General features: G+C 54.2%; 181 protein-coding genes and 2 riboswitches (1 of these 183 cut by a window edge). Of the genes, 78 read left to right on the top strand and 103 right to left on the bottom strand.

From position 1 onward, the window contains the following. Positions 1-88 precede the first annotated feature (88 nt). Positions 89-2,593, bottom strand: coding sequence for a TonB-dependent receptor (locus PXG97_RS08665; protein ID WP_276497363.1), 2,505 nt, complete (start codon positions 2,591-2,593; stop codon positions 89-91). 544 nt (positions 2,594-3,137) lie between these two features. Further along, positions 3,138-3,240: riboswitch (SAM riboswitch) on the top strand. A gap of 514 nt (positions 3,241-3,754) precedes the next feature. Here PXG97_RS08665 and PXG97_RS08660 point away from each other — a divergent pair. The 5 genes from PXG97_RS08660 (at position 3,755) to PXG97_RS08640 (ending at position 10,194) form a co-directional block, all read left to right on the top strand. Next, on the top strand, positions 3,755-5,848 hold the full coding sequence (locus PXG97_RS08660) for a HEPN domain-containing protein (RefSeq protein ID WP_276497362.1): 2,094 nt from the start codon (positions 3,755-3,757) through the stop codon (positions 5,846-5,848). 89 nt (positions 5,849-5,937) lie between these two features. Continuing rightward, on the top strand, positions 5,938-6,768 hold the full coding sequence (cobA, locus tag PXG97_RS08655; protein WP_276497361.1) for a uroporphyrinogen-III C-methyltransferase: 831 nt from the start codon (positions 5,938-5,940) through the stop codon (positions 6,766-6,768). Between the two features lie 22 nt (positions 6,769-6,790). Continuing rightward, positions 6,791-8,320 carry a TSUP family transporter gene (locus PXG97_RS08650; protein WP_276497360.1) on the top strand — a complete coding sequence of 510 codons (1,530 nt, stop codon included), beginning with the start codon at positions 6,791-6,793 and terminating at the stop codon, positions 8,318-8,320. 142 nt (positions 8,321-8,462) lie between these two features. Then, positions 8,463-9,629, top strand: a complete 1,167-nt coding sequence (locus PXG97_RS08645) for a trans-sulfuration enzyme family protein (protein WP_276497359.1) — start codon at positions 8,463-8,465, stop codon at positions 9,627-9,629. Between the two features lie 148 nt (positions 9,630-9,777). Further along, positions 9,778-10,194 (top strand): OsmC family protein, encoded by a 417-nt coding sequence (locus tag PXG97_RS08640; protein ID WP_276497358.1) that lies wholly within the window; start codon positions 9,778-9,780, stop codon positions 10,192-10,194. A gap of 302 nt (positions 10,195-10,496) precedes the next feature. On the opposite strand, the gene PXG97_RS08635 is transcribed toward PXG97_RS08640, so the two are convergent. The 12 genes from PXG97_RS08635 to PXG97_RS08580 all read right to left on the bottom strand — a co-directional run bounded on the left by PXG97_RS08635 (position 10,497) and on the right by PXG97_RS08580 (position 20,477). Then, a complete protein-coding gene (locus tag PXG97_RS08635; RefSeq protein ID WP_276497357.1) occupies positions 10,497-11,753 on the bottom strand; it encodes a sulfate adenylyltransferase subunit 1 in 1,257 nt (418 codons plus the stop codon). Between the two features lies 1 nt (position 11,754). Next, positions 11,755-12,663 carry a sulfate adenylyltransferase subunit CysD gene (gene cysD / locus PXG97_RS08630; protein WP_276497356.1) on the bottom strand — a complete coding sequence of 303 codons (909 nt, stop codon included), beginning with the start codon at positions 12,661-12,663 and terminating at the stop codon, positions 11,755-11,757. A gap of 122 nt (positions 12,664-12,785) precedes the next feature. Further along, positions 12,786-13,505, bottom strand: a complete 720-nt coding sequence (locus PXG97_RS08625) for a phosphoadenylyl-sulfate reductase (protein ID WP_276497355.1) — start codon at positions 13,503-13,505, stop codon at positions 12,786-12,788. A gap of 306 nt (positions 13,506-13,811) precedes the next feature. After that, positions 13,812-13,917, bottom strand: a riboswitch (SAM riboswitch). 109 nt (positions 13,918-14,026) lie between these two features. Further along, the gene (locus PXG97_RS08620; protein ID WP_276497354.1) at positions 14,027-14,746 is read right to left on the bottom strand and encodes a hypothetical protein; all 720 of its coding nucleotides are present in this window, start codon (positions 14,744-14,746) and stop codon (positions 14,027-14,029) included. A gap of 177 nt (positions 14,747-14,923) precedes the next feature. Next, a complete protein-coding gene (locus PXG97_RS08615) occupies positions 14,924-16,372 on the bottom strand; it encodes a DUF4153 domain-containing protein (RefSeq protein ID WP_276497353.1) in 1,449 nt (482 codons plus the stop codon). Positions 16,373-16,425: 53 nt separating this feature from the next. Next, positions 16,426-17,151, bottom strand: a complete 726-nt coding sequence (locus PXG97_RS08610; RefSeq protein WP_276497352.1) for a DoxX family protein — start codon at positions 17,149-17,151, stop codon at positions 16,426-16,428. Between the two features lie 65 nt (positions 17,152-17,216). After that, positions 17,217-17,483 carry a hypothetical protein gene (locus PXG97_RS08605; protein ID WP_276497351.1) on the bottom strand — a complete coding sequence of 89 codons (267 nt, stop codon included), beginning with the start codon at positions 17,481-17,483 and terminating at the stop codon, positions 17,217-17,219. Positions 17,484-17,494: 11 nt separating this feature from the next. Next, positions 17,495-17,785 (bottom strand): hypothetical protein, encoded by a 291-nt coding sequence (locus PXG97_RS08600; RefSeq protein ID WP_276497350.1) that lies wholly within the window; start codon positions 17,783-17,785, stop codon positions 17,495-17,497. A gap of 33 nt (positions 17,786-17,818) precedes the next feature. Next, entirely contained in the window at positions 17,819-19,063 is a 1,245-nt protein-coding gene (locus tag PXG97_RS08595) for a DUF4153 domain-containing protein (RefSeq protein WP_276497349.1), read from the bottom strand. A gap of 56 nt (positions 19,064-19,119) precedes the next feature. Beyond that, positions 19,120-19,455, bottom strand: a complete 336-nt coding sequence (locus tag PXG97_RS08590; RefSeq protein ID WP_276497348.1) for a potassium transporter KefB — start codon at positions 19,453-19,455, stop codon at positions 19,120-19,122. A gap of 85 nt (positions 19,456-19,540) precedes the next feature. After that, positions 19,541-19,849, bottom strand: a complete 309-nt coding sequence (locus PXG97_RS08585) for a winged helix-turn-helix domain-containing protein (RefSeq protein WP_276497347.1) — start codon at positions 19,847-19,849, stop codon at positions 19,541-19,543. Positions 19,850-19,856: 7 nt separating this feature from the next. Then, on the bottom strand, positions 19,857-20,477 hold the full coding sequence (locus tag PXG97_RS08580) for a hypothetical protein (protein ID WP_276497346.1): 621 nt from the start codon (positions 20,475-20,477) through the stop codon (positions 19,857-19,859). Positions 20,478-20,754: 277 nt separating this feature from the next. On the opposite strand from PXG97_RS08580, the gene hpf reads away from it, so the two are divergent. From hpf to PXG97_RS08560, 4 genes are all read left to right on the top strand, one after another. Further along, positions 20,755-21,060 (top strand): ribosome hibernation-promoting factor, HPF/YfiA family, encoded by a 306-nt coding sequence (gene hpf, locus PXG97_RS08575; RefSeq protein ID WP_276497345.1) that lies wholly within the window; start codon positions 20,755-20,757, stop codon positions 21,058-21,060. Positions 21,061-21,203: 143 nt separating this feature from the next. Next, on the top strand, positions 21,204-21,980 hold the full coding sequence (locus tag PXG97_RS08570) for an SDR family NAD(P)-dependent oxidoreductase (RefSeq protein WP_276497344.1): 777 nt from the start codon (positions 21,204-21,206) through the stop codon (positions 21,978-21,980). A gap of 143 nt (positions 21,981-22,123) precedes the next feature. Beyond that, positions 22,124-22,753: a DsbA family protein gene (locus PXG97_RS08565; RefSeq protein WP_276497343.1), complete on the top strand. Its 630-nt coding sequence runs from the start codon at positions 22,124-22,126 to the stop codon at positions 22,751-22,753. 157 nt (positions 22,754-22,910) lie between these two features. Next, positions 22,911-23,270, top strand: a complete 360-nt coding sequence (locus PXG97_RS08560) for a DUF1801 domain-containing protein (protein WP_276497342.1) — start codon at positions 22,911-22,913, stop codon at positions 23,268-23,270. A gap of 5 nt (positions 23,271-23,275) precedes the next feature. Here the strand turns inward: PXG97_RS08560 and PXG97_RS08555 are convergent, their stop codons facing one another. Further along, positions 23,276-24,184 carry a cation diffusion facilitator family transporter gene (locus PXG97_RS08555; protein WP_276497341.1) on the bottom strand — a complete coding sequence of 303 codons (909 nt, stop codon included), beginning with the start codon at positions 24,182-24,184 and terminating at the stop codon, positions 23,276-23,278. Positions 24,185-24,321: 137 nt separating this feature from the next. Between PXG97_RS08555 and PXG97_RS08550 the strand changes: the two genes are divergently transcribed. From PXG97_RS08550 to PXG97_RS08535, 4 genes are all read left to right on the top strand, one after another. Continuing rightward, positions 24,322-25,005, top strand: coding sequence for a response regulator (locus tag PXG97_RS08550; RefSeq protein WP_276497340.1), 684 nt, complete (start codon positions 24,322-24,324; stop codon positions 25,003-25,005). Then, positions 25,002-26,393 (top strand): HAMP domain-containing sensor histidine kinase, encoded by a 1,392-nt coding sequence (locus PXG97_RS08545; RefSeq protein ID WP_276497339.1) that lies wholly within the window; start codon positions 25,002-25,004, stop codon positions 26,391-26,393. The genes PXG97_RS08550 and PXG97_RS08545 overlap by 4 nt, the downstream gene beginning before the upstream one ends. A 152-nt stretch (positions 26,394-26,545) precedes the next feature. Then, complete coding sequence (locus tag PXG97_RS08540; RefSeq protein ID WP_276497338.1) at positions 26,546-28,117, top strand: SulP family inorganic anion transporter; 1,572 nt, start codon at positions 26,546-26,548, stop codon at positions 28,115-28,117. Positions 28,118-28,178: 61 nt separating this feature from the next. Beyond that, positions 28,179-28,820 (top strand): carbonic anhydrase, encoded by a 642-nt coding sequence (locus PXG97_RS08535; RefSeq protein ID WP_276497337.1) that lies wholly within the window; start codon positions 28,179-28,181, stop codon positions 28,818-28,820. Between the two features lie 74 nt (positions 28,821-28,894). Here PXG97_RS08535 and PXG97_RS08530 read toward each other — a convergent pair whose 3' ends face one another. Then, on the bottom strand, positions 28,895-29,503 hold the full coding sequence (locus PXG97_RS08530) for a porin family protein (RefSeq protein ID WP_276497336.1): 609 nt from the start codon (positions 29,501-29,503) through the stop codon (positions 28,895-28,897). Between the two features lie 216 nt (positions 29,504-29,719). Continuing rightward, entirely contained in the window at positions 29,720-30,715 is a 996-nt protein-coding gene (locus PXG97_RS08525) for an SWFGD domain-containing protein (RefSeq protein WP_276497335.1), read from the bottom strand. 566 nt (positions 30,716-31,281) lie between these two features. On the opposite strand from PXG97_RS08525, the gene PXG97_RS08520 reads away from it, so the two are divergent. Further along, a complete protein-coding gene (locus PXG97_RS08520; RefSeq protein ID WP_276497334.1) occupies positions 31,282-31,683 on the top strand; it encodes a hypothetical protein in 402 nt (133 codons plus the stop codon). A 77-nt stretch (positions 31,684-31,760) separates the two neighbouring features. On the opposite strand, the gene PXG97_RS08515 is transcribed toward PXG97_RS08520, so the two are convergent. Further along, complete coding sequence (locus tag PXG97_RS08515) at positions 31,761-34,205, bottom strand: type IA DNA topoisomerase (protein WP_276497333.1); 2,445 nt, start codon at positions 34,203-34,205, stop codon at positions 31,761-31,763. A 304-nt stretch (positions 34,206-34,509) separates the two neighbouring features. On the opposite strand from PXG97_RS08515, the gene PXG97_RS08510 reads away from it, so the two are divergent. From PXG97_RS08510 to PXG97_RS08495, 4 genes are all read left to right on the top strand, one after another. After that, positions 34,510-35,340, top strand: coding sequence for a metallophosphoesterase family protein (locus PXG97_RS08510; protein ID WP_276497332.1), 831 nt, complete (start codon positions 34,510-34,512; stop codon positions 35,338-35,340). Continuing rightward, positions 35,337-35,939: a hypothetical protein gene (locus PXG97_RS08505; RefSeq protein WP_276497331.1), complete on the top strand. Its 603-nt coding sequence runs from the start codon at positions 35,337-35,339 to the stop codon at positions 35,937-35,939. Before PXG97_RS08510 ends, PXG97_RS08505 begins: the two co-directional genes overlap by 4 nt. A gap of 41 nt (positions 35,940-35,980) precedes the next feature. Beyond that, entirely contained in the window at positions 35,981-36,202 is a 222-nt protein-coding gene (locus PXG97_RS08500; protein ID WP_276497330.1) for a DUF2905 domain-containing protein, read from the top strand. A 149-nt stretch (positions 36,203-36,351) separates the two neighbouring features. Beyond that, positions 36,352-37,116 (top strand): YdcF family protein, encoded by a 765-nt coding sequence (locus tag PXG97_RS08495; protein ID WP_276497329.1) that lies wholly within the window; start codon positions 36,352-36,354, stop codon positions 37,114-37,116. 847 nt (positions 37,117-37,963) lie between these two features. Here PXG97_RS08495 and PXG97_RS08490 read toward each other — a convergent pair. Then, complete coding sequence (locus PXG97_RS08490) at positions 37,964-39,328, bottom strand: NAD-dependent succinate-semialdehyde dehydrogenase (RefSeq protein WP_276497328.1); 1,365 nt, start codon at positions 39,326-39,328, stop codon at positions 37,964-37,966. Between the two features lie 222 nt (positions 39,329-39,550). Between PXG97_RS08490 and PXG97_RS08485 the strand changes: the two genes are divergently transcribed. Then, a complete protein-coding gene (locus PXG97_RS08485) occupies positions 39,551-40,081 on the top strand; it encodes a rhodanese-like domain-containing protein (protein WP_276497327.1) in 531 nt (176 codons plus the stop codon). Then, positions 40,068-40,676 carry a TIGR04282 family arsenosugar biosynthesis glycosyltransferase gene (locus PXG97_RS08480; protein ID WP_276497326.1) on the top strand — a complete coding sequence of 203 codons (609 nt, stop codon included), beginning with the start codon at positions 40,068-40,070 and terminating at the stop codon, positions 40,674-40,676. The genes PXG97_RS08485 and PXG97_RS08480 overlap by 14 nt, the downstream gene beginning before the upstream one ends. 91 nt (positions 40,677-40,767) lie before the next feature. On the opposite strand, the gene PXG97_RS08475 is transcribed toward PXG97_RS08480, so the two are convergent. Then, positions 40,768-41,982 carry a L,D-transpeptidase family protein gene (locus tag PXG97_RS08475; protein WP_276497325.1) on the bottom strand — a complete coding sequence of 405 codons (1,215 nt, stop codon included), beginning with the start codon at positions 41,980-41,982 and terminating at the stop codon, positions 40,768-40,770. A gap of 71 nt (positions 41,983-42,053) precedes the next feature. On the opposite strand from PXG97_RS08475, the gene PXG97_RS08470 reads away from it, so the two are divergent. Next, positions 42,054-42,737 (top strand): DUF2461 domain-containing protein, encoded by a 684-nt coding sequence (locus PXG97_RS08470; protein ID WP_276497324.1) that lies wholly within the window; start codon positions 42,054-42,056, stop codon positions 42,735-42,737. 209 nt (positions 42,738-42,946) lie between these two features. Here PXG97_RS08470 and PXG97_RS08465 read toward each other — a convergent pair whose 3' ends face one another. The 3 genes from PXG97_RS08465 to PXG97_RS08455 form a co-directional block, all read right to left on the bottom strand. Next, positions 42,947-43,447, bottom strand: a complete 501-nt coding sequence (locus PXG97_RS08465) for a VOC family protein (protein ID WP_276497323.1) — start codon at positions 43,445-43,447, stop codon at positions 42,947-42,949. Between the two features lie 157 nt (positions 43,448-43,604). Next, the gene (locus PXG97_RS08460; protein WP_276497322.1) at positions 43,605-44,942 is read right to left on the bottom strand and encodes an MptA/MptB family glycosyltransferase; all 1,338 of its coding nucleotides are present in this window, start codon (positions 44,940-44,942) and stop codon (positions 43,605-43,607) included. Positions 44,943-45,003: 61 nt separating this feature from the next. Beyond that, positions 45,004-45,705, bottom strand: a complete 702-nt coding sequence (locus tag PXG97_RS08455; RefSeq protein WP_276497321.1) for a glycosyltransferase family 2 protein — start codon at positions 45,703-45,705, stop codon at positions 45,004-45,006. A 144-nt stretch (positions 45,706-45,849) separates the two neighbouring features. Between PXG97_RS08455 and PXG97_RS08450 the strand changes: the two genes are divergently transcribed. After that, positions 45,850-46,341, top strand: a complete 492-nt coding sequence (locus tag PXG97_RS08450) for a peroxiredoxin (RefSeq protein WP_276497320.1) — start codon at positions 45,850-45,852, stop codon at positions 46,339-46,341. Between the two features lie 88 nt (positions 46,342-46,429). Here PXG97_RS08450 and PXG97_RS08445 read toward each other — a convergent pair whose 3' ends face one another. The 7 genes from PXG97_RS08445 to PXG97_RS08415 all read right to left on the bottom strand — a co-directional run bounded on the left by PXG97_RS08445 (position 46,430) and on the right by PXG97_RS08415 (position 56,770). Then, positions 46,430-47,017: a hypothetical protein gene (locus PXG97_RS08445; protein WP_276497319.1), complete on the bottom strand. Its 588-nt coding sequence runs from the start codon at positions 47,015-47,017 to the stop codon at positions 46,430-46,432. A gap of 54 nt (positions 47,018-47,071) precedes the next feature. Then, positions 47,072-48,016 (bottom strand): alpha/beta fold hydrolase, encoded by a 945-nt coding sequence (locus PXG97_RS08440; RefSeq protein ID WP_276497317.1) that lies wholly within the window; start codon positions 48,014-48,016, stop codon positions 47,072-47,074. Further along, positions 48,009-49,067: a patatin-like phospholipase family protein gene (locus tag PXG97_RS08435; RefSeq protein WP_276497316.1), complete on the bottom strand. Its 1,059-nt coding sequence runs from the start codon at positions 49,065-49,067 to the stop codon at positions 48,009-48,011. The genes PXG97_RS08440 and PXG97_RS08435 overlap by 8 nt, the downstream gene beginning before the upstream one ends. A 184-nt stretch (positions 49,068-49,251) precedes the next feature. Beyond that, positions 49,252-49,473 (bottom strand): hypothetical protein, encoded by a 222-nt coding sequence (locus tag PXG97_RS08430; protein WP_276497315.1) that lies wholly within the window; start codon positions 49,471-49,473, stop codon positions 49,252-49,254. 323 nt (positions 49,474-49,796) lie between these two features. Beyond that, entirely contained in the window at positions 49,797-53,441 is a 3,645-nt protein-coding gene (locus tag PXG97_RS08425) for a T9SS-dependent M36 family metallopeptidase (RefSeq protein WP_276497314.1), read from the bottom strand. A 578-nt stretch (positions 53,442-54,019) separates the two neighbouring features. Further along, on the bottom strand, positions 54,020-55,408 hold the full coding sequence (locus PXG97_RS08420; RefSeq protein ID WP_276497313.1) for a neutral/alkaline non-lysosomal ceramidase N-terminal domain-containing protein: 1,389 nt from the start codon (positions 55,406-55,408) through the stop codon (positions 54,020-54,022). Between the two features lie 39 nt (positions 55,409-55,447). Next, positions 55,448-56,770, bottom strand: a complete 1,323-nt coding sequence (locus PXG97_RS08415; protein WP_276497312.1) for a mechanosensitive ion channel family protein — start codon at positions 56,768-56,770, stop codon at positions 55,448-55,450. A 308-nt stretch (positions 56,771-57,078) separates the two neighbouring features. Here PXG97_RS08415 and PXG97_RS08410 point away from each other — a divergent pair, with 308 nt between their 5' ends. Next, entirely contained in the window at positions 57,079-59,340 is a 2,262-nt protein-coding gene (locus PXG97_RS08410; protein ID WP_276497311.1) for a Tex family protein, read from the top strand. Positions 59,341-59,548: 208 nt separating this feature from the next. Then, the gene (locus PXG97_RS08405; protein ID WP_276497310.1) at positions 59,549-60,097 is read left to right on the top strand and encodes an outer membrane beta-barrel protein; all 549 of its coding nucleotides are present in this window, start codon (positions 59,549-59,551) and stop codon (positions 60,095-60,097) included. 62 nt (positions 60,098-60,159) lie between these two features. On the opposite strand, the gene PXG97_RS08400 is transcribed toward PXG97_RS08405, so the two are convergent. Beyond that, positions 60,160-60,588 (bottom strand): hypothetical protein, encoded by a 429-nt coding sequence (locus tag PXG97_RS08400; RefSeq protein WP_276497309.1) that lies wholly within the window; start codon positions 60,586-60,588, stop codon positions 60,160-60,162. Positions 60,589-60,660: 72 nt separating this feature from the next. Beyond that, entirely contained in the window at positions 60,661-62,067 is a 1,407-nt protein-coding gene (locus PXG97_RS08395; RefSeq protein WP_276497308.1) for a high affinity choline transporter 1, read from the bottom strand. 191 nt (positions 62,068-62,258) lie between these two features. On the opposite strand from PXG97_RS08395, the gene PXG97_RS08390 reads away from it, so the two are divergent. The 10 genes from PXG97_RS08390 (at position 62,259) to PXG97_RS08345 (ending at position 70,807) form a co-directional block, all read left to right on the top strand. Further along, on the top strand, positions 62,259-63,176 hold the full coding sequence (locus PXG97_RS08390; RefSeq protein WP_276497307.1) for a M48 family metalloprotease: 918 nt from the start codon (positions 62,259-62,261) through the stop codon (positions 63,174-63,176). 111 nt (positions 63,177-63,287) lie between these two features. Further along, on the top strand, positions 63,288-64,001 hold the full coding sequence (locus tag PXG97_RS08385) for a head GIN domain-containing protein (RefSeq protein WP_276497306.1): 714 nt from the start codon (positions 63,288-63,290) through the stop codon (positions 63,999-64,001). 7 nt (positions 64,002-64,008) lie between these two features. After that, positions 64,009-64,599, top strand: coding sequence for a hypothetical protein (locus PXG97_RS08380; RefSeq protein ID WP_276497305.1), 591 nt, complete (start codon positions 64,009-64,011; stop codon positions 64,597-64,599). A gap of 166 nt (positions 64,600-64,765) precedes the next feature. Next, positions 64,766-64,981 (top strand): hypothetical protein, encoded by a 216-nt coding sequence (locus PXG97_RS08375; RefSeq protein WP_276497304.1) that lies wholly within the window; start codon positions 64,766-64,768, stop codon positions 64,979-64,981. A 979-nt stretch (positions 64,982-65,960) separates the two neighbouring features. Next, a complete protein-coding gene (locus PXG97_RS08370; protein ID WP_276497303.1) occupies positions 65,961-66,890 on the top strand; it encodes a M28 family peptidase in 930 nt (309 codons plus the stop codon). Between the two features lie 213 nt (positions 66,891-67,103). After that, positions 67,104-67,874: a porin family protein gene (locus tag PXG97_RS08365; RefSeq protein ID WP_276497302.1), complete on the top strand. Its 771-nt coding sequence runs from the start codon at positions 67,104-67,106 to the stop codon at positions 67,872-67,874. Between the two features lie 92 nt (positions 67,875-67,966). After that, the gene (locus PXG97_RS08360) at positions 67,967-68,989 is read left to right on the top strand and encodes an SDR family NAD(P)-dependent oxidoreductase (protein WP_276497301.1); all 1,023 of its coding nucleotides are present in this window, start codon (positions 67,967-67,969) and stop codon (positions 68,987-68,989) included. Between the two features lie 69 nt (positions 68,990-69,058). Beyond that, positions 69,059-69,577 carry an NUDIX domain-containing protein gene (locus PXG97_RS08355; RefSeq protein WP_276497300.1) on the top strand — a complete coding sequence of 173 codons (519 nt, stop codon included), beginning with the start codon at positions 69,059-69,061 and terminating at the stop codon, positions 69,575-69,577. 129 nt (positions 69,578-69,706) lie between these two features. Further along, the gene (locus PXG97_RS08350) at positions 69,707-70,093 is read left to right on the top strand and encodes a hypothetical protein (RefSeq protein ID WP_276497299.1); all 387 of its coding nucleotides are present in this window, start codon (positions 69,707-69,709) and stop codon (positions 70,091-70,093) included. A 180-nt stretch (positions 70,094-70,273) separates the two neighbouring features. Further along, positions 70,274-70,807: a dihydrofolate reductase family protein gene (locus tag PXG97_RS08345; protein ID WP_276497298.1), complete on the top strand. Its 534-nt coding sequence runs from the start codon at positions 70,274-70,276 to the stop codon at positions 70,805-70,807. Between the two features lie 101 nt (positions 70,808-70,908). On the opposite strand, the gene PXG97_RS08340 is transcribed toward PXG97_RS08345, so the two are convergent. After that, a complete protein-coding gene (locus PXG97_RS08340) occupies positions 70,909-71,619 on the bottom strand; it encodes a hypothetical protein (RefSeq protein WP_276497297.1) in 711 nt (236 codons plus the stop codon). 54 nt (positions 71,620-71,673) lie between these two features. Further along, a complete protein-coding gene (locus PXG97_RS08335) occupies positions 71,674-73,533 on the bottom strand; it encodes a glycoside hydrolase family 3 protein (protein ID WP_276497296.1) in 1,860 nt (619 codons plus the stop codon). Positions 73,534-73,725: 192 nt separating this feature from the next. On the opposite strand from PXG97_RS08335, the gene PXG97_RS08330 reads away from it, so the two are divergent. The 4 genes from PXG97_RS08330 to PXG97_RS08315 all read left to right on the top strand — a co-directional run bounded on the left by PXG97_RS08330 (position 73,726) and on the right by PXG97_RS08315 (position 76,760). Continuing rightward, positions 73,726-74,547: a rhomboid family intramembrane serine protease gene (locus tag PXG97_RS08330; RefSeq protein WP_276497295.1), complete on the top strand. Its 822-nt coding sequence runs from the start codon at positions 73,726-73,728 to the stop codon at positions 74,545-74,547. Next, positions 74,544-75,329, top strand: coding sequence for a TVP38/TMEM64 family protein (locus tag PXG97_RS08325; RefSeq protein ID WP_276497294.1), 786 nt, complete (start codon positions 74,544-74,546; stop codon positions 75,327-75,329). The genes PXG97_RS08330 and PXG97_RS08325 overlap by 4 nt, the downstream gene beginning before the upstream one ends. 405 nt (positions 75,330-75,734) lie before the next feature. Continuing rightward, positions 75,735-76,121: an RlpA-like double-psi beta-barrel domain-containing protein gene (locus tag PXG97_RS08320; protein ID WP_276497293.1), complete on the top strand. Its 387-nt coding sequence runs from the start codon at positions 75,735-75,737 to the stop codon at positions 76,119-76,121. A gap of 75 nt (positions 76,122-76,196) precedes the next feature. Further along, positions 76,197-76,760 carry an HD domain-containing protein gene (locus tag PXG97_RS08315; protein WP_276497292.1) on the top strand — a complete coding sequence of 188 codons (564 nt, stop codon included), beginning with the start codon at positions 76,197-76,199 and terminating at the stop codon, positions 76,758-76,760. A 710-nt stretch (positions 76,761-77,470) separates the two neighbouring features. Here the strand turns inward: PXG97_RS08315 and PXG97_RS08310 are convergent. Continuing rightward, positions 77,471-77,662: a hypothetical protein gene (locus tag PXG97_RS08310; RefSeq protein WP_276497291.1), complete on the bottom strand. Its 192-nt coding sequence runs from the start codon at positions 77,660-77,662 to the stop codon at positions 77,471-77,473. A 170-nt stretch (positions 77,663-77,832) separates the two neighbouring features. On the opposite strand from PXG97_RS08310, the gene PXG97_RS08305 reads away from it, so the two are divergent. Continuing rightward, positions 77,833-78,795, top strand: coding sequence for a sterol desaturase family protein (locus tag PXG97_RS08305; protein ID WP_276497290.1), 963 nt, complete (start codon positions 77,833-77,835; stop codon positions 78,793-78,795). A gap of 106 nt (positions 78,796-78,901) precedes the next feature. Here the strand turns inward: PXG97_RS08305 and PXG97_RS08300 are convergent, their stop codons facing one another. After that, positions 78,902-79,333 (bottom strand): hypothetical protein, encoded by a 432-nt coding sequence (locus tag PXG97_RS08300; protein ID WP_276497289.1) that lies wholly within the window; start codon positions 79,331-79,333, stop codon positions 78,902-78,904. A 96-nt stretch (positions 79,334-79,429) separates the two neighbouring features. Next, entirely contained in the window at positions 79,430-80,479 is a 1,050-nt protein-coding gene (locus PXG97_RS08295; protein ID WP_276497288.1) for a nucleoid-associated protein, read from the bottom strand. 270 nt (positions 80,480-80,749) lie between these two features. On the opposite strand from PXG97_RS08295, the gene PXG97_RS08290 reads away from it, so the two are divergent. After that, a complete protein-coding gene (locus tag PXG97_RS08290) occupies positions 80,750-81,472 on the top strand; it encodes a porin family protein (RefSeq protein WP_276497287.1) in 723 nt (240 codons plus the stop codon). 143 nt (positions 81,473-81,615) lie between these two features. On the opposite strand, the gene PXG97_RS08285 is transcribed toward PXG97_RS08290, so the two are convergent. Then, the gene (locus tag PXG97_RS08285) at positions 81,616-82,257 is read right to left on the bottom strand and encodes a hypothetical protein (protein ID WP_276497286.1); all 642 of its coding nucleotides are present in this window, start codon (positions 82,255-82,257) and stop codon (positions 81,616-81,618) included. Positions 82,258-82,453: 196 nt separating this feature from the next. On the opposite strand from PXG97_RS08285, the gene PXG97_RS08280 reads away from it, so the two are divergent. Then, positions 82,454-83,458 carry an alpha/beta fold hydrolase gene (locus tag PXG97_RS08280; protein WP_276497285.1) on the top strand — a complete coding sequence of 335 codons (1,005 nt, stop codon included), beginning with the start codon at positions 82,454-82,456 and terminating at the stop codon, positions 83,456-83,458. Positions 83,459-83,466: 8 nt separating this feature from the next. Here the strand turns inward: PXG97_RS08280 and PXG97_RS08275 are convergent, their stop codons facing one another. Further along, complete coding sequence (locus tag PXG97_RS08275; protein WP_276497284.1) at positions 83,467-83,694, bottom strand: hypothetical protein; 228 nt, start codon at positions 83,692-83,694, stop codon at positions 83,467-83,469. 262 nt (positions 83,695-83,956) lie between these two features. Here PXG97_RS08275 and PXG97_RS08270 point away from each other — a divergent pair, with 262 nt between their 5' ends. Continuing rightward, on the top strand, positions 83,957-84,328 hold the full coding sequence (locus tag PXG97_RS08270) for a hypothetical protein (protein WP_276497283.1): 372 nt from the start codon (positions 83,957-83,959) through the stop codon (positions 84,326-84,328). 124 nt (positions 84,329-84,452) lie between these two features. Here PXG97_RS08270 and PXG97_RS08265 read toward each other — a convergent pair whose 3' ends face one another. From PXG97_RS08265 to PXG97_RS08255, 3 genes are all read right to left on the bottom strand, one after another. After that, positions 84,453-84,836 (bottom strand): hypothetical protein, encoded by a 384-nt coding sequence (locus PXG97_RS08265; protein ID WP_276497282.1) that lies wholly within the window; start codon positions 84,834-84,836, stop codon positions 84,453-84,455. Positions 84,837-85,137: 301 nt separating this feature from the next. Continuing rightward, a complete protein-coding gene (locus PXG97_RS08260; protein WP_276497281.1) occupies positions 85,138-85,539 on the bottom strand; it encodes a response regulator in 402 nt (133 codons plus the stop codon). 29 nt (positions 85,540-85,568) lie between these two features. Continuing rightward, positions 85,569-88,916, bottom strand: coding sequence for a PAS domain-containing sensor histidine kinase (locus PXG97_RS08255; RefSeq protein WP_276497280.1), 3,348 nt, complete (start codon positions 88,914-88,916; stop codon positions 85,569-85,571). 320 nt (positions 88,917-89,236) lie between these two features. Here PXG97_RS08255 and PXG97_RS08250 point away from each other — a divergent pair, with 320 nt between their 5' ends. After that, positions 89,237-91,471: a heavy metal translocating P-type ATPase gene (locus PXG97_RS08250; RefSeq protein WP_276497279.1), complete on the top strand. Its 2,235-nt coding sequence runs from the start codon at positions 89,237-89,239 to the stop codon at positions 91,469-91,471. A 37-nt stretch (positions 91,472-91,508) separates the two neighbouring features. Further along, positions 91,509-91,718 carry a heavy-metal-associated domain-containing protein gene (locus PXG97_RS08245; RefSeq protein WP_276497278.1) on the top strand — a complete coding sequence of 70 codons (210 nt, stop codon included), beginning with the start codon at positions 91,509-91,511 and terminating at the stop codon, positions 91,716-91,718. A 195-nt stretch (positions 91,719-91,913) separates the two neighbouring features. On the opposite strand, the gene PXG97_RS08240 is transcribed toward PXG97_RS08245, so the two are convergent. Together PXG97_RS08240 and PXG97_RS08235 are read right to left on the bottom strand one after the other, a co-directional pair. Further along, positions 91,914-92,933 carry a PorP/SprF family type IX secretion system membrane protein gene (locus tag PXG97_RS08240; RefSeq protein WP_276497277.1) on the bottom strand — a complete coding sequence of 340 codons (1,020 nt, stop codon included), beginning with the start codon at positions 92,931-92,933 and terminating at the stop codon, positions 91,914-91,916. A 5-nt stretch (positions 92,934-92,938) separates the two neighbouring features. Beyond that, positions 92,939-98,800, bottom strand: a complete 5,862-nt coding sequence (locus PXG97_RS08235; protein ID WP_276497276.1) for an Ig-like domain-containing protein — start codon at positions 98,798-98,800, stop codon at positions 92,939-92,941. A 1,037-nt stretch (positions 98,801-99,837) separates the two neighbouring features. Here PXG97_RS08235 and PXG97_RS08230 point away from each other — a divergent pair. From PXG97_RS08230 to lhgO, 9 genes are all read left to right on the top strand, one after another. Then, on the top strand, positions 99,838-101,232 hold the full coding sequence (locus tag PXG97_RS08230) for an undecaprenyl-phosphate glucose phosphotransferase (protein ID WP_276497275.1): 1,395 nt from the start codon (positions 99,838-99,840) through the stop codon (positions 101,230-101,232). Continuing rightward, positions 101,222-102,043: a WecB/TagA/CpsF family glycosyltransferase gene (locus tag PXG97_RS08225; protein ID WP_276497274.1), complete on the top strand. Its 822-nt coding sequence runs from the start codon at positions 101,222-101,224 to the stop codon at positions 102,041-102,043. Before PXG97_RS08230 ends, PXG97_RS08225 begins: the two co-directional genes overlap by 11 nt. 395 nt (positions 102,044-102,438) lie before the next feature. After that, the gene (gene rfbF, locus PXG97_RS08220; protein WP_276497273.1) at positions 102,439-103,242 is read left to right on the top strand and encodes a glucose-1-phosphate cytidylyltransferase; all 804 of its coding nucleotides are present in this window, start codon (positions 102,439-102,441) and stop codon (positions 103,240-103,242) included. A gap of 57 nt (positions 103,243-103,299) precedes the next feature. After that, the gene (locus PXG97_RS08215) at positions 103,300-104,385 is read left to right on the top strand and encodes an NAD-dependent epimerase/dehydratase family protein (RefSeq protein WP_276497272.1); all 1,086 of its coding nucleotides are present in this window, start codon (positions 103,300-103,302) and stop codon (positions 104,383-104,385) included. A gap of 8 nt (positions 104,386-104,393) precedes the next feature. After that, entirely contained in the window at positions 104,394-104,957 is a 564-nt protein-coding gene (rfbC, locus tag PXG97_RS08210) for a dTDP-4-dehydrorhamnose 3,5-epimerase (protein ID WP_276497271.1), read from the top strand. 45 nt (positions 104,958-105,002) lie between these two features. Then, positions 105,003-106,361 carry an NAD(P)H-dependent oxidoreductase gene (locus PXG97_RS08205; protein ID WP_276497270.1) on the top strand — a complete coding sequence of 453 codons (1,359 nt, stop codon included), beginning with the start codon at positions 105,003-105,005 and terminating at the stop codon, positions 106,359-106,361. Between the two features lie 77 nt (positions 106,362-106,438). Then, positions 106,439-107,215: a nucleotidyltransferase family protein gene (locus tag PXG97_RS08200; protein WP_276497269.1), complete on the top strand. Its 777-nt coding sequence runs from the start codon at positions 106,439-106,441 to the stop codon at positions 107,213-107,215. Between the two features lie 18 nt (positions 107,216-107,233). Beyond that, positions 107,234-108,451, top strand: a complete 1,218-nt coding sequence (locus PXG97_RS08195; RefSeq protein ID WP_276497268.1) for a glycosyltransferase family 4 protein — start codon at positions 107,234-107,236, stop codon at positions 108,449-108,451. A 237-nt stretch (positions 108,452-108,688) separates the two neighbouring features. Then, positions 108,689-109,912, top strand: coding sequence for an L-2-hydroxyglutarate oxidase (gene lhgO / locus PXG97_RS08190; protein WP_276497267.1), 1,224 nt, complete (start codon positions 108,689-108,691; stop codon positions 109,910-109,912). A 95-nt stretch (positions 109,913-110,007) separates the two neighbouring features. On the opposite strand, the gene PXG97_RS08185 is transcribed toward lhgO, so the two are convergent. From PXG97_RS08185 to PXG97_RS08175, 3 genes are read right to left on the bottom strand one after another with little or no spacing between them, the layout of a single operon-like run. Further along, a complete protein-coding gene (locus PXG97_RS08185; protein ID WP_276497266.1) occupies positions 110,008-111,243 on the bottom strand; it encodes a glycosyltransferase family 61 protein in 1,236 nt (411 codons plus the stop codon). Between the two features lie 40 nt (positions 111,244-111,283). Beyond that, complete coding sequence (locus PXG97_RS08180) at positions 111,284-112,420, bottom strand: alginate O-acetyltransferase AlgX-related protein (RefSeq protein ID WP_276497265.1); 1,137 nt, start codon at positions 112,418-112,420, stop codon at positions 111,284-111,286. 5 nt (positions 112,421-112,425) lie between these two features. Next, the gene (locus PXG97_RS08175) at positions 112,426-113,901 is read right to left on the bottom strand and encodes an MBOAT family O-acyltransferase (protein ID WP_276497264.1); all 1,476 of its coding nucleotides are present in this window, start codon (positions 113,899-113,901) and stop codon (positions 112,426-112,428) included. A 413-nt stretch (positions 113,902-114,314) separates the two neighbouring features. On the opposite strand from PXG97_RS08175, the gene PXG97_RS08170 reads away from it, so the two are divergent. From PXG97_RS08170 to PXG97_RS08150, 5 genes are all read left to right on the top strand, one after another. After that, a complete protein-coding gene (locus tag PXG97_RS08170) occupies positions 114,315-117,953 on the top strand; it encodes an Ig-like domain-containing protein (protein WP_276497263.1) in 3,639 nt (1,212 codons plus the stop codon). A 6-nt stretch (positions 117,954-117,959) separates the two neighbouring features. Further along, positions 117,960-118,964 (top strand): PorP/SprF family type IX secretion system membrane protein, encoded by a 1,005-nt coding sequence (locus PXG97_RS08165; RefSeq protein WP_276497262.1) that lies wholly within the window; start codon positions 117,960-117,962, stop codon positions 118,962-118,964. Positions 118,965-119,260: 296 nt separating this feature from the next. Then, complete coding sequence (locus PXG97_RS08160; protein WP_276497261.1) at positions 119,261-120,874, top strand: SGNH/GDSL hydrolase family protein; 1,614 nt, start codon at positions 119,261-119,263, stop codon at positions 120,872-120,874. A 198-nt stretch (positions 120,875-121,072) separates the two neighbouring features. Continuing rightward, complete coding sequence (locus tag PXG97_RS08155) at positions 121,073-123,364, top strand: LamG-like jellyroll fold domain-containing protein (RefSeq protein ID WP_276497260.1); 2,292 nt, start codon at positions 121,073-121,075, stop codon at positions 123,362-123,364. A 367-nt stretch (positions 123,365-123,731) separates the two neighbouring features. Further along, positions 123,732-127,121, top strand: a complete 3,390-nt coding sequence (locus PXG97_RS08150) for a PQQ-dependent sugar dehydrogenase (RefSeq protein ID WP_276497259.1) — start codon at positions 123,732-123,734, stop codon at positions 127,119-127,121. 82 nt (positions 127,122-127,203) lie between these two features. On the opposite strand, the gene PXG97_RS08145 is transcribed toward PXG97_RS08150, so the two are convergent. The 18 genes from PXG97_RS08145 to PXG97_RS08060 all read right to left on the bottom strand — a co-directional run bounded on the left by PXG97_RS08145 (position 127,204) and on the right by PXG97_RS08060 (position 153,464). Continuing rightward, entirely contained in the window at positions 127,204-129,993 is a 2,790-nt protein-coding gene (locus PXG97_RS08145) for a PA14 domain-containing protein (protein ID WP_276497258.1), read from the bottom strand. A 664-nt stretch (positions 129,994-130,657) separates the two neighbouring features. After that, positions 130,658-131,905, bottom strand: a complete 1,248-nt coding sequence (locus PXG97_RS08140; protein WP_276497257.1) for a glycosyl hydrolase — start codon at positions 131,903-131,905, stop codon at positions 130,658-130,660. After that, entirely contained in the window at positions 131,906-132,745 is an 840-nt protein-coding gene (locus PXG97_RS08135; RefSeq protein WP_276497256.1) for a glycosyltransferase family 2 protein, read from the bottom strand. Between the two features lie 18 nt (positions 132,746-132,763). Beyond that, entirely contained in the window at positions 132,764-134,011 is a 1,248-nt protein-coding gene (locus PXG97_RS08130; RefSeq protein WP_276497255.1) for a glycosyltransferase family 4 protein, read from the bottom strand. Between the two features lie 8 nt (positions 134,012-134,019). Next, the gene (locus PXG97_RS08125) at positions 134,020-134,955 is read right to left on the bottom strand and encodes a nucleotide-diphospho-sugar transferase (protein ID WP_276497254.1); all 936 of its coding nucleotides are present in this window, start codon (positions 134,953-134,955) and stop codon (positions 134,020-134,022) included. A gap of 40 nt (positions 134,956-134,995) precedes the next feature. After that, positions 134,996-136,312: an O-antigen ligase family protein gene (locus PXG97_RS08120; protein ID WP_276497253.1), complete on the bottom strand. Its 1,317-nt coding sequence runs from the start codon at positions 136,310-136,312 to the stop codon at positions 134,996-134,998. 19 nt (positions 136,313-136,331) lie between these two features. After that, the gene (locus PXG97_RS08115; protein WP_276497252.1) at positions 136,332-137,537 is read right to left on the bottom strand and encodes a glycosyltransferase family 4 protein; all 1,206 of its coding nucleotides are present in this window, start codon (positions 137,535-137,537) and stop codon (positions 136,332-136,334) included. A gap of 9 nt (positions 137,538-137,546) precedes the next feature. After that, on the bottom strand, positions 137,547-139,100 hold the full coding sequence (locus PXG97_RS08110; protein WP_276497251.1) for a lipopolysaccharide biosynthesis protein: 1,554 nt from the start codon (positions 139,098-139,100) through the stop codon (positions 137,547-137,549). A 77-nt stretch (positions 139,101-139,177) separates the two neighbouring features. Further along, entirely contained in the window at positions 139,178-141,550 is a 2,373-nt protein-coding gene (locus tag PXG97_RS08105; protein ID WP_276497250.1) for a polysaccharide biosynthesis tyrosine autokinase, read from the bottom strand. A 2-nt stretch (positions 141,551-141,552) separates the two neighbouring features. Then, a complete protein-coding gene (locus PXG97_RS08100) occupies positions 141,553-142,320 on the bottom strand; it encodes a polysaccharide biosynthesis/export family protein (protein ID WP_276497249.1) in 768 nt (255 codons plus the stop codon). 330 nt (positions 142,321-142,650) lie between these two features. After that, entirely contained in the window at positions 142,651-142,872 is a 222-nt protein-coding gene (locus tag PXG97_RS08095) for a hypothetical protein (protein WP_276497248.1), read from the bottom strand. Between the two features lie 272 nt (positions 142,873-143,144). Beyond that, positions 143,145-144,443, bottom strand: coding sequence for a sensor histidine kinase (locus PXG97_RS08090; protein ID WP_276497247.1), 1,299 nt, complete (start codon positions 144,441-144,443; stop codon positions 143,145-143,147). Beyond that, entirely contained in the window at positions 144,427-145,806 is a 1,380-nt protein-coding gene (locus PXG97_RS08085) for a sigma-54-dependent transcriptional regulator (protein ID WP_276497246.1), read from the bottom strand. The genes PXG97_RS08090 and PXG97_RS08085 overlap by 17 nt, the downstream gene beginning before the upstream one ends. 1,017 nt (positions 145,807-146,823) lie before the next feature. After that, positions 146,824-148,005 carry an ABC transporter permease gene (locus PXG97_RS08080; RefSeq protein ID WP_276497245.1) on the bottom strand — a complete coding sequence of 394 codons (1,182 nt, stop codon included), beginning with the start codon at positions 148,003-148,005 and terminating at the stop codon, positions 146,824-146,826. Beyond that, a complete protein-coding gene (locus tag PXG97_RS08075; protein ID WP_276497244.1) occupies positions 148,002-149,243 on the bottom strand; it encodes an ABC transporter permease in 1,242 nt (413 codons plus the stop codon). Before PXG97_RS08075 ends, PXG97_RS08080 begins: the two co-directional genes overlap by 4 nt. Positions 149,244-149,245: 2 nt before the next feature. Next, positions 149,246-149,947 carry an ABC transporter ATP-binding protein gene (locus PXG97_RS08070; RefSeq protein WP_276497243.1) on the bottom strand — a complete coding sequence of 234 codons (702 nt, stop codon included), beginning with the start codon at positions 149,945-149,947 and terminating at the stop codon, positions 149,246-149,248. A 650-nt stretch (positions 149,948-150,597) separates the two neighbouring features. After that, complete coding sequence (locus PXG97_RS08065) at positions 150,598-152,079, bottom strand: TolC family protein (RefSeq protein ID WP_276497242.1); 1,482 nt, start codon at positions 152,077-152,079, stop codon at positions 150,598-150,600. A 140-nt stretch (positions 152,080-152,219) separates the two neighbouring features. Continuing rightward, positions 152,220-153,464, bottom strand: a complete 1,245-nt coding sequence (locus PXG97_RS08060) for an efflux RND transporter periplasmic adaptor subunit (RefSeq protein WP_276497241.1) — start codon at positions 153,462-153,464, stop codon at positions 152,220-152,222. Between the two features lie 238 nt (positions 153,465-153,702). Here PXG97_RS08060 and PXG97_RS08055 point away from each other — a divergent pair, with 238 nt between their 5' ends. From PXG97_RS08055 to PXG97_RS08025, 7 genes are all read left to right on the top strand, one after another. Further along, positions 153,703-154,281 (top strand): hypothetical protein, encoded by a 579-nt coding sequence (locus PXG97_RS08055; RefSeq protein WP_276497240.1) that lies wholly within the window; start codon positions 153,703-153,705, stop codon positions 154,279-154,281. A gap of 80 nt (positions 154,282-154,361) precedes the next feature. Further along, entirely contained in the window at positions 154,362-155,045 is a 684-nt protein-coding gene (locus tag PXG97_RS08050; RefSeq protein ID WP_276497239.1) for a 2'-5' RNA ligase family protein, read from the top strand. Between the two features lie 112 nt (positions 155,046-155,157). Continuing rightward, the gene (locus tag PXG97_RS08045; protein ID WP_276497238.1) at positions 155,158-155,760 is read left to right on the top strand and encodes a short chain dehydrogenase; all 603 of its coding nucleotides are present in this window, start codon (positions 155,158-155,160) and stop codon (positions 155,758-155,760) included. A gap of 67 nt (positions 155,761-155,827) precedes the next feature. After that, positions 155,828-157,603, top strand: coding sequence for an aminopeptidase P family protein (locus tag PXG97_RS08040; protein WP_276497237.1), 1,776 nt, complete (start codon positions 155,828-155,830; stop codon positions 157,601-157,603). Between the two features lie 519 nt (positions 157,604-158,122). Further along, the gene (locus tag PXG97_RS08035; protein WP_276497236.1) at positions 158,123-158,563 is read left to right on the top strand and encodes a GNAT family N-acetyltransferase; all 441 of its coding nucleotides are present in this window, start codon (positions 158,123-158,125) and stop codon (positions 158,561-158,563) included. Between the two features lie 3 nt (positions 158,564-158,566). Further along, a complete protein-coding gene (locus PXG97_RS08030; RefSeq protein WP_276497235.1) occupies positions 158,567-159,268 on the top strand; it encodes a 3'-5' exonuclease in 702 nt (233 codons plus the stop codon). Next, positions 159,265-161,172, top strand: coding sequence for a DUF294 nucleotidyltransferase-like domain-containing protein (locus PXG97_RS08025; RefSeq protein WP_276497234.1), 1,908 nt, complete (start codon positions 159,265-159,267; stop codon positions 161,170-161,172). The genes PXG97_RS08030 and PXG97_RS08025 overlap by 4 nt, the downstream gene beginning before the upstream one ends. A 56-nt stretch (positions 161,173-161,228) precedes the next feature. Here the strand turns inward: PXG97_RS08025 and PXG97_RS08020 are convergent, their stop codons facing one another. Then, positions 161,229-163,148, bottom strand: coding sequence for a T9SS type A sorting domain-containing protein (locus tag PXG97_RS08020; protein WP_276497233.1), 1,920 nt, complete (start codon positions 163,146-163,148; stop codon positions 161,229-161,231). A gap of 729 nt (positions 163,149-163,877) precedes the next feature. On the opposite strand from PXG97_RS08020, the gene PXG97_RS08015 reads away from it, so the two are divergent. Together PXG97_RS08015 and PXG97_RS08010 are read left to right on the top strand one after the other, a co-directional pair. After that, on the top strand, positions 163,878-165,359 hold the full coding sequence (locus PXG97_RS08015; protein WP_276497232.1) for a PQQ-dependent sugar dehydrogenase: 1,482 nt from the start codon (positions 163,878-163,880) through the stop codon (positions 165,357-165,359). A gap of 146 nt (positions 165,360-165,505) precedes the next feature. Then, on the top strand, positions 165,506-166,423 hold the full coding sequence (locus PXG97_RS08010; RefSeq protein WP_276497231.1) for an AEC family transporter: 918 nt from the start codon (positions 165,506-165,508) through the stop codon (positions 166,421-166,423). A gap of 63 nt (positions 166,424-166,486) precedes the next feature. Here PXG97_RS08010 and PXG97_RS08005 read toward each other — a convergent pair whose 3' ends face one another. The 3 genes from PXG97_RS08005 to hemN form a co-directional block, all read right to left on the bottom strand. After that, entirely contained in the window at positions 166,487-167,116 is a 630-nt protein-coding gene (locus PXG97_RS08005; RefSeq protein WP_276497230.1) for a hypothetical protein, read from the bottom strand. Between the two features lie 334 nt (positions 167,117-167,450). Further along, positions 167,451-167,981 (bottom strand): CopD family protein, encoded by a 531-nt coding sequence (locus tag PXG97_RS08000; protein ID WP_276497229.1) that lies wholly within the window; start codon positions 167,979-167,981, stop codon positions 167,451-167,453. A 310-nt stretch (positions 167,982-168,291) separates the two neighbouring features. Next, complete coding sequence (hemN, locus tag PXG97_RS07995; RefSeq protein WP_276497228.1) at positions 168,292-169,668, bottom strand: oxygen-independent coproporphyrinogen III oxidase; 1,377 nt, start codon at positions 169,666-169,668, stop codon at positions 168,292-168,294. A gap of 156 nt (positions 169,669-169,824) precedes the next feature. Here hemN and PXG97_RS07990 point away from each other — a divergent pair, with 156 nt between their 5' ends. Both PXG97_RS07990 and PXG97_RS07985 read left to right on the top strand, forming a co-directional pair. Continuing rightward, a complete protein-coding gene (locus PXG97_RS07990; RefSeq protein ID WP_276497227.1) occupies positions 169,825-170,943 on the top strand; it encodes an alanine racemase in 1,119 nt (372 codons plus the stop codon). Positions 170,944-170,997: 54 nt separating this feature from the next. Next, the gene (locus tag PXG97_RS07985; protein ID WP_276497226.1) at positions 170,998-171,819 is read left to right on the top strand and encodes a glycoside hydrolase family 25 protein; all 822 of its coding nucleotides are present in this window, start codon (positions 170,998-171,000) and stop codon (positions 171,817-171,819) included. Between the two features lie 113 nt (positions 171,820-171,932). Here PXG97_RS07985 and PXG97_RS07980 read toward each other — a convergent pair whose 3' ends face one another. Both PXG97_RS07980 and PXG97_RS07975 read right to left on the bottom strand, forming a co-directional pair. Further along, on the bottom strand, positions 171,933-172,964 hold the full coding sequence (locus PXG97_RS07980; RefSeq protein ID WP_276497225.1) for a hypothetical protein: 1,032 nt from the start codon (positions 172,962-172,964) through the stop codon (positions 171,933-171,935). 82 nt (positions 172,965-173,046) lie between these two features. Continuing rightward, entirely contained in the window at positions 173,047-174,846 is a 1,800-nt protein-coding gene (locus tag PXG97_RS07975) for a glycosyltransferase (RefSeq protein WP_276497224.1), read from the bottom strand. Positions 174,847-175,068: 222 nt separating this feature from the next. Between PXG97_RS07975 and PXG97_RS07970 the strand changes: the two genes are divergently transcribed. From PXG97_RS07970 to PXG97_RS07960, 3 genes are all read left to right on the top strand, one after another. After that, on the top strand, positions 175,069-176,388 hold the full coding sequence (locus PXG97_RS07970) for a glycoside hydrolase family 2 TIM barrel-domain containing protein (RefSeq protein WP_276497223.1): 1,320 nt from the start codon (positions 175,069-175,071) through the stop codon (positions 176,386-176,388). 238 nt (positions 176,389-176,626) lie between these two features. Then, entirely contained in the window at positions 176,627-177,382 is a 756-nt protein-coding gene (locus tag PXG97_RS07965; RefSeq protein WP_276497222.1) for a nucleotidyltransferase, read from the top strand. 7 nt (positions 177,383-177,389) lie between these two features. Beyond that, positions 177,390-178,133 (top strand): metallophosphoesterase family protein, encoded by a 744-nt coding sequence (locus tag PXG97_RS07960; protein ID WP_276497221.1) that lies wholly within the window; start codon positions 177,390-177,392, stop codon positions 178,131-178,133. 212 nt (positions 178,134-178,345) lie between these two features. Here PXG97_RS07960 and PXG97_RS07955 read toward each other — a convergent pair whose 3' ends face one another. The 5 genes from PXG97_RS07955 to PXG97_RS07935 form a co-directional block, all read right to left on the bottom strand. Further along, entirely contained in the window at positions 178,346-178,606 is a 261-nt protein-coding gene (locus tag PXG97_RS07955; protein ID WP_276497220.1) for an acyl carrier protein, read from the bottom strand. A gap of 136 nt (positions 178,607-178,742) precedes the next feature. Further along, positions 178,743-181,922 carry an efflux RND transporter permease subunit gene (locus PXG97_RS07950; protein ID WP_276497219.1) on the bottom strand — a complete coding sequence of 1,060 codons (3,180 nt, stop codon included), beginning with the start codon at positions 181,920-181,922 and terminating at the stop codon, positions 178,743-178,745. Positions 181,923-181,950: 28 nt separating this feature from the next. After that, complete coding sequence (locus PXG97_RS07945) at positions 181,951-183,006, bottom strand: efflux RND transporter periplasmic adaptor subunit (RefSeq protein ID WP_276497218.1); 1,056 nt, start codon at positions 183,004-183,006, stop codon at positions 181,951-181,953. A 20-nt stretch (positions 183,007-183,026) separates the two neighbouring features. Continuing rightward, entirely contained in the window at positions 183,027-184,391 is a 1,365-nt protein-coding gene (locus PXG97_RS07940; protein ID WP_276497217.1) for a TolC family protein, read from the bottom strand. 85 nt (positions 184,392-184,476) lie between these two features. Continuing rightward, a complete protein-coding gene (locus tag PXG97_RS07935; RefSeq protein ID WP_276497216.1) occupies positions 184,477-184,938 on the bottom strand; it encodes a GbsR/MarR family transcriptional regulator in 462 nt (153 codons plus the stop codon). Positions 184,939-185,220: 282 nt separating this feature from the next. Between PXG97_RS07935 and glgP the strand changes: the two genes are divergently transcribed. Next, the gene (gene glgP / locus PXG97_RS07930; RefSeq protein ID WP_276497215.1) at positions 185,221-186,876 is read left to right on the top strand and encodes an alpha-glucan family phosphorylase; all 1,656 of its coding nucleotides are present in this window, start codon (positions 185,221-185,223) and stop codon (positions 186,874-186,876) included. Between the two features lie 746 nt (positions 186,877-187,622). On the opposite strand, the gene PXG97_RS07925 is transcribed toward glgP, so the two are convergent. From PXG97_RS07925 to PXG97_RS07790, 28 genes are all read right to left on the bottom strand, one after another. Continuing rightward, on the bottom strand, positions 187,623-189,083 hold the full coding sequence (locus PXG97_RS07925; protein WP_276497214.1) for an aminoacyl-histidine dipeptidase: 1,461 nt from the start codon (positions 189,081-189,083) through the stop codon (positions 187,623-187,625). A gap of 98 nt (positions 189,084-189,181) precedes the next feature. Continuing rightward, positions 189,182-190,240: a ferredoxin--NADP reductase gene (locus tag PXG97_RS07920; RefSeq protein ID WP_276497213.1), complete on the bottom strand. Its 1,059-nt coding sequence runs from the start codon at positions 190,238-190,240 to the stop codon at positions 189,182-189,184. 710 nt (positions 190,241-190,950) lie between these two features. Beyond that, positions 190,951-193,392 (bottom strand): TonB-dependent receptor, encoded by a 2,442-nt coding sequence (locus tag PXG97_RS07915; protein ID WP_276497212.1) that lies wholly within the window; start codon positions 193,390-193,392, stop codon positions 190,951-190,953. Positions 193,393-194,320: 928 nt separating this feature from the next. Beyond that, complete coding sequence (locus PXG97_RS07910) at positions 194,321-194,962, bottom strand: DUF3347 domain-containing protein (RefSeq protein ID WP_276497211.1); 642 nt, start codon at positions 194,960-194,962, stop codon at positions 194,321-194,323. Positions 194,963-195,061: 99 nt separating this feature from the next. Continuing rightward, positions 195,062-195,517, bottom strand: coding sequence for a hypothetical protein (locus tag PXG97_RS07905; protein WP_276497210.1), 456 nt, complete (start codon positions 195,515-195,517; stop codon positions 195,062-195,064). Between the two features lie 154 nt (positions 195,518-195,671). Then, entirely contained in the window at positions 195,672-197,441 is a 1,770-nt protein-coding gene (locus PXG97_RS07900; protein ID WP_276497209.1) for an efflux RND transporter periplasmic adaptor subunit, read from the bottom strand. Between the two features lie 141 nt (positions 197,442-197,582). Next, positions 197,583-199,001, bottom strand: coding sequence for a TolC family protein (locus PXG97_RS07895; protein WP_276497208.1), 1,419 nt, complete (start codon positions 198,999-199,001; stop codon positions 197,583-197,585). Further along, on the bottom strand, positions 198,998-202,759 hold the full coding sequence (locus tag PXG97_RS07890) for an efflux RND transporter permease subunit (RefSeq protein ID WP_276497207.1): 3,762 nt from the start codon (positions 202,757-202,759) through the stop codon (positions 198,998-199,000). The genes PXG97_RS07895 and PXG97_RS07890 overlap by 4 nt, the downstream gene beginning before the upstream one ends. A gap of 97 nt (positions 202,760-202,856) precedes the next feature. After that, a complete protein-coding gene (locus tag PXG97_RS07885) occupies positions 202,857-203,294 on the bottom strand; it encodes an HYC_CC_PP family protein (RefSeq protein WP_276497206.1) in 438 nt (145 codons plus the stop codon). Between the two features lie 128 nt (positions 203,295-203,422). After that, a complete protein-coding gene (locus tag PXG97_RS07880; RefSeq protein ID WP_276497205.1) occupies positions 203,423-203,917 on the bottom strand; it encodes a DUF2231 domain-containing protein in 495 nt (164 codons plus the stop codon). Between the two features lies 1 nt (position 203,918). Next, a complete protein-coding gene (locus tag PXG97_RS07875) occupies positions 203,919-204,236 on the bottom strand; it encodes a hypothetical protein (protein ID WP_276497204.1) in 318 nt (105 codons plus the stop codon). A 187-nt stretch (positions 204,237-204,423) separates the two neighbouring features. Continuing rightward, on the bottom strand, positions 204,424-205,074 hold the full coding sequence (locus tag PXG97_RS07870) for a CatA-like O-acetyltransferase (protein WP_276497203.1): 651 nt from the start codon (positions 205,072-205,074) through the stop codon (positions 204,424-204,426). Between the two features lie 861 nt (positions 205,075-205,935). Then, positions 205,936-206,547: a hypothetical protein gene (locus PXG97_RS07865; RefSeq protein WP_276497202.1), complete on the bottom strand. Its 612-nt coding sequence runs from the start codon at positions 206,545-206,547 to the stop codon at positions 205,936-205,938. A 325-nt stretch (positions 206,548-206,872) separates the two neighbouring features. Further along, positions 206,873-208,336, bottom strand: a complete 1,464-nt coding sequence (locus PXG97_RS07860) for an NADH-quinone oxidoreductase subunit N (protein ID WP_276497201.1) — start codon at positions 208,334-208,336, stop codon at positions 206,873-206,875. A gap of 225 nt (positions 208,337-208,561) precedes the next feature. Then, complete coding sequence (gene nuoM, locus PXG97_RS07855) at positions 208,562-210,133, bottom strand: NADH-quinone oxidoreductase subunit M (protein WP_276497200.1); 1,572 nt, start codon at positions 210,131-210,133, stop codon at positions 208,562-208,564. Further along, on the bottom strand, positions 210,130-212,016 hold the full coding sequence (nuoL, locus tag PXG97_RS07850) for an NADH-quinone oxidoreductase subunit L (RefSeq protein WP_276497199.1): 1,887 nt from the start codon (positions 212,014-212,016) through the stop codon (positions 210,130-210,132). The genes nuoM and nuoL overlap by 4 nt, the downstream gene beginning before the upstream one ends. A gap of 4 nt (positions 212,017-212,020) precedes the next feature. Then, positions 212,021-212,329, bottom strand: a complete 309-nt coding sequence (gene nuoK, locus PXG97_RS07845; RefSeq protein ID WP_266053342.1) for an NADH-quinone oxidoreductase subunit NuoK — start codon at positions 212,327-212,329, stop codon at positions 212,021-212,023. Then, on the bottom strand, positions 212,326-212,862 hold the full coding sequence (gene nuoJ, locus PXG97_RS07840) for an NADH-quinone oxidoreductase subunit J (RefSeq protein WP_276497198.1): 537 nt from the start codon (positions 212,860-212,862) through the stop codon (positions 212,326-212,328). Before nuoJ ends, nuoK begins: the two co-directional genes overlap by 4 nt. 3 nt (positions 212,863-212,865) lie before the next feature. Continuing rightward, the gene (nuoI, locus tag PXG97_RS07835) at positions 212,866-213,381 is read right to left on the bottom strand and encodes an NADH-quinone oxidoreductase subunit NuoI (protein WP_276497197.1); all 516 of its coding nucleotides are present in this window, start codon (positions 213,379-213,381) and stop codon (positions 212,866-212,868) included. Between the two features lie 415 nt (positions 213,382-213,796). Continuing rightward, a complete protein-coding gene (gene nuoH / locus PXG97_RS07830; RefSeq protein WP_276497196.1) occupies positions 213,797-214,762 on the bottom strand; it encodes an NADH-quinone oxidoreductase subunit NuoH in 966 nt (321 codons plus the stop codon). Beyond that, positions 214,732-217,461, bottom strand: coding sequence for an NADH-quinone oxidoreductase subunit NuoG (nuoG, locus tag PXG97_RS07825; RefSeq protein WP_276497195.1), 2,730 nt, complete (start codon positions 217,459-217,461; stop codon positions 214,732-214,734). The genes nuoH and nuoG overlap by 31 nt, the downstream gene beginning before the upstream one ends. Further along, entirely contained in the window at positions 217,443-218,744 is a 1,302-nt protein-coding gene (gene nuoF, locus PXG97_RS07820; protein ID WP_276497194.1) for an NADH-quinone oxidoreductase subunit NuoF, read from the bottom strand. The genes nuoG and nuoF overlap by 19 nt, the downstream gene beginning before the upstream one ends. Positions 218,745-218,761: 17 nt before the next feature. Continuing rightward, positions 218,762-219,226: an NADH-quinone oxidoreductase subunit NuoE gene (nuoE, locus tag PXG97_RS07815; protein WP_276497193.1), complete on the bottom strand. Its 465-nt coding sequence runs from the start codon at positions 219,224-219,226 to the stop codon at positions 218,762-218,764. A gap of 117 nt (positions 219,227-219,343) precedes the next feature. Next, the gene (gene nuoC, locus PXG97_RS07810; RefSeq protein WP_276497192.1) at positions 219,344-221,092 is read right to left on the bottom strand and encodes an NADH-quinone oxidoreductase subunit C/D; all 1,749 of its coding nucleotides are present in this window, start codon (positions 221,090-221,092) and stop codon (positions 219,344-219,346) included. Positions 221,093-221,186: 94 nt separating this feature from the next. Further along, entirely contained in the window at positions 221,187-221,894 is a 708-nt protein-coding gene (locus tag PXG97_RS07805; protein ID WP_276497191.1) for a class I SAM-dependent methyltransferase, read from the bottom strand. A gap of 43 nt (positions 221,895-221,937) precedes the next feature. Continuing rightward, a complete protein-coding gene (locus PXG97_RS07800; protein ID WP_276497190.1) occupies positions 221,938-222,576 on the bottom strand; it encodes an NADH-quinone oxidoreductase subunit B in 639 nt (212 codons plus the stop codon). Positions 222,577-222,719: 143 nt separating this feature from the next. Next, positions 222,720-223,151: an NADH-quinone oxidoreductase subunit A gene (locus tag PXG97_RS07795; protein WP_276497189.1), complete on the bottom strand. Its 432-nt coding sequence runs from the start codon at positions 223,149-223,151 to the stop codon at positions 222,720-222,722. A gap of 65 nt (positions 223,152-223,216) precedes the next feature. Then, a complete protein-coding gene (locus PXG97_RS07790; RefSeq protein WP_276497188.1) occupies positions 223,217-223,648 on the bottom strand; it encodes a CBS domain-containing protein in 432 nt (143 codons plus the stop codon). 680 nt (positions 223,649-224,328) lie between these two features. On the opposite strand from PXG97_RS07790, the gene PXG97_RS07785 reads away from it, so the two are divergent. From PXG97_RS07785 to ilvB, 5 genes are all read left to right on the top strand, one after another. Further along, on the top strand, positions 224,329-225,429 hold the full coding sequence (locus tag PXG97_RS07785) for a DmpA family aminopeptidase (RefSeq protein WP_338088602.1): 1,101 nt from the start codon (positions 224,329-224,331) through the stop codon (positions 225,427-225,429). Then, a complete protein-coding gene (locus PXG97_RS07780) occupies positions 225,413-226,267 on the top strand; it encodes an aminotransferase class IV (protein WP_276497186.1) in 855 nt (284 codons plus the stop codon). The genes PXG97_RS07785 and PXG97_RS07780 overlap by 17 nt, the downstream gene beginning before the upstream one ends. Before the next feature lie 432 nt (positions 226,268-226,699). Beyond that, positions 226,700-227,581 (top strand): branched-chain amino acid transaminase, encoded by an 882-nt coding sequence (locus PXG97_RS07775; RefSeq protein WP_276497185.1) that lies wholly within the window; start codon positions 226,700-226,702, stop codon positions 227,579-227,581. 270 nt (positions 227,582-227,851) lie between these two features. Continuing rightward, entirely contained in the window at positions 227,852-229,570 is a 1,719-nt protein-coding gene (gene ilvD / locus PXG97_RS07770) for a dihydroxy-acid dehydratase (RefSeq protein ID WP_276497184.1), read from the top strand. Continuing rightward, positions 229,533-230,686 carry the 5' portion of a biosynthetic-type acetolactate synthase large subunit gene (gene ilvB, locus PXG97_RS07765; RefSeq protein WP_276497183.1) on the top strand. The gene runs 580 nt beyond the window's last position, so only the first 1,154 of its 1,734 coding nucleotides appear in the window; it begins with the start codon at positions 229,533-229,535; the stop codon falls past the right edge of the window. Before ilvD ends, ilvB begins: the two co-directional genes overlap by 38 nt.

Here is a 230,686-nt window from a genome sequence, read left to right as displayed (position 1 = left end):
GCAACCGCTTAAAAAAGAAATCCCCGCCATGGCAGGCGTGGATTTCCGGAACACTGGGTAGTAAGTAGTAGTCTATGCTTTGTAAGGCTTAGATGCCACCGGCTCCGCCGTTGCCGTCGCCTTGCTTGGTGTCGTCATTGCGGATGCTGCGCTTGCGGCGCGGCATCTTCTGTTTCTCCATCTTACCGAAGCGGTAGTCGAAGGTGAGCCTGAAACCGCGGTTGTAGTTGTTAATGCGCATGCGCTGCGTGAAGTCAAGAGCCTCCACATCGTTGTTCATCTTCATGCTCTTGCGGAAGGGGTTATCCATACCCAAGCTCAGGCCGCCTTTGCCGTCAAACAGTTCTTTCTTAAAGGCCAGGGCATGGTAAGAGAAGGAGGCAAACTTGCCCTGCAGCTGTATCCTGCGTGAGTTGAAGCCCGCGTTGAACTGTGCGCTGAAGCCCTTGCCGAAGTCGTAAGAGGAGTTACCGTTGATGTTGTACATCCAGCCGCTGTTCTCATACAGCGAGCTCTTCAGGTCCACGTAGTAAATGTTGGAGCTACCTCCGATCGACCAGGCTTTAACCGGCTTGACGTTACCGAAAAGGCTCATGCCGTAGGTCTTGTTCTTAGCCACGTTGGCAAAGGTCAGGATCGTGTTATCGCCCTCCAGGTCCGGCACTGTCTCAATGGCGTTGTCTGTCTCGCGCATGTACAGGTTGGCGCTGATAGAGGCCGTCTTAAAGTAAGTGCTGTAGCCAAACTCGTAGAGGTTCGTCAGTTCTGCGTCCAGGTAAGGGTTGCCGCGCACAATGGTACCCGGTGCCTGCTCCTGGTCGAACGGGTTCAGGAAGAACAGCGATGGGCGCTGGATACGCTGCGTGAAGTTAGCCTTCAGCGTATGCTTCTCCTTTAGCGTATAGGACAAAGCGATGCTCGGGATCAGGTTGTTGTAGCTGTCGGAGTAAGTCTCTCTTTCTGTGTTTCCGCTTTCAAGCACCTGAGAATAGTCTCCGTCGATCTCGGTCTGTTCAAAGCGCGCGCCTACCTTAAAGTTGAGCTTCTTTACGGCAAAACCATAGGTAAAGTAGGAAGCGTACACATCCTGAGCGTAGTCAAAGTTAAGGTTGCTCATGGCCATCGCGTTTTCCGCCGTCATGATATCACGATAGAAGCCATCGCTTTTTACATCCCGGAAGATGGTTTTAGCGCCAATCTCCAGCGTGGTCTTGTTCTCGAACGGCTGCACGTAATCGGCCTGGAAGGTAAGCTCGTTGTTGGCCCCGTCGTTGGTGTTGCGCTGCAGGAAGAACGGATCCTCACCCTCCGTATAGCGGTCCTGGTAGTTGCGGGTGTCGGTGTCCGTCATGGTGTACTGCGACAGCAACGCCAACTCATGGCCCGGCTTGCTGAATGTGTGGATGTAATCCAGGTTCAGGTCGGTGCCCAGGCGCTTGTTGCGGTTCTGGATGTCGGTGTTGAACGTATAAGTCGGGTTTTCCACGCCGTTCTCGGTAAAGCGCTGCGTCTGGTCGTTCTGCATCTTAAACTCGCCACCGTTGCGGCGCACGCTGCCTGAAAGGCTGTTCTTGGCGTTGATGTCATAATCAAAGCCAAGCTGAGCATTCATGAACGCACCGCGGATCTTGGTGTCGCCGTACTGCTCGCGCCTGTTCTGCACCTCGCCCTCGCTGTTGAAGGTGGTGATGTTGCTCATGTCGCCGTGGTTGTAGAAGTGCACACCGCTGGCGTTGGCGTTGATGCCCAGTTTACCGCGGCGCACGTTCAGGCTGGCATTGCCATTGCTGGCACGCGTACCTGCGGTGGCCGACACAGAGCCGCTCACACCCTCCAGGCCACTGTCTTTTTTAGTGATGATGTTGATGATACCGGCGGTACCCTCGGCGTCATACTTGGCAGATGGGCTGGTGATCACCTCCACCGACTTGATCATGTCTGCCGGGATTTGCTTTAGCGCATCCGACACACTGCCCGCCATGATAGAGGAAGGCTTGTTGTTGATGAGCACGCGCACATTGCCGCTGCCGCGCAGCTGCACGTTGCCGTCGGTGTCTACGCTCAGCGACGGTACTTTTTGCAGTACGTCAGCGGCGTTGCCGCCCGTGTTGGTAATATCCTTCTCGGCGTTGTACACGGTGCGGTCGATTTTCTCCTCTACCAGCGGCTTCTCCCCGGTAATCACCACCTCGCTCAGTTTCTGGGCATCGGAGGCCAGGGAGATAGTGCCCACGTTTACTTCGGCATTATCGGAGCTGATGCTCACGTTCTCTACCGCCTGCTGCTGGTATCCCAGAAAAGACACATTCAGTTTATACTTGCCGGCCGCTACTTTTTGCAGCGTAAAGCGCCCCTTCTCATCGGCCATGGTGCCATCAATGGCTTTGCCGGTGCTCAGGTTAATCAACGCCACAGTGGCAAACTCAATGGGCTGTTTGGTGGCGGCATCCAGCACCACCCCGCTGATCTTGGCATTGCCCTTTGGGGTAGGCATGGTGGCCTGTTGCTGCTGTGGGCCTGCCTGCTGCGGTGCCTGCGCCCATCCTGCCGTGGTGCTTAAACCCAGCAGGATCAATAGTAAATGCTTCTTCATAGTTTATGCGTTCAGGTGGTACGTTGCTTTAGTCTTGGTAGAGGTCTTCATACTCGCTTTTCTAATACTTCACGCTACAAAGTAAAGCCGCAAATCTATACTGCTAAAACAGAATATACCAATGCACGGCATTTCTATATGAATAGGCCCGGCCGGCCGATAAGCTGTTGGTAGGTAGAAAGCCCGGCTTGGTCGGGAGAAGGCCTCCAGGGCAGGAAACAGTGTGCAATTTAGGGCCGCTAGTTTTGCCACATGGGCTGCCCTGGCAGTCATTTTGGGCTCAGTGCTGGTTCTTCGCTGGGACTGCGGTGGCTAAATTGCATCAGTGCTTTTCTACTTTGTTTCTAGAGTTACAGGTGCTTTGAAAGCTCGCTTTGCTGGCGCTGCCTCGAGCAGAGGCAGGATGTTTTAGCTTCTTAAAATACGCCTGTTGAAAGCCGAAACCGCATAGATCCGGGGGCAAGGATACAAAAAAATGGGGCTGTGTCTGTTTTATTGGGATCTCTTCGTACATTTGTAGCGAATAGTATTGCTACCCGCAAGAAATTTATAGACGAAGAGGCGAGAGAACAGGCTCCGTGACCCTCTGGCAACCATCCGCTTTGGAAAGGTGCCACATCCTGCCCAGCAAAGGGAAAATATAAATTAAGAAACCATGAACGCAACAAAAAACATCCCTGCATTCGGAAGCATCATTTCCCAAAACCGCTTTGCTTCCTTTTCTGCCACCGCTCCTGCCGCGATGTGCTGTTGTTGTTGCTGTTGTTCCTGTTAAGGAAATCCTGCCTTTTTCCTGGCCTATAGTTGATAGCTGCTCCTGACGCAGCTCCTTAGGCTGTTTCTTTTATCCGCGCTCGTAGCCGCAGCAGGTATGCCTGTACTTCTGCCGCTCCTGCAGCGCATAGCAATACCCAAATGCCAACAGCAGCAATTCTTTCCGATTTATACTTAACCACTGCAGCAGCGCTGGCTGTTGCTGAAATGTACACGATGCCTCAGGTTATGTGCTGCTGTTGTCAGCAGTGCCTGGGCATGCGCGCCTGTTAGGTTACCCCTAAGCTTATAGCCTCTTGTGCAGCGCAGCCACTCCTGGCCGCGCCCTGCTTCTTTATATATTTTTTCATCCTGTCGCTCTCGCGGCAACCTATACTTATAATCAGCATGCAAAGCTTCAGAACAGAGATAGAAAATCCATTAGTAGAAAAAGACATTATAGAGCTGGAGAAAAAGATCCGGCTGTACCGCGAAGGCAAACTGCAGGAAGACAAGTTCAAGAGCCTGCGCCTGGCCCGGGGCGTGTATGGCCAGCGACAGCTGGGGGTGCAGATGGTGCGCATCAAGCTGCCTTTCGGGAGACTGACCACGCAGCAGCTCCTACGCATCGCCGATATCTCCGACGAGTACTCTACCGGCAATTTACACCTGACCACACGCCAGGACATCCAGATCCACTTCGTGAGCCTGGATAGAACCCCCGAGCTGTGGGCCAAGCTGGAGCAGGATGACATTACGCTGCGCGAGGCCTGTGGTAACACCGTGCGTAATGTCACGGCCTCGCCGGAGGCGGGCATCGACCCAAACGAGCCTTTTGATGTGTCGCCTTACGCCGATGCCACGTTCCGCTATTTCCTGCGCAACCCGATCTGCCAGGAAATGGGCCGCAAGTTTAAGATGTCCTTCTCCTCCAGCGACTCCGACACCGCCATGTCCTACATGCACGACCTGGGCTTTATCCCGAAAGTGGTGGATGGCGCGCGTGGGTTTAAAGTGCTGATTGGCGGTGGGCTGGGCGCACAACCGGCCCTGGCGCATACGGCCTTTGAGTTCCTGCCGGAGGACAAGGTGATCCCGTTTATTGAGGGCGTGCTGCGCATTTTCGACCGGTACGGGGAGCGCAACAACCGCAACAAGGCCAGGTTTAAGTACCTCATCTCCAAGCTAGGGCTGGAGGAGGTGCTGCGCTTGGTAAACGAGGAGCACAAGGCCCTGAAATCACACAGCTTCGAGATTGATACAAGTATAGATTTCAATGCGGCGCCACCTGTAGCCGGAGAGATACCAGACTACGTGATCGAGGACACGGACAAGTATAACAAGTGGTTAAAGACGAATGTGTTCCAACAGAAACAGGAGGGTTTTTACGGCATCTACATCAAAGTGCAGATTGGTGACATTAGCAGTACCATAGCCCGTAAGCTGGTGCCGCTGGTGCGCGGATTTGCAGCGGATGAATTGCGTGTGACGCAGGGGCAGAACCTGCTGCTCAAGTATGTGCGGCAAGAGGCATTGCCATACGTCTTTGCCCGACTGGATGAATTGGGATTGGCCGAGCCCGGCTTTAACAGTGTGGCTGACATTACCACCTGCCCCGGCACCGACACCTGTAACCTGGGCATCTCCAACAGCACCAACATCACCAAGGTGCTGGAGCAGGTAATTGTGGCGGAGTACCCGGAGATGCTGTTCAACACCGACTTTAAGATTAAGATCAGCGGCTGTATGAACTCCTGCGGCCAGCATGGCATGGCGAACCTGGGCTTTCATGGGGCCTCGCTCAAGAGCGGGAAAAGCGTGCTGCCGGCCCTGCAGGTGTTGCTGGGCGGTGGTACGGTGCAGAACGGCGAAGGCCGCATTGCGCAGAAGCTGCTGAAGGTGCCCAGCAAAAGAGGGCCGGAGGTGCTACGCTTCGTGCTGAACGACTACAAAGCAAACGGGCAGGATGGGGAGAACTTTAACGCCTACTACGACCGCAACGGCAAAGACTACTTTTACCAGTTGCTCAAGCCCCTGACAGACCTGACGACGCTAACACCGGAGGACTTCGTTGACTGGGGGCACCAGGATGGATTTCAGCCTGCGATTGGGGTGGGCGAGTGTGCCGGCGTGATGATCGACCTGGTGGCGACGCTGCTGTATGAGGCGGATGAAAAGTTGGAGTGGGCGGGGGAGGCCCTGGAAGGGCAGCGGTATGCCGATGCGGTCTACTATGGCTACGCCGCCTTCATCAGTACAGCCAAAGCCTTGCTGCTCGACAAAAACGTGAGCACCAACACCCAGCACAGCATCATGGAGGAGTTTGACAAAAACTTCGTTGCGACGGGCATCTTCACCTTCGGGACAGACTTCAAGCGCAAGGTGCTGCAGATCAACCAGAATGAACCGGGCGAGGCCTTTGCCAAAGACTACCTGAACCAGGCCCTGCTGTTTTTGCAGGAGGCAAGCCGCTACAGACAAGAGAAACTCGTGAATGTATGATGACGTGCATTTCCAGGGAAGTATAAAACCTGGTTATCCCATACCCTATTCACACATTCTTGCATTCACACATTCAAAATTCAAAAAAGATGGCATCCAGAAGAAAAGAAATAAGAAATACTGCTCAGCAGGTAGTGGCAAAGTATAAACTGCCCAGACTCACGCTGGTTGGCGCAGGCCCCGGCGACGAGGAACTGATCACCCTCAAAGGCGTGAAGGCGCTGCAACAGGCGGACGTGGTGTTGTATGACGCGCTCGTGAACCCAGGACTGCTGCAGTACGCACCAGCGGATGTGCCTAAAATCTATGTGGGCAAGCGGGCAGGTGCGCACCACCTCAAGCAGGACGAGATCAACAACCTCATCATAGACTCCGCCTATACTTACGGGCATGTGGTGCGCCTGAAAGGCGGCGACTCCTTTGTGTTTGGCCGTGGCTACGAGGAGCTCGCGCACGCGGATAAGTTTAATATCGAGACCGCCGTAGTGCCGGGCATCTCCAGTTCCATTGCCGTGCCGGAGCTGCAGCAGGTTCCGCTCACCATCCGTGGCGTGAACGAGAGCTTTTGGGTGATAACAGGCACGACCAGCTCCGGGGAGATTTCCGCAGACGTAAATTTGGCAGCCCAGTCCAACGCCACCGTGATAATTCTGATGGGAGTGAGTAAATTGCGGCAGATAGCCGAGATATACACTGCCGCCGGTAAAGCTGATACCCCAGTAGCCGTGATTCAGAACGGCTCTCTGCCGGATGAGAAAGTCGCGCTAGGCAACGTGGACAACATTGTGGAGCGGGTGGCCGCGCAGCAAGTGGGCGCACCGGCCATCATTGTCATCGGGGAGGTGGTGAGCTACCATCCCGCCTTGCGCTACACCCTTGCCCTGCAACAGCAACAGGAGTTGGCCGCAGTGGAAGTATAAGTCAATTAGAACTAAAGTATAAATGGATAGTTCTCAAGGAGAAAGTATAAGTATAACCCCTGCAGCAACGGAGGCAACAGCTGCGGCTAACCCGCTGTTCCCGGTTTTTCTGAAGCTGGAGGAGCTGCAAACCTTAGTGGTGGGCGGTGGGGCCGTGGGGCTGGAGAAGCTTACGGCCATACTGGCCAATAGCCCGCAGGCGCCGGTGCGGCTAGTGGCTCCGGAGATCAACGCTGCGATCTGGGCCTTGGCGGCAAAGCATGCGCAGGTGGAGCTGGTGGTGCGGGAGTTTGAGGAGGAGGACCTGGCGGGGAGAGACCTGGTGCTGATCGCTACGGATGACCCTATCCTGAACAAGGCTATCCGCGACCTGGCCAAGTCCCGGAAGATACTGGCGAATGTGGCGGACACGCCGCAGCAGTGCGATTTTTACCTGGGGTCGGTGGTGCAGAAGGGAAGCCTGAAGCTGGGCATCTCCACCAACGGCAAATCGCCTACGGTGGCCAAGCGCGTGAAAGAGGTGCTGAACGAGGCCTTTCCGGAGGAGATTGACCAGGTGCTGGGCAAGATGGGCAAGATACGGGCGCAGCTGAACGGGGATTTTGCGGAGAAGGTAAAGCAGCTGAACGCCCTCACGGAAGGCTTGGTGGCGCCTGTGCCGCCGAAGAAGTCCAGGTATAATCTGACCTCGGTGCTGGTGATGCTGTTCGCAGCCGTTGCCCTGATGGTAACCGGCCACCTGTTGTTCACTTACATCCCGCTGCAAACCATCGGGAATGTGGCGATGGATGTAGCCGCGCAGGTTGACTCTGACATCCTCATCTTTATACTTGCCGGCTTTGTGGCGCAGCTCATAGACGGTGCCCTGGGCATGGCCTACGGCGTGAGTGCCACCACCTTCCTGCTAAGCTTTGGCGTAAGTCCGGTGGCGGCCAGTGCCAGCGTGCACGCTTCGGAGATCTTTACCTCGGGCGTGTCGGGCTGGATGCACCTGAAGTTCAGGAATGTCAACAGCAAGCTGTTTAAGAGCATTGTGCTGCCGGGGGTGCTGGGCGCTATACTTGGCGCCTACCTGCTCTTTACCTTTGAGGAGTACCTGTACATCATCAAGCCTGTAGTAGCTGCCTACACGTTGGTGCTGGGCATCCTGATCCTGCGGAAGGTGCTGCGCAAAAAGGTAAAGAAAAAGCCTGTGAAGAAACTAGGTTTCCTGGCCACGGCCGGAGGCTTTTTGGATGCCATCGGCGGGGGCGGCTGGGGGCCCATCGTGTCTTCCACGCTCATTGCCAAGGGCCGCAACCCCATGTATACCATTGGCTCCGTGAACCTGGCCGAGTTTTTCGTGTCTATCGCCAGCTCGGCCACCTTCGTGGCCTTTGCGGGTATTTCGCATTGGCAGGTGATCCTGGGCCTTATACTTGGTGGTTCCATTTCGGCGCCGATTGGAGCCATGTTGGCCCGCAGGCTGCCTGTCAAAACCATGATGATCATTGTGGGCATCGTGGTGATTATTGTCAGCCTACGGTTGATCGTGATGGCACTGCCTTTTTAAGGGGAGCATTAAAAATGATGTAAGTATGGGGAGGCTAACTGAGCAGGCTCTGACGGGCCGCATCATCTTCTCCGTTCTTACATCCTGTAAATTTGATTCGAACTAACATACAATACCTTATCTAACCAGAAAACTACCGTTCATGAGCGATAATTCTACCGGAGCGATTCGCCTCCAGACGCAGCGGTCTCATTACCGCGAGCACTCGGTGCCGTTATACCTGACCTCCAGTTTTGTGTTTGAGGATGCCGAGCAGGCGCGTGCCGTGTTTGCCGAGGAGGAGCAGGGGCAGGTATACTCCCGCTACGCCAACCCAAACGTAGACGAGCTGCTGGAGAAGATGTGCTACCTGGAGAAAGCGGAGGAAGGCTTTGCCTTTGCCTCGGGCATGGGCGCTATTTTTGGCAGTCTGGGCGCCCTGCTGCAGTCCGGAGACCATGTGCTGGCATGCCGCTCGCTGTTCGGGTCCACGCACCAGCTGCTCACCAACATTTTCCCGAAGTGGGGCATTTCCTATACTTACGCGGATGCCAGTAAGCCGGAAGCGTGGGAGGACCTGATTACGCCGGCCACCAAACTTATCCTGATCGAGACGCCATCCAACCCTGGGCTGGAACTGATAGACCTGGAGTGGCTGGGCGAGCTGAAGCGCAAGCATAACCTGCTGCTGGTGGTGGACAACTGCTTCGCCACGCCTGTGCTGCAGAACCCCACGGACTTTGGCGCCGACCTGGTGTTGCACTCGGCCACCAAGTACATCGACGGGCAGGGCCGCGTGCTGGGGGGCATTGCCGTGGGCCGTAAAGACCTTATCACCCAGATAAGGTATTTTGCCCGCCACACCGGGCCGGCCATGTCGCCGTTCAATGCGTGGGTGTTGTCTAAAAGCCTGGAGACGCTGCAGCTGCGGGTGGAGAAGCACTGCGAGAACGCGCTAAAGCTGGCAGAAGCCCTGGAAGGAAACCCGGCGCTGGAGAAGGTAAACTACCCGTTCCTGCCGTCGTTTCCGCAGTATGAGTTAGCTAAAAAGCAGATGCGCCAGGGCGGGGGCATTGTAACGCTGGAGGTAAAAGGCGGCTATGAGGCGGCGAAGCGCTTTATTGACAACCTGCAGATGGCCAGCATCAGTGCTAATCTTGGCGATACCCGCACCATTGTAACTCATCCTGCCTCAACCACCCACTCCAAACTAAAGGAAGAGGAACGTGCTGCCACCGGTATAACTCCGGGCCTGGTGCGTGTATCGGTAGGCCTGGAGAGTATACACGACATCATTTCGGACGTAAAGCAGGCCCTGGAGCGGGTCTGATAGTTGTCATTTATAGTTGCTCGTTGTTTGAGGGGATATTAGATTGTCTCCGCAACCTTGATTCAGGCAGTGTTTAAACTTGCTAAGGAGTAAAATGTAATCTTACACCACCTGCAGGCATAGCTTGCTGGTACATTAACAAAAACACATGGAAGTAAACCTTACACGCGTAGACGAGGACTTTCACTTTGTGGCCACTGGTGCCTCAGGAGTGGAAATCAATATAGACGGCTCACCGGAAATCGGGGGGCATAACGCCGGCGCCCGCCCCATGGAAATGCTGCTCATGGGCCTTGGCGGCTGCAGCGCCATAGACGTTATCCAGATACTGAAGAAGAAGCGCCAGCAGATCAATTCGTTTAAAATTAACGTGAAAGCGGAGCGCGTGCCGGGAGAGGTGCCTTCGCTATTCAAGCAGATACACGTGCATTTTATACTTGGCGGTGAGTTGGAGGAGCTGAAAGTGCAGCAGGCCATCCAGCTGTCGATGGACAAGTACTGCTCGGTGGCGGCCATACTTTACAAAACCGCTACCATTAGTTATACTTATGAGCTGGTGAAGTAGAAAGTTAGAAGGCTAGCTGAGCAAGCAAAAGCTGTTGCAGGTATAAGCTGCAGCAGCTTATACCTGCAACTGATAACCATGCCCTAAGTTTAGTGGCAACCTAGCCGGGGTAGCTAAATGAAGCCAAGTTGTAACTGGCGCAGTTCAGGTTTATACGTCCGCCTTTACAAACCGGCTGCCCTATTTCACTGCCTAAACAGTAGGTATAGAAATAAATGCAAGAAGCCGCTGCAAGTATAAACTGCAGCGGCTTCTTCTTATAATGACCTCACAGTGTCTTTCAGACCTGTGAGCGTCTCCAGTTAATATTCAATTTCAGCCACCATGCCGGCCCCTACCGTGGCGAAAGAGGTCTCGTCCACAAGTATAAAGCCTCCGTTAGAGCGGTTATTCTCATACTTATCCAGCAGGAGTGGGGCAGCGGTTTTGATCTGCACGCGGCAGATGTCGTTGAGCTGTATCTGGTCCACGTCCTCCAGGTGATCGAGCGTGTTGATGTCGATCTTGTAGTCGATGTGGCGCACCACGCAACGCGTCTCGGTAGAGTTGTGGCGAAGCAGCAGCTTGGCGCCCGGCTTCAGGGCCTTGTTGTGCATCCAGCAAACCTCGGCCTCAAACTCCTGTGCCACCTCAAGGCCATCAGCAGCCTTCACAATCACATCGCCACGGCTGATGTCCACTTCGTCCTGTAATTGCAACACAACAGACATAGGGGCGAAAGCTTCTTCCAGTACTTTGCCGCCAAGTTCCACAGACTTAACTGTGGTGGTTTGGCCCGACGGCTGCACCGTAACCCTGTCGCCGGCTTTGTAGGTGCCGCTGATTACCTTACCGGCATAGCCGCGGTAATCGTGGTGTTCGGCCGTAAGCGGGCGAATCACGTACTGCACCGGGAAGCGCGAGTCCTCCAGGTTAAAGTCCTGCGACACCGGCACCTGCTCCAGGTGCTCCAGCAGGCTTGGGCCCTGGTACCACGGCATGGTCAGCTCAGAGCCTTCCACAATGTTGTCGCCTTTCAGGGCGCTTACCGGTATAAACGTAATGTCCTTAGACTTCAGCTTTTTCGCGAACTGCTTGTAGTCCTCCACAATCTGGTTGTATACCTGCTCATCATACCCTACCAGGTCCATTTTGTTGATACAGATCACCAGGTGCGGGATGCCCAGCAGCGAGGAGATGATGGAGTGACGGCGCGTCTGCTCCTGCACTCCCTTGCGGGCATCCACAAGTATGATGGACAGGTTGGAGTTAGAGGCCCCCGTCACCATGTTGCGGGTATATTGGATGTGCCCCGGGGCATCGGCGATGATGAACTTGCGCTTCTCCGTGGAGAAGTACTTGTAAGCCACATCAATGGTGATGCCCTGCTCGCGCTCCGCCTTCAGGCCGTCCGTCAGCAAGGAAAGGTCTACCTGCCCGTCTTCGTTCAGGCGGCCGGAGCTTTCAATGGCCTCCAGCTGGTCGGCAAAGATCTGCTTGGTGTCGAAGAGCAGGCGTCCGATCAGGGTGCTCTTGCCGTCGTCTACGTTGCCGGCAGTTATAAATCGTAGTATATCCATCTTAAAAGTATCCTCCTTTCTTACGGTCTTCCATGGCCGTCTCCGACAGCTTGTCGTCGATGCGGGTGGCGCCACGCTCACTTATCTTTGATTCCAGAATCTCCGCGATCACGGCGTCAATGTCATAGGCCACAGACTCCACGGCGGCCGTGCAGGTCATATCGCCCACCGTTCGGAAGCGCACCTGCTTTGTCACCACCACATCGTCCGGCTCCTGGTAGATAAAGTCAGACCAGGCCATCAGCTTGCCGTCGCGCACCAGGCATTCGCGCTCGTGGGTGTAGTAGATGTTTGGCAACGCGATGCCTTCGCGCTTGATGTAGTTCCATACGTCCAGCTCCGTCCAGTTGGAGATCGGGAACACACGCACGTTCTCGCCTTTGTGAATGCGGCCGTTGTAGATGTTCCACAGCTCCGGGCGCTGGCGTTTCGGGTCCCACTGGCCAAACTCGTCACGCACCGAGAAGATGCGTTCCTTGGCGCGGGCTTTCTCCTCGTCGCGGCGGGCGCCGCCGATGCAGGCGTCGAAGCCGAACTCCTCAATGGTCTCCAGCAGGGTGTGGGTTTGCAGGGCGTTGCGGCTGGCGTAGCGGCCCGTGGGCTCCGACAGGTTTTTGCGCTTAATGGTGTCCTCCACGTTGCGCACGATCAGTTTCTCGCCCAGGCGCTCGGCCAGCTCATCGCGGTAGCGTATCGCTTCCGGGAAGTTGTGGCCCGTGTCAATGTGCACGAGCGGGAACGGGAACTTGCCCGGCCGAAACGCCTTCTCCGCCAGGCGTACCAGGGTGATAGAGTCTTTGCCTCCTGAGAAAAGAAGCGCCGGCTTTTCAAATTGCCCCGCTACCTCGCGCATGATGTGGATAGCCTCCGCCTCCAGCTGATCGAGGTAATCCAAGTATCTTTTTGTCATATTGTTGTTCGTTATTGGTTGTTAGTTATTAGTTGTTCGGTATCAATAACTCCCGAACTCTCTAACCCCTAAACTCCCCAACTTTCTAACTCTCTAACTCTCTAACTCCTAAACTTTCTAACTTATCTAGCGTGCAGGCCGCACTCCTTTTTGGAGTTGTCTTCCCACCACCAGCGGCCGGCGCGGAAATCCTCGCCCGGCTGAATGGCACGCGTGCAGGGGGCGCAGCCAATGCTAACAAAGCCTTTGTCGTGCAGCGGGTTGTAAGGGATGTGCAGCGCCTTCACCTCGGCTTGCACCTGCTCCAAAGTATAATCCAGCAGTGGGTTATACTTGATGAGCTGATGGGCCTCGTCCCATTCCAGCAGCTGCAGGTCCTGGCGTGCCCCGGACTGGTCGGCACGGATGCCGGTTACCCATACCTGCACCCCTTGCAGGGCGCGGTTCAGGGGCTCTACCTTGCGGATGTAGCAGCACTCCTTACGGTCGTCGATCGAGTTGTAAAAGCTCATCGGCCCTTTCGTGTTCACCAGCTGCTCCACAGCCTCGTGCTTCGGAAAGTATACCTCGATCTTTTTGCCGTAGTGGTTGTTGGTCTTGTGCAGCAGCGTGTAGCTCTCGTTAAAAAGGCGCCCTGTGTCCAGCGTGAACACGCGTATCGGCAGATCCTGCTCAAAGATGTGGTGCGTCACCAACTGGTCCTCTACGCCGAGGCTGGAGGAGAAGGCGATGCTGCCGTCAAACTCCTGCACCAGCCGGCTCAGCCCTTCTGCGGCCGGTAAACCAGCCAGCATTGCGCGCAGCGAATCCAGCCTGGAAAGTAGTTCCTGTGATAGATCCATATTTGTTTTTAGTATAAATTCGGAATGAACCCGGGACCTTTCAAAAATCCCATTAATTATGATCCTGCCTTGCCGGTACCGGCAAAGCAGCAAAAAGAATGCCCTGAAATTGTTGCTTGCAGTGTGGCTGTGGGGGTAACCAGGCCTAAAGCAAAGGGAAAGGTGCTGACCTAGCACATCCAACAGCAACAACAACAGCCCTTTGGGTTGCGGGCAGTGTTGGTAATGGCTACCAGGGCTGTGGCGTTACAGCGGCTGGCGATACATGGTGCTGGTGTGTGTGGGTAGATTTGCATGGCATCGTTGTATTTATATTCCCCAGCCATTGGCCGGGATAGGATTTGGCACCTTACTGTTCAGGAGGTTGCCAGAGGGTCAGGGAGCCTATTCTCTCGCCTCTTCTCTATAAATTTTAAAAATCGAGACGTTTCCGTCTTGTTACTGATACCGCAAAATTAATGCTTTTTCCGGAATGTGTAAATTTTGAGTAAGTTTTCTTCTGAGGAAGCCGCTCCGGAGCCTCAGGCGGCAAGGCGGGTAACGTACTTCACCAGAGAGCGCTTGGCAATGGGCAGCAACGACTGCTCCAGCGGCACCGGAAACCTGGACACGGCGGCGAAGGTGGCAGGGTTGGGCAGCTCCTTTCGCTCCTTGATCAAACGGGCCTTGAGGTGCTCGTGCGTTAGGGTGAGGCCGCGCCGCACGGTTTGCAGGTGCCTGGTGTTAATGCCCCTGTACTTCTCGTAGGTGTTCTCAAACACCGTGATGTTGTATAGGTATACTTGCGTTTCCTTTACGGGGGCGTACTCCAGGAAAAGGTAGCCCTCGTTGTGGTAGATGGGGGTGATGCCTACGGGGCTGATGTCCAGGTGGCGTTCCACAAAATCATACAGCTCCTTTCCTTCCTCCAGGGTTTGGCTAAAGAGCGGGGTGGCGTATTGGATGATCTCCTCTATCTGCTCCATGGTCTCATCGTCCTGCACGATCTTCTCATACACCAGCTCCAGCTTCTCAAAGTCGGCGCGGCTGATGCGCTGCGGAAACTTCTCGTACACCAGTTGCTTGTGCTCCTTCACCTGCAGCAGGTTGCGGTAGTGCATGATCAGGTCTGAGAAGATAGGGTAGAGGCGCTGCTTGGCGAATTCGCCTTTAGCGGCCTGCAGGTAAGCCAGCAGCAGGTACTTCTTATACTCAAAGTCCAGGAGTCCTTCGGTAAGCCAGTTGACAGGTAGGGTGTTCATAAGCCATCAACTTTAGTGGTTTATACTTGTGCTATTAAACGGAAAAGGGGCAGGAGAGGGTTATCCGTGCAGCGGCTAAAGCAGATGATTTTTACTTGTATAACCGATTGGCAGCGCGATCTACCTACTGACAGGACGGGCTGAAGGGCGCCAGCATAGGAGCGCCCTTCAACTCGGCTACTCCAGCTCCTGCAGCTCCTGCCTTACGCGCCAGTCGGTGTAATTCCAGGACTGCCAGTCTCTTGCCGATACCCTTTCCACAAACCGGTTCCGGCGGGCGAGCAGGCTTTCCCTTTGGATTTCGCTGAATGGCGGCGCAGCGGACGTAGAAGCCTGGACCATCTGGGGAAGGTTCACATCCGAGAGGCGGCTGAGGTAGCTATAGTCTGTCTTCTGGGCTACCTGGATGTTAAAGTGCGTAATGGCCTTATCCCAGTTAAACATGCCGAGCAGGAGCAGTACCGTGTAGAGCGCCCAGGCGTTTTTGCGGAAAAGATACCAGTTGTTTTTACGGCTGGCGACTTTAATGAAGCTGAAAGCCAGGCCAATAGCTGTCAGGGAAAGGTATGTGTACACGCCGATGCGCTTGTACGTGAGCCCGTAGCTGAAAACGTAAATACTGTTCTTGGTGAGCGTGAGCAGTACCAGCACGAAGTTCAGTGTGAGCCAGATGTAGGCCAGTTGCTTCAGCCTGTGGTTGTGCCGATAGAAGTTCAGGTTGCCGCGAAACACATACAGCAGCAACGCAATAGCCAGCAGGATCGATAAAATGAGGCCATAAACGCCCTGGTGCAGGTACTCCGCCCAAACAACAGACGGCGGCAGTGTGCCAATCGTCAGGTAATAGGCATCTGAAAGTATAAAGGAGAGGAGCAGCAGGTTTAGCATCACCAGCAGTACGGTGCTGGTGCGGTGCTCATACTTAAGGGCGGGCAACATGAATATCCCCCGGTTATATGCCCTCTCTCTGGTAAGGGTGTTGCCGGTAGCCAGGTCTCTTTCCGTAATAGCTGGGATAGTTATCTGGTGCAGCAGCCCGAATACAAGGAAGAAGCCTGTGAAGGTAAAGCCGATCCAGCCCCACGAGATGGCGCCAAACTGTATCTGGCTGAGCACATAGCTGAAGGCACTGCTGGCACTGGCATAGATTACCAGGAAGACAACCGACACCGCCAAAGGTACAGCGACCATACTGATGTGCTGCCGCTGTACCCCAGCCAAAACAGCGCCGCCCCTTGCCTGCTCTTTGTTGTTGATTGCCCTGATGCAGTTCTCTACCAGAGAATAGGCCAGGGAATAAACAGCGTTTGCAGCCGCAACAAAAAGAGAAGACCTGGGCGAAACACTGAAGCCAGCCAGCAATACCAGCGAGGCAGCATTCATCAGCACCGCCAGCTCAGAGGCATTCACGAGCACACTTAAGGCGGTGAGAAGGCTGGCGCCGGCTGTGGCATACCAGCTGCTTTGCCGGCGGTTTGCCCTAGCTGTCTGCCGGTACAGAAGCCCCACGATGAGTACCGTGAACAGGAAGAAGTTTAGGCCCGGGCTTTGCCGGTAAAACAGGAAGCTGTAAGCTGCCACGGCCGACAGCAGGTACAGGTCACTCTTTTTCAGTTGCAGTTTCATGTGTTGTCTTAAAGTGCTTTGTATTTCAAAGTTGATGTTCAAAAAAATAATGTTTACAGCGCTGTGTCCTCCACAGCTTTGGTATAGGCTTCCAGGCAAGTTTCAAGCGGCAGGCCCTGCTGATGGATGCAGTCACAGAAGGTGTAGCAAGCCTGCGGGTTCTCGCTTTCTTCGCACTGCGTGTTGCACTCGGCAAGGGTGTTGCGTGGCATCATGTCAAACCCGTTGGCCACCACCATAATCACCATAAAGACCGTTACAACAGTGCCGATAAAGAACCTGTCCGGAAATTCACTACTAAGATCCTTCCAGCGGCGCGTTGCCTCGTGCAAAGGCTGGCGGTTAAACGGAAGGATAAATTTCCAGGTGTGGTAATACCAGCAAAGCAGGTACACGTTTGCCAGCACCATCAGCGGGGAAGTAACCAGTGAGCCATCAAAGCGCACCGCCAGGGACAGGATGCAGATGTTGAGTATGATCGGGAAATAGATCACCGCACCCAGCGCGGCCGTGCGGGGGATCAGCAGCAATATGGCTGCCGTTACCTGCAGCACCCCAATAGCCGTGTAATAAAACCCTGTGTGGTAAATGGCTTCTAAATAATGCCCCATGGGATGATTGACGGCCAGCGAGGTGAAACGCTCACCCAGGACCTTAACCATACCCGATGGAATAAAACCGGCAGCCAGCGCCACCCGGCAGAAGATGGCAAAGAGCCAGAGCCACCTGTTGCCTCTTGCCTGCAGATGAAGTTGGTCTAATCTACTAGAAATGCTCATAGGTCTGGGAGGTTTATGCCACGTTGTTGGCTCAGTTTTTTGGTCGTAAGGCAGCAGCCACCGGATCAATCTATCATATCCCCGAGGTCACTCACCCCCAGTGTAAACCAGATAACGGCAATGCCCAGGACGATTTTAACGGCAAGCGGTATCCCGAATCCGAGTCTCCTCTGGAGAAATGTGTCTACCTGAGGCAGGTACAACAGGGAAAGCAGGAGGAAAACCACTCCCGGCACGGGGTGCACAAAAATTAAATTCGACGCACCGATCACAAATACAGCCAAGCCCAGCAACCAGCTGAAGAGCCGCGGCATAAGGTAAGCTTCTTTCATGGCGTAAAGGCTTAGCTACCCGCGAATGGTGTTCCGAAGAGGCCGACGGCAAGCTCTATCCAGATGAGGAGCAGCGCTACCAGAATTGCTGCACAGAGAGCGATTCGGTACTCGGCTTTTCGCACCTTTCGGGCCACAAGTTCCCACAGAAGGCCAGTGCCCAGCAGCAGGACGCCGGCTAAGATAAAGTCGAACAGGCCCCAGTTCACACTGTCTGTGAACAACGTTCCGAGCAATGGCACCGCCAATAGCATGGCTACAGCCAGAAAAATGCGGGTAATTCTTTTGTTTTGCATAGTCATAACAATGTTTCCTTTATTGGTTTGAAGGTAATTTTACTTGAAGCCGAAAAGCAAAGGGAAGAGGAAAACCACTATGGCTGCCCAGGCAAAGTACACCGGAATGTACAGCACAATGGCCCTGCCTACTTCGGCGATGGCGGCCTTTTTAGTGGCTGCCTTAAACAGCATCACCGTTACGATGAGCAGGTGCACCAGCATCAGCACGTTGCCGCCCAGCACGGCCACCCGGTTGGGCGTAATGCCCCACTCCGAGATCCGGAACGAGATAGCTGACAGCGCAATGCCGTTTACCACCACCGTCACGACAGAGAGCAGCAGCAGCACCCATACACCCCCTAGCGAGGTTGACTTGGCAGAACTCTCGGCCACGGAGAAGAAGATCAAGGCCATCACCCCGATCAGGAGCACGTTGAACAGCAGCAGGAACTCCCTGTCGTTGTAGGGGTCTTTGCCGGAGTAGACAATGGCACCCAGGTAGATGAGCAGCATCACCAAAACCAACGGACTGAACAGCTTGGCAATAACCGGCGACACCTTGTTGACCAGCTGCGGGTTGGTCTGGGTAAGGGAAGTAGCCACAATAGGTACTGCTGGCAAGCCAAAAGCCACGATGTACTCAAAGTAAAACTGCTCGATCTGAATGCCGATCAGCGCAAAGAGCCCAACTGTTATTCCCGTCATCAGGATGCCTGCCATTACCAGCAGGGCCGACATAACAGCCAGGTCGCCGTTGAAACGCAGGAAGCTGAGCCTTTTTCTGTAGTCGCGGAGGTCGCTGCCTGTGTAGGTGACGCCCAGTAGAACCCAGAGCAGCAAGGGCAGGTGGATACAGGCCAGCACCAGGGTATCGCTTGTAGGGTTGTTTGGCAGGATGTTGATGTACACCAGGCACACCAACATCACCATGCTGATGAGCGCCGCTGTGTAAGCCGTTAACTTGTTTATCCAGGCGAAGTAGGCCGCCAGGAACGGGAACACGATAAAGCCGATGTTGCGCGGGTAGTAGTACTCTTCGCTGATGGGAAGTATGGCTGGGAGCTTGGCCAGTATGCCCGCCACCAAGGCGGCCAGCACCACGAACAGGAACTCGGCTCTGGAGCCCCAGGAGATCTCCTCGGACTCAAAATTCAGCCTTTCGTGCCAGAAAGCGGCAACCAGGTTGCCGCTCAGCTGCGGGTATAGGGTGCTAAACTCCTGTTTAAAGGTTACTTTGTTGGACCGGTACAGCCTTTCCAGTTGCCTGGGCTCGTCGAGGTAGTTCAGGATCTCGTTTCTCATAACATCATGTTTTAAGCTTTTTCTTCAGGTTCATTGTTGCTGATGCAGGCTGCACCTTAATCCCACATAGTGCCTGCCAGGCCTAACACAATACCCAGCCACAGCCCCACAAAGTACACCACCACGCTCAGGAGAATGGCCAATGTCCTGTTAAAGCCACGGGAGCTCTGATAATCCATGAAAGCGTAGAACGCACCGCCCATGGCACCGGCCAAAGGCGTGATCAGCAGCGGTCTGATCCTCCAGTACTTTCCCCATTCCGGGTGAGGCTGATCCACCCCGAACACAAAAAAGGAGATCACGAAGAAAGCAATGCCTGCGCCCACCAAGATGGGTACCATCGGAGACACCCGGTGCATGGGCTGGTTTTGTGATTGGTTAGGCTGTGTCATGATAATTGAAGTTTAGATTTATGAATAGCTTTTTGTGTTTTTAAGTTAAAGTACTTTGAAGTTCAAAGTGCAGATGCAAAAAAAATTAGTCGCTCTGCCGGTTGTTTAAAATTAGCTGCTCCAGGGCATCCAGGTGGTTTTTGAACGCTTCGCGGCCCGCGTCTGTGGCATGGTAAGTGGTATTAGGCTTTCGGCCTACAAACTGCTTTTCCACGCGCACATACTCGGCCTCCTCCAGCGCCCGCAGGTGGCTGGCCAGGTTGCCGTCCGTCAACTGCAAGGTTTCCTTCAGGGTGTTAAAGTCTACCTTGTCCTCCACCATCAGCACCGACATAATGCCCAGGCGTGCCCTGCTCTCGAAGGCTTTATTTATGTTTTCAAGATACTCTTTCACGTTGCTGCTAGCGTTCGTATTTAAAGTACATCAGGGTACCGTACACTATGTGCAGCATGCCAAACCCAATCGTCCACGATAGTAGACCATAGCCAACAAAGAAGCTCGACACCAGGCCAAGTATGATCTCGCAAATGCCCAGGTAGCGGATATCGCCATACGTATACTTACTGCCATTGATCAGGGCCAGGCCATAAAAGACAAGCATGGCAGGCGCTACCAGGTAGATAATGCCGTGGTATAGTAGAACAGCGCAAAAGGCGCCTCCTGCTGCCAACGGAATAGCCAGGTTCAGGAGCAGGCGCCTGGACTGGCTGTCCCAGATGCGCTGCTTGTTTTGCCGCGCCCTGCGTGCCGTAAAGTACAACGCGGAGCTAAAAGCAAGTATAAGCACGCCCAAGGCCACGGCTGCCATAAACTGGATGGTGGTCCAGGTAAGGGTGCCACTGCTTTGGTAGTAGTTTACGTTGTACTGGCTGAAGTGCCACTTAACTATCGCGGCCCCAGCAAGCGCCGATAAACCTGCTGCAATGCCAGACAACCCGCTAAGCGAGATAAAGCGGGAGGAGCGATCCATGATGCTGCGGATCTCACGCAGGGCTTCTAGTTGGTCTTGCTGCTGGTTCATGCTAAAGTACTTTGAGTTTCAAAGTTAATACTGCTTTACGTAAAAGCAACAAAAGGGGGTAAATATTTTAAAAATATATATAGGCTGCCACACCTTAGTGGTTAAGGAGTTGCTGCAGCTACAGCAGCAGAGGGTTAGTGGCTAAGGCAGCAATCCAGCCCTTTGTGGCAGGAGGTCATCAACCAAAGCCCCTTCCTTACGTTTAAATGGCAAACCCTGGGGCGGGAAGTATGATTTACAATTCCTGCCTCAACTACACTTGAAAACCATATTAGCTATGAATTACACAGAGAATTTTGAAGGTATAAAGTTAGATGTACAGGCTGTGGACATTTCTATTTCGGATGCCATACAGCAAAGTGTTAGAGATAAAATATCGAAGCTGAAGCGCTACGCCAAGAAGATAGACTCGGTGGATGTATACTTTAAGGAGGAGGCCAGCCAGTCAACCAACAGCAAGAGTGTGCGCATGCGGGTAGGTATCCCTGGCAACGACGTGTTTGCGCAGGACGAGGGCGACAACTGGTACCAGCTGCTGGACAACGTAGAGGATAAGCTGAAGCGGCAGTTGGAGAAAAGATAAACCGCCACCGCCACTACAGTATAACCCGCTGCACTCCTGTAGGAAGGCAGCGGGTTTTTCTTTTCAGTTCAGCCATCGTCCTGCTTTAAACCTATCGCAACGGCGCCAGTTATAACTGTCATATCCTAACCACAAAGTATAAAATGAGTGATTCATACTACCAGCAGAAAACAGTACTGATCACGGGCGCGGCGCAAGGCATCGGCCTGGGCATGGCGCAGGCTTTCGCTAAGGCCGGGGCCAGCGTCGTCATCACCGATATTGATGAGGAGGCCGGGAGTCAGGCGTTGCAGCGCCTGGAGGGGCTACCGGTGGAGTTCTTGCGCTGCGACGTTAGCGTGGAGGCCGAAGTGCAGCAGCTGATGCGGCAGGTGGGGGAGAAGTACGCCTGTATCGATGCGCTCATCAACAACGCCGGCATCGCTGATCCGTTTCAGGGGCGGCTGCAGGAGCTGGACATGACTGACTTCGACAGGGTGCTGGCCGTGAACCTGCGTGGCCCGTTGCTGTGTGCCAAGTACGCGCTGCCGCTGCTGCAGCAGGCCACGCATCCGGCCATCCTGAACATCTCCAGCACGCGCGCCTTTATGTCGGAGCCCAACACATTTGCCTACTCAGCCTCCAAAGGGGGAGTGGAAGCGCTTACCCATGCCCTGGCTGTCAGCCTAACGGAGGAGCGGATAAGGGTGAATGCCCTTGCCCCGGGTTGGATAGAGGTGGGCGATTGGAAGAAGGAAAGCGAGAAGTATAGCCCCCACCACAGCAAGCAAGATAAGGAGCAGCACCCTGTCGGGCGGGTGGGAGAGCCGCAGGACATCGCCGAGGCGGCTCTCTTCCTATGCTCCGACAAGGCCGGTTTTATTACAGGCCAGCGCCTGGTTATAGACGGTGGCATGTCCGTGAAAATGATCTATGCCTAGCCTCGTAAGGCCATGATGCCGCTCGCCTACTCAACTAAACTGGTATTTACTCCTTCACAATCAGCGCCTTCGCTCATGCATGGCGTATACACTGAATCCTGTCTGCGCTGATTCGAGTAAAACAAACGTTAAAAAGAGTGCTGATGAGAGACCCGGAAGAAAAACTATCGCTGCTGTACGTCACAAACCCGATGTGTGCCTGGTGCTATGGCTTTACGCCGGTGGTGCGCCGTTTGCGGGCTTTCTGGCAGGGGCGCATGGAGGTGCAGGTGGTCTTCGGGGAGCTCCAGGCACACGAAACACAGCCTTTACAGCACGAGCAGAAAGAGCGCCTGGCCCTGAGCTGGCACCGGGTCCAGGAGCGCACGTACCTGCCTTTCGAGTACCGTTTTTTTATTCAGCGGAGTTTTGTGTTCAACACTGAGCCTGCCTGCCGCGCCATGCTGTGCGTGCGCCTGCTGCGCCCTGTGCTCACCCTGGAAGTGCTACGCGCCATGCACTCCGCTTTTTTCGTGGATAACCTAGATCTGAAGGACACCCGCGAGCTGGTGCGCCTGGTGGGGCTGTTCGGCATCCCAGAGAATCTTTTCCTGACCTTGTTTGAGTCTGAGGAGATTATGCGGCAGATGGAAGATGAGTTCGCCTACGTAGACCGCATAGGCGCGAGCACCTACCCCAGCATCTTCCTGAACACCGAGGATGGGCCGCAGCGCCTCACCGCAGGCTATGTCGGGCTGCACGAGCTCGAGCAGCGCCTTTTCCAGCTGTTATAGGCAAAGCCCAAAGGTTTATACTTTATCAAGATATACGTTTTTATATATAGTGCTTGCTGAGCATCTATAACAACCCCTTTGCTTTCTTTTCCGTATATTAAAAATCTATTATATTTAAGTGTTCTTGAGTTTAAAAAAGAATAGAACCAGACACACTATGAGAAGCAAAACAACAACTAACCAAGTTGACGAGTATGTGGAGAAGCTATCACCGGAGAAGCAGTTGCTGGCCCAGGAGGTGCGGCGCATCATCAACGCCTCGGTAGCCCACCTGGAGGAGTGCGTGCGCTGGGACAGCGCCTGCTATTTCTTCTATGGCCCGGTTTGCTACTTCGCCTCCTCGCGCAGCGGCATACACTTCGGTTTTTTCCGGGGCAAGGAGATAGCCGACCCGCAGCGCCGACTGGTGAGCCGAAACGGCCAGTACCCGCACGTTAAGATTCGCACCATAGCCGATATAGACGAGGCTTACTTCGCCGACCTGGTGCGCGAGGCGGTGCACCTGAACCAGAACTAAGCCGGTTAGAGGCTGCCCTCGTGGCTGCACTCCTCTCCCGGCCTCTCCAGCTCCACGGTTACGTGCTGTATATCCATGTCGGCCAGGGCAGTGCGTACCTTCCTCTTCAACTCCTCCGCCTGCGGCGGCGGCAGCTCAGCGGTGGAAACGGCATGCATCGTCAGTACATTGTAGGTGCCGTCCAGCGTCCAGATGTGCAGGTCGTGCACAGAGGCGATCTCAGGCATTTCCTGCAGCCTTGCCTCTACCTCACCCGGGTTTATGTGGGTAGGGGAGGCCTGTAAGAGGATGTTCATGGTCTCGCGCAGGTTGCGCACCACGTTGTAGAGCACGTACAGCGTAATCACCACCGACAGGAGCGGGTCTATCCAGGGCAGGTCGAAGAAGTACAGGATAATGCCGCCGACCAGAACCGCCAGCCAACCCAGCACATCCTCCATCAGGTGCAGCCTCACCACGCGCTCGTTCAGCGACTGCCCCCCTTTCAGGCGCAGCACGGCAGCCCCATTTACGAGCACCCCCAGAATCGCGAAGCCTATCATGCCCGGCGCGTGCACCTCCTGCGGATCCCAGATACGCGGCACCGCCTCCGAAAGTATGAAGAAGGAGCCAACCAGCAGCACCACAGAGTTGATGACGGCCCCCAGCAGGGAGAAACGCTTGTACCCAAACGTATACTTCTGGTTGCGGCCGCGCTTGGCCACATTCTCGAAGTACCAGGCCAACCCCAGCGAGAGCGAGTCGCCCAGGTCGTGCAGGGCATCCGAGAGGATGGCCACGCTGTTTATCCAGAGGCCGCCCACTATCTCGAGTATAGTAAAACCCAGGTTCAGGAAGAAGGCCACCTTTATGTTGCTGCCACCATGGTGGTGATGGTGCCCGCTGTGGTGGTGATGTTGGTGATCGTGTGCCATAATAATCTAAAACGCAGAAGAGGGATGTAAAGGTACCGGCCCCGGAGAGGCTGTTGTTGTTTGGCTTCTAGGTTGTACTTTTGTACACCATGCTCACGTAAGTCTAGTAAAGGGCATCTACGCAAACCCCACTGCACATGAAGATACTGCTTATTGAGGACGAACCCAAAGTCGCCTCTTTTATTAAAAAAGGGCTGGAGGAGCAGAGCTATGAGGTAGACCAGGCTTATGACGGCAGCCTCGGCATCCGGCTGGCCCTGCAAAAGGAGTACGACATCATCATCCTCGACATCATCCTGCCTAACATGAACGGGCTGGATGTCTGCCGCGAAATACGGCGGCAAAACAGCACGGTGGCCATACTTATGCTCACCGCGCTCGGCACCACCGATGATAAAATCATTGGGCTGGATGCGGGGGCGGACGATTACCTGACCAAGCCTTTCGAGTTTAAGGAGCTGCTGGCCCGCATCCGGGCAATCTCCAGAAGGAACAGCGAGGGCAGCGTGAGCGAGAAGCTAAGTGTAGCCGACCTGGAGATGGACGTGGTGCGGAAGACCGTTACCCGGGCCGGCAAGCCCATCAGCCTGACGGCCCGCGAGTTTGCCCTGTTGCACTACCTGCTGCGCAACAAGGGGCGTGTGGTGTCCAGGGTGGATATTACAGAGCAGGTATGGGAAACCTCCTTCGACACAGGCAGCAATGTGATAGACGTGTACATCAACTTTCTGCGTAAAAAGGTAGACAAAGGCCATGATGCCCGGCTGATACACACGCTGGTAGGGATGGGGTATGTGCTGAAAGAACAGGACGAAGTATGAAGATACGCACTAAACTGACGCTGCAGTTTGCCAGCATCTTTGCCTTGATCATGATCCTGTTCTCGCTGATGGTGTATTACTTCACCTCGCTTTACCGACAGGACGACTTCTATAACCGTATTCTCCGGAGGGCTGAGGTGGCTGCCCGCTATGTGCTGGAGGCCGATGAGGTAGGGGCCGAGCAGCAGCGGCAGAACATGATAGACTTCTACCATGAGCTTCCGCACGAGGCGGTGCGCATCTACAGCAACACCGGTGAGCTCATGTTCTCGCATGGTGAGGGCGACCTGGGGGTGACGCCGGCCATACTGGAGCAGGTTAGGCAGCAGGGTAGTAAGGAGTATGATAACGATGTGCGGCAGGTAGTGGGGATCCGCTACAAAGACAACGATGGAGACTACCTGGTGCTGGCCTCCAGCATCGATGCCTACAGCTTGCGTAAGCTCCAGAACCTGAAGATAATTCTTGTCGTGGGCTTTTTCGGCGCTATGGTCGTGGTAGTGCTGGCCGGGTGGGTGTTCGCCAAGCAGGCCCTGCGGCCTATTACCAAGGTGGTGGGCGAAGTAGAGAAAATAAGCGCCAACGACCTGCACCTGCGCCTGAGCAACGCCGATGGCAAGGACGAGCTGTCGCACCTGGCGCAGACCTTTAACAAAATGCTGGACCGGCTGGAGCTTTCCTTCGAGATGCAGAGCACCTTTGTATCGAATGCCTCGCATGAGCTACGCACCCCGCTCACGGCCATGATCGGGGAGCTGGAGGTGGCCCTGATGAAGCCGCGGGAGCCGCAGGAGTACCAGCGCGTGCTGCAGAGCACCCTGGAGGATGCCCGCCTGCTGACCGAGCTCTCCAACGGGTTGCTGCAGATAGCCCAGGCAAGTATAGACCCGTCTAAAATCAGGCTGTCGATGCTGCGCTTTGATGAGCTGGTGTGGATGGCGCGCGAGCAGGCCCTGAAGCGCCAGCCGCAGGCCCGCATAGAGATTGATTTTGCCAGCTTCCCGGATGATGAGAAACGCCTGATGGTGCAGGGCAACGAGGCCCTGCTGCTGATAGCCGTGGTGAACGTGCTGGAGAACGCCCTTAAGTTCTCGCCGAACGGGCGGTTGGCCCTTGGGCAGATAGAAGTACAGAGCCGTGACGTAGTGCTGCGTGTGCAGGACCATGGCCTGGGCATTGCACCTGAGGACCTGAAGCACGTGTTCGTCCCTTTTTTTCGCGCCGAGAACGTACGCAACATCACCGGGCATGGCATTGGCCTACCCTTAACCGAGCGGATACTCAAGCTGCACAGGGGCAGCATCGAGGTGCGCTCGCAGATAAACCAGGGTACCGAGGTCACCATATCATTGCCGCAGGCTTATGCCACTGTACCGCTCAAATCTTAATTTTAATTTCCTTTTAATGTCGTTTTAATTTCGCGTTAATCTTGCTTCTGTAGGTTTGTGCCAGTTAGGTGAGACAGGTTACGTATGCTTGCACTTTAGCGAAAGCGGGTGCAGGCATAGGACTGTCATTAGACTCAATACTAAACATAAACATGACAGCAAGAGGCGTTAAAACAAATTATTTAGCACATTTAAGCAAAGACATACCTGCGGGGCTGGTAGTGTTTTTTGTGGCGTTGCCACTCTGCTTGGGCATTTCACTCGCATCCGGGGCACCGCTCTTGTCAGGGCTGGTAACGGGTATCGTGGCGGGAGTACTTGTGTCGTGGCTCAGCGGCTCCCAACTGGCGGTAAGCGGACCGGCCGCCGGTCTTACCGTTATCGTACTAAACGGGATTGAAACACTGGGCTCTTTTGAGGCATTCCTGCTAGCGGTGGTCATTGCCGGTTTCCTGCAGCTGGTCCTCGGTTTTATGAAAGCAGGTGTGATCGGTTTATACTTTCCTTCCTCTGTGATCAAAGGCATGTTGGCCGCCATCGGTCTTATCCTTATCCTGAAGCAGATCCCGCACTTCCTGGGCGCCGACGATGATTTCTTTGGCGAGATGGAGTTCTTTCAGTCTAACGGCCGCAACACCTTCTCAGAGATTGGCCATGCCTTTAGCAGCATAGAGGTAGGTGCGCTCATCATCGGTATTATATCGCTGGCCACCGTGCTGCTGTGGGACAATCCCACGTTCAAGAACAACAAGATCCTGAGTAAAATACCGGGCGCCCTGGTGGCGATATTGTTGGCAATCGGTATCAATGCCTTGTTTATCAACTTCGTGCCGGAGCTGGCCGTTGCCGCTACGCACCTGGTAAGCATTCCGATCATCAGTGGTTTCAGCGACATGGACACGCACCTGCAGTTCATGGACCTGAGCGCCATCACGAATCCATCGCTCTATGTTGTGGCCTTTACCATTGCCATTGTGGCGAGCCTGGAGACTCTGCTCAGCATTGAGGCCATTGATAAACTGGACCCGCACAAGCGCCGTAGCGACACCAACCGTGAGCTGAAGGCGCAGGGGGTGGGCAACATGGTGGCCGGCCTGCTGGGCGGCCTGCCGATGACTGCCGTGATTGTGCGAGGCTCCACGAACGTGGCCTCTGGCGCAGAAACGCGGGTGTCTAGCTTTGTGCACGGGGTGTTCCTGGCGGTCTCTGTTTTCCTGCTGGCCGGCCTTATGAATCAGATCCCGCTTTCGGCGCTGGCGGCTGTGCTGCTGGTGGTGGGCTTTAAGCTAACCAAGCCAGCCCTCTACAAGTCGCAGGTTAAGCTTGGCTCTGAGCAGTTTATTCCTTTCATCGTCACCATTGTGGCTATTCTGTTCACCGACCTGCTGATCGGTATCTGTGTGGGCCTTGCCGTGGGCGTGTTCTACATCCTGAAAGCCAACTACAAGTCGCCATACTTCTTCCACAAGGAGGAGCACCGCGAGCGTGAGCTGATTCGCATTAAGCTGAGCGAGCACGTGTCGTTCCTGAACAAGGCCAGCATTGTGCTTACCCTCGACCATCTGCCTCAGAACAGCCATGTGATCATCGACGGGGAGAACTCTGAATACATTGACTATGACGTGCTGGAGGCAATCCAGGAGTTTAAGGAGACGGCGCACGAGCGGGGCATTGTGTTGGAGCTTATCAATATTAAGGAAGTAGGCGTGTTGGGCATGCATTAAGTGCCGCGCCCTACAAAGGAAAGAATCGAAAAAAACGTATCATTGTAAAATTAGAAGCTCTATGGAGAAAATATTTGAGAACAATAAGAAGTGGGTTGCAGAGAAACTGTCAGAGGATAGCGAGTTTTTCATGAAGCTGGCCAACGGCCAGAAGCCCCGCTACCTGTACATCGGCTGTGCAGACAGCCGCATCCCGGTAAACGAGGTGACTGGTACGGGCCCGGGGGAGATCTTTGTGCACCGTAACATTGCCAACATGGTGGTGCACACCGATATCAACATGCTGTCGGTGCTGCAATACGCGGTGGAGGTGCTCAAAGTAAAGGATATTATCGTGTGCGGCCACTATGGCTGCGGGGGCGTGGCGGCAGCTGCGAGCAACGATCAGTTTGGCCTGCTGGACAACTGGCTGCGCAACATCAAAGACGTGATGCGCCTGCACGAGGCGGAGCTGACAAGTATAAAGGATGATGAGTTGCGTCACCGCCGCCTGGTAGAGCTTAACATTACAGAGCAGGTTTACAACCTGTCTAAGACCTCGATTATCCAGAACGCCATGCTTACCGACACCCCTCCAAGACTGTGGGGATTGGTATATGACATAAAAGAAGGACTGTTGCGCGACTTGAAAGTGGATGTGAACGACTTTAAGCAGTATGAGCACATCTACAGTGTAACTGGTGAAGTAACTGCTACTACCTAAGTAATTTACCTACTTGTTTATGTTTAGTTTGTAGGACCCTCCGGCTTTGCCGGAGGGTCCTTTTTTGTAGCAGGCTAAAAGCCTGGCACGTAGCTCAGCGTAAGCTGGAAGGCGGCGTGGCGGCGCTCACTGCCCTCGAATCCCCCTTCATCGTCGAGGTCCTTCAGGCCCGCGTTGTAGCGAAGGCCCAGGCCAATGCCGCTCGGGGCGCGGTAACCGATGCCGGCGGCGTAGCCAAAGTCGATAGGGTAGGGCTCGTCGGTCACCTCAAACTCTTTTGTGGTAGTGGTGTTGCCTCTGCTAACCTCTGTGATCTGCTTTCCTTTTAAGAGGAAAGACACCTGCGGCCCTAGCTCAAAGAAGAGGCCGCTCACTTGCAGGTGCAGGAGCACGGGGATGTCCAGGTAGTTCAGGCGCAGGCGGTCCTCGGTTTCGGTGTCGTTGTTACTAAAGGTGCGCTTGTAGCCTTTGGAGGTAAACAGCGCCTCGGTCTGAATGCCCATCAGCTCGTTAAAGCCATAGCGCGCCGTAAGGCCAACCGTGTAGCCGGGGCGGTAGTCGTAGTTTTTGGCGTTCTCGCCCCTGAGGGTGGCATAGTTCAAGCCTGCTTTCACGCCCATTGTCTGGGCACTGGCTGCACCTGCCAGTAAGGAAAGGCCTAAGCCTAAGATAAATTTCTTCATGGTAAAGTATAAGTTAAAATCTTCGGAATTGCTGTTTTGGCTACAGCAGGCAACTTGGTCGGTAGCAAAAGTATAAAAAGCTTTTATAATATAGTCGTTTTAAAACGCAAAAAGCCCTGCTACTGATGTAGCAGGGCTTTTTATATAGAATCTATGTACTATTTCAGGTAGTTTGGCCTGTGGTAGCCGCTAGTAAGCGGCTGCCTGGTCGGCTGCCTACCATTCGTAATCTCTTCTCGAAGATGATCCGTAAGAGTAGGGAGGTCCGCTATAGGTGTTTCCGTAGCTAGACGAGCTCCCATACCGGTTGCCGTAGTTGTGGTCGCGGTCGCGCTGGCGGTCACGCATCTCATCCATTCTTCTGCGGCGCTCGGCCTCATCATCACCAAACCAGGACTTTATCTCGTCGCCGGCCCGGTCAAAGAAACCTCTGTCCTCATCGCGGTCTCTGTCATAGTTGGAGGAGTAACGGTCTCTGTCGTAGCTGCTGCCACTGCTATAGCCGGATGATCTGTAGCCCATGTTGTCTCTGTCTGATGAGCCATAGGAAGAACCGGAGCCATAGCCTCTTGTTGAGTAGCCTGTGCCGTAGGTGCCCATGCCGTAGTTACTGCTTCCGCTGCCATAGTTGCTGCTTCCGCTGCCGTAGCCGGTGGAGCCGCTACCATAGTTGCTGCTTCCGTAGTTTCCGCTGTAGCTGGTGCCTGAGCCGTAGCCGCCAGAGCTGCCGTAGTTGGATGATCCATAGTTAGACGAGCCATAGTTGTTGCTGCTGCCCCAACGGTCGCTATCGCGCATGTCGTCTCTTCTTCTGCGGCGATCGGCGTCATCATCGCCAAACCAAGATCTTACCTCATCTTTGGTGCGGTCCCAGCTATCGCGGTCACCGCGGTTGCTTCTGTCGCGGTCGTAGTCGGATGAGCCGTAGCTAGATGAACCGTAGCCAGACGAGCCATAGCCATAGTTTGATGTGCCGGCAGAGCGGCCATAGGATGAGGTGTTGCCGTAGCCTGAGTTAGAATAGGCGTCGGTGCCTGAGCCAAGGTCTGATCTGCGGCTGCCGTAGCCGCTGGACGAGCTGTCATAGCCGGTGCGGCGGTTGCGGTTTGTTATGTCGTAATCGTTGGAGTAATAGTTTCTGGCAGATCCTCTCGATTGGGACCTGTCGTTGTCGTTGTACGGGTTATAACCCGAGTTTTCATAGCTTCTCATAGGTCTAATTTTTTAGTTTAAAGATGTTAATTGCTCTGTATAAGAACGTTTTGCGAAAGTATCTAAGTTTATAAATACTGTCGCTGTGCTTTTTTACGGAGGTTAGGTTGTTATGTTATAAAAGCCTGTTCCATTGCCCCACGCAGCCCTTTTTGCCGGTGCGTTATGCCTTCAAGCGCCGCTGCCTTTTCCTTAACTTGTAAAAATATATTTAAAGCTGTGCAATTTACTACTTGCTGCTGAGCGTTTGTAAGTAGTTAGGTGGGTGCCTGTGAATTGCACTCTCTTTCTGCGATAGATTTATAGTTGTATGGTACCTGTCTTATATGTATGTTACTAAATATATGTATAAAAGGTGTTTGTAACTGAAAAATGATATTCTTTGTGTAAGCCCTGTAGTAGGCAAATTGTAATTTATTTGGTGAAAGGGCTTGGTTTAATTTGATGGTTTAGTAATTTTGCGAAGCGTTGGACATGTGTGGTGGCGGTGATTGCTGGTTAATGAGTACAATTTCTGCTGCAGGGTGCCTGACCACAGCTTTTTTATCTTTTTAGCCAAGTTATCTATGAAACTTAAATCAATGCTGGCCTCTCTGGCTGCTGTAGCCACGCTTACAGCTTGTGAAGACATCTTTGAGGGTGGAAGCCTGCAGCCCGATGGGTCTACGCCAAGCCTGACCATCAACAACCCTGGCAAGAGCCAGGCTATTACTGCCGCCGGCGGTCTGCGCGTGAACGTCACGGCCGTAGACAAGGACAATGTGGAGAACCTGAGCGTCGTGCTGAGAGGCGAAACTGCCGAAAAGGCGGTGATCAACTTCAGCACCCAGCCAAGCAAGAAAGTTGTGGAGTTCGATACTACCCTGAATGTGAGCGGTATTGCCCCAGGTGCCTATAAGCTGGTCGTGTCAGCTACGGATAAGCGCACCAACCTGAGTACGCAGGAGGTGACGGTAACCGTGAAGTAATCAAACAAGATATAATCTCCTGTTAAGGCGGCCGCGAGCAATCGTGGCCGCCTTTTTGTTTGGCGTAGGTACTGGGGCTAAAACTGGTACACCACCTGCCATTGCTCATTTAGGATAAGCGAGGCGTCGAACGGCTCGCCTGTTTTCTGGGAGACAAAGCCTTTGATCTTTGGGGTTTTACCCTTGAGCAGGAGCGAGGCGATCTGTTTTTCCGACAGCTGCTTGCCGCCCATCTCGAAGGGCACCACAAACTGGCAGCCCTCCCTAAACCTGCTGCAGCCATAGGCAGCCTTGCCTTTCAGGAGCTTGCCCTGTTTGCAGCGCGGGCACTCGGCAAACGGGTCTTTGGCAGCGGCCTTCTCCACCTGCTCAACTACCAGCTGGTTGTTGCTGTCCAGTTTCAGGATGGCATCAAAGCTTTCGCCATCCTCTGACTTAAAGCCCTTTATCGTAGGCATTTTGCCTTTGCTCAGCAGCGCCTGCACCTGTTTCTCCGTTAGCTCCTTCCCGTGCTGTTCTATCGGCACAAGAAAGCGGCAGCCTTCTTTAAAGCGGATGCAGCCATAGGCTTTGGAGCCTTTCAGGATGTGCCCTTCTTTACAGGCGGGGCAGGTGCCAAGTCCTTTGGCAGGAGCAGCCTCTTGCTTGTCTGCTGATTTTGCGCTGGATGTTTTCTTGCCTTTGGCGGCAGGTTTCTCTTCCAGTTGCGGCTCCAGGGTTACGGTGGCGCGGTCATACTTTACTTCCTGCACCAGGCTGGTCACAAACTCCTGCAGCTCCTTCAGGAAAGCCTCCGCCTGAAACTCCCCGCCCTCTATCTGGCGTAGCTTGCGCTCCCACTGCCCCGTCATCTCCGCCGATTTCAGCGTTTCGTTTTTGATCACCCCGATCAGGTCGATGCCCATCTGTGTCGGCACGATCTTCTTTTTCTCCTTGCGGATGTACTGGCGCTTGAACAAGGTTTCGATGATGGCTGCGCGGGTAGAGGGGCGGCCGATGCCGTTTTCCTTCAGGGCCTCCTTCAGTTCCTCATCGTCTACCTGCCTGCCGGCCGTTTCCATGGCGCGCAGCAGCGTGGCTTCGGTATACTCCTTGGGCGGGTTGGTCATCTTTTGCTCCAGCAGGGGCTCGTGCGGGCCGTGCTCGCCCTTTTCAAAGTGCGGCAGCACGCCGGCGGCCTCTTCTTCCTCCTTGGCATCCTTGCCTGTGGGCGCATCCGATGATTTTACGTCATCGGCCCCGTACAGCACGCGCCAGCCCGGCTCCAGAATCTGCTTGCCACGCACCCGGAACGCATACCCCGCCGACTCGGCCAGCACCGTGGTGTTGCTCACGATACAGTCCGGGTAAAAGGCGGCAATAAAGCGGCGCGTAATGATGTCGAATACATCCGCCTCGCGGCCATACAGGTTACCTGCCGCTGCTCCGGTTGGGATGATGGCGTGGTGGTCGGTTACCTTGTTGTTGTTGAAGACTTTCTTTGTCTTGCGGATCTTGCTTTGCAGCAGCGGCGCTACTTCCTGCCTGTAGTTGCTCAGGCCCTGCAAAATACCCGGGATCTTCGGGTATATATCGTCCGGGAGGAAGGTGGTGTCTACGCGGGGGTAGGAGACAACCTTTTTCTCATACAGGCTCTGCACCGTCTTCAGCGTCTCGTCGGCCGAAAGGCCGTGCTTGTTGTTGCACTCGATCTGCAGGGAGGTCAGGTCAAACAGCTTGGGCGGTGCCTCGGTTCCCTTCTTCGTCTCCACGTCCGTGATCGTGAGCTCATCCTGCTTGATGGCCTCCATGATCTTCTGCGCCTCCTCTTCCTTTTGGAAGCGGCCGTTGGTGCTGGCGAAGGTGGTATCGCGGTACACAGTCTTGAGCTCCCAGTAGGGCTGCGGCACAAAGTTGGCGATTTCGTGGTGGCGGTTCACAAGCATGGCCAGCGTGGGCGTCTGCACCCGGCCGATAGAGAGGGTCTGGCGGCCGCCGTTGGCATACTTGAGCGTGAACAGGCGCGTGGCGTTCAGGCCCAGCAGCCAGTCGCCGATGGCGCGGCTCTTGCCGGCCTGGTAGAGCAAGTCAAACTCAGAGCCCTCTTTCAGCTGCGCAAAGCCCTGCCGGATGGCGTCCTCGGTGAGCGAGGAGATCCAGAGGCGCTTGAAGGGCTTTCTATACTTGGCCTCGGTCAGCACCCAGCGCTGGATCACTTCCCCCTCCTGGCCGGCGTCACCGCAGTTGATCACTTCCTCCGCATTCTCCAGCAGCTTTTTGATGATGCCGAACTGCTTCTGCACACCGCTGTCCTGCATGAGCTTAATGCCATACTTCTCGGGCAGCATGGGCAGGTCGTAGAGGCTCCAGCGCTTCCACTCGGGGCGGTAATCGTCGGGCTCGCGCAGGGTGCAGAAGTGGCCGAAGGTCCAGGTTACCTGGTAGCCATTGCCCTCGAAATAGCCATCCTTCCTGGTTTTGGCACCAATCACCATGGCAATCTCACGGGCTACGCTCGGTTTCTCAGCAATGCAGACTTTCAAGCTGTTAAGGGTTTAAAAGGGTGTGGTTCAGATGTCAAATTTAACGCTTTTGCGCCTTATCTGCGAATAAAATCTGCACTTATACCCGCTGCTGAAAGAGCTACAGGTATAAACATTAATTAAGGTTGCTGGTTAGATAAGCACAATCGCAGGTTAAGTGTAATAGCTGCGACCACATAACTATAACTTTAAAGTTATATTCCGATAATTTAAGGTATAGTGCTAAAGTTAAGGCCTTAAATGCCAAACAATAAGCGGCGGAGTGATGTAAAACCCGAATGAAGAACGACTACAACATAAAAAGATGCCTACTGAAAAAAAATGGTATAGCCGTGGCTTTTTAGCGGCGGGTATATTGTCGCTGGGCCTGCTGGGCCAGGCCTGCGAGGAGTTTGAGTACAGCCCCTACGAGATCAGGCTGAGCGAGGATGAGAAGAACATCAACGGCCGCAACATTGAGAGGATAGAGGCGCTTAACCTATCCCCAACCGATACACTGCGCTTTATACTTACCGCAGACACACAAGGCTTTTACGAGGAGAACGAGAAACTGGTGGCGCACATCAACCGGCGCGATGATGTTGATTTTGTGCTGATTGGCGGCGACCTGACCGACTTTGGCCTGACGAAGGAATTCAAGCTGGTGCACCAGGACTTCAAAACGCTGAAGGTGCCTTACGTGGCCGTGGTGGGCAACCACGACGCCATCAACAACGGCAAGGAGGTGTTTTCGGCCATGTACGGCAACTACGATGAGAGCTTTACCGTGGGCAATACCAGGTTTATACTTCTCAATACCAATTACCTGGAGTTTGACAAGCAGGTGCCCAACCTGGATTGGCTGGAGGCGGAACTGCAGGCCTCGGAAGGCTATGAAAATATCTTTGTGATCTCGCACATCCCGCCAACCAACACCGAGTTCGGCGAGGAAAATTCGGTGCGCTACGGGCAGTTGATGAACGAGTATAACGTCACCTACTCCCTGCACGGGCACAACCACAACTATAAGTTTCACTTTCCTTTCGGGGAGCAGGTGCCGGTGCTGGAAACGGCCGCCACCGAGAAGCTGGAGTACATCGTGTTCACGGTGGTGGGCGATGAGGTAAACTTTGAGCGCGTAAAGATCAAACCATGAAGCTAAGACAATTACTCATACCCATACTTTGCCTCCTCAGCCTCCCGCTTTATACATTTGCGCAGGAGGAGGAAGCAGCTACCCGCAAGTGGTATGCGCCCGACGCCCTGACGCTGCAGTTTGCCGGCAACGTGGGCATGTTTGCGTTTGGCCCAAATTACAGTTTCGCGCAGGACAAGGTGAACGCGGAATTGCTCTACGGCTTCGTGCCCAAGCTCGATGCCGAGGAGGTGCTGCACCTGCTCACCATCCGCGGTATCTATAAGCCGATTAAACAAGTGGAACTGGGCGAGAAGTATAAACTGACGCCCTTGCGCCTGAACCTGGGCCTGAGCTACTACTTCCGCGATCAGTTCTCTACCTCCTGGGATAGCTCCTACCCCAAAAACTACTACTGGTGGACCAGCAGCATGCGCCTGACTGGCGGCCTTGGCGCAGAACTGCACCGCCCCATCCAGGGCAGCAGAAGTATAAAGCAGCTGACACTGTACGGCGAGGTGGGGACCTATGACCTGATCGTGACTTCCGCCGTAAAAGACCCTACCCTTACCGCCTGGGATATCATGAGCTTTGCCGTTGGCGTGCGGGCAGGGTTTTAGGAAAAGCCGTATAGTAGGCATGTAGCAAACTCTTTACCTGAATGCAGCCAATCGGAAAAACCATTGTTATACTCGGGATTATACTTGTCGTAGTGGGGCTGGTGGTGTGGCTGGCAGGCGACAAGTTCAGCTGGTTTGGCCATCTGCCCGGCGACATCCGGGTGGAGAAGAAGAACATGCGCTTTTATGCGCCCATCACCAGCATGATCCTGCTTAGCATTCTGCTCTCGCTGGCGCTGTGGCTGTTCCGTAAGTTGTTTTAGGGGGTGCGCCAGTTTTATACTTGGCCATACTTTCCTAACTTGCCGCCGCCAAAGTATAAACCCCGATAAGCGTGAAACTCCACAAAGACCTGTACGCTTTGCTGGCCATGGTGCTGGTGTTTCTGCTGCTTTGGCTTATCTTCTGAGCCATGTTCTTTATACTTTCCAAAACCCTCGATTTCCTCCTGATGCCCCTGGTGTGGGTGCTTGTGCTGCTGTTTTTGGCTGTATTCCTGAAGTCCGTGAAGTGGCGCCGCGTCAGCCTGATCAGTGCGCTGGCAATGCTGCTGTTCTTCAGCAACCCCTTTCTCAGCAACCTGGCCTGGCGGGCCTGGGAGGCAAGGCCGGTGCCGGTAAGCCAGGTGGGTAAATACGATGTGGCGGTGGTGCTGACAGGCGTGACTTCTTTTAAGCCCGACATCACTGACCGCGTACATACGAACAAAGGGGCAGACCGCTTTCTGCACACGCTGCAGCTCTACCGGCTGGGTAAGGTGGATAAGATCCTCATCACAGGCGGCAAAGGCTTCCTTATGGACGAAATGACGCCGGAGGCGGAGCAGCTGCGGCAGGTCATGCTGCTGGCGGGCGTGCCGGATGAAGATATCCTGGTGGAGACCGGAGCTGTGAACACGCGCGAGAATGCGGTGTACGCCGCCCAGGTGCTGGCGCAGCACCCAAGCTGGAAGAAGGTGCTGCTGGTGACCTCCGCCTTCCATATGCGCCGCTCCGAGGGCTGTTTCCAAAAAGTAGGGGTAACCTTCGATAGCTACCCCACAGATTTTTACTCTTCCGAGCCAATCTTTACCCCGGATTATACGCTCATCCCCAGCGCCATTGCCTTTGAGGGCTGGCACCACTTGATTCATGAAATAGCTGGGTATGTGGTGTATAAGTTGTTGGGGTACTGCTAACTGCTTTTGCTGATGTAGCTTCGATGCAACGTACATGGCGCAAGGCTTCAGGCCTATGTCCTGCTATCGTGTCGTGTCTGTGACTCGGCCAGCTTCGCTGGCGCGGGTTTGCAACCCGTGCCTTTTTATACTATCGGATTTGTAATCCGAGTGGCTTGAAAAGCCACATTTACTTCTGCTACACCTTTAAGCTTTCTCAGGCGCAAGCGTCCGCTTGTGCCTGTGTCTAGCCGCTGCTCCTGCTGCCTGAACTAAGTTATACTTCCCGCTAGCTCGTACTTTCCCTATCGCTACTGCTTCCCGCAACACGACACAAGCTGTCTTTGCTAGATGCCGTTCATCCACGGCCTTAATACCTGCCTGTTTCACTTCTGACTTTGGTGCTCTCCAGCCCGAGAGGGCTCGTCTTCGGGCATCGCGCTGTCTACATTTCCTTTGCTGTCGCAATGCCTTCGGCACCGGAAATCTAGAAGGCGCTCAACCCAAAGACTGGGATCTGGTTCGATAGCCACGGCCTTTGCTACGGAACCAGAATCAAGTTCCCATTTGCAGGGGGATGATCGTCTGCTGCTAATTCCCCTCCTCGGAGGGGTTAGGGGTGGGTTCACTTAGATAGCCAAAACTACAGCGCTTTACCTAGACAGCAGTAACTACAGGCTCTCCTCCTTGGACTAACGAGAACGCGAGTTCGAAGGTAGCGAGCGTAGCTCTGAGGAGTAGGGGCAGTTTGAGCCGGCACTGCCGGAAACTCCCTTCCCTGATTTAGGCGAGGGCGGGAGTGGTTGGATCCGGTTCTGCAAATCGAACAACTAAAATCGAACAACCAATAACGCCCAACTAATAACTGTCAAGCCACCCAGATACTCTTCTGGTTCACGAACTCACGGATGCCGAGGTAGGACAGTTCGCGGCCATAGCCGGATTTCTTGATACCACCAAAGGGCATTTCGGGCGTGGAGGCCACCAGGGCGTTAACGAACATGGCGCCGGTCTCTACCTTGCGGGCCACGCGCAGGCCACGGTCCTTGTCCTGCGTCCAGACGGCACCGCCCAGGCCGAAGCGGGAGTCGTTGGCTACGCGAATTGCCTCTTCCTCGTCTTTTACCACCATGACGGCGGCAACAGGTCCGAACATTTCCTCTTCGTAGGCAGGCATGCCCGGCTTAACGTTCTTCAGGATCATCGGCTTAAAGTAGGCGCTGTCCTTGCTTTCGCGCCCGCCTTCCAGAACTACCTCCGCACCCTGCTTTACGGATTCCTCCACCTGCTTTTCCAGCTCCTCGGCCAGGTCAACGCGCGCTAGCGGGCCGTAGTCGATATCGTCCTGCAGCGGGTCGCCGGTTTTCAGGCTCTGCATCTTCTCCTTAAACTTTTGCAGGAACTGGTCGGCAATGCTCTCCACTACAATAAAGCGCTTGGCGGCAATGCAGCTCTGGCCCACGTTCACCATGCGGGATTTTGCGGCTGTCTCAGCGGCCTTCTCCAGGTCGGCATCGTCCAGCACAATAAAAGCGTCGCTGCCGCCCAACTCCAGTACGGTTTTCTTTATCTCCTGCCCGGCTTTCTCCGCCACCTTCGATCCTGCGCCTTCGCTGCCTGTCAGGGTCACGGCCTTCACGTAAGGGTGCTCGATCACGGCGTTCACCTCCCCAGACCCAATCAGCAGCGTCTGGAAAACATCCTTGGGGAAGCCGGCCTTACGCACGATCTCCTCAATGGCCAGGCCACACTGCGGCACGTTGGAAGCGTGCTTCAGCAGGCCCACGTTGCCAGCCATCAGGGCCGGGGCAAGAAAGCGATACGCCTGCCAGAAGGGGAAGTTCCAGGGCATGATGGCCAGCACAACGCCCAGCGGCTCAAAGGCGATGAGGCTGCGCTCGGCCTTGGTGTCTATTTCTTCGTCCGCCAGAAATTCGGCGGCGTTCTCGGCGTAGTAGCGGCAGGCCAGTGCGCACTTCTTTACCTCGGCAACGGCATCCTTCAGCGGCTTGCCCATCTCCAGCGATATAATGCGGCCGTACTTCTCTGCCTCGTTTTCCAGGATCTCGGCCTGCCGGCTCATGCATTTGGCGCGTTCCTCAAAACTCACGTCCCGCCAGCTCAGGAAAGCTTGCTGGGCCGCCTCTATTTTTTGCTTTACTTCTGCCGATGTATGCGGGGTAAAGGTTTTCACCACTTCGCCGGTGGCTGGGTTAACGGTTTCTATGGCCATAGTTTTATGTTTCAGGTTGAGTTGTAAATATACGCAACAAGCCGCACCCAGGCTGAGCCGGCCTTTGCTTATACTTTAGTTACCGCCTTAGAAACAACACAACTTATACTTGGTTTTAAGAATGAGTTCATGGAATATTTCTAACTTTGGTTGATGGATTGAAACCTGTTGCCTCTCAGGCAGTAAGGGGAGTATCGCGACTTTGATTCCAACATACCTATATTGACGATCATTTTGAAAAAGCTACTGTTGTTTGGCACAATGTGCTGGCTTACGGTGCTGCAGGCCTGTGGGCAAACCACCGACAAGGCCTACGCGCTGATGCTGGACGGACTTTACAAAAAGACAGTGCCTACCGTTGAGCCCGCCCAGCTGAAGGCGATGCTGGCCTCCGGTACCGAAAGACCGCTGCTACTGGACACGCGCCAGCAAGAGGAGTATGAGGTAAGCCACCTGGCCGGGGCCTACTTCCTGGGCTATGAAAACTTTCAGGTGGAGGAGCTGCAGGAAGTGCCTAAAGATACGCTCATCATCCTTTATTGCTCGGTAGGCTACCGCAGTGAGCGGGTGGGGGAGCAGCTGAAGGCGGCGGGCTTTACCAATGTGCACCACCTGTACGGCGGCCTGTTTGAATGGGTGAACCAAGGCCTGCCGGTGTATGACAGCAAAGGAAGAACGAATAAAGTGCACGCCTACTCCAGAGCCTGGGGCGTTTGGCTGCAGAAAGGGGAGAAAGTATATGGAAAAGAGTAAACTGCTGCTACTGTTTGTGCGCAACCCCGAATTGGGTAAAGTAAAGACCCGCCTGGCGGCCTCCGTTGGACCTGAAACTGCTTTGCAGGTATACATCCATCTGTTGCAGCACACCCGGCAGGTAACACAGGATTTACCTGTGGATAAGCTGGTTTACTATGTTGGCGGGGTGAACCACGACGACATCTGGCCAAACGAGGTGTACCAGAAGCGCGAGCAGGTGGAGGGCGACCTGGGCCAGCGCATGCAGGCGGCCTTTGCCGAGGCGTTCCTGCAGGGTTACGCCTCTGTCGTGATCATCGGCAGCGATTGCCTGCAGTTGACACCAGAGGTCATTATGCGGGCTTACAAAGAGCTGGAGACGCACGATGTGGTGGTGGGGCCTGCTTTGGACGGCGGCTATTACCTGATCGGGATGAATTGCCTTTACCCGCAGCTTTTCCAGAACAAGCACTGGAGCACCGAGCAGGTTTTTCCCGAAACCATTCAGGACCTGCAGCACCTCAAGCTATCGTATGCGCTGTTGCCCCGCCTCTCTGACGTGGACCATGTTGAGGACCTGGACGAGGAGCTGCTGCAGGACTTTGGGCTCTAATGGATATGGAAGCCTGGGGAGGCAGGACGCAGCGGTATAAGAAGGCAGCGCCTTGTGCCGCTACAAGTATAGGCCTGTGCGTTCCGGTATGCTACAGTCCCAGCAGGGCATCGTAGTTGTATACATCCTCCCGGAAATGAACCGTCATCTGCTCATCCACCCATGAGGTAAAATAGACAATGTGCAGCGGCATTGGGTTTTTAAACCGTATGTGTTGGTTAGGCTTGCTTTGTGCCCACAGCTTTTCTACGCCTTCGGAACTGTAGCCGGAGCCGCGTTGCAGCAGATAGTAAGCCAGCTCTACCGGTTTCTCCAGCCGCACGCAGCCGTGGCTGAAGGCGCGGTAAGGGTGGTTGAACAATGCCTTGGCTTGGGTGTCGTGGAGGTATTGCGGCAGCCGGTTGGGGAAGGGAAACTTTACTCTTCCCAGCTCGTTGTCAGGGCCGTTTAACTGTGTGATGCGGTAATTGAAGTTGGCCCGGTTTATACTTTGCCAATCCACCTCCCATGGGTTTACCCGCACCCAACCACTTGCTGTAGGCTTCTCCAAAATCATCTTTTTCCCGGCCAGATAGCCCGGGTTGCGCCGCAGTATCGGCACAATCTCATTGACGGCAATGGAAACCGGCACCTGCCAGTAGGGGTTTAGCACGACCATATCCAGCCTGGAATGGATGGGGTAGGTCTTGAGCGGCGGCTTCCCGATCACGACGCGCATCTGCAGGAGCGTTCTGCTGCTGTCCACCACCTGCATCACGAACTCCGGGAGGTTGATCACCGCGTAAGGCTCCTGCTGGTACGTGAACACCGAGTCGAAGCGGCTGAGGTTGATGCGCAGTTGCTCCAATCGCTTGTCTGGCGTCACGTTAAGGGCTGCGACCGTGTTGGGGCCAACCACACCATCGGCAGAAAGCCCGTGGCGGCCCTGGAAGCGCTTCACGGCAGTGGCCAGACGTAAGGTATAGTCCGGAGACGCGGCAGTAGAGTCCAGGGACAGGTCGCCGGTGAGCAGGAGGTTGTCCTGTAGCTGTGGCACATACCTGCTGCTATCGCCGGGGCGCAGCAGGAGCGTGTCGGGGAAGGTGTGCCAGAGCTTTGTCTGGGCGATGGCCTCGTACCGCAGGATAACCTGCCTTAACCGCTCTTTGCTGTAAGGCTGGTACGGCTGCTGCTGTGCCTGTACTTCCGCCACCCCCAGGAGGACTAGCAGCAATATGTACAGGAAGCGGGGCATATAAAACGGAACAGCGTGTATGAAGGTATACGAAGCAACGCTGCTATCCGCCGTTGGTACTTTGTTTTCCATGTCGGGCTAAGGTAGTAGCTTTGTTCCCCGTAAAAAATGACATTTGTCTGAGCAGGTTTTAAAACGCAAGTATGGCACCCACTATTGATAAGAGTACCCTGAGCTTCCTGGCCGACCTGGCCCAAAACAACACCCGAGAGTGGTTTAACGAAAACAAACCACGCTACGAGAAGGCCCGCAAGAACTACATCGGTTTTCTGGACGAGCTGCTGCAGGAGATGCAGCACTTTGAACCCGCGGCGCGCGGCCAGCAAGGGAAGGACCTGGTTTTCCGGATTTACCGCGATGTGCGCTTCTCCAAAGACAAGCGGCCTTACAAAGACCATTTTGGCGCTTATGTGGCCGAGGGAGGCCGCAAATCAGTGCTCCCCGGCTACTACCTGCACCTGGCTGGTGCCAACAAATCTTTTCTGGCGGGAGGCCTCTGGTATCCGCCGGCCCCGGAGCTAAAGGCGGTACGGCAGGAGATAGACTACAGCCTGGATGTATTCAAGCGGCTGGTGGAGTCTGAGGAGTTTAAGCAGCGGTTCGGGGCCGTGGAGGGTGAGCAGCTGAAGACCACGCCCAAAGGCTACGAAAAAGAGAACCCGGCTATCCATTATCTGCGTTTCAAGAGCTGGAACGCCGTAATGCCGCTGCCGGACGAGGTTGTGCTGCGCCCGGACTTCCTGCAGGTGGTGCTGGATTCATTCAGGATGCTGAAGCCCTTCAACGACTTTTTCACGCACCCGCTGAGAGACATGGGAGAGGAGTAGTTCGGTGCTCCAGACTTCGTTACCCGCTGGTTGTAGATCATGTAAAGCGGAGGTGAAGCGCCCAGTAACTCCTGATGCGGCAGGCATCAATCTGGCGACAGTACGGATGCTGTACAACCAGGAGTGAAAACTTGCGGTAGTAAGTGCTTTTATACTTGTATACCTTCTGAGCAGGGCAGGCTAACCTCAACCTTAAGTATAGTCATAAGCTATTTCTCCAGCTCCCCCAGCAGGCTGGCCACGTCGAGCGGGTGGGTGTACATGTCCAGGGAGCCGTCCGGCTTCTGCGGCCACTGCTCCTTTGGCCTGTCCCAGTAGAGCTCCACGCCATTTTGGTCAGGGTCGTTGAGATAGATGGCCTCCGAGACGCCGTGGTCGGAGGCGCCCGTTAACGGATACCCCGCATCCACCAACCGCTTCAGAATGGCAGCCAGGTCTTTGCGGGTAGGGTAGAGGATGGCTGTGTGGAAAAGCCCCGCTGATTTCCGGGGAGCGGGAGGTCCGTTTTTGCTGTACCATACGTTCAGGCCCAGGTGGTGGTGATACCCTCCTGCCGATATAAAGGCGGCGTCCTCCCCGTACATGGTGGTTATTTCGAACCCGAGCAAGCCGCAGTAAAAGTCAAGGGAGCGCTGGAGGTCGGCCACCTTCAGGTGCACGTGCCCGATGCGGGTAGCGGCCGGAATTTTATACTTGTCGTTGTCTGCCATTGGTGTCCGGATTTAGTATCATGTATCTAGATGTACGGCTCGGGGTGCCAAAGGTAAGCTTGTTCCTATCATCCTGAGGGTCACGTGCGCAAACAAGCTCCCCTCAGTTAGTGAGTAAACGAGTGGGGCAGCCTGGACAGCGCGATCTTGGTGGAGGTTACCCATTCAGGTTCACATGCCGGCGGCGCTGGCGGTAGAGGTACAGTTCGGCAACGAGCCAGAGCAGCACCAGGCTATACTCCAGCGTAACGAGCAGCAGGTCTTCTTGGTAAGTGGGGGTGCGGTAGGCGGCGTAGGTAAGTATAGCCAGTCCCGTCCAGGTGATGGCGAAGCGGAAATGACTCATAACCGTAAGTGCCAGCAGGGTAGTGAGGTACCAGGGGTGCACGGTGGTGGAGAGCAGCAGGTATACTGTTAAGGCCGCCGCCATGTAGCCGGCCAGCCTTCTGATTGAGCCGAGCTTTTTAACCGAGGCCATGCTTAAAATGGTGACCAAGGTAACGAGCCAAAGCAGCGGTCCCAGCGTGGCTATGGCATTGTAGCCCACCGTCCGGAAGCCCACCCAGCGCAGCAGGTAATAGATGCTGGCATTAAACTCAAACTTCTGGAAGTATAAATCCAGGCTCAGGAAAATGTGCTGCAGCACCTGCAGGTTTACGAGCGGCGCAAACTGGGCCACCACCGTTAGCAGCACCACGGTGCCATACAGTAGAAACGGCTTAATACCGAGCTTTCGGAGCACGAAGGGCAGCAGCATGAGGGGCAGCAGTTTGGCGCCGACAGCCAGGCCAAAGGCAACACCCGACCACACCAGCCGATGGTAAAACAGTTGGTAGAGCGCCAGCAGCAGGAAAAAGATCATCAGCGCCTCAAAATGCAGGTTGCCCACTAACTCTAGGATCACGAGTGGGTTGAGGGCGTAGAGGAGCACGTGCTTTTCGGGGAGGGCCATCTTGCGGAGCAGGCGCCAGAGCAGCAGTATGCTCCCCATCTCAGCCAGCAGGAGGATACACCGCATCACCACCACGCTGCCAAGTATACTGTGCGGGGAGAGTTGCGCCGCCAGCCAAAACACCGCCTGCGACACCGGTGGGTAAACGCTGTAGTACTGCTGCGAGTTCAGCTGCGCGAACAGCTCCTGCGTTATGCCCGGCACCTGCGGGGCGTCCGGCTGCATCAGAAATTCCGGCAAGTATAAGTATGGGTTTACCCCTGCCGCCAACAGCCGCCCATCCCACACAAACCGGAAATAGTCATCTGACAGGGCAGGGGTAGCCAGGAGGAAAATGAGCCTGAAAAGTATGGCGGCCGCAATGCCGTGCCGAAGGCTAAAGCGCTGATGGGTAACGTACAGGTAAGCCAGAAACACCACCGCGTAGAGCAGCAGCAGCTGTGTGAACTGGGTGCGGGGCGTGGCGTAGGCAAGCGCTGCGTAAGCCGCAGCCGACACAGCCAGGGCGGCATAGCTGAATAGGTTGCTCTTTGCGGGGGCCATACTTCCGGTGGGACTTATGCTGCTTTTAAAGTCATGCTGTTACCCGATACGTAAACACGGTTTACAAGTATCTAAATATAGTCATGATGATTTTATAACCCGCCAAAACGCTGCCTTTTACCGTTCCCGACACTTTGGAGGTGCCGATGCGCCTGCGGTATGAAACGGGCAGCTCTACATACTTTATTTTCTGTTTGGCGGCCTTTGCCTGCATCTCCACCGTCCAGCCGTAGTTGCGGTCGCGCATGTCCAGGGCCAGCAGCGTGTCTAGCTTTATGGCCCGGAAGGGGCCAAGGTCGGTGAAGCGGGTGCCGTAAAGCAGGCGGATAAGCGTGGTGGCGAGCCAGTTGCCGAAAATCTGCTGCGGCATCATGGAGCCGCTCTCGCGCTGGCCCAGTGCCCTGGAGCCGATAACCATGTCTGCCTGCCCCTGTGCAATCGGCTGCACCAGCTGCACCATCTCCGCCGGGTAATCGGAATAGTCCCCGTCCAGGAAAACGATAATGCCAGGCCGGGCTCCCAAGGGTTTACTGACTGCGTGCGCAATGCCTTTGAGGCAGGCGTTGCCGTAGCCGGGGCGGGGCTCGTGCAGCACGGTGGCCCCGGCGGCGGCGGCCACCTGGGCGGTGCGGTCGGTGGAGTTGTTGTTCACCACGATCACCTCCTCTGCAAAGCCCTTCGGGATGTCCTGCACCACGCGGGCAATGGATTTCTCCTCGTTGTAGGCAGGTATGATGACGTTGATCCGGGCTTGTGGTGACATAAGTATGGCAAAGATGGCCAAAATCCGGCACACCTACTTAATAAAGCGACTTTTCTTTGAAAGTCTGGCATGAGCGGCACTACCTTTGCACTAAACTTTTTGCCTGTGAGCAGGTTAGATAATTTAAATACATTCACAACACGTATGAAAGAGGAAGCCATAAGGGTAGGAGACAAGGTGCCTGATTTTGAGCTGGAGCGTCAGGATGGGGGGCTTTTCCGCCTGTATGATCTGATTGGGAAGAAAAACGTCGTGCTTTACTTTTACCCGAAGGACAGCACACCCGGTTGCACCAAACAGGCCTGCGAGTTCCGCGACCAGTATGAGGTGTTCAGGGAGCATGGGGCCGAAGTAGTGGGCATCAGCTCGGATAGCGTGGAGTCGCACCAGAAGTTCGAGAAGGCATACAAGCTACCGTTTACGCTGCTCAGCGACAAGGGCGGGCAGATACGGAAGCTGTTCAGGGTGCCCCGCAAACTGGGGCTGCTACCAGGCCGTGTTACCTACATCATCGACCAGGACGGCGTGGTGCGCTACGTCTTCAACTCCATGACCAAGCCGCTTGAGCACGTAACCATGGCATTGGAGGTGCTGCGCGAAATCAACAGCGAAGAGAGACATTTCAAGAAAGCTTAGTTAGTTTAAAAGACACAAAAGGGGGCAGCCGAAATTCCGGCTGCCCCCTTTCTTTTTGCTGATGTGGTAGGTTTGCTATGAGGCAATGTTATTTTCCTTTCTTCAGCTCGATCAGTTCCAGAACCTTTTTGTTATACAGTTCCACCTTAATGAATCCCTGCTCCTTGCTGAAGTATACTTCCTTGGGGCTGTCAGCGGCTGTGCTGTCAGCTGTCAGCACATAAACATCGGTGTAGGTCTTCTTGGTCTCGCCCTCGCCCACTTCTACTGTCTGTGGCGTGTCAGTAGTAGGCTTGATCTCCCAGGCGTTCTTACTGCCCACCCCAACCTTCACAATCAGCGAATCGGGCTTTTTCAGGACATAGGTGCCCAGGTAGGGCATTTTTCTCTCCTTATCTTCAATGATGTTAGTTACCTGTGTGTTGAGCTTTTCAATGCAGTCATCCGTAACGGAGTAACCTTCTCCGGGAACGTTTTGGGCGTAGATGCCGGTGCGCTGGTAGGTAACCGTGTCACCGGCATTATTGAACAGTGCCACATCGCCGTTGCCGTACACCAGCCACTGGGTATCCTCAACGGTTGGCTCTAAAATGCTAGTGGTGCCGCAGTTGTCGCAGCCAGCCAGGGTGGCAGAGGCAAACATCAGCAGGAAAAAGGATTTAACAGTAGTCTTCATGGGGGGTGTCAGGAAAATAATTTTCTAAAATTACAAAATAAATGCTCACGTCTATCACACAGACCCCATCTGGGCGGGGGAGGGTTGCATGGCCGCTGCATTTTTAAACCAGGCCGCCACTTCCGGAAAATGGTCCTGCTCGGCATCGGGGTGCGTCAGAATGTTGATGTGGTTGTAGTTATGGCGGTAGCCGTTGGCGGTGCTCAATACCCTGAACTGGCTGCGGCCACAGCCCGTCTCCTGCATTAGCTTCTCCACATCCTCGGGGTGCCCCAGCACGTCGTCGTTGGCGCCGGTTAAATATAAAGTGGGTGGCAGCTGCCTTTGCTGCAGCGCCTTGGCATAGTCGTACTTGTCGTGCCAATCGAGCCAGCGCCGCTGCACCACCCACTGGTGCGTTTGCCGGTGCGTCTGCTTGGTTTCACTGTCTGAGCCCATTTTCAGCCTCTTCGCATACAGGGCGCCGGTTATGGCCACGGAGGCTTTGGCAAACCGGTTCCACATCACATCCACCATGAAGAATTTTTTAAGGCTACGAACGCTGATGCGGCGCTTGCTCGCAAAGAAGGCCATGGCCTGCACCTGCACCGGTTGCACGGGCCGCGCCAGGTAGGCCAGCATCAGCACGCCGCCCCAGGAGTGGGCGCCCCAGTACTGCGGCACGTCGCCCTTCAGTTCCTTTATCTTGCTGATGAACGACGGAAAGTCCTCCTGCAGCGTGTGGCTCAGCCCGAACCGGGAACTTGCAGATATGGCCGGTGTGCTTAAGCCACGCCCTCTCAGGTCAGCCACAAACACATCGTAGCCCTGCCTGGCCAGCCACGGCGCAAAGCCTTTCCCTGACTTGGAGTAGAAGATGCGGCCGTTCTCGATGGAGCCGTGCACCAGGAACACGGGCGGCCCCTGGTGGTTCTGGCTAAAGCGCCTGAGGTGGAGGGTGTCGGTGGCGGTGACAGGTATAAAAACAGACTCCTGCCGGATGTCCTGCTGCTTAGTCATGCTCTAGGGGTTGGGTTCTGCTCATAAACGCCTGCACGCCCTTACGGCCACTAGCCAACAAAGCGCTCTTTTCTGCTTCGCTGAGTTTGCGCACCCGCGGGCTGAAGCCGGCCGTGCTGATCGAGATAGTGCGGTTCCAGTCCTGTGGCTGCAGGGGCTGCCGGTTCAGGCTCTCCTTCACAATAGTATAGAAGGCGCCCATGTAATCGCTGAACCCGTTGATGTGGTAGGGGGCGAGCCCTGCCTGTTGCGCGTCATAGCTTATTTGCTCGTCGCGGTCCAGCCTGAGTCCGAGCGTCTGGGGGTTGTAAAGGAATGCGGCAGAATCCTGGTCCGGGGAGGCGGCATCCAGGTACTGAGGGGCATCGAACAGCGCAATGGGGAAGTTTGCCAGCACTCCGCCGTCAACCAGCACGTCTACCTGCTGGCCCTTGTGCGGGTTCGTCACCACATTTCCCTCCTGGTCTAGCAGCACAGCGCGGTAGTACAGTGGGATAGACATGGAGATGCGCACTGCATGCTTTACCTGCATGTTGGGGAAGGTCTCGTGGGAGAACACCATCACGCACTGGTCTGTCAGGTTAGTGCCGGTCACGTACAGGTCTCTGGCCTTGTGCTGCAGGGCAAGCTCGTGCAGCTCACCAAAGGTAAGGTCGGCATTGCCTGTTTTGGCTTTTATCCGCTGGCCAAGCCATTCCGTGAACTTGTCTCCCCGGTACCAGCCATACTGCTTGAAGAGCCGGCTGGTGCCGCCAAAAAATAGGAAGCGCCCGTCGTTAAATTTCTGTACCGGGGTGGTAAAGGTGATGTCCGTAATCTCCTGGGGTGTGTAGCCCACTGCCAGGAATGCTGCCTGTATGGCCCCTGCAGAAGTACCCGCCACCCGCTCGATCTGGGGCAGGATGCCAAGGGAATCGAGCTCGTTCAGAGCGCCTCCGTAGGCAATGCCTCTGATTCCGCCACCCTCTAGCACAAGGTTGCGGTATGCGTGCTGCTGGGCCACAGCGGGCATGCCTAGTAGCAGCAAGATACCCAAAATCACTGGTTTCATACTTGGGAGAGATAATACATCCTAACTATCAAGCGTGCGGCCTTTGGCAAAGGCCACTCAACGGCAACCGGGTTCACATAGGTTCGGTAGGAACAGACATAAAAAAACCGGCAGCCGGAAAATAAGTCCTAATATACTTATTTTCCGGCTGCCGGCTCGTTCTACGGTCTAATTTCCGGTACGCTTAACTTCGGACGGGTATGGGCTGGGGCTTCAGTTTTGGTCTGAAGATCAACCAAGCCAGTGCTCCGGCAATGGTGCCTGTAAAGAAGGTCATGCCGGCGATCAGCCAGCCGTTTAGCCCGCGCTGCTCCGCGTCGAAGTAAACGTAGGCCAGTATCATTCCCAGCAGCACCAGGTACATCCCGATCAGCGCCAGAAAGAGTATGTTAGTAATATCTATCATCGGTTCCATAACTCGTTGTCTAAATTGCACAAACACCGAGGTGTATCTGCCTCAGTTATACTTTATTAAACCGATTTCATGGATTTATGTTTATCATTTTAATAAGAATACCATAGGATTGTGAGGTAAATCAGAGAATGTTGATTGGATTGTGTGGCCCAGAGGCAGGAGCATTGCCCTGTCTTTGTTTTCACTGAAAATGAAAAGAGCAATCAGAAACGTTGTCCGTCGCGAGTGCCGTAGGCTTGCAAAGCCTGTACAGGGCAGAGAAAGAAAGGGCCACCCTATAGAGGTGGCCCTTTCTTTTATTGTTGCCGTAGCTGTTACTTCTTAATAACCAGCTTGTGTGTTTCGGTTTTGCCGCCGGCAGTTACCGAGAGGTAGTACACGCCGTTCGGGAGCTTGTCGACTGGGATGGTTAGCCCAGCCTGGCGCTCGCTTGCCTGGAACTGCTGGCTCAGCACCTGCTGCCCCAGCATGTTAACGGCTTTTACCGCTACAGGCCCGGTGGTTTTGTGGGCCAGGCGCAGGTTTACGGTGTGCTGTGCCGGGTTCGGATAAAGAATAGCCTGGCTGGCCGGAGCCACAAGGTTAGAAACAGAGCTGGCTGTCAGTGCCTCGGCCTTCAGCACCAGCGTCTCGTTAGAGGCTGTTTTATCGCCGCCCCACTTGGAGGTAACGGTTGCGGTATTCGTAACGGTGGTAGGGTTGGAGACGATGTCCACGTTGTCCACGTACCATCCAGTGGCCCCCGTCAGCACATCCGAGCCCATGCGGAAACGGATGAGCACGTTTTTGCCTTTGTAGCTGCTTAGGTCTACCAGGGTTTGTATGTAGCCGTTGCTGTTGCCGGTAAAGGCGGGGCTGTTGATGGTAGAAGCATTGGCCAGCGGAATGGTGCTGTTGTAGCCGTTCTGGATCATCTTATCCCCAAGGTTAACCCAGGTAAGGCCGCTGTTGGTGCTAATCTCCACGACACCACCATCGAAGCCGGCTTCGGTAGCGTAGCTGTGCCAGAAGCGGAGCAGGGCGCTGTCCCCAACGGCAACCGGAGCGGCTGTCATCAGGTACTGGTCGCTGAAGGCATCCGGATCTACGGCAAACCAGGAGGTAGCGCCGCTGTAAGGGTTCTTGTTGCTAAGCACCCAATCGCTGAGGCCCAGCCCATGCGAGGCTTTCCACTTGCCGCCGCCGTTCTCCATATCATCCTGGAAATAGACGGTGGTGCCGTGGCCTTTCTGCACCTTCACCTTAAACGAGCGGCTTATGCTTTCGCCTTGCGCCATTCTTACCGGTTTGAACGAAACCGCTCCTCCCGACACCTTCGGTGCCTCTTTGCTGCCATCGGCTACAAGCACTGTGCTCTCCGGAATCTGGCTGGTAATGGTCACGCCGTTCATGCTGCTGGCGGTATTGTTCGTCACGGTGATGTTGTAGGTCAACTCGCCTCCGTCTACCACAGGAGATGGGTTGGCATCCAGCGTGATGGCAAACTGCGGAGTGCAGGAAGGAGGCATGTCGAAGGCTTCCACGCCGTCTGTCAGGTCGTTGTTGCTGCCCTGCTGTGCGCTGTAGCCCAGGCCGCGCTTGGCAAAGGCCCGCCAGATGTAGCACTGGTTGGCGCCCCCGTTGTTGATCATGTCGGCGGCCAGTATCGCGTCGCGTGCATCGATAAAGCCGGGGCTGCAAGGCTGCAGCTTCAGGCCATCGATTACCAGTTGCAGGGCAATGTTGTTGCCGCCCTTCCCGTTGTAGATGTCTGGGTCGTAGCCATACTCGTCTATCAGGTTCCAGGTCATCTCCCAAAGCATGGTAGCCCAAATGAAGCCGACACCGTGCGGCACCGATATTTCAGGGTTAGACACCATGCCATAGGTATAAGGGTTAATGCCCATGTCGGTGCTGTAGGGTGCCGGGCGGATACCACCGCCGTCTGTTCCTTCAGAAAGCACATAGGTGCCGATGCCGCGGCGCTGTGGGCCCGCGTCGCCCGGGCGCATGGTCATGAACAGGGCAAAGAAATCGCTCCAGCCCTCGCCCCCTTGCTCGGCACCGGATAAACACTGCGTGCTAGGGCCGCCTGTCAGGCGGGTAGAGATGCCATGGCCGTACTCGTGCGCAACAATGCCGTTGTCCAGATCGCCGTCGCGCAGGGGAGGTACTCCCCCTTCTCTGCGTACGCTACCAGCCAGTCCCTGAGCAAGTGCCGTTTTTAGCTTGTCGCCATCGGCCTTGCTGATCATGATGGCCGGAATGAGTACGGCGGTTCCTGTCTCGTCGCCGCCCATAGACATGGCCGGGCCATCCACGTTGTTTACCACAATTACGGCGGTAGCCCCGGAAGCCTGTGCGTTCAGGGCCTTTTCGATGAAGCTGCAGTCGCCCCGGTCCACCAGGGCAATGTTACCGGCAATCTCTGACTGGTTGGTGAAAGGAACCGGAACAGAGCCCGCAGGCAGGGCAGGGGTGCCGCTGCAGCCGTTTGCCGGGGCTGCCAGCACGATGCTGCCAGCTACGCCTGTTTCATTTACATCGGGGCCAAAAGCGGCCTGTATGCCAACATAAGCGCCGGCAACGGAAGCGGGGGCGGTGATGTGGAGTAGCTCGGCAGGAACAGAGGACGTCCAGAGGTACATTTGCATGCGGCCTGGCACGCCATCCTGCAGTGTCAGGAAGTTGGCGTTGTTCGTGCCGCCGCCGTCCTGTGCTTCTGCCATCACGCCGTCCAGTCCTGCGCCTTCGCCCGAAAAGTTCGTTTGCTGAAAGTTGCCACTCACCTCATCGAAGCCATACTTGTAAAAGACATCGTGCATGAGGTTGTTCCAGTAGAAGAGGTTGGTGGTGGCTGCCTGCACATAGGTGGTTGGCTCCTTTGTCAGGTCCAGCGGGAAATCGAAATTCAGGCCCAGGCCTCCGTCGGGACTGATACCGGCGTTGGCACCGAGGCGGTCTTCGTAGGCATGCACGTTGTTGCCTTTGGTGATGGTGTAGGTGGCCAGGCCATCGTTGTGCCAGCCCATGGGAGAGGCCGTAGGGTCCTCCTTGCCGGTTACAATGGTCCTGTCGCCGTGGCTCGGGGTCTCGAATGGCACATCGTACACATGGTAGGTGCCGCTGGCGGCAATGCTGGTGGCTGCGGCGGCTGACAGGCTGCCTGGCGCTATGGCTTTGGCCAGTTGCTCCTCCTGCAGGCGCCTGGCCTCTGCCAGGATGGCTGCATCAACCGCAGGGGCAGCGGTTGCTTTCCTCGTGAAGCGCATTGTCTCGCCCGGGGCATCGGTTACAGTGGGCAAACCCCAGTTGTCGTGTATCACCAGGTCCTCCTTCTTCAGCACCTGACCGTCAGCCGCATCCACATACACGTTCCAATAGCTTTGGGCATCCGTCTGGTAAATAGATACTTCCCAGGCCAGGCGCACGCTGCCATCGGGCATAGGCTGGTACACCAGTTTGGCGGGGATAGGGGATAAGGAGACGCCGCCATCGCTCAGCACCACAGCCTTAGCGGCGGCAGGCAGTTTGTCGGTTGGCTTTTTGCGCTCCTTCACCTCAAAGGGCTTGTTAGCTTTCAGCTTCAGGTGGCTTGCTGCCGCAGCTGCCGCCTGCTCCGCCGAGACGCCCGCCCCGTTGCCTTTTATGGCCGCACGCAGGTTCGGTATAAACCGGTTGCCCATGTTAATCACGTTGCCATCTTTACCAATATTGATGTTGATGTTGGCATCCACCACCTCAATGCCGTTGTGGCGCTGGCGCAGGTAGATGTGGGTGATGCCGTTGTTCTTGCTGGTATACTTGTCGGTAACAACGTAATCGGAGAGGTCGGCGGGGGTAAGCTTATAAGCTGCTTTAGTCTGGTCTATGTGCCTGAGCGCTATATCCAGGGCCGATTGGGCCGAGGTGATTCCCGGCAACAGGAAGAGCACGAAGCTCAGAAGGAAAAGCAACTGGGAAGGTGAGAAGTGTTTCATACACGGTGTTGTTTAAAAGTGTTACATATAAGGATTCTGTTTTAGTGTGTAAATGTGCTGGTCTGAGGTTTAATTGTAGTTTGGCGTCATCTAGTCAAAAGACTTGGCTTAGCAGCAGATAGGGGCGCTACGCTTTAGTGCAATTCAAGGCTCCCAGTTCTGCTTCTAAACACCATGAATACGGTGCTGTTTTTAAATTGGATTTATGCCAGCAAAACCGGTGTGGAAACAAGTAGTACTTTTTAGAGAGGCTTTGCAGCCCCGGTAGAAGGCTTTAGGGGGTGGTTTGGGCAATAGAGGTGCAGCGGAAATTGTTGTTTCAACGCAGATTCAGTTTCTTGTATAGTTGATTTATTCGCCAAGTTATACTTTCGCGACACAAGTATATTGCCGAATTTTTTGAATAATAAATTACATTTAATGGGGTGAGTTAAATGTAATTATTCCTGTTTTTTAGAGGCCAGATCAGGATATTGTTGTGCCTCTGAGTAGTAATATGGATTGGATAAAATAAATGCGAAAAAGTTTGCCTGCTGTTATGGATGCGCCTAGAAACAGGCTTTGGATAATCAAAAGGTCTACTTTGGCCGGTACTGCTGCAACTGGCGCAGCATGATCTCGGTGAGGTAGCTGCCGCTGTAGGGGCCGAAGAAGTTCATGCTGCGGGTTTCGTACTCCTGCAGGTTGTAATACTTATCCGGAGTGACGTAGCCGATGTAGCCGCCGTTAAAGCTGGTAACGATTGCCTGCTGCCCCTGTGTCTGGGCCTGCTCTGAGAGCTGCGCCACGAACTCGCCGGAGTAATCGGCTGGGGCGCCCAAAAACACCACCTCGCCCAGCTGCAGGCTGGTAAGGTATGCCGGGTGCTCCCCAAAGATGCTGTTGAACAGGAACGGCGCCAGCCGCAGGCCCTTGCTGATGCGCCAGCTCGGCTCCGGCAGCTCCAACGGAACCCGGTCGTAGCCCAACGTATAGATGTAGTCTGTTTTTACATGCCGCAACTCCTCGCGCAGCAACTTGGCCAGTCGGTTACCCACAGCCTCGGTGCTTTCGTGGGTGTCCCCGTGAAAGTACACGGTGCTCTGGCTGCCCACGGCGCCTGCCGAGAAGGAGGCAAAGCTGACGCGCTCCTCCAGCTCGTCCACCAGCACGCCCGGGTAGTCGCGGGAAAGGGTAGGGTCGTCGGATGGAAGTATGGTGGGGTGCGCCGAGAAAACAGAGAGTACGGCCGTGGTGCCATCCTCCCGCTCAAACTTCAGGAAGCGCAGCGCTGTGTCCCTTTTCTCCTGGCGGTCTTCGTAATAAGGGTTGTCCTCATCGTCGAGCAGGCGGTTCTTCACCAGGCTGGCGGCGCTGGTGCTGCCAAAGCCCACTTTGGTTGGCTGCAGGTTCTGCCGGGCCAGGGTTATACTTTGCGCGATCTGCCGAGCCAGTTGCGTCACCAGTTCCGCATCATACTTGCCCGACATAAACTTGATGCCCAGCTTTTTGCCCCAGCCCCCAAAGCTGGTATGGCTGTGGGTGGCGGTGAGGTATACCTGCTCCGGTTTTAAACCCAGCTCCGGGTATACTTTCTCCAGTTCCTGCAGCACCTGCATCGGCACGATCAGCAAATCCAGCGCCACGTAGTAGGCCTCCGTATTACCGTTGCTGAAGGCAATTGTGCGGACCCAGGCCGAGTCGTGCACCTGCTCGTAGGCCATACCCAGGCGCTTGCCGTAGCCGGCCAGCGGGGTGCCTACCGGCGGCGTAATGTTTACCTTGGCCCAACCCACCTGCACCGTGTCGCCGTGGCTGATGGTGGCCGGCTCCTCCCTCAGGTCGCTGATCGTTTCCTGGTAGTAGTCCGTTTGCTGGTACGGGGTGCGGTCCAGCGGGCGCACCACGCAGGCAGTGAGGAGCAACAGGAACAGCAGCACATACAAATACGTGTAGCGGCGGGAGCGTTTCGGGCTTTTAATGTTCATTGGGTTCGTAGCTGCGGCTGCATGAGCAATTATCCTGCCTTAATTTTGCATGGCTTCCGCACTATAAAACGGCAGCTTGGCGCCCGACACAGCATGGTGCAGGCTGCGCACATCGTCTGCGGCCGGGTGTTCAAACACCTCCAGGTCAAAGTACTTCACTGCAGCCAACAGGTGGTCGAAGATATCGGCCATAATCTGCTCGTATTGCGCCCAGCGCACATCATTGGCAAACACGTACAGCTCGATGGGCATGCCGGTGGTGGTGGGCTCCAGCTGGCGCACCATCATGGTCAGGTCCTTGTGTATAAACTCGTTCTGCTCGATATAAGCGCTGGCATACGCCCTAAAAACCCCTGCGTTGGTCAGGTTGCGCCCGTTAATGAGCAGGCTTTTGTCTATTCCTTTTTCGCTGTTGTGCTTGTCTATCTGCTGTTGGCGGCTCTCCAGATAATCCTTGATCAGGTGTATTTGGCTCATGCGCTTGACATCCTCCGGAGACAGGTACCTGATGCTGGAGATTTTGATGTGAATGGAGCGCTTGATGCGGCGCCCGCCCGTACGCTGCATGCCCCGCCAGTTCTTAAAAGAGTCGGAGATGAGGTAATAGGTGGGGATGGTGGTAATGGTTTTGTCCCAGTTCTGCACCTTCACCGTCGTCAGGTTTATCTCGATCACATCGCCATCGGCCCCATACTTCTCCATGGTGATCCAGTCGCCGATGCGCACCATGTCGTTGGTGGATACCTGAATGCTGGCCACAAAGCCCAGGATGGTGTCCTTGAACACGAGCAGAAGGATGGCCGAGGCCGCACCCATGGCAGTGATGAAGGCCCAAACTTCCTTGCCTGTCAGCAGTGAGAAGATGAGCAGGCCCCCCACAAAGTATAAAAAGATGGAGACCACCTGCATGAAGCTGTCTACCGGCTTGTCGCGGAAGAGGGCGGTGGTTTTGGCAAAGTCCTTTATCGTACGCAGAAAGGCCCTGATCACCCAAATGGAGAGCAGCACGGTGTACACGTCGGTCAGGGTTTTCAGCGGCTTTATCCAGCCCGGGAAGTCAGCGAAGACAATGGGCAGCGCCTGCACCACAATGACAAGCGGCACTATCTTGGCCAGGTGGTTAAACACCTTGTTCTTGATGAGGAGGTCATCAAACTGCGTACTGGTTTTGGCCGAGAACCGCTGCGCCGCTCCCACCATCAGCCGCTTGGCAATTGCGCCGGTGGCATATACCAGCACCAGCACTGCGGTGAGCAACAGCAGCATGTTCAGGTATACAGCAGAGCTCTCGGGCATGCCTATCTTCACCAGGTGGTGGTAGGTCCAGTGGCTGATTGCGGAAAAATGGGTTGCAGTTTCCATGGGTACTAGCTAATTGGTTGGAAATGAATTGCGGTGCAAAGGTACACAATTCGGCATAAGAAAGCCCCCAGCGTAAGAGAAGGGAGGGCTATCGCGCGGCTTTATACTTTCCGTGGGCATCATTTCAGCGGATAAAGTTTTCAGGTTAGGCAATAAGGCTTAAATTTGGCGTTTCTAAAGCCCCGTGTTATACTATGCTGCGCACGGGCAAAGGCAATGTTGGCAGGAGGGGAAGGAGCAGGAGCCTTTTCACGTCTTTTATACTTTCCTGCCGCGGCGCATCACCAGAAATTGGCTTAAAGCATTATATGGAACCGAATTTAGACCATCTTTTGAAGATAGCCTCGGAGCTATCCGTTACCATCAAACAGGTAGAGGCCACCGCCAGGCTGCTCGACGAGGGCGCTACCGTACCTTTTATCTCCCGCTACCGAAAGGAGGCCACCGGCTCGCTGGACGAGGTGCAGATTGCCGCCATCCGCGACAGAATGGAGCAGCTGCGCGAGCTGGACAAGCGCCGCGAAAGCATCCTGAAGTCTATTAAAGACCAGGAGAAGCTGACGCCGGAGCTGGAGGCGCAGATCATGGCCGCCGAGACCATGGCCGTGCTGGAGGACATCTACCTGCCGTACAAGCCGAAACGCCGCACCCGCGCCACCATCGCCCGCGAGAAAGGGCTGGAGCCGCTGGCGGAGCGCCTGTTTGCCCAGGAAAGCTTCGATGTGGAGGCAGAGGCCGCCAACTTTATCTCCGAAGAGAAAGAGGTGAAGGATGTGAACGAGGCCCTGGCCGGTGCCCGCGACATCATGGCCGAGTGGATGAACGAGAATGCCGAGGCGCGTGCCACCATGCGCCAGCTGTTCGAGAAGCAGGGCGTGTTCAAGAGCCGCGTGATGATGGGCAAGGAAGAGGAAGGCCAGAAGTTCAAGGATTACTTTGAGTGGGAGGAGCCGATCGAGAAAGCGCCTTCGCACCGCATTCTGGCCATGCGCCGCGGCGAAACCGAGATGGTGCTGATGCTGACGGCCCAGCCCGACGAAGAAGCCGCGCTGGCGAAGCTGGAAAATATGTTTGTGCAGGGCAACAACGCCGCTGCCGAGCAGGTAAAGCTGGCCGTGAAAGACTGCTATAAGCGCCTGCTGAAGCTGAGCATGGAAACCGAGGTGCGCCTGAGCTCTAAGAAGCGTGCCGATGAGGAGGCTATCCGCGTATTTGCCGATAACCTGCGCCAGTTGCTGTTGTCATCACCGCTTGGCCAGAAAACCGTTCTGGCGCTCGACCCGGGCTTTAGAACCGGGGTGAAATCGGTGGTGCTGGACAAGCAGGGCAAGCTGCTGCACAACGAAACTATTTACCCGCACACGGGGCAGCACAAGGAGCAGGAGGCCGCGCAGGCCGTGCGCTACATGGTGACCCGCTTTGAGGTGGAGGCCATTGCCATTGGTAATGGTACGGCCAGCCGCGAGACAGAAGCCTTCGTGAAGAGCCTGAAGCTGCCAGCCTCTGTCATGGTGGTGATGGTAAACGAAAGCGGCGCCTCCATCTACTCTGCCTCTGAGGTGGCCCGTGAGGAGTTCCCGGACCAGGACGTGACGGTGCGTGGCGCTGTGTCTATCGGCCGCCGCCTGATGGACCCGCTGGCAGAACTGGTGAAAATCGATCCGAAAAGCATTGGCGTGGGCCAGTACCAGCACGACGTGGACCAGTCGGCCCTGAAGCACTCGCTGGATGACGTGGTAATGAGCTGCGTGAACGCCGTGGGCGTGGAGGTGAACACGGCTAGCAAGCAGCTGCTGACCTACGTTTCCGGCCTTGGCCCTGCCCTGGCGCAGAACATTGTGGAGTACCGGAACCAAAACGGACCGTTCCGCACCCGCACGGAGCTAAAGAAAGTTGCCCGTTTAGGTGATAAGGCTTTTGAGCAGGCGGCCGGCTTCCTGCGCATTCGTGATGCGAAGAACCCGCTGGATGCCTCTGCCGTGCACCCGGAAAGCTACCCAATCGTGGAGCAAATGGCCAAAGACCTGGGCGTAACGGTGCAGGACCTGATGAAAAGCGACGAGCTGCGCAAAAAGATCAACCTGAAGAATTACGTTACCGATACGGTAGGTCTGCCTACCCTGCAGGACATCATCAGCGAGTTGGCCAAGCCAGGCCGCGACCCGCGCGAGACGTATGAGGCTTTCAGCTTCACAGAGGGTGTGAACGAGATAAAAGACCTGCGTGCCGGCATGAAGCTACCGGGTATCGTTACCAACATCACCGCCTTCGGTGCCTTCGTGGACATTGGCGTACACCAGGACGGCCTGGTACACGTAAGCCACCTGTCGGATCGCTTCGTGAGCAATCCGCACGATGTGGTGAAGGTAGGGCAGAAGGTAGAAGTGACGGTGCTAGAGGTGGATGAGGCCCGCAAGCGCATCTCCCTGAGCATGAAAGGCGATCCTGCCGCAGCTAGACCTGCCGGTGGCGGAGGCGGTAACCGCAGCAAAGGCGGCAACAAACGCGAAGAAGAGCCGATGAATGACTTTCAGGCGAAGTTGGCGCAGCTAAAAGGACGATTTAAATAATCCTGAAAGTATAAATGCATCAACAGAGAGCCCCTGCCAAAGTATGGCAGGGGCTCTCTGTTTTCATAAGCTGTGTCAACTCGCAGATAAATGAGTACACATTACAATGCGCACAGAAGTAATATATAAGTATACATATGTTTGTATGTTTGATGGCTACTTCTATTTTTGCACTATAAAACATTTTATAAACTTAAAATTATAGTCTATGAAAACATTCCTACTTTCTTTAGTTGCAGTTGTTTTAGCAGCGAGTACAACATTTGCCCAAGAGCAGGGGAAACTCAAGTTGGGAGCTGGATTGGCCTACGGAACAGAAGCCGGCCTAGATGAAGATGGTGATACAAAAGGAGGCTTAGGTATTCATGTTGGCGGCGAGTACTTCTTTACTGAGAACATCAGTGTTGCCCCTAGCTTTACCTATTTCTTTAAATCGAAGATTGATTTCTTTGGTGGAGAAATGTCCGGGCAGGTAAGCACTCTGGATATTGATGGCAGGTATTACTTTGCAAGCTCCGAAAAAGTGTCTTTTTATGGTTTAGCCGGTTTGACCGTAGGATTTGCCAAGGTAGAGGTAAATGGTGATGATGGCTGGATGGGGTCAAGCGACGCATCAGACAACAAAGCTGGCCTCAACATTGGAGCTGGACTAGTTTTTCCGCTCACCGAAACACTGGATTTCAACGCCCAGCTGAAGTATAACACGCCGTTGGAACAGCTTGTGCTCCAAGCGGGCATCGCCTTCCCGATCAATTAGGGGAAAGCAGCTTTACGGCCAAAGAAGGCGGCTTCTGTATCAGCGGAAGCCGCTTTTTGTTTTTACTTAGAGGGCATGCCTGTTTCCCGAAACCACATATAAGCATCCTTCAACCGGTCGAAGAACTGCATCTCGAATGGGGTAATATGCCTTGCCTCGTCCATCATACCCTCCAATATTAACTGGCTTAGTACATCCGCAGGCTCTATCAGTGCCATTTTAACGAGGGCAGATTTATGCGCCAACTGCGGCATAACCACCTCATTAGCCCAAATCTGGTCGGCTGGTGAGATAATTCCCCCAGCCTTGTTGTTCACGAGCCAATACTTCAGCTGTTTATTGATGGCCTCGTCTATGGCGATTCGCATGCCCCGGCGGTAAACGCCCGATGGCACAACGCCATTTGCCTGCACCACCATCAGCTGATGCTCCGGTTCAGTGTAGATCACTAGCTCGGGCTCATTAAAAAGCTTTGCTTTGGTAGCAGGCATAATTTATGGTTGCTTATAATATATTGATTACTAGTGTAATATGCTTAAGGTTATGGGCAGCTTTCAGTGCAGTTAGCGAGAAGTGTACTGGTGCTGTAGCACCTCTGGCTGCTTTTGCCTGCTCAGCAGCTGCCCGGCCAGAAGGCCGGCTATACTTCCAGCCAACCCATACAGCATGGGGTTTACAGCTGTCTCAAGGTAAAGGGCCAGCAGCCATACGCCCATACCAGCCAGCATAGAGGCGATGGCTGCCGCAGAGGTGGTTTTACGCCAGAACAGGCCGGCCACCAGCGGCACAAACAGACTCACCAGGCTCAGTGCCGACGACTCGCTTACCAGTTCATAGATATTGCTGCGCAGCAAAGCCATGCTAAGCGATACCGCCGCCACCAGCAGCACACTGACCCGCGAGAGCAGCAGCAGCTGTTTGTCTGTCACGTTCTTGAGGAGGGGCTTCAGCATGTTTTCGCTGAGCACCGCTGCCGGGGCAAGTATACCGCCGCTGGCCGTGCTGATGATAGCCGAGATAAGCGCTCCGAAGAAAAGCACCTTTACCAGCAGGGAGGAGGAGCTGAGGATCAGGCCTGGCACCAACAGCTGAGCATCCTCCTGCATCAGGTGCGGGTGCAGCAGTTTGGCATAGAGTGCCAGCATCAGCGGCATGAAGGCCACTGTTAAGTATAGAAAGCCGGCCCCGATGGAGGAGGCCACCGCCACCCGCTCTGAACGCGCCGACATCACCCGCTGGAAAACATCCTGCTGCGGAATAGAGCCCAGCCCGATCGTGATCCAGAGGGCGAAATAATTAAGCCAGCTCACGCTGTCGCGCTCCTGTGGCACAAAGCGGAAAAAGTCATCTGGCAAAGCTGCCGTAACCTCCTGCAGCGGCACCTGCTGCATCAGTTCGTACGAGATATAAATCAGGCCGCCGATGATCATCACCGTCTGCACGAAATCGGTGATGGAGACGGACCACATGCCGCCCATAAACGTATAGCCCACCACAATCATGCTACCCACCACAACACCCGTCGCTGTGGAAACACCAAATACCTGGTTCATCACAATGCCCAGTGCCACCATCTGCGCCGCAATCCAGCCGAAATAGGAGATGATCATGAAAAAGCCTGCCAACTGCTCGGTCGGGCGGTTGTAGCGCTCGCGGTAGTAATCCACCATGGTGAGCAGGTTCATGCGGTAGAGGCGCTTGGCAAAGAACAGGCCCACCAGCACGAGGCAAAGCGCCGCGCCAAACGGGTCCTCCATCACGCCCAGCAGGCCATGTTGCGCAAACTCTGAGGAAGCGCCCAGCAGTGTTTCGGAGCCGAACCAGGTGGCAAACACCACCGCCGTAGAAATGTAGAAAGGCAGCTGCCGGCCCGCCAGCAGAAAGTCTGTGGTGTTCTTTACGCGTCTGGATGCCCAAAAGCCTACCCCGATGTTGAAGAGCAGGTAAAGCAGCACAAAAAGTATGAGCATGGCGAAAGGCTTTTGCAGGCTAAGTTAACACTTTCTGGGGAAACCAAAGGAGTGCAATTTCTGAGCAACTGTGGAGGCAGACCAGGGTGGGCCGCAACTTTGGCAAAGTACTTGCTATTATACTATTCGTGGCTGCGTCTGCGTTTTCAGGTATAGCCGCATCATTTCTTAGATTCTAAATAATGCCATACTTGAAGAAACTTACGATTGGACTGGGGCTGGTGCTGGCTCCGGTACTGGGCCAGGTGGCTTTGGCTGCTGTTGCACCAGCGCCTGCTGCTTCCGCTGCTACATCTGCCGATACCCGCGACATTGTGCAGGAGATCATTAATGTGGTGGGCCTGAAGCCCCGCTTCGAGCTCCGGGCCGCTGAGATTGACAACGCCGCAGCCGTGGTGTACAACGGCAAGCGCTATATTCTGTACAACGAGCGCTTTCTGGATGCCATCAACAACGCCGTGCACACCGACTGGGGCGGGGTAAGTATACTTGCCCACGAGATTGGCCACCACCTGAACGGCCACACCCTGAGCCGCAGTGGCAGCAACCCGGCCGATGAGTTGGAGGCGGATGAGTTCTCCGGCTTCGTGCTGCGCAAGATGGGGGCCAGTTTGGCAGAGGCCCAGGCGGCCATCAACCTGCTGTCGGAGGAGGAGACCTCGCGCTCGCACCCGGGCCGCAGCTACCGGCTGGCAGCTATCAGCAAAGGCTGGCGCAGCGCCAACGAGCAGCTTTTGGCAAGCGCCAGCGGCCCACAGCCCGACCACCGCGCCATAGAGCCCATGCGCAGGCAACCGCGCCTGGCGCAGCAGGAGCAGCCACAGGCACAGTCACAGCGGGCTGCCGCTCAAACTGCCTCCCTTAACAGCCGCATGGTGCTGTCTAAAGTCGTGTTCAGTAATGCGCCGCGCGAGCAGTTTTACCTGACTTCACGCCTGCACCTGGTGCACCTGACCAAAGACGGCCCTAAAGTGATCGGCAAACTGGCTAAAACCGGTAACCCGGATTATCCTTACTATTTCGAGAGCGAGTACCTGAAAACGGTGTTCATCACCGACGAAGGCATCCTGGTGAACCGGCAGGGGCAGCGGGTGGGGCACCTGTCCTAAGGCAGCAAGTATACGAACACTAAAGGCAAGGCCACGTCGCTTCAGGCGGTGTGGCCTTTATACTTTAGAATTCTATATATTGCAGTCAAATATCCTCTAAACCATAGCACTATGAAAAAACTCAAATTGCCTGCGTGGGCGTTAATGCCCCTGTTAGCCGCCTTAACCTCTTGTGGGGGCCTGTGCCTGGAAGGGGAAGGCGATGTGGAAAGCCGCATGCTGGAACTCCCGCGTTTTAACGGTGTTGATGTAAGCGGTAGCACCAAGGTATACATCCGGCAGGGCAACGAGCAGCAGGTAGAGGTGCGCGGGCAGGCTAACATCCTGGATGAGCTGGACACGGAAGTGCAGAACGATGGCACCTGGGAAATCGGGTTCGATCGCTGCCTGGGAAGCCATGAGACTGTGGAGGTATTCATCACGGTGCGGGAGCTCGAGAAGGCTAGTGTAGGAGGTTCCGGGCTGGTAGAGCTGCAGGATGTATTTAAGAGCCGCCGGTTTAAAAGCAGCGTGTCCGGATCGGGTGATGTGCTGCTGCGGCTTGTAACGGAGGAGCTGGATGCCCACATCAGTGGGTCTGGCACAATTCGTGCAGCAGGTGTTGCCGATGCGCAGGATGTCTCGATATCAGGCTCCGGCAAGTACAGGGCCTATGACCTGGACAGCCGGAAGGCAGGGATAAGTATCTCCGGCTCCGGCAGGGCAGAGGTGGCCGCAGAGGAGCAGCTGGATGCCGACGTAAGCGGAAGCGGCCGTGTATACTATGCCGGCAGCCCTCACGTTAACTCCAGCGTATCGGGCTCCGGAAAAGTAATGAAGAAATAACCAATGTATGAATATTAGAAAGATAGGAAGCTATACGCTCGTGCTGATGCTGTTGCTGTTCAGCTTTGCGTGCAAGACCAAAAACGATGTGGAGGCCTTTAAGGAGGCAAAATACGACCTGGAAAGCATTGAGCAGATGGAGCTGAACGGCATCGATTTACTGAAGAAGAAGCGTCCGCAGGACTTTTCTTTCAATGATGCGGCCACCCTGTACACTGCTTTTTCACAGAATGCGCTAAGCGCTGTCTCTACCATTGGCCTGAAAGTAGACTTGCCGGAGGGCAGTGAGGACCGCACCATGACCGTGACGCAGCTGAAGTGGCAGCTTTTAGTGGATGACAAGCATACTTTGAACGGGTTGGTGAGCGAGCCGGTGGAACTGAAGAACGGGCTCAACACCATCACCATCAACTCGCCGCTGACGTTTGCGACTGGCGAAGGCAGTAGCCAGCCAGACCTGAACCAGCTGCTGCGCTTGGCCACGCTCCTCAACAAGGACAGCGCTAAACGGCCTAAGATCACGCTGCAGATAAAGCCCACCATTCAAACCTCGGTGGGGCCTTTTGAACTGCCCACCTACATCAAGATAAAGGAATAGAGAAAAGCCAGGCACGCCGCCTGGCTTTTTGCTTTACAGGTATTTTCTTAAAAATATTCTGATGCGTTTGTAACTTTTAAGGGAATGCTACCGTAGTGGCACGTTCCTTGCCCTTCTTCTGTTAGATTTTTTTAGCCAATGTGTAATTTTTCAACTGAAGAAGAAGATGAACTACAACGATTTGAAAACTGAGGAACTGTTTGTTGAAGCCAGCGCAATCCGTTTTTACATGCGCCATTCTGGCTGGGTAAATCGAGGAGAAGTGGTAAGTTCCAAAGTAGGTTTTGAGCCCGAAGCCGATCGTACTGAAGCAATGTTTTTGCAGCAAGAACAGCAGGCGAACCGCCAGCGCAACTGGATTGAGTGGGTTAGGTCTTTGTAAGGTATAGCTGCTCTAAAAGGCAACGGCTCCTGCTGTGCTGGTCATCCAGTGTAGCAGGAGCCGATTTGTTTTACAGATACAGTTTACTTTAAGGCCACTGTTTCCTGTAACCTGATGAGGCTTTACTCTCTTCTGCTTCTCTGGCGCAAGCGTCCGCTTCTGCCTTCCATGGCCCCCTGCTTTTCGCAGCCTGAGCTAATCCCCTGTTGGTGTCCGGACATACTCGTCCTGAACTTTTGCTGCTGCGGATTTCCTGATCCGGGTGAGTCATACTTTATACCTGCCAGCCATCTTGGCGCAAGTCTTCAGACTTGTGTCCTACTAATGATGTTGAGTCTGTGACTTGACTGGCTTGAAAAGCCATACTTATACTTGAGCTACACATTATACTTGCTCTGGCGCAAGCGTCCGCTTGTGCCTTTCCTGCTGCTTTCTACAACTTGAACTAAGCTATCCTTACTAGCCACTGCTGATCCACAGCCTTATAAGCAGCCCTCCGCTAGCGCGAGCTTTTAGCTCGTATTGCCCCTGCTTCCTGCAATCAGAACTAAGCTATCCTTGCTAGCTGCCGTTCATCCACAGCTTTACAACTTTGGTTGTTTCATCTCTAGCTTTCTGCTCTCCAGCCCGTGAGGGCTCGTCTTCGGGCATCGCGCTGGGAGCTTTTCCTTCCCTCGTACCTCGGGCTGCCTCACTGCCGTTCGGCACCGGAAAAACTCGCATAGGCGCTCAACCCAAGGACTGGGTGTCATTCCAATAGCCTCGGCTGACGGTGCTTGAACCGAGCTCCCTTCCCTGTTCTTAGGGGAGGGCTGGGGTGGGGTCATACTTTTGCTGATGCTACCCCAGCAGCTATGAAACTTATACTTTAGCCAAAGCAGTTACAGAACTCCCCTCCCAATCCAACAATAAATAAACTCCCGCGTGGCTATACTTGCCAATACCACCCGCGAGAGCTATCTTCGAATTTTAACAACCTATGAAGAAGTCACTCGCTCTTGCGCTTGTGCTGGCCACCCCTTTTGTTACCCTGGCACAGCAAAGTAAACCGGATGCCGCGCTGCTGTTGCGGGATGTAAAAGTGCTTTCTGCCGACTCGATGCAGGGCCGCTTAAGCGGTACGGACGGTAGCCATATGGCGCAGGAATATATCCTGAAGCGCTTTGAGCAGTTGGGGCTGAAGCCCTTTAACGGCAGCTATAAGCAGCATTTCAGTATAAACTCCAAACGGGCGCAGGTAGAAAAAGCCACCAACTTGGTTGGCTACATTCCGGGCAAGTCCGATAAAACCATAGTAGTTACTGCCCACTACGACCATGTTGGGCAGCGAGACGGGGACATCTACAACGGTGCCGATGATAATGCCTCTGGTGTTGGGGCGCTTTTAGCAGCGGCGGCACACTTTACCAAACACCCGCCCAAGCACACCCTTGTTTTTGCGGCCCTGGATGGCGAGGAGCTGGGCCTGCAGGGGGCTAAGGCTTTCCTGGATAACCCGCCATTGCCGCTGCAGCACATCCTGCTGAACGTGAATATGGATATGCTGAGCATCAACCAGAGAGGTGAATTGTATGCTAGCGGTACCTACCACTACCCACAGCTAAAGCCGTACCTGCAAAAGGTAAAGCCACGCAAGAACGCGCGCCTGCTGCTGGGCCACGATCGCCCGGAAGAAGGACAGAACGATTGGACCAGGCAGTCGGACCACTACCGCTTTCATGAGCGCGGCATCCCGTACGTATACTTTGGCGTGGAGGATCACCCGCACTACCACAAGCCCACCGACGATTACAAGAACATCAATCATACTTTCTACCCCGATGCAGCGGCTCTGGTCATCGATTTTCTGGAGCTAATGGACACGCACCTGGAGCGCCTTCCAGCACAGAAGGAGCAGGGGCAGCAGTAAAGGTTTGGGCCTCCGCTACCAGATCAGGATAGTCATTGTATATACTATACTTTAACTATTCTGATATTCGCATATATTTATCCTGAAACTGCTATCTTTCTTAACCGGAAACCGTAGAGAAGAGAAAGCTACAGGCTGCATGTGAGGCTGAGCGGCAGAAACTGTTGCCAGCCTTGCCGCCTGAGGTAAATGATGTTAAACCTGTCTGATAAGATGAGCAGGAAGCCATACTATTTATTCATACTCTTTTCTCTTCTCTTACTCTACCCCTGGGATGTGCTGGCACAACAGCAGCAGTACCGGTATAAGCGCAGCAGCAAAACAACAAACATGCTGGAGCGTGGCTGGGTGATACTGGTAGGCGGCGGTGTTGCAGCCGTTAGGAGCGATATCTGCGGCACCCCGAGCTGCATTGATTTCGGGCCGAACGTGAGTGTGGGCGGCTTGTACAAGTTCTCGCCATACATCGGTGTGAGCGGCACCCTGGATTACGCCAAGCTGGGGGCCGTGGAAAAGAACCAGGAGGCGCCGCTGAACATTGCCTTTGAGTCGGAGGTGATCGAGTTGTCTGCCTCTGCGGTGATAAACCTGCTGGATACCTATGCAGGCTCCGGCAACTACCGCTCCAAGCGGAAACGCTTTATGGTGCCCTACTTCCGCATCGGTATAGGAGGTTTATACTATAACGCTACCTCTTTCCCGGCCGATCGTAGCCTCGACGACTCCCAGACCACTTACGATCCGCAGCAGGATTATCCGGCATTTGCCGCAGTGGTGCCTGTGGGCGGTGGTATCCGTTTTTTCATCAACGATGAGTTCAGTATTGCCGGGGAGGCCGTGTACCGCATCACCAGCACCGATTTGCTCGATAACATTCCTGCCGTGCTCACCAATGGCTCCCGCCGCGACGAGTATGGAGTGCTGGCCGTTAAGCTGCAGTATACCCCTGTTCTCAAAAACAAGATATTCTCCAAGAAGCCGTAGCCGGCTTATACTTAACCCCGCTATTTCTGCCACCGTAGAGGTAAAGGCAGGTGCATTTCGGCGCCTGCCTTTATTTTTATACTTCTACCGCTATGGAAACAAAAAACAAGAATACCCTCTTCTGGCTTGCCGCCGGAGTAAGCGCCCTGGCCGTGGGGCGTGCCGTAACCCGGATGCTTACTGCCTATGATTTTAACGGCAAAACCGTGCTGATCACAGGCGGTAGCCGCGGGCTGGGATTGGTGATGGCGCGGCAACTGGCAAAAGAGGGGGCAAGACTGGTGCTATGTGCCCGCGACGAAACGGAGTTGGAGAATGCCCGTATGGAACTGGCCGGAAACGGTGCCGAGGTGCTGGTGCAGAAGTGCGACGTAACCGACCAGCAGCAGGTAAGCGACATGATCACAAACGTGCAGAATGAGTTCAGCCCGATCGATGTGCTGATTAACAACGCGGGGGTCATTAGCGCAGGGCCTGTGGCCGAGATGACGGTGCGAGAATTTGAGGAGGCGATCAACATCCATTATTGGGGTCCGGTGTATACGACGCTTGCCGTACTCCCAAGTATGAAAGCCCGTGGCGGCGGCCGCATCCTTAATGTTGCCTCGATCGGGGGGATAATAAGTGTGCCGCACCTGGTGCCTTACAGCGCCAGCAAGTTCGCTCTGGTGGGCTTATCCGAAGGCTTGCGTGCCGAACTGAAGAAGTATAACATTCTGGTGACAACGGCCACACCAGGCCTAATGCAGACGGGAAGCCCGCGCCATGCCGTCATTAAGGGGCATCACAAGGAGGAGTACACGCTGTTCAAGATCATGGACTCCAGCCCGCTTACCTCTATTCCAGCCGAAGAGTCGGCCAGGAAAATGCTGAACGCGCTGCGCCATGGCGACGCCGCTGTCACTACCACTTTCTTTGCTGCCATGGGCGAGGTGCTGCACAGGCTCTCTCCGGGCTTAACTACAGATATCCTGGCTTTGGTAAATGCCGTACTGCCCGGCGAAGGGGGCATCGGGAAGAACAGGGCCAGAGGCTATGAAAGCGAGACACAACTGTCTGAGTCGTGGCTGACGGAGCGCACGCAGAGAGCCGCTGCTAAAAACAATGAAATGTAGGCTTATGCTTTCACAAAGTATAAATCTACTTCAGATTTACTATATTTAAAAAGGCACACAATCACCCTTATGAAAATCAAGAACAGAGAGAAGGCCTATGATGGCTATTTTAAGATCTATAGACTAACGGTGGAGCAGGAGGGGCAAACCTTTACCCGGGAGCAGTTCGACCGTGGCGATGCCGTGGCGGCGCTGGTGTTTGACACTGAGAAGCAGCAGTATATTCTGACCAAACAGTTCCGGGTGGGCTCTGAGTCGGAGCTGGTGGAGGTTGTGGCCGGCATGGTAGACCAAGGCGAGCAGCCAGAGAAAAGTATAAGGCGCGAGATTGAGGAAGAGACCGGCTACCATGTGGACAGCCTACAGCACCTGCACACGTTTTACTCCTCGCCGGGCGGCACCACCGAGCGGGTGATGCTCTACTATGCCGAGGTAACGCAGCAGAACGGCAAAGGCGGCGGCAACGAGCATGAGCATGAGTTTATCGAGATCCTGCACCTAACAGCTGAAGAGCTGGATGCCCTGGAGACCCCAGACGCCAAAACCATCATCGCACAGCAATGGGCAAGGCTAAACAGGCAGAAGTAGTGTGCAGCTCTGATTGCCTCTAACTGGTTTTTCAGTTAAGCCAAGTATAGCACGCCCATCAACTCATTCCGTTTAGCCGACTACCATAGGTCGGCTAAACGGAATAAACTACAGGTATACACTAGTTGTGTGGCATTTGAAAGTATTAATTTAAAAGAAGAAATAGTAGGTCCCAGCTACTCCAGCCGTCCAAATTACTCTACTGGACGGGCTGGAAATTATGACTTCTTTACTTTTAAATGCCTAAGCTGTGGGAGTTCTATACAAATTGACTTACTAAAGCAAATCGAATACTCTTGGAAAGGCAAAACAGACAGAATTAGTGAAGACGAGCAATCAGAGTTAAAGCAACACTATTCTATTGGAATAACTCAAAAATCTCATGACGGGGGGCTACCAGTATTTGACAAAGTATTATGCTCTAAGTGTTCAGCATCCTATTTCACCTACTGCGGTGTAAGTGAGTTCAGTAATTCTGCCTATAATGTCTTTGTTCAAGGAATTGTGAAAATATAAATAGGTTGTATAAGAAGAAAAACGCCACACAACAACACCTAAACGTTAGCCTTCGGCCGACGGCCTTGCACATCGTTTAGCCAAGTACGTTGAACAAGACAAAATTCTGAATAGTCGTTTTATCACAAAGTAGTAGGCAGTGCTCTATTTTGATATCGCAAGAAATATAATAAAGGACAAATGCGGAAACTATCACTTTTTATTGCAACCAGTCTGGACGGTTATGTTGCAAAGCCACATGATGATCTCAGTTTCTTAAAATTGGTAGATAAGGAAGGCGAGGATTATGGCTATGCGCAATTTACCTCAACCGTTGACACCATTATTGTTGGCAGAAAAACCTACGATTGGGTCCAAAGGGAAATAGGGGCCTCTCATTACGATAACGGGGATCGGGACGTGTATGTAATAACAAGAACAGAAAGGCCAAGTGTTGGTAGAACAAAGTTCTACACCGGAAACCTGACTGACTTAGTGCAACAACTAAAGTGCCAAGACGGAAAAGGTATCTATTGTGATGGTGGGGCAGAAGTAATAAACGAACTTCTAAAAAATGACCTGATTGATGAGTTCACTATTTCAGTCATTCCTGTGTTGGTAGGTGATGGAACAAAGCTGTTTAAGGACGGCCGGCCGGAGCAAACACTTGAATTGATACATGCAAAAGCATTTGATACAGGTTTAGTACAGGTACATTACAGGCGCAAAAAATAAGAAACAAACCGCCAATAACAGGTATAAGCCGGAGCTTGTGATATCCAGTTTTCACAAGCTCCGGCTACGCTCTGGCCTGTGGCGGCACAGGGTTTTGCTTTCTACTCTTCCACGCTCCTAAACATATCCTTCGTGTCAGCAGCTCCCTCCAGCGTGAGGTACTCTGCCTGTAGCGTGCGGATCTTGAGCCTGTCCGATGTACTGATCTGGCCTTCGAGCTGGCGGCGGCGGTCGTTTAGCTGGCTGTACACGTGGTCCACGTAGTCCCAGTCGTTTTGCGTCCAGTTGCTGCGTTTGGTGCGTACGGTACCCATAAAAGTAAGGTAAGCCTCCCGCATCTGCGATGGCTGCAGCTGGCTCAGGTCGCTGTACTCGCGGAGCAGTTGCTCCCGCCACTCCGTTACCTTAGTAGCCTCCAGCGGCTGCTGCATACGCCGTTCCTGGCGCTCTTCCCAGCTGCGGTAGCGTTTCTGCAGGTCCTTGTATTCTGCCTTCGACTTGTCTGAGAGGCTGTCGAACTTGGTCTCCAGCTCGGCATTGCGGCGGCGGAGCTCCTCTTTTACCTGTGGCCACTCGCGCCGTATGGCTGTGTCGCCTTTCTCAGCCTGCTTGTTCAGCCAGCCCCTAAACTCCTCCAACTCCTTCTCCGCCGATTCTCCTGAGCGTACCACGGTGGCGGTGTCACGGTCATCTGTGGTTACCACACCTTCCTCGCCTTCAACCTCACGGCGGCCATCGCAGCTCCAGAGCAGGGCAGCTAAGCAAAGTATAAAAGATAGTCTCAGGGTATAGGCGGCCTTTTTCATCAGCATGTTTCCTTTGTTTTCGTTTGATGCTATAGTACGAAACTTGCTGGTTCAGGATACTTAAGGCGTAACAGGACCTGCGATAAATGGCTTATTTAGGTAAATGCCGTCGCCAAACGCATAGTGCCTGTTCACGGTAACGGGCAGTTTGCCCTGGGCCGGCACCTTGCCGAAGATAACCCCGGCCGCTGCTGCCTGCGCGTGGAAGTACCCCTGGTAAGCCACCAGCAGTGCCCGGCTGTCCTCAATGTCCGGGAACTGGTTGAGCGTATAGGCATTGTTGAATAGCGTGATAACAGCCTTGTTAGACTTAGCCAGCTGCTGCACTAACCTGGTGGCGTCTTTAGAATAGGCTAGGTTATTGGTCGGGCGAATGGAAGGGCCATAGAGCGCCACCAGCACGACGTCATACTTTTTTAGTTTTTTCCACAGCTTCTTTGTTTCACGGGCATCCGCCTTGCGCGAGATAAAAAAGTCGTCAGTCTCGGGAGTGAGCTGCTTTACCTGCCGCTGAAATGCTGTGACCCGGTCGGCCCCTACCGAGAGTGTGGCAATCGACATACGGGGTGCCTGGTGTAGCGGCAGCATCTTTTTCCTGTTATTCAGCAAGGTAATGGCGTTCTCGGCGATATTCTTGTTGATGAGGTCGGCAATGGGCGGGTTCAGGTCCTCGTACAAGTTGTCCAATGCCACTGGCTTATACTTATCCAGCCCCAGCCACTGCTTGGCCGCCAGTATACGCTTGCAGCGCCTGTCGATCTCCTCCTGTGTCAGGTCCCCGTTCTCGATGGCCTCCTGCACAGCCTTTATGGCCTTGGGCACGCTGTTCAGGCGCTCCAGCACATCATTGCCGGCCATCAGGGCCCGCGCTTCGGCCTCGCCCGGATCAAAGTACTTGGTCACTCCCTTCATCACCATGGCGTCTGTAAAGATCAGGCCTTTGTAGTTAAGCTGCTGCTTTAAAAGGCCGGTGACGATGGGCTTCGAAAGGGTAGAGGGTATGTTGGTGGTAGGGTCGAGCTGCGGGATGTGCATGTGGGCCACCATCATACCGCCCAGCCCGCTTTTGACCAGCTCCCGGAAAGGGTAAAGCTCCAGCGAGTCGAGACGCCCGCGGCCATAGTTTATCACCGGCAGGTCGTAGTGCGAGTCCACATCGGTATCGCCGTGGCCGGGGAAATGCTTGGCCACGGCCATGATGCCGCCGTCCTGCATGCCCTGCATGTAAGCAATGCTTTTGGCGGCCACGTCATACTTGTCTTCGCCAAAGGAGCGGTAACTGATTACCGGGTTTTTTGGGTTGTTGTTCACGTCGGCCACCGGGGCAAAGTTAATGTGCATGCCCAGCCGCTTAAACTCCTGTGCCACCTCCACGCCCATGCGGTAAATAAGGTCGTTATCGGTGAGGGCACCCAGCATCTGTTGCGAAGGGTACTCCACCGTGGAGTCCAGGCGCATGCCCACGCCTGTTTCAGCATCCATGGAGATCCACAGCGGCACCTTAGAGGCGGCCTGGTACTTGTTGGTGAGGTTTGCCTGCCGCACCGGGCCTCCCTGGAAGAAGATGATCCCACCTACTTTATACTCTTTTATCAGACGCATCACATCAGCATTATACTTCGGGCCTTTATTGGAGAAGGCCTCTATGATAATAAGCTGCGCGATGCGCTCCTCAGGTGTAAGCGTGTTAAACACGGAGTCTACCCAGTAGGAAGAACTGTCTTCCAGGGCCGTGATAAGGGTAGAAGGCCTGTGATAGTCTGAGGCACGCTCTACCGGGAAAAACTGCCGCTGCTCCTCTGAGTAGCTTCGGTTCTGCGCATCCGAGCCCTCGCAGGCGTACAGGAGCACTGCCAGCAGGGGCAGCATCCATAGCCTTAAGACAGCGAGGCGGCTCGCCTTATGTTGAGTCCTGTGCATGTTGCTTTAATAACGCACCAGTTTGTACTTTCTTGCCTCCGGCCGGTGCCTCCGGGGCTGTAGCAATGCAGTGTTTATACCTTTTACGGACCTGCCAGCCATTCAGTACGTTAAAAATTACTGATTAGGTAAAGGATACGGAAGCGGTTTTTGTTCATTTTGGCTTATCTTTAATCAAACACAAGCTAATCTATGGCCTTTTTTATTCCCCGAGAATACACACAGAACCTTACTCCGGAAGCGCCGCATTTTGGCTACAGCTTTCTGCCGGGCTTGCTGTTTGTGGCCCTGATGTGGCTGGTAAGCCTGCTCAGTTACCTGACAGGGGCCGACCTGGCGTTTATGGGAATCATGCCCCGCAGTTTCCTGGGGCTGATCGGCGTGTTCTTCGGGCCGCTCATCCACAGCGGGCTTTTGCACCTGCTCTCCAACACCTTTCCGCTGGTGCTGCTCTCCGGCCTTATACTTTACATGCACCGCCGGGTGGCCCTCAAGGTAGTTGTGCTGGTATACCTGCTGAGCGGGCTGCTGACCTGGCTGATCGGGCGGCAGGCGTACCACATTGGGGCGAGTGGCGTGGTGTATGGGCTGGCGGGGTTTCTCCTTTTTAACGGGTTCCTGCGGCAAAACCGCGGCTCCATGGCCGTGTCGCTGGCGGTGCTGTTTCTGTACAGCGGCCTCTTCTACGGTTTGTTTCCGGGAGAGGAGCGGGTGTCGTGGGAGGGGCATGTGGCAGGGTTGCTCAGTGGGCTGGTGGCTGCCATCGCCTTTGGCGAGGGGGAACCAACGCAGGCTACGAATAAGCCTCTAGAGCCGGATGTGGTGCAGCGGCACGTGAGCAGCACCGTTGGGCGGCATTACCAGCACATGTTTATTAGCTACAGCGTTGTGCCGAACAACGGCAAACAAATCTATACCTATACTTTCGATGCGGCCAACATATCGGCAAAAGTATCAACCCAAGCAGCTCCTGTTTCGTCTAAACCTAGGACGAAGCACAGAACACAAGTATGAGCGAAAAGCAAAAGCATAGCAAGCACCATCACACAGGCGCTTTCTGGGAGCAGCAGAAGGAAAACCATGAACAGCCGGCGCAACAGGAGGAGGAGGTTAAGCAAAGCAGGTGGCCCCTTATTATCACAGCTATCATTATTGCCCTGCTGGTGGGAGCCTATTTAGTGCTGCCGGGTTTCCAGCAAGGGGTAAAAGAGGGCTGGGAGATATTAACCAGCGGCAACAAGCAGCGCATATCGGACTGGGTGAGCCAGTTTGGGTTCTGGGGACCTTTCTTTGTGATTCTGGCCATGGTCGCCCAGATGTTCTTGCTGGTGATAAACGTGGTGGCGCTGATGCTGGTGGCCATTATCGCTTATGGGCCGGTTTGGGGATCGGTTATTGCCGTTAGCGCCGTGGTGGTGGCCTCTACCGTGGGCTTTTGGATTGGCCGCGGCGTTGGCGAGGCGGGCGTGAGTAAACTGATCGGGCAGAAGTCGGAGCGGAAGGTGGCCGGCTGGATGGATCGCTACGGCATCTGGGCGATTATCATTGCGCGCGTGTCGCCGTTCCTTTCCAATGATGCAGTCAGCTTTGTCGCAGGGCTCGCGGGCATGGGCTACTTTAAGTTTATCAGTGCTACCCTGGCCGGTATCGTGCCGCTCACTATTCTGCTCGCCTGGCTCGGCGAGAACAACGACCGCCTGAAGAACGGCCTGATCTGGGTTTCAGCCGTCAGCGTGGCCATCTTCATTGGTTACCTGGTTTACCAGAAGTATTTCCATAAAGATAAAAGTGCCTGAGCGGCAAGCGTGTTCTTAGGCTTATGCCACGGAGCTTAAGCTGCTTGTCAATACTAAGTTACTGTCTTGTCATCATCAAAGGATAGCTCCATACCGGCAGATAAATATTAATTTATGTTATAATATATTTTATTTAAAATTATAAAATTCTTATGCTTTAAATCTTTAGCTAAATCAGCGATTATTTGCTTTTCGTGCAGCATTGCAAAACCCTTCTGAAAAAGTGTCGTTTAAGCGGGTTATTGTTAGAAAATCGATGTTTCACGAAATGGACTGCTTATGTTTAGGATTAAAGTACTCGCAGCCGTGTTCTATGTAGTGATAGCACTGGCAGAAGAATTGTCCTTCTTTGAAGCTGACTCCCCCGCTCCGAATGTCGAAGCAAAACACCTGGAATGGCCCCCCATGGAAGATGAATCCAGGGCCGACGAACTAAGGGTGCTACCCGAACCGACCCCAACGCTTACCGTTACCGCATCTATATACCATCCTGAGCCCGGCCAAACTGATTCCTCTCCCTACATTACCGCCGACGGCTCCCGTATCAACAGAAAAGACCCAAAACAACACCGATGGATTGCCGTGTCTCGCGACCTGCACAGCAGGTGGGGCGGTGATGTAGAGTTCGGTGATTCACTGTGGGTAACCGGAATTTCAGAAGAACTAGACGGCCTTTATATTGTGCGCGATATCATGAACAAGCGCATGCACCAGCAGATCGATATACTAGTAGGAAAGAGGGACCCCATTTACGGCAAGTGGGAGAACGTGCATATCGCTAAGCTGGACTAGCTTTTCAAATTGTGACTTTGGCTCCTGCAGGATTATCGTTACCTTAGGTTGATAGGAAATAAAGAAACTATAACGATGATAACATATCCGGAAGCCAGGGCCATACTGGAGAGTATGACAAAAAGCGATAGCCTGCTGCGCCACGCCCGTACAGTAGAGCTGGTAATGCGTGCCTACGCCGCCAAACTGGGGGAAAACGAGGAGCAGTGGGGCATCACGGGCCTACTGCATGATGCCGATTATGAAGCTTACCCAGAGCAGCACCCGAACGTGATCGTGAGCCAGCTGCGTGAACGGGGCGAGGAGGATATTGCCCATGCCATCTCGGCACACTACACGAAATGGGGCGTACCGTACAACTCTCTGCTGGACAAAGCCCTGCTTGCCTGCGACGAGGTAACAGGTTTTATTGTGGCCTGCGCCCAGGTGCGGCCAACCCGCCTGCAGGGGCTGGAGGCAAAGTCTGTGATGAAGAAGCTGGGCCAGAAAAGCTTTGCCGCCTCCGTGGATAGGGAAGAGGTAAAGCTGGGAGCCGAGAAGTTCGGGGTGGACCTGAAGGAGCACATCAGCTTTATCATTGAGGTGCTACAGCAGCACCAGCAGGAACTACAGCTACAGCCTGTGGAAGAGCAGGCTTAGTGGCGAGTGCACAAAAGTATAAAAGAGGGGCAGCTACTGGTAAAGTAGCTGCCCCTCTTCTGCTTGGGTGGGAGAGAAGTGGATGTGCTAACCACTCTGCCCCTCCTTGTCCAAGGAGGGGAGTTCACCTCACCCCAACCCTCTCCTAAAAACAGGAGAGGGAGCTCTGTTCAAGCTCCGTATGCTGGAGCTATCGAACATGTTCCCAGTCCTTGGGTGGGGGTAGGGGCCCTCGAAAAAGAGCGCCTTCTAGATTTCCGGTGCCCGAAAGGGCATTGCGACAGCAAAGGAAATGTAGACAGTGCGATGCCTTTATCGAGGGCCCCTACCCCCAAGACGAGCCCGCTCGGGCTGGAGAGCACCAAAGCCAGCTATGGGAAGAGCAAGTTGTAAGGCCGTGGATGAACAGCAGCTAGCATAAATAGCTTAGACCAAGCTAAAGAAAGCAGCGGCTTTAGAAGTATATAGAGCCCAAGCAAGTATAAAATTCGGTTTACACGTATCTGGAGATCCGCAGCAGAACTGGTTCTGGACAAGAATGTCCGGAACAGCGAGAAAGTAACTATGAAAGTATAAAAAGACACGAGTTGCAAACTCGCGCCAGCGAAGGGAGGCAGCGGAAAATCAGCCGCAGCTAGTATGAGCAACCAATTTCAGGTACGGAGAGGTATGGCTGTGACAGGACATACATTAAAAGCCCTGCCGCTTCCCTACAATATATAATCCCTTAAAATCTCAAAGCCTTCTTTATCATCTTTAGCCTGTACCACCTCATCTATCACAAATTGGATTTCCTGCTCCGTCCAGTTTTCTTTTTCGGCGGCCTTTACAAACAGATCAAGGGCGGCAAAGCGGGAGCCCTGTGCAGGCAGCGTGGCTTTAACTTTCTTTCGGATGCGCATACTCTGGTTTTTTGCCTCAATTTACGAAGTCTGCGGTAAATAGCACCTCTGCTTTATACTTTGCCATTCTCTCAGCAAGCTTCTGGAACAAGGGCGACCAGTTAAATGTGAACCTAAGGGCTCCCATAAGCTTAACTCTTTCCGGGTTTTGGCCGTTCTTAAAGGCTAACATGTTTTTATCATATTGGATGGAGAAAGAGCTATACAATTTTGAGGAGCTTAAGCAGCTGGACGACCTGACCATTATGCATTACGCGGCACCTATTATCGTACTGTCGGTGGTGGGGGAGTGGCTGTATGGCATTTACAAAAACCGCAACACGTACCATAAAACTGAGTTTGTGTCGGCTTTAACCATAGGTGCCGTGAACGCCATACTTGGAGGGCTGCTGAAGCTGTGGCTGTTCGGGCTGGCGCTGGTCATCTACAACAACGTGCCCTGGGCTATTCCGCGTGGTTGGGTCGCTTTCATCATCTGCTTTGTGGCTATAGACTTTTGCCGGTACTGGGCGCACCGCATTGCACACGAGCAGCGCTTCTGGTGGGCCACCCACGTCACGCACCACTCCTCGGAGCGCATGAACTTCTCGGTGTCGTTCCGCACCGGCTGGACGCAGCACATCAAGTTTATCTTCTTTATCCCTGTGCCGATGCTGGGCATAGACCCTTTCACGTTCTTTATCTGTCACCAGGTGGCGGTGCTGTATCAGTTCTGGGTGCATACGGAGCTGGTCGGTAAACTGCCGCGGCCCATCGAGTATATCTTCGTCACGCCATCGCACCACCGGGTGCACCACGGGTCCAACCCCGGTTACATCGATAAAAACTACGGCTCTACTTTCATTATCTGGGACCGGCTGTTTGGCACGTTCGAGCCTGAACGGGAGCAGGTAAAGTATGGCCTTACCAAACCCGTAACCTCTTTCAACCCCATTTACCTTGTTTTCCATGAGTGGATGGACATCTGGGAGGACATGAAGCACGCCCGCAGCTGGAGGGAAAAGTTTCTTATACTTTACAAGCCGCCTGGGGCAGTGGTGACGGAGCACCAGCGCAAGAGCCAGGCGCAGCCGGAGCAAACCCAGCAGGAGCAGGAGATAACGCTAGCCTCTGATGCAGCCCATACAGTATGAGGAGGTGCATCTGCCCTTGGCAGACGCCGCCCGGAAATTTAAGGGAGAAGTTCCTTGCCTGTAAGTAGAAACGAAAAAGCATGGCTAAGAGGCCATGCTTTTAATGTTAGTAGCTATCCTGGTACGCCGAGTTTTGCTGTCTGGTGGTGGGGTTGCTTTGCATCTCGTTCGGCACGCCCATCTTCTGCTCGCGGCGCTGCTGGTACTGTTGGAACTGGTGCGGCGTCAGCACATCCTTTAGTTGCGAGAGGCGCGTCTGGCTAATCATATCCATCTGGTTTACCAGCTTCCGCGGATTATTTTTATACTTCTTCTTGGCCTCCTCGGCCTGCTTTAGGCTGGTGAGGTTAATGGCGTATACTTTCTGGGATTGCTGCGGCGAGAGGCGCAGGTTTTTGCTAAAGCCGGCAGTAATGGCCTCGGCGCGCTGCTCCAGGCTTTGTTCGGCCTGTGCGGTTTTGGCCTGCGGCGGCTGGGCCTGTGCAAAGGCAGCGGGTGCGGCAAGGGCCAACGCAAAAGCAAGGGCTATCTTCTTCATATCTTTAGTGTCGTATTTCTGCTGATGTGGTACGGCAATTATCGTTCCGGTTCTTACAGAAAGTATAAAACAGCCTGAGGGAGGCGATAGTTTCAGTTAACTCTCGTTGTAAAAATATACTTTGTAAAAGTGCATGCCCCGTTCCTGGTCAAACCCACGCTCCACATACTGCTCGCTCTGCTCCGGGTTGTAGCCACTAAACTTGATCTCTATCTGCGTATCCAGCTTAATGAAGTTGCGGAACTTGCGCTTCATGTTGCGCACCGTGTTCTTGTTGATGGCAAAGTCATGAAAGCCCTCAATATCGCGCTCCTCGGCAAAGTTCTGGCTGTACTGCATAAAACGCTCCTTCGTCTCGGGCTCGTCAATCACGCTGCTCGTGAACTCCTCCAGGTCAAATGTCTCGCTCTTGGAGAAATAATCCACCGAGCGGCTGATGAAATCTACCTGCGCTTTTTTGCTCTCGGTGCGGGCGTACACTTCCTCCGAAAAATCCTTGCACAGGTTCAGAACGGTTTTGGTGTTATAGTTAGTGTCCTGTAGCTCGGTCACATTCAGGAAATTCTCTTTCCAGAAAACGGCGTCGTGGCTGTTGGCGTCCACCAGCTTTACCCGGAAACCGTCCTCGGCCTGCGTGTTATAGATCATGCAGCCCTTGTCCACACCCTTCAGGTTCACCCCAAAATGGTAGTTCACGTTCAGGTCGTCCTCCTCATCCTGGAAGGTCAGAAAGGTGTCCTTGTTCTCTGACTTGAAGATACCGATGGCCTGGACCACCTCGTCTTCCATCACGCAGCCTTCAAAATGCGCTACGTACAGCTCACCGCTCTTCACCTTCGGGTGGTCCGACTGCGCGTACAGGTGGTTCAGAATATGTACAGAATATTCCTGGAAGTTCTGCGGTTCGGTGAAGATCAGCGCCGAGTAAGCGAACATCTCGTTCAGCGCCAGGTCAGAGGTATGGGTGAAACGGAAAAACTCCTCCTGCTTAAATGGCGATATGAAATAATTCACCAGCAGGTCGTACAGCTGCTCATCTCGCAGGTCCACCGGCTCCCTGGAGGCAATCACGCCTTCTTCCTTTGCTTTGTTTCCCACCCTGTGCACGGCCAGCTGCTTCAGGCGCACCTGTGTTCTGTCTTTCATCTCTCTTCTTGGCTACTGTTGAGGGCACAAAGCTACGCATTTGCCGGCTTTTTGCCGCTGCTACAGCCGGTTTTAACTGCCCATGCTTTACCCCGTGAGTGCGGAGTTCCGGTAGTAGTAAAATTTTATTTTGTTGACGATCAGTGTGTTGTGTTTTTGGTGATGCGGAGTTGGATAGAAAAGTTCCTTTTTTGGCACGGTTATTTCATTCAGCCCCAATGAGCAGGCCAGCTTACCGGAAAAGATTGAAGAAACTTAATTACTACGACCATGAAGAGGATTTTTCTACTTATAGCTGTAGCTATAGGGCTGGCTGCATCAAGCGCTGAGGCCCAGCAGCGGCCTGTTCGATATAACAAGCAACCTAACTACGACAGCAACTCCAACCAGCTGCGCCTGGGTATCAGAGCTGGTGTAAACCTGGCCGACTGGGACGGCGAAACCATGCAGAGCGTGCAAGACCTGGTAGACATGTCCGGGGGGTACGCCAGCCGCGAGATGCGCACGGGCTTTCATGTGGGCACTTACCTGAGCATACCGGTGGCACCGGGCTTCGAGATTGAGCCGGGCCTGCAGTACTCTCAGAAAGGGATGGTACTGAAAGGCAAAGTTCCGCTGGAGCAGTTTGATTTCCTGAACGCCAACGTGACCCTTACCAACAAAGCCGAATACCTGGACCTGCCTGTGCTGGCGAAGGTATACGTAGGGGAAGGCTTCTATATTTTTGCAGGCCCACAGGTATCTTACCTCTTGTCTAACAAGGTGGCCGCAGAGGCTGGAGCTTTAGGCTTTAAGGCCCTGAACCAGGAGTGGGACATGAAGAGCGGTTTCAGAGAGTTGGACGTGGCCGTAACCGGCGGCCTGGGCTACCGTTTCGCCAATGGCCTGAACATCAGCGCCGGCTATGACTATGGGGTTAACTCCATCGACAGCAGAAACAACTTCGATACGTTTAACCGCGTGATAAAGGCATCCGTAGGTTATACTTTCTAAAAGATAAAGTTTAGTGTTTGGTGATTTACACAAGGCCCACCGCAATTGCGGTGGGCTTTCTTTTGCCTAAAGGCGAAGCTAAAAACAAGCCCCGCTGCCGGTAAGGCAGCGGGGCTTGTTTTTAGCTGTTGCTAGTTGCCCTCTTACGACTTCTTGTAAGGGAACTTCTTCGAAGAATTCTTCATCAGGGCGTTGGAAAGCGACTGGCGGCTGCTGAAGACACTGCCCGAAGCTGCATAGTCATACTTCCACATCAGATCGCCGGCCTGTGCCTCGTGTATCGTGATGGATGTGTTTACTGTGTTCGTTGGTCCCCAGGCGCCCACCAGCAGGCCAACCGCCACGGCCGCCCCGTCCGACATCGGCTTAGACATAACCGCGTTACCCGAAACAACGGCGTCCACACCGAGGATCTGGCAAAGTTTTTCTTTAGACGTGGAACGCAGGTCCTCGTACGTCAGGCCAGCGTCGTTGAGCAGAGTGTTGGTCTTGTTCACATCCTGAAAGGTCACCGTATACTTGTCCTTGCTCATCTGGCGCAGGAAATACCCGTACACGTCGCCTTGCATGCCGTACCCATAGTCGCGCTGCTGCTCTAGCATCATCTCGGCCGTAACGCCCTTGGGTAGTCTTCTGGACTCAATGGTTACCTCAAATGGCATGATGGCTACTACTTTGTGGTTTTGCCTTACCTGATCAAAGCTGGCGGCCTTGTAAATCTGGGGGCCACAGCTGTTAAGGGCAAGGCTAAGGCACAGGAGTGCTAAAAAGTAAATTTTTCTCATGGCTAAAAGTTTGTTAAAAGATTAATAGGGTTTGAATTGATTAAAAACGGGTATAAACATAGATAAATTAATACATAAAATTGCAATAATATCAGTGCTTTATTTTGCTCCTGGTAGTGAGAGGTAGCAGGTGATTTGCGTTTCAGAACAAACCGCCTCTGAGATTGTAATGTATACCGATGCAAAAACAACTATTATGAAGAAAATCAGTCTACTAACTGCGATCTGTTTGCTGCTGTCGCTTGGCTATACACAGGCGCAGCAACAGGTGCCAAGCTCCCTCAACGCCACCCTGGATGGATACAAGTATCCTTTCGAGGTAAAATACTATGATGTAGCGGTAGAGGGGCAGACCTATAAAATGGCCTACATGGATGTGGCCCCTGCAAAGCAGGTGCAGAACCCGCCGGTCGTGCTGCTGTTGCATGGCAAAAACTTTATGGGCGCCTACTGGCGGGAAACCATCAGGCGACTGGCTGATGATGGGTTCCGCGTGATTGCGCCAGACCAATTGGGGTTTGGGAAATCAGACAAGCCGGAGGTAAATTATACTTTCCATCAGCTGGCCCAGAACACACAGCACTTGCTAGGGCAACTAGGCGTGGAGAAGGTTGCCGTGGTAGGACACTCGATGGGCGGCATGCTGGCTACGCGCTTTGCGCTGATGTATCCTGAAATGACGACAAAGTTGGTGCTGGAGAACCCGATCGGGCTGGAGGACTACCGCGTGTTTGTGCCTTTCAAGAACCTGCAGGAGCTCTATGAGTCAGAGCAGAAGCAGTCGGAAGAGGCTATCCGGAAATATCATCAAACCTACTACACCTCCTGGAAGCCCAGCTACGACGAGTGGGTGCAGGTACCTGCCGCTCAGATAAACCACGCAGACTACCCCAAGGTGGCCAAAGTGTCAGCTTTAACCTACAGTATGATTTACCAGCAGCCGGTGGTGTACGAGTTTGAGCATCTGAAGGTGCCTACGCTGCTGATCATAGGGCAGGAGGACCGTACCATAGTGGGAAAAGGCTTTATTGAGGATAAGCAGAAGTTGCAGCAACACGGGCAATACCCGCAGCTGGGCCGGCGCACAGCCAAAGCAATTCCTGGGGCAAAGCTGGTTGAGCTTCAGAACGTGGGCCACATTCCGCATCTGGAGGCAACAGCGCGTTTCCAGGAGGAGCTGCTCCGATTCCTGAAGCAGTAAAACCTGCTTTAGTGATGGTGGTGATGGTCGTGGTCTCCTGGTTTGCTGTTGAAGTTGGCGATGGTGCCCAGGGCAAAGAACACTAGCCAGCAGATGTAGAGCGCGTTGAAATTCTCCACTACTTTGCCCAGCAACAGCAGGATCAGGTTCGCCACAAGGGTCATCACCAGGCCTGTGGTGGCCACAAATTGGTAGGAGTTCATCTCCCTCGGGTCATAAATCTTGGATAGCTTCATGCGCTGTTGTTTTGGTTCCTGCTTTGGGTAACACTTGCGGCGCAAGAGAGGTGCCACAAAGTATAACTTTCGGCAAAGATAAGAGAACAGCCTATACTTACAGCCGTTCATACTTTGCTAATCCCAAGGCGCCGTGTCTGCCCAGATGTTAGGAGCTGCTCATAATTATGCGGTTGGTATTTTATGTTAAGTATAAAGGCGCTCATGCGAACCATGGCCTTCTGCAAGCGTATACCCTTCTGTAACTAACCTGAGATGAACGATGGATAATAATAAAGAAGATAAGAAGAAAGCACCCTCGGAAGAAAAGAACATCCACAGCGATTATAACGAGCGTGTTGGTATGGGCAACAACCCAGACCCTTCGGCGAAGCGCAACATAGGGCCGGATGGGTATACTGAGCGCCCGGGCCAGAAAGACAAACTGAAGAACCTGCATATTGGCGGTAACGAAACGACCGGCTACGGCGCCAACGATCCCCAAAGCCACGAGGCTACCGCGCAGGGGCCTGGTTTCGAGTTTGAAGGAAGCGACACAGGCATGGATGACGATGTGGCTGGCATCCGAACCGGCGATCAGCCGCTGGGGGAGGATGAGAAAAGACCTGACGACGCAGATTACAGCCGCAGGTAACCTTGCCTTTGCACCATAAAACAGGAGCGGGAGCCGAAATCGGCTCCCGCTCCTGTTTTATGGTGCTCCGTTCGAAGAAGGCCTCCAGGTGTGGCGGCCTTCTTCATCTTGGACTGTTTTGGGGTTACTCCTCCTCGCTCACTGCCACAAAGCGGGCTACTGGCGTTGGCTTGTTTTTGTAATTGGCGTAAGCCTGCAGCTGGTTGGCGTTCAGGAAAGCGCTTACCTTCTCATCATACTGCAGGGCCAGCTCCTCCAGCTTGTGTTCTACAAGGTGCGTATCGGTGTTGTGGCTGCTGAGTATGGCTTGGGTGGCAAGCATGCGCTCGCGGTTCAATTCTTTCAATTTAATGTAGCCGAGCTCGTTCAGGCGGAGCTCACGGGCCATGGAGCGGGTAATCTCAGTACACCGTTGTTCAGCTTCTCGGCTGAGTTTAAGCGGAGACTGGGCAAAAGCTGCGGAGGCACTTATAAGGAAAGCGGCAATAACTAGTAAAACGTTTTTCATAGGGTTAGTAAGCTATAATGGTAAGATTATGTTAAAAAGCTTCTCAATTGGCTACTATATAGCTATATAGCAGCCTTGGAAGTTATTTAGCTTTACGCTCCCCTAAAAAGATATGTTGTGTATTATTTATTGTAAATATTAAATATATTAAATAAAGGTCAATATGTTCTTTGTATATTAATATATTTCTATATCAGAGTATAGCTTTGTATAGTGTACGCACAAGAGACCGATAGGATAGGGGTGGGGTATAAAAAAAGCCACTGAGGAGCAGTGGCCAGTTATACAAACAGGAGGGGAGTTAAACGAGATAGTCCTCCCTTATTAAGTTCAGAATCTCCGGAGACAGCGGTTTTGAAAAGAAGTCACGCACCTCAGCATGGGTTTTGGCGCATATAATGTCTTCCCGGTCCACAGCCGAAGACAGCATGAACAGGCTGCATTCCTTGGTCACTTCTTCTGGCAGGTTCCTGTACTCCTCCAAAAACTTCCACCCATCCATGCCAGGCATGTTTATATCAAGAAAAATCAGATCCGGAAACTCCTCAGGGCACTCTTCCGCCATCTTTCTCAGGTTGTTCAGCGCATCCTCTGCCCACTCATAACTAACCACACGTTCTGCAAAGTTCTCACTCTTGATAATCGTCTCACACACAAAGTTGTTGATCTGATCATCATCAATTAGAACTACCTTTTTCAACATATTCATTATACAAGTTACCTAAGTCTTTTTTAGATGTAGACCTTAAATGTAGTGCCTTTTCCAACCTGGCTATTGACCTCAATCTTACCATCCAGCAGGTCTACCTGCGTCTTAACCAAGTGCAAGCCAAGGCCTTTGCCATCTATATGTGGATGAAAGCGCTTATAGAGACCAAAAAGTTTGCCTTTTACTCTCGCAAGGTCAATACCAAGCCCATTATCGGAAATTTCGATGCAAATATAATCGTTTTGCTTATAACTTCTTATATAAATGTGCGGCCTCCTGCCAGGGTCCCGGTACTTAACGGCGTTTGTTATCAGGTTCTGGAGTATACTGTGCACATAGCTCCTCAGCGTAACAGTGCAGGGAGCCTCTGTGAAGTCGTAGTCCACGCTGGCGTCGGTGTTCTGTAGCTCAATGGAAATACTTTTGAGGATATCTTTCAGCAGGCTCTCAAAGTAAATCTCTTCCGCTACGTCCAATATTTGGCCACGCACCGTCAGGATATCATTTAAGTCGCGGATGGTGTTATCCAGGTGCTGCGCCGATTTGGCCAGGTTATCAATCACATGCCTGTTTAGCTCTGCCTCGGGGTGCTCGCGGTTGTAGATGGTGGTTAGGCCCAATATGTTGGCAATGGGCGCACGCAAATTGTGCGATACTATGTAGGCAAACTGCTGCAGGTTCTGGTTTTGCACCTGTAGCTGTTCTGTCAGCAGGGTCCGCTTTGCCTCTACCAGCTTGCGTTCGCTAATATCAGACACGGAGGAATCTATCCTCAGGACCTCGCCGTGCTTCCCGAGCATGGGCGACATGCGCAGCAGCACCCACTTCAAGGCGCCGTCGCGGGTAGTTATGCGCATCTCGTGCAGGATTTTCTGCCCCTTCGCTATCTCTTGCCTCAAGCGCCGCTGGAACTCCGGCAGATCATCCTGGTGGATGATGGTACGCCAGAGGTTCTCTTGCAGGAACTCACTTTCTGTATAGCCCGTGACATCTTTGCACTGGGGGCTGATGTATAAGATCTGCATGTCCGCATCGGCCGAAAGTATAACCTCAGGAATGTTTTCGATGGTAGACTGGAAACGGTTGCGCGCCTCCCTTATCTGCTTTTCCTTCTCCTTTTGCTCCGTAACGTCCTGCACCGTGCCTAGTACTTTCAGTACCTGCCCCTGATGATTCAGCAGCGGCTCCATGATGTGGTGCAGGTACTTTTGGGTGCCGTCCTGCAACAGGATGCGGTGCTCAGATTCTACGATGGTTTTTTCCTCTATCACCAGTTGGTAATCCTGCCAGGCTTTCTCCCTGTCTTTCGGGTGGCAGAAAGACAGCAGGCCGTTAAAGGTAGGGGTAAAGGTTTCAGGAGACACGCCATGCATGGTATAGAGGTAATCTGACATGCTCATGCTGTCGCGCTGCAGATCGCGCTCCCAATTGCCGAGCTTCGCTAATTTTTGCGCCTTGGTCAGCTTAGCCTCGCTGTCGCGGATGGCAGCCACGATCTTGCGCTGCTCCGAGATGTCGTGTACGCTTAGGGCTACGGCAACTACCTGCCTTTCCGGAGTGAACACCGGGCGGATGGCTACCTCAAACCAAAGCTCTCCACTGCCTGTCTCATAGATGGTGGGTTTGCCCTGCATGGCACGCTCATGGCTTTCCAGGAGAAAGTTCTTTTGCTCCTCGGAAATAAAATTGATGATACTCTGGCCTGCCTCCAGGTCCTTCAGCGTTATCTTTTTTACCTCTTCGGCGGCAACAGCATTAAACAGTACCACATTTAGCTCCTTGTTTAGCAGGTAAATAGCTTGTGGGGAGCTGTCGAGCAGCGCCCTCAGGTTGGCTTCGCTTGCGGTGAGCTTCTCCTGAGCCTCCTTCTGGTCTGTGATGTCTATAAAAGTGCCATTGTAAAGCAGTATGCCATCCTCGCTGGAGGAAGGCAAACCGTGCCCCCGGATCCAGATCCATTTCTGCCCGGCCTTATTCCAAATGCGCAGGTCCTGCAGCCAGGGCAGAAAGCCTCGGGTAGCGTCATCAATGCTTTTCATCACGCGCTCCAGGTCCTCCGGGTGTATGGATTCAAACAAGACGCTTGCGTTCTTGCAGGCCTCTTCAGGAGTAACGCCAGCCACGTCTTCAATCCCGTCGCTCACAAACGGAAAGCTCATGTTGCCATGTCCATCCACTTGAAACTGGTACACCGCACCAGGTATGCTGGAACTGATTTCACGCAGCTGTTTCTCACTTTTGGTAAGCTGGGTAACATAATCCTCCAGCCTCTGCACGTTTTCTGAGGTAACCAGGCGGGGGTAAACCCCTTCTTTTTCCGGCAGGGCATGCGACTGAAGCTTTACCTGAAACGTAGTGCCGTCTTTTCGCATGTGGGTCCTCCTCTCGCTCTGGGCGAAGGAGGCTTTGTCTAAATGGCTGAGGTGATTTTTTATTTCCTCTCTGTCCACTGCCGGTCTGATGTCCAGCACTGTCAGTTGCAGAAACTCCTCACGGGTGTAGCCATACTCCTGCACGGCCGCCTCGTTTACTTCCAGAAACCGGAGGGTGTGTTGGTCGAAAACCAGTATGGGAGTAGGATTGCTGTTGAAAAGCCGCTCGAAATCCAGCCGGGTGGCCTCAAGCTTTCGCTGCAGCGTTTCCCGCTCCCTAATTTCTGTGTTAAGTCGCTTGTTCTCCCGTTGCAGGCGCTTTGTGATGCGGCTAAAGGCAAACGAGGCTCCCAGGATAAGCGGTATCACCAGCAGCAGCAAGAGAATGTACTCATCCACCAGCCTGGCAAAAACCGGGAGAAAAGTGCTCGAATGCTCCAGGGCAGAGGAGGTAAACTCTTTGTTGAGGCTGATGAGGTTAGACTGATTGCGCGTGTAAAACGGCGCAAGGTTAGCCGACGAGTACGCCACGGCCGCAGTCTCCTGCATGTTATCAGAGAGCCTGATGATGGTATCGATATGGCTGTGGTAGATGCCAAGGTCATTGATAAGCTCGTGTAGTCTGTGCTCCTGCTCCTCGCCTCGCAGCGTGCTGTTTAGTTGCTGCAAAGTGGCATCTTGTAATCTGAAAGCGCTGACTAGCTCCTGCCTCAGGCTGTCTTTGGTAGCCGCGCGCTCTGCGTAGATGTGGGCCCTTAGCAGCACCTGGGACCGTTCCTTTGTTTCAAAAAGGGTGTTCACCAACCCCATCCGCTTATAGATAAGCTGCAGGTCCTGTTGATAATCCTTCTTTAATGAGCTGTTCTGCAAGTAAAAAAACACGCATGCAAACAGCAAGGCAGCCAGCATACTCCCAAAGGAGATCCTGATGTACCGTATGATGCGGCCATAACTATGGTGCGTGCGCTCTTCTGTTACAGGCTTATCTGTGTACGTCATGGTGGTGTGGCTGCTAAGCCAGTAGTCTGTAGGGAATCTGTAGCTTTAATACAATAAAGACTTAAAGGTCTTTAACCTTTAAAAATAAAGATTAATTAAAAAACGGCAATACAGCCTGTCATATTCATATATTAATCAAGCTTTTTCCCTTGGAAGTATAATAGTTGCAACATCGTTTTAGAGAGTGACCGCTTTTTTTAGTGCAAATTCATAGCAAGCCCCCCAGGTGGCCTGTAAAACATATAAGCCTTCTCCGGAATTATGTAACACCCAGGCAGCGGAGAGGGCGTACCTTTGTAGTAGATAAAACAATGAAAGAAATGGCAACTGTAAAAGATAGACAACTCACTAAAGCCACCTTTCCGGTAGAGGGCATGACCTGCGCCTCCTGCGCCAACAGCATCCAAAGCATGCTGAACGCACGCGAGGGAGTGGCCGAGGCCAACGTAAACTTTGCCGGCAAAACCCTGCAGGTGGCATACGATGAAAAAGAAGTGAGCCCCGCCCAGCTGCGCGAGACAGTGCAGGAAATCGGCTTTGACATATTGATAGAGGAAACAACGCAGGAGGAACTAGAGGAGCGGCAGGCCAGTGCACTGGCTGCCTTAAAACGCAAGACCATTATAGCCGGGGTGCTGGCACTACCCGTGTTCATCCTGGGCATGTTCTTCCACGATACCTTTGCCTGGGGCAACTGGGCCATGCTTATACTTACCGCGCCGGTACTGCTGTGGGCAGGGCAACGCTTCTTTGTTGGAGCTTGGGCACAGGCTAAACACGGCCGCGCCAACATGGACACCCTCGTGGCGCTTAGTACCGGTATCGCATTTGTTTATAGCGTGTTCAACACCGTTTACCCGGAGTTCTTTCTGGAGAGGGGGCTGATGCCGCACGTATACTTCGAGGCGGTGGCCGTGATCATTGCCTTTATACTTTTGGGCAAGTATTTGGAGGAGGGCGCGAAAGACCGTAGCTCGTCGGCCATCAAAAAGCTGATGGGCCTGCAGCCCAAAACGGTGCGGGTAATGCGCAACGGCACCGAACTAGAGCTGAAGATAGAGGAAGTGCAGCTGGGCGACAGGGTCGTGCTGCTGCCTGGCGAGCGGGTGCCGGTAGACGGGGAGGTTGCCTCCGGAACAACGTACGTAGACGAAAGCATGCTGAGCGGGGAGCCGCTGCCGGTGCAGAAACAGCCTGGTGATGCCCTCTATGCCGGTACCATCAACCAGAAAGGAAGCGTGCAGATCATTGCGCAGAAGACCGGCGGCGAAACCATGCTGGCCCACATCATCAAGCTAGTGCAGGAGGCGCAGGGCAGCAAAGCCCCGGTGCAGAAGCTGGTAGATAAGATCGCGGGCATCTTTGTGCCGGTGGTGCTGGTAATCGCCGTACTTACGTTTGCCGCCTGGCTGGTGTTCGGTGGCGAGGCCTACCTGACGGAGGCGTTGCTTTCCACGATTTCAGTGCTGGTGATCGCCTGTCCGTGTGCGCTGGGGCTGGCCACGCCAACGGCGATCATGGTGGGCGTGGGCCGCGGTGCCGAGAATGGCATCTTGATAAAAGATGCGGAGAGCCTGGAGCATGCGCACATGGTAAATGCCGTTATACTGGACAAGACTGGCACCATCACCTTAGGTAAGCCATCGGTGACGGATGTGGTGTGGGCGCAGGACACCCTGGAGCAGGAGCGGTTGGAGACGCTGTTCTTCTCCATGGAGGCGCAGTCGGAGCACCCGATCGCACAGGCCATCTATACTTTTTATAGAGAGCAGGGGCAGCAGGCCGTGCAACCGGATGCGTTTAGCAGCCTGACGGGCCTGGGGATAGAAGCCTCCTTTGACGGTACCCGCTACCTGGCCGGAAACGAGAAACTGCTGCGCCAGCAGAACGTGGAGCTGCCGCAGCACCTGCTGCAGGCGGCAAGGCAGCTGCAGGAGGACGCCAAAACAGCCATCTTCTTCGCTGACAGCAACCAGGCGCTGGCCGTGTTCGCCGTGAGCGACCCGGTAAAACCCGCCGCCGCCGAAGGTATAAAAGCCCTGCACGAGGCGGGGCTGGAAGTATACATGCTGACCGGCGATAACAGGCAAACCGCTGAGGCCGTTGCCCGGCAGGTAGGGATAGACCATTTCCAGGCAGAGCTGCTGCCAACCGACAAGGCTGATTTTGTGGGGAAACTGCAAGCCGAGGGTAAAGTGGTGGCCATGGTGGGCGACGGTATAAACGATGCGCAGGCGCTTGCTACCGCCGACGTCAGCATCGCCATGGGGCAGGGCACCGATATCGCCATGGAAGTGGCCGGCATCACGCTGATGCGCTCCGACCTGACGCAGGTGGCCAAAGCCGTGAAGCTGTCGCGGGCTACGGTGCAGACGATACACCAGAACCTGTTCTGGGCCTTCTTCTACAACGTGATCTGTATCCCGGTGGCGGCCGGCATACTGTTCCCGTTCACCGGTTTCCTGCTCAACCCGATGATCGCGGGTGCGGCCATGGCCCTGAGCTCGGTGTCGGTGGTGACGAACAGCCTGCGCCTGCGGGCCAAGAAAGTATGAAGTGTAAGTAATATGTTAAATATAAATCAAGGAAAGTATGGAAACCTATAAATTCAAGACCAACATTAACTGCGGAAACTGCGTGCGTGCCGTTACGCCCCACCTCAACAAGCTGGAGGGCGTGCAGGAGTGGAAAGTAGACACTGACAATCCCAACAAGGTACTGGAGGTAAAAGCAGATACCGCAGACGCGGAGACTATCAAAGATACGGTGAAGAAGGCCGGCTTTGAAGCGGAGCAGATCTAAGCAAGTATAAAACGGATTCTTTAGAAGGCTAACGGGGCATGGACCTGTTAGCCTTTTCTATTTTCATTAAATAGGAAGGCCTGTGTGCAGGAAGGGCAGGAGCAGGATAGGCTTTCCCCTTTCACTGGAAAAAGAAAAGGGCAGCTAAGGTAGCTGCCCCGTTTCTGACTCTCAAACTAAACCATTATTTTATAGCTACCATGCCCATTCCGGGCAAATGACTTTGCGTGTGTTACGCAGCTTAAACCCAAGCACTACCTCATGGCTGCCGGCGCTTGCCTGCCCTAACGGGGAGGTGGTGGCGTCGTAGGAGTAAGCCAGGTCCAGCAGGTGGTTGATGTTGACCCCCGCCATGGCTGCTACCGATTCCTCGTGCCGGTAGGTAACGCCTGCCCAAATCCTGTCCCCATACAGCACTTTCATGGTGGCATCTACCGATAGGGGGCTTGGCTGCGCCATCTTTACCATAACCGAAGGGATGAGCGAGATGTAGGGAGCCACATTCAGCCGGTAGCCACCGGTTACGTAGTAGTGCTGCTGCAGGGCACCATCCGTATCAGAGGGTGTATTGTCGGCCAGGTACTGACGCTTGCTGGGTACCAGTTGTGCCCCAGCCACCCCGGCGTAGAAGTTGCGGGAGTAGAGCCACAGGCCCATGCTCAGGTCAAACTTTACCTCATTCACGCGCCCGTCGTAAATGGCGGGGTCGTGGAGGCTGTTGTTGGCCAGCTTCACACGGGCAGGGTCCAGGCTGTACTGGATGATGCCAGGCTGCACGCCCGCCGATACCTTAAGGGTGCGCGTGAGCGGCTGGTGGTAGGCATAGCTGGCCGACACGCTGCCGCGCTTCAGCGGCCCCGTCTCCGTAGACATGGCCATCAGGCCAAAACCGTGGTGCGGGCGCGACCTGCGGTAAATGTTCGAGGGCTTCATGCTCGATTCTTTGGCCATGCTGCGGCCGCCGCCATAGTTGCTGCCGCCGGGCTTGTTGATGGGCATGTGCAACGTAGCATAATACGACTGCGGTGCTCCCTCCAGGCCGCTCCACTGGTGGCGCGTTCCAAGCCTCAGGTCGGCATAGTCCTCGATACCGGTGATGGCCGGGTTAGCGAGGTAGTTATTTAAAGTATACTGTGTGTACTGCGGCCGCTGCTGGGCAAAGGCGCTGCCAGCCACCACCAAAAGTATCAAGGCAAGGGCTAAAAGTCTGTTCATAGAGCTTATTTAACAAGGGTCACACTGCCGGTTAATGGCTTTTCGTTCTGATCCAATTTTATGATGTAGTAATAAGTGGCCATAGGCAGCGGACTTCCGTTCTGGCGGCCGTCCCAAGGTTGCTTGTACCCTTCGGAGCTGAACACCAGGCTGCCCCACTGGTTAAACACCTGCACCTTGCAATTGCTGTACTTGTCGATGTTCTCGATCACCCAGGTGTCGTTGATGCCATCCTGGTTCGGTGTGAACGTGTTCGGGATATCTACAAACGGCAGCACGACCACCACCACCTCATCGGTGAAAGTACAGCCGCCCTCTGTGGTGGCCGTTACGGTGTAAGCCGTGGTTTGCTCCGGCGTTACGCTTGGGTTGGCGATGTTTGGGTTATCCATACCTTCGGCCGGGGACCAGCTGTAAGTAAGGCCGCCCCTGGCCTGCAGCTGGGTGCCTCGGCCTTTCACGATCGTCACGTCCGGCCCTGCACTCAGCTCCGGCTCCGTTACCTTCACGGTTACAGCCAGGCGCTTGCTGGCGCAGCTCTGCACCTCCTGCACATAGTAGGTGGTGGTATGGAGCAGCGCCGGTGTTTTAAAGGTGCTGCCTGTGGCAAGCGGTGTGCCGCCCGCCGCGCTGGCATACCACTCCAGCCTGCCGCCTTTGCCTTTTGCGCTGAGGGTCGTGCTCAGGCCGGCGCAGATGCTGGCCCCCTGCGCCACCGGCATGTCCGGCAGCGGCGTTACCCTAACCTCTACCGCATTGCTGGTAAGGGAGCCGCAAGAGGCGGATGTTACCACACGGCGGAACCAGGTGTTCTCGGTGAGCGGGTACGGCGTGTAATCTTTTCTGTCGTTCTGTCCAGGGGCCGGGGTATAAATACCATCGCGGGCGTTGCTTTGCTCCCACAGGTAGGCTGGGCTGCCGCTGCCGCCAGCCGGCTGAGAGCCAGCCAGGGTGGCCGGGGCCTCGCCGGAGCAGACCGTCTGCGTACCCGACAGCACCGCGTTGTTGCTTAGCTCCGGCTTCACTGTGATCAGGATTGGGTTGCTGATGTCGGTGTAGGCACCGGAGGTGGTCACACGGCGGAACCAGGTATCCTGGCTAACCGGGCCAGGCTGGAAGCTTTGCGCATCATTAGGGGAACCGTTATAGCCTTGTGCCGTCACGAAGCCGGTTTTATCGCCTTTGGTGCTGCTCTCCCAGCGGTAGTTAAAGTTGCCTTCGCCGCCTCTTGGCAGCTCACCCTCTAGCCTTGCCGGCACACTGCCGATACAGATCGTCTGGTCTGATTTGATGACGTTGTTGGCGATCTCCCCAATCACGGTGATCTTCACTACATTGGAGGTCACCTCGCAGCCACCGGACAGCACCACGCGGCGGTACCAGGTGTCTTTGTACAACCCTCTCGGGAAGGTGTAGTCGGCACCTTGGTTGTTGCCTTCGGCCGGATCAAAGTTTACCTCATCCGTGCTGAACTCCCAGCGGTAGCTGTACTTGCCGTTGCCTCCTTTTATAGGCGCTGTGTTCAAGCCTGTAAGCGTGGCTGGCTTAGTGCCCGCATAAATGCTCTGCGAGGCCTTGATGTTGTAATTCTCAATGGCTGGGTTCACCGTTACCTTTACCGGCTCAGAGAAGCTGGTGCAACCGCCGGAGGTAACCTTGCGGCGGAACAGCGTGGTTCTGCTTAGGCTCTGTGGCTGGTAGCTGCCGTCGGCGCGGTTATTCTGGCCCGGTGCCGGCATAAAGTTAGGGTCGCCCTCCAGCTTATATTCCCAGGTATAAGTATACTTGCCTGCTTCGCCACCTGTGGTAGGGGTGAGGCTGGTGAGCAGGGTAGGAGTGCCACCCTGGCAAACCTCCTGGTCGCCTGCGATCAGGTTCAGGAGCTTAGGGTTAACCGTCACCGTTACCGGGTCGCTGGTGCTCACGGTGCAGGAGCCGGATTGTACTACCCTTCTGAAAGCAGTTGTCTCGGTCAGGTTCTGGGCTGTCCAGTCTTTGCTGTTGGTGCCGCGGCTGTTCGGGATTTCCCGGTACTCGCCACCTGCCGTTTTAGACTCCCAGTAGAACGTATAGCTGCCTGCGCCGTAGCCGCCTTCCGGTGTTTGCCCGGTTAGGGTGGCGGCATCGCCCTCGCATATTGTTTGTGTACCCGTAATCAGGTTTCTGCTGATTGGAGGCACCACACGCACCATAAGGATGTTGCTGGTTACCGTTTGGCAGGTACCGGAGCGCACCACACGCTTATACCAGGTGTTGCCAGTAAGTGGTATGGGTGGCTGGTAGCTGGCCGTGTTGCTGTTGGCTATCTCTTCAAAGTTGATGTTGTCCGAGCTCACATACCAAGTATACCTATAAGGCTCCGCGCCGCCCGCCACTACACCCTGAATTGCTTCCGGTATCTGGCCGTGGCAGATGGTTGGCACATCGCGCAGCTCGTTTTTGGTGATAGCCGGGATTACGTTTACCCGCACCGCCTCAGACTCCAGGGCGCAGCCATCCGAATATACCACGCGCACAAACCAGGTTGGCAGCGCCAGCCCGTCCTGCGACTGGTATACTTTGCCGGTGGCGTTCGGAATGTTGGTGAAGGAGGTGCCGTTCAGGCTGCTCATCCACTGGTAGGTGTAAGTGCCCGCACCGCTGCCACCTGTTGGCTCTGAGCCTGTGATGCTAAATGGCGCCGCCTCACATACTACTTCCGGGGCGGTGATGGTGTTCTTGTCAAGTATTGGATTTACCCTTACCTGCACCTGTGTACGTGGGCCCGCGCAGTTTCCGACCACTGCCTCTGCAAAGAACACTGTGCTTTGCGCTACGGTTGGTTCGTATACTTTACCGCCTTCCTGTACCAGCAGGTTGCCGCTGGCGTCGTACCAGTTATACTTGCTGGCCGGGCCTTGTGCCACTAAAGTAGCCTTGCCCGCTCCGCAGATGATGACAGGAGCCACCACAGGCGCTGCGATTTCCGGACGCACGATCACGGTAACGCGGGTGCGCGGGCCGGCGCACTGGTTCTCGCCAACATGCTCGGCGTAGAAATCAGTGGTTTTGGTCAGCTTGCCCGTTTCAAAACCTGTTCCGGCAGAGGTAGTGGCCAGCAATTTGCCGCCGTTGAGCTGGTCGTACCAGTTCACGGTGCCGGCGCTCACTTCTGCCTGCAGCGTGGTGGAGGTGTTAAAGCAGATGTCTTTTACGCCCGTAACAGCCGGAGCTGTCGGTAGCGGCTTCACCGTCACAGTCATCTCGTCTGTGGTGAAGCAGGTGCCGGTGTACACTGTATACGTTAAGGTATAGGTACCTGCCTCAGAAGGGGTGAAGGTGCCATCTTCAGACACATACCGGGAGCCGCTCCACTTGCCACCCACCGGGCTGGCGCCAAGTATAAATTTGCCTTCGTTCAGGCAGACCTCCGCTAGCTGCTGCTTTACCGCTGCCTGCGCCACGTCTGTTACGTGCACCGTCATCTGGTCGGAGTTGGTGCAGCCTTTGGCATCCGTGTAAGTATACGTCAGGGTATAGGAGCCCTTGCCGTTCGGGATGAAGGTGCCTTCAGCGCTTACGTGCTCTCCGCTCCACGCACCTCCTGCCGGACTGGCCTGCAGCTGCAGTGGGGTAGGGTCGTCGCAGACGGTAAGGTCCGGGCCGGCATTTACCTCCGGCAGCGGGTTAACGGTTACCGTTACGGTAGCCGTGCTGCTACAGCCGGTGGCGCTGTTGTAGCCGGTAACAGTATACGTAGTGGTTTCCAGAGGCGAGGCTGATACCTCCGCTCCTGTAGTAGTGCTTAAGCCAGTAGCTGGTGCCCAGGTGTAGGTATCGGCACCGCTGGCAGCAAGTATGGCAGAGCCCTGGCCCTGGCAGATCTCCTGTGCCGTGGCAGTTACTTTTACCTCCGGCAGCGGGTTTACCTCCACGGTGAAGGTAGTGGTGCTCGAACAGCCGGTTGCAGTGTTGGTGCCGGTAACCGTATAGGTGGTCGTCTCGGTCGGGTTTGCTGTAACAGTGCTACCGGTGGTGGCGCTCAAACCGGCGGCCGGTGACCAGGTGTAGGTGTCGGCGCCATCCACCGAAAGAGTGGTGCTGCCACCGATGCAAAGGGCCGGTTCGGTAGAGGTCACCTTCAGCTCCGGCAGCGGGTTAATGATAACCTGCTGCGTAGCTGCTTCAGAGCTGCCGCACTCATTGGTAGCCACCACGCTTACTGTGTAAGTGCCCGCCTGGGTGAAGTTTATACTTGGGTAGGCCGACCCTGCGTCGGTTCCGTTCCCGAACGTAGCGGCACCCAGCCCCGACACAGACCAGGTGTACTGGCTGATCGTGCCTTGCTGTGCGTCATAGTTTGGCGTGTGCGCAGCGTTTTCCGCGGTAAAGGCAATGGTTTGCGGGCCGCAGTATACTTGCTGGGCTGGCAGCTGCACCTGCGGCTTGTCTTTGATGGTGATGGTTGTTTCCTTCAGTGTGGTCTGGCAGCTGTTGCTGGCCGTCAGGGAAATGGTGTAGGTGCCGGACTTGTTAAACTGAAGGGCGGCGTCTCTGGATGTGGCGTTCGTACCCTGCGCAAACTCCCAGCCTTCAGCTGGGCTTACGCGCCAGGTATAGCTCGCCTCCGGGCCGGTAGAGGTGTTAGTGGCCGCGAAAATGGCAGGGGCACAGGTGTCGTCGCCGCTCAGGGTGAAATCGGCAACCGGTGGTTCTTCTATAACAACAACCTTATTTACAGTGCTGGAAGTACATTTCGTGTTAAGGCCCGTCGGTGTGGCCGTCATCTGAATCGTGTAAGTGCCCGGCTGGGTGAATTTTACCGACGGGCTCTTAGTCTTGCTGTTGCCGGAGGTATACTCCCAGCCCTGTGCCGGAGAAATCTCCCAGTCTACGATATAACTACCGGCGTTGGTGCCGTTGCTGGCATTGGCGTTGAAACCCTCAATGGTTTTGTCCGTCAGCTTGATGGCCGTGTTCAGGCAGGCTTTGCCGATGGCGAAGTCCGCGATTGGCCCTTTAGACACCTTTATACCACCGACTGTGGCGGGCGTGGTGCCGCAGGGGTTGGTGGCGGTGGCGGTCAGGGTAAAGGCACGGCCTGGCTTGCTCATGGAGGATTCCGTGAAGGTATGCTCAATGGTGGCAGGCAGGTTGGCATGCGAGAACACCATCTGGGCCGAACCGTCGTCGAACTGGAAAGTATAAACTGTTTGGGGCGAGTTGTTTTTTACGATCTCCTTATCAATGTCGAAGATAAAGGTAGCAGGGGCGCAGTCGTTGGTGTTACCGCGGCTGGAGATACCTAGGCTGGGGTTACTGCCGATGAACACGCGCTCCTCGTGGGTGTTTTTGCAGCCGTGCGCGTCATATGCTGTTACACGCAGGCTAAATGAGCCCCCTGATCTGTAGGTGTGGGTGGCTGTCTCAAACTCGGGTCCCAGGCTGGTCGTGTTGCCGTCGCCCCAGTTTATCTCGTAGCGGGTGTTGGTTGCCTTGGTCTTGGAGGCGTTCTCTATGGTGAGCTCAAACGTGGCTGTGTTACCGGCGTAGCTGCAGGAGGTAAAGAAAGTGAGCGGGTCCACTACGGTGGCATCAGGGCCATCTGCGATCATGACCTCTTCTGAGCTGGCCTCACAGCCATCAGCTTGTGTGGTTTTAACAGAGTAAGCTCCAGGGGTAGAGATGGTTATGGTCTGTGTGGTAGCCCCGGTAGACCAGAGGTACGACTCGGCTTCGCTGGCCGAAAGTACAACCTGGCCGGTGGCGCAAAGGCTGCCGGAGGCGGTGATGGTAGGGGTACAGGTTTGGGCGTAAGCTATGTTTGGGAAGGCAATAGTAAGCTGCAGCAGTAGCAGACATAAAATGCCCCAGGCAGGTGAACGCATATACTTTGGCTGTAAATATTCTTTATAAAGTTCTGCTTTTAAATACTACATCTGTTTTTAAGCTCTCTGAGGGTCAGGGGCATGCCTCTGGTTGATGCATCCGTACACCACCTCAAAGTCCTCCTAAAAAGGCTGTATACCTGTCCCTGCACTGCTGATGAAAGTATAAAGTATAAATCCAAAAGAGAGGTAGTGCAGGTACAATAGGTGTAAGTGCATTTGGGGCGGCTAAAGTTCAATTAACGACAGCTTTTTTTGTGAAAAATTAGCCAGTGAAGAAACCCTTTGGCTAAGGCTTCGTATAAAGCCGATTTTTCAATCTTCCACTAGGAAGTAGCTCAGAAGGCCATGGAGGCAAGAAAACCTGGCGGCCTGTTTGCCATAGCCTATCAACGAGTGATAACATACCCCCGAGTTTTACCCACTGCAGCTACCAATATTAACAAAAGCCTATAGTGGCAGCCTAAAAAAGATTGAATTTCCCTTGAGCAGAGGCGAAACGCTAAATTGATAGGTTTTTATTGAAATAATTATATTTATCAGAAATTTATACTTGTTCTGATCTGGAGCGGCCATTGCTTTTGCTTTGGTTTATTTTCCCGCCTTTGATATTGGGTAAGTTATAAACAGGTGAAGCTGAGCGTTTCGCCATCTTTTTCAATTAGCTTACTTTAGGTGGGGTAAATAGCTTAAAGAGCTTATTTTGAATATATAGATATTTGGATTATAGTATATTATTAAATTATTCTTTTTTAATAGAACTTGGTAAAATCATAAACCTTCCGTTTGTGGCAACCGTATTTCCCACTAAACACACAAGACCAATAGCTGCAGCTTTGATGCTCCAGTTTCTAAGATAAAAAATCAGGCCTCAGCAGTGGGGGCTATGATTATCCGGAGACGCCGGAGACGCTTAACGACTGTTGTAAGTATAAAAGCACAGCAAGTAGACCTGGAAAGGCGATTTGTGAAGATGGTATGTGTAAGGCAGTGTTTAGATAGACGTTTACTTATGACCCCAAAAAGTACTCAACCAAATGAATAAATATAGACATTACTATAGCTTTAACAGAGTTCTTCTGTTATTTCTAGATGTTACCCTCATCGCTTTCGCATTCAAGCTGTCGAACCTGATCCGTTATGGCAGCCTTGAGCTCGACCACCAATACAATATCTTCTTCGTGCTTTTTGCCCTGGTGTGGTGGATCGTGTCCGGCTTCTCCAACTTTGTGGTTCGGCTGGATAGCTTCCTTCCGGTCGATAAGCGCCTTGGCAACCTGATCAATGTCTTTGTGATGCATGCGCTTATTCTGGCAAGCTGTATCGTTATCTTTAACCTGGAGGAGCTGTCTCGTCTGCTGCTGCTGTACACCTACCTGTCTACGGCGCTGCTGATCGGCGTTAGCCGGCTGATCATGTTTCAGGTGAACCGTTACTTCACCAACTCCGACATGGCGCACACTCGCTATGTGATCGTTGGAACAGGGGCCGCCGCCGCCTCGCTGCATCAGACGCTGAGCAACAACGACGAGATCGGAACCAAGTTCATGGGCTTCTTTGATAACGAGGCAGACCTGGACAGCCTGTACAGCGACCAGGTAATGGGCAACATCGAGGATCTGAAGGACTACTGCCTGCAGCACAGCATCGACGAGATTTACTATACCAAGCCGCTTACTGACTCTGCGCAGATAGACGAGCTCACGGAGTATGCCAACGACAACTTTATCTACCTGCGTCTTGTGCCTGATTTTAGCGCCATCGTGAAGAAGGACGTGAATGTGTACTTCTACCACAACATCCCGATGCTGAGCGTGCGTAACGAGCCGCTGGAGCTAGCCTCCAACCGTGTGGTAAAGCGTATCTTCGACGTGATGTTCTCCCTGGCCGTCATCCTGCTGATATTCCCGGTGCTGTTCCCGATCATCGCCCTGCTCATCAAACTGGAGTCTAAGGGACCAATCTTCTTTAAGCAGCTGCGCCCGGGTAAAAAGAACAGGCTGTTCGTCTGCTACAAGTTCAGGACGATGCGCGTGAACAACAACACGGAGCTGCAGGCAACCAAGAACGACCCACGCATTACCCGCTTCGGTGCCTTTATGCGCAAGACAAGCCTGGATGAGCTGCCGCAGTTCTTTAACGTACTCTTAGGCGACATGTCTGTGGTTGGGCCGCGCCCGAACCTGGTGTCGCAGCTGGACCAGTACTCCAAGGTAATCTCCAAGTATAAGATGCGCCACTTCGTTACCCCGGGCATTACGGGTTACGCACAGGTTAGCGGCTACCGCGGCGAGACCAAGGAGGTGCACCTGATGGAAAAGCGCGTGGAGTATGACGTGATGTACATGGCCAACTGGAGCTTTATGATGGACATGAAGATTATTTTCCTCACCGTATGGAACATGATTAAAGGCGAAAAGAATGCTTACTAATACGACCTTACAAGAACAACCCCTTGCTACCGAGCCACCACTTAAAGAGAAGCGTCAGCTTCTCGGCTCCCTTATCTCGGCAGGCTCTTTCAATGATTTCGTGAACCACGTTTTCTGGCTCACCGACCACAAGGAATCCTCTTACGTGTGCTTTGCCAACGTGCACATGCTCATGGAGGCCAAGCAGGACAAGGAGTTTCAGAACCTGCTCAACAACGCAGACATCGCCTCGCCGGATGGCGGGCCGCTGTCTAAACTGATGAAGCTGCTCTACGGCAAACACCAGGACCGCGTGCCGGGTATGGACCTGATGCCGCGCCTGCTGCAGGAGGCCGAGAAAAGAGGCAAGTCCGTCTTCTTCTACGGCTCCACCGACCAGGTGCTGGAGGCGGTGGTGGCGCGCACCAAAGTCGATTTGCCTGCACTGCGCGTGGCAGGCTATTACTCGCCGCCGTTCCGCAAACTCACCCACATCGAGGATACCGCCATCACCAACATGATCAACGACTCCGGTGCCGACCTGGTGTTTGTGGCGCTCGGGTGCCCGAAGCAGGAACGCTGGATGGCCGACCACAAAGGGCAGGTAAAGGCTTGTATGCTGGGCGTGGGCCAAGCCTATATGACTTACGCCGGCCTGGAGAAGCGCCTGCCGAAGTGGGCCCGTGACCTGAGCCTGGAGTGGACGTACCGTCTGTGGCAGGAGCCAGGCAGGCTGTGGAAACGCTACCTGGTTACCAACACTAAGTTTTTGTATGAGGTTGCCAAGATGATGTTCTTTAAAAAGAACAAACGCATGCAACTCTCCAGGTAGTACGGAAGTATAAAGCCACATGCTCAGAGGCAGGATGAGATGGAGACAGATAATAGAGCACCAATATCGCCAAAAACAGGCTTATAGCTGCTACCGCCGTGCAGTAGTGCAATTTTACAGCAAGGTAAGGTGCGCGCGGAAAAGGGCGCAGACGCTGCAGCTGTCCACCAGACACGACGGCTTTACCCGCTACACAGGCATCAAAACGGCTCATGCCAGCAACCATTCCTAACCTATGCAAATCAACCAAGCCTGCCACAATCAGAAAAACTCAATTTATATAAATCCAAATATAGAAATCTCCGTATCAATAGAAGGCTTGTCTGCCTGAGATAGTGCAAAAATCTCCGGGATACGCCCTGATCAATGTTTTACCCTACAACCCTTTATAAATCATGAAAGCAGTTATACTGGCCGGTGGCTATGGTACCAGAATAAGTGAAGAAAGTGGCGTGCGCCCAAAGCCTATGGTCGAAATCGGAGGCAAACCGATCCTATGGCACATCATGAAGATCTACTCCCACTACAATATCAATGAGTTTGTAATCTGCTGCGGTTACAAAGGCCATATCATCAAAGAGTACTTCGCCAACTATTGCCTTTATAACTCGGATGTAACCTTCGACATGCGCAAAAACGGCATGGAGGTGCACAAGAATCACACGGAGTCGTGGAAAGTGACGCTGGTGAATACCGGCGAGGGCACCATGACAGGCGGCCGCCTGAAACGCGTGAAAGACTATGTGGGCGCCGAGACGTTCTGCCTGACCTACGGTGACGGCGTGAGCGACGTGAACATTGGCGAGGCTATTGAGTACCATAAGGCGCAGGGCACCAAAGCTACCCTTACCGCAGTGCAGCAGCCTGGCCGTTTCGGAGCCTTCACCCTTTCTTCAGAGGCTACCAAAGTGCCACAGTTCAAAGAGAAGCCAACCGGCGGCGACATGCCCTGGATCAATGGTGGCTTCTTTGTGCTGGAGCCAAGTGTGTTTGATTATATAGAGAATGACAGTACAATTTGGGAGCGTGGCCCGCTGGAGACCCTGGCCGAGGAGGGGGAGCTTTCTGCTTACCGCCACCGCGGCTTCTGGCAGCCAATGGATACCCTGCGCGACAAGCATGTGCTCGAGGAGCTGTGGCAAAGCGGCAAAGCACCTTGGAACGTGTGGCACAAGATGCTTTCCGGCGTTGTAAACTAAGGCTTTATTCCCTGTCAAGAACCCAACCCCTTTTCTTACTATATACACTTCGTAAAAATGAAAATACTGATAACCGGAAACATGGGCTATGTTGGTCCTGGCGTGGTAGAGCGCCTGCGCGCCGCACACCCCGAAGCTACCCTCGTGGGCTACGACATGGCCTACTTTGCCAACTGCCTTACCAACGCGCCTGTACTTCCTGAGAGCCGCCTAGATGTGCAACTCTACGGTGATGTTCGCACCATGCCCGCCGAAGTGCTGGATGGCGTGGATGCCGTTGTGCACCTAGCCGCCATCTCCAACGACCCTATGGGCAAGAAGTATGAGGACATCACGATGGAGGTGAACTATAAATCAAGCGTGCGCATCGCCGAGATGGCTAAGGCCGCCGGTGTGAAGAATTTCGTGTTTGCCTCCAGCTGCAGCATGTACGGTGCCGCCTCCGAGCAGGCTAAAACAGAGGACTCCGAGCTTAACCCCCTTACCGCCTACGCCCGCTCTAAGGTGGCGACCGAGAAAGACCTGAAGCCACTGGCTGGCGACGGCTTTATCGTGACTTGCCTGCGCTTTGCCACCGCCTGCGGCATGAGCGACCGCCTGCGTTTGGACCTGGTGCTGAACGACTTTGTGGCTGGTGCCGTGGCCACAGGCAAGATCAATATCCTGAGCGACGGTACGCCTTGGCGTCCGCTGATCCACGTAAAGGACATGGCGCGCGCCATCGAGTGGGCTGTTACCCGCCAGCCATCTAACGGCGGTGAGTACCTGGCCGTGAACACGGGCTCCAATGAATGGAACTACCAGGTGTACGAGCTGGCGAACGCCGTATCAGAGCTGATTCCAGGAGTGGACGTGACCGTGAACAAAGACGCGGCTCCTGACAAGCGCTCCTACCGTGTAAACTTCGACCTGTACAAGCAGCTGGCGCCGGATCACCAGCCACAGTATACCCTTCGTCAGGCAATCGAGGGGCTGCACGAAGGGCTTCAGTCTATGGAGTTTAAGGACGGCGATTTCCGCAACTCGCTCTTGATGCGCCTGATGGTGCTCAACAGCCTGCAGGAGACAAACCGCCTGAACGAGCAGCTGCAGTGGCAGCGAAACAGCGCCAAAGTGCCGGAAACCGAGTTACAAACAGCATAACCCAGCTTATGATATTCACAGAGACCAAGCTCAAAGGAGCCTACATCATCGACGTAAAACGCATAGAGGACGAACGCGGGTTCTTCGGACGTTCCTTCTGCCAGAAGGAGTTTGAGGAGTACGGCCTGACAAACGATATCCGCCAGACCAACGTCTCCTATAACAAGAAAAAAGGGACCCTGCGCGGCATGCACATGCAGCTGGCCCCCAACGAGGAGACCAAGTTAGTACGCTGCACCCGTGGCGCCATCTACGATGTGATCATCGACATGCGCCCTGACTCTGAAACATACAAGCAGTGGATCGGGGTGGAGCTGACGGCGGATAACTACCGCATGCTGTTCGTGCCGGAAGGCTTTGCCCACGGCTTCATCACGCTGGAGGATAACACCGACGTTACTTATCAGGTAACAGAGTTCTACACACCCGGCGCAGAGAAAGGAGTACGCTGGAACGACCCAGCCTTCAACATCCAATGGCCGATAGAGCCGGTGGTGATTTCAGATAAAGACCAGGCGCACCCGGATTTTGTGGAGGAGCAGCCAATCAACAAAGGAAAGCTGCTGGTGTAAAACCGGCAGCTTTTGCTTATTCAAACCTAAAATTTATACTTCAATATGATACTAGTAGATACAGCCCTGGCCAAACGCCAGGCTGAAGGCAACCCAGTGCGTGTGGCCATGGTTGGAGCCGGCTTTATGGGCCGTGGCATTGCCTTGCAAATCTGTAAATATACCCAGGGGATGGAGCTTGTAGCCATCTCTAACCGCACCATCGGCAAAGCGAAGCAGGCCTACAGCCAGGCAGAGGTGGAGGACGTGCAGGAGGTGTCGTCGCTGGCAGAGCTGGAGGAGAACATCCGCCAGGGCAAGTACAGCGTGACCGAGGATGCCATGCTGCTGTGTGAGGCAGAAGGCATTGACGCCGTGATCGAGGTGACCGGCGCTGTGGAGTTCGGCACCAACGTTGCCATCAAAGCGATACAGAACAGCAAGCACATCATCATGATGAACGCCGAGGTAGACGGTACGATAGGTCCGATTCTGAAGGTATACGCCGATAAAGCCGGTGTGGTGTTCACCAATGCCGACGGCGACCAGCCGGGCGTGACCATGAACCTGTACCGCTTCGTAAAAGGCCTGGGTGTAAAGCCCGTGCTGTGCGGCAACATCAAAGGTTTGCACGACCCTTACCGCAACCCGACTACGCAGGAGGGCTTTGCCAAGAAGTGGGGGCAGCAGCCATCTATGGTGACTTCCTTTGCGGACGGTAGCAAGATTTCGTTTGAGCAGGCCATTATCGCCAACGGCACAGGCATGCGCGTAGCCAAGCGCGGCATGCATGGCCCAACAGTAGCCAGCGGTACCTCCCTCAAAGACTGTGTACACAACCTCTACCCGCTGGAAGACCTGACGGAGGGGCCGGGCATCGTGGATTATGTGGTTGGCGCTGAGCCGGGCCCGGGCGTGTTCGTGTTGGGAACGCACGACAACCCGATTCAGCAGCATTACCTGAACCTGTACAAACTGGGTGAAGGCCCGCTGTACTTGTTCTACACGCCATACCACTTGTGCCATTTTGAGGTACCCAACACGGTGGCCCGCGCGGTACTGTTCAACGATGCAGCTCTGACGCCAATGGGTGCACCGCAGGTAGAGGTCGTGACGGCCGCAAAGATCGACTTGAAGGCCGGCAGTGTGCTGGACGGCATCGGGCACTACATGACCTACGGCTTGTGCGAGAACGCGGACACGACCGCCGCAGAAAGGCTGTTACCGATCGGGGTGGCAGAGGGTTGTGTGCTGAAGCGCGATATCCCAAAAGACCAGGTAATTACGTATGATGATGTGGTGATGCCGGAAGGCCGCCTGGTAGATCAGCTCCGCATGGAGCAAGCGGCCTACTTCGCAGCCAAAGATGACGCCGAGAGAAACAGCGTGCTGAAGCAACTGAACAAGAAAGAAGCTTCTGTTTAAAACGTTATTTCCTGAACTAAACCATAAAATGTCGCGCATCGCAAACCACAGGTAGCGGTGCGCGCTTTTTTGTAAGCATGAAGGAAACAGATGTAGTGGGTATTCTGCCGGCCGCGGGGCTAGGTTCCAGGCTTTCGCCCCTGCCGTGCAGCAAAGAGCTGTTCCCGGTGGGTTTTGAGGCGCACCCGGAGCATGGCAGTCAACACCCCAAGGTCGTGTCGCAGTACCTGCTGGAGCACATGCGGCGGGCCGGGGCCAGGCAAGTATACTTTATACTTCGCAAGGGCAAGTGGGACATCCCTGACTACTATGGCGACGGCAGCCAGTTGGGGCTGCAGCTGGCCTACCTCATCATGCAGAAGCCTTATGGCAGTCCCTTCTCTGTAGACCAGGCCTATCCTTTTGTGCGGCGGCAGCGGGTGGTGTTCGGCTTCCCCGATATTCTTTTTGAGCCGGAGAACGCCTTTGAGCGGCTGCTACAGCGGAAGGAGCAGACCGGCGCCGATGTGGTGCTCGGCTGCTTTAACGTACCCTACCCGCACAAGTGGGACATGGTGGAACTGCAGGAAAGCGGGGAGGTGAAAACCATACTTCCCAAGCCTGCCACATCAGACCTGCGCCACGGTTGGGCCATTGCCTGCTGGGGGCCGCGCTTCACTGAGTTCATGCACACGCACCTGCTGCAGGTGGAGGAGCAGCTGTATACTTCCGGCAGGGAGCTGAGCGTGGGGGAGGTGGTGCAGGCGGCCATTCATGCGGGGCTGCTGGTGCAGAGCGAGGTGTTCGAGAACGGCACCAGCCTGGATGTGGGCACTCCCGAAGACCTGCAGCAGGCAATCCGTACCCTATCCTGATTAGAGATCATACTTCTTATGCGCATACTTCAGATCCACAATTTTTACAAGCAGGCGGGCGGCGAGGACACTGTTTTTGAGCAGGAGGCACAGTTGCTGCGGGCGCACGGGCACACGGTGGAGCAGCTCACCTTCTCAAACAACAACGTTACAAGTATAACAGATAAACTGCAGGCGGCGCTGGGGGTAGTGTATAACCCGCAGAGCGCAAACAGCATCGGTAAAAGTATAAAGGCGTTTAAGCCGGATGTGGTGCACGTGCACAACTTTTTCCCGTTGGTGTCGCCGGGGGTATTTTGGGTGTGCCACAAGTATAACGTACCCGTGGTGATGACCCTGCACAATTACCGGCTGGTGTGCCCGAGCGCTGTGCTGTACTATGACGGCAAGGTGCAGTTGGAGAACGTGCAGCAGACTTTTCCTGTAAAATCTATCCTGAAAGGTGTGTACCGTGGCTCCAGAGTAGAGACAGCCTCGGTGGTGCTGGCCACCGGCGTGCACAAACTGCTGGGTACCTGGCGCGATAAGGTGAGCAAGTTTATCGCCCTTACGCCTGGCGCTGCCGAACTTTTCCAGAACTCATCCCTCCGCCTAAGGCGGGAGCAGGTAAGGATAAAGCCTAACTTTACAGCTGACCCAGGCATGGGTGCGGCTATCCGGGAGGATTACTTTTTATACTTAGGCAGGCTCACGGAGGAGAAAGGTATCCGGACATTGCTCGAGGCGCATGGCCGCAAACCTTTTCCGCTGAGGATCATTGGTACAGGCCCGCTGCAGGGGCTGGTGGAAGCCTACGCTGCCAAGAATCCCAAAGTGGAGTACCAGGGATTTCGGCAGCGGGAGGAGGCCATGGCGCAACTAAAACAGGCACGTGCGCTGATCTTTCCGTCGGAGTGGCTGGAGACCTTTGGGATGACGGCTGTGGAGGCCTTTGCCACCGGCACGCCGGTAATTGCCTCCAAGATTGGCGGTGGGGCCCATATTGTACAGCACCAGCAAAACGGGCTGCATTACACCCCCGGCGATGCGCAGGAACTGGCCAGGCAGGTCGAGCTGCTGCAGACGTTGCCCGATTTGGCCAGAAAGCTGGGACACAACGCCCGCGAAAGCTACGAGCAACTGTACACGCCGGAGGCAAACTACCTTGAGCTGCTGTCTATCTACGAAGACGCCATACAGCCTGCAAAGCAGCAGGCTACTGCCACCGAAAGGCTGCAAACACTTCCTGCTCGTTAGCTGGCGCATTTTGCCTTCGCCCCTTTTACCCGCCTCAGGCTAGTGTAAAGCGGTGGCAACACCAAGAATCGAAAGAAGGAAGGTGAAAGGGCGAACGCCGATCAGTTGAAATACCTTAATATGAAGCAGACCCTATATAGAATTCTTCGTATAAGCTCTAAGATTCTTATGGAGGAATGCTGCCTGCCTCGGCAGGATAAAGCAACAAGTAAAGTATAAAGATAAAGTCACAAGAGCATGTCAATCAAAAAATACGATACCATTGTTATTGGAGCAGGTTTGGTGGGCCTTTCCGTAGTATACCACCTAAAACGCAGGAACCCCGACAGCAAAGTCCTGCTGATAGAGAAAGAGAAAGGTGTAGCCAAGCACCAGTCGGGCAACAACAGTGGCGTGATACACAGCGGCATCTACTATGCCCCGGGTAGCCTGAAGGCCAAAAACTGCATAGCCGGCTATAACTCCATACTAGAATTTGCCGAGGAGCACGCCATACCGTACGAGCTCTGCGGGAAGATCATTGTGGCCACCACGCCGGCAGAGGTTACCAAGCTAAAGGAAATTCATGAGCGGGGTATCCGTAACGGTTTGAAAAACCTGCGGGAGCTGAACTCGCTGGAGGAGATACAGGAAATCGAGCCGCATTGCACGGGTATCCGGGGCATCCATGTGCCACAGACCGGCATTATCGACTACCCGAAGATGGCGGAAACGCTGCTGGACCTCTACCAGAACAAGTATGGGGGAGAGGCTGTGTTCGGCGAGAAGGTGATCAACATACACTCCCAAGGAAATACCGTGCATGTGGAGACAGACAAACACATGTACGCCGCCGACAACATGGTGAGCTGCGCCGGCCTGTTCTCAGACAGGGTGGCCAGCATGACGGAGAAGGAAAACGACCTGCGCATCATCCCATTTAGAGGGGAGTACTACAAGCTGAGCAAAGAAAAGGAGCACCTGGTAAAAACACTGATCTATCCGGTGCCGGACCCAAGCTTCCCGTTCCTGGGGGTGCATTTTACCCGCATGATACACGGCGGCGTGGAGGCCGGGCCAAATGCCGTGCTGGCCTTTAAGCGGGAAGGGTACAAGTTCCAGGACCTCAACCTGGCCGACATGAAAGATACGCTGAGTTGGCCTGGCTTCTGGAAAATCGTGGCTAAGTATGGCCAAACGGGAGTAGGGGAGATGTACCGGTCACTGTCTAAGGCGGCCTTTACGAAAGCGCTGCAGAAACTGATACCGGAAGTGCAGGAAAGCGACCTGGTGCCGGGCGGTGCGGGCGTAAGGGCGCAGGCCTGCGACCGGAACGGAAAGCTTATAGACGACTTCAACATCCTGAAGAGCAACAACATCGTGCACGTCCGCAATGCGCCATCGCCGGCGGCGACGTCCTCACTGGCCATAGGTAATTATATTGTAAATGAGCTGGTTGGTGAGAAATCCGCAGTGATTTAGACCCCTCAGCCACCAAAACGGCGCGGCCTTTATACGTTGAAGTATAAAGGCCGCGCCGTTTACTTTTCGTCTTTCTTAGACTTTGAAGGCGGTGTTCAGGCTATGTTGTATTCTTTTCCGGCATTCGTATGCATCCGCTCCAGTATCTCCACCACTTTATCCGTCTCCACCACTAAGTGCTCGCGCTGGCCCTGGTCTGCGTTGCGCACGCGCTTGTTGCCTTTGCAGATAATGTAGTCGTAGTCCAGGTCTATCTTGGTGGCGATGTCGTAGAACGGCTCTATAACAAACCCCTCGTTAAAGATCTCGATCATCTTGGTGCCCGGTTTGCAGAAGAACATGCTTATCAGGCCGGCACCTGTAGCGCCCAGCACCACCTTTGCCTTAGAGAACAGCTTGATCTTCTCTTTTATACTCAGCTTGCTCGAAACTACGCTTGTGAAGCCATACGGTTCCAGCGCCTCCAGCAGTTCCTTCTCGTTCAGAACGTTTCGTATACTCGAGTCTGAGCGGCTCACGTACAGGTAAGGCGCCTCCGGGGTAATCAGGTCGTTTCCTTCCTCAGCATAAGGCATGAAGGCCTCCTGCAGGTACGTGCAGAGCCATTTCGGTACCAGCGTGTGGTTGCCCCGAGGGGCGGTGGAGGCAATAATGCAGTCAGCGGCGATGTGCGGGAACTTATCGCCTTCGATCAACTTGTCTTTGGGGATGCCCAGCAGCTCCAGGGTCTCGGTCTGGTAATCATAACGGATGCTGGGCACATAAAACCAATCCACCTGGTCATAAAGGCCGCTTTCCCGCAGCAGGTGCAGGCGGGGCAGCACATCCAGGAACCAGTGCCCGATGTTGTTGAGCCCGGCCCCCCCGGTCAGCAGCGAGAAGACCGTGCCGTTATACTTTACAGGCGGCTTAAAGTAGCGCTGCTCAAAGATGTTGTTCAGGTTGGGCTCCGACACCTTGCCGCCGCTCAGGCTCAGCGACACATTCTCCACCAGGCGGTTGTACTGCGATACCACCGCCACGCTGCTCTCGTTGTCGGTGTAGATACGGCCGTTGGGAACCTCTACCACCATGTAGTCGGTTTGTACTTTTCTCTTCGGTTTCCAGTATTCGGAGCAGGCCTCATACAGGTCGGCCGAGATGTTCAGTTCTGTGGTCAGGGCGGGGTAGATCGGGTGAACTCTTATCTCGCGCGGGTTATTGGCTAAGAGTTCGTCCAGGTTTATTCGGCACACGCCGCCTGGACGGAAATGGGTGTTATGCGGAACATACCTCCCTAATATCTTCTTTATTTTCTTGCTCCCCTTCGTATAGTAAGCTTTAAGTTTCATGGGTATAGCTAGGTTGTTAGGTGTTACATTTAATTTCTGGTTACTCTTCTTTTTGGTTAACCAGTAGCCGCCCGTCCTGTGCGGGCGGGCTTGCCTGCAACTGCGCCACAGTGGAATGCCTTGTCAGCAGCTGGGCAGCTACTTGTACGGCTACCTCGTTCCAGTGGGCGTCATCCACAGGGTAAAGTTGCACCTGCTGCTCCTGATACAGCTCTTTAAAGGTTGGCTGCAGGTCTACGTACGCCACGCCGCGCTCTTCCAGGCGGCGTAGCAGCTGAGGCAGAAAAGTGGCCTCTTTCCGGTTTGGCAACAGGTTGTGGTATATGTTTTCTTTGTTGGGGATAGGCAGGAAGACAAAATGGATGCCCCGCGCATGCAGCACGTCACGGTATCCTTCCAACACGTCGGCAATGCGGTCCAGCTCCTCCTCCGAGAAGTCGCGGTTGGCTAGCTCCCCCTCCATAAAAAATTCGTCGTTGTAGCTGATGTACTGCCTGTTTCCTGCGGCACGGTCAATCTCCGCCAGGGTGCGGCGGTAGAGCGCCAGCTTTGAAATGCGGTCGGCAGCAACAGCTGCCGAGGTAAGGAAAGAGGAAGAGCCGATGAGGTTGCCCGTGAAGTTCCTGATCCTGGAGCCTATGCCGTTCTCGCCCACGGCCGGCAGCTCCGGAACGCGCCGCTCAATGCTCGACACAATCACGAGTTTTGGCGGGTTCTCCTGAAAGCGGTCTGTGGCCAGGAAACGGTTCATGGTGGCAGGGGCGAAGGAATACACATTGCGGCCCAACTGCTGTTCCAGCACCTCTGCCAACGTCTCCTCCTGCGATAGTTTGGCCCCGGTGATATTAGAGTCGCCGATCAGCAGCACGTCGTTCTCAGTGTCGCGGTTGCGGTAGCCGTAAGGGTCGGTGTACCATTCCACTTTGCGTTTCTGGGCAAAGGGCGTGCGTGGGGCCAGTTCACCCTCCTCCTCCATTTGCATGTGCACGTTCGGGTAAAACGGCCCCGACATCACGCGCATGCTGTTGACCGAGATGGTTTCCCAGATCCTGAAGGTGAAGAAGTTCATCGGCAGCACAAACACCTCTACCAGCGGCCAAAGTATGAAGGGCAGCGCCAACAGGGCCAGTTTGCTCAATAGCCGCTTAACACCTTTCTGTCTTATATCTTCTGCCATAATCCTTAGAATTGAAAGTAGATAAACTCCTGGTGCCCAAACTGCCCGAAGAGCAGCACCGCAACAATAGCCGCATAGTAAATGCCCCAGCGTACCCAGGCCGGCCGCTGCATGATGAGCTGCGACACGCTGCCGTTGCGCTGTATCAGGTGTACTGTCTCCATGATGGCGATGGCTACCACCGATACGGCGAAAACCTTAAAGCCCTGTTGCATGAACACGTCGTGGCTCCAGTCCAGGGAAAGGACCTGGGCCGGGTTCGTAAGCACCGAGGCGCTTTGCGTAACTATATAGAATGCGTCACTGATGCTGTTGGCCCGGAAGAAGATCCAGCTAAAGCACACCAGGAAAAACACCGTGAGCACCTGCACCCACTTGTACACCTGCGGGCTGCGGTTCAGGCCGATGCGCTGCACCAGTGCGTTGCGCTTTTCCTTCGTCAGGATGCCGAATACCTGGTAAATGCCATGCAGGGCGCCCCACACGATAAAAGTCCAGTTGGCGCCGTGCCACAGCCCGCTCACCAGGAACACGATGAACAGGTTATAGTACCAGCGCCACTTCACCACGCGGTTGCCGCCCAGCGGGATGTAGAGGTAATCGCGGAACCAGGTGGAAAGCGAAATGTGCCAGCGGCTCCAGAACTCCGGAATGGTCTTGGCAAAGTAAGGGCTGCGGAAGTTCTCCATCAGCCGGAAGCCCATCACCTGCGCCGCCCCGATAGCGATGTCGGAGTAGCCCGAGAAGTCGCAGTAGATCTGGAAGGCGAAGAAGACCGTGGCGATGATGTGCGAGACGCCATCGTACTCAGTGGGGTTGTTGTAGACCTGGTTCACCATCAGGGCCAGGTTATCGGCAATCATAATCTTTTTAAAGAAGCCCCAGGCCATGCGGCGCAAACCCGCCACCACGCGGTAGTAGCTGAACTCGTGGCCCTGGTGCAGCTGCCCCAGCAGGTTGCCGGCGCGCTCAATGGGGCCTGCCACTAGTTGGGGGAAAAAGGACACAAAAAGGGCGAAGATCCCCAGGTGCCGCTCCGGCTTGATGCGCCCATTGTACACATCTATGCTGTAGCTCATCGTCTGGAAAGTGTAGAAGGAGATGCCCATGGGCAGCAGCAGCTCAAAGGCAGGCATGGCGTAAGGCACGTCCAGCGCCAAAGCCAGATCGCGGGCGCTGTCGTTAAAGAAATTGTAGTATTTGAATAGCAGCAGCACACCCAGGTTAGCAAAGAGACTGAGGTAAAGCCAAGGGCGGCGCTTGTCTTTATCATCTTCGGAGTAACGGCCCATCATACGGCCGCTGGTGTAGTCGATCAGGGTAGAGGCCACCAGGATCAGGGTGTAGGCTGGCTTCCAGGACATGTAAAAATAGTAACTGGCGAGCAGCAGGATGATCCAACGGCGGTTAAAAGGCGTCAGGAAGTATAAGGTAACTACTACCGGGAAGAAAATGAAGAATTCAGTAGAGTTGAAAAGCATACGTTCTCCAGTTTTTGGGTCGGGTGATTGGTTTGGGCAGCATTAGTTGTGTAAATGCTTCATACACTGGGTTTGGGGGCTGTTTTTTGTACGAAGGCTCTCAGGCTCCTTCTTTTAGATATTATATAGAAGTTGTACTAAAAGGTTGTGCCATTTTGCATATATTTTTTTTAATAAATAGATATACGTATGTAAAAGCGCTTCTGCGGCTTCCACAGCATCCTTTTACGACGTTGCAACATCGGAGTTTGGCTATAGGTATGTTAAAAAATGTACTATTGTCAGGAAGGTGCTGAAAATTGAGTAACCATGGTATGGCTTCATCGTTATATAGGGAGATCAATAGAAAGTCCTAACGCTATACTTACTATATGCCCCCGTACTTTTTCTGCCGGCAAAGGCTTTTCCTGCTTTTGTCACTCATCTGTATCTCAGCACCTTACCTTACTGCTGTAGCCGTGCCAGCCACCCGTGCTGTTCCTGCCGCAACTGTCGCCCTAGCGGCCCCCTCACTGGAGGCCAAGCCATCGCTGGTGGGTGCCATCACCCTGACATGGACAAAAGTTGACGGAGCAACGGGCTATGCCCTGGAGAGATCCTTTACTGGGGCGGCCGAAACCTTTGCGCCGCTAAAGACCTTGGGTGCCGGGGAAACAAGCTACCGGGATACCGATTTATACTACAGCCAAAAGGCTTATTACCGCATAAAAGCAGTTGGCGGCAGCGACTCGCCCTACAGCAAGGTGGCAAGCGCCACTACCCATGCAAAAGACCACACCTTTAAAGTCATGCCCTTAGGCGACTCTAACACGGAGGGTGGCACGGCTAATGATCCAGCCAGCGCCAAAGCCTCGTACAGAGCCAGGCTGGAGGATCTTTTAAAAGAGAAAAACATCAAGTTTGACTACGTGGGCAGCGAATCCACCGGCAGCAGCCTGGTGGCGGACACCGACCACGCGGGGTTTGGCGGAAGCCGCAACGAAGACCTGGTGACCATTATCCAAAACGGTTGGTACGACCGCTGGTATGATGGTAAGCGATTCGGCTTAGACCACACCGAGAATTACCTGGAGTACTACAAGCCGGATATCATACTACTGCACTCTGGCACCAACGACATTAGCAACGATGGCGTGGATAACTCGCAGCAGACGGTGGAGGACCTGACCCAGGTACTGGAGGAGATAGACAAGTATGAGCAGCGCTCGGGCCGGGAGGTGACCGTGGTGGTGGCCAAGATCATTAAAACGGTTTGCACCGCAACCGACTGCTACCGAGGCCCTGTAAATACCAAAAACGACATCATCGACAAGTATAACGCCAAGATAGGGACGCTGGTGAATAACCGCACCAAAGCGGGCGACAGACTCGTGCTGGTGGATATGACCGACGCGAACATTATCTATCAGTTTGCCGCTGACGGCGGCGACATGGCCGACCGGTTCCACCCAACGCAGCGCGGCTATGATAAAATGGCCCCGGTCTGGTTTAAAGTGCTGGAGCCATTGCTGAACCGCACCCTAAAACAAAACGATACAGAAGCACCGGAAACCACCATCGCCTCCAAGCCAAAAGAGCTGTCTAACAGCAGCACCGCCAGGTTTGAATTCAGCAGCAACGAGAGCGGCGTAACCTTCCAAGTAAGTATAGATGGGGGCAACTTTGCCAGCGCAGCCACTCCCTACACAACAGCCAGCCTGGCCGACGGGGAGCACACCATCCGGGTAAGAGCCATAGATGCCGCCGGAAACATAGATGCCACCCCCGCCAGCTATACCTGGTCTATTGACACCAAAGCGCCTGCCGCGCCGGTGGTGGTAGCCCCGGAGGAGGGAAAGCTGCTGCGCAGCAACAAGCCAAGTATAACAGGTACAGCTGAAGCGGGCAGTATGGTAAATGTCTATGTCGGCTCCACCAAAGTAGGAACAGCCACAGCAGGCAGCGACGGGAAGTGGGAGTTGACACCTGCCAACGCACTGGCGGAAGGGACACAGCAGCTTACGGCGAGAGCCACAGACCTGGCCGGCAACACCAGCCAGGCCAGCGGCACCCGCACGTTTACCGTTGATACCAAAGCCCCCGAGACAACCATTGCCGCAGGCCCTCCCAAGGTGAGCAACAGCAGCCAGGCTACCTTTACCTTTAGCAGCAACGAGCAAAGCGTGTCTTACGAGGTAAGCGTGGATGGCGGTGCCTATACCGGCTCAGGCAGCAGCTTCACGGCACGCAACCTGTCAGAAGGGAATCATACCTTAAGCGTGCGTGCCACCGACGGCGCGGGCAACACAGACCAAACACCGGCCACTTATAGCTGGGAGGTAGATACCAAAGCGCCGGAGGCACCCGTTTTTGCAGGGTTATCAGAAGACAGGGGCCCTGTGGCCGATGACCAGGTCACGGCAGACAACACGCTAAGGTTCTTCGGCAGGGCGGAGGCCGGTGCAGAAGTAGCCATATCAGAGCGAAGCAAGGTGCTAGGCAAAACAGAGGCGAGGGCAGACGGCACCTGGGAGTTTAGCCATGAGAATGTTAGCCTGCAGCAGGGCGAGTACACTTTCACGGCTACCGCCACCGATGCAGCGGGTAACGCCAGCGAGGCAAGCAAAGGCTTCGCCGTTACCGTCGATCTGACGGCACCCAAAGCCGAAATCGCTGGCAGCGGCGGCTCCCCGACAAACACACCCTTCGACATAAGTATAACTTTCACAGAAGAAGTGTATGGCTTCACCGCCTCGGATCTGGAGGTGACGAACGCTAAAATGGAGAGCTTTAAGGCGACCAGCAAAACCATGTACACCGCCACAGTGGTGCCTCTTGCGGATGGAGCTGTGCGCGTAAAACTGCCTGCCGGCAAGGCAACAGACCTGGCGGGCAATCCAAACACCGCCTCCGGCCTGCTCGAGACCACCTATGATGCCTCTGCGCCAAATGGCTATGCGCTCGCGTTCGGTGTTGAGAAGGTGGATGTGGACAACCAAACAGCGGTTTCGCTGCAGGTGTCCGGTGCCGAGAGAGAAACAAGCTACTTTTATAGTATAACCAGCAGCAATGGCGGCAATCCTGTTTCTGGCTCTGCCACCGTGAAGGCGGAGGCCTTTACCATTGGTAACCTAAACCTATCGGACCTGCCTGACGGCACCCTGACTGCCACCATATACTTGGTGGATGAGGTAGGAAACCGGGGGCAGGAGGTTAGCGCACAGGTAGCGAAGCAGACCAAGGACATCACCGCTGTTCACCATCCGGATGGCATGACGGTGCCATTCAAGACAGCCTTCGGTGCCCTGGGGCTACCAGAGCAGGTAACGGTGAGCTACACCTATGGCGATGACGAAGCCCTGCCGGTGGAGTGGAGCCCCGGCGACTATAACAGCGAGGTGCCAGGCAGCTACATCATCATCGGCCAACTGAAACTGAAAGACAACACCAGCAACAGCAAGAACATGGCTGCGCGCATGGAGGTGACGGTGGAGCCGAACCAACCGCCAACGGCCCTCACGCTGAGTGCCGATAAGTTCAGGCCAGATGTCCTGCCAACAGAGCTGATCGGCACCTTCTCCACCACCGACCCGGACGATGAGGCTTTTACCTATGCGCTCGTGGGCGGGCAGGGAGATGAGGACAACAGCCTCTTCGAAATCCGGGGCGACAATGAGTTGTACCTGAAGTCAAACGAAGGGCTATCCGGCAGGTCAGTCTTCCACATCCGTGTGCGTAGCACCGACCCCTATGCAAATGCCATTGAGAAAAGCTTTGCCCTAACAAAGTCGCTTTACGCGCCAGAGGGAGGTATCAAGCTGGTCAATGCTTTCTCTCCGGACGGAGACAACATCAACGACACCTGGGTAGTGCCGGAACTGCGCTTTTTCAATAACATCCAGGTGCAGGTGTTCGACCGCGCTGGCGTGCTCCTGTTCCAGACCACCGATCCAGAGAAAGGCTGGGATGGCAGGGGGAAGGATGGCCGCATCGTAGCCGGGTCATACTTCTATATCATACAGGTGAAAGACAACAACCTGGTGCAGAAAGGGGTTTTAACCGTTCTTAAATAGCAGCAAATGAGCAGATTTATACTTTATGTTTGCCTGGTGTTGATGGTGGGTGGGGCACATGCCCAGAGCAGGAAACAGTTGGCGAACTTTTCACAGTTCAGGCACTACTTTAACCCATCGCTCACTGGCCAGGAGGGGGCAGTGCTCCGAAGCGCTTACCGCAACCAATGGACCGGGTTTGAGGATGCCCCCAAAACGATCCTGGCTGCTGTTGAGCTGAACCTGGAGAACCTCAGGAGTAACGACAGGCCGTTTGCCAGCAAGTCTGAGCGCGAGGCGGCCGAGATGGGCAGTGCCAGGCATGGCCTTGGCGTAACGCTTTATCACGATCAGTTTGGCCCGGCAAGGGAAACACAGGCACTGCTCAGCTATGGTGCCGCCGTGCGCCTGTCGGAGGGTTTGAGCCTGCGCTGGGGTACCGCCCTGAGTTACACCTTTCATCGCCTGGATGGCAACAGCCTGACTGTGGACCAGGAGAACGACCCTCGCTTTGGCAATTTGCTGGGCAACGAGAACCGCAGCGGAAGGGCAGACGTTAACCTCGGCCTCTCGTTAACGGCAGCCAACTTTTATGTAGGGTATGCCATGTTAGACGTGACGGAAGGAAAAGTAGCCTCCAGCGGCAGCGATTACCTGGATGGCTTTTATACGCGCAGGCATGTGGGGCAGGCAGGCTTCCGCCAGAGTCTCACCGATATGGTGGGGTTTACCGTGAACGGCATCTACCAGTACGACAAGAATTTCAAGTCCACGCTGGAGGGGCAGGTAAAGGCCGTGTATGACAACCTGTTCTGGATAAGCGGCGGCTACCGGCACGACCTGGCTTATACTATCGGGGCAGGCCTACGCCTGAATCAGCTGGCCATCGGCTACACGTACGAAACGCCCACGCAGGATGCCAAGGCCATCGACAAGTCCACGAACGAAGTAACCTTAAGCTACCACCTGTCAGCGTTGAAGCGAAGCAGTGCCACCGGAAGAAAAAGAGCCACTAACGTACTGATTTGGTAGGCAATACAATTTTTGCTCCTATTTTTCCTGCACCAAAATTGTAATATGACACATACTTCCTAGGTGGCATCTTGTGTTAATGGTACTATTCTGCTTTTAGGTCTTTCCTGTTATTAGAGCGCGCCATAGAAAAGAAACTATATAGTTGCTATAGAGGTATATAGGCTTTCCTTGAGATGATATAAATGAGCCTTTTATCAACGATGCTTTTACGTCCGCTTCTCCTGTGCCTCTTTCTTACAGCAATTAGCCTCTCACCACACTTCTCACTCGCTGGCCCTGGAAGCAGTAGCCCCGTGCCTGACCAGCCTCAGGGCGTGTTGGCGCGCGCCTCCATGGTGAGGGCTATTGTCATCCGGTGGCTGCCGGTGGCAGGTGCCGCAGGCTACGTGCTCGAAAGATCTGAAACAGGAAGTGAGGATAGTTTTACGTTGCTGGCAAAAGTGGCGGGGGAGGTGAATTCCTTCAGGGATACAAACTTGGCGCTACGCAAGACCTTTTACTACAGGGTAAAGGCCACTGCTGAAGGAGCTGCGTCGGCGTATAGCCTAACGGTGAGCGCGACAACCAACCCGGACGAAATTATCAGGATCATGCCTTTGGGAGACTCCAACACAGATGGAGGGGCAGGCACTGTGGACCAGGCAGATCGGATTGGCTACAGAAAAGAATTGTACCGGGGGCTACGGGAGCAGGAAGGGTATAAGATAGATTTGGTGGGGAGTGAGCAGTCTGGTGAAAGCCATCAGGTAGAGGGCGGCCTGGTATACGACCTCGACCATGCCGGCTTTGGTGGCTTCCGCAACCGTGACCTGGTGGAAATCATTGAGCGGGGGTTTGCCTACCGTTGGTACGATGATAAACGGTTCGGCCTGGAGATGGAGGAGAATTACCTGCAGCATTTCTCCCCGGATATCATACTACTGCACTCTGGCACCAATGACCTTAGCAACGATGGCGTAGATAACTCCCAAAGTGCCATCGACGATCTGGAGAAAGTGCTGGCGGCAATAGAGGCTTATGAGGCCAGCTCCGGAAGAGACGTCACCGTCATCCTGGCCAAAATCATCAAGAGTGTCTGTAATGAGTCCTTTTGTTACAGAGGAGAGCAGAAGTATACACGAAACGATATAACAGATTTCTATAACGCTAAAATGGAGGCGCTGGCAGATACCCGCAGAAGCAACGGCGATAACATCCTGTTGGTGGATATGGCGGAAGCAGGCTTGGTGTATGATTGGGATGGGCGTGGGGATATGGCTGATGCCCTTCACCCCAACCAGGTCGGGTACGATAAAATGGCGCAGGTGTGGCTTGATGTCTTAGCATCGCCAGCTGTTCCGCTGCCTGTAGAGCTGAAAAGTTTTCATGCGGCCAAGTCGGCTACCGGTGTTCTCTTGGAGTGGGAAACCGCCTCTGAGGTAAACAACGACCGCTTTGAGGTGGAGCGGAAGCTGGAAAATGAGCCGTTCACCCTACTAGGTGCCGTGCCCGGGGCCGGAGATAGTCAGCTGCCCCTGAAGTATACTTTTCGCGATGTCGGGCTGCCGGAAGGACAGGTATACTATCGGCTGAGGCAGGTTGACACCGATGGCACCTTTTCCTACTCCAAGGTAGTGGCGGTACACAGCAAAAGAACCACGGCACCCACTGCCCGTCTGTATCCAAACCTGGTAACTGGATCAGAGGAGTTGAATCTCACCATAGGCGGCCTGGAGGAGCATGCACCTGTCTCGGTGGCGTTAGTGAATTCAACGGGTAAGTCCTTGTCTCAGCAAACGATGCAGACAGGCGGACAAGGAGGGTTACGGGAAAACTTCCGGCTGCCACCCAACATGCCTAAAGGGATGTATTTTATTGAGCTCAGGGCGCCAGGCCATGTTCAGAGACTGAAACTACTCGTGAGGTAACAAACGGTGATAGTTTAACTAGGTATAGTATAAAACTAACATATATTATAGGCGTACTATACTCAGGAGATACCTTAATCGCTTGGTAGGTAGTGAGATAATTCCTTTGTTCTTAAGGGATTGGGTGATTAGGCTCCAGAACAAACTTGTACAAATCCACTGTGCTATTTGCGGTGGATACCTGATAAGCCAACTTCCATGACATATCGCGCTAGAACGCATAGAAGCCAAAGGGGCTGGGCGCAGTTTATACTTTGCTTCCTGCTCGTTTTGCTCTCGAAAGGCTTTATGGCCACCACGGCTACAGCTCAGACAAGCTGCCCAAGTGGCGTGGTGCACCACTTTGGCTTCGACGAATCCACTTCCGGTACTTACGCAGACTACGCCTCTGATGCCACAGCCATCTGCTCTACCTGCCCAACACCAGAGGCGGGGCTTTTTGCCGGCGCACAGAAATTCAACGGCCGTAAACCTGCCCTCACCATCAAGGGGCTCGAGCATTTCGAGTGGGGCCCCAATAGTAGCTTCACCATAGAACTCTGGATGAAAGCCTCCGGCACCTCCTCCGACAACCAGGTGTTCATTGGCCGCGATGCCAAAGACTCTAACATGATTTGGTGGTTGGGCATGAACACAGAGGGATACCCGCAGTTCGACCTTTTCGACGCCAACCCCGATCGCAGCAAGGCCGGCTTCAGCCTGATTGGCAAAGACAAAAAGATAAACGACAACAAGTGGCACCACATCGTGGTGGTGCGTGATGGGCGCCTGCGCCTGAACAAACTCTACGTGGATGGCTACTCTGTCGGAAATTTCCAATACGATTACGCTTACCACTTCGAGAGCGGCTCCCCGGTAAACATAGGTTTTTTAGACCTGAACAACGGCTATGCCTACAACGGATTGCTGGATGAGCTCATGGTATACAACCGCGACCTGACGGAGAATGAGGTGAGGGCGCGCTACAACAACGGCGCTGGCAGCTATTGTGGGCCAGAGCAGGTTAAGCCGGTTATCATGTCGGAGGCGGTCACGCATGGGGTGGTAGAGCAGCAGTACGCGTATGATGTAAAGGCGGTGGGTAACGCCCGGCCTACCTTCGCGCTGGCCGAGGCTCCTGCCGGTATGACAATCAACGCCTCCACAGGCGAAATCCGTTGGAAACCCACTGCCGCCGGCAGCTTTAAGGTAAGTGTAACGGCCACTAATAGTGCCGGATCCGATAAGCAGGAGTTCACCATCACCGTGAAGCCGGGAATAGGAGAGAAGACAGGCATGCTGCACCACTGGATGCTGCACGAAATGCGAGGGCCTACCTACCGGGACTACTATACCCCGAGCCATGCCACCGGCGACAATGACAACATGCCCAAAGCGGTAAGCGGTGTCGTTTCGGGGGGGCAGGAGTTTGACGGCGTGGACGACGGGCTGGACGTGGTGGAGTGTGACAACTTTAACTGGGCTGCCGATGAAAACTTTAGCATGGAGCTTTGGATGCGCAGTACTGCCGGCACTGCTGGTAACCGCGTGTTGATTGGCCGCGACGCCAAGGATTCTGAGGCCCATTGGTGGCTGGGGCTGGATGGCGAGGGCCGTGCCATATTCACGCTGCTGGACCTGGAGTGGGGCGGCCCCAAGCTTAACAGCGGCAGCGGCCCTAAACTAAATGATGGGCAGTGGCACCAGATGGTAGCGGTCCGAAACGGCGGCTCTGGTACCACCGAGCTGTATGTGGATGGGGAGCGCGTACACAGCGTCTCCCACAGGTATGCAAACGGTTTTGCCAGCAGGTCGCCGGTAAACATAGGGTACCTTAACGACGGCAGTGGCTATCATTATGCAGGCATTCTGGATGAGGTAAAGCTCTTTGGGCGTGTGCTGTCTGCCGCCGAGATAAAGCAAAGGTACCTCGATGTATATGACGCCATCACAGAATTGGTGCGTTTTGACGGCAAGTATGTGGGCGGCACCGTGCAGCTCACGTGGGAAACAGCTGCCGAGGCAGGCTTGTCTCACTTTGAGGTGGAGCGCGCCCCCGACATGGAGCTGTTCGAGAAACTGGGAGAGGTAGAGGCAGCCGGCAACAGCAATGTTCCCCTGTCTTATACTTTCGCCGACATGGACCCACTGCCTGGTATAGGATACTACCGCCTCAAGATTGTGAAGCAGGACGGGAAATACACTTACTCCAATATTATTCAGGTTGAGAACATGAGCCTTTCGGCTACCTCGTTCAAGGTTTACCCGAACCCGGTTGACAGAGGCGAGGTAACAGCCTCCATCTATGGCTTACCCGCCGATGAGGAGGTGCAATTCTCAGTGTCCGACCTGCGTGGCCGCATACTGATGCAGCAACCGGTGCAGGTAGACAGCTTCGGCCAGCTACAAGTGCAGGTGCCGATCACCTCAGCCTACAGAGCTGGCATCTATGTGCTCACGGTAACCTCCAGCAAGCGTATTGTCAGTCGTAAACTGGTAGTGAGGCACTAGGAGTCGGCGCTTCTTTGCGCTAGCCGATTGTGCTCAATTTTAGTGCAAAATATAGAACTATAGCACTATAGAAACGTACCATTACAAACTGACATGGCTGCCCTCAACCAGCGCGGCCAAAATATTCCTTTTGGATCGTTAGGGTGGCTCTCCTGAGGCGCTCTTTCTATCTGTCAAACCATGTTTAAAAATTGTGTTACTTATGAGAGAACTTTACGAAGCGTGGAGATGCAACCCTTCGCTTTCAAGGTATCGGCATGCGTGTAGTGCACTATGCAGCCATGCCCTTATTCTATTTTTCCTGTCGATTCTTCTTGCAAGCCCGCAGCAAGCATGGGCCCAACCAACTGGCTTTGTCGAAGAGCAGGTGGGCGGAGACTGGGACGCAGCCGTGGGGCTCGAGTTTTCACCGGACGGCAAGCGCATGTACGTGTGGGAGAAAGCGGGCAAAGTATGGATCGTGGAGGACGGGGAAAAAAAGCCAGAGCCACTCCTGGACATTAGCGAAGAGGTAGGCAATTGGGGTGACCATGGCCTGCTGGGTTTTGCCCTTGACCCTGATTTTGAGAACAACCGGTACATATACCTGCTTTACGTGGTAGACCGGCACCACCTGATGAACTACGGCAAAGGCAGTTATAGTCCATCCACTGACGAGTACAACGATGCTACAATTGGCCGTGTAACCCGCTATAAAGTACGCAGCGATGGTTTAACCACAGACATGTCTAGCAGAAAGGTGCTGTTGGGTGAAAGTGTGTCTACGGGCATACCGATCCTGTACGTTTCGCACGGGGTGGGCACGCTCATGTTCGGCGAAGACGGCTCTTTGTTGGTATCGGTGGGAGATGGCGCCACTGCCAATGGCACAGATACTGGTTGGCATGGGCAAGAAACAGATAACTTTGTGGAGCAAGGGCTGCAGGATGGCATTTTAACGGAGGTAAACAACGTAGGAGCCTTACGTGCGCAGCAGGTGCACTCCCTGAACGGTAAGATCCTGCGCCTGGACCCTGCTACTGGAGATGGACTCCCTTCTAATCCCTTCTTCAATTCCTCTAACCCCCGGGCGGCCGAGTCAAGGGTTTGGGCTCTTGGCTTGCGTAACCCTTTTCGCTTTACCATACGCCCGGGCACAGGCAGTGCCACTAATCCAGGCCATTTATATATCGGAGATGTAGGCTGGCAGGACTGGGAAGAGATTAACGTAGCGACAGAGCCAGGCTTGAACTTTGGCTGGCCACTGTTCGAAGGGCTCGAAAAGCAGCGCTACTATGGGAACACCGGGTGGCCAACACCAGACATTCCTAATCCGTTGTACAACGGGAAAGAGGGCTCCTGTCCTAGAGAAACTTTCTTTTTCAATGAGCTGATCTATCAACCCACGGCAACGGGAGAGCCATACTTCGGCAACTTCTGTGAATGGAATACCCCAATTCCGGATGATGTGCTCACCTTTGTGCACACAAGACCAGCCATTGACTGGGCTAACGCAGCCGTTACAGACGACACGCCTCCGGTGGCAGCCACCCGCACCGGCACCTTCGACGGAGAGGAAGCAGCTGTTGTGAGCGTGGGGGAGGCCGGTTCACCGGTATCAGGGGAGCCGTTTTATGGCAGCTCTTCCACAGGGGGCATCTGGTACACAGGTGACAACATGCCTGCCGAATATCAGAACGTCTATTTCTTTGGCGATTATGGCGCCGGCTGGATAAAGGTGCTGGAGTTTGACAGCAACAACAAGCCTACCGCAATAAGAAGCTTTATCGATGAGGGCGCTACCGTAACAGCGTTTGCCCAGCACCCTACTACAGGGGAACTATACTACATTAACTATGGCGCGCAGATCAAGAAGCTGACCTACTACGATGGGAACAGGCCGCCGCAGGCAGTCGCCGAGGCTGATAAACAGTATGGCCCAAGTCCGCTTACGGTTAAGTTTACAGGCAGCAACTCAACGGACCCGGAAGGCCAGGAGCTGAGCTACTCCTGGGATTTTGGCGATGGCTCTGCTAAAGTGACGGAGGCAAACCCAAGCCATACCTTTACAGTTGAAGGCGTGAAGACCTATGAGGTTACGCTTACGGTAACGGACCCTGAAGGCTTGACATCGACGGCAAGTGTCGATATCACCCTAAACAACACACCTCCCGTGGTGAATATTGTGAGCCCGGCAGAAGGGCAGCAGTATCCCATGAACCAGCAGACTACCTATGACCTCCGTGCCGAAGTGACGGATAGCGAGGACACGGATGAGCAGCTGACATACGAATGGATGGTGGCGCTGCACCATAACACGCACTCGCATCCTGAACCAACCGACAGCAAGCATGAAACCACAGCCACCATTGCTGCGGTAGGCTGCGACGGGGATAGCTACTTTTACAGGTTCTCCCTGAAAGTAACAGACTCCGGCGGACTTTCTGCTACGGACTATGTCGATGTTTACCCGGACTGCAGCGGCGGTGTTGTAAGGGCTGTATCTATGGCCTCGCCTGCAAACAACGCTACGTTCGAGGAAGGGGTGCCTGTTGAGCTGGCTGTTGACTTCACAGACGAAACCCGTGGGTGGGCATCCGTAGAGTATTACAGCGGCACCAACATGATTGCAACTGTAAGCACCAGCCCTTTTAACTACACTTGGGAAGGTGCTGCGGCAGGTACCTATAGTATAAAAGCCAAGGCTACAGACAGTGAGGGGCATTCAGCAGAATCCGAAGCTATCACTGTGGTGATCGGCGATGGGGGAACCGGTGGCGAGCCAACCGTTGACCTATCCGACTGTTTGCCGGGGCTGGTGCACTACTTCAGTTTCGACGCAGCAGAGGAAGGCAGCTTAACAGATGCGGCTACCGCACGTTCTGCAGCTTGTCAAACCTGCCCTGAAACGGTGGAAGAAGGACTTTTTGGAGAAGCCTTACGCTTTAACGGCACGAGCACGCGCGTAGACTTTGCAGATGTAGAGAACTTCAACTGGGCAGCAACGGATAACTTTAGTATTGGCTTCTGGTTAAAGACAAGCGCAACTGACGCAGGTAACATGGTGATCGTGGGACGTGATGCCGCCGCTACCGATGCTGGAGTGCACTGGTGGGTAGGCCTGAATAACAGCGGCCAAGCCATGTTCTCTCTTAAAGATGCCGCACACGCCGGCGCAGAGTTATTCGATAGCGGACCTTCCCTGAATGATGGAAACTGGCATTACGTGACGGCTGTTCGTGACGGCAGCAGCAACATGAACAGGTTATACGTGGATGGCGCGCTGATCCGGGAGGAGCAGGAGCAATACAGCAATGACTTTGAAGACAACGCCCCGATCAACATAGGGTACATGAATCGTTCTCCCTATTTTAGTTACCTCGGAGACCTTGATGAACTCAAGGTATACAACAGGGCGCTGACAGTAGAGGAAATTCAGGAAGCATACAACGGGGGCAGCGGCACTTTGTGCGGGCAGTCGCCATTAGGGCTAACGGATAATAAAACCTTTGCGGGCACCTTCGATGTATTCCCTAACCCAGCTGTGCAGCAGCTGATCAATGTTGCGGTTTCTGGATTAAAGCCAGGGGAGGTGACTAAGTTATCGCTGGTAGACATTACCGGAAAGACCGTGCTGAGCCAGACCGTAACCGCAGGGACAGACGGAACTTTCAGGACTACGATCTCCGCAGACGCAAGGCTGTCGAATGGGTTATACAACCTGCTGCTGCTTTCCGAGGAAAGGAAGCTAAGTAGGAAAGTGGTTTTGTCAAGGTAACTTATTGCTACCTTGTGCTTCATAAAAAAGGGCCTGCAAATTTGCAGGCCCTTTTCTGTATAGGCTAAAAGTTGTGGACTTGTTATTCTTTCACGATTTTGATGCTGTCGGACTTGCCGGCTTTGTCTGTGTACTTCAGAATATACAGACCTGTTTTCAGCTGAGCCAAGTCAATCGAAAGCTTATTGTTTACCAGCTCCAGCTTAGACTCTTTGTAAACAACGCGGCCAGTCTGGTCCAGTACGTTCACTTCTGCCAGCTCTACCTGCTTGTCTCCGAAGTCCAGCGTTACCACATCACGGAATGGGTTAGGGTAAGCCGTGGTTTGGGCGAAGAATGGATCTGAGTCTGCTACTTCAGAAACCTGCATGGCAGAGATGTTCTGGAAAGAATCCCCGAACGGAGACAGGTGCTTTCCTGCGATCGGAGCTTCCTTGGCGCCGCTTGGCAGCTGCCAGGCCACAGCCAGGTTGTCGCCGCCGGCTCCCTCCAGGTGCAGGGCCTCGATGTAGTAGCGCTTGCCGGCCTCCAGGGTCACCTTCACCGACTGCTGCGAGGAGTACTTGGTCCACTCGCGCGGGTTGGTCCAGCCGTTCACGTAGGCCAGCTGCTTCTTGGCCGCCGGGTCCTCCGAGGTGCTCAGGTAGAGGGCCGCATGGTTGTCGCCTGCGATCCAGAAGGTGTACTGGCCGCTCTCGGGCGCCGTCACGTAGCCGCGGATGCGCTGGGCGTAGTTGTCGCCCACGTTAGACGGAGCCTCGAACAGGGTCAGCTCCTTGGTGCTGCTCGGCGTGGTGTTCACCGGAACGTCGTTCACGTTCTCGCTGTAGACGCCCTTCCAATGCTCCAGCACGATCTTGCCGGCCGCAGGTACGATGGCTACAGTCTCAGGAGCTTTGCTGCCAAAAGTTGAGAGTCTGGCTCCCGCGATCGGAGCTTCCTTGGCGCCGCTTGGCAGCTGCCAGGCCACAGCCAGGTTGTCGCCGCCGGCTCCCTCCAGGTGCAGGGCCTCGATGTAGTAGCGCTTGCCGGCCTCCAGGGTCACCTTCACCGACTGCTGCGAGGAGTACTTGGTCCACTCGCGCGGGTTGGTCCAGCCGTTCACGTAGGCCAGCTGCTTCTTGGCCGCCGGGTCCTCCGAGGTGCTCAGGTAGAGGGCCGCATGGTTGTCGCCTGCGATCCAGAAGGTGTACTGGCCGCTCTCGGGCGCCGTCACGTAGCCGCGGATGCGCTGGGCGTAGTTGTCGCCCACGTTAGACGGAGCCTCGAACAGGGTCAGCTCCTTGGTGCTGCTCGGCGTGGTGTTCACCGGAACGTCGTTCACGTTCTCGCTGTAGACGCCCTTCCAGTGCTCCAGCACGATCTTGCCAGTGCCGGACCCTGTAGAAGTTGACGGTGTCTGTGTAAGAGGGGTCTCAACCGGCTCCGATACGTTTACAACCACGATACCTACTGCGGCAGATGTCTTTGAAGCACCTGCATTGTCATAAGCCTTGGCAGTTAGCGAGTATGTGCCAGTAGCGGCGTTAGTCCAGGTGTAGCTGAAGGGGGCGCTGGTGTCCTCACCGAGCTTCACGGAACCTTGGTAAAACTCAACCTTTGTAACCGAGCCGTCAGCGTCTGTCGCGTTAGCATTTATCACGATAGGAGATCCTGTCGAAAGCGAAGCATTAACAGTTGGGGAGGTGATCGCTACTGTTGGCGCCTGGTTGGCTGGAGCAGCACTGGCCGATCCGTTAGGGCCCAGTACAATACCGTTCTTCGCTAACTTGCTCTGCCACATGCTGTACTCATCTTTCTCCATTTGCTTAGTTATGGCCGCAGTAAGTGGCAAGAACGTGTTGTTCGTAAAACTGGCGTTCTCAGCTACAGAGACGTCGTTGCGGTTATTGGTGTAACCCCACGCGGTGATGCCTACCACGTTGTTGTCTACCGAGTTAGAGAAGGTTGTATTGTTTCTGTAGTAATCTTTGCTCCACAGGCCGGAAGTATACATGTTATACTTTGTGCCGTTGTCGAAGGTGGCTGCGTTTACGGCTCTGTTGTGGTGGTAGCGGATATTGTTGCCACCGGCTATACCCATAGAGTAGTTGCCAAGGCCTATCAGTTGGTTGTCGTGTGCCTCGATGTAAGCAGGGCAAGTGTTGATGTCGCCATCACCGTCCGTAATGATACCACCACCGGAGTAGGACTTACTTTCTGCCTGTACAGGGTAAGCACCTTCAATGTAGTTGTTGTGTATCTTGATGGGAGAAGACTGTGTTCCCCTGGAGTTGTGAATGTTGATGTTGTCTTCCACGGCAGAGTTGTTAGGCGTGTTTATCACCTGGTTCCAGGCAACCTCTGCGTGGCTAATTGGCTTTTTAAAGTTAAACTGGACAAACTGCGCGAAAGTAGTTCCCCCATATACACGGCCATCAATATTCTTAGCTACGTTGTAGCGAATTTTGATTGTTTCTGAAGAGGTTCCGTTACCCTCGTAGCTTTGGCCGATGTAGATGCCGGCTGTGTTCTCCATGTAGCAGTTTTCTACCACCACACTCTTGAAAACATCTATGCCTAAGAAGCGACGCGCTTTTTTGGAGCCACTGTAAGGTGTTGGCGCAAGTCCATACCCATTCGTGTGGCGGATCGTCAGGTTTATGCTGTTGCCCAAGCTTCTGATAAGCGGACCGGCCCCGCGGATGTTGGAATGCTCGATGATCACTGGCTCGCTTGTTTTAATCTCTATGGCAGCGACATCAGAGTTTCTGGACTCCCAGTTTCCTTTGTAGGTTCCGCCCTTGGTGATCACCAGTGGGCCACTGTAAGTTTGTGCGGTTACTGTAGAAGGAAGAAGCACGAACAGGATGTAGGCGAAAAGCTGAGCCATAAGTGCTCTGCTTGCCCTCTTGCTCAGGTTAGAGGTTTTTGTGTTCATTTCCTTTGGCTAAAAGTTGAAAATAAGATTTTTTAATGTTTTGTTCTCTTTAAAAATCTTACAGTGTCCCTTGGCTAATGCACTGTTGATAAGATTTTTTCTGTATTGGAGCGATAGCTCCGCGTTGTTGTAAGTGGCTAAAGTTTTAAAATATAAACTGTTGCAAATATAAAGTGGAAAGTTTGATAAATCCCACAGTTGTATTTTTAAAATTGTAAAAATTTATACACTTATAAGAATAGTTATATGATATAAATGGCTGTAAAATTATAAAACCCTTTATTCCTTTATTTTAGAAGGGTTTTGATAAGGTTACGCATTTCGCAAATATCTTTAAATGTTTATATGGGTTTTTGCAGGTATAATCCTGTTATATAGGCAGTATTTAATGTTTATGACAGCAGTATCACCTGTAAGACAGAGGATGGAGATATGGGGAAAGTGATATAAATATTTATTGTAAGATATATTTATATATTATGGTGATACAAAGTTGCATGTATTGTACTTTTCTGGTGTGGAATAATTCCACACTTTCAGGTTGGGCAATATTAAAAGTGCGATTTAAGCTAATATAGGCGTATAGCAATTCCACAGTTTGTGGATTTAGCCTGTGTTATAGACGAGGCTGCGGCCCTAGTTTTATGTTGTGCTGGCGGAGCTTTCTTTGCCAAAGTGTGTATTCCTGAGTCTCCAGGGCTTTGGTGACACTGTCCGGGAGAATGTGATTGGCGTATTCCCGGGCGGCTGCAAAGGTACTGTCGAACACTTCGTTGCGCCAGCTCCTGTTCTTGCCCAAAACGGCCAGGCTGTTGTGGTGCATGCTGTTGTTAAAGGTGTTGCCCATCTTATAGTAGTCTTTGGCCCAGATACCGCTGGTCCAGAAGTGGTAGGGCTTGCCGTCCGGAAATTCTGCCGCCACTACAGCACGGTTATGGTGCATCTCGATGTGGTTGCCCCCGGCGATGCCCAGGCAGTAGTTGCCGAGGCCCACCAGTTGGTTTTCGTACACCTTCACATAAGCGGTGGCCTCCAGGGAGTCGGTGCCCGGGGAGTCGGTGATGATGCCGCCGCCGGAATACTCAGGTAGGTGCAGGGGGTAGGGGAAAGCACCTTGTATGTAATTGTTGTGAATCAGGATAGGGGAATGAGCCGTACCCCTGGAGTTGTAGATGTTGATGTTGTCCTCCACGGCGGAGGCTCCCGGCTCGTTTATCACTTCGTTCCAGGCAATCTCGGCATGAGGTACCTCGCCACGGTAGTTAAACTGCACGAACTGTACAGCCTTCAGGCCATCGTATACTTCGCCGGTAATGTTACGGGCCTTGTTGTAGCGGATCTTTATACTTTGCTCCTGACTGCTGTCGCCCGTGTATTCTACACCAAGGTAGATGCCTCCTGTCTGCTCCATGTAGCAGTGTTCCACCACCACGTTCCGGAAAACATCCACTGCCAGAAAGCGGCGCGGCTTGGCGTAGCCGCTGTAGGGGGTGGGGGGTAGCCCATAGCCTTCGGTGTTGCGTACGGTAATGTCCGCGCCATGCCCTTGGCTGTGGATCAGGAAGCCGGCCCCCCTGATTTTAGAGTTCTCGATAATGACTGGCTCCTTCGTGCGCACTTCCACGGCCGGTACCTCAGAGTCCCTGGACTCCCAGTTGCCACTGTAGGTGCCGCCCTTGGTAATGATAAGCGGGCCGCTGTAGTTAGCCGTTGCAGCCCTGGGCGAGAAGTGCAGCACGCGCGCCAGGCTAAGCCCGGCTAGCACTACCAAAGCGGCAGCAGCTACAGTAAAAAGCCACTTCCGGCTTACCGACAGCATATGGCGGCGGCGGGAAGTGGCTTTTATACTTATAGGATACGGCATCTATTTCAGCATATAACCAAAAATGCGCCGGGCGTAGCCATTGGCCAGGTAGTAGGGGATATACGGTGTAGGGCAGTTCTTGAGCGTGAAGCGGGTAAAATCGCGCAGGTTGCCGCCGCCCTTGATGTCGAACAGGTGCTTGTAGAAATTCTGCAGCGACTTGCTCTGGCGGTTTTTGCGCTCGCCGCTTTCCTCAGGGTAAGTATAAAGCTTAGCGTCGTAGTTCACGTACAGCTCAAAGCCGTTGCGCAGGGCAGTGTGGGTGAAGTCGTAGTCGGCCACGTAGTGCGGGAAGCGGTCCTGGTCCAGCAGGCCGATCTTCTCGAACACAGCGCGAGGTATAAGCAGGCCACGGCCCGGCAGTTGCGATACCGCATGCAATCCTGCCTGCTGCTCTTTCGGTAGTTCCTGCAGCAGGTGGCGCACCTTGTTCAGCTTAAAATCCACGATCTCGCCGCCAAAGGCTGGCTCGCGGGTACCGGCATCCATCTCCAACGCCCCGATCACGGCGTTTGGCTTCTTTGCCATCCACTTGTAGGTATTTTCGATATAGTCCTCGGCTACCTCCAAGTCGTTGTTGAGCGTCATCACGTACTCGGCTCCTTGCTGCAGGGCGTGCTTGATGCCCATGTTCACGCTGGCGGTCCAGAAGAGGCTTCCGTCTCCGAAAAGCACTTCTGTCTCCGGAAATTCCTCGCGCAGCATGTCGGCGGTGCCGTCGGTGGAGCCGTCGTCCACCACAATTACTTTATAGTTTTGGTTAGTGCCTCGTTGAAGGGAAAGCAGGCATTCTTTGGTAAAGTTCTTTCTGTTGAAAACAGGTATGACAATGTATAACATAAGTGTTAAGGGCTAATACTAAGGTTGAACGGTTAGTTCGGCAGGCTTGGCCTGGGTATACTTACTGTAAAACTCGTTGATGTGTTGTGTCTTTTTGGTCCATGTCTGCGATTTGGAGAATTTATAGCCGTTCATGCCCAACTGACGGCGCAGCAGGGGTTGGTCATGTAATTTCTCCACGGCAGCGGCAATGGCTTTCACGGTTTCCTGGGAGGTGCTAACCGGCACTTTCACGCCGGCATCATCCGGTACCAGGTTTCTGGCGCCGTGCAGGTCCAGCGTAACAATCGGCAGGCCGTAGGCCATGGCCTCCAGAAACTGGGCGGCACTGGAGTCGCGGAGGCTGCAGAACAGAAAAAGGTCGCTGGCGGTATAGGCGCGTTTCACCTCATCCCACGGCACCTGGCCTTTCCAGTTTACCTTCCCTTGCAGCTTGTACTCCTCTATCCAGCGCGGCACATAATCGTGCATGGGGCCATCGCCCAGTATGGTCAGCTCATACTTCACATCAGGGCGCACCTTGCTCAGGGCATCCAGCACCAGCGGCAACCCTTTGCGGGCAAACAGGCGGCCCACCCACAGAATCTTCAGCGTCTCGTCCGGAATGCGCTCGGGATAGGCCTCCGGGTAAAAGTCCTCGGGCAGGCTGGTGTCCAGAAACATCTTCGGGTTCAGGGCGCCGATGCGCTGGGCCATGTCGTAGGTGTCCTGGTTGGTGGTGAGCACCAGCGAGGCATGCTGCATGGCTCTGCGGGCGTTCGGGTTCAGGGCCAGCAACAGTTCGCTGATCACCTTGCGCATGACCTCGGTTTTCCACCCGCTAAAGAAGTATTTCTTCAGCGCACGCGGAGCTTCCTGGCCGCCGCCTGTCGGGCCGAAGATGAGCGGCTTGTTCAAACGCCACAGGGCCGTACCCATCTGCAGGCTACCGATAGTCACGTGGTGCACCAGGTCGAAGTTGATTTTTTCATCCAGCTCCTTTGCCTTTTGGTAAGCGCGGTGCTGCCAGTACATGTAGTGCGGGTAAAAACCCAGGTGGTATTCGAAGAGCTTATCAACCCAGGCCGGTAGCTCCACAAACACGATGTGCAGGTTCGGCAGCGCCAGTTTCTCTACTTCCTTTTCTATACTTTCACGGCCTTCCACAGTGGTCAGGCACCATACTTCATGGCCAAGCTTGGCCGTATTCAGCGCCCAGTTCCAACCGTTGCCCAGTTCGGTGCCCCGGTTGGGCTCGCAGGCATATGCAGATAAAAGTAATTTCATATACTCAATTACAGACTAAAGCTGAACATAGCTTTCAGTTTGGCGCTTGCTTTGTCGCGCATCATTTTATTAAAGTTTCGCCGGTCCGACTCTACATCGCGGATCACGAACTTGGGGTGGCGAAGCGGAAAAGCTATTTCCTCCTCGTATACTTGGGCCTTCTTGTCGTGCAGGTTAAAGGTGTGGGTGGCATCCTCGCCAAAGCCGATGTTGCGCACCAGGTTCACCTCGGGCACGATGCAGAGGCCGGAGTTGCTGTAGACGGTAAACTCCCACTGGTAATCCCACACATCGCCTTTCCGGATGTTCTCAAAGGTCTCCTCCAGCTTGCTGAGCCTATACTTCTCCTCGAACTTGTTGAGGAAGATGCCGTTGAGGTAGCCTTTGTTCTTAAGCTCTGGGTAGTTGCCCAGGTTAAAGTCGTAGAGCTGCCAGGCACGGCGCCAGGTGGCCCAGCCCCAGCTGTTCACCTTGTCGGAGAAGTAGTAGGAGTAGTCGGAGTCGCGGCGCCAGCCATCCAGGTAGTTGTTGCCGCTGATGTGCATCACGCGGGTGTCCTGTTTGTACTTCTGCAGCAGCTCCTGGCAGAACCAGAAAAAGCTTTGCGACGGGATGCAGTCATCCTCGAGTATAATGCCGGTCTCCTCGTTCTCGAAAAGCCAGGAGATAGAGCGGGAGGGAGCCACGCCGCAGCCCAGGTTCTGTTCCTGAAACAGCGTCTTCACCTCGCAATCCCAATCCACCTGCTCCACAATGCGGCGGGTCTCGGCGCAGCGCTCGGCATCGGTGGCCACGTGCGGGCGCGGCCCGTCGGCGGCCACGTACAGCTTCTTGGGCTTTACCTGCCGTATGCGGTCAAAAACTTTCTGGGTGGTATGGGCTCTGTTAAATATGATCAGCAACACCGGAGTGTGCAATGGTTCTTGCGGTATAGAGGTACTCATACAAGTGTAAGGGTTAAGATATATACTTGTACTGCTATTCTTAAGATGGGGTTACTGTTTGAAGAGCAGTTATTCGATCACGCTTGCGCTGGCTAATCCTATCTCTCCGGCGCTTGGCAAAATCTGGTAAAAAGGTATATTGGGTTATGTCCTGCTCCAGGTAAGCAATAGCCAGGCCCAGGAAGGCGTAGTAGAAGTAGGGCAGTATGTAAGAAATGCCGTACACCAGGCCACTGGAGATGAAGGCAAGTATAACAATCTGCTTCTCGTTCAGCCGTTTTCCTGCAAAGCCTTTCTTCATGGCATAAAACTGCATGAGCATAAACAGCGTCATGCCCACCATGCCTACGTAAAAGAGCACATCCACATAAAAGCTATGGAAGTGGTGGCCGTTGCCATCCTCAAACACGGGTGCGTTAAGGTCGTCGCGGTAAAACTGGATAGGTAGTTCAAAGCCTTCGAATCGCATGCCCATGATAAAGTTATCTTGTATAAAGGGCAGGTAAGACAGAAACTGATTGTACCGCCAGCCGCCGGTTCCCTGCTCACTGGCATTTTCGATGTCTGAGAAGTTCTCCTGAATCTTGGTGATGATTTCCGGGTGGGTGGAGAAAAGGAAGGCACTGCTCAGGATGCCTAACATAACAATCACAAAGCCAATAGGAAGCAGCTTACCGAAATTCACTTTCACGACAGCCTTGAAATGAACCAGGTAAACGTACACAGCGAGGATAATCGTCATGCAGACCCACACCGTTCTGTGCTGAAAGAAGATGATGGCCAGTACCACCACAAAGCCCATGATCAGGTTGTACATGCCGCCTTCGAAAAGGTACTTGCTGGCAAAGTACAGGAAAGGGATAACCAGCATGTACATGGTGGTGGCATTTACGCCGCGCTCATGGTTTGTGAACGAAGCGATGCTAAGGGCCTCGGGATGTATCAGCACAACGTTCAGGGCAAAACCGATCAGGATAAAGTTGATGATGTGGTTCAACCGGAGGTGGTCGTTGTTCTTATAGAAAGTATAAATGAAGAACACGAAGTAAAACAAGAGCAGCCTTAAAAACACATGCGGGTAGATGAAGAAGCTGTTATACTTGTAGTAGGACTCGAACGACATGCCGAACACATAAATGGTAACAAGCACAAATACAAAGCGCATGAACGGAGACATGGTCTGAAAACGATAGGCGCTATACAGAAAGGCGATCCCGGCGTTTAGCTTTACCAACACACTAAGCATAGAGCCCAGCGTATCCTCGTTGCCTCCTGCCAACAGTTCCAGGTACATTGGGTCCAGGAACATGATCAGCATGAGCGGGAAGGCGAAAATGATGCTGTAGTTTAACTTCATGGTGCTGATGTTGCTAATATCAATTGTTAAGCAGCGAGGTGGCAGCTCTCTCTTGTACTGAAGCCGGGCGCTTAGTGTTTCCTGTGTTAAGTATGGAGGCGAACAGCTTCAGGTGTTGCTCTGCCACAACTTCTTCAGAAAAGTGCGCCTTCGCAAATGCGTAAGCCTTGGAGGCCACCTGTTGCGCGAAAGCATCATCACGTAAGAGGCGCTCCGCGGCGGCGGCCATTTCTTCCTCAGATTGTATGTCACACAGCACACCAGCGTCTCCGTGGTCCAGCAGGTAGGGTACAAAGCCGCTGCGCCTGCCACCCACTACAGGTGTGCCCGCAATCATAGACTCCAGCACGGCCATCCCAAATGATTCTTCTTCCGAAGGGTGCAGGAGCACCCTGGCACCAGTTACATGCTGCATCAGCTCCTGATGGGAGCATGGCCCCAAAAACCGCACACCGTCCTCCAGGTTATGCTGCCGGGCATATTGCTGCGCGGCTCCCCCGGGTTCCATGTCAGCCCCGATCAGGTGGTACTCCAGTGCCGGAAACTTCTTTTTCAGTCTGGCAAAGGCATGTAGCGCCCTCGGAACGCCCTTGCGTTTGGTGAAGCCCATCACGACGGAGATAATGTAATTCCCCTTTACCTTTCCAGGGGGCAAGGGCCCATCCAGGTGTGGTGTATAGAAGTTGTTGATGACAGTTGCCTTCCGCTTGTTCCGGGCTGATAACTGGGAGTAGGTATAAGCTGAGTTAGCCACCAGCCATTTTGCTCTGTAAACAACCACAGCGTTCATGAGGAAGCGTACGAGCCGGAACATGTCAGGCTGCTTCAGTAATATTTTCCAGGCGATGTCGTGGATGCTTACCACGGTGGGTATGCCGCTGTCCAGCGCAGCCCAGGCGTACTCATACGTCCAGAAAGCGTAAATGATGTCAGCAGGGTGCTGCAGCATCAGGGCCTTCAGCTGCTCCCTTTCATAGTTAAAGACCCTTCTGCCTGGCTGCGGCTTTGTGCAGCCGATGCATACTGTTACTTGTTTGCTATGCAGTACGGTAGGCTCTGAGACTTCGCCAGAATTCGTATAGGCGATAACATGGTAACCCCGTTTGATCAGGGCGTTGATAAAGTGGGATATTAACGGAAATGTATTCGTGTTAGGTATGGCCGTGTCCCCGAAATCACATTCCAAAAGCTTTATATCTACCGGCCCGGATACTCCTATAACCATATTTGTATGTCAATTTACTGCTTCAGTATTGTTGATTACGGATTTTCTATATTTTGATAGCATCTTGCCGTAATAGCTCGTCGAGTTCTCATCAACCCCGAACTTTGAAAGAAGCTTGTTTATTTGCGTTTTAAGCGTGTTGTGCGGGAAGAACAGGGTCAGGACTATGAACAGAATCGCCCCTGTTGTTATCTGGCAAGCCAGCACGAGCACATGGGACAGGTCAAGGCCACGCAGCACACTGCTTAGGGCATAGATGATGGCGGCTATAAGCACACCGTTGACCAAGCCTGGCACGTACACCTGCATTTGCTCCAAGTAAGAAAGCTTCAGAATCCGGTTCAGGACTGTTTGGTAGAACAGAATACGCACTATCTCACCCGCCAGAACGGCGAAGGCGAACCCGATCAGGCCATATTGCCTCAGCACAAAGAAGAAAGTCGTTATCACACCTATAAACACGAGCGTCAGCACGATCTTAATGTTAAGCACGGCCTTAGCATCGCACACGATCCCTGCAAACATGGTGATAAAGCTCAAGGGAATAGCCAGGCAAAGCACCTGCAGCACAGGGATCGACTCGCCCCACTGGTCGCCTAGAAGGATGTACACCACCTCGGGCGCAGCCACCAACAAGCCCAGGCAAGTGGGTATGATTATGGTAGCCAGAAGCGTCGTGCTGGAAATATAGGCACTCGCCAACTTGGACGTTTCTGCCTGTAACTTACTGAAGGACGGAAATATAACACGGCTAATGGTGCGGGTTAGCATGTACATGGGCAGGTTTACCAGCCTATGCGCCCGGTCATACAGGCCCAATCTGTACGGCCCCAGTGTCTTCCCGATAAGTATGGTGGCCATGTCCTGGCTCAGGAACTCCAGAAAACTGATGACAGACATTCTGCTGCCATAGCTAAACAGTGGTTTGTAAGACTCCCATTTAAATAGAGGCAAGACGTTATGCCTTGTTATGAAATAAGCCCCCAGGGCCACAAGTGATGCCTGCGTAAGTGTGGCGATCACAAGGCTCCAAACACCGTAGCCCAGGTAAGCGAGAACTACCCCAACCCCCAGGTAGGATATGATGTAGGAGAGCGTCTCAACAATGCTTAGCTCCTTAAACCGCATGTTGCGCTCACACAGGCTAGAGGCTGTGGAGGACAGGCCGCCTATCAACAGTGCCATGGACATGAGGCGCACAATGGGCGTCACTTGCTCGCTCCCATACACATCGTTATCGAAGAACATGGTGGCGAAGGGAGCCAGTGCCCAGATCAGCACGGTGAAGAAAAGGCCAAGCAGCGCGGATGATGTAAAGGCAGCCCGGATGTTATCCTCTGTTAGCTCATCTTTTTGAATAATAGCCTGCGAGAGACCCAAATGCGCAAAGTAACTGCCGAAGCGTAGGATCACGCTGGCAATGGCCACCAGACCAAAAGCCTCCGGGGCCAGCAGGCGGGCCATGGCCGAGGTATAGCCAATCTGCATCACTGCGTTGGCTACCGTGGAGACGGTTCCCCACTTCAGGCCGCTGACAGCTTTGGAGGCTAAATTTTTACTCATCTGTGGTATGCTGGTATAGAGTAACAGGTGAGGTGCAGCCACTCTGGCTGCACCCGCTGTTATGTTGGTAAATAGGGTTAGACGTAGTAGTACTTGGCCTTTTTCTTATAGCCGTACTCATAGGTCTTGTTGTAGTTGAGGTCGTTCATGATCATGTAAAGGTTCTTCACCTTGCCGGCGTTGTACAACTCATTTATCTCGGCCAACATGTCTTTGTTAGTATACTTATGCTTCACCACGTACAGGTTCACGTCCATGTGGCGCATCAGCACAAAGTACTCTGAAACGAAGCCAATCGGTGGGGTATCCACCACCACATAATCATACTGCTCTTTCAGCTTGTTTACAAGCTCCTGCATCTTCGGCGACTCCAGCAGGTGGAGGGCGTTCTCAGGAATCGGTCCGCACGGGATGATGTCGAGGTTCTCCATGTAAGTTTTCTGCACCACCTCCTCCAGTGCCTGCCCCTGCGTCAGGTACGTCGACAGGCCAACAGACTCAGCCACCGGAAAGTACTTGCTGAAGGTTGGCTTGCGCATGTCCGACTCAATAAGCACCACACGCTTGCCCGACATGGCAATCTCAGAGCTCAGGTTCACAGAGCAGAAGGTCTTGCCCTCGCCTGAGACAGAGGAGGTGAGGCCGATTACCTGGAACTCCTGGTCCGACATCAGGTACTGCAGGTTTATGCGTATCGACCTGAACGACTCGGCAATGGCCGAGCGCTGGTTATTCAGCACAGCCAGCTTATCCGACTTAGAGCCATGCGCCACCACCCCCAGGAAAGGGATTCTGGTCAGGTTGCTTAACTCGTTTTTACCCTGTATGGTGTTGTCCACGTTCGACAGCAGCACTATCACGCCGGCAGGTATGGCCAAGCCGATGAGCAGGGCCAGCAGGTAGATCATCTTCGGCTTCACGTTAACAGGGGTACTGCCTACCATAGAGGCCTTGTCGATGATCTTTTTGTCCGTCGCGTTGGTGGCCAGGGCAATGGCAGCCTCAGCACGTTTCTCCAGCAGGAAGTCATACTTCTTGTCGATGAACTCGGACTGGCTCTGCAGGTCCATCAGCTTGCGCTCGTTCTCGGGCAGGGAGGCAAGCGTAGACTCTATCTTGCCGATCCGCTCGTTTACGTTGGCAATAGAGATGTTGGCCGACTCCACCAGGTTCTGCAGGTTGGCCTCAATGGCGCTCCGCGTGTTGGCTATCTCGCCTTCGATCTTGCGCAGCATCGGGTTTTCTTCTGTGGCCGTGGTTCTGTAGCCGGCCTTTTTCTGGTTCAGCTCAGCCAGCTGCAGAAACAGGTTGTTCAGAATCGGGCTCTGGATGCCACCCACTGTAGGCGACACCGACTGCGCGATGCCGTTGCCGTTCCGGATCTGGTCCAGGATGTTCTCATAGTAGGTCTTGTCGGTGTTCAGGCGCGCGCGCTCTGCCTCCAGCTGCGAGAGCTTCTCATAATTGAGGTTAGACTGCACGTTGATGTTGGCGATCCGGTTGTTGGAGCGAAACGAGGATAGCGCGTTCTTGCTCTGGCGGAGCGAGTCAGAAAGCGTTGCCAGCTGGCTGTCGATGAACTCCAGCGTCTTCAGCCCGTTCTGGTTCTTCTCCTTCAGGTCGTTAGCCACATATTCTGCCATTAGCGTGTTCAGGAAGGCTACCTGCTTATCCGGTATACTTCCCTTGCTGCCCAGCACCAGCACACGGGCCTCGCGGTCCAGCGGTGCAATACCCAGTGAGGCCTGTTGCTGCTTCACGAGGCTCTCCAGGCTGTTTATCACAAAGTAGTACTTCTTGGCCGGCTCCAGGTTCTTTGCATCGCTGCGGTGAAGCGTCAGGCTCAGGTTCTCGTCCTGGTAGGGCTCCCCGAACTTAAGCGTCTTCTTAAAGCTCACAATCGGCAAAGAGCCTACAACAGCGTTAGAGCGGAAGTCGTAACGCGGGGCGTTCTCGGCTTCAATCTCCAGCTCATAGGTGTTCTCGTCCAGCAAGCGCACCGTTATCGGGATATCCACCAGCTGTATGCCGCTTGTGTCCAGGTCCACCTCGTAGGGTGCGGACTTGTATTGTTCCTCAACCACCAGGTTACTGATATTATTCAACCAATGGTCGGTAACGCGGTAATACGCTACGGTGAAGTTCAGCTTTTGCAGCGCTTGTTTTATCATCTCGGCAGACGATAAAAGGCCGATCTCGTCCTCCACTTTTATGCCTCTGCTCTGCACGTCCAGCACCTCCAGCAGTTCCTGCGCCTTCTTAGAGCCGGTTTGCTGGTCGCCGAGCAGCAGCGTAGACTTGAACTCGAACACGCGCGGAGAGCTTTTTACATACACATAGCCTGCCGCCAGCGCCAGCACGGCACTTAGGGCAAACCAATACCAATTAGACCTAAACTTGAAAAACCAGCTTCTTAAGTCTATTTCGTGCTCCTGTTTATTTTTTCTCATCGTTATTTAAACAAATTGTACAGTAATGCCCCTGTAGAGATCACCCCTAGCACAGCGTTCCATACAATCAGGTTGTCGCGCTTCAGCTGTGTCTTGCGAGGCTCCACGTAAATCACGTCGTTGGGCATTAGGTAATAGTAGTGGGATTGTACGAGATTAGGGTCTTTGAGGTCTAGCAGCACTACCTCAGATGTGCCGTCATTCTTCTGGCGCACCAGTTTTACATTGTCGCGGTCTGCGCCTAAGGTCAGGTCGCCGGCCAGGCTGAGGCCCTCCAGCAGGTTTGCCCGCTCGTTGTAGATGTAGAAGTATCCGGGGTTGCGGACCTCCCCTAAAATGCTCACCTTAAAGCTAATGAGCTTTACCACCACGGTGGCGTCGGTAATGTAGCGGTCCAGGTTCTTTTGGATCAGGTCCTGCGTCTGGCCTGTGGTGAGGCCCTCTACTTTCAGTTTCCCAACAGTTGGCAGGTTAATAAAGCCTTCGTTATCTATGGCGTAGCCGCTCAGGTAAAGGCTGGCTGGCTCCGACATGCCCATGGCGTTAACAGGGTTGGTGATGTTGAAGAGGTTGGACATGTCTGGGTCCACGCTCAGCACCTTTATAGACAGCACATCGTTTGACTGCAGATGGTAAGCGGCGTAGCGAGTCTGGAAATCAGTAGGGACGTTTTCTTTAAGATTAGAATTCTGGATGTATACGAGTTCTTTTTTCGTCATGCAAGAGCTGACACCTAGCAAAAGCAGGAGAAGGTATACTATGTTTTTCATAATAAAGGGTTAAGGGTGATTCTTCAGCGGTGCAGGTTGGTTGTGCACCTGTAAGCTCCGTTTAATGTGATTAAAGTAAAAGCTTCAGTGTAACCGGATTTTAGTTCTGCCATATATACTGGTGCTTGCATAAAAGGATACTGAATCGCCTTAAAATTTTGGATATTTGTGAGAAAGCTTGCTTTAAGTGCAGGTGATAGTTGGCATAGTGCAAAGTGTGGGCGCAGGAGGCAGAGCGGGGGTAGAAAAACGAAAAGCCATTTCCGGGGCTGCCGCAGCAGGTCCCGGAAATGGCTTTAAAAGTATGGGTGCAGTATGCGCTACAGTGGGCTACTCAATCCACCTGGTGCGGCGTTGTTTGGCAGGCTGCTTGTGCTGTTGCTGCTGCTGCTGTACTCTAAGCTTGTCTTTGGTGTGGCGTACCAACTGCTGGGCAAAGCCGTCGCTATGCTCCAGGATACCCCCCTTCAATCTCCACCCCTGCGGCAGGAACCCCGCCACTTCTGTTGCCAGCCCCTCCAGGTCAGGCGCAATGATAATGTTGTACTCCATGTGTTTAGTTTGGCTAAAAGTAGGAGTACAATGTATAAAAATCTAACATTAGATGCACGGGCTCGCTACGGAAATATTTGCAATAGTGTTACATTCTTTTGAAAATAAAGCTGCTGCTTAAAATAATTCAAATAGAAGGTGCTGAACGGAGCGTTTTTAGGCTAATAGTCCTACTTGTTAAGTATAAATACCTGCTGCTGAAGTTGAACAAACCTTAGCAGCCATCCATACATATGTTGCCTGACCTATGAGTATGGCCAGAGGGCAGGCCCCTAGAACCTGATCCGGAAGGTGGTGTGGTGGCTGTTCTCAGAACTGAGGGAGAAGCCGAAACCGTGGTTGACGAGGATGTCCCGCACCATGGTCAGGCCGATACCCTGGCCGTTGGCTTTGGTCGTGTAAAAAGGGGTGAACAAGTTAGCCTGCACCTCTGCCGGAATGCCCCCGCCGGAGTCTGTTATGCTCAGCTGCTGCGGGTTTGCGCTGGTGGCAACCAGGATCTCTCCATCTGTGCCAATAGCCTCCATGGCATTCTTGAAGATGTTGAGCAGCACCTGCTCCAGCTGCTGAGAATCCAGCGGAACGACGAGCGGCTCCGGGTTTAGCTGCCACTGCAACCGTATGTTACGGCGCTTAAGCTCCGGCTGCAGCAGGCGTTGCAGGTCGTGCAGTAGCGTGTGCACATCGGTTGGTACTTTTTTGGGTTGTGGCAGGCGTACGACCTCGGCAAAATTAGCCATGAAGCGGCTCAGGTTGGTGTTGCGGTCCGTCGCTACCTGCAACACATGCGTCAGGTCCTCCTGGTCCTCGGGCTGCAGCTGCGAAGTATAGAACCCCAAAGAGCCAAGTATAGAGTTAATGGCCCCGGTGGTGTTATTCACCTCATGCGACATCACCCGGATCACTTTCTCGTAAGCCTGGCGCTCGTTCTGAAGTATGGCCTCGGTAAGCTCTTCTATAAGAATAAAATAATGCTGAAAGCCACGGTCCTGGAAATGGGCGCGGTGGCAGCGGTACGTCCAGATGCCGTTGATGCGGAAGGTGGCAGACTGGCCGGTGGGCAGGTCTTTCAGCTCCCTGGCCCAGGCCTCGGGCAACTGGCTTACATGCTTGCCAAGCAGTGCCTCGGCTGGCTGCCCCAGAAACCGTTCGGCCGCCGGGTTTATACTCTCCACCTGGTTATCGAACCCCAGCAAGATGATGCCGGCAGGGGAGGCCTGGATGAGCTTTTCGAGGAGAAAGTGCTTTTCGGCCTGTGCCACGCGCTCTTGCCGCAGCTGGTCGATCATGCGGTTGTACACATTCACCAGTTCGTCCAGGTCCTTTTGCCCCACCGCCATAAACTTGGTGGAGAAGTCCTTGTCCCTGATCGATTCGATACCGGAGCGGATAAGCTGCAGCGGCTTGAAAAAAGAGCGGTAGAGCTGGTAAGTCACGAACGCCGACACAATGATCAGCAGCTCCATGCCCAGGAACAGGAACTTGTTATGCTGCAGCAGGAACCAGCCCAGCGCCAGCAACAGGCCGTGTATCAACACGGCGAAAAGTATGAACTTAGTCCGCAGCGTCATACGGGATGTTGAACTTGTCGAGGCGGCGGTACAGCGCGGCGCGGCTCAGGCCAAGGGCGCGAGCCACCTTGCTGATGTTATTTTGATAGAAGTCCATGGATTTGCGGATCATGGAGGCCTCCATTTCCTCCAAGGTCATGGTGCCCACGGCAGGCAGAGCCTTGTCTCCTGGCTTAGAGGGGCTTTGCTGCGCCTGCGCCTGGAAATCCTCGGCCTGCAGCACATCCCGCTCAGCCACCAATACGGTTCGCTCCACCAGGTTCTTCAGCTCGCGGATGTTGCCGGGCAGCGGCAGCTCCTTCAGCCACTGCAGCGCCCGCTGGCTTACCTCCAGCTCCGGGTGGTTGTAGGTTTTCTTGAGGTTGTTCACAAAGTACTGCACCAGCAGGGGCACATCTTCGTCCCGCTCCCGCAGGGCAGGCAGCTTCACTTTTATCAGGTTGATCCTGTAGTATAAATCCTCCCGGAATTTGCCTTCCTCCACCAGCTTTGCCAGGTCCTTGTTGGTGGCGCATACCACGCGAATGTCGAGCTTTCGGGAGCGGCTGTCGCCCAGCACCTCGTAGGTGCGGTCCTGCAGCACGCGCAGCAGCTTTACCTGGCTGCCCAGGTCCAGTTCGCCGATCTCATCCAGAAAGATGGTGCCTTTGTTTGCCATTTCAAAACGCCCCACCCGGTCTGCCTTGGCATCGGTAAAGGCGCCGCGCTTGTGGCCGAACATCTCGCTCTCGAAGAGGGTGGAGGAGATGCCGCCCAGGTTCACTTTTATAAATGGCTGGCTCTTGCGCAGGCTGTTGCGGTGGATGGCCTCGGCGATAAGTTCTTTACCCGTGCCGCTTTCGCCCTCTATCAGCACAGAGGCATCGGTGGGGGCAATCTGGCCGATCTTCTTGAGGATCTGCAGCAGCTGCGGGTCCTGTCCGATGATGTTCCCGAAATCATACTGCTGGTCCAGCTTTTTGCGGGTAAGGGCGCCACCTGTTTCCTGCGGCTCCTGCGAGAGGCTTAGGGCTGTGCGCACCGCCTGCAAAATGTAGTCGTTGCTCCAGGGCTTGGTGATGAAATCGGCCGCCCCCAGGCGCATGCCCTCCACAGCCAGGCCAATGGAGCCCCAGCCCGTGATCAAAATCACCGGCAGCTTCGGGTACAGGCTTTTAAACTTGCCCAACAGATCCAGCCCGTCATGCCCGGTGGTGTCGATCGAGAAGTTCATGTCCATGATGACCAACTCCAACGGAAGCTGCCCAGCCGCCTGCAGGGCCTCCTGCGGGGTAGCTGCTTCCTTGGGTTTAAAGCCGTTTTGCTTGAGCAGCAGGCTCAAAGAGGCGCGCACGGCCATATCATCGTCGATTATCAGGATCATGGTGGAGATTTAGAAGTATAAAGATAAGGTTTTAGAGTATAAATTGATAATGAGAAGTTGTGCTGCTAAGCTCTTCTGGTTTTGTTTTCTGTTGTTCATTTCTGTCGCAATGGTCCGCAGGTGCGTATTCCTGCCTTAGCCATTCTCGCTGTTCTGGACATTTTGTCCTGAGCCAAGCCTGCTGCGGATTTCCTAATCAGCGTGAGCCGTACTTTGGCTATACTTCCTAACCGCAGCCTCCTGCTGGCGCAAGCGTCTGCTTGTGCCTTTGCTTAGTCTCTGCTCCCGCTGCCTGAACTGAGCTTGTAGCTCGTGCTTTCTCTATTGCCACTGCTTCCTTCAGCTTGAATCAAGCTAACCTATCTAGTTACAGCTGATCCTCCAGTCTTACAACCTTGATTGTTTCACCTCTGGCTGTGGTGCTCTCCAGCCCGAGAGGGCTCGTCTTCGGGCATCGCGCTGGGAGCTTTTCCTTTGCTCCTGACGTCGCAATGCCTCGCCTCCGGCTCGGCACCGGAAAAACTCGCATAGGCGCTCAACCCAAAGACTGGGAACAGATTCGATAGCTGCTGCTGACGGAGCTTGAACAGAGCTCTCTCCATTGTCCTTAGGGAGGATAATCGCCTGCAGATTCCCCTCCTCGTGGGGTTGGGGTGGGTTAATCGTTCCCAACAATTCCCCTCCTCTGGACTAGCCGAAACGCAAGTTCTAAGCTAGCGTGCGTCAGTTCGTTTGGGATGGGTACATCCTTTGTAGGAACAGATCCTGAATCTGTCCGGGCAATGGCAGCAGCTACCAAACTTCTACTTCAGCAATTGCAGCGACAGGCCTCTCCTCTTTAGCTTTTTAAATCCGCCCCTGCACCCCCAGGAGGGCCAGGAGTTGTTGAAACCGGCTGTGCAAAGCGCTAACTCCAGCTATGTCCTGTTTAGCAGGGGCTGGGGTTAGGCAATTATAGGTTTCCTGGCTTTTGGCAGCAGTGGTTGTTCCCAGTTCAGTTCTTCAGGTATCTAAGCCCTATTCCTCGTGCAGGGCCACGGCTGGGTGTATGCTTGCTGCCTGGCGGCTAGGGTAAAACGCGCAGATAGCCGTAAGCAGGTAGATGATGCCGACAGCACTCAGCAGCGCGATAAAATATACCTCAGACTCTACCTGGAACACCTGCAGCAGCGGGAACTGTACGGCAAAGAAAACGCCCAGCAGCAGGCCGAATGTCGCCAGCACCAGCACTTCGCCGATGAACTGCCAGTAAATCTGGCTGGAGGCAGCACCCAGGGCTCTGCGCAGGCCAATCTCTCCGTTGCGGCGGCTGATGTTATGCCACAGCACCCCAAACAGGCCCAAGGCCACATTGAAGATCAGGAAGCCGCATACCAGCCCCAGCGCGATCATTGGCACCAGCGTAAGCTTCGCCTTGTTCTGCCGCATTTTCTCCAGCGTGGATACTTCAAGTGTCCAATCTTTGCCAATACCGGAAATATCGCGCACCATCTTCTCTTCGAAGGCGACTCCTGTGCCAGGCTTTACCCGGATCAGCAGTTCATTCCAGAAAGAGTCTTTCTTCTCCTGCAGGTTCAGGCGGGTAAAAAAAGCCGGTTCTTCCGCAGCAAACTCACTATAGGCGCGGTAATGGTCTATTACTCCCACCACCTGGTAGTTAATGGAGTCGCTTATGGGAATCAGTTTGCCAAGAGGCTCCTCCTCGCCGAACAGTTGCTGCTGCAAGGCTTTGTTGATGACAATCGGCCTGTGGTGAGAAGCATCGTCTACGGGGCCGAACCAGCGGCCCTGGCTCACTTTCAGCTGCAGAACATCCTTTAAGTCATCCTCCGCCTCGTAGGAGTCGGCCATAAGTTCTTTCACGTTGCCATACGACAGCATGTCCCGCATCTGGCTAAAAGCAAAGGGGGCATTACTATTCCCTAGGGAGGCATACTGTACTTCCGGGTATGCGCGCACCCGCTGCAGTACCTGCACCAGGTTTTGGTGGTTTAGCGTCGTAGAGTCACTGTTGGGGCGCATGGTGAGCATCCACACGTTCTCATGTGCAAAGCCCAAGGGCTTGGTGTAATTGCGTATGTTGTACACCACCAGGCTCAGCACCCCGAACAGCACCAGAAAGCAGAAGAAAATTTCGGTGATCAGCAGGAAGTTGCTCTTCTTCCGGTTCCAGATCAGTTTAAAGAGATGGCGTATCATTTTGTACCTCCTTTCAGCGCCTCAACGGCATGTAAGCGTGACATTCTATAGGCCGGATAGACTCCGGAAAGTAAACCAAAAACCAAACAAAGCAGCAGGCCGATGGAGAACACGCGAAGGTTCAGACCCAGGTCTGCGTACACAATCAAGCCGCTGTCGTTGATAAGCCACAGCACAAGCGCAGACAAGGCAAAGCCTAGCAGGCCGCCCAGTAGCGTCAGGAAAATGTTCTCAATAATAAACTGGCCGATGATGGCAGAGGACGTGGCGCCGAAAGCTTTGCGCACCCCAATCTCTGAGGAGCGCTCCATAATGCGGCTAACATTAATGTTCACCAGGTTGATGGTAGGCAGCAGCATGAACAGGAGTGCCAGAACTGTCAGGATAGCGTAGAGTTTACCCAAGCCAGCATCCTGGCCGTTGCCCAACAAGGTGCGGGCTATACTCTCCAAAAAAGTATCCGGGTAGGAGTGCAACTTAGTACCTTTTACTGGTTGCTGCCGCTCCACCGCCTGCATCATAGTGGCATACTCTTCCTTTATTTTAGGGACGTCATCAGAAGATCTGGCCTTGATGGTGGCAAAGTAGGTGCCATGCAGCTGAGGCTTGTTGAAGTCCTGGCTCTTGAGTGTGATCGGCACCCACACATCGGCGTAAGACTGTACCCTGAGTACCGGTACATCCTCTACCACACCTACCACTTTATATTTTACCTGGTCCACTTCAATGGTTTTTCCCAAGGCCTCCTCCGTGCCGAAGTACTGCTTGCGGGTATGCTCGTTGATGACGGCAACGCGGCTGGCGCTTTGCACCTCCTGCTGGCTGAAGGCATGCCCCTCCAGAAAGTTAAAATCAAGAATATCCCAAAACTCTCTATCGGTGTACTTGATGTCGAGGGCCAACTTACGGTTATCAACGTAGCTGTTGACCTGGGTGAACATCGAGTTGATAGACACCTTCTCTGGCGTGTGCAGGGGGCGCACGTTGCGGCTCAGGAAGTGATAGCTGGCGGGGCCGCTCCTGGTGTGGCCGCCTTCCACCTGCTCCCGCAGAATATTCACAAACAGCAGGCGGTCAGTGTCCCGCTCCGGCATCTGCGGACCAAAGGTATGGTCGAAGATAGAGGTGGCCACCATAAGCACCATTAACGTGAAGGAGATGCCAAAGAGGCTGATGAAGGTGAAGAACTTGCGCCGCAAGAGCACCTTCCAGGCGATTTTGAGATAGTTCCTAAGCATGGCTATACTTGCTGTAGGTTCGCGAATACCTTGGCGTCAGATACCTGCTGCCCGTCGAAGAAGCGTACCAGACGCTCGGTTTTCTGGGCCATGTTCTCGTCGTGCGTCACCATCACGATGGTTGTGCCGTCTATGCGGTTCAGGTCCAGCAGGATGTTCATGATCTCTTCCCCCATCACCGAGTCCAGGTTACCGGTAGGCTCATCGGCCAGTATGATCTGCGGCTGGCCTATCAGCGCACGGGCAATGGCCACGCGTTGGCGCTGCCCGCCGGAGAGCTGTGTGGGGTAGTGCTTGGTGCGGGCGCTGAGGCCTACTTTCTCCAGAGCGGTCTTGGCCCGTTTGGTGCGGTCGGAAGCGGAAATGCCACTGCGGTAGAGCAAGGGCAGCTCCACGTTGTCCAGCACGCTCAGGTCGTTTACCAGGTGGTAGCTCTGGAAAACAAAACCGATCTTCTCGTTGCGGATGTGCGCCAGCTCTTTGTCTTTGTAGCTGGTGATGGTGTGTCCGTCAATCTCCACCGTGCCCTGCGTCGGCACGTCCAGCAGGCCCATGATGTTGAGCAGCGTGGACTTGCCGCAACCCGAGGGACCCATAATGGAGAGGAATTCGCCTTTGGGAACCCGCAGGTTCACGTGCTGCAGGGCCACCGTCTCGATAGACTTGGTCTGGTAGACCTTTTCGATGTTGGATAAAGTGATCATAGTTTTAAATATAATGTCTTTTGGTTTTTATGGTGATTCAGTGGTTTGTCTGCTTTCGATTTCCTGGCGCAAGTCTTCAGACTTGTGTCTTATAATGATGTTGAGTCTCTGACTCGACTGGCTTGAAAAGCCATACTTTATACTTTGGCCATACTTCCTATACTTGCCGATTTATGCTTTATATTCGCTGGCGCGAGCTTGTAGCTCGTGTCCTTTTATACTTTGCCTATACTTCCCTTAGCCCCTGCTTCCTTCTACTTGAATCAAGCTATCCTTTCTAGCTGCCGTTCCTCCTCAGTCTTATAGACTTATCGTTGCACCTCTGGCTTTGGAGCTCTCAAGCCCGAGAGGGCTCGTCCTGGGGGTAGGGGCCCTCGATAAGGGCATCGCGCGGTGTACATTTCCTTTGCTGTCGCAATTTCGCTGAAGCGAAACCGTAAATCTACAAGGCGCTCAACCCAAGGACTGGAAACATATTCGATAGCTACTGCTTTGCAACTTGAGCCAAGCTCCCTCCCCTGTTTTTAGGGGAGGGCCGGGGAGGGGTGAAAGCTCCCCTCCTTAGCCAAGGAGGGGTAGGGGTGGTTAGACCCAGTACTGCCGAATGCACCCTCCCCAGTTCTTAGGGGCAGTTGAATTCATACTTGCCTTCATAACTCCTCCTGTGCCTCTGCCACAATCGGTTCCTGTCGTTCAAAATCATAAAGTGTCAGTTGTCTTAAAGTATAATGTGCTTCCCAGAACTCGCTGAGCGAAGCGATGTAGGCGCGGCGAGCCTGGTCCTTTTCGGCCAAGGCAATGTTCAGGTCAGTGATGCTGATGCGGCCGATGAGGAACGTGTTCTTGGCGATCTCGTAGCGCTCGGTGGCAATGGCATCGGCCTCGGCCGTGGTTCTGATGCGCGATTTCAGGGTGTTGTACTGATTTACCTGCGTCAGCACGGCCTGCTCAAAGTTGGTCTCCTCCTGGCTGATCGTGTATTCCACCAACTGCTGGTTGAGTTGCGCCACTTTTGTCACGGAGCGCTGGCGGCCCCAATCCAGGATGGGCATGCTAAAACCGATGCGCGCGCGCTGTTGGTTGTCGGGGCGGCTGTAGATGTCAGTAAAGGTTGCCCCGCGGTTCGTAAGCCCAAAGGTGGCGAATACACTGGCGTTAAATCCATTATCCCCACGTGCTTTGGCCACTAGGCTCTCGGCCTCCAGTATCCTGCGCCTGAAGTTTATACTTTCCTTGCGGTTCTTTTTAGCCTCAGCCAGTGCCACGTCAGTTAGCACGGTTGCATCCGGTATCGTTTCGGGCACATGCAGGCTGAAACGGCTGCTGTCTTTCAGGCCAATGTAGTTGCGCAGGGCCAGCGCGGCTGTCTGCTCATCCAGGTTAGCCTGCGCCAGTGCCAGATCGGAGTTAAGCACCGCCAGGCGCAGCTGCAGCAGGTCGTTTTTAGACAGGCGGCCGAGTTTATACTTTTCCTGCGCCACCTGGTACAGCGTGTCGTTGTTGGCCAGGTTCTTGGCGGCTATACTTTGGTTTACCTGTGCCAGCAGCAGATCAAAGTATAAACCGGTGGCTTTTACAGCTATCTCTTCCCGATCCTCCACATACTGCTTCTGGGCTTCCTCGTAGCGCAGGGGCTCTATTTTTTTATTCCAGCGCAGGGCGTTGTAGGCAAACAGCGGTTGCTCCAGCCCGATGATGGCCGGGTTGCCGTTGTAGCGGGTCTGGTCACGGTCAAAATCATCGAAGCGCTGCATCAGCGAAGTAACGAACACCTTGCCGCCGGTGGGGCTGATGACCTGGCTCAGCGTTAGGCCAAGGTCGGTGTTGTTGATGGAAACCGGCCTGAACTCGGTGGTGCCGTCGGGCTGTGTTACGGGCGTGATGGTGCGGCTGAAATCCGGGAGCGTGCCTTCCAGGCTGAGCTGCGGCCGGTACTCTGATTTCACGCTGCGCCACTTCCAGTAGCTGTTCTCCCGGCTGGTCTCCACCTGCAGCGCCTCCGCCGACTGCGCCTGCGCCAAAGCTACCACCTCCTGCAGGCTCAGTGGCCTAGTTCCAGGCTGTGCTATACTTTGGCCGCAGTGCAGGGCAAAGAACACAAACAACAAACAGTATGGGTAATGCTTTTTCATAGTTTCAGTTTAAGCGTATCTCGTAGCACGTATCAGGTAGCACGATTTCTAGTGTTGTAAGCCTGTGGCTTTATACTTTTGGCCTGCACTTCCGAAATATCCGAATCGAGCTACGTGTGTCGTGTTACTTGATTCGGATCTTACTTCAAGCGCACCTTCTGGATGTGCTCATACTCCTTCATATCCGAAATCACCACCACATCGCCGGGCTGCACGCCGTTTTCCAGTTCTACAAAATCGGTGTTGCTCACGCCGGTGCGGGCGGGTACCTGCAGCAGTTCATCCTCGCGCAGCACGAACACCTTGTCCGGTGAGCCGCTGTTGAAGTAGGGGCCGTTTTTCACGCGCAGCGTATTGTCTTTCGTAGCGGTGGTTATGTATAGGTCCACGCGCAGGCTGGGGCGCAGCAGCTGGTGGCTTTTCTCCTGCAGCGCCACGTAAAACGTCACGGTACCATTCTTAACCGAAGGTTCGATGGCCACGATGCTGCCTTTCAGGTCGGTGTTATTGATGCGGGTAGTCGCCTCGCCGCCTACATGCAGTTGGTCGGCAAAGGCGTCGGAGATGCTGGCCTGCACCCGAAAGCTGCTTAGGTCGGCCAGGCGTGCGATCACTTCGCCTGCATTTACGCTGCTGCCAATTTCATTTTTCACCCAGGTTACCACGCCGGGGCGGGTGGCTCGTACTTCGGCCTGTTCCATCTTGCGTTCCAGTTCCTCCAGTGAGCGGCCGTTCATTGCCAGGGTAAAACTTAACTCCTGCTCATCGGCTTTCAGCAGTTTGCGCTCGCTTTCAATATCCTGCTCCAGCTGCGCCAGTTCCTGTTGGGCAATTGTTAGCTTCAGCTCCGCCTGCTTTACCTGCTCGCGTGTGCCGCCGCCAATCTTTAGCAGGTACTGCTCGTCTTCCAGCTGCGCCTGCAGGCTTTTCACGTTCATGCGCTTTATAGCCAGCTGCGACTCCAGGCTGTTCAGCTTTTTCTCCAGCTCCAGGCGCATCTGCACGCTCTTGTGCTGGTTCAGCTGCTGCTCGTCCTTCAGCTTAGCGTAGGCGAGTTGGGTAAAGGAGCGGTCCAGCAGCAGGATCTGCTCTCCCGGCGCCACCTGTTCCCCGCTGTTGCGCACCACCTGCTCAATGCGCGCCTGAATTGGGCTCGTGATGGCCTGCTCATACTCCGGCACCACCACGCCTGAGGCGGTTAGGGTAGCTACCACTGGCCCGCGCTCCACTACGGCTGTGCGAACCTCGCTACGGCTGATGCCGGGAGCGATGACGTTTCTGAACCCAAGGACAGCCGCCAGCACCAGCGCTGCGGCTATTCCTAATTGCCAGATGCGCTTGCGGCGGTTGGCTTGTTTGGTAGCGGCTGATAATTCACGATCCATAGTTTTATTTTATACTTGCTCGTGAGGGTATAGCCAATTTAGGTGCCAGTTATGTAAGTGGTTGATATACTGATGTTTGTGCTTTAAAATGTTGGCTTTTAGGCTTTTGGAGGTGTTCAGTATTGAACAGTTTGTTCGGTTTTGGGAGGGGGAGTTATGAAATGTAACTAAATTTAATGACGAGTAATGGTTGCTAACAATCATTCCTGAATTTGACAATTGGAATATTTAGTTTGCTGTGAGAAATGAAAGCACTGAGATGAGCAACAATAGGAAATCTAAGAACTTTGAATTAGGCACAATTTGGATGTCTTACCACAATGAACTTAATTATCTAAGAAAACTAGTAAGTTTTGAAGTAGATAATAATTGGAATAGAGCCTTTGTTAGATCGTTGGCAAGTATGATTGAAGGTATCAGCTATAGTGTGCGACAGCATCTTTTAAAGAATTATGAAAATAACATAATAGAACTATCTGCTGAGGAGATAATCCTGTTAAAGGAAAAGACTATAGATCTCAAAGATAATGGTGATGTTAAAATGAAAGATAGGTTTTATGGTTTTAAACCAATGTTTAACTTTACCTATAAACTCTACGCTCAAAAGAATCATAAAAACCTGTTATCCATAGATGTTACATATGATGAATCGGTCAAGCAGCTATTAGAAGTTATAAAAGTGAGAAACCGGATCACTCACCCTAAAAGTGGAAAAGATGTTTTTGTGTCCGGAGCTGAAACAAGACTAGCCGATGAAGTATTTACTTGGTATCACAGCTTTCTATTTGAGCTATTTGATGGTGATATATTGAATTAAGAAAGAAGAACAATTTTTGACTTCTGCTAATAATAGAACATGATATCAAGAATTATCATTCTCCTTCTAAAACCACCCTCATGAACCTCCCGGAGCACTACGATACCCTCTACAGAACTGCGATAGAGAAGATCCGCTCCGGCCAATACCAGCTCGACCCGCTGCTGGAATCGCCCAATGACAATCGTTTCGGCATCACGCTGCTGCTGCGGCCCGACAAGCAGACAAAGCAGCACATCCAAAGCTTTCTTAGCGAGCTGAGAGCCGTAGACCCGGCGCAGTATTACTACCCGAACTCGGACATCCACATCACGGTCATGTCGATTATCTCCTGCTACAGCGGCTTTGCGTTGGAGCAAATCTCTGTTCCGGCTTATGTGGAGCTAATCCGGGAAAGTATACCTGACAAGCGGGAGATCAATATCAGCTTTAAGGGCATTACGGCCTCACCGTCCTGCGTGATGGTGCAGGGTTTTATGCTTGATGCTACGCTGAACGAGCTGCGGGAGAACCTGCGGGTGAACTTTAGGCATTCCGGGCTGGAGCAAAGTATAGACAAGCGTTATACCATACAAACAGCGCACGCCACCGTGGTTCGTTTCCGGAAGGAAATCAGCAACGTGAATGCATACCTGCAGGTGCTGGAGAAGTACAGGCACCACGATTTCGGAACGTTCAGGGTCGAGACCCTGGAGCTGGTCTACAACGATTGGTACCAGCGCGAAAAGCATGTGCAGGTGCTGCACCGGTTCGAGCTTCTCTAAGCGCCCGGCAGCTTTCCCTCCAATCCAACCTTTATACTTACTTGGGGTTATACTTTCTGTAAACCAGAAGTATAACCGTATACTTTATACATCAACCAAAACCTGATAAACTATGAAAATTTTACTCGTTGGCGGCACCGGCACCATCGGCAAACGCATTTACTGGCGCCTGCAGGACGCGCACGAAATTGTAACCGCTGGCTCCAAGAGCGGCGACGTGCAGGTAGACATGACAGACACGCGCTCTATAGAGGAAATGTTCAGCACCGTGGGCAAGGTAGATGCGCTGGTGGTGGCAGCCGGCGGGGCGCCTATGGCGCCTGTGCAGGAACTAACAAACGAGCAATTCCAGGAAGGTATACGCAGCAAGATGATGGGGCAGATCAACCTGGCACTTATCGGGCAGAAGCACCTGAACCCCGGTGGAAGCATCACCTTAACTTCAGGCATTCTGGCAGAAGACCCGATTGCCCTGGGCGCGGTGCTGAGTACGGTAAACGGTGCCGTAAATGGCTTTGTCATAGGGGCCGCAGGAGAGCTGCTGCAACAGGGCTTTCGCATTAACGTGGTAAGCCCCGGCATTGTAGAAGACTCGGCAGAAGCCATTGGCAGTTACTTCCCCGGCCATAACCCGGTGCCGATGGAGCGGGTGGTGAACGGCTACCTTAAAAGTATATTGGGCATCTGCACGGGGCAGGTCATCAAAGTCTATTAAAGGGCCTTTCCTGAGCATTTCTCCCTATCTTTCCTTAATTTGCCTCAAACCGAAAAGAGATTTTTACATGACCTACCCAGAAAGATTAGCAGCCATCCGAAGCCAGATGAAAGGCGAGGGCGTGAGTGCCTACATCATTCCATCGGCTGATCCCCATATAAGTGAGTATGTGCCAGACAGGTATAAGTGCATAGAGTTTGCCTCCGGCTTTACCGGCTCGGCAGGCACCCTGGTGATTACCGAAGAAGCAGCGCACCTGTGGACGGATGCCCGCTACTTTGTGCAGGCCAACGAGCAGCTGGAAGGTACCGGTTTTGAGCTGGCGAAGCTGCACGTGCAGAACGCTCCGGAGTACATCGGCTGGCTGGCCGAGCGCCTGCCGGAGGGAGCCACCGTGGCTTTCGACGGGAAGCTGATTTCGGTAGCGCTGGCGCAACTGCTGGAGGCACAGCTAACGCCCATCGGATTTAAAATAAACAGCGACCGCGATTACCTGGAGCCGATCTGGACTGGCCGTCCTGACTTGCCTGCTGCCCCGGCCTTTTTGCTGGGTGAGGAAGTAGTGGGGGAGAGCCTGGAGAGTAAGCTGGAGCGCCTGCGTAAGGCTCTGAAAAAGCACAGAGCTGAGTACCACCTCATCTCTTCGCTCGATGACCTGGCCTGGCTCTTCAACATGCGCGGCTCCGATGTGAAGTGCAACCCCGTAGTGCTGAGCTTTGCCCTCATCAGCCAAGACAAGGCCATGCTGTTTATTGACACCACCAAACTCTCGGAAGAAGACCAGGCCAGGCTAAGAAAAGCGGACGTGGAGCTGGAGACCTATGACATGATCGAACGGGCTGTGTCGGCTATACCTGGCAACAGCATTTTGGTGGACCCGCGCCGCAACTGCTATGCCCTGTACAAAGAGCTGCCAAAAGAGGTGCGCGTAATTCAGGATACCAACCCCACCACGTTCTTTAAAGCCATGAAGAATGAGGTGGAGGTGCAGCACACCCGCCAGACGATGATAAAAGATGGCGTGGCGCTGACCCGCTTCTTTAAATGGCTGGAGGAGAACATCGGCAAGACCCGGATTACGGAGCTGACGGTGGTGGAGAAAGTACGCGAGTTCCGGGCACAGCAGGACGGCTTTGTGGGCGAAAGCTTCGATACGATTTCCGGCTACAGAGCGCACGGTGCTTTGCCGCACTATAGAGTTACAGAAGAGAGTGATGTGGAGCTGCAGCCAGAGGGCCTGTTTTTGGTAGACTCCGGCGGCCAGTATACATCCGGCACCACCGACATTACGCGCGTGGTATCGCTGGGTAACTTAACCGAAGAGGAAAGTATAGACTACACCTTGGTGCTGAAGGGCATGATCGACGGCTCTACGGCCCGCTACCCAAAGGGCACGAAAGGGTACCAGATCGATGCCATCACCCGCAAACCGCTCTGGGACTATGCCCGCAACTACGGCCACGGCACCGGCCACGGCGTCGGCTTTTTCCTGAACGTGCACGAAGGCCCGCATGTGCTCAACCCAACGCCAACGGCTGTAGACCTGGAGCTGGGGATGATTTCTTCGGTGGAGCCAGGCATTTACCGCCCGGGCAAGCACGGCATCCGCATCGAAAACCTGGTGCTCACCGTGCCCGACGAAACTAACGACTTCGGCGAGTTCTATACCTTCGAGCACCTGACCATGGCCCTAATCGACACCACGCCGGTGAAGAAAGAGCTGCTGGAGGCGCACCAGATCAAATGGCTGAACGAGTACCACCAGCAAGTGGTGGAGAAACTCGGCCCACACCTGGCAGAAGATGAACTGGCCTGGCTGAAAGAGAAAGCGAAAGCGATATAGGGTGAACCCCAGCCCTCCCCTAAGAACAGGGGTGGGAATTCTGCTTAACCGGGTCCAACCACCCCTGGCCCCTCCTTGTCTAAGGAGGGGAGTTCGGTTCAAGCTGCGTCAGCCGTGGCTATCGAATCTGATCCCAGTCCTTGGGTTGAGCGCCTTGTGAGATCCGGTGCTCAGCTTGCTGAGCAGCCGCAGCGCAGCGGAGGCAGGAGGGAACACAGCGCGATGCCCTTATCGAGGACCCCTACCCCCAGGACGAGGCCACTCGGCCTTGAGAGCAGAAAGCTAGAGTTGAAACGAGCCGCCTGTAAGGCCGAGGATGAACTGAGACTAGCAAGGATAGCTTGTCTCAAGATGCAGAAATCAGAGGCCGTAGCTAAAGGCACAAGCGGACGCTTGCGCCAGGAATAGGTGTGGCTAAAATAGAAGATGGTTCTTCAAGCCAGCTGGGTTGCAAACCCGGAACTATAGCAGGAGAAAACTCTGAAGACCTGCGCCAGGAAGTTGAAAGCATAGGTATGGATGATGCAGATAACAGAAATAACAGCCGAAGAAACCTGGCAACTCAGGCGTGAAGTGATGTGGCCGGAACAAAGTATTAACTATGTGCAGCTGCCGGAGGATAGAAACGGCCAGCACTTCGGCTTATACTTGTCAGGAGAGCTGGTAACTGTGGTGTCGTTATTTGTGGAGGGGGAGCGGGCGCAGTTCCGCAAATTTGCTACGTTGCCGCAGCACCAGGGTAAAGGCTATGGCACAGCTTTGCTGCAGCACCTCTTCCAGGTGGCAGCAGCACAAGGCATCACACAGCTCTGTTGCAATGCGCGGCAGGAGAAAGCAGGTTTTTACAGGCGCTTCGGGCTGCAGGAAACGGATCGTACCTTTATGAAAGGTGGCAAAAGCTATGTGGTGATGGAGCGCAGTATACCTATGCCTGCGGCAGTAGCAAGTGCAGCAGATTAACTCATGCGCGAGTTTATACTTTTTATCGACACCGAAACCACCGGGAAACCACTTGACTGGAGGGCACCTTATACAGACGCAAAGAGCTGGCCATACTCGGTGCAGATTGCTTGGGCCGTTTATACCAAAGAAGGAAAGGAGCTGAAGGCAGAGAGCCATTACGTTTATGAGCCGGAGCTGGAGATTTCAGCGGAATCTGAGAAGATCCACGGCATCACGAAGGAGTTTCTGCAGGCCAATGGCAAAGCCAGAAAGGAAGTGCTCTCGCAGCTGGCCAAAGACCTGGAGCAGTATCAGCCGCTGCTAGTGGGCCATTTTATGCAGCTCGACTACCACATGCTGGGGGTGGGCTTCCATCGGGCAAACCTGCCCAACCCGCTGCCGCAGTTGCCCACCTTCTGCACCATGAATGCCTCTGGCAAGTTTCTACTGGGGCCCCGGCAGCGCTTTTTAAGGCTGGGCGAACTGTACGAGCGCCTCTTTCGGGAGCCGCTGCTGCAGCAACACGATGCCGCCGTGGACGTAAAGGCAACCGCTGCCTGTTTCTTTAAGCTGGTGGAGCAGGGCGACATTACCCCGGAATCCATTCTAGAGCAGCAACAGGTACAGCAGAAGTTTGCCGGATCATCCGCTAGAATCAACGTACAGCTGCTTATCGTACTTGCTATCTTTATACTTGCTGTTTTACTCATCACGTTGCTATGACAGATAGACTAGAGTTTCTGAAAACGGTGAAGCCCTTTAACCTGCTGCCGGAAGAGGTGCTGTTAGGGGTGGCCGACCTGCTGCAGGAGGTAAAGTATACCAAGGACACCGCTATTTACCTGCAGGAAGTAACCAAGATGAAAGGAGTAGACCTGATTGCGCAGGGCGAGTATGAGAGCTTTTTCTACGACAGTGAGCAGAACAAGCGCTTGGTGGAGCACCACCAGCGGGGCTACTGTTACGGCGGTATTTCCGTTTTGCTGAACCGCAAACGCTCCCTGCGTTCGGTTATCGCCAAAAAAGGCACCGTCGTATACTTCCTGCCGCGCCGCGATTTCAGGCAGCTCTGCCAAGGCTATGAGGACTTCTTCCACCACTTCACGGCGGAGTTTGGGCGCCGCATGCTTAACGATGAGTTTGCCCATTTTGTAAAGAAGCCGACCGCCTTCGAGGATAACTTCATCGCCTCAGACCAGCTGTACTCCCGCAAGATAGAAACGCTCGTGTACCGCGACCTGGTCACCTGTACTGCCGACACCCCTATTTTTGAGGCTGCCCGCCTAATGGCTGACAAGAAGGTGAGCTGCCTTTTTGTACAGGAGGCGCAGGGGCAGATCATCGGTTACCTGACCGACATCAGCATCCGCGATAACGTGGTGGCCAGGCAGGTGAGCGTGCAGGAGCCGGTGCAGGGGGTAATGGATAACCCGATCGTGCGCATTAGCACCCAGGCCTATGTATATGAGGCCATTCTGATGATGTTCCGCACTAAAACGCGTTACCTGCTGATAGAGGAGGAGGGGCAGTACCTGGGCTTTATCAGCCGGAACAAGCTGCTGAGCGAACAGGCGCAGTCGCCGTTCGTGTTCATCCAGTCGGTAAAGCTGGCGCAGTCGGTGGAGGAGCTGCGGCGCAAGTGGGAGAAGGTGCCGGAGATCGTGTACCAGCTCCTGGACCGTGGGGTGAAGCCTGAGATCGTGAACCAGGTGATCACCACCGTGTCGGACACCATTGCCACCAAGGTAATTGAGGGGGTGATTGAGGAAATGGGCACACCGCCGGCCAAGTTTGCCTTTATGGTGCTGGGCAGCGAAGGCCGCAAAGAACAGACCCTGAGCACGGATCAGGACAATGCCATCATTTACGAGGACAAGGCCAACGAGCAGCGGGAGCTGGTGCGGGCATATTTCCTGAAGTTCGCTGAGCAGGTATCAGAGCGGCTGGATACGATTGGGTTTAGCTTCTGTAAAGGTGGGTTTATGGCGAAGAACTCCAAGTGGACACACTCGCTCTCGCATTGGAAGCGCAACTATAGCAGCTGGATGCAGGAGCCGGAGCCGGAAACGGTGATGAAGTTCTCCACCTTTTTTGATTGCCGCTTTATTTACGGCGAGGCCACTATCATAGACGAGCTGCGGGAGTACCTGGACCAGGAGCTGCAGAAGCCGCTGGGCCGTTTCCTATACCACATGGCCAAAAACGCGCTGCAGTACGAGCCACCGCTTACGTTCTTTAAAAATATCAAGACCTTTACCAAAGGTAGCCAGGAGGTGTTCGATATCAAGAAAACCATGACACCCATTGTGGACCTGGTGCGCGTGTACGCGCTGAAGAACCGGATCTTTAAAACCAACACGGGCGAGCGCCTGGAGGCCCTGCGCGACCAGGGGGAGTTTACCGATACGGATTTCCAGGAGCTGATGCACGCCTATTACTACCTGATGAGCCTGCGCCTGCGGAAACAGGCCGTGCAGATCATTCAGGACAGAGCCGAGCCTGACAACCTGATCGACATCCGCAGCCTGACCCGCATTGAGCAGGTAACGCTGAAGGAGATCTTTAAAACCATCGCTAATTTCCAGGCAAGTATAAAGCTGAAGTTCACGAACTCGCTGGTGGGATAAAAGGAGGAGGCTATACCTAAGGTAAGTATAGCCTGCTCCTGGTTCTGCTGTTTAACCTACTTGTTCACCAAAATCCTGAGTGTCTGCACATCGTCTGCTGTAACCAGGCGGAGGTAATACACCCCTTTGCGCAACTGGGCTGTCCTTAGCTCCAGGTCCAGCATTCCGTTATGGGTGCCCTGCCCCTCAGCTACTATAGCTAACCGCTTACCGCCTGCGTTATAGAGTTCCAGCCGGTAAGGCTCACCTTCGCTGATGGAAAGTACCACTTTGGCCCAATCAATGAGCGGGTTCGGATAAACTTGCATCCTCATCAGCTTCTCATACACAGCCCAGGCACCACAAGCACCGAGCCGGTCTTCGGAGTGGTTACGCAGGTGGGCGGCTACGGCCGAAGCAGGGAGGCAGAGCGTGTTGCCTTTGTGGCACAGCGCTACTTTTCCGTTGCCGCAACGCACGTCCACTACCGTGATTGTGACAGAGGCTGTGGCGGTACACTCCCCGTTGTAGGCCGTAACGGTGAAGGTATAGCGGCCGGCAGCCATGGGCGTGAAGACAGGGGCTGCAGCAGTTGCATCGCTTAAACCTTCTGCGGGACTCCATGCATACCGCTCTGCGCCAGAGGCCACCAGCTGCACGCTCTGCGGGCCGTAGCCCAAGTATAGGGTAGCAGGGTCGCCGCCTGTGTAAACATCTGAGGTGGGAATGACGGAGATGGATGGGGTGGGGGTGATACAGGGCTCTTCTCCGCTGAATTTAACAATCCAGTAATCAATAGAAACTCCGCGATTAGGCTCAGTTTTATCTCCGCTAACACCAGACGAAGAAGTGCCTGCAATTACATAGTCTCCCGGATTGACTTCTATGATTGTCGATAAGCCTTCTCCGCTGCTGCCCCCAATTGTTTTATCCCACTCAATATTTCCTTCTGCGTCTGTTTTCACGATCCAAAAGTCGGTGCTGCCTTTGCTATCCTCACTCTTCTCACCAGAGGCATCAGACTCAGAGACACCACCCAGTACATACCCTCCGTCGCTAGTCTGCTGGATTGATGATAACTCGTCTGAATCGGTGCCACCGTAGGTACGATCCCATTCTTTGTTCCCGTTGCTATCGGTTTTAATTACCCAGAAATCACCGAATTCTCCACCACGGAACTCCTCGCTCTTGTCTCCCCCTATACTTGAGCCAGATGATCCACCAAGCAAATAACCGCCATTTTCTGTCTGTATAACGTCAGAGAGATAGTCTCCCAATAGGCCACCAAAAGTTTTATCCCACTCCTTGTTTCCTTCCGCGTCTATCTTCACAATCCAGTAATCGTACCCCATGCCAAAGTCATCATCGTTTCCCCAGTTAGGTTCACTCTTTTCGCCAGAGATATCTGACTCAGAGGAACCTCCTAAAATAAAGCCTCCGTCATTGGTCTGCTGAAGTTGGGCTAACAGGTCAGATTTATCTCCTCCGTAGGTGTGGTCCCATTCCTTATTGCCATCAGCATCAAGCTTTATTACCCAAAAGTCATTTTCTCCTCTTGAAGGCTCACTTTTTTCACCACTAACTTCCGAACTGGAAGTGCCGCCAAGCAAGTAGCCCCCGTCTGAAGTCTGAATAATGTCTCTAAGCCAGTCTGAGCTTTCCCCGCCAAAGGTTTTCTCCCATTCTATGTTGCCTTGTGCATCAAGCTTTATAACCCAGTAATCAAATCCTCCACGTGAGTCTTCAGATTTTTCTCCACTGCTCTCCGAAAGTGAGGCACCCCCTAATATATACCCGCCATCACTGGTTTGCTGTAAAGCGCTAAACTCATCACGATCACTGCCCCCATAGGTCTTATCCCACTCTATGTTCCCTTCTGCATCTACTTTTATGATCCAATAGTCATTGTCACCCCTAGTTTCTTCGCTTTTATCGCCACTAACTCCCGAGCTGGAGGTGCCACCCAAAATATAACCTCCATCAGCAGTTGTATCCATATCGCTTAACAGATCCCAGTTTTCTCCCCCATACGTCCGATCCCACACCACTTCCTGCGCATAGGCAGGTAAAGCAAGGGAGATTAATACGACAAGACAAAGAAGCCATCGGCTGAGGCGGTGCTGCCTGCTAGCGGCATTTGAACATATAAAAGTTGTTTTCATAGTATAAGCTGTAAGTGTGAAAAAAATAGAATAGGCTTGTAAGGAAGTATGGTTGACTGTGAAAACAGTAGTGGCGGGCGGTAGCTAGGAGTGGGAGAGGCTGGTGTAGACAATCCTAGTAGATGTATCGCCTCCTATCGGGTGTGTTGCGCAAGGCTCAGAATATTTCTTCTGGGTGAAGGGGATGGATCAATCAGATCTGCAGGTAATTATTTTTACCTAATCAAATATTTTATTGTTCTATATTTATAGTGGATAAGCATTTTTTTGTAGTCTACTCTGTCTCCTCAGAAGAATCGACGCTATAGCCGGGCTTTTGACTGCAGTTTATGGAGACGGAGAAGGCGCAGACGAAAATGAGTTGGCGGCTAAAGTGGGGGAGCAATTCTTTATGGGAGGTGCAACCTTTCGGATCGAAATCAATAAAAGAAGATGCTTTTCAAACGATAAAACTTTTCCTGAATGCCACTTAAACATTTACTCAAATCATCCCTGTTGATTACTGCACTGGCAACACCATTAGGAGCTTTTCCCCAGGGAGCTCCACCTGCCGCTACTGAAACCGTGAAAATAGAAGTGCCGGAAAGCATGCGGCAGGAGCCTTTTAACGTGGATCGCTTTGCCAGTGTGCCCGCCAATTTTAAGTTGGAAGTGTATGCCCGCCTGAGAGGAGCACGTTTCATGGCGGTGGCGCCAAACGGCGACCTGTTCGTGTCAAAGCCCGATAACGGCTACATCAAAGTCTTCCGCCTGGATGCTAGCGGGGGTGCACCCAAAGAGCATGACTTTGCCACCGGGCTGCAGAAGCCGCACGACATTGTGTTTCACAAAATAGGTGACCAGCAGTACGTTTACATTGCCGAGAAGAACAGGATCATCCGCTACAAGTACAGCAACGGCGACCTGCAGGGGCAAAACATGGAGGTGGTGGTAGACAACCTGCCGGACGAGAGCCTGTCAGAACTGAAGGGCAACTATGGGCACGTGCTCAAGAACATCGCCCTGGACAGCAACAACAAGCTGTACGTATCTATTGCCTCCACCTGCAACGCCTGTATAGAGGATACACAGAGTGATCCGAAACGTGGCGCCATCTATGTGTATGATGCCAACGGGTCGAACGGTCGCTTGTTTGCCGAAGGCCTGCGAAACGCCGAGGGGCTGGACTTTGTGCCCGGCACCAACGACCTGTGGGTAACCGTGAACAACCGCGATAATGTGGCGTACCCTTTCAAGGATGACACCGGTAACTACGGCAAAGTGGTGCAAAGCTACGTAGACAACAATCCACCCGAGGAGTTTACGCTGGTGCGCGACGGCGGCAACTACGGCTGGCCCTTCTGTAACCCGGACCCGCGCCAGGGAATGGACAACATGCCTTTCCTCAACGATGTGCAGCTAAACCCGAACGGCAGCGTAGACTGCAGCGGCATGGACCGCATCAGCAAGGGCATACAGGCCCACTCAGCGCCGCTGGGCTTTATGTTTACGCAGGATACCAAAATGCCCGAGCCTTATCGCAACGGGGCGCTCATTGCGCTGCATGGCTCTTGGAACCGCTCCAAGGCTACCGGTTACAAAATTATCTATTTTCCGTGGCAGGGCAATAAGCCAGGCGAGCAGATCGACCTGGTGGGCGGCTTCTTGAACAGCGACTCTACAGAGGCCTACGCTCGCCCCGTAGATGTGGCCGTGGACCAGGAGGGCAACCTCTTTATTTCGGATGATGCCGCGCATGCCATTTATAAGCTGACGTACACGGGGCCGCTGGCTTCCGCCGAGAAAGAGGAGCTGGAGCGGGCGGTACAGGTATACCCTAATCCATCACGTGGTAACCTGAAGTTGAAAATAAACGGGCTGAAACATCCGGAGGCGCGGTTTATACTTACCAACGCGCAGTCGGCTAACGTGCTGGACGTGACCAGGCGCTTACACAACGGGGAACACAACCTGCAGCTAGACACCGATAAACTGGCAGCGGGTGTGTATTTTTTAAGTGTGATTGCGGGGGATACCCGGGTAGTGCGGCGCGTGGTGCTGCAGTGATCCAAAAGCGTTAAGAAAAGGCAGAGGTACCGGGGAAGTAGCTCTGCCTTTTTTGTGGCAGGCAAATCCGGCATCGTGCTTCTTCGGTTCAGGAGACTTACCTTTGCGTGCTGCGGCATGCTGCCGCATATTCCTGAAAATTTAAGATGAGCAGTTTTATACTTTTGTTTGGGTGCCTGGGGCTGGGGGTGCTGCTGCAGCGGGTAAAGGAGTTCCCAAGAAACGCGGCGCAGGTGCTCAACCAGTTCATCATCTACATCTCGATGCCGGCGCTGGCGCTATACTTTATTCCCGATGTAAAGCTGAACAGCACGGTGCTGCTGCCGGTGGGGTTGGCCTGGATCTGCTTTGGTGCGGCTGCCTTGTTCTTCTGGAGCCTGGGCAAAGCGTTTGGCTGGTCGCGCAAGTTGGTTGGCTGCCTTATACTTACAGGTGGGCTTGGCAACACCTCCTTTGTCGGGTTGCCCGTGATAGAGGCGCTCTTTGGGCCGGACAGCCTGGAGACAGTGATCCTGATCGACCAGCCAGGAACTTTTGTGGTGCTTTCCACGGCGGGTATTGCTTTGGCGGCCAGCTTCTCCAGAGGTGCAGCCAGCGCCGGGACCATTGCCCGCAAGATTTTCCGGTTTCCGCCTTTTCTGGCCTTTCTGCTGGCGTTGCTGCTCAACCTGCTCGACCTGCACTTTTCTATTGAGATGAAAGAGGTGTTTCAGCGCCTGGGTAGCACCGTGTCTCCGTTGGCGCTGGTATCGGTGGGGCTGCAGTTGCGGCCCGAGTGGCGCAGCAGGCACTGGGGCTTTCTGGCGCTGGGGCTTGCGTTTCAGCTGATGCTGGCACCCCTGCTTATTCTGAGCCTGTACTACGGCGTGTTTGGAGTGCGTGGCGAGTTGCTGCAGATCAGCGTGCTGGAAGCTGCCATGGCCCCCATGATCACGGCAAGTATAGTGGCGGCCTCCAACGGGTTAAAACCGCGCCTGGCCAACATGATGGTAGGTTTCGGCATTCCCATCTCCTTCATCACCCTGGCTTTTTGGTACTGGGTTTTGAATGTGGTTGTTAGTTAATAGTTGTTAGTTGTTAGTTATTGGAGTTCGTAGACAACAAAAACTAACGACCAATAACTAAAACTACTCCTCCTGGTAAGTATCCAGCTTGATTTTCTCGATCAGGAGGTAGTTCTTGAATTGGTGGATGAGCTTGTCCATTTCGCGCTCTTTCTCGGTAAGTGCCTGCACCTCCTCGTCAGAATCCTGCAGCACAGGGCGCAGGCGGAAGAGGCTGTCCTGCAGTTGGGGGATGGCTGCCTCTGTGTGCTGGCGCAGGCCAGGCTCCATGTCTGATTTTAGCGAGTCCTCCAGTTCCTTGATGTACAGCTCCAGGAACGCCATCATGTCCCAGGGGTTGTTGGGGCGGTTCCAGGTGAAGGAGGTGTTGCAGCGGCGGCAGCGGTAGGTGTTAAGCCTCCAGCCGTGCTCGTTGGTGGTAACGCCCTGCCGTTTCAGCATATCGGCTTTCTGGCACTTGGGGCACTGGGCGTTGTCTTCAATCAGCTTCTCCAGGCGGGTGCGCTTCTCCAGGATCGCCACCCGGTTTTCGGCATGCTGCAGCAGTTTGCTTTCCAGGTTCTCGCATGCCTGCGTCAGCTGCTTCTGGTCTTCGCTTAGTTCCCCGTCCACAGCCAGTTGCTCCGCGCGCTTGCTGAAAAAACGAATTAGCTTAACTAACTCTCTCTCGTTTGCCTTCAGTGCTTTGTTCATACTTACAAAGGTAAGGGTTATTCGTTAGAAAGATAAAGGAGTTGGAGAGTTAGAGTGTTTGGGGTTTAGAGAATGAATTAACTCGCTGAAACTTTGGCGCCAGATTACAACTGGTTTTCTGCGGGAGCAGAAAAGGGTAGAGTAGTAAAAGCTCATCCTTTGTTAACTATAGCCAAAGTATAAAGCATAGCTGAAGACATGGTTTCCCTTGCTTCTCCGAAGCAAAGCAGTTATGAACCGCTGTCATCATGAACACAGGTTACGCTATTGCTCAACTGGCGGCAAGAACTGCCTCCACCATAAAAGCATGCTCTGCTTCTTACGCCCAAGTCTTCTACCTTTTCTCCCTCACCCTTTTGTAGATGCGGATGGCCAGCATCAGCATGGCGGAAAAGAGGATAAGCCCGATGATGCCCCAGAGCATACTGAGGGAACTTTTGAGCACAACCAGGAACACGATGCTGATGAGGAAGAGCGTGGCCACCTCGTTCCAGATGCGGAGTTGGGTGGAGTTATACTTGATGCGCCCCTGCTGCTGCTGTTTAAAGATGGCGTGGCAGAGGAAATGGTACACGTAGAGCCCCCCCACAAAACTTAGCTTCCAGACCAGCCAGCCCGGTACGGAGCCGTACAAGTACAGCATACTAAGGCCAAAGATGAGCGTGAGGATGGCGGATGGCCACGTAATGCCGTACCACAGGCGCTTTTGCATCAGGGCCAGCTGCTTCTGAAGTATGGATTTCTCCGGCTCCGACTTTTCTGCGGCTTCTGCATAGTATATAAACAGGCGCACGATGTAGAAAAGGCCGGCAAACCAGGTCACCACAAAGATGATATGCAGTGCCTTTACATAGAAATAGCTCATAGCAGCGGGGTGTGTTTCTGCAAAGGTAAGCCGAAATGTTTAATTGCGGGAGGTGAAGTATAATTCCTGTACCTGGAGGAACAGGCGCGACTGCCTTGCGATACTTGCTGCTACGAAAGGCTTACATTGGCCGAAGCGGTAACAGACTTTGCCTAAGTGCAAGTGGCGCTTGCGCCATTCAGGGTAAAGCAAAAGCGAAGCTGCCGGTCGGCACCCACTCGTGCCGCCCGCTGAGGACCGGCGCCCGCAAAAAGAGAAAGAGGCGCAGTTTGCTGCGCCTCCAGTCCCCGTAAATCAATCCCAAAAGTCTTTATACAGATTTGCTGAACACCGGTGTAGTGGGCCTTGCCTCCCACAGCCTGGCATCAAAGCACATGGCGATGTTGCGCAGGAAAGGCCGCCCAGCCTCCAGCACCTGAATGTCATGGTTGGTATACTCCAGCAGGCCGTCCTCTTCCAGGGGCTGCAGGCGGATGAGGGCATCCACAAAGTATGGCAGTTCTTCCTCGGTCCAGGTGGTGGACAGGCGGCACATCAGGTTCAGGATATGCCTGCGGATGATCAGGTCCTCTTCCGTCAGCTCGTGTCCTTTCAGCAGCGGCAGCACTTCCGTTTCAATAGCCGCCTCGTAGGCCTCTACCTCTTTGATGTTTTGCATAAAGGCCGTGCCCGTGTCGGAGATGCTGGAGCAGCCGAGGCCAATGAGCAGCTCGGTGTGGCGCGGCGTATAGCCCATAAAATTACGGTGCAGGGTGCCGTTCTGGGCGGCAAGGTAGAGCTCATCCTCTGGAAGGGCGAAATGGTCCAGGCCAATCTCTATGTAGCCGGCTTCCTCCAGCATGGTGCGGCCCATTTCGTACAGGCCCCGCTTTTCGGCCGGCTCAGGCAAGTCTGCCTCAGAGTAGCGGCGCTGCGCCTTGCTTTTCCAGGGCACGTGGGCATAGCTGTAGAAGGCGATACGCTCCGGGCGCAGCTCCTTCACTTTCTCAATGGTATGGCGCACGCAATCCGCGTTCTGGAACGGCAAGCCATAAATAATATCCGCGTTAATGGAAGTATAACCAATGGCACGGGCCACGTCAAATGTTTCTTTGGTACGCTCAAAGGTCTGCATGCGGTTGATCACAAACTGCACACGCGGGTCAAAATCCTGAATGCCCACGCTCAGCCTTCTGAAGCCCAGGTCGTAAAGCACCTGCAGCTGCTCGGCATTGGTGGCGTTGGGGTGCACCTCTATACTGAAGGCGGCATTTGGCGTCACATCGGCCTTCGCCAGGATGGTCTCCAGCAGTGTTTTCAGGTTTTCGGCGCTGAAGAAGGTTGGCGTGCCACCGCCCAGGTGCAGCTCCGTGATACGCGGCTTCTCCTCAAACTCGGCCACGTACATCTCCCACTCTTGGATGATGGCCGCCAGGTAGGGCTCCTCCACCGCGTGGTTTTTGGTGATGCGCTTGTTGCAGCCGCAGTAGGTGCAGAGGTTCTCGCAGAACGGCAGGTGCAAGTATAAACTGATGCCTTCGGTGCTGTTGGTCTTGCGGAAGGCCTGCTTCACATGCTGCAGCCACTGCGCCTGCGTCAGGGGCTTCTCATCCCAGTACGGCACGGTGGGGTAGCTGGTATAACGTGGCGATGGCACATCATACTTGGCTAGCAGTTCGGCAGGTGTTGTTTTCAGTACGTCTTGCATGGTAGTTCTCCTCTTCAACTTTATTCAAGGCAAAGGTCCGCAGTACCGGCCGCCCCGGAAATGATAATTGTCACCTTAAAGCATAACAAGGGGTGATTCTTTACCAGATTATCCCTAATTTCACATGATTTGCTACTTTTTGTACACTTTATACCTATGAAGATTACGTCACCAACACTACTTATAGATAAGCAGAAAGCGTTGCACAACATCAGCCGCATGGTAGAGAAGGCCAGGCAGAACGGGGTGCGGCTACGCCCGCATTTCAAAACGCACCAGTCGGCGCAGGTGGGGGAGTGGTTTCGTGCCTATGGTGTGGAGGCGATCACCGTCTCATCGGTGCGCATGGCCCGCTACTTCGCCAGCCACGGCTGGAACGACATCATGATCGCCTTCCCGGCCAACGTGCTGGAGCTGGAAAGTATAAACGAGCTGGCCTCGCGCGTAAAGCTGCACCTGGTGGCCGTAAACCAGGAGACGGTGATGGCGCTGGCCAAAGGATTACGGTACCCCGTGCAGCTGTCGCTGAAGATAGACACCGGCTATCGCCGCACCGGCATCCTGGCCACTAACTATGCCGAGGTGGATGCCATCATGCAACTCATCCGGGAACAGGACAAGCTGCAGTTCGCCGGCTTTGTGGTGCACGACGGCCATACGTACAAGCAAACCGATGCGGACGCCATACAATCCATTTTCAATACCTCCGTGTACCAGCTGCGCCTCCTGCGCATGCGCTACAAGTCAAAGCACCCGAACCTGCAGCTCTCCATCGGCGACACGCCATCCTGCAGCATCCTGGAGTCGCTGGACGGTGTGGACGAGATTCGCCCCGGTAACTTCGTGTTTTACGACCTCACGCAGCAGCGCATTGGCTCCTGTGCCTTTGAGGATATAGCCGTTTGTATGGCCTGCCCGGTAGTGGCCAAGCACCCTGACCGCGGCGAGATCATCATTTACGGGGGCAGCGTGCACTTCTCGAAGGATGTGATTCTGCAGGAGGATGCCTCCACCATTTACGGCCGCGTGGTGGCGCTGACGGAGAAAGGTTGGTCTGCCCCGCTGGAAGGCATCGAGGTGGTGTCGCTGTCGCAGGAGCATGGCATCGTGAAGGCCTCGCCAGAGCATTTCGACAAGTATAACATCGGGGACTTGATGGGCGTGCTGACGGTGCACTCCTGCCTCACGGCAAACCTGATGCAAGGCTACCTGACGACGGAAGGCGAGCCAATCGAGCACCTGACGGGCCTGCCGCAGCGGGAGTTTGCTTCTTAAGCAGCATGGAGCTGGTAAATTAGTTTTGGCTTTATACTTTTGCAGGGAAGAGCTATGGCCACCACGACCAAACCACCCATCAAGAAAGCACCTGTTGCGAAACCGCCCGTCAAAAGGCTTGCGAAGCCACGGCAGCCGCGTAAGAAGCAGCGGTCTGGTGGTGTGCCCACGCGTTTTTGGTTAGGATTGGCCGCTCTGGCGGGCATCGCCCTGCTGGTGCTGTATGTGGAGTACTTCGTGGTGAAGCCCACACCTGTGTGGCCGGAGGGGCATACCATTTACGGGGTGGACGTTAGCCACTACCAGAAAGAGATTGAGTGGCCCAAGGTGCGGGAGAGCGAGATCACCTTTGCGTTCGTGAAAGCCACGGAGGGAATTTCATTAAGGGACAGGAAGTTTGAGCAGAACTGGGCCGGGGCGGCTGAGGCCGGCATCATCCGGGGGGCCTACCATTTCTACCTGCCTTACCTGGACCCGGAGAAACAGGCAAAGAACTTTACCGCAGCCGTAGAGCTGCAGAGCGGCGACCTGCCGCCGGTGCTGGACGTGGAGGTGCGCGGCCGCAAGCCTATCGCGCAGCTGCGCAAAGACCTGAAAGTATGGCTGGATCACGTGGAGAACGCCTACGGCACCAAGCCTATCATCTACACGGGCTATTCCTTTTACAAAGATTACCTGCAGGGGCATTTCGATAGCTATCCGCTCTGGATCGCGCATTACGATGTGCCAAAGTTAAATTTAGAAAAGAGTAACACACGCAAGTTGGCATTTTGGCAGCACACCGATAATGGCGCCATCGAGGGCATTAGCACCTCCGTGGACTGCAACGTGTTCTACGGCAGTATGCGGGAGTTGAAAAGTGTCTGTATACCCTAAGAAATATGGCCTGCTGTCGGGGTAGAAACAGCTGCCAAGAAGAGGGGAAAGTGTCATTAATGAAAAAAGCGCAGCCTGTACGGCTGCGCTTTTTTCATTAATGCAGAGTGGGGTTAGAACCTGTCGTAGCCTCTCTCATCGCGGTCACGGTCCCAGGTGCGGGTGCGGTTACGGCTGCTCATATAACTGCTGCTATCGCCCCTGCCGCCGCTGAAGCTGCGGTTGGGGTTATAGTCATAGTCGCTGTCGCGGTGCTGGATGCGGGTATTCTCCCGGTCGCGGGCGTAGGTGTCATTCGGATACTCGCGTCCGCGGCCTCCTGTAAAGCCGCCCATGTCGTCATTCCGGTCATAGGGGTTGTTGTAGTGCGTGTCACTGTTGCCGCGGCTGTAGCTGCCCATAGAGCCATAGTTGCCAGAGCCGTAATCGCGGTCGGAGTCGCGGTTATAGCTGCCGCCCATGTAGCTGCCCTGCGAAGACGATCTGCCGGAGCTCATGCGCCCGCTGGAGTCCCTGTCCGAATCAGATGAACTGCGATAGCTGCCGCTGCCTTGGTTATAGTTGTCCCGGTCGAAGTCGTAGCGGCCCTGGCTAGAGCCCTGGAACCTCCTCGACACATCGGAACTGGAGCCGTACAGGCTGGAGTCGCTGTCGTTTCTGAAGGCAGATCCGTGGCTGTCATAGTCGCTTTCGTAACCATGGCTGCGCTGCCCGCCTTGGCCATAGTTGCCGGGGCTGTAGTTTATGCTGCGGCTCGGGCTGCTCTGGAAGCTTTGTCTGCCTTCGTCCGGCGAGCCCATGCCGCTATAATAGTTGTAGCCGCTTTCCTGCCGGTGTTGTCCGCCTCTGGATGAGCCAAAGCCCTGCGCACCGCCATAGCTGCCCATGTTGCCATAGTTGCGGGAGGTACTGTAAGTGTCGTACAGGCCTTGGTTGCTGGTGTTGCGGGAGCCTCCCATTTCGTTGCCCTGGTTGCCCCAGGTGCCGGTATGGCCTTCGTTGCCGTAGCCGCCTCGGGCCGAGGAGCCGTAGTCATCAAAATGGTAGCTGCTGTCTCTCTCCGGATGTCTGTAGCGCTCAGAGCGGTGTGTCTGGAACCCTCTGTTTTCGTCTCTGTCGGAGCGATCGAAATAATTTGAATTCATAGCTTAATGGTTTTGGTGTTAAAAGCAATTTCGTACTCTACTCTTAACGAAGAGAGGCGGCAGGGGTTGAGCTAATTCCGTTTTACCGCTTGCTGGATTGCTGATCCGGCAACGGTAGAATCTGCGCCGTTGGGGCAGCCGCCGCAGGAGCATCCTTGGCCATATTCCGGTTCCAGAAGTGCATCAACTCATCCTTGCCAAAGATAAAGCTGACAGAAACCACCGTGGCCAGCAGCACCATGGCCACGGCCACCTGGCGGATGCCATCGTAAAAGCCATGCCGGGTGCGCCACACCGCGTAGCGCAGCGGCATAATGAGGGGCTGCAGCAGCGAGGCGTGCAGCAGATAGCGGCGCACCCACTCCATAAAGCGCTCCTGCCCGATGACCACAATGCTGCCCAAAATCGTCACGTTGGTGAGCGTGAACAGTGCCATCATCTGCACATAGGGGTTGTCGTACAGGTGCCCGTACTCGAGCTGGGTGTAAGCAATGGCCCCGAAACAGGCTAGTATCACCAGAAAGTTGGGCAGGCTCAGCAGGTAGTTGTTCTTGGGTTTATCATCTTTAGGGGTCGGGATGTAAGGCACCTTGATGCGCAGGATGGAGTAGATGAAACCCAGCAGGAATACCCACCAGGTGCCGGTGCGCAGTATCCCCCCGAACAGGTGAAAGCCTTTTTCATTTTTCTCCTGGTACCAGCGCTGCGCAAATTGCCGGATGCAGATAGAGATACAGAAGAACGGCGCAAACATCACCACAAACTCACCCAGCGATACATACCAAGGGAACTCCACCAGCACCAGCGCCAGCAGCGGGATCAGGAAATCGATGAGGTTAAAGACGCCGAACAGGTAGTAGAGCGGCAGCGTGAAGTAGTGGATCTTCTGGCGCAGCGTAAATTGCCGGAAGAGCCTGGGGTACACCATAAAGAGGAGCTCGAAGGTGCCGCGCGCCCATTTTATCTGCTGTTTGTAGTAGGCGGCCAGGGTGCCCGGCACCAAGCCCCGGCTCAGCATCTTCGGCACGTACTTCGATTTCCAGCCTTTGGCGTGCAGTTGCATGGCCGTGTGCATGTCCTCGGCCAGGCCTGCCGCGTGCCCGCCAATGCTGTCGAGGGCCTTGCGGCGGAAGGTACAGTTGGCCCCGATAGCCTGCACCGTGCCGTAGCTGTTCATACCCATCATCATAGGCCCGTAAAAGCTGTAGGTCTGCTCTGCCGCGCCATAGGCGACTAAACTTTCTTTCTGGTTGCTGTAGCCCTGCACCACCTGCACGAAGCCCACCTCCGGGTCCTCAAAGTAGGGCAGCACCTCATCCAGAAACTCCGGCACCGGCACATGGTCCGGGTCAAGTATAAGGCAGATGTCGCCGGTGGCCTGCTTCAGGGCGTTGTTGATGTTGCCTGCTTTGGCGTTTATCTTCTCGGTGCGGGTCACGTGCACCACGCCCAGTCGCTCACACGCCGCCTTCAAAACCGGGTCATCGCCCTCGTCGCAGAGGTAGGCGGTGTGCGGGTAGCGGATGCGCTGTATCGCCTCCAGCGTGTTGATGACCATGCTGTGCGGCTCGCCGGGGCAGTAGGTGGTCAGGATATCCACAGTAAAGTTCGTGCGCAGCTCAGGTTTCTCAGGGATGCCCACGGCGTAGTAGTGGTACCACTCGTGCAGCGTGCGCAGCAGCTTAAAACCCAGCGCCGTGGTCAGGAGCCAGTAAAGCGGCTCGTAACCGATGTGGTCTTCATCGATGAACCAGTACAGGAAGAGCCCCATCGTAATCAGGCCCATCCAAATCATGAACCGGACGGTGAGCACATCCCGCCGGAGCAGTGACGGTTCTTCGGGAGAAGTGGTAGTAGGAGTAGTGGAGTAAAGTCGTTGCATGGAGAACCTCTGCTTAAAGGTATAAATGTGAAGCTACGGGTGAATGTTGTGCTAAAAAATACTGCTATAGCGCTATCTGAGAATGTAGTTATATTACTTTGTTCAGGCCTTTATACTTGAAACAAGCAGAAATGTTCTGCGTAAACCCCTGCGTTTGGGTGGGTAAAACCTATCCTCCCACTGCAAACTTAGACGCACTACATCCTATACCACTTTCTGCCCATGAGGCTCCTACCCTATATCATCCTGTACCTTATGTTAAGCCAGCTGCTCCTGGCCTGCGGCGGCGGCACCGATCTTGCCGAAAAGTATAAACCCAGGGGGCGCCAGGTAGAGGTGGTGAAGAAGGGGGAGAGGTTTGTGCTGATGCGCCACGGGGAGCCATACTTCATAAAAGGGGCCGCCGGCTACGACTACTATGGCCGCCTGCGCAAGTACGGGGGCAACTCGGTACGGGTGTGGCACACGGACGATGCGCAGCAGGTGCTGGACTCTGCCCACGCCCACGGCCTTACAGTTACGCTGGGCCTGTGGATGGCTCGCGAGCGCGAAGGCTTTAACTACTACGACAAAGAACTGGTGGCCCAGCAGCGGGAGGAGTTGCGCGAGGTGGTGCTGAAGTATAAGGACCACCCGGCCCTGCTGATGTGGGGCATCGGCAACGAGCTGTATGCCGACGGCTCCAACGTGAAGGTATGGGATGCCGTGAACGGGATCGCCGAGATGATCCACGAAGTGGACCCAGACCACCCCACCACCACCACCATCATGAACGTCCCCCACAAGATCGTGAACCTGATCGTGAAGCGGGCCCCGGCGCTGGATGTGCTGTCTATCAACTCTTTCGGATCGATGCACAACCTGCCGCAGGAGCTGGCCAAGACCGACTGGAAAGGCCCTTACGTGGTCTCAGAGTTCGGCGCACGCGGCTACTGGGAGTCTTATTATACCTGGTGGATGGCCCCCATTGAGCAGACCAGCTCAGAGAAGGCAGAGTTTGCCCGCCAGCGCTACGAGCAGTCGGTGCTGGCTGACACCAGCCGTTGCCTGGGAGCCTATGTGTTCATGTGGGGCAACAAGCAGGAGACTACCCCGACCTGGTTCAGCCTGATCAATGAGGACGGCGAAGAAACAGCCCTGGTGCACGAGATGCGCCAGCTCTGGGGTGACACCGCTGCCTTAAATAGGCCGCCCTACATCGCTTACCTGACGCTGGATAATAAGTTCGCCTACGACCAGATTTACCTGAAGCCGGGGCAGACCTTTGAGGGGGCCGCCTTTACCTACGACCCGGAGCAGGACTCGCTGCAGGTGCAGTGGGAGGTGCTGCCCGAGTCGGAGGAGCTGGATGGCAACGCCGACAAGCAGGAAAAGCCAAGCCCTGTGGACGGGGCGCTGGTGCGCCAGCAGGACACCAAAGTATGGCTGCACACCCCGCAGAAGGAAGGAGCTTACCGCCTGTACCTCTACCTGCGCGACGGGCAGAACAACCTGGCTACCGCCAATATCCCCTTCTATGTCACTAACAAGCCGCTTAAATAATTGTTCTTTATAAAGTACAATAAACGTATTGACTATAGCCTGTCTTAGGCTAATATAGCTGCTAAACGCAACTATTTGTTCAAAAGCAGGCAACCATCAGGTACCTAAGTTAGTACAATATTGCTACGCTGCCTGGGTGAGCAAACCAAAAACCGGCTGCTCCCAAAGCAGTGCCTACCCTTGCAAGCCGCAGCCTGCCCCGGCGGCTGCTTTACATCAACAATCAGAAACAAACCTAATGGCTAAAGTAATAGAACTACAGGAAGGAATTCACCGCCAGGCTGCGCATGATTTTTACCGCGAGGCCCTTGGCATTATGGCGGAGAGCAACATAGATTTTATGGTAGGGGGAGGCTTTGCCCTGCGCCTCTACACCGACATCATGCGCGATACAAAGGACCTGGACGTGTTCTGCAAGGGGAGCGATACCCCGGCACTGCTCAAGGCTTTCAAGGAAAACGGCTTTGAGACGGAACTGACCGATGTGCGTTGGCTTGCCAAGGCCATCAAAGGCGAGCACTTCATGGACATTATCTTTAACAACCCAGGCAACCACTGCGCCGTGGACGACAGCTGGTTTGAGCGCTCCACCCCAAGCGAGCTGCTGGGCGTGAAGGTGAGGGTCATCCCCGCCGAAACCCTTATCTGGTCGAAGCTGTACGTACAGAACAGGGAGCGCTACGACGGTGCCGACATCAACCACATCATCCTGCGCTACGGCGAGCATCTGGACTGGAAATGGCTGTGGCAGCACATGGAGACGCACTGGCAACTGCTGCTGGCGCAGTTTCTGTCGTTCCAGTTCGTGTATCCTTCAGAGCGGGACATCATTCCGAAATGGCTGGTGGACGAGTTGTTTAAGCGTGCCAAGGATGAACTGGAGATGCCGGCGCCGAAGGAGAAAATCTGCCGGGGCCCGCTGATAGACCAGACGCAGTATAAAATTGACATCACCGAATGGGACTTCAAAGTAGTGACCATTAGATCAGTATAAGAAACACATGGCTACAAAAAAGGAGAAAAAAACCAGGATTGCGGCAGTAGGGGATATACATGTGCGGGAGACGGATCGCGGGAAGTACGAAGAATATTTTAAGAAAGTATCGGAGGAGGCAGATGTGCTGCTCTTGTGCGGCGACCTGACCGATACCGGGCGAACTGCCGAGGCCGAGGTGCTGGCAGAGGAGCTCAAGTCCTGCAGCATTCCGGTTGTGGCCGTGTTGGGCAACCACGACTATGAGCGCGATAACCAGAAAGCCATACGCAAAGTGCTGGTGAAGCAGCATGTGCACATGCTGGACGGCGACAGTGTGGTGATCGGAGACGTTGGCTTTGCCGGCGTGAAGGGTTTTGGCGGCGGCTTTGACAACAGCATGCTGGGCATGTTCGGGGAACCGATGATCAAGCAGTTTGTGCAGGAGGCCGTGGACGAGGCCCTGAAGCTGGACGGCGCCCTATCCCGTATCGACAGCGATAATGTGGAGGTGAAGAAGATAGCGGTGCTGCACTATGCGCCTATCAAGGCCACCGTGATAGGGGAGCCGGAGCAGATATTTCCGTTCCTGGGGTCCTCCAGGCTGGCCGAGCCGATCAACCGCCGCGAGGTTCTGGCTGCCTTCCATGGGCATGCCCATATCGGTACCCTGGAGGGTGAGACCTCCAAAGGCGTTAAGGTATTCAATGTATCCAAGCCCATACTAGTAAAGGAGGGGTATGATCCGCCTTTCTATGTGTTCGAAGTATAAAAACCAACATGAGGAATGTTTAAGGCTTTTCCATCTCTTGACACGGGTATGAGGCGCGAAGGGGCAGAGGCCGTGAGCCAACCCATACATGCGGAGGCGAGCGAGAGCATATAGAGGATAGAGGTGCTGAAGTTGAGAAATAACTTTGCACTAAAATAAAAAGGGAGGCGCAAGTATACTTGTGCCTCCCTTTTTTATATGCATTCCAGTGTTTACCCGGCCTGCTTCATGCTATGCTTGTAAACATAGTTCACAAAGTCATCTACAGTGTAAACCGGCACCTCATCAGGTATGGTGAGCTGGTAGGTTTTCTCCACTTTCAGGATGATGTCCACCACATCTATAATATCAAGCCCCAGCGTGGTCAGGTCACGGACCTTTAGCAAACGGGTAGGGTTAATCTTGGTAACGGAGGTGATGATGTTCACCACTTCGTTCTGGATTGCCTGTGTGTTTAAAGTAACATGTGTCATGGCATAAGTTGGTAAATCTAGTATTTAATTGCCTGCCGGCTTTGCGACTCTGCGTGGTCAAGAAAAGATTGCGAAGGCCAAGAGCCCCCGCAATCTTACCACTAAGCAGTTATCACATGAAAAACAGGAAATTACCTTAGTGCGCGAACTCGTGCGCCATCTTTTTTTCTTCCAGCTCTTTGGTTTCGTGCTCCAGCTCCTCTGCCGTTTTGTCCACCAGCTCGATCTTGGTCTTTTTATCCAGGCCGAACTTGGCAAGGATGCGGTCGAAGCCGTAGTAGATAATCGGCACCACAATCAGTGTCAGGAACATAGAAGAACTCAGACCACCGATCAGGGCCCAGGCCAGGCCATTCTTGGTGGCGGCCACCGAGCCACCTGCCAGCGCAATCGGCAACATACCAATCACCATGGCCAGCGTCGTCATCAGGATCGGGCGGAAACGGATGCGAACCGCCTCTGTCAGGGCCTCCTTCACTTCCACGCCTTCGTCTTTCAGCTTATTCGTAAAGTCCACTACCATAATCGCGTTCTTCGCTACCAGACCGATCATCATGATGATACCCAGGATCGAGAAGATGCTCAGCGACTGTGCAGCCAGCGCCAGGGCTAGCAAGGCACCGATAATCGCCAGCGGAATAGAGAACAGTACCACCAGCGGATACACGTACGAGTCGTACAGCGCCACCATGATCAGGTACACGAAGATGATAGAGGCCAGCAAGGCAATACCCAGCGTACCGAAGCCTTCGCTTTGGTTTTTCAGGTTACCACCGTACTCAATGCTCACCCCGGCTGGTAGCTTCACCTCAGCCACCTTTGCCTGAATGTCGGCACCCACCGAACCGGACGGGCGGCCAATCACCTGCGACTCCACTTTAACAGAGGTCACACGGTTGTAACGCTCAAGCTGCGATGGACCAGTAGCCTGGCGGATATCTGCGAACTGCGCCAGGCGCACCAGTTTGCCCTGGTTGTTCACGAAAGACAGGTTGCCGATGTCAGTCACGCTGCGGCGGTCAAACTCGTCCAGGCGGATGTTGATGTCATAGTCCTCGGTACCGGAGCGGAAGGTAACATCGGAGTTACCGCTGAAGGCAAGTTGCATGCTCGCACCCACGTTCTCCAGCGACAGCCCTACATTGGCCATCTTGTCGCGGTCCACCACTACCTCAATCTCTGGGTTACCACCCTCTACTGACATGTCCACGTCGGCGGTACCCTGCACGCTTTCTGTAATCGTCATCAGCTGCTGGGCAAACGTCATCACAGAGTCCAGGTTAGAGCCAGACACGATGATCTGGATCGGCGCCTGCGAGTTACCCACCAGGCCTACCGGAATCGGCGTCACTTCCACATCCGGGAATTTGCTTTCGATGTCGGCTTTGGCCTGGCGGCTGAACTGGTCGGTGCTGAAGCTACGCTCCTTCACGTCAACCAGCGACACCGACACGTCTGATTTATAAGCCGTGTTCTGGCCTTGCTGTGCCGATGAGGTGGTACCTACCGTGGTAAAAATCCTTTTTACTTCGGGCTTCGTCTGCAGGTATGCTTCTACCTGTTTGGTGGCAAAGTTTGTCTGCTCCACTGTGGCGTTCTTAGGCAGCTCCAGCTGCAAGCTTACTTCACCACGGTCGCCGGCAGGGATAAACTCTGATCCGATGAAACCGAACGGCACCAGCATGAACGAAGCGACCAAAAGCAGGAATGTAACACCCAGCGTAATGAACTTGTGGTTGAACGCCCACTTCAGCGCTGCGGTAAAGCCATCAATGATCCTATCGAGCATGCGCTCGAACGCAAGTATAAACCTGCCGAAAAAGTTTTTGTCTGAGATGTGCTCCAGGCGCGAGAAACGGCTGGCCAGCAGCGGAATCAGCGTGAAAGCCACGAACAGGGAGATCATCGTAGACACAGCCACCACCACGGCAAACTGACGCAGGATGTCGGACACCAGACCTGTAGAAAGGGCGATCGGGATAAACACCACCACGATTACGAGCGTGATAGACGTTACCGTAGCCATAATCTCACGGATACCGTCGTATGCGGCCTGAGCCGGCTTTTTACCCATTTCCATGTGGCGGTGAATGTTCTCGATCACCACAATGGCGTCGTCCACCAGGATACCTACCACCAGCGAGAGCGCCAGCAGCGACATCAGGTTGAGCGAGTAGCCCAGCAGGTACATGGCGATAAAGGTTGCCACCAGGGATGCCGGAATAGAGATCATTACAATCACGGCGTTGCGGAATGAGTGCAGGAACAGCAACATTACCACCGCCACCAGTATCACCGCAATCATCAGGTCATGGATTACCGAATCGGCAGCCTCCAGGGTAAAGTCAGATGAGTCGTTGGCAATCTCGAATTTCAGGCCCTCGGCTGCATACGTTTGCTCCAGCTTGGCAAGCGCCTCTTTCGTCAGGCGGCTAACTTCCACGGCATTGGCGTCAGACTGCTTCTGGATAGTGATACCTACCGAGGCCTTCTGGTTAACGCGCGTCAGCACTTCCACGTCCTTCTGCGTATCCTGTACTTCGGCTACGTCAGATAGACGCACGATACCGTTTGCATCCTCACGAACGATCAGGTTGCGCAGCTGGTCCAGCGACTGGAACTTACCAGCCAGACGGATCTGCGTCTGCCCAGACTCCTGCTTGATCTTACCCGTAGGGAAATCGAGGTTGGAGTTACGTATCTTCTGCTGTACCTGCAGGATAGACAGGTTGTAGGCCTCCAGTTTGTTGGCGTCGATGTTCACCTTGATCTCACGCTCCTGGCCACCCAGTACTTTGATAGCGGCCATACCCGGTATGCGCGACAGCTCCGGCTTGATTTTCTTGTCGATCAGGTCGTAGAACTCAGTGGCCGACAGGTTGGCCGTGGCCCCCATCTTGATGATCGGCAGGTCGTCGAAGTCGAACTTGTTCAGGGTTGGCGCATCGGCATCCTCCGGCAGTTTTGCCAGAATGGTATTGATCTTACGCTGCGCATCCTGCAGGCTTAGATCTACGTCGGTGCCTTGGTTCAGCTGTATGGTGATGATGGAAAAGCTCTCCAGGGAGGTACTGTTCATTTCCTTCACGTTCTCCAGCGACGACAGGGCGTCTTCGATTTCCTTCGTCACAGAGTTCTCCACCTCGTTTGGTGAGGCACCCGGGTAAATGGTACTGATGGTAAGAACCGGCGGGCTGAACTTCGGTAACAGCTCGTAGTTGAGCGATTGGTAGCTGACAAGCCCAAGCAGGGTGAGGACGGTAAACACCACCACCACCAGGGTTGATCGCTGTATCGATAATTTGGTTATATTCATTTCTATACTTTCTCTTTAACAGAAACTATTACTTCAGCACAGACACCTTGATGCCTTCGCGCAGGTTGATCTGGCCGCTCTGCACTACTTTTTCGCCTGGCTGCACACCTTCCAGAACCTCTACCTTGTCTTGTGTTACCACGCCTACTTTTACTTTGCGCGTGTTGGCAACCCCGTTGTTTACCACGTAAACACTTGGGTTCTGAATGCTGCCCACAATGGCTTCACGCGGCAGCAGCATGGCATCACGCTGGTCGGCTACTTCAAAGTAAGCGGTGCCGTACATACCGGCTCTCAGGTTGTTGTTGGCGGCGTTTTGTACTTCCACTTCCACGTCAAACTTCAGGGTAGGGTCGGCTTGGGCGGCAATGGCCGTCACGATGCCTTCATATTCCTGGCCAGCGCCAGCGTTAGCTTTCACCGTTACTTTATCGCCTTTGTTGATCAGCAGCACCTCGCTCTCAGAGGCTTTTACCTTCAGTTTCAGCTTGTCTACGTTCACGATGTCGTACAGCTTCGTGCCCGGGTTCAGGTAAGAGCCAACCTCTACATAGATTTCGTTGATCTCGCCGCTGATAGGGGCTGTAATGCGTGTTTTAGTTAAGCGCTGACGGGCAGCCACCAGCTGGGCCTGCGTAGACTTGGCAGCCAGGCGTGCCTCTTCCAGTTGCCTTTTGGTGATAGCATCACCCTCGGCCAGGTTTTCGAAACGCTCCAGGTCTCGCTTGGCTTTCTCGGCGTTGGTCTGTGCCGTGGCCAGGTCAGCGGCCATGGTGTTGCTCTCTACCTGTACCAGCAGCTCACCGGCTTTTACTTTATCGCCTTTGCGCTTCAGCACCTTGGTTATCTGCCCCTGTGTTTCTGATAACAAGGTCAGGCTCTGGATAGGGGCGAAGTTACCCTGAGCGGTAAAAGACTTGTCTAGCTTCTCCTGCTTTACTTCTGTGATGCGCACCGGAATGGCATCACTCTTAATCTCGGCTACAGCGGCATTGGCGGCCATCTGCTCTTTGTTGCTCATCAGCTTGTAACCAATAGCGCCCAGGGCAACCAATGCAACCAGGATATAAATTACTTTCTTCATGTTCGTATTTAGTGTATATCTTATTTTGTAAGTGTTTCGAGGTTTCCTTTGGCCTTCAGGTAGCTAAGCTGCGCTATCTGGAACTTCAGCTTCTCGTTGTTCAAATTGGTCATGGCCTCGCGTAGGGCTGTCTCTGCGTTCAGCAGGTCGCTGAGCGGTGCCAGGGCCTCCTTGTACAGCTGGTTGGTGGTGTCGTACACCTCCTGGGCCAGCTTCACGTTCTCCTCCTGGGCGTTTATGTTGTTCTGGCTGTTGGCCAGCTGGCTCAGGGCATTGCTCACCTCTACCTGTGTGTTCTTGTTGTATTGCTGGATATCCAGGTCCAGTTTCTTCATCTCTACCTGGTGCTGCTGTACCTGTGCCTTCTTGCGCAGGCCGTCAAACACCGGGATGTTCAGCTGCAGGCCTACCTGTGAGTTCGGAGACCACATGGCGTCCGGGTTCCCAACCATCTGGCCATCGTACTGCGACTGGTAGTTGTAATTGCCAAAGGCGGCAAGCGACGGGTAGTACCCTGCTCTGATGTTCTCAATCTGGAGCGCCGTAAGCTCTTTCTGCTTGTTGAGGGCCTTGAACTGAGCACGCTCTGTGGCTGCCTCGGCGGTGCCCGCTAGCGTTGGCTGCTGGTCCAGTAGCACATCTTCTGCAGTGCCCTGCAAGGCAATCTGCTCCTCAAGCGGCATTCCCATAAAGAACTTCAGCACGTTCAGCTGCTGGGCGTAAGCCGCCTCCAGGTTCTGTTTCTGGTTCTCCAGGTTGATTTTGTTAACCTTTATGCGGTTAACATCCACCTTCTTAACCAGGTCGTTCTTATACTGCAGGGTCAGGATCTTTTCCAGCTGGTTTAACCTGTCTAGGTTGGCGTTGATGCTGTTAAACTGCTCCTCCGTTTGTAGCACCTGGTAAAAGGCGCTGCCCACGTTGTAGATCACGTCTTCGGCAGCCATTTCCTTGCGGATGCGGTACATGTCCTCTGCCGTCTTGGCTGCTTTCAGGCCCACAAAGTAGGACTTGCTGAACAGCAGCTGCGAAACCGAAATACCGGCCTGCACCGTGTTGTCCGTACCCATGGGCTTGATAAGCGGGCCTGTGCCCTCCGGGTTAAAGTCGGCTGGCAAAGCGATCATGGTCTTTTCCAGCGTTCTTACGGCCGAGCCTTTTATGTCCACCTGGGGCAATCCGGCGCTACGGGCCTCGTTGATTTGGTACTGGGCGCTAAGTTCATCGTAGGAAGCCTTCTGGATGTTCTCGTTATGCTCCAGCGCATACTTTATACTTTCCTGCAGCGTCAGCTCCTGCACCTGGCCGCCGGTGGCTGGCTCCTGGGCAAAGGCTGGCGTCATGGAGAGCGCCATCAGTCCGACTATAAAATATTTCTTTATCACGGTGTTGTGTTGTTATGAATTATTTGTTATGTTATAATTAGTTATAGTTAGTTCTGTATAAAGAGAACTAAAAAGGGCAAAAAAATTACCTCTTCTGCTGCTCCCACTGCGACAGCAGTTTAGGAAGCTCCTGGTGCAGGTATTTCAGGAAGTCGGCCACCTCCAGCAGGTGCTGGTTATACTCTTTCGTCTCTTTTGTGCGCTCGGCTACTACCTCGTGCAGCGTCTCGGAAAAGTCGGTGATGGATTCTACTCCCTGCAGCACCAAGTCGCGCCATTTATCCAGTTTCAGGCGGAAATAGCGCTTGCGATCGCCGCTGTAGGTAATGTACTCCAGGCGGTTGAGGTGCTGCAGCATGCTCAGGGCATTGCTGGTGGCACTCTTGCTGATACTCAGGGCCTCACGGATCTCGTCAAACGTAAGCTCCGGCTTGTCAGACACGTAAAGCAGGCCCATGATGCGGCCGGCCGCCGGCTGCATCCCGGATTTCTCCATGAAAACGCCGATACGCTCTATTAATGCCCGCTGCTTGTCTGTTAGGTTCATGTTTTTATACTTTGTTCTCGTGTGTCTAGGATAAGAACAATACAAAGGTATAAGATGGTTCTTTTGGTTCCTAATTTTGAGAACTAAATTTATTGAATAAACACAGGTGCTGTTAAAATAGGTCGCTTAGAGCGCTCCTGTACAGGTATATCTGAGGGTTCCTATCTACAAATATGAAACTTGCGTACCTGGTTTAGGTATACCATTAATTCCGGTTTTATCGTTTTAGGCCGGGGTTATCCGAAGAAAAGATTTTTCTAAAGTATAAATTATTGGCTCAACATGGCTTCACAATACAACAGATGGTATCATCCCTACGAGATTGACGAACAGTATAAAAAGCGTGTGGCGTACTTCTGCATGGAGTTTGGCATCGCTCAGGCCCTGAAAGTATACTCCGGTGGCTTAGGCTTTCTGGCGGGTTCGCACATGCGCAGCGCCTATGAACTGCGGCAGAACATGGTCGGTATCGGCATGCTGTGGAAGTATGGCTATTATGACCAGGAGCGCAACGAGGACCAGACCATGCGTCCTCACTTCCAGCAGAAGTTCTACTCTTTTCTGGAGGACTCAGGTATAACCGTTCGGGTGCTGGTAAACGAGCATCCGGTGCTGGTGAAGGCCATGGTTCTGAGGCCGGAAGTGTTCGGCACGGTGCCCATGTACTTCCTTACCACCGACATCCCCGACAACGACCACCTGGCCCGCACCATCACGCACCGCCTTTACGATCCGGAGCCGCAGGCGCGTATTGCCCAAAGCATTGTGCTGGGAGTTGGCGGTGCCAAAGTGGTGGAGGCCCTGGGCGGGGCTGAGATTTACCACATGAACGAGGGCCACGCCCTGCCGCTGGCCTTTAAGCTGTTCGAGGATTTCGGCAAGCTGGATGAGGTGCGGAAGCGCCTGGTATTTACCACCCACACCCCGGAAAAGGCCGGAAACGAGCAACACGACATTTTCCTACTGCACCGCATGAGCTTCTTTAACGGGCTTCCGCTGGAGGAGGTGCGGGAGATCACCGCCATGCACGGGCAGCTGTTCGACCACACCTTGGCGGCACTGCGGCTGGCAAAGGTGGCCAACGGGGTATCGCAGCTGCACGGCGAGGTGGCCCGCGACATGTGGTATGAGAACGAAGGGGTATGCGAGATAAAGGCGATCACCAACGCGCAGAACTTTAACTTTTGGGCTGATCCGGAGCTGTGGCAGGCGCAGGAGCGCAATGATGACGCGGCGCTGCGCAGGCGCAAGGGAGAGCTGAAACAGCAACTGTTCAAGACAGTGGCAGACCAGGCCGGCAAACTGTTCCGCCCCGACGTGCTGACCATTGTCTGGGCCCGCCGTTTTGCCGCCTATAAGCGCGCCGACCTGATCGTGCGAGACATCAACCGCTTTATAGACCTGGTTTCGAACGAGGAAATGCCGGTGCAGGTCATCTGGGCAGGAAAACCTTACCCTTTTGATTATGGGGCAATCAATGTATTCAACAAACTGGTGAAGATCTCGCAGCAGCTAAGCAATATGGCCGTGCTGACAGGCTATGAGATAGAACTGTCGCGGCAGTTGAAGCAGGGGTGTGATATCTGGCTGAACACACCACGCCGCCCACGCGAGGCCTCAGGTACCAGTGGCATGACAGCGGCCATGAACGGCGGGGTGAACGTGTCGGTGCAGGACGGTTGGCTGCCGGAGTACGCGCGCCACGGCGAGAACAGCTTCGTACTGCCTGTTGCGGATGTAAGCCAGCCCAACGAGGCGCAGGACGATGAGGACTACAACAACCTGATGCGCCTGCTGGAGAAGGACATCATCCCGGTTTACTACCATAATCAGGAGCGCTGGCAGCACATCATGAAGCAAAGCATGCGTAACGTGGTGCCGCAATTTGAGTCGAACCGCATGGCGCACCAGTATTATGAGGAGCTGTTTAATACGTGATGGTTTGTGAGATGTGAGAGATACAGATTGGAAGTATAAGCCTTCTACTGGTAGCTTATGCCAGCAGAAGGCTTTTTTCTTTGTGGCGCAAGTCATCTGCTGGCGCGAGCTTGCAGCTCGTGTCATTTTATACTTGCCGGTTTATACTTATCTGGCGCAAGCGTCCGCTTGTGCCTTTATTAGCCGCTGCTTTCCGCAACTTAAACCAAGCCATCCTTACTAGCTGCCGTTCATCCTCTAGACTCACATACCTATCGTTTCATTTCATACTTTGGCTCCCTCAAGGCCGGGAGGCCTCGTTTTCCTGTTCGGCGCTGGGAGCTTTTCCTGCCCTCGTGCCTCGGGCTGCCTCGCTATCGCTCGTCACCGGAAAAACTCGCATAGGCGCCTCACAGAAAAACTGGGTTCAGATTCGATAGTCGCTGCCTTATAGTTAGAACAAAGTCTCTCTCTAAAGGGGTAGGGGGATGTAATCGTCTGCAGGTAATGGGGGGTAGGGGTGAGTTTATACTTCTACTGATATGAACTGAGGCTATAGAATTTATATTTTGACAAAAGCAGTTACAGAGTTCCCCTCCTTGGACAAGGAGGGGCCAGGGGTGGTTGGGCCCGGTACAGCAAACATCGCTATCAAAAAAGAGCCGCCCCAAACTTTGGGCGGCTCTCCTGTTTATACTTAGTTAAAAGAGAATGTCAGAAGAGGCACGTATACTTCACCCCAACAACTAACAACTAAACACAGATAACTATCTTACCGGAATACCCTGCAGCGTCTCGAGCAGGTAATCCCAGTACTTCTGTACCGAGCTGATCTGTACTTTCTCGTCAGGGGAGTGGGCGCCGCGGATGTTCGGGCCGAAAGAAATCATCTCCATGCGAGGGTAGTTAGCACCGATGATGCCGCACTCCAATCCGGCGTGGCAGGCGTTTACATCCGGCTCACTGTTGAACTTGCTGCGGTACAGGTCGCTCATTAATTTAATGATAGAAGCATCCGGGTTAGGGGTCCAGCCAGGGTAAGAACCACTCAGCGTTACCTCAGCACCCGCCAGTTCCAGCGCAGACTGTATGGCTGCTGCCAGGTCATCTTTCTCCGTATCCACGGCGCTGCGGGTCAGGCACAGGACTTTGTAGGTGCCGTCTTTGAGCTCCACACGCGCCACGTTATTCGAGGTCTGCACCAGCCCCTGAATTTCAGGACTCATGCGGTAAATGCCGTTTGGCGTGGCGTAAATGGCGCGTAGGAAAGTCGACGAGAATGCCACGGTGGCAACCTGAGCAGGTGCTTCCTTTGCTTCTACCTGCACTTGCAGGTTCGGGTCGGTGGTTCTATACTCCTGGGCAAGTATGGCGTGCTGATCGGCCATGTATTTCTCAAATGCGGTTTTATCGCCCTCAGCTATGGCAATTACAGCGGTTGATTCCCTCGGGATGGCATTGCGCAGACCGCCACCGTCTATACTTCCGATGCGCACATCAAACTGTTTGGCCGCGTGGTGCAGCAGGCGGTTCATGAGTTTGTTGGCATTGGCACGACCCAGGATGATATCCATACCCGAATGACCGCCGGTCAGCCCTTTTACCGTGAGTTTGTAACTCGCCATACCGGCCGGTGTCGCCTCCTGCTCATACGTTCCGGTAGCCGTTACGTCCACGCCGCCGGCACAGCCTATGGTCAGTTCGCGGTCATCCTCGGTATCCAGGTTTAAAAGTATACTGGCGTCTAGCAAACCTCCTTTCAGACCCAACGCGCCGGTCATGCCGGTTTCCTCATCAATGGTAAAAAGCGCCTCGATGGCCGGGTGCGGGATGTCTTTTGAAGCAAGTATGGCCATGATGGTAGCCACGCCGATGCCATTGTCAGCTCCCAGGGTGGTGCCGCGGGCTTTTACCCAATCGCCGTCCACGTACATGTCGATGCCTTGCGTGTCGAAGTTGAACGCAGTGTCGTTGTTTTTCTGGTGCACCATGTCCAGGTGGCTTTGCATGGCCACGGTCTGGCGGTTTTCCATGCCCGGGGTGGCGGGCTTTTTAATGATGACGTTGCCCACCTCATCCTTGATCGTTTCCAGGTCAAGTCTGTGGCCGAAATCAAGTATAAACTGTATCACGCGTTCTTCTTTTTTAGAGGGACGCGGCACAGCGTTTAAGTCAGCAAAGTTTTCCCAGAGCGCCTTTGGCTCCAGGCTGCGTACTTCAGAGCTCATAGTATAGATCGTTTAAAATTCCATCGTGTTGAAGCGGCAACTACCGCCGGGGCTAAAGTTACGGGTTTCGGTCGGAAAAACAGGGGAGAAGCGCTTTCTTATACCTTCAACTCCAACCGGGCGGGGCCGCCCACAGGGTAGCCCACACAGGTGAGCACCAGCCCCTGGTGCAGGTCGCGCTCGGTGAGCACTTCGTTGTACGACATCCATATCTTGCCCTCGGTGCAGCGGGCGGTGCAGTTGCCGCACTTACCGGCCTCGCAGCTGAAGGGCAGGTTCAGGCCTGCCTTGCGCGCCGCCCGAAGGATGGTATCAGGGTACTCCACCGTTAGGTTGTACGCCTGGTCTTTGAAATGAAGTGTCACCTCATGCGGATCAGTGTCAGGGGGCATTTGTTTGACGGCCACCTTGGTGGTGTCGAAGTTCTCGCGGCGGATGTTTTCATGCGGTACGCCTTGCTGCGTGAGGGCCCAAAAGCACATGCGCATGTAGCCCAGAGGGCCGCAGACGTAAAACAGCACCTGGTCCAGCGGCGCTTCGGTATACTGCCGTACCAATTGCTGCAATAAGTCTTTGTAGAGCCTGGCCTGCGCAAGGTCGGGGGAGTTGCTGAACAGGAACTGGAGTGTAAAGCGCTCGGGGAACGCCGCTGCCAGCTGCTCTAATTCCTCTTTGTAAATGGCCTTCTCAGGATTGCTGTTGCTGTAAATGAGCGTAACGGCCACATCGGGCAAAGTATAAAGTATGGTTTTAAGCAGCGAGAGCTCCGGGGTGATGCCGCTTCCGGCAGCTAGCAGAAACACCTGCCGGTAGTCGTGCATGTTCTCGGGAAGTATAAATATGCCCGCAGCCCCGGCAGCGAACAGTTGATCGCCCACCTGCACGTCGTCTACCAACCGGCGGGAGAAAAACCCATTCGAAATGCGCTTCACGCCGATACTTAGCGGCTCGTCAAGGGCGGGGGAGGAGGTGAAGGAGTAGGAACGGCGGATGTCCTCGTCTTTATCCGTATGCACCAGTGTGAGGTATTGCCCGGCTTTGTACGGCAGGGGTTGATCCGGCACTAGTGTAAAGGTCTTAAAGTCCGGCAGTTCCTCCCGAATGCCGGTCACGGTCAGGGTATAGTGGTCGGTGGGTAAAGTATGGTTAGCCTTCATGCGGTTGCTTACGCTAAAGTATGGATGTACGGTGCAGAAGTATAAGATAGTGTCTTTCTTTTAAGAACAGCTTGTGTCGGTGTCTGGTTATTTTGAAGGGTGCTTAAAAGCTTTTTATACTTCGGCTATACTTTTATACTTCTCTGGCGCAAGCGTTCGCTTGTGCCTCTCTTAGCCGCGGTTTCCTGCAACCTGATGTAAGCTATCCTTACTAGCTACTGATTTCCTCAGTCTTAAATACGGCTCTTTTCATAGCAAGCTTTGGCTCTCTCAAGCCCGAGAGGGCTCGTCCTCGGGCATCGCGCTGTGTTCCCTCCTGCGCCAGGGCGCTGCCGCTCACGCGGCACCGGATCTCACAAGGCGCTCAACCCAAAGACTGGGATTGACACTTCTTAGCTAAAACCTTTGCTACTGGAAAGAAAAAGCGTAAAGTTAGTAGTACAAGAAGTGTCCCCTGGAGGGGACTACAGGGGTGTAATCGTCTGCAGATAATTCCCCTCTTGGGAGGGGCTAAGGGTGGGTTTATACTTTGGGGACTAAGTCGTGAATACCGGCAGCAATGTAACGTATTCTTCCGCCGAAGCAGCTACAGAGCTCCCCTCCTTAGCCAAGGAGGGGAAGGGGTGGTTAGACCCGGTACTACAAACCACCCACACGAAAAAGGCCTGCTACAGGTGCGGCAGGCCTTTTAACATTACACAAAATAGAGCTTAATTTCCTCCTGTGCGGTTGAGTTCGTCCAGGTTCACGTTCCGTTTTTTCGATACAACCTCGGAGCCTTTGCTGAAGCGGTAGCGCAGGTTAACCCGGAAAGAGCGGTTGCCCCAGTATTGCTCAATGGCGTTCACGTTGCCGTTCAGCTTGGTGTCTACCTTCATCACGCGGCTTTTGAAGATGTCGGTCACGTTCATGCTCAGGGTCAGGCGGTCGTCCAGGAAGCTGCGCTTCAGGCCGGCGTCCACCCACCACTGCGGTTCCACCCTGTAAAGGCCATAGGCTGCCGCTCCCTGGTAGCTGCCGCCCAACTCCAGGCGGATGTCTTTAGGCAGCAGGATGTTGTTGGTGGTTTGGGCAATGGCTGTTACCTGATCGTTCACCACCATGTTGCCGTTGTTGAAGTTGGTGAACTCCTGGTACATCACGATCACGTTGTTGCTGATATCCCAGTTGTTGGAGATTTTGATAGGGGCCACCAGCGTAGCGCGGGCACTCTTCATGTCGCGCACATTCTGCTGCTGGAAAACCGTGGTGTTGTCCTCCGGGTTCTGGTTCGGAATCTCGGCCATGAAATCCTTGGTCACGGCATAGCCCAGGATCAGGTTGTAGGTCTGCTTCAGGGTGTGCGTCATCTCGAAGGAGTTGGTATACTGCGGCTTTAGCTGTGGGTTGCCCTGCGCCCAGGTATAAGGGTCCAGGTAGAAGATGAAGGGGTTTAGCGCCTGGTAATTGGGTCTGTTAATGCGGCGGCTATACTTGTAGCCGATTTGGTAGTTGTCGCTCAGCTTCTGCTGCAGAAACACGCTCGGGAACAGGTCCAGGTAATCGCGGTCAATCTTTCCTTCCGCCTTGTCCAAAGATTCGCCTTCGGCAAAAGTCTGCTCCGCCCGCAGGCCCGCCTGCAGGGTCCATTTTTCGCCCAGCGTGGCATTCAGATTCGCATAGGCTGCCAGAATGTTTTCCTTGTACACGAAGTGGTTGCTGCGTTGTGGGTCGAGTATTCTTCTGCCGTCGTTGGTTTCGTAAAAGCGAAGCTCGTTATCCGACACCACATGGCTAGCCTTGGCACCCAGTTCCAGCTTCGTCTGTTTGTTTAGCTGTTTAGTAAAGTCTGCTTTAGCCGAGTAAATGTCGTAGCCTGTTGGATTTTCGCTCAGCAGCAGCTCGTGTTCTGTCGGCGCATTGCTGTTCAGGAACTCTTTGCGGTTGATGAACTTGAAGTCATCGTCGCTGGTGATGTGCACGTAGTCTAGGTCGGCCGAGAGGGTCGTGCCCGTGGTATCGAGCTTGCCCACGTAATGCAAGTTAAAAGTGCCGTTTCTATACTCGCCTTCTGACTTGTTGGTCGCATCGATAAAAAGTTTTTCGCCGGTGTTCACATCGTTCAGGTAAGAATCAGTCAGGAACCTGTTATCGCTGCTGCTGCCGATGATGTTGGCCATCACCCCGAGGCTGTGCCTGTCGTTGATATCGTAGTCGGTGCCGATGCGCAGCGAAGGCTCAAAGCGCTCGCTCTCCTCGCGCCCGGTCTGGTCGAAATTGCTGGTGCTGCCGTCTTTGTTGAGGAAGATGCGGCGCATTTCCATATCGCGGTAGCGCTGGCGGTTAGCCAAATCCAGGCTGCCGAAGGAGTTCCACTTGCCGCTTTTGTGGCTCACTTCTGCGCCGGAAGTATAGGTGCTCAGGTTGTTGTACTGGTAGCCGGCATAAACGCTGCCGCTCATGCCCATGTCAACTGCTTTTTTCAGGTTGATGTTGATGACTCCGGAGGCGCCCTCTGCCTCATACTTTGCCGAAGGGTTGGTGATAAGCTCAAGGTCTTTAATGTTCTCGGCGGTCATGCCCTGCAGCAGCGTCTGCAGTTCTTTGCCAGACAGGTAGCTGCGCTTGCCGTTGATCATGATCTGCACGCCGGCTTTGCCGTTGAGCTGGATGTTGCCGTCCTGGTCAATCCATACGCCGGGCGATTTGGAGAGCACCTCGTAGGCCGTGCTGCCGCTGGCCAGGGCTGTACCCTCCACGCTCACCACCATCTTGTCTGGCTCTGTGGTAACCGTAGGGCGCATGGCCTGCACCTGCACTTCCTTCAGTGTTTTTACATCCGGCTTTACCTGCAGCTTGCCAAAATCCTTGGAGAAGTTGGGGCCGGTCACCTCGAAGGTCGGCGTTTGCAGCTCCACATAACCTAGGCCACTTAACTTGAGCAGGTAGGTGCCTTTGGCGGGCGTCATGATCTGGAAGTTTCCGTCCATGTCGGCAATGGCGCCGGTAACCACTTTGGCGGAAGCAGCCTCTAGCACCGCCACGTTCACGAAGCCAACCGGCTGCTTCTGGTCGTCTATGACCTGGCCGGATAACATGCCCGCAGACTGCGCAAACGTGTGGCTGCTACAGAGGAAGAAGAGAAATGTGAGGTAAACGTAAAATCTTTTCATGGTTTTATTTTGTGTAGTGTTGATAAATGGATCGTGCTGTAAAATTAATCTATAGTACTTTGTATAGCAAGGTACTGTTGCTGTTTTTCTGTGCCTTTTAGACAAACAGGGATTTTTTATCTTCTAACACCAGCCACACCCAGGTAGGGGAGCTGATTATGTGCTAGTGCATTCCTCGCGAGGGACTTTGGGTAGAAAGATGTAGGAGCAAGTAGGAAGGTTGCCTCCACGTCAGAACTTTTTTAGGGGAAAAATAAAATTATACAGGCCGCTTTACACCCCTCTCCAACCTTCCCATATGAACAGGGGAGGGTACTGGTGCTGAAGTGTAAGTGCTGTAGCTGCTGTTTTAACACCCTTTTGGTCCCCTCAAGGGGAAAGTAGTAACAGCAGCGGCTATCGAATCTGATCCCAGCCTTTGGGTTGAGCGCCTTGTGAGATTCCGATGCCGCCTTGGCGGCATTGCGACCGAAGGGTAGCAAAGGAAGGGAACACAGCGCGATGCCCTTATCGGGGACACCTACCCCCAAGGCGAGGCATCCCGGCCTGGGATGGCAGAAAGTATACTCTGAAACTGTAGGATTGTGGGAATTAGAGGATCAGCGTCAGCTAGAAAAGATAGCTTGTGTCAAGTTGCAGGAAGCGGCTATGAAAATATAGAGGCACAAGCGGACGCTTGCGCCAGGGAAAGTATAAACTGGTAAGTATAAAAGTATAGCCAGAGTATAAGTATGGCTATTCGAGCCAGTTGGGTTACAAACCCAACACCATATAAAAGCACGAGTTGCAAACCCGCGCCAGCGGTAGAAAGGCTGTGGAGAAGTATAGAAAAAGGACATGGCCGGCAGATGGGAGTTGCAAAGGGCGCAAACAAAAAGCAGAGAACCCTTAGGAGCCCTCTGCTTTTTCTTGTGGTGTACTTTTATACCTAGTTCAGCACTTCCTCGGTGCTGCCGCACTTCAGCATCTTATCACCGAAGTAGGGGTTACGGATCTCCTCGTTAGAGCTCAGCCAGTAGGCGCCTTTATCATTCAAGGCCATTGGGCAGTGCTGGTAGTACAGCTTTTGGTCATTGGCATCAAATGCCTTGGCCATGGCATATACCGACTCAGAAAGCTGCTCCAGGTTCTCGCGCTGGGCATCGATGCTGGCAGCACCGGCAATAGCGGTGGCGTTGCTGATCACTTTTTCATTTTTCTCCTCTGCAAATGCCCTCTGCTCCGCGTCTACCAGGGCGGCAACAGGCATGGCTTTGGCAACCTGCAGCACCTCGTTCGCTGCGGCTTTGGCTGCCTCGGCGTCAGAGGCTACCAACGCATCCTTCAGCTTCAGGTACTCACCCACCAGTTGCGACACCTGTGTTTTTACAGGCTCAGCCACAGAGGCGTAGTCCGGTGTTTCCACCACCTGGTTCGCTGTGCTGGCGCTTTCCGTATCGCCGTGTTCCGCTCCGTCATGGTTATGTCCTTCGTGCTCTGATGTTGCTTCTGCGTTCTCTGTGCTGCTCTCCGAGCAGGAGGTAAAGGTAAAAGCGGCCAGCACGGCTGCTGCGAAAAGTGTCTTTCTCATGGTTGATTCTTTGGTTGTTCGAAAGTATAAAGTTAATTAATCATTTGTCATAGAGTAGCCTGGCATGGCTAAACCTTGCTAAACGGAAGGCTGTGCCGTCTACTGCGCAAACTTGCGGAAGTTATCCTCGGATGCAAAGTATAATACCTCTCCGTGAGTGGCATCCGGCTTCAGGGCGATGAAAGCCTGTGATTTGTCCACCTCCTCGCCCGTTACCGGGTCTTTGGCGTAGCGCACTTCCCGCTGGTTTTTTATGGTGTTCACACACATTTCGCAGCAGCCGTAGTACATTTTATCCTCAAATGCCACCGGAAACTGCTCTTTGCCCATAAAGGCGTTGTTGACCATGCAAACCAGATCCTTTGGCAGGCCTTCCTCGGTCATCAAGTCAGCTGGTGACGCCTGTGGCTGTGGTTGCATGCTGGCCATATGGGCCTGGTGGTTAACTGGAGCCTCGGAGGCTGCGGTAGCCTGCGTTTCCGGTGCTTTCTCAGAAGAGCAGGAGGCCAGCACTACAGCTGCCAGCGCTGCGCTGTAAAACAAGTTCTTTCTCATGTATTCAGGTAAAGTTAAGTCGTTATCTGTTCTAATAGAACGATTCCTAAAGCTAGTATAAGAGCTATGTAAAGAAGCCATCTGAGCCAGGGCTTTTGGTTAGTTTTAGGGTTTTCGTTTCCGGTTCTGCAACAATCTTTCATGGGTTAATAGTTTAATGGGCATGGCTTTGCACCGGTGCAGGTTTGTCTGCTGCAGGCGCTCCTGTGCCCTGTCTGTAGGTCTGCTCGGTCTCTCCGCAAGTCATCATGGCCTCGCCGAAGTATGGGTTCCTAATCTCCTTCTGCTCGCTCAGCCAGTAGGCCCCCTGGTCGTTAGAGGCCATCGGACACTTCTGCTTGTACACGATTTCTTTGTTCGTGCCGAAGGTTTCCACCACCTCAATCAGGTGGTCGGAGAGTGGAGAGAACACCTCGCGCTGCTTCTCAATAGCGGTGCTCTTCTGTATGGCCGAGGCGTTGGTCTGCAGTGCTGGCATCAGCTGCATCCATTTGGCGTGGGTACTGCCATCCAACAGGCCCATGTCTACTTTGTTCAATGCCTGGTTGAACTTGCCGGCCGCCTGGCGGGCGGCGTCCGCATCAGAGGCCACAAGGGCGTTCTTTAACGTATAGTAGGTGTCCACCAGCGCCGTCACCTGCTGCTGAAACGCCTCCGGCACCTCCATCTGCTTGTTGGCCGGAGCCGACATCATACTATAGTTGCCACTTAGTTGTGCTGCCCCGTCCACGGCAAACACGCCGTTGGTTACCACCTGCTCACCCTCACTCAGGCCCGCTTCCACCAGGTACATCTCACCCAGGCGCGGGCCCAGCGTTACCTCGCGCATCTCAAAGGCAGGCGCCTCACGGTCGTTCACCTTCACGTAAACCACAGAGCGTTTTCCTGTCCAGAGCACGGCGGTTCTTGGCACAGCCAGCGCGTTTTCTTTGGCCGTTGTTTTCGAGGATGTTTTAATGCGGGCGTTGGCAAACATGCCCGGCTTCAGTTGGTTGCCAGGGTTGGTTACTTCAGCGCGTACCTGCACCGCACGGGTGGCGGCGTCCAGCACGGGCGTTACAAATTGCACCTTGGCCGTGAACTCCTTGCCCGGGATACCCGGTACTGTGAAGTTTACAGTAGCTCCTTCCTTTACCCACGAAAGATCGCTTTCGTAGGCATCCAGCACCACCCACACCGACGACAGGTTGGCTACCTCAAACAACACGGAGCCGGTGCTCACATAATCGCCCACGGCCACCAGGCGCTCGGTTACCACGCCAGCGGCATCCGAATAAATGTCGAAGTTAGTCAGCAGCTTGTTAGTGTTCTCAATGCGTTGGATCTGGCTATTGGAGATGTTCCACAGCCTTAGTTTGGTTTTGGCAGCCTCATACAGCTCCGGCATAATGTCTTTGGATTTGGCCGCCTCCTGCAGCTCGCGCTGCGCCGTCAGCAGTTCGGGCGAGTAGATGGAGGCAAGGCGCTCGCCTTTGCGTACTTCCTGGCCCGTAAAATTCACGTACAGCTTTTCGATGCGGCCCGGGAACTTGGCGGTGATGGAAGACACCTGCTGCTCGTTTAGCTGCACGGTGCCTGAGAGCAGCAACTCGTTTTCCGGATTAATCGACTGCACCGGTGAGGTCTGAATGTTGGACAGCGCGACAGCCTCCGGCGTCATCTCCAGCACATAGGGGCTTGGCTCGCCTGAGCCACCGGCGGCCGCCACGGGTATCAGGTCCATGCCGCAGATAGGGCACTTCCCCGGCTCGTTCTGGCGGATCTGCGGGTGCATGGAGCAAGTATATTCTGTGACACCTGCTGTCTCTCCTGCATGGTCATGCACCTCTTCGGAAGATCGTCCTCCAAAGATCAGCCAGCCCAGCAGCAGGCCTCCTAAGGCTATCAGCAGGTATGTTGCGATTTGTTTATTTCTTGGTTTCATCTGTTTATCTGATAGATAAAATTTTCTGTTCTAAATTTGGTGGTGCCTTGAGCGCTGTATACTATTCCTGGGCTTCTGGTCCGGTTGAGTCAGAGACTCAGCATTCCTCCAGGTCACGCAGCAGAAGATGCGCGCCAGTTATCAGCTGTCGCTGTTCATCATGCGGTTAATGGCAGACACAGCCGTATGCTGATCGGTGATTGCCTGCAGTTGCTGTTGCCTGTAGCCCAATATAGCCTGGCGCTGCCGCAGTATCTCCTCAATGCCTGCGCCCGCCACGCTGTAGTTGGTGGTCAGCAGCCGGATAGCCTGCTCATTCAGCCTGATCTGCTCCTCCAGTAGCTGCAGCGTGCTTGTGGCACGCTGGTAGTCGTATAAGAGACCGCTCAGTTCGGCAAAGAGCATGTTTTCTGCAGCTTCTCTGTTAGCCACGGCAGCTTCCTGCGCGTACTGTGCTTCTTTCTGGGCGGCTTTATACTTCTTGCGGTAGATCGGCAGGGTAAATGTTACCATGGGCATCACCATGTTTTCGCCACCCATCGGCATTTGCGTCATCTCATCGGTGCGCGGTTTAAACACCATGTAGTTCAGCCCCAGGCCCACCATCGGCCGGCCCATCAGCTTGGCCATCCGGTACTGTGCCTCACGCGCCTTCTCGTCCCACTCATACATCTTCAGCATGGGGTGGTTCAGGCGGATAGAGTCCTGGATAAGGGCCAGGGAGGCAGGTAAGGCAACAGGCGTTAAAGTGTCTGCCAGCTGCACCTCCAGGGTAAGGTCGCGGTTGAGCATGCTGTTAAAGGCAGCCTCTTTCGGTCTTTTGGAGTCGCGGAGCAGCTGCAGGCGGTTTTCCAGGTCCTTCACCTGCACCCGGATTAGGATCACATCCACCATGCTGCTACCAGAGGAGGCCATGCCGCCGCCGCCCATACTTCCTCCACCGGAGGAGGAGCTGGTGCTGCCAGTGGAGCCACCGCCCATACCTGCCATGCCGCCCGGGGTGCCACCCGAAGCAGCCGATGACGAGGTGCCTGTGCTTTGCCGTTGGGTGGCCGGGGCTCCAGATGTAGCCGCCGGTGCCGATTTATACTTGGCCAAAGCCACCCGCTCCAGCGCCTGCAGGATCTCCAGCTCCCGTTCCAGTAGCTTTACCTCTTCATCGATCTGGTAAAGGGTAAGCCAGGTGGAGCGCACGGTGTGGTAGAGGTTGATCTTTGCTTCTATAAAAGAGGCAAACTGCATCTGCGCCATGTAGTTGGCCTCTGTTTTGGCGGCATCCAATGAGCCGAACCACGGGAACATCTGCATCACCGAAACATCCCCCAGCTGCCTGCCCATGAACCTATCCATAGGTTTCAGGAAGAAGTTGAACGTTGCTTCCGGGTCGGGCAGAGCACCGGCCTGCGGCACTTTCTGCAGCGCGGCCTGATACTCGGCGTAGCGGGCCTTTAGCTGCGGGTTATTCTCGCCGGCCATCACCAGGTACTCCTCCAGGGTTTGCGCCTGCAGGTAGGGGCTGAGCGCCAGCAGTAGCAGTATACTTAGAATGATCTTTTTCATACCGTCTCCTCTTTAACTTTAGACTCTTCGCGCCAGCTGTAAAGCACCGGCACAATAAACAGGGTGATTAGGGCCACCACCATACCACCGAAGGTAGGAATGGCCATCGGGATCATGATATCAGAGCCGCGACCGGTGGAGGTGAGCACCGGCAGCAGGGCCAGCAGGGTAGTGGCCGTCGTCATCAGGCAGGGCCTGACGCGGCGCATACCGGCTTCCAGTACGGCCTTGCGTACCCCTTTCCTTGTATCCGGCTTAAACCTATCAAAGCTCTGCTTCAGGTATGTGCCCATCACCACGCCATCGTCGGTGGCAATGCCGAACAGGGCGATAAAGCCCACCCAAACGGCTACACTCAGGTTAAACGTGCGCATCTGGAAGAGGTCCCGCATGTTGGTGTCGCCGAACGAGAAGTTCAGGAACCAGTCCTGCCCGTAGAGCCACAGCATCATAAAACCACCTGAAAAAGCCATGGCAATGGAGGTGAAAATAAACAGCGTGGTAGATACGGAGCGGAACTGGAAGTACAGGATCAGGAAGATGATGAGCAAACTGAGCGGAATCACAATGGAAAGCCTCTTCTCGGCGCGCACCTGGTTCTCGTAGTTGCCCGAAAACTTATAGCTTACGCCAGCAGGCACCACCAGCTCGCCCGACTCAATCTTCTGGCTCAGGTAGCGCTGCGCATCCTCTACCACCGATACCTCGGCAAAGCCCTCCCGCTTATCGAGCAGCACATAGCCGGTCAGGAACGAGTTTTCGCCGCGGATCATCATCGGGCCGGGCCGGTAAACTACCTCGGCAATCTCCCCGAGGGGTACCTGCGCGCCTCCAGCCGTTGTAACCATAATGCGGTCTATGGCTTCCGGGCCGTTCCGGTACTCTCTGGCGTAGCGGGCACGGATGGAGTAGCGCTCACGCCCTTCCACGGTGGTGGTCAGGGCCATGCCGCCCATCGCCACCTCAATATACTCCTGCACATCCGTCACGTTCAGGCCATAGCGGGCCATGGCGCGGCGGTTCAGCTCTATCTCCATGTAAGGCTTGCCCAGCGAGCGGTCTGCGAAAACAGCCTCCGGCTTCACCGATGGCACCTCTTTCAGCAGGCGCTCCAGCTGCAGGCTGAAGTCCTCGATGGTTTGCAGGTCCGGGCCGTATACTTTCACACCCATGGGCGCACGCATGCCGGTCTGCAGCATCACAAGGCGTGTTTCGATGGGCTGCAGTTTGGGTGCCGAGGTTACACCCGGGATATTGGCCACCGCCACGATCTCATCCCAGATGTCGTCCGGGCTCTTGATGTGGTCGCGCCATTGGCGGTAATACTCCCCGTTTTTATCCTGAATCAGCTCACCTTTTGCATCGCGCACAAACTCCCCCTTGTCGTCTACTTTAAAGCGGATGCGCTGGCCGTTGACGTCTGTCTTATACTCTGATTTATACTGGATGATGTTCTCGTACATCGACATAGGGGCCGGGTCGAGGGCTGTTTCGGCGCGCCCGGCCTTGCCCACCACCATTTCCACTTCCGGAATGGCTGTGATAAGCATGTCCAGCTGCTGCACAATGCGTTTGTTGGCTTCCACGCCGGAGTGCGGCATGGAGGTCGGCATCAGCAGGAAAGCACCCTCGTCCAGTGAAGGCATGAACTCCTCACCCAAACCCGGAAACGTATGCACGAGCCCACTCCAAGCGGAAGTGGTACGGATGTTCCAGCCAACTTTGTCGATGCCGTTGGCGACCCAGCCAAATACCCCATTGAAGCCCAACCACACGTTTAGGCCGATCAGCATGATAAAGGCCGGGATAAGCAGGAACGTTCGCTTATGGTTGAGACACCACATCAGGATGCGAGGGTACGCACCGATGAACAATGCGAATAGTCCCAGCACCAGCCCAATAACAAGCAGGATGAACAGGAAGTTGACCAGCAGGCTCACTGAAGCGCCCAATGGCATCCACTGCGTGGCCAGTAGCCACGACACGGCCAATACTGCAATGCTTACCATTACAAGCGTGTTATACTTGCCGTAGCGCTCCGGCTGGTAATAAGTCAGCAGGTTATTGGCTGCCACCAGGATAAGCACCAGGCCAGCCAGCGGAAGTATAAACAGCGCCACCACACCCAGTACTAAAAGACCAATGTTCAGCAGCTTAGACCACGCTACATTTTTCGACTTCAGCCCCAGTATGGAATGGGCGAAAGCCGGCATGATGAGGATCGTGAAGATCAGCGAGGCCACCAGTGCGAAAGTTTTGGTGAAGGCCAGCGGACCGAACAGCTTGCCCTCGGCCGCCTCCAGCGTAAACACGGGCAAAAAGCTGACGATGGTGGTGGAAACAGCCGTGATGATGGCCGTGGCCACCTCAGTCGTGGCATTATATACTGTTTTTAGCAGCGATTGCCCGGGAGGGGCCTCGTCCAGGTGCCGCAGGATGTTTTCGTTCAGGATAATCCCCAGATCCACCATGGTACCAATGGCAATGGCAATACCCGACAGCGCCACGATGTTGGCATCCACGTTGAACTGCTTCATCATGATAAAGGTCATGAGCACGGCCAGCGGGAGCAGAGCAGATATCAGGAGCGAGGCGCGCAGGTTGTACACCATCACGATGATCACAATGATGGTAATCAGGATCTGCAGGATAATCGCCTCGTTGAGCGTGCCCAGCGTTTCGTTAATGAGTTGGGTGCGGTCATAGAAAGGCACCACAGTTACCTTGGAGGTGCGCCCATCGGCCAGCTTTTTGGAGGGCAAGCCGGCGGCAATCTCGTCCAGCTTCTCTTTTACGTTGTTGATCACGGCCAGCGGGTTATCGCCATAGCGGGCCACCACTACACCGCCCACCGCCTCGGCGCCGCTCTTGTCCAGTACACCCAGCATCGAGCGGTCGGCAGGGCCAATATTCACGCGGGCAATGTCGCGGATGCGGATCGGCACGTTAGACGTCACTTTCACCACGGCCTCTTCAATGTCCTCCAGGTCCTGCACATAGCCCAGGCCGCGCACCAGGTACTCTACCTGGTTTATCTCCACGGTGTTGGCGCCCACGTCCTGATTGCTGTTCTGCAGGGCCGTCATCACCTCCATCATCGAAACGTTGTTCGCCTTCATCGCCACTGGGTCCAGGTCTACCTGATACTCCTTAATATAACCGCCCACGGAGGCCACCTCGGCCACGCCCTCGGCGCCCGTCAGGGCATAGCGCACATAGAAGTCCTGTATGGTGCGCAGCTCGTGCAAATCCCAGCCACCGGCGGGGTTGCCATTCTCGTCGCGCCCCTCCAGCGTATACCAGTACACTTGCCCTAGCGCCGTGGCGTCCGGCCCAAGCTTAGGCGTTACCTCTTCTGGCAGTAGGTCGCTGGGCAGGGAGTTCAGCTTTTCAAGTATGCGGGAGCGGCTCCAGTAGTACTCGGTATCCTCGTCAAAAATGACGTAGATGCTGGAGAAACCAAACATGGAAGTGGAGCGGATCGTCTTCACGCCCGGCATCCCCAGTAAGGAGGTGGTAAGGGGATAGGTAATCTGGTCCTCCACGTCCTGCGGGGAGCGGCCCATCCACTCGGTAAAAATAATCTGCTGGTTCTCGCCAATATCCGGGATAGCGTCTACCGGAACCGGATCGCTTGGCAGGAAATCTACTTTATAGTTGAAGGGAGCCACTACAATGCCCCAGCCAACGATGAGCAGCAGGAGCAGGACTGTAACCAGTTTCTGCTCCAGAAAGAATTTGATGATGCTGTTTAACATGCTTTATTCGATTGAATGCAAGGAAGTAGGTCTGCCGAAAAGGCAGCACAAAGCTATACCAGCCCACAAAGGCGGGTATCATCGAAAAAAGCGGGATTTATAGCAGGAAAGACTGTACCAGCACCGGTATGTCGCGGGCCAGCGGGGGAGATTCGTAAAGCGCGTAGGTTGGCTTCAGGTCAGCCTCAGGGGCGAACCATTGCAGTATAACCGCCTTTACAGTAGCAATAAGTTTGATGTCCTGGAGCTTGCTTAGCGACAAAGGCTTGTCCTTAGCCGCCACATCCAGCCGCTCCACCTTTACCTGGTGGTCTGCACAGCAGGCTTTGTCATCAGTATCCGTGGGAGGGGTATGGCAGGCCGGGGCTTTCTCCACAGGCTTTTCCATATCCATCGGGCAATCGGCCTCGGCACCGAAGAAGGTAACATCGCGCAGCTCACCGCCACAAATATGCATGCCCACGGCCATACCCGTCGAGGAGACGAGCACCAGCAGCGTTAGGGTTAGCAATATGATCTGGCGGTATAGGTTCATCTGTTGGAATTATACTTACCACAAAGGTACAACCTGTGCGGCAAGCATGCTTACACAATTATCCGAATCTTTTACATCATTCCCAAACCTTCACGGCAGAAGCCAGGCAGCGGCCGATAAACAGCAGGTTAATTGAACTCTGCGCAATCCGAAGAGGGCACATTCACGCCGCCTGCCTGCTGGTACACCACGCGGGCACCCAAATGGCCGGCGTACGTCAGCAAGCCGGTACCAACCAGCAGCAGCACGACCACCAGCACCTGCATTAAACGCGGCTTGTACGTTAGCAGGCGGTAGCGCTGGGTCACGTCTAGCAGCGCGGCTACCGTAAAAGTATAAGTCAGGTATTCGGCAAAGATTTCATGGTCTTTGAGCACGGTGGGGTCGCACAGCTTGCGTGATACTACGCCATCGGCCATGTCGCCGGTGTAGAGGCTGACCCAGGCGGCCAGGGTGCCGGCATACAGCAAGAAAGAGCCCGTCTTCTGCCAGAACGCGGCAGAAGCGGGCTTTAGGAACAAGGCCAACAGTTTTACGAGCGTGGCAAACGTCAGCAGCGCAATCGGGAAATGCACCGTGAGCGGGTGCCATACTTCGGTTCGCCAGAAAGTTGGTTCTGCCATGCTATTCCATGATTCTTACGGCGATCGGTTCCAGGCGCTGGCCCACCTTCTCTACCTCCACCTCTACACGCTGTCCTTTCTCCAGTTGGTCGAAGGCGACGGTTTCGCCGTTCCTGGTCAGTGAGGTGTTCTCGTTGAAGTACAGCTCCAGGCGCTTGTTGTCTTGTGTCTCTACGTAGATCTCCGTTTTTTCTGGCTCCACTTCATCCACGGTGCCCTGGTACGTGCCAGATTCCACTACATCGGTTCCTTCCTGGCAGGCATAGAGAAAGGGGATCATGAACAGGACTGCCAGCAATGTTGCTTTAAAACGTTTCATAGTTTTTTGATTAATTGATGATACATAAGTTGCCTTATCTCCTAACATAGTATCGGGAAATATAGCAAATCATACATACGGAGAAGTGGCAGTATGGATATGTGCAAGGCAGGTGTCCTGAGCGAAAGGGGGCTAAAGTGGCGTTACAGCCCCCGCCAATGCCCAGGATAATTTGCTTTTCTGCTGATCAGGCCAAGGCCTTTATACTTGCCTCCATGTGCTGCAAGAACAGGTGGATATGATAACCATCGACCAGCGCATGATGCACCCGCACGCTCAGGGGCAGCACTACCTTCGCCTCCTGTACCTCCAGCCGACCGAATGCCAGCTTCGGAATGGCATCGTTTGGGTCATCCATATGCGCGTGCTCCATGCCGTTAAACTTGAACCAAGGCAAAGTGGTGGCGTGTAGTAGGTCCGGCCCGTTGTAGCCGTAGAACAGCCTACTGCCCTGCTTTGCCTCGGCCACAACCGCTGAGGCCTCTGTGCAGAAAGTAGCGAGGTCCGGGTGGTGGGGCAGGTGCACGAAAGACACCGTTTTGCGCTCCGTGAGCACAGTGGTGGAGATATCTGCTGCCGCATACCTTACCACTTCCTCGCCCTCTAGCCGCAGCAGGAAATTCTCTGTCTTCCGGGCGGCCTCAGTGGCAGTATGCATGTAAGCCAGAAAGACCGAGAGGTTGTTTTGTTTGCAGTGGTTATAGAGATTGGTAATCTCTATCTCTGTATGGACATTGAAGAAGGGGTTGGCGAAGCTTTTGAAAAAGTGGAAATGCTCTTCCCGTTCCCAGCCTTTTACCTCAAAAGGAGTTTTTGGGTATCGTGTGTTGGTGCGCATGTATTCTTGTTATGAGGCGCAAAGGTACGGCTTTGGGGAAAGGCCGGAAAGGAGTTTAGGGATTTTTGAGTTGATTGCATAGGCTTCTGGTAGATTATCTGCTATACTTCGCTAGGCTGCACAAGCGTTCGCTTGCGTCTTTTCCTCTTTCCTGGCGCAAGTCTTCAGACTTGTGCTCCCAATAATGTCGAGTCTGTGACTCGACTGGCTTGAAGAGCCATACATTTATACTTGAGCTACTCCGCTGTTCCAGGCATCCTTTTCCGGAACCTTCTCTGCTGCGGATCTTCAGATCCGCGTAAGTCGTGCCTTCATACTTCAGTTTATACTTGTTAATTTGTACTTCGGCTATACTTTCATAACCGCTGCTTTCTGCATCTGGAACCAAGCTGTCCTTACTAGATGCCGTTCATCCTCCAGACTAACTTACCAATAGTTGCACATCATACTTTGGTGCTCTCCAGCCCGAGCGGGCTCGTCGTGGGGGTAGGGGCCCTCGATAAGGGCTTCGCGCTGGGAGCTTTTCCTGCCCTCGTGCCTCGGGCTGCCTCGCCTCCGGCTCGGCACCGGAAAAACTCGCATAGGCGCTCAACCCAAAGACTGGGAACATTTCGATAGCCACAGCTGACGGAGCTTGAACCGAGCTCCCCTCCTTAAACAAGGAGGGGTAGGGGTGGTTGGACCCGGTGCTGTAGAATCTGGCTTTTTAAGTTTGCAATAGCATGAGTAAGTATAATTCCCCTCCTTGGAGGGGTTAGGGGTGGGCTTTCCTAAATAGCTAAAACTACAGCGTTATACTTTAAAGGATGAAGGCCGCCTTAAAACGTTAAGGAAGAGGTGAAATTTTGATGCGAAATTCCTTCACCTGATCTTGAACCCCATTCCCAGCAGCCCGTGCAGGGCTATGTTGGAAAGGCGCGCTTCGCCGTTGGCCACGGGTACTTCCACATAAGAGGCGGTTACCCTGCCCTCTGCAAGTATAAACCACCTGTCGGCAAGGTAGTAGCGTTTGGCCACGGCTGCCTCTGCCATCGGCCCGGAAATATAGTAGCCTTTGTTAAAGATACCTCTATTTTCGGGGTAAGGTACTCCGTGTATAGTGGATTCTGGATGTGTGAGGACGAGTCCGGCGCCGGCGGAGAGGGTGAGGCCATGCACCAGCCAGAGGCGGTTTAGGGTAAGCAGGTTGTAACCATCGGTAATGGAAAAGCGCTGCACCTCTGGCGGTAGGTTATCGAGGATGAGCTTGTGGTGCGTGAACTTCAGCTCCCAGCCTTTGTCGTTTTGCCAGGTGCTTACCCGAATATCATAGTATACAGGCGGGTTAAAAGGCTCTGTGCGGTAGGTAGCGTCAATTTCTATATCCGCAGCATCGCTCTGCCGGATGTGCAGCGGCGTCCGGAAGTTACGCACAGCACCGCCTGCCACGGCTACTTCCCAGGTCCTGCCTTGCCCAAAGCCTGCAACAGGCAATAAAAGAAGTATAACGATAAGCCTCAGAGATGCCCCCATCTTCCCCACATCCTCCTAAGTATACTTACTTTGGGTAAGAGCGGAAAGTTGTGCTTAGTTAGGTGCCAAGAATATCTTTCCTGATCGGTCAAAGTATAAGTCTCCCTTCTAAGAGCAGAGTCCATGGGCTCTATGGTGTCATCCTGAAAGGATACTGGTAGCCAATTGCAGCGGCTTAACCTCCTGGAGAAGGGAGTTCTATTTTCACCAGAGTTCTTAACAGAGTCACAAATATTTTAGAGCCAGTGTGGGTAGCATGAAAAGACCCTGCCTTCAAGAGGAAAACTTACCTGTTCACCATAGCCGGAGCCGAAGAGAACACATTGTGTATAATATCGACAAGGGCAGTCGGGTATACGCCCACCAGGAGCAACAGCAGCGTAAGTATGGCGAGCGTGCCCACACTGGCCACGTAAATAGAGGGGCGTAACCTTTGCCTGGGTGTCTCTTCCTCCGCCTCCGGCTGCTGAAACATCACGGCAATAATCTTAATGTAATAGTATAAACCGATGACGCTGTTGAGTATCAGCATCGCCACGAGCAGCCATAGCTGCGTGTTCACGCCGGCGGCCAGCACATAGAACTTGCCCACAAAACCGGCTGTGAGCGGAATGCCCGCCAGCGAGAGTAGCATGGCGGTAAAGGCCGTGGCCGTCCAGGGGCGCCGCCAGAGCAGGCCGCGATAATCCTCCAGCAGCTCCGCATCCTGCTCCGGGTCCGACAGCATGGCCACCACCCCAAAGGCCCCCACGGTGGTGATAAAATAAGCGACCAGGTAGAAGGTGATCGCCTCGACACCCATCCGATTGCCAGCCAAAAAGGCAACCAGCAGGTAGCCCAGGTGCGAGATCGAGGAATAAGCCAGGATGCGTTTGACGTTCGTTTGCATCAGGGCCAGCAGGTTACCGGCAACCATAGAAGAAATAGCGACTATAGTGAAAATGGTGATGAGGGTGGGGTAGCGGAAACCATCCACCTCCATAAAAAAGCGGATCATGATACCGAGCACACCAGCTTTGGATACCGTAGCGATAAAAGCCGTAACCGGAGCCGGCGCTCCTTCATACACATCGGGCGTCCACATATGAAAAGGCACCACGCTCAGCTTAAACCCAATGCCGATGATCATCATGCCGAAACCGGTAAGCAGCAGTAACGGGAGTTCCTGCAAGCCAGCCATAGCCGTGGCGATGCCGGCAAAGGTCATAGTGCCCACACTGAAGTATACCAGCGCCATGCCGAAGAGCAGGAAAGCAGAAGAAAAGGCGGCCAGTATCAGGTACTTGATGCCCGCCTCATCGGAGCGCTCGCGGGCCCTTAAGTAGGATATGAGCGAGTACAGCGCCACGCTCAGCACCTCCAGGCCCAGGAAGAGCGAGGCAAAGTGCGTGCTGATGACCAGGGTGCAGGCCCCCAGGGTGGATAGAATCAGTAGGATATAATACTCTTCCTTCTGCTCCTCGCGCTGCTCAAAATAGGCATAGGAAAGCATGCTGATAAGCAGCGCCGTCGCCAGGATCAACCCGATATAGAACACGCCAAAGCCATCGATCACGAAAAGCGGATCAATATAGTAAGCCGTGATCCCCCGCAGCTCAAACAACGACAGAAAAGCCGCCACAAACGACACGGCCGTAATCACATAGATGATCTTGTGATTCCGCCACGCTGCTACCACCAGCATGTTCACAAGGGCCGCCACGGTGAGTATAATCAGCGGCATCAGGTGCAGGAAGTCGGTTTGGCTCATGGTTATGGCTTTTATGGTGATTTATACTTTTTTACTGTCCCTCTTTGAAGGGGGTAGGGGGATGATTACATGTGCAGAAGAAACCTTCTCATGGTGCGAGCTTCCTCGCTCATGCCAATTTATAGTTTGGGCCTCTGGCCCAGTCGGATTACAAATCCGACTTTATAATTAGACACGGTTTACAAACCCGCGCCAGCAAACAAAAAATATAATCCCCTGCCCCCTTCAAAGGGGGACTTTGTTATTACCTTTTTTAACTTGTTTTATACTTCGGTTTACAGTCTTTTCTTCAACCACCACCGCCACTTTCTCCTTCACCTCCGGCTCCTGATAGGCCTGCAGTTGCTGGGTTATACTTGGCTGTGCTGTGTCCAGCACGGGTTGTGGGTAAAGGCCCAGCCAAAGGATAAGCACCACCATCGGCACCGCGATCAGCATTTCTCTTGCTGTTAGATCCGGCAGCGGATGATCGGTAGGGGCGGGTTCGTAGAACACTTTCTGCATGATGCGCAGCGAATAGGCTGTGGCCAGCACCAGGCCTATGGTGGCTACCACCGTTAGCCAGTTATTCGCCTGCCAGGAGCCTACCAGCGTCAGGAACTCTGCAATAAAGTTGCCCAACCCCGGCAGGCCCAACGAAGCCATGACAAAGACCAGCGCGATCACGCCCATTTTCGGTGCTTTGGACCAGAAGCCACCCATTTGCCCGATGTCGCGGGTATGCAGGCGCTCGTAGAGAAAACCAGCGATGATGAACAGCGCGCCGGTGCTCAGGCCATGGGCGATCATCTGCATCACCACGCCCTGCAGCGCCCACTCGTTGAAGGCAAATACCCCAAGTATCACAAAGCCCATGTGGCTCACTGAAGTATAGGCCACCAGCCGTTTCAGGTCGGTTTGGGAGTAGGCGAGTATGGCGCCGTAGATAATACCGACGGCGCCCAGCAGCATCGCCCACGGGGCAAACTCTACCGTTGCCGTCGGAAAGAGCGGCAGCACGAAGCGCAGCAGGCCGTAGGCGCCGGTTTTCAGCAGCAGCCCTGCCAGGATCACGCTACCGGCCGTGGGTGCTTCGGAGTGGGCATCGGGCAGCCAGGAGTGAAATGGCACCACCGGCAGCTTCACCAGGAAGGCCGCCAGGAAACCGAACATCAGCAAACGAGCCGCCTCAGGAGCCATACTCGTGCCGAGCAGCTCGAAGTAGTTGAACGTATAAATACCGGTCTGGGCGCCGTGGATAAAGTATAAACCAAGTATAGCCAGCAACATCAGCAGCCCACTGGCCTGTGTGAAGATGAAGAACTTATAAGCGGCATAGTTGCGGTTGGCATGCCCCCAGACCCCGATCAGGAAGTACATCGGGATGAGCATCACTTCCCAGAAAAAGTAGAACAGGAACAAATCCATGGTAAGGAAAACACCCGTGATGCCCGCCAGCACCCACAGCAGGTTGAAGTGAAAAAAGCCAGTCTTGACTTTGATCTCCCGCCAGGAAATAAGCACGCACAGGATGCCCAGGAAGAAGGTGAGCAGCAGCATCAGCAGGCTCAGCCCGTCGAGGGCAAGTATAAAGTTCACGCCCCACTGCGGTATCCAGGGAATCTCCAGTTGCACCAGCCAGGGCGAGGCGCCTAACGTAGCGGCGGGTGTAGCCAGCCATAAGTATACGGCAAGTATAAAATCAGCCAGCACGGCAAACAGTGCGATCCAGCGGGGCAGCTCGGGGTGCCACTTCTTGGAGAGCCACGCCAGCAGTCCGCCGGCCATCAGGATCACGATCATCCAGAGGAGTATCATAGCAACAGGCTTATGGTGAGAATCATGATAGCACCGACCACAATACCCGCCACATAATTGCGCAGCACGCCGCTTTGGGTTTGCGAGAACATCACATGGAAGCCCTCGGCCGTGCGGGCCAGGCCGGTGTAAAAGCTGTCGATGATGTCGCGCTTGTTGAGGTTGGCCAGGAACACGTAAGGGCGCACGAACAGGTTATCATACAGGGCATCAAAACCCCAGCCTGAGAACCAGAAGCGGTGCAGTTTCATGGCAAAGCTCGAGCGCTCCAGATTCTGCAGCAGCTCTGGGCTCCTCTGGTAAAACAGGTAAGCCACCAGCACTCCGCCCAGCGAAACGACCGCCGCCAGTACCTGGAACAGCCACTCATTGGCCGCCAGCAGCTCGTTGGCCGTAATGCTTGGTAGCACCGGTGCCATCAGACCGGAGAATAAGGCCATGTGCGCGAAATTGTGGGGCAGTTCTATAAATCCACCTACCAGCGAAAGTATGGCCAGGATGACTAACGGTATGGTGATGAGCATGCCCGGCGGGTGCGCCACATGCGTTTTCGGCTCACCGTAGAAGGTCATGAACACCATCCGGAACGTATAAATCGAGGTGATAAAAGCCCCTACGAGTCCGGCTAGGTACAGCCAAATGCTGCCTTGCGGACCAGCCAGGGTATACCACAGGATCTGGTCTTTACTGTAGAAACCAGAAGTGATAACCGGCAGCGCTGCCAACGAAGCTGCCCCGATCAAAAAGGTCCAGAACACAACGGGCATACTTTTGCGAAGCCCGCCCATCCGGCGCATGTCCTGTTCGTGGTGCAGGGCAAGTATGATAGCACCGGCACAAAGGAAGAGCAGCGCCTTGAAGAAAGCGTGGATCATAAAGTGGAAAATGCCCGCCGACCACGCACCCACACCCAAAGCCAGAAACATATAGCCGATCTGGCTGATCGTGGAGTAGGCCAGCACCCGCTTGAGGTCGTATTGCGTGAGGGCGGAGAAACCGGCCAGGAGCAAGGTAACCGCACCTATCACCGCCACCGCCAGCTGCGCCACCGGTGCCAGATCAAAGATCACGTACATGCGGGCAATCAGGTAGACCCCAGCCGTTACCATGGTAGCAGCATGTATCAGCGCCGAAACCGGTGTAGGGCCCGCCATGGCATCGGGTAGCCAGGTTTGGAGCGGCAGCTGACCCGATTTACCTACTGCGCCGCCTAACAGCAGCAATCCCACGAGCACCGCCATCTGTGCCCCCACGCTCCATACTTCGGGCGCCTGAGTCAGTATAGTTTGTATATTTAGCGTTCCGAATGTCTGGAAAAGTATAAAGAGCCCGATCGCCATGGCTGTATCACCCACGCGCGTGATGATAAAGGCTTTGCGGGCAGCGTAGCCGTTGGCGGGGTCTTTGTACCAGAAGCCGATGAGCAGGTAAGAGCAGAGACCCACACCTTCCCAACCCAGGTACAGTAACAGCAGGTTATCAGCCATTACCAGCATCAGCATGGAGCCCACAAATAGGTTCATGCAGGCAAAGAAGCGCGAGAAGTCCGTATCCTCAGCCATATAGGCAGTGGCGTAGAGGTGGATCAAAAATCCTACGAAAGTGATGACAAAAATAAAGACGGTCGAGAGCGCATCCAGGTGAAAGGCAATGGACGGACTAAACCCCGCTACGTTGAACCACTGCCATACTTCCTGGTGGTAAGAAGCGGGCTTTTCAGCCAAAAACTGCAGCCCTAAAAGTATGGTGATTAGAGCCGAAATGCCCACGCTGCCCACACCCAATATAGCCACGCCTGCGCGCGACAAGCGTGTGCCGAAAAGGAGGAGCAGGAGGGAGCCTAGAAAAGGCAAGGCCGGTATGAGCCAGATGAAGTTTTCCATAGTCTTATCCTTTCATAAAGTTGGCAGCGTCGCTGTCGAGGGTTTTAAGTTGATGATAGATCTGCAGGATCAGCGCCAGCCCCACCGATACTTCCGCGGCTGCCATGGTCAGTATGAAAATGAACATCACCTGCCCGTCGGGCTGTACCCATTTGGAGCCAGCCACGATAAAAGCGAGCCCAGCGGCGTTGAGCATGATCTCCACAGAAATCAGCATAAAAATGATGTTGCGGCGAATCAGTACGCTGATCAGCCCCAGCATAAATAGAACCCCTGCCAGCAACAGGGCGGCTTCCATGGTGGATACACTCATGCGGCTGCGCTCCTTTCCTGTAAAAACCGGTGAATAACTTTCTTTTTCTGCCTGCCCAGGTGGTAGGCGCCCACAATGCCTGCGGTAAGTAGTATACCGCAGAGTTGCACGCCCAGGATGTAAGGCCCGAACAACGACAAACCCACCAGTTTAGCGTCTACCGCTACCACTGCTTCCGCTTGTGGCGGGGTGCCGGCCGCTACAATATATACCAGCTCCGCCAGCAGCACCGCCGAAAGTATGGCCGGACCCACCCATATTGAGGGCTTCAGCCATTCCTTTTCCTGCTGCACATCCTCCTGCGTCAGGTTCAGCATCATGATTACAAAGATGATGAGCACCACGATTGCCCCGGCATAGATGATGATTTCCAGCGCCGCCATAAAGGGGGCGCCCATAGTGAAAAACACCACCGCCACCGCCAGGAACGAGACCACCAAGTAGAGCAGGGCGTGGATGATATTGTAGCGCGTGATTACCATGATCGTGGAGAGTACGGCAACCGCTGCCGCGATATAAAATGTCAGTTCCATAGGCTAGGGGAGTAAACTTTTGATATCAACTGGAGGCAGTTCGTTTTCGGCCTCGCCTTTGTCTTTTCCGCCAATGGCCATGCCCGCCACTTTATAGTAGTTGTAGCCATGGTATTTGCCCTGGCCATTGATGAGCAGGTCTTTTTTCTCATACACCAGGTTCTGCCGGTTGTACTCGCCCATTTCGAAGTCGGGGATGAGCTGAATGGCGTAGGTAGGGCAGGCCTCTTCGCAGTAGCCGCAGAAAATGCAGCGCGAGAAGTTGATGCGGAAGAAGTCAGGGTAACGGCGGCCGGTTTCATCCTCAGTAGGTTGCAGGGCAATGCAGTCTACCGGACAGGCGGCGGCACAGAGGTTGCAGGCCACGCAGCGCTCGCCGCCGTCCGGGTCGCGCGTGAGCACGATGCGGCCCCGCCACCGGGTCGGGAGTATAGGTTTCTGCTCCGGGTAAAGTATGGTCTCCCGCTTATGAAAAGCATGCAGAAACGTGAGCCACATACTGCGCAACAAACTAAACATAGCTGCTCCTTTCGTTTTATAGTTCTTTTATACTTGTGCTGTTCCGGGTCCAACCACCCATAACCTCTCAGAGCTACGCTCGCTAGTTTCGAACTCGCGTTCTCACTAGTCCAAGGCAGGGAATTTTCTTACTTCTTATTCTGAGTTGTTCTGTAGCACAAGCTTCTCCATTTTTAATAAAATTGTGTGCGTTACGAGCTACAAGCTCGCACCAGCGTTTTGGCACTATCGCTGTTCCGGATTTGTAATCCGGAACCTGGTTAATTGCGGATTTGCAATCCGCTTGCATGCCATTAGCCACTGCCTTTGCAATGCGGATTACAAATCCGCGGTTACTATACTTTCGGATTAAAAATCCGAAAGAGCAGATTACTAGCAACTCCTAAACTCTCTAACTCCCCAACTCCTCAACTCCTCAACTCTCATTCATCCACAGCACCACCCCAGCCGTTACCATCAGGTTCAGCAGCGTGAGCGGCAAGAGTACCTTCCAGCCATACTCCATCAGCTGATCATACCTTGGCCGGGGCATGGAGGCGCGGAGGAGGACGAAGATCAGCAGGAAGAAGAGGGTCTTGAGGATGAACCACACAATGGGCGGCAGGAAATCTGGGCCAAGCCAGCCGCCAAAGTATAAAGTCACGATCATGCAGGAAATGAGCGTGATGCCCATGTACTCGCCGATGAAGAACATACCGAACTTCATGCCCGAGTACTCCGAGTGGAAGCCCGCAATCAGCTCACTCTCGGCTTCCGGAATGTCGAAAGGCAGGCGGTGCGTTTCGGCGATGCCCGCAATGAAGAAGATCACAAAGCCGACGATCTGCGGGATGAAGAACCACAGTCCCCGCTGCGCCTCCACGATCTCCACCAAACTGAAGGAGCCGCTGAGCAGGACCACACCCATCAGCGAAAGGCCCATGAATACTTCATAAGAAATCATCTGCGCCGCCCCACGCATCGCACCCAGCAAGCTATACTTGTTGTTCGAGGCCCAGCCTCCTAGTATAATGCTGTAGGCACCCATGGACGACATGGCCAGGAAGAAAAGCAAGCCGATGTTCAGGTCAGCTACAATTATCCCCGGCGCGAACGGGATCACCACAAAGCTCATCAGCACTGTGACCACCACAATGGCCGGGGCCAGCACGAACACAGGCTTGTCGGCAAAAGGCGGAATCCAATCCTGCTTAAAGAACAGCTTAATAGAGTCAGCGGCCACGATGAGCAAGCCGAAGGGACCTGCGCGGTTCGGGCCGTAGCGGTCCTGGAACAGGGCGAGGCCACGGCGCTCTACCCAGATGAGCAAAGCGGCCACGTTCAGCATGACGAACAGCACGCCGCCGATGATTAGAAAGTAGTTTGGGGTTGCTGTTTCCATTTGATGTCTCGGTTAAGTATGGCCCAGGCAGGTAGTTCGGCAAAAGGTACCCCAGGTAAGCCGTTGGGCATGCCGGCGGTGCCGCTCGGAATGGTCTGGCTTAAGCGTACTGGTAACTGGTAGATCTGTCCTTCAATGGAGAAGCTCAGCTGCTGCCCCTCGTCCAGCTTCATCCGGATAGCATCAGCAGCGTTAATGGCCACATAAGGTTCCGAAATTCGCTGCATAATGGAAGGCGATTGGTTGCTCAGCTCCTCAGACCCGAAAGTATGGTGCAGCGGCAGCATGTACAGGTGGCCCTCCAGCGGGAAAAATTTCTGCGGTACGGCCGTGGAGAACAGCGGGTTGCCAGTAGGCTCTATCAACCGCACACCCGGATCTCCGCCCTTCAAATGTCCGCCTACTTCCTCCTGGTACTTGTTGGTGGCCTGGTTCGAGTTCCAGCCCGGTGACCAGAAAAACGGAATCATAGAAGAAGGCGGCTGACCCCGGTAGCCTTCCATAGTATAGGAGAGGGGTGAGTCAGGATCTTCGGCTGGCTTGGGTTCGCTTACGTTCATGCCGGCGTTCATGGAAGTGCGCCCGCTGAAGCGGTGCGGCTCGCGCGGGATGCGTTGGCCAGCAATGCGGAAATCAGAAGGTGGCGCCGTTTTCCTAATGCCTTCCAATTCCGGGTATTCTTTGGCGATGGCCTTTACAATGTCATCGTAGCCGTGCCAGCTGCTGATCTGCTCGTCGGCCATAATGGTGCCGATCTCAGCCAGCCAATGCCAGCTTTCCTGTATCTCCTCGGGCACCGGGTATACCTGGAAAAACCGCTGCGCCCGCCCTTCGTTGTTGATGAGCGTGCCGTCGGCTTCGGAGAAAGGCGTGGCCGGCAAAAGTATACTAGCCTGCTCGGTGGTGGCGTTGTGCAGGTGGTCCAGCGCGATCACCTGTTTGCAGTTCTTCAGAAACTGATCAATCGTGGCGGCACCGGCTCTTCGGTAAAGGTCGTTCTCCAAGATAATCACCGTATCAGCATAGCCGTTCATCACCGCCTCAAAAGCCGATTCTAGTTTATGGCCGCCAAGCAGGGCCAGGCCCATGCTGTTGCACTCGGGCACCACCAGGCTGATGCCTGCCGGTTTCTCCCTGGCCTTCAAGGCATGTGCGATGTTGGCGGCGGCTTTCAACACGCGCTCGCTTCCGGAGGAGGTACCGGAAATAATGAGTGGATTCTGAGCGTTCATCAAAGCCTCTGCAATCTGTTGTGCCAGTGTCTGCTCCTCCTCACTTATGCCTCGTACTTCCGGAGATTCCTCACTTATCACATTAGCCACAGCAAATCCGAGGCGGGCAATAGCATCCGGTGAGTCGAAGAAAGTATGAGTAGCCAGTTCATCCAGTTTTGTAGGCGTATAGTGCGCAATGAAGAGTGGCCCCTTATCTGTCTGCACCAGTCCGCGCACGGCTGCATCCTGCCACACGGGGATTTTCGCCTTCGATACTTCCTCTAGTATGGGCTGCTGCCTTACCGACTGTCGTACGGCCAGCGCCAGCATGGGAGCGGTGTTCGTAAGGTCCTCGCCAAGTATAAAGACGGCATCTGCTTTCTCTACCTCTCTTAAAGAAGGCGTTCTTACCGAGCCATTGCGAAGGATGTGCAGCGCCAGCTCCACCAAGTCATGATCTACATCCGACACGCCATGGTGGAAGTTATCCTCGCCTACCAGTTTCTTCAGTACATAATTCGACTCCACAGAAGCGCGGGGCGAGCCAATGCCGATGACACGTCCTGCCTTGATGGCAGACGAGGCAGCTTTTAGGGCCGGATATTTCTCCGTCGCCTCGGGCAGCCGGCTGCGTACCAAAGGCTTTCGGATGCGGCCGGGGCTGTTCACAAACTCGTAGCCGAAGCGGCCACGGTCGCAGAGAAAGTAGCCGTTCACATCGCCGTTATACCGGTTGGTGATGTTGCGCAGCGTGCCGTAGCGTTCGCCGGCGATGGTGTTGCAGCCGAGGCTGCAGTGATGGCATACAGAAGGAGCAGAAGTAAGGTCCCATTTGCGGGTGTAGTGCTGTTTCAGCGTTTTATCAGTAAACACGCCCGTTGGGCACACTTCTGCCAAATTGCCGCTGAACTCGCTCTCCAGTACTCCGTCTTCGGCGCGGCCAAAGTATAAATGGTTGTGGGCGGCAAACACATCCAGGTCTTTGCCACCGGCATAATCTTTATAATAGCGCACACAGCGGTAGCACTGTATGCAGCGGTTCATTTCGTGGTTGAGGAAAGGTCCCAGGTACTGGTTGCGATAGGTGCGCTTCTGAAAGCTGTACTGCCTGTAGTTATGGCCTGTCATCACGGTCATGTCCTGCAGGTGGCAGGCGCCGCCCTCGTCGCACACGGCGCAGTCGTGGGGGTGGTTAGTCATAAGCCAGCCGATGATGTGCGCCCGGAATTCCTTGGCCTCCAGGTCGGCAATAGAGATGCGCATACCGTCCCGCACCTGCTCCATGCACGACATAAAGAGCTTGCCTTTGGTATCGTTTTCGTCCTTGTACACCTTCACGGCGCACTGACGGCAGGCCCCGATGGAGCCCATGGCCGGGTGCCAGCAGAAGTAAGGCAGGTCCTTGCCGAGGGTGAGGCAGGTTTCGAGCAGGTTTTTACCTGCCTGCACGTCGTAGGGGTGGTTATCTATATAGATGGTTGCCATGCTTTGCTTTTGCTCCAGGGACAGTGGTGTTCGTGAATGTGCCGTTCAAAATCCTCTCTGAAATATTTCAGAGCGCTCTGCAGGGGTTCCATGGCGCCGGGTGCCAGCGCGCAAAAGGTGTTGCCGGGGCCAAGATATTTGGTATGGAAGTCGAGGGTGAGCAGGTGTTCGGGTTTGCCTTCGCCTTTGTCTATGGCCAGGAGTATTTTCTCTACCCAAGGCAGCCCTTCGCGGCAGGGCATACAGAAGCCGCAGGATTCCTGCGCAAAGAAGTGCTGCAGGTTCAGCGTAAAGCCGACAGGGCAGGTCTGGTCGTCCATGATGATCATGGTACCCGTACCCAAACGACTGCCAGCCGCCTGAATAGAAGCATAGTCCATGGGCAGGTCCAGGTGCTCTTCCACCAGAAAATCGGTGGAGGCGCCGCCGGGCAAAAGGCCCCTGAACAAGTAGCCGTCCTGCATGCCACCGGCATGCTCTTCGAGTAGCTCCCGTATAGTGGTGCCCATGGGCAGTTCCCAGCAGCCGGGTGTTTTCACGCGGCCGCTCACGCCGTAAAGCTTAGTGCCGGCGTCCTCTGTTAAACCCAGTTTCTTAAACCACTCCGCCCCGTTGTTGATGATGTGCGGCAGACAGCAAAGCGTCTCCACGTTGTTCACGATGGTCGGTTTACCGAACAGACCGCTGACTTGCGGGAAGGGGGGTTTAGCTCTGGGGTTGGCGCGTTTGCCTTCCAGTGCATTGAGCAAGGCCGTTTCCTCGCCGCACATGTAGCGGCCCACACCCGTGTGCAGGTGCATCTCCAGGTTAAAGCCGGAGCCTAGTATGTTTTTACCCAAATAGCCAGCCTCATAAGCTTCCTTTATAGCCTGGGTGATTTCTTTGGCCGCCAGCTTGTAAGCCCAGCGCAGAAATACGTAACTTATACTTGCCTGGATAGCGTAGGAGGCCACAATCATCCCCTCAATGAGTTGGTGCGGATTTCCTTCCAGCAGCACGCGGTCTTTAAAAGTGCCTGGCTCCATTTCATCGGCGTTGGCCACCAGGTACTTTGGCGAAGGCGCATCATCTCCCATGGGCACAAAGCTCCACTTCATGCCTGTCGGGAAGCCTGCGCCGCCGCGCCCGCGCAGGTTGGCGTCTTTCACCAATGCCTGCACCTCCTGGGGCGACATCTCTTTCAGGATTTTTCGCACAGATGCATAGCCGCCCACTTGCTCATACTCCTTTAAGTTGAGTGGTTTGCGGCCAGGTACAATGTGTTGGGTCAGGGGCTTTTCCATAGGTGCCCGCTTTGGGTTTAGGTATACTTGCTCAGGATCTCATCCAGTTGTTCCACCGTCAGGTTACGGTACAGATCGTGGTCTATCATAAGGGCAGGGGCACAGTCGCAGGTGCCGAGGCAGCAGTTGGGAAGTATGGTAAAGCGGCCATCTGCTGTGGTCTGGCCATATTGTATGCTCAATTTTTCAAAAAGATGATTGCGGATGTCTTCGTAGCCCATCACATAGCAGCTGATGCTGTCGCAGAGAAGAATCACGTGCCTGCCAACCGGCCTGCGGAAGATCAGGTTGTAGAACGTCGCCACACTATCCAGCTCCGCAGTAGACATGCCCACGTATTCGGCCACGTCCTGCAGGCTCTCGTCCGACACCCAACCATGGCTTTGCTGCACGATCTTCAGGGCCTCAATACACGCGTTCTTTGGCGAAGGTACCAGGCTAATTTCGTGGTCGATCTGATGTTTTTCTTCTGCGGTCAGCATGTGGTAGCTTTAAATATCAGGACGTTAGAAATACGACACTTTATTTTGTGCTCCTGCTGGTTTGAACGTCTCAGGCTCAAACCAGCGGAGACTTTGTTTTCAATTCTTCTGCCTCACTTAGCGGTCAATATCAGCCAGCACATAGTCCATTGCACCAAGTATAGAGAGCAAGTCTGCCACGGTATAACCCTTAGTAATGTAGGGCAGCATCTGCATGTGCGGGAACGAGGGAGTGCGAATGCGCAGGCGGTAGGGTGAGGTGTTGCCGTCGCTGGTGACGTAGTAGCCGTTGGCGCCTTTCGTGGCCTCAATACAACTCATGGCTTCCCCCACAGGCATCACGGGGCCCCAGCTCACCCCCAAAAAGTGCGTGATGAGGGTTTCGATGTCGTGCATCGTATGCTTTTTAATCGGCGGCGTAGTGAGCGGATGATCTGCTTTGTAAGGCCCTTCCGGCATGTTCTTCAGGCATTGCTCAATGATGCGCAGACTTTGGCGCATCTCGGCCACGCGCACCACGGCGCGGTCATAGCAATCGCCGTTGGCAGCAGTGGGTACCTCAAAATCGAACAAGTCGTAGCCGGAGTAGGGCTGCTTCTTGCGGAAGTCCCACGCCATACCGCAGGCACGCAGGTTCGGGCCAGTCACGCCCCATTCTATGGCCTCATCTAAGGTAAAGATGCCGATGCCTTTGGTACGCGCCTTGAACAGGCTGTTCTTCATCACCATGGCATCGTATTCTTTCAGCCGTTTCGGGAAGTAATCCAGAAAATTCTGCACCAGCGTTTCCCAGCCTTTGGGCAGGTCCTGCGCCACTCCGCCGATGCGGAACCAGTTAGGGTGCATGCGTCCGCCAGTGACAGCCTCTACGATATCAAATATCTTTTCGCGGTCGGTGAACATGTAGAATACCGGTGAGAGCTGCCCTACGTCCTGGGCGAAAGTGCCGTACCACACCAGATGGCTGGCAATGCGGAAAAGCTCGCACAACATGATGCGGATCACCTTCACGCGGTCCGGCACCTGGATGCCGGCCAATTTCTCCACGGCCATCAGGTAGGCCAGGTTGTTCATGGTGCCGCCGAGGTAGTCCACACGGTCGGTGTAGGGGAGGTAGGTATGCCACGACTGCCGCTCGGCCATCTTCTCCTGCCCGCGGTGGTGAAAGCCAATGTCCGGAATAGCGTCCACGATGTCCTCACCGTCCAGCTGCAGCACGATACGCAGGACGCCGTGCGTACCCGGGTGCTGCGGTCCGATGTTGAGGAACATAAAATCGCTGTCGTCGCTCTGCCGCTGCAGGCCCCATTCTTCCGGTTTAAACTGCAGGGCCGCCTGCTCCAGGTCCACTTTATCATCATATAAAGCAAAAGGGCCCATTTCGGTGGCACGTGCCGGATGTTCTTTGCGCAGCGGGTGTCCTACCCAGGTACGCGGCATCAGGATGCGGTACAGGTGCGGATGGCCCGTAAAGCGGATGCCGAACATGTCGTACACTTCGCGCTCGTACCAGTTGGCATTGGCCCAGAGGCTGCTGATACTTGGCACCGTCGGGAACTCATCGCGGTAACCTACTTTTAGCCTTATGAAACTGTTGCGATCGAAGGAGAGGAGGTGGTAAATAATGGTAAAAGCGTAAGGGATATGGCCGTTGTCAGGCTTTCGGGTTCGTTCATCAATGGCTGTGAGGTCGTAGAGCATGCGGAAAGGCTGTGGGATTTCCTTTTTCAGGAAGCTGAGGACCTCCACGATCTTGTCGTGCGGCATCCAGAGGGTGAGGATTTCATCCTTTGTCGTCTGCGGGGTAAACGTGTCTTCCCCGAACTGCGCCTGCAGTTGCGCTACTATGCTGTTCCCGTTTTCCATGGGTGAATCTGAAAAAGTGCCCGTGATGCTACGCTACTTCATGCTGTGCTTATATTGTATTGTTTCTACTTCTAATGTGTGGACTAAAGTTGACTTAATTCTTGCCTGTGAGCACCAACAATGAAAATCCTCCAAAAAGCTTAACGGCCAGGTCTTTGTTCGTTTTGTACATTACCCATCGCGGTAAGGAAGCAATTTTAGATTTAATGGTTCTGCGGGGTATGTCCAGCGATCCTGCAGTGTAAAAAGAGTCAATCACCCTGTATCCAGCGTCAACTAAAGTAGCAATTGCCGTCTCTTTCATAAAGTAGTGCAAGTGTCCAACTGAGTTTCGCTTGGATATCAATTTGCCTCTCAAAATAGCCTGAACTGATATGTCTAGGGGGATATGAAACATGGTATTTGCTGCGATGTCTTTACAATGCTTTAAGAAGTTTAAGTAATTATCTACATGTTCGAAGACATCTATCATTAGCAGGAGGTCAAATCTTTTATTAGCTTCTACAAGGTCTTTACACTCAAACTCTAACCTGTCCTTCTCCCTTTGTTTTGCAAGGTTAATCGCATCACCCGAAATATCATATCCTGTGAAGGTAACATCTGCTGGCAACGATGAATGAAGCTGGTTTAATATTTCTCCTGCCCCACAACCAATCTCGGCAACAGACTTGGGTTTTACAGCTGGGTTACGAGCTAACATTTTTAGAATCTGCTTTGCCTTCCATGGTGAGTCTTCTACATGCCATGTAGGGTTTTTCTTTAAGTAATCGCCATCTATTTCTGTATAGAGCTTATTCGACATACCAACATATTTATAAAATGTATGCAGGTTTTAAAGCGCATACTTACACTTCATCTGGAGACCTGAACTCCGTCATTTTTGAGCGTGCCTCCTGCCGTCTTTCCTTTACATCTATCTTCTCTGGCTTTATAATGCCCTGCTCGCCAATTGTCCAGCTGAGCGGCCGCCGTTCTTTGCCCACAGATTCTGCCAGTAGCAGCAGGCCTTCCATAAACGCGTCGGGTCGGGGAGGGCAGCCGGGTACGTACACATCCACGGGCAGGAATTTATCCACCCCCTGCACCACGCTATAGATATCGAACATGCCACCGGAGTTAGCGCAACTACCCATTGAGATCACCCAGCGGGGCTCCAGCATCTGCTCGTGCAGGCGCTTGATGATGGGGGCCATTTTGATGAAAACCGTACCAGCTATAATCATCACATCGGCCTCACGCGGGGTGCCGCGGATTACTTCAGCCCCAAAACGTGCCACGTCATACTTTGGCGTCATACTAGTAGCCATTTCCACAAAGCAGCAGCTCAGTCCGAAGTGGAAGGGCCACATGGAATTTTTCCGGCCCCAGGCAATCAGATCCTGCAGGGTGGTGAGCATGACGCTTTGCTGCACCGTCTCCTCGTAAGAGCCGGTGCCGCTCGTCGCTTTTACTGGATCATCCGGTTTACTGAGCCACCATTTCATGGTTGTTAGTTTATTCGTTTTTAGTTATTCGTTGTCAGGCATTAGAATGAGTAAGCTTTGTAGCTGTTAGTTTTTTAATGATCTCCTTACTAACTGTAGATTATTGAGTCTAAAAACCAATAACTAACAACCAAAAAACCAATTCAAACAGCAGGCTTTTGCGTCATGCGCTTATAGGCCGCCAGGATCTTGCTGCCGTCGGGGCCAAAATCCAATGCTCCGTTGCGCCACTCGTACACCAGCACCACCACCAGCATCACTACAAAAACCGCCACGCCAGCATAGCCATACCAACCCAACTCTCGGAAAGCTATGGCCCATGAAAGTATAAAAACCACCTCCACATCGAAGATCACAAAGAGCATGGCCACCAGGTAAAACTGAGAGGAAAATCGCATGCGGGCGCCGCCGGCACTTACTATGCCGCCTTCGTAGGGCTCGCCGGTGGCACGGTCTTTATGCCGTTGGCCCAGCACATAGGAGAGGCCCAGTATAAGCCCAACTAAACTGAGCACAATGGCCCCATAGACCAGCATGGGCCATAGCAATGTTGTACTTTCATTTGAAGCATCCACAGCTTTTCGCCTCCTTGCGAATAGAGTTTTAAAACCTGTACGGCCGGCAATGCTGCCGGCCGCAATCAATGGCCTGTAATATAGTGCTCGAGGTTGTCGATAATAAACTTCTGCTCTTCGATGATGTATTTCACGATATCGCCGATAGAAACCAGTCCCACAAGCTTGCCACCTTCTATTACGGGCAGGTGACGGATATACTTTTGAGTCATTAATTTCATGCAGTTCTCTACGGTGTCATCTGGTGTTACGGTAGCGGGATGCTCGCTCATGATCTCGCGTACCAGCGTCTCTTTTGAGGCCTTTCCTTTCAGGATAACTTTTCTGGCGTAATCCCTTTCTGTGAAAATGCCTGCAAACCGCTCCTCCTCCATCACCAGCAGGGCTCCCACGTTCTTCTCGACCATGAACTCCAGCGCATAATACACAGTAGTGGAAGGATTAACGAACAGGACCTCATGCCCTTTCTTCTGAAGAATATGCCTTACTGTGCCCATAGTTACCTCCTTTCGGGTTTTGGGGTGGGATTAAATTAAATGATTATGGTTGTATACGATTATTTAAAATTGATGATGTAAAAATTATATAATTTTTCTAAAAAATTGTTTCTGAGGAGGATAGGAAGTGGTGAAGGAATGAGTTTACCGGCTAATTTTTGCTGATTGCCCTTATTTATCTTCTGTTTACACCATAACTTCTGAATTTTATTACGTATATTGGGCATATGGAAACACTGATCATAGGTTTGGTCTTGGCCCTATATGGCGTGGCCTACTTCGTTTACTACTGTTACGGCAAGAAGCAGCAGCGGCCACCGCGCAAGCGTTACGACCATTACTGGTAATGCCTGCGGTGTTCAAACTGGCTGAGATACTTCTAACACTGTAGTGATTTCCTGCGGGTGCGCTGTGCTTGCCCGCGGGTAGAGTACTCATGCGCTAGCCTTGAAGCACTATAAAAATTATTTTGTCATATATTTATAAATGCCGCTGGCTGTTTAAGTCAGCGGCATTTATGTTTACTGTGAGTTTTGCCTCTCTGCGACTAACTGCTGCTGCCTCACAAACTATAGCTTTTCTCTTGTGGCTTTTCTATTTTTATGCGTTGTGGCATTTGCTATACTTCCAGATAAAAGACAAATATGAGAGCAGCCCTTATACTTTTACTATTGATAACGATGAGCGTACAGGTATGGGGGCAGGAGCGGAAGCGAGTCAGGGAGTATGGCGTAAAGATAGGCGTGTTGCCAACCGGCAAGTATAACGCCATTACGGATGTGGCGGGGGTGCAGGTGGGGCACACCACGCTGGTGCAGGGCGATAAGGTGCGCACAGGCGTAACGGCCATACTTCCGCATGCAGGCAATGTGTTTCAGCAGAAGGTGCCGGCTGCCATATTTGTAGGCAATGGCTTTGGCAAACTGGCCGGCAGCACACAGGTACAGGAGCTTGGTAATCTTGAAACACCCATTATACTTACAAACACGCTGAACGTGGCTACCGCTATGGATGCCCTGATTGGCTATACGCTGCAGCAGCCCGGCAACGAGCAGGTGCAGTCGGTAAATGCGGTGGTGGGCGAGACGAACGACGGTTACCTGAACGACATCCGGGGCAGGCATGTAAAGGAGGAGCATATGCTGCAAGCCATACGGCAGGCAACGGGCGGCGGCGTGCCGGAAGGGAACGTAGGAGCAGGTACCGGAACAGTGTGCTTCGGCTGGAAGGGTGGTATTGGCACCTCCTCCCGAAAGCTCCCGCAAGACCTTGGGGGCTATACGGTGGGCGTGCTGGTGCAGACTAACTTCGGAGGGGTGCTGCAGGTAAACGGCGTACCGGTGGGGCAGGAGTTAGGCCAGTACTTCATGAACCAGCAGGTTAAAGACAGCGCCGACGGCTCCTGCATGATCGTAGTGGCTACCGATGCCCCCGTGGATGCCCGCAACCTGGAGCGCATGGCCAGTCGTGCCATGCTGGGGCTGGCCAAAACCGGCGGCATTGCCTCCAACGGCAGCGGCGACTATGTGATCGCCTTCTCCACAGCACAGGACTTACGTATTGCTTATACTTCTGAAAGTAAAACTGAAACGGCCCCTATACTTCGCAACGACGAAATGTCGCCGCTTTTTATGGCTGTGATCGAGGCCACCGAGGAGGCAATTATCAACTCGCTGTTCATGGCCGAGACCATGACAGGCAAAGACGGCAGAAAAGTGGAGGCGCTGCCCCTAAACAAGGTTCAAAAGCTGTTAAAGAAATACCATGCAACCAAACCCTAATTATGCCTACGTGCGCGGGCAGGTGCTGCCGCTAGCGCAGGCCACACTGCACATCAGCGATCTTTCCATCCAGCGCGGCTACGGCGTTTTCGACTACTTCAGGGTATTCCACGGTCAGCCGGTTTTTCTGGAGGATTACCTGGCGCGCTTCCACGCCTCGGCAGCGGCGATGAAGATGCAGGTGCCGGTGTCGGAGGAGGAGCTGCGCTCGGTTATCCAGGACCTGATCGTTAGAAACAACATACCATGGGCAGGCATGAAAATGATCCTGACCGGTGGTTACTCCGAAAACGGGTACGACCTTGCCGAACCCAGCCTGATCATACTGCAGCAGCCGCTCGCCCTTCCGGGACCGGAGATGCTGGAGAAGGGCGTCAGAATCATCACCCACGACTACGTGCGGGAAGTACCGCAGGCCAAAACCATCAACTATACCATGGGCATCCGGCTGATAGAGGAAATAAAGCAGCGGGGGGCCAGCGATGTGCTGTACCAGCGCAACGGAGTGGTGTCGGAGTTGCCGAGGTGTAACCTTTTTGTCGTGAGACAGGATGGCGCCGTGGCCACCCCGGCCGAGAATGTGCTGCTGGGCGTGACGCGCAAGAACGTGCTGGCACTGGCCGGCAGGAAGTATAAAACAGAAGAAAGCACCGTAACGCTGCAGGATGTATACGAAGCCAAAGAGGTGTTCATGACCAGTACCACCAAACGTATTTTGCCCATTGTGCAGGTGGATGAGCAGGTGATCGGAGACGGCAAGCCCGGACAGGTGGCATTAGGGTTGCTGGAGGACCTGGTGCAGCTGGAAGAGGAGAAAAGAGAAGGCTATAAAGTATAGCCGAGGTACTGATGGGCTGTAAAACACACGTTTGCGCAGAAAATATTTTAAAATGAGCTTGCATCTTTAGTCTCAGCCTGTACTTTTGCAGAAGACAAACACTCAAGAACAGACAATGCATCAGCAAATTCTATCCATTTCTATTATTATTCGCGTGGTCCTTCCGCGCGGGGTAGAGATGGTATGCTGATTCCAGATAAATCTTAGTTTTGATAACTGCAGCCATCTCCCAAAAGAGATGGCTGTTTTATTTATATAAATAAAAAGTAAGAGCAGTATGTTTTTAGGGCTCATTCTAGTCATTATCATTCTCATTCGTCCTCTGCCGCCGGGTTGAAGGAATGGCTTTGTATTGTCTGATACGCCTTTCTGACCTCCCGGTAAGAAAGGCTTTTTTATGCACGATTATCTAACCTTATACTTTATAAAACCATGTATTTCAACAGTGACACACTCGTTTTCCTGGATGGGGAGTTTGTAAAAGCAAGCGATGCCTCCTGCTCCGTTTATGCCCAGACCCTGCACTACGGGTACTCAGTTTTTGAGGGGATCAGAGCGTACAATACCCCTGCTGGCACCCGCATTTTCAAAGCAGAGGAGCACTATGAACGCCTGCATTTCTCCTGCCGCACGGTAGGGCTTCCGCTCAAATATAGTGTGGCCGAGCTGACAGCGCTAACCTACCAGGTACTGGAAAAGAATAACCTTCAGGATGCTTACATACGCCCCCTGGTGTATGCCGCCACACCTAACATGAGCCTGACAACCCCACAGGAGAGCAACCTGCTGATTGCTGCTTGGGAATGGGGGAAATACCTCGGAGACAAAACCCTGCGGGTGATGATTTCGCCCTATGAGCGCCCCAACCCCAAGTCGGTGCCGGTAGAGGCCAAGGTGGCCGGCCATTACGTGAACTCCACCATTGCCTGCTCCGATGCCAGGGCAAAAGGCTACGACGAGGCACTGCTGCTGGACATGAACGGCTTTGTGGCCGAAGGTCCGGGCGCCAATTTCTTTTATGAGAAAGACGGCGAGCTGTTTACGGCACCTCCCGGAAGCATACTTCGAGGCATCACGCGCAACACCATCATCGACCTGGCCCGCGAGGCAGGCATTACGGTGCATGAGAAGTTCTTTACACCGGATGTGCTGCTGGAGGCGGATGCCGCTTTCATGACGGGCACAGCCGCAGAGGTAGTAGGGGTGCAGTCCATCGACGAGTATGTGTTTCCGAAGCCTTATGCGGAAAGTATCGGTGCCTTTCTGGCTGCGCGCTACTCTGAGCTGGTAACCGGAAAGCCAGTGCTGGTTTAAGTTTCCATGCTGCAAAGTATAAATCGGCAGGTTAGAGATGGTAATGCTGTGGGTTTATTCTTGCTGATAATCAGGTTGTTGGTCTTTTTAGACCATGCGTCAGAAAGTACGGAAACAGCGAAAGATGGCCTCAGCTTGCTGGCAAGATGTCTGAACTTGCAATGCAGGAGCCATGGTGTGGCAGCTTCTATGCCCTGGCAAACAAGAAATTAATCCGTAACCAGTGCCCTCCCCGGAGCGCGTTGGCTTACCTCTAACCACCTTAAAACAATGGCATTAAACAAATACAGCCGCCTCTACACCCAGGACGAGAGCCTCCCGGCTTCTCAGGCCATGCTGATCGGCTCGGGCCTGTCGGAAGAAGACCTGGGCAAACCTTTTGTGGGTATCTGCTCCACTGGTTTCGACGGCAACACATGTAACATGCACCTCAATGGCCTGGCCGACGAGGTGAAACAGGGCGTGAACCAGCTCGGGATGGTGGGGCTGCGCTTTAACACCATTGGCGTGAGCGACGGCATCACCAACGGCACGCCAGGCATGCGCTACTCCCTGGTGTCCCGCGAGGTGATTGCCGATTCCATCGAGACCATCACCGGGGCGCACAACTACGACGCCCTGGCCTGCGTGGTGGGCTGCGATAAGAACATGCCTGGTTCGCTGATGGCAATGGCACGCCTGAACCGGCCGGCGCTGATGGTGTATGGTGGCACGATCAAGGGCGGCGATTTTAAAGGGCAGAAGCTCAACATCGTCTCCTGCTTCGAGGCCTACGGCAAAAAGCTGAACGGTGCCATCTCCGACGAAGACTACAGAGGCATCATCCGAAACGCCTGCCCGGGGCCGGGTGCCTGCGGCGGCATGTATACAGCTAATACCATGGCCTCCGCTGCCGAGGCGCTGGGCATGTCCATTCCGTTCTCTTCCTCTTCGCCGGCCATCAGCGCTGAAAAGAAACAGGAGTGCCTCACAACAGGCCAGTACCTGCTGCGCCTCTTGGAGCGTGACATCAAACCAAGGGACATCCTGGTGCGCGAAGCTTTCGAAAATGCGCTGGTCCTGATCACGGTGCTGGGAGGTTCGACGAACGCCGTGCTGCACCTGATCGCCATTGCGCATGCGGCCGGCGTGAAACTGACCTTGCAGGATTTTCAGGAGGTGAGCAACCGGGTACCGGTGCTGGCCGACCTGAAGCCAAGCGGCAAGTACCTGATGGAGGACCTCTCTGCCTTGGGTGGCGTGCCTGCCGTGATGCGCACTCTGCTGGACGAAGGCCTGCTGACGGGAGACCTGATGACCGTAACGGGGCAGACGGTGGCCGAGAACCTGGCCGAGATAAAACCGCTGGGTGAGGAGCAGGACCTACTGCGCCCGCTGTCCAACCCAATCAAGGCAGACGGACACATCCAGACGCTCTACGGCAACTTGGCTCCCAAAGGCGCCGTGGCGAAAATATCCGGAAAGGAGGGACTCAAGTTCGAAGGGCCGGCCATCGTGTTTGACTCTGAGGAAGAACTAAACGAGGGTATCACCCTGGGCAAGATCAAAGCCGGGCAGGTGGTCGTCATCCGCTACGTCGGCCCAAAAGGCGGGCCCGGCATGCCGGAGATGCTGAAGCCAACCTCTGCCATCATGGGCGCCGGCCTGGGAGACAAGGTTGCCCTGATAACAGATGGCCGCTTCTCGGGAGGCACGCATGGCTTCGTTATCGGCCATGTTTGCCCCGAGGCCTACGACGGCGGCACCATCGCGCTGGTGGAAAACGGAGACCTGATCACCCTGGACGCCACCACCAACTCCATTCACCTGCATGTGGACGAAACGCTGCTGCAGCTGCGCCGCGACAGCTGGCAAAGGCCAGCGGCTGAGGTAAAGCAGGGGGTGCTGCTGAAGTACAGGCGAACTGTAAGCGACGCCAGCAACGGATGTATAACCGATTTAGAGGAAGCTCATGTTAACGAAAGAGAAACAAACCACAGCGTTGCCTGAGGAGGTTAAAACGATATCAGGAGCGGAGGCCGTTATATTTGCCCTGCTCGAAGAGAAGGTGGATACCGTCTTCGGCTACCCCGGTGGAGCCATCATGCCCGTGTATGATGCCCTGTATGACTATACCGACAAACTGAACCATGTGCTGGTGCGCCATGAGCAGGGGGGCATCCATGCCGGGCAGGGATACGCACGCTCCTCGGGTAAGGTAGGCGTGGTGTTTGCCACCAGCGGGCCCGGCGCCACCAACCTGGTAACCGGACTGGCTGATGCTCAGATCGACAGCACGCCCTTAGTTTGCATTACGGGGCAGGTATTCGCGCATTTGTTGGGCACAGATGCCTTTCAGGAAACGGACATCCTCAACATCACCACTCCGGTTACAAAATGGAACTACCAAGTAACAGATGCGAATGAGATACCGGAGGTATTAGCCAAGGCTTTCTACATAGCCCGGAGCGGTCGCCCGGGGCCGGTGCTGATCGACATCACCAAGAACGCCCAACTGCAGCCTTTCGACTATACCGGCTACCAGCCCTGCAAGCATATCCGCAGTTATAAGCCTAAGCCAACCGTGCGGCACGCGTACATCGCGCAGGCTGCCGAGCTGATCAACCAGGCACAGAAGCCATTTATACTTTGGGGCCAGGGCGTCATGCTGGGTGCGGCAGAAAGAGAGTTTAAGGCCTTCGTGGAGAAGAGCGGCATTCCGGCCGCCTGGACCATTATGGGTACGGGCGCCTTGCCGAGCGACCACCCGCAGAACGTGGGCATGCTGGGCATGCACGGCAATTATGGCCCCAACGTGCTCACCAACGAGTGCGATGTACTCATCGCCATCGGCATGCGCTTCGATGACCGCGTAACCGGCCGGCTGGACAAGTATGCCAAACAGGCTAAAATCGTGCACCTGGACATTGATCCTACGGAGATAGGCAAGAACGTGCCGGTAGCCGTGCCGGTGTGGGGCGACTGCAAGGAAACGCTCCCGCTGCTGACTGAGTTGGTGGAGGCAAAAGAGCATCGGGAGTGGCTAGCGCTGTTCCGCAAGTATAACGACCAAGAAATTGAGGCGGTGATACAGGAGGAGCTTTTCCCGACCTCCGAGGAGATGAC

Source organism: Pontibacter litorisediminis (assembly GCF_029360645.1).
Taxonomy (GTDB): Bacteria; Bacteroidota; Bacteroidia; order Cytophagales; family Hymenobacteraceae; genus Pontibacter; species Pontibacter litorisediminis.
The sequence above is the reverse complement of the archived record's forward strand: the minus strand, read 5'-3'. Positions and strand labels throughout refer to the sequence as shown.

Bases quoted from the DNA above. Each gene is read 5' to 3' on its own strand.
- PXG97_RS08665 (WP_276497363.1), bottom strand. From the start codon at position 2,593: ATGAAGAAGCATTTACTATTGATCCTGCTGGGTTTAAGCACCACGGCA.
- PXG97_RS08660 (WP_276497362.1), top strand. From the start codon at position 3,755: ATGCAAAGCTTCAGAACAGAGATAGAAAATCCATTAGTAGAAAAAGAC.
- cobA (WP_276497361.1), top strand. From the start codon at position 5,938: ATGGCATCCAGAAGAAAAGAAATAAGAAATACTGCTCAGCAGGTAGTG.
- PXG97_RS08650 (WP_276497360.1), top strand. From the start codon at position 6,791: ATGGATAGTTCTCAAGGAGAAAGTATAAGTATAACCCCTGCAGCAACG.
- PXG97_RS08645 (WP_276497359.1), top strand. From the start codon at position 8,463: ATGAGCGATAATTCTACCGGAGCGATTCGCCTCCAGACGCAGCGGTCT.
- PXG97_RS08640 (WP_276497358.1), top strand. From the start codon at position 9,778: ATGGAAGTAAACCTTACACGCGTAGACGAGGACTTTCACTTTGTGGCC.
- PXG97_RS08635 (WP_276497357.1), bottom strand. From the start codon at position 11,753: ATGGATATACTACGATTTATAACTGCCGGCAACGTAGACGACGGCAAG.
- cysD (WP_276497356.1), bottom strand. From the start codon at position 12,663: ATGACAAAAAGATACTTGGATTACCTCGATCAGCTGGAGGCGGAGGCT.
- PXG97_RS08625 (WP_276497355.1), bottom strand. From the start codon at position 13,505: ATGGATCTATCACAGGAACTACTTTCCAGGCTGGATTCGCTGCGCGCA.
- PXG97_RS08620 (WP_276497354.1), bottom strand. From the start codon at position 14,746: ATGAACACCCTACCTGTCAACTGGCTTACCGAAGGACTCCTGGACTTT.
- PXG97_RS08615 (WP_276497353.1), bottom strand. From the start codon at position 16,372: ATGAAACTGCAACTGAAAAAGAGTGACCTGTACCTGCTGTCGGCCGTG.
- PXG97_RS08610 (WP_276497352.1), bottom strand. From the start codon at position 17,151: ATGAGCATTTCTAGTAGATTAGACCAACTTCATCTGCAGGCAAGAGGC.
- PXG97_RS08605 (WP_276497351.1), bottom strand. From the start codon at position 17,483: ATGAAAGAAGCTTACCTTATGCCGCGGCTCTTCAGCTGGTTGCTGGGC.
- PXG97_RS08600 (WP_276497350.1), bottom strand. From the start codon at position 17,785: ATGACTATGCAAAACAAAAGAATTACCCGCATTTTTCTGGCTGTAGCC.
- PXG97_RS08595 (WP_276497349.1), bottom strand. From the start codon at position 19,063: ATGAGAAACGAGATCCTGAACTACCTCGACGAGCCCAGGCAACTGGAA.
- PXG97_RS08590 (WP_276497348.1), bottom strand. From the start codon at position 19,455: ATGACACAGCCTAACCAATCACAAAACCAGCCCATGCACCGGGTGTCT.
- PXG97_RS08580 (WP_276497346.1), bottom strand. From the start codon at position 20,477: ATGAACCAGCAGCAAGACCAACTAGAAGCCCTGCGTGAGATCCGCAGC.
- hpf (WP_276497345.1), top strand. From the start codon at position 20,755: ATGAATTACACAGAGAATTTTGAAGGTATAAAGTTAGATGTACAGGCT.
- PXG97_RS08570 (WP_276497344.1), top strand. From the start codon at position 21,204: ATGAGTGATTCATACTACCAGCAGAAAACAGTACTGATCACGGGCGCG.
- PXG97_RS08565 (WP_276497343.1), top strand. From the start codon at position 22,124: ATGAGAGACCCGGAAGAAAAACTATCGCTGCTGTACGTCACAAACCCG.
- PXG97_RS08560 (WP_276497342.1), top strand. From the start codon at position 22,911: ATGAGAAGCAAAACAACAACTAACCAAGTTGACGAGTATGTGGAGAAG.
- PXG97_RS08555 (WP_276497341.1), bottom strand. From the start codon at position 24,184: ATGGCACACGATCACCAACATCACCACCACAGCGGGCACCATCACCAC.
- PXG97_RS08550 (WP_276497340.1), top strand. From the start codon at position 24,322: ATGAAGATACTGCTTATTGAGGACGAACCCAAAGTCGCCTCTTTTATT.
- PXG97_RS08545 (WP_276497339.1), top strand. From the start codon at position 25,002: ATGAAGATACGCACTAAACTGACGCTGCAGTTTGCCAGCATCTTTGCC.
- PXG97_RS08540 (WP_276497338.1), top strand. From the start codon at position 26,546: ATGACAGCAAGAGGCGTTAAAACAAATTATTTAGCACATTTAAGCAAA.
- PXG97_RS08535 (WP_276497337.1), top strand. From the start codon at position 28,179: ATGGAGAAAATATTTGAGAACAATAAGAAGTGGGTTGCAGAGAAACTG.
- PXG97_RS08530 (WP_276497336.1), bottom strand. From the start codon at position 29,503: ATGAAGAAATTTATCTTAGGCTTAGGCCTTTCCTTACTGGCAGGTGCA.
- PXG97_RS08525 (WP_276497335.1), bottom strand. From the start codon at position 30,715: ATGAGAAGCTATGAAAACTCGGGTTATAACCCGTACAACGACAACGAC.
- PXG97_RS08520 (WP_276497334.1), top strand. From the start codon at position 31,282: ATGAAACTTAAATCAATGCTGGCCTCTCTGGCTGCTGTAGCCACGCTT.
- PXG97_RS08510 (WP_276497332.1), top strand. From the start codon at position 34,510: ATGCCTACTGAAAAAAAATGGTATAGCCGTGGCTTTTTAGCGGCGGGT.
- PXG97_RS08505 (WP_276497331.1), top strand. From the start codon at position 35,337: ATGAAGCTAAGACAATTACTCATACCCATACTTTGCCTCCTCAGCCTC.
- PXG97_RS08500 (WP_276497330.1), top strand. From the start codon at position 35,981: ATGCAGCCAATCGGAAAAACCATTGTTATACTCGGGATTATACTTGTC.
- PXG97_RS08495 (WP_276497329.1), top strand. From the start codon at position 36,352: ATGTTCTTTATACTTTCCAAAACCCTCGATTTCCTCCTGATGCCCCTG.
- PXG97_RS08490 (WP_276497328.1), bottom strand. From the start codon at position 39,328: ATGGCCATAGAAACCGTTAACCCAGCCACCGGCGAAGTGGTGAAAACC.
- PXG97_RS08480 (WP_276497326.1), top strand. From the start codon at position 40,068: ATGGAAAAGAGTAAACTGCTGCTACTGTTTGTGCGCAACCCCGAATTG.
- PXG97_RS08475 (WP_276497325.1), bottom strand. From the start codon at position 41,982: ATGGAAAACAAAGTACCAACGGCGGATAGCAGCGTTGCTTCGTATACC.
- PXG97_RS08470 (WP_276497324.1), top strand. From the start codon at position 42,054: ATGGCACCCACTATTGATAAGAGTACCCTGAGCTTCCTGGCCGACCTG.
- PXG97_RS08465 (WP_276497323.1), bottom strand. From the start codon at position 43,447: ATGGCAGACAACGACAAGTATAAAATTCCGGCCGCTACCCGCATCGGG.
- PXG97_RS08460 (WP_276497322.1), bottom strand. From the start codon at position 44,942: ATGGCCCCCGCAAAGAGCAACCTATTCAGCTATGCCGCCCTGGCTGTG.
- PXG97_RS08455 (WP_276497321.1), bottom strand. From the start codon at position 45,705: ATGTCACCACAAGCCCGGATCAACGTCATCATACCTGCCTACAACGAG.
- PXG97_RS08450 (WP_276497320.1), top strand. From the start codon at position 45,850: ATGAAAGAGGAAGCCATAAGGGTAGGAGACAAGGTGCCTGATTTTGAG.
- PXG97_RS08445 (WP_276497319.1), bottom strand. From the start codon at position 47,017: ATGAAGACTACTGTTAAATCCTTTTTCCTGCTGATGTTTGCCTCTGCC.
- PXG97_RS08440 (WP_276497317.1), bottom strand. From the start codon at position 48,016: ATGACTAAGCAGCAGGACATCCGGCAGGAGTCTGTTTTTATACCTGTC.
- PXG97_RS08435 (WP_276497316.1), bottom strand. From the start codon at position 49,067: ATGAAACCAGTGATTTTGGGTATCTTGCTGCTACTAGGCATGCCCGCT.
- PXG97_RS08430 (WP_276497315.1), bottom strand. From the start codon at position 49,473: ATGATAGATATTACTAACATACTCTTTCTGGCGCTGATCGGGATGTAC.
- PXG97_RS08425 (WP_276497314.1), bottom strand. From the start codon at position 53,441: ATGAAACACTTCTCACCTTCCCAGTTGCTTTTCCTTCTGAGCTTCGTG.
- PXG97_RS08420 (WP_276497313.1), bottom strand. From the start codon at position 55,408: ATGAACATTAAAAGCCCGAAACGCTCCCGCCGCTACACGTATTTGTAT.
- PXG97_RS08415 (WP_276497312.1), bottom strand. From the start codon at position 56,770: ATGGAAACTGCAACCCATTTTTCCGCAATCAGCCACTGGACCTACCAC.
- PXG97_RS08410 (WP_276497311.1), top strand. From the start codon at position 57,079: ATGGAACCGAATTTAGACCATCTTTTGAAGATAGCCTCGGAGCTATCC.
- PXG97_RS08405 (WP_276497310.1), top strand. From the start codon at position 59,549: ATGAAAACATTCCTACTTTCTTTAGTTGCAGTTGTTTTAGCAGCGAGT.
- PXG97_RS08400 (WP_276497309.1), bottom strand. From the start codon at position 60,588: ATGCCTGCTACCAAAGCAAAGCTTTTTAATGAGCCCGAGCTAGTGATC.
- PXG97_RS08395 (WP_276497308.1), bottom strand. From the start codon at position 62,067: ATGCTCATACTTTTTGTGCTGCTTTACCTGCTCTTCAACATCGGGGTA.
- PXG97_RS08385 (WP_276497306.1), top strand. From the start codon at position 63,288: ATGAAAAAACTCAAATTGCCTGCGTGGGCGTTAATGCCCCTGTTAGCC.
- PXG97_RS08380 (WP_276497305.1), top strand. From the start codon at position 64,009: ATGAATATTAGAAAGATAGGAAGCTATACGCTCGTGCTGATGCTGTTG.
- PXG97_RS08375 (WP_276497304.1), top strand. From the start codon at position 64,766: ATGAACTACAACGATTTGAAAACTGAGGAACTGTTTGTTGAAGCCAGC.
- PXG97_RS08370 (WP_276497303.1), top strand. From the start codon at position 65,961: ATGAAGAAGTCACTCGCTCTTGCGCTTGTGCTGGCCACCCCTTTTGTT.
- PXG97_RS08365 (WP_276497302.1), top strand. From the start codon at position 67,104: ATGAGCAGGAAGCCATACTATTTATTCATACTCTTTTCTCTTCTCTTA.
- PXG97_RS08360 (WP_276497301.1), top strand. From the start codon at position 67,967: ATGGAAACAAAAAACAAGAATACCCTCTTCTGGCTTGCCGCCGGAGTA.
- PXG97_RS08355 (WP_276497300.1), top strand. From the start codon at position 69,059: ATGAAAATCAAGAACAGAGAGAAGGCCTATGATGGCTATTTTAAGATC.
- PXG97_RS08345 (WP_276497298.1), top strand. From the start codon at position 70,274: ATGCGGAAACTATCACTTTTTATTGCAACCAGTCTGGACGGTTATGTT.
- PXG97_RS08340 (WP_276497297.1), bottom strand. From the start codon at position 71,619: ATGCTGATGAAAAAGGCCGCCTATACCCTGAGACTATCTTTTATACTT.
- PXG97_RS08335 (WP_276497296.1), bottom strand. From the start codon at position 73,533: ATGCACAGGACTCAACATAAGGCGAGCCGCCTCGCTGTCTTAAGGCTA.
- PXG97_RS08330 (WP_276497295.1), top strand. From the start codon at position 73,726: ATGGCCTTTTTTATTCCCCGAGAATACACACAGAACCTTACTCCGGAA.
- PXG97_RS08325 (WP_276497294.1), top strand. From the start codon at position 74,544: ATGAGCGAAAAGCAAAAGCATAGCAAGCACCATCACACAGGCGCTTTC.
- PXG97_RS08320 (WP_276497293.1), top strand. From the start codon at position 75,735: ATGGAAGATGAATCCAGGGCCGACGAACTAAGGGTGCTACCCGAACCG.
- PXG97_RS08315 (WP_276497292.1), top strand. From the start codon at position 76,197: ATGATAACATATCCGGAAGCCAGGGCCATACTGGAGAGTATGACAAAA.
- PXG97_RS08310 (WP_276497291.1), bottom strand. From the start codon at position 77,662: ATGCGCATCCGAAAGAAAGTTAAAGCCACGCTGCCTGCACAGGGCTCC.
- PXG97_RS08305 (WP_276497290.1), top strand. From the start codon at position 77,833: ATGTTTTTATCATATTGGATGGAGAAAGAGCTATACAATTTTGAGGAG.
- PXG97_RS08300 (WP_276497289.1), bottom strand. From the start codon at position 79,333: ATGAAGAAGATAGCCCTTGCTTTTGCGTTGGCCCTTGCCGCACCCGCT.
- PXG97_RS08295 (WP_276497288.1), bottom strand. From the start codon at position 80,479: ATGAAAGACAGAACACAGGTGCGCCTGAAGCAGCTGGCCGTGCACAGG.
- PXG97_RS08290 (WP_276497287.1), top strand. From the start codon at position 80,750: ATGAAGAGGATTTTTCTACTTATAGCTGTAGCTATAGGGCTGGCTGCA.
- PXG97_RS08285 (WP_276497286.1), bottom strand. From the start codon at position 82,257: ATGAGAAAAATTTACTTTTTAGCACTCCTGTGCCTTAGCCTTGCCCTT.
- PXG97_RS08280 (WP_276497285.1), top strand. From the start codon at position 82,454: ATGAAGAAAATCAGTCTACTAACTGCGATCTGTTTGCTGCTGTCGCTT.
- PXG97_RS08275 (WP_276497284.1), bottom strand. From the start codon at position 83,694: ATGAAGCTATCCAAGATTTATGACCCGAGGGAGATGAACTCCTACCAA.
- PXG97_RS08270 (WP_276497283.1), top strand. From the start codon at position 83,957: ATGGATAATAATAAAGAAGATAAGAAGAAAGCACCCTCGGAAGAAAAG.
- PXG97_RS08265 (WP_276497282.1), bottom strand. From the start codon at position 84,836: ATGAAAAACGTTTTACTAGTTATTGCCGCTTTCCTTATAAGTGCCTCC.
- PXG97_RS08260 (WP_276497281.1), bottom strand. From the start codon at position 85,539: ATGTTGAAAAAGGTAGTTCTAATTGATGATGATCAGATCAACAACTTT.
- PXG97_RS08255 (WP_276497280.1), bottom strand. From the start codon at position 88,916: ATGACGTACACAGATAAGCCTGTAACAGAAGAGCGCACGCACCATAGT.
- PXG97_RS08250 (WP_276497279.1), top strand. From the start codon at position 89,237: ATGGCAACTGTAAAAGATAGACAACTCACTAAAGCCACCTTTCCGGTA.
- PXG97_RS08245 (WP_276497278.1), top strand. From the start codon at position 91,509: ATGGAAACCTATAAATTCAAGACCAACATTAACTGCGGAAACTGCGTG.
- PXG97_RS08240 (WP_276497277.1), bottom strand. From the start codon at position 92,933: ATGAACAGACTTTTAGCCCTTGCCTTGATACTTTTGGTGGTGGCTGGC.
- PXG97_RS08235 (WP_276497276.1), bottom strand. From the start codon at position 98,800: ATGCGTTCACCTGCCTGGGGCATTTTATGTCTGCTACTGCTGCAGCTT.
- PXG97_RS08230 (WP_276497275.1), top strand. From the start codon at position 99,838: ATGAATAAATATAGACATTACTATAGCTTTAACAGAGTTCTTCTGTTA.
- PXG97_RS08225 (WP_276497274.1), top strand. From the start codon at position 101,222: ATGCTTACTAATACGACCTTACAAGAACAACCCCTTGCTACCGAGCCA.
- rfbF (WP_276497273.1), top strand. From the start codon at position 102,439: ATGAAAGCAGTTATACTGGCCGGTGGCTATGGTACCAGAATAAGTGAA.
- PXG97_RS08215 (WP_276497272.1), top strand. From the start codon at position 103,300: ATGAAAATACTGATAACCGGAAACATGGGCTATGTTGGTCCTGGCGTG.
- rfbC (WP_276497271.1), top strand. From the start codon at position 104,394: ATGATATTCACAGAGACCAAGCTCAAAGGAGCCTACATCATCGACGTA.
- PXG97_RS08205 (WP_276497270.1), top strand. From the start codon at position 105,003: ATGATACTAGTAGATACAGCCCTGGCCAAACGCCAGGCTGAAGGCAAC.
- PXG97_RS08200 (WP_276497269.1), top strand. From the start codon at position 106,439: ATGAAGGAAACAGATGTAGTGGGTATTCTGCCGGCCGCGGGGCTAGGT.
- PXG97_RS08195 (WP_276497268.1), top strand. From the start codon at position 107,234: ATGCGCATACTTCAGATCCACAATTTTTACAAGCAGGCGGGCGGCGAG.
- lhgO (WP_276497267.1), top strand. From the start codon at position 108,689: ATGTCAATCAAAAAATACGATACCATTGTTATTGGAGCAGGTTTGGTG.
- PXG97_RS08185 (WP_276497266.1), bottom strand. From the start codon at position 111,243: ATGAAACTTAAAGCTTACTATACGAAGGGGAGCAAGAAAATAAAGAAG.
- PXG97_RS08180 (WP_276497265.1), bottom strand. From the start codon at position 112,420: ATGGCAGAAGATATAAGACAGAAAGGTGTTAAGCGGCTATTGAGCAAA.
- PXG97_RS08175 (WP_276497264.1), bottom strand. From the start codon at position 113,901: ATGCTTTTCAACTCTACTGAATTCTTCATTTTCTTCCCGGTAGTAGTT.
- PXG97_RS08165 (WP_276497262.1), top strand. From the start codon at position 117,960: ATGAGCAGATTTATACTTTATGTTTGCCTGGTGTTGATGGTGGGTGGG.
- PXG97_RS08155 (WP_276497260.1), top strand. From the start codon at position 121,073: ATGACATATCGCGCTAGAACGCATAGAAGCCAAAGGGGCTGGGCGCAG.
- PXG97_RS08145 (WP_276497258.1), bottom strand. From the start codon at position 129,993: ATGGCTCAGCTTTTCGCCTACATCCTGTTCGTGCTTCTTCCTTCTACA.
- PXG97_RS08140 (WP_276497257.1), bottom strand. From the start codon at position 131,905: ATGCCGTATCCTATAAGTATAAAAGCCACTTCCCGCCGCCGCCATATG.
- PXG97_RS08135 (WP_276497256.1), bottom strand. From the start codon at position 132,745: ATGTTATACATTGTCATACCTGTTTTCAACAGAAAGAACTTTACCAAA.
- PXG97_RS08130 (WP_276497255.1), bottom strand. From the start codon at position 134,011: ATGAAATTACTTTTATCTGCATATGCCTGCGAGCCCAACCGGGGCACC.
- PXG97_RS08125 (WP_276497254.1), bottom strand. From the start codon at position 134,955: ATGAGTACCTCTATACCGCAAGAACCATTGCACACTCCGGTGTTGCTG.
- PXG97_RS08120 (WP_276497253.1), bottom strand. From the start codon at position 136,312: ATGAAGTTAAACTACAGCATCATTTTCGCCTTCCCGCTCATGCTGATC.
- PXG97_RS08115 (WP_276497252.1), bottom strand. From the start codon at position 137,537: ATGGTTATAGGAGTATCCGGGCCGGTAGATATAAAGCTTTTGGAATGT.
- PXG97_RS08110 (WP_276497251.1), bottom strand. From the start codon at position 139,100: ATGAGTAAAAATTTAGCCTCCAAAGCTGTCAGCGGCCTGAAGTGGGGA.
- PXG97_RS08105 (WP_276497250.1), bottom strand. From the start codon at position 141,550: ATGAGAAAAAATAAACAGGAGCACGAAATAGACTTAAGAAGCTGGTTT.
- PXG97_RS08100 (WP_276497249.1), bottom strand. From the start codon at position 142,320: ATGAAAAACATAGTATACCTTCTCCTGCTTTTGCTAGGTGTCAGCTCT.
- PXG97_RS08095 (WP_276497248.1), bottom strand. From the start codon at position 142,872: ATGGAGTACAACATTATCATTGCGCCTGACCTGGAGGGGCTGGCAACA.
- PXG97_RS08090 (WP_276497247.1), bottom strand. From the start codon at position 144,443: ATGACGCTGCGGACTAAGTTCATACTTTTCGCCGTGTTGATACACGGC.
- PXG97_RS08085 (WP_276497246.1), bottom strand. From the start codon at position 145,806: ATGATCCTGATAATCGACGATGATATGGCCGTGCGCGCCTCTTTGAGC.
- PXG97_RS08080 (WP_276497245.1), bottom strand. From the start codon at position 148,005: ATGATACGCCATCTCTTTAAACTGATCTGGAACCGGAAGAAGAGCAAC.
- PXG97_RS08075 (WP_276497244.1), bottom strand. From the start codon at position 149,243: ATGCTTAGGAACTATCTCAAAATCGCCTGGAAGGTGCTCTTGCGGCGC.
- PXG97_RS08070 (WP_276497243.1), bottom strand. From the start codon at position 149,947: ATGATCACTTTATCCAACATCGAAAAGGTCTACCAGACCAAGTCTATC.
- PXG97_RS08065 (WP_276497242.1), bottom strand. From the start codon at position 152,079: ATGAAAAAGCATTACCCATACTGTTTGTTGTTTGTGTTCTTTGCCCTG.
- PXG97_RS08060 (WP_276497241.1), bottom strand. From the start codon at position 153,464: ATGGATCGTGAATTATCAGCCGCTACCAAACAAGCCAACCGCCGCAAG.
- PXG97_RS08050 (WP_276497239.1), top strand. From the start codon at position 154,362: ATGAACCTCCCGGAGCACTACGATACCCTCTACAGAACTGCGATAGAG.
- PXG97_RS08045 (WP_276497238.1), top strand. From the start codon at position 155,158: ATGAAAATTTTACTCGTTGGCGGCACCGGCACCATCGGCAAACGCATT.
- PXG97_RS08040 (WP_276497237.1), top strand. From the start codon at position 155,828: ATGACCTACCCAGAAAGATTAGCAGCCATCCGAAGCCAGATGAAAGGC.
- PXG97_RS08035 (WP_276497236.1), top strand. From the start codon at position 158,123: ATGATGCAGATAACAGAAATAACAGCCGAAGAAACCTGGCAACTCAGG.
- PXG97_RS08030 (WP_276497235.1), top strand. From the start codon at position 158,567: ATGCGCGAGTTTATACTTTTTATCGACACCGAAACCACCGGGAAACCA.
- PXG97_RS08025 (WP_276497234.1), top strand. From the start codon at position 159,265: ATGACAGATAGACTAGAGTTTCTGAAAACGGTGAAGCCCTTTAACCTG.
- PXG97_RS08020 (WP_276497233.1), bottom strand. From the start codon at position 163,148: ATGGATACAACTGCTGATGGAGGTTATATTTTGGGTGGCACCTCCAGC.
- PXG97_RS08010 (WP_276497231.1), top strand. From the start codon at position 165,506: ATGAGCAGTTTTATACTTTTGTTTGGGTGCCTGGGGCTGGGGGTGCTG.
- PXG97_RS08005 (WP_276497230.1), bottom strand. From the start codon at position 167,116: ATGAACAAAGCACTGAAGGCAAACGAGAGAGAGTTAGTTAAGCTAATT.
- PXG97_RS08000 (WP_276497229.1), bottom strand. From the start codon at position 167,981: ATGAGCTATTTCTATGTAAAGGCACTGCATATCATCTTTGTGGTGACC.
- hemN (WP_276497228.1), bottom strand. From the start codon at position 169,668: ATGCAAGACGTACTGAAAACAACACCTGCCGAACTGCTAGCCAAGTAT.
- PXG97_RS07990 (WP_276497227.1), top strand. From the start codon at position 169,825: ATGAAGATTACGTCACCAACACTACTTATAGATAAGCAGAAAGCGTTG.
- PXG97_RS07985 (WP_276497226.1), top strand. From the start codon at position 170,998: ATGGCCACCACGACCAAACCACCCATCAAGAAAGCACCTGTTGCGAAA.
- PXG97_RS07980 (WP_276497225.1), bottom strand. From the start codon at position 172,964: ATGAATTCAAATTATTTCGATCGCTCCGACAGAGACGAAAACAGAGGG.
- PXG97_RS07975 (WP_276497224.1), bottom strand. From the start codon at position 174,846: ATGCAACGACTTTACTCCACTACTCCTACTACCACTTCTCCCGAAGAA.
- PXG97_RS07970 (WP_276497223.1), top strand. From the start codon at position 175,069: ATGAGGCTCCTACCCTATATCATCCTGTACCTTATGTTAAGCCAGCTG.
- PXG97_RS07965 (WP_276497222.1), top strand. From the start codon at position 176,627: ATGGCTAAAGTAATAGAACTACAGGAAGGAATTCACCGCCAGGCTGCG.
- PXG97_RS07960 (WP_276497221.1), top strand. From the start codon at position 177,390: ATGGCTACAAAAAAGGAGAAAAAAACCAGGATTGCGGCAGTAGGGGAT.
- PXG97_RS07955 (WP_276497220.1), bottom strand. From the start codon at position 178,606: ATGACACATGTTACTTTAAACACACAGGCAATCCAGAACGAAGTGGTG.
- PXG97_RS07950 (WP_276497219.1), bottom strand. From the start codon at position 181,922: ATGAATATAACCAAATTATCGATACAGCGATCAACCCTGGTGGTGGTG.
- PXG97_RS07945 (WP_276497218.1), bottom strand. From the start codon at position 183,006: ATGAAGAAAGTAATTTATATCCTGGTTGCATTGGTTGCCCTGGGCGCT.
- PXG97_RS07935 (WP_276497216.1), bottom strand. From the start codon at position 184,938: ATGAACCTAACAGACAAGCAGCGGGCATTAATAGAGCGTATCGGCGTT.
- glgP (WP_276497215.1), top strand. From the start codon at position 185,221: ATGGCTTCACAATACAACAGATGGTATCATCCCTACGAGATTGACGAA.
- PXG97_RS07925 (WP_276497214.1), bottom strand. From the start codon at position 189,083: ATGAGCTCTGAAGTACGCAGCCTGGAGCCAAAGGCGCTCTGGGAAAAC.
- PXG97_RS07920 (WP_276497213.1), bottom strand. From the start codon at position 190,240: ATGAAGGCTAACCATACTTTACCCACCGACCACTATACCCTGACCGTG.
- PXG97_RS07915 (WP_276497212.1), bottom strand. From the start codon at position 193,392: ATGAAAAGATTTTACGTTTACCTCACATTTCTCTTCTTCCTCTGTAGC.
- PXG97_RS07910 (WP_276497211.1), bottom strand. From the start codon at position 194,962: ATGAGAAAGACACTTTTCGCAGCAGCCGTGCTGGCCGCTTTTACCTTT.
- PXG97_RS07905 (WP_276497210.1), bottom strand. From the start codon at position 195,517: ATGAGAAAGAACTTGTTTTACAGCGCAGCGCTGGCAGCTGTAGTGCTG.
- PXG97_RS07900 (WP_276497209.1), bottom strand. From the start codon at position 197,441: ATGAAACCAAGAAATAAACAAATCGCAACATACCTGCTGATAGCCTTA.
- PXG97_RS07895 (WP_276497208.1), bottom strand. From the start codon at position 199,001: ATGAAAAAGATCATTCTAAGTATACTGCTACTGCTGGCGCTCAGCCCC.
- PXG97_RS07890 (WP_276497207.1), bottom strand. From the start codon at position 202,759: ATGTTAAACAGCATCATCAAATTCTTTCTGGAGCAGAAACTGGTTACA.
- PXG97_RS07885 (WP_276497206.1), bottom strand. From the start codon at position 203,294: ATGAACCTATACCGCCAGATCATATTGCTAACCCTAACGCTGCTGGTG.
- PXG97_RS07880 (WP_276497205.1), bottom strand. From the start codon at position 203,917: ATGGCAGAACCAACTTTCTGGCGAACCGAAGTATGGCACCCGCTCACG.
- PXG97_RS07875 (WP_276497204.1), bottom strand. From the start codon at position 204,236: ATGAAACGTTTTAAAGCAACATTGCTGGCAGTCCTGTTCATGATCCCC.
- PXG97_RS07870 (WP_276497203.1), bottom strand. From the start codon at position 205,074: ATGCGCACCAACACACGATACCCAAAAACTCCTTTTGAGGTAAAAGGC.
- PXG97_RS07860 (WP_276497201.1), bottom strand. From the start codon at position 208,336: ATGAGCCAAACCGACTTCCTGCACCTGATGCCGCTGATTATACTCACC.
- nuoM (WP_276497200.1), bottom strand. From the start codon at position 210,133: ATGATACTCCTCTGGATGATCGTGATCCTGATGGCCGGCGGACTGCTG.
- nuoL (WP_276497199.1), bottom strand. From the start codon at position 212,016: ATGGAAAACTTCATCTGGCTCATACCGGCCTTGCCTTTTCTAGGCTCC.
- nuoK (WP_266053342.1), bottom strand. From the start codon at position 212,329: ATGAGTGTATCCACCATGGAAGCCGCCCTGTTGCTGGCAGGGGTTCTA.
- nuoJ (WP_276497198.1), bottom strand. From the start codon at position 212,862: ATGGAACTGACATTTTATATCGCGGCAGCGGTTGCCGTACTCTCCACG.
- nuoI (WP_276497197.1), bottom strand. From the start codon at position 213,381: ATGTTTAGTTTGTTGCGCAGTATGTGGCTCACGTTTCTGCATGCTTTT.
- nuoH (WP_276497196.1), bottom strand. From the start codon at position 214,762: ATGGAAACAGCAACCCCAAACTACTTTCTAATCATCGGCGGCGTGCTG.
- nuoG (WP_276497195.1), bottom strand. From the start codon at position 217,461: ATGGCAACCATCTATATAGATAACCACCCCTACGACGTGCAGGCAGGT.
- nuoF (WP_276497194.1), bottom strand. From the start codon at position 218,744: ATGGAAAAGCCCCTGACCCAACACATTGTACCTGGCCGCAAACCACTC.
- nuoE (WP_276497193.1), bottom strand. From the start codon at position 219,226: ATGCTGACCGCAGAAGAAAAACATCAGATCGACCACGAAATTAGCCTG.
- nuoC (WP_276497192.1), bottom strand. From the start codon at position 221,092: ATGGAAAACGGGAACAGCATAGTAGCGCAACTGCAGGCGCAGTTCGGG.
- PXG97_RS07805 (WP_276497191.1), bottom strand. From the start codon at position 221,894: ATGTCGAATAAGCTCTATACAGAAATAGATGGCGATTACTTAAAGAAA.
- PXG97_RS07800 (WP_276497190.1), bottom strand. From the start codon at position 222,576: ATGAAATGGTGGCTCAGTAAACCGGATGATCCAGTAAAAGCGACGAGC.
- PXG97_RS07790 (WP_276497188.1), bottom strand. From the start codon at position 223,648: ATGGGCACAGTAAGGCATATTCTTCAGAAGAAAGGGCATGAGGTCCTG.
- PXG97_RS07785 (WP_338088602.1), top strand. From the start codon at position 224,329: ATGAGCGTACAGGTATGGGGGCAGGAGCGGAAGCGAGTCAGGGAGTAT.
- PXG97_RS07780 (WP_276497186.1), top strand. From the start codon at position 225,413: ATGCAACCAAACCCTAATTATGCCTACGTGCGCGGGCAGGTGCTGCCG.
- PXG97_RS07775 (WP_276497185.1), top strand. From the start codon at position 226,700: ATGTATTTCAACAGTGACACACTCGTTTTCCTGGATGGGGAGTTTGTA.
- ilvD (WP_276497184.1), top strand. From the start codon at position 227,852: ATGGCATTAAACAAATACAGCCGCCTCTACACCCAGGACGAGAGCCTC.